Origin of the sequence: Pseudomonas sp. FP1742 (genome assembly GCF_030687145.1) — a bacterium.
Lineage (GTDB): Bacteria > Pseudomonadota > Gammaproteobacteria > Pseudomonadales > Pseudomonadaceae > Aquipseudomonas > Aquipseudomonas frederiksbergensis_D.
The window spans coordinates 806,559-1,037,244 of sequence record NZ_CP117460.1 but is presented as its reverse complement, the minus strand read 5'-3'; the positions used below and the strand labels follow the sequence as shown (position 1 = coordinate 1,037,244).

Annotated in this window: 176 protein-coding genes, 5 tRNA genes, 3 rRNA genes, 1 other RNA gene and 2 pseudogenes (1 of these 187 running past the window's edge); 88 read left to right on the top strand and 99 right to left on the bottom strand. The window is 57.5% G+C overall.

Annotated elements, in window-relative coordinates; genetic code table 11:
• The first annotated feature begins 220 nt into the window (after positions 1-220).
• From PSH64_RS04450 to PSH64_RS04430, 5 genes are all read left to right on the top strand, one after another.
• Positions 221-1,714 (top strand): RNA polymerase factor sigma-54, encoded by a 1,494-nt coding sequence (locus PSH64_RS04450; protein WP_305480079.1) that lies wholly within the window; start codon positions 221-223, stop codon positions 1,712-1,714.
• A gap of 79 nt (positions 1,715-1,793) precedes the next feature.
• Complete coding sequence (gene hpf, locus PSH64_RS04445; protein ID WP_039010540.1) at positions 1,794-2,102, top strand: ribosome hibernation-promoting factor, HPF/YfiA family; 309 nt, start codon at positions 1,794-1,796, stop codon at positions 2,100-2,102.
• Between the two features lie 12 nt (positions 2,103-2,114).
• Positions 2,115-2,579: a PTS IIA-like nitrogen regulatory protein PtsN gene (gene ptsN, locus PSH64_RS04440; protein ID WP_105340078.1), complete on the top strand. Its 465-nt coding sequence runs from the start codon at positions 2,115-2,117 to the stop codon at positions 2,577-2,579.
• A gap of 2 nt (positions 2,580-2,581) precedes the next feature.
• Positions 2,582-3,439 carry an RNase adapter RapZ gene (rapZ, locus tag PSH64_RS04435; RefSeq protein ID WP_018927209.1) on the top strand — a complete coding sequence of 286 codons (858 nt, stop codon included), beginning with the start codon at positions 2,582-2,584 and terminating at the stop codon, positions 3,437-3,439.
• 15 nt (positions 3,440-3,454) lie between these two features.
• Positions 3,455-3,730, top strand: a complete 276-nt coding sequence (locus tag PSH64_RS04430; protein ID WP_105340077.1) for an HPr family phosphocarrier protein — start codon at positions 3,455-3,457, stop codon at positions 3,728-3,730.
• A gap of 129 nt (positions 3,731-3,859) precedes the next feature.
• Here PSH64_RS04430 and pmbA read toward each other — a convergent pair whose 3' ends face one another.
• Positions 3,860-5,206, bottom strand: a complete 1,347-nt coding sequence (gene pmbA, locus PSH64_RS04425; protein ID WP_105340076.1) for a metalloprotease PmbA — start codon at positions 5,204-5,206, stop codon at positions 3,860-3,862.
• 108 nt (positions 5,207-5,314) lie between these two features.
• On the opposite strand from pmbA, the gene yjgA reads away from it, so the two are divergent.
• Entirely contained in the window at positions 5,315-5,839 is a 525-nt protein-coding gene (gene yjgA / locus PSH64_RS04420; RefSeq protein WP_105340075.1) for a ribosome biogenesis factor YjgA, read from the top strand.
• Positions 5,840-5,898: 59 nt separating this feature from the next.
• Here the strand turns inward: yjgA and tldD are convergent, their stop codons facing one another.
• The 8 genes from tldD to mreB form a co-directional block, all read right to left on the bottom strand.
• Positions 5,899-7,341 carry a metalloprotease TldD gene (gene tldD / locus PSH64_RS04415; protein WP_105340074.1) on the bottom strand — a complete coding sequence of 481 codons (1,443 nt, stop codon included), beginning with the start codon at positions 7,339-7,341 and terminating at the stop codon, positions 5,899-5,901.
• A gap of 12 nt (positions 7,342-7,353) precedes the next feature.
• The gene (locus PSH64_RS04410) at positions 7,354-8,208 is read right to left on the bottom strand and encodes a carbon-nitrogen hydrolase family protein (RefSeq protein WP_105340073.1); all 855 of its coding nucleotides are present in this window, start codon (positions 8,206-8,208) and stop codon (positions 7,354-7,356) included.
• 67 nt (positions 8,209-8,275) lie between these two features.
• Positions 8,276-12,079, bottom strand: coding sequence for a YhdP family protein (locus PSH64_RS04405; protein WP_305480078.1), 3,804 nt, complete (start codon positions 12,077-12,079; stop codon positions 8,276-8,278).
• A 72-nt stretch (positions 12,080-12,151) separates the two neighbouring features.
• Positions 12,152-13,609 (bottom strand): ribonuclease G, encoded by a 1,458-nt coding sequence (rng, locus tag PSH64_RS04400; protein WP_105340071.1) that lies wholly within the window; start codon positions 13,607-13,609, stop codon positions 12,152-12,154.
• 57 nt (positions 13,610-13,666) lie between these two features.
• A complete protein-coding gene (locus tag PSH64_RS04395) occupies positions 13,667-14,263 on the bottom strand; it encodes a nucleoside triphosphate pyrophosphatase (protein ID WP_305480077.1) in 597 nt (198 codons plus the stop codon).
• 90 nt (positions 14,264-14,353) lie between these two features.
• Positions 14,354-14,845 (bottom strand): rod shape-determining protein MreD, encoded by a 492-nt coding sequence (gene mreD, locus PSH64_RS04390; RefSeq protein ID WP_105340069.1) that lies wholly within the window; start codon positions 14,843-14,845, stop codon positions 14,354-14,356.
• Positions 14,845-15,957 carry a rod shape-determining protein MreC gene (gene mreC, locus PSH64_RS04385; protein ID WP_305480076.1) on the bottom strand — a complete coding sequence of 371 codons (1,113 nt, stop codon included), beginning with the start codon at positions 15,955-15,957 and terminating at the stop codon, positions 14,845-14,847. Before mreC ends, mreD begins: the two co-directional genes overlap by 1 nt.
• A 179-nt stretch (positions 15,958-16,136) precedes the next feature.
• Positions 16,137-17,174 (bottom strand): rod shape-determining protein MreB, encoded by a 1,038-nt coding sequence (mreB, locus tag PSH64_RS04380; RefSeq protein WP_002555108.1) that lies wholly within the window; start codon positions 17,172-17,174, stop codon positions 16,137-16,139.
• A gap of 210 nt (positions 17,175-17,384) precedes the next feature.
• Here mreB and gatC point away from each other — a divergent pair, with 210 nt between their 5' ends.
• The 6 genes from gatC (at position 17,385) to PSH64_RS04350 (ending at position 22,608) form a co-directional block, all read left to right on the top strand.
• On the top strand, positions 17,385-17,672 hold the full coding sequence (gene gatC, locus PSH64_RS04375) for an Asp-tRNA(Asn)/Glu-tRNA(Gln) amidotransferase subunit GatC (RefSeq protein ID WP_007901429.1): 288 nt from the start codon (positions 17,385-17,387) through the stop codon (positions 17,670-17,672).
• 16 nt (positions 17,673-17,688) lie between these two features.
• Complete coding sequence (gene gatA, locus PSH64_RS04370; protein WP_305480075.1) at positions 17,689-19,140, top strand: Asp-tRNA(Asn)/Glu-tRNA(Gln) amidotransferase subunit GatA; 1,452 nt, start codon at positions 17,689-17,691, stop codon at positions 19,138-19,140.
• Positions 19,141-19,150: 10 nt separating this feature from the next.
• Entirely contained in the window at positions 19,151-20,596 is a 1,446-nt protein-coding gene (gene gatB / locus PSH64_RS04365) for an Asp-tRNA(Asn)/Glu-tRNA(Gln) amidotransferase subunit GatB (RefSeq protein ID WP_019647645.1), read from the top strand.
• A 148-nt stretch (positions 20,597-20,744) separates the two neighbouring features.
• Positions 20,745-21,119: a septal ring lytic transglycosylase RlpA family protein gene (locus PSH64_RS04360; RefSeq protein ID WP_305480074.1), complete on the top strand. Its 375-nt coding sequence runs from the start codon at positions 20,745-20,747 to the stop codon at positions 21,117-21,119.
• Between the two features lie 101 nt (positions 21,120-21,220).
• The gene (locus PSH64_RS04355; RefSeq protein ID WP_305481111.1) at positions 21,221-22,231 is read left to right on the top strand and encodes a calcium/sodium antiporter; all 1,011 of its coding nucleotides are present in this window, start codon (positions 21,221-21,223) and stop codon (positions 22,229-22,231) included.
• Complete coding sequence (locus PSH64_RS04350; RefSeq protein ID WP_105340064.1) at positions 22,228-22,608, top strand: carboxymuconolactone decarboxylase family protein; 381 nt, start codon at positions 22,228-22,230, stop codon at positions 22,606-22,608. Before PSH64_RS04355 ends, PSH64_RS04350 begins: the two co-directional genes overlap by 4 nt.
• A gap of 129 nt (positions 22,609-22,737) precedes the next feature.
• Here the strand turns inward: PSH64_RS04350 and PSH64_RS04345 are convergent, their stop codons facing one another.
• From PSH64_RS04345 to kdgD, 5 genes are all read right to left on the bottom strand, one after another.
• A complete protein-coding gene (locus PSH64_RS04345) occupies positions 22,738-23,679 on the bottom strand; it encodes an AEC family transporter (protein ID WP_105340063.1) in 942 nt (313 codons plus the stop codon).
• Positions 23,680-23,864: 185 nt separating this feature from the next.
• Complete coding sequence (garD, locus tag PSH64_RS04340) at positions 23,865-25,418, bottom strand: galactarate dehydratase (RefSeq protein WP_105340062.1); 1,554 nt, start codon at positions 25,416-25,418, stop codon at positions 23,865-23,867.
• An 11-nt stretch (positions 25,419-25,429) separates the two neighbouring features.
• Positions 25,430-26,797, bottom strand: a complete 1,368-nt coding sequence (locus PSH64_RS04335) for an MFS transporter (protein WP_019582409.1) — start codon at positions 26,795-26,797, stop codon at positions 25,430-25,432.
• 168 nt (positions 26,798-26,965) lie between these two features.
• A complete protein-coding gene (locus PSH64_RS04330) occupies positions 26,966-28,411 on the bottom strand; it encodes an aldehyde dehydrogenase family protein (RefSeq protein ID WP_305480073.1) in 1,446 nt (481 codons plus the stop codon).
• Positions 28,412-28,484: 73 nt separating this feature from the next.
• A complete protein-coding gene (gene kdgD / locus PSH64_RS04325; RefSeq protein ID WP_305480072.1) occupies positions 28,485-29,396 on the bottom strand; it encodes a 5-dehydro-4-deoxyglucarate dehydratase in 912 nt (303 codons plus the stop codon).
• A gap of 368 nt (positions 29,397-29,764) precedes the next feature.
• Between kdgD and PSH64_RS04320 the strand changes: the two genes are divergently transcribed.
• Together PSH64_RS04320 and PSH64_RS04315 are read left to right on the top strand one after the other, a co-directional pair.
• Entirely contained in the window at positions 29,765-30,139 is a 375-nt protein-coding gene (locus PSH64_RS04320; protein WP_305480071.1) for a hypothetical protein, read from the top strand.
• Positions 30,140-30,356: 217 nt separating this feature from the next.
• Positions 30,357-30,713 (top strand): hypothetical protein, encoded by a 357-nt coding sequence (locus PSH64_RS04315; protein WP_305480070.1) that lies wholly within the window; start codon positions 30,357-30,359, stop codon positions 30,711-30,713.
• A 7-nt stretch (positions 30,714-30,720) separates the two neighbouring features.
• Here the strand turns inward: PSH64_RS04315 and PSH64_RS04310 are convergent, their stop codons facing one another.
• The 4 genes from PSH64_RS04310 to PSH64_RS04295 all read right to left on the bottom strand — a co-directional run bounded on the left by PSH64_RS04310 (position 30,721) and on the right by PSH64_RS04295 (position 35,299).
• Complete coding sequence (locus PSH64_RS04310; RefSeq protein ID WP_305480069.1) at positions 30,721-31,467, bottom strand: FadR/GntR family transcriptional regulator; 747 nt, start codon at positions 31,465-31,467, stop codon at positions 30,721-30,723.
• A gap of 192 nt (positions 31,468-31,659) precedes the next feature.
• Positions 31,660-33,387, bottom strand: coding sequence for an ABC transporter ATP-binding protein/permease (locus tag PSH64_RS04305; RefSeq protein ID WP_305480068.1), 1,728 nt, complete (start codon positions 33,385-33,387; stop codon positions 31,660-31,662).
• A 96-nt stretch (positions 33,388-33,483) separates the two neighbouring features.
• Entirely contained in the window at positions 33,484-34,044 is a 561-nt protein-coding gene (locus PSH64_RS04300) for a response regulator transcription factor (protein WP_007939714.1), read from the bottom strand.
• Positions 34,037-35,299: an ATP-binding protein gene (locus tag PSH64_RS04295; RefSeq protein WP_105340054.1), complete on the bottom strand. Its 1,263-nt coding sequence runs from the start codon at positions 35,297-35,299 to the stop codon at positions 34,037-34,039. Before PSH64_RS04295 ends, PSH64_RS04300 begins: the two co-directional genes overlap by 8 nt.
• A gap of 385 nt (positions 35,300-35,684) precedes the next feature.
• Between PSH64_RS04295 and PSH64_RS04290 the strand changes: the two genes are divergently transcribed.
• The 7 genes from PSH64_RS04290 to PSH64_RS04260 all read left to right on the top strand — a co-directional run bounded on the left by PSH64_RS04290 (position 35,685) and on the right by PSH64_RS04260 (position 45,395).
• Positions 35,685-36,401: an SIMPL domain-containing protein gene (locus tag PSH64_RS04290; protein WP_105340053.1), complete on the top strand. Its 717-nt coding sequence runs from the start codon at positions 35,685-35,687 to the stop codon at positions 36,399-36,401.
• 549 nt (positions 36,402-36,950) lie between these two features.
• Positions 36,951-38,117: an acetyl-CoA carboxylase biotin carboxylase subunit family protein gene (locus tag PSH64_RS04285; protein ID WP_305480067.1), complete on the top strand. Its 1,167-nt coding sequence runs from the start codon at positions 36,951-36,953 to the stop codon at positions 38,115-38,117.
• A gap of 24 nt (positions 38,118-38,141) precedes the next feature.
• Entirely contained in the window at positions 38,142-39,227 is a 1,086-nt protein-coding gene (locus tag PSH64_RS04280) for an AraC family ligand binding domain-containing protein (RefSeq protein ID WP_105340051.1), read from the top strand.
• A 4-nt stretch (positions 39,228-39,231) separates the two neighbouring features.
• Positions 39,232-42,612, top strand: coding sequence for an ATP-binding cassette domain-containing protein (locus PSH64_RS04275; RefSeq protein ID WP_305480066.1), 3,381 nt, complete (start codon positions 39,232-39,234; stop codon positions 42,610-42,612).
• Between the two features lie 47 nt (positions 42,613-42,659).
• Positions 42,660-43,595, top strand: coding sequence for a hypothetical protein (locus PSH64_RS04270; protein WP_305480065.1), 936 nt, complete (start codon positions 42,660-42,662; stop codon positions 43,593-43,595).
• Between the two features lie 13 nt (positions 43,596-43,608).
• Complete coding sequence (locus PSH64_RS04265; protein WP_305480064.1) at positions 43,609-44,496, top strand: phytanoyl-CoA dioxygenase family protein; 888 nt, start codon at positions 43,609-43,611, stop codon at positions 44,494-44,496.
• Between the two features lie 50 nt (positions 44,497-44,546).
• On the top strand, positions 44,547-45,395 hold the full coding sequence (locus PSH64_RS04260; protein WP_305480063.1) for an aminotransferase class IV: 849 nt from the start codon (positions 44,547-44,549) through the stop codon (positions 45,393-45,395).
• 72 nt (positions 45,396-45,467) lie between these two features.
• On the opposite strand, the gene PSH64_RS04255 is transcribed toward PSH64_RS04260, so the two are convergent.
• Entirely contained in the window at positions 45,468-45,839 is a 372-nt protein-coding gene (locus PSH64_RS04255; RefSeq protein WP_305480062.1) for a DUF6124 family protein, read from the bottom strand.
• 961 nt (positions 45,840-46,800) lie between these two features.
• Between PSH64_RS04255 and PSH64_RS04250 the strand changes: the two genes are divergently transcribed.
• The 9 genes from PSH64_RS04250 to PSH64_RS04210 all read left to right on the top strand — a co-directional run bounded on the left by PSH64_RS04250 (position 46,801) and on the right by PSH64_RS04210 (position 59,423).
• A complete protein-coding gene (locus PSH64_RS04250) occupies positions 46,801-48,411 on the top strand; it encodes an ABC transporter substrate-binding protein (RefSeq protein ID WP_305480060.1) in 1,611 nt (536 codons plus the stop codon).
• A gap of 258 nt (positions 48,412-48,669) precedes the next feature.
• Positions 48,670-50,295: an ABC transporter substrate-binding protein gene (locus PSH64_RS04245; protein ID WP_305480059.1), complete on the top strand. Its 1,626-nt coding sequence runs from the start codon at positions 48,670-48,672 to the stop codon at positions 50,293-50,295.
• 301 nt (positions 50,296-50,596) lie between these two features.
• Complete coding sequence (locus tag PSH64_RS04240) at positions 50,597-52,198, top strand: ABC transporter substrate-binding protein (protein ID WP_305480058.1); 1,602 nt, start codon at positions 50,597-50,599, stop codon at positions 52,196-52,198.
• 171 nt (positions 52,199-52,369) lie between these two features.
• Positions 52,370-53,785 (top strand): OprD family porin, encoded by a 1,416-nt coding sequence (locus PSH64_RS04235; RefSeq protein WP_105340044.1) that lies wholly within the window; start codon positions 52,370-52,372, stop codon positions 53,783-53,785.
• Between the two features lie 77 nt (positions 53,786-53,862).
• A complete protein-coding gene (locus PSH64_RS04230; RefSeq protein ID WP_105340043.1) occupies positions 53,863-55,458 on the top strand; it encodes an ABC transporter substrate-binding protein in 1,596 nt (531 codons plus the stop codon).
• 73 nt (positions 55,459-55,531) lie between these two features.
• The gene (locus PSH64_RS04225) at positions 55,532-56,542 is read left to right on the top strand and encodes an ABC transporter permease subunit (protein ID WP_018929516.1); all 1,011 of its coding nucleotides are present in this window, start codon (positions 55,532-55,534) and stop codon (positions 56,540-56,542) included.
• A 10-nt stretch (positions 56,543-56,552) separates the two neighbouring features.
• Complete coding sequence (locus tag PSH64_RS04220; protein WP_105340042.1) at positions 56,553-57,464, top strand: ABC transporter permease subunit; 912 nt, start codon at positions 56,553-56,555, stop codon at positions 57,462-57,464.
• Positions 57,465-57,474: 10 nt separating this feature from the next.
• Entirely contained in the window at positions 57,475-58,443 is a 969-nt protein-coding gene (locus tag PSH64_RS04215) for an ABC transporter ATP-binding protein (protein WP_305480056.1), read from the top strand.
• Positions 58,443-59,423, top strand: a complete 981-nt coding sequence (locus PSH64_RS04210) for a peptide ABC transporter ATP-binding protein (RefSeq protein WP_305480055.1) — start codon at positions 58,443-58,445, stop codon at positions 59,421-59,423. Before PSH64_RS04215 ends, PSH64_RS04210 begins: the two co-directional genes overlap by 1 nt.
• 175 nt (positions 59,424-59,598) lie before the next feature.
• Here the strand turns inward: PSH64_RS04210 and PSH64_RS04205 are convergent, their stop codons facing one another.
• The 5 genes from PSH64_RS04205 to PSH64_RS04185 all read right to left on the bottom strand — a co-directional run bounded on the left by PSH64_RS04205 (position 59,599) and on the right by PSH64_RS04185 (position 65,961).
• Positions 59,599-60,876: an MFS transporter gene (locus PSH64_RS04205; protein ID WP_305480054.1), complete on the bottom strand. Its 1,278-nt coding sequence runs from the start codon at positions 60,874-60,876 to the stop codon at positions 59,599-59,601.
• Entirely contained in the window at positions 60,869-61,846 is a 978-nt protein-coding gene (locus PSH64_RS04200) for a hypothetical protein (protein ID WP_305480053.1), read from the bottom strand. The genes PSH64_RS04205 and PSH64_RS04200 overlap by 8 nt, the downstream gene beginning before the upstream one ends.
• A gap of 71 nt (positions 61,847-61,917) precedes the next feature.
• Positions 61,918-63,303, bottom strand: coding sequence for a DUF6002 family protein (locus PSH64_RS04195; RefSeq protein ID WP_305480052.1), 1,386 nt, complete (start codon positions 63,301-63,303; stop codon positions 61,918-61,920).
• A gap of 533 nt (positions 63,304-63,836) precedes the next feature.
• On the bottom strand, positions 63,837-64,052 hold the full coding sequence (locus PSH64_RS04190) for a hypothetical protein (RefSeq protein WP_105340036.1): 216 nt from the start codon (positions 64,050-64,052) through the stop codon (positions 63,837-63,839).
• Positions 64,053-64,377: 325 nt separating this feature from the next.
• Positions 64,378-65,961 carry a peptide chain release factor 3 gene (locus tag PSH64_RS04185; RefSeq protein WP_305480050.1) on the bottom strand — a complete coding sequence of 528 codons (1,584 nt, stop codon included), beginning with the start codon at positions 65,959-65,961 and terminating at the stop codon, positions 64,378-64,380.
• Positions 65,962-66,291: 330 nt separating this feature from the next.
• On the opposite strand from PSH64_RS04185, the gene PSH64_RS04180 reads away from it, so the two are divergent.
• The 4 genes from PSH64_RS04180 to PSH64_RS04165 are packed head-to-tail and all read left to right on the top strand — an operon-like array spanning position 66,292 to position 69,757.
• Positions 66,292-67,008: an ABC transporter permease gene (locus tag PSH64_RS04180; RefSeq protein ID WP_007900385.1), complete on the top strand. Its 717-nt coding sequence runs from the start codon at positions 66,292-66,294 to the stop codon at positions 67,006-67,008.
• Between the two features lie 20 nt (positions 67,009-67,028).
• Positions 67,029-67,931 carry a glycine betaine ABC transporter substrate-binding protein gene (locus tag PSH64_RS04175; protein WP_105340034.1) on the top strand — a complete coding sequence of 301 codons (903 nt, stop codon included), beginning with the start codon at positions 67,029-67,031 and terminating at the stop codon, positions 67,929-67,931.
• 18 nt (positions 67,932-67,949) lie between these two features.
• Positions 67,950-68,603 carry an ABC transporter permease gene (locus PSH64_RS04170; protein WP_123435280.1) on the top strand — a complete coding sequence of 218 codons (654 nt, stop codon included), beginning with the start codon at positions 67,950-67,952 and terminating at the stop codon, positions 68,601-68,603.
• Positions 68,600-69,757 carry a betaine/proline/choline family ABC transporter ATP-binding protein gene (locus PSH64_RS04165; protein ID WP_095631248.1) on the top strand — a complete coding sequence of 386 codons (1,158 nt, stop codon included), beginning with the start codon at positions 68,600-68,602 and terminating at the stop codon, positions 69,755-69,757. The genes PSH64_RS04170 and PSH64_RS04165 overlap by 4 nt, the downstream gene beginning before the upstream one ends.
• 74 nt (positions 69,758-69,831) lie before the next feature.
• Here PSH64_RS04165 and PSH64_RS04160 read toward each other — a convergent pair whose 3' ends face one another.
• Positions 69,832-70,752, bottom strand: a complete 921-nt coding sequence (locus PSH64_RS04160) for a hypothetical protein (protein ID WP_305480049.1) — start codon at positions 70,750-70,752, stop codon at positions 69,832-69,834.
• Between the two features lie 579 nt (positions 70,753-71,331).
• Here PSH64_RS04160 and PSH64_RS04155 point away from each other — a divergent pair.
• From PSH64_RS04155 to PSH64_RS04145, 3 genes are all read left to right on the top strand, one after another.
• Positions 71,332-72,495, top strand: coding sequence for a type III PLP-dependent enzyme (locus PSH64_RS04155; RefSeq protein WP_105340031.1), 1,164 nt, complete (start codon positions 71,332-71,334; stop codon positions 72,493-72,495).
• A 169-nt stretch (positions 72,496-72,664) separates the two neighbouring features.
• On the top strand, positions 72,665-73,774 hold the full coding sequence (locus PSH64_RS04150; RefSeq protein WP_305480048.1) for an alpha-xenorhabdolysin family binary toxin subunit A: 1,110 nt from the start codon (positions 72,665-72,667) through the stop codon (positions 73,772-73,774).
• 39 nt (positions 73,775-73,813) lie between these two features.
• Positions 73,814-74,815 carry an alpha-xenorhabdolysin family binary toxin subunit B gene (locus PSH64_RS04145; protein ID WP_305480047.1) on the top strand — a complete coding sequence of 334 codons (1,002 nt, stop codon included), beginning with the start codon at positions 73,814-73,816 and terminating at the stop codon, positions 74,813-74,815.
• Here the strand turns inward: PSH64_RS04145 and PSH64_RS04140 are convergent.
• Positions 74,812-75,573: a tetratricopeptide repeat protein gene (locus PSH64_RS04140; protein WP_305480046.1), complete on the bottom strand. Its 762-nt coding sequence runs from the start codon at positions 75,571-75,573 to the stop codon at positions 74,812-74,814. The two genes, PSH64_RS04145 and PSH64_RS04140, sit on opposite strands and share 4 nt — an antisense overlap.
• Positions 75,570-76,250: a Fe2+-dependent dioxygenase gene (locus PSH64_RS04135; RefSeq protein WP_105340027.1), complete on the bottom strand. Its 681-nt coding sequence runs from the start codon at positions 76,248-76,250 to the stop codon at positions 75,570-75,572. The genes PSH64_RS04140 and PSH64_RS04135 overlap by 4 nt, the downstream gene beginning before the upstream one ends.
• Before the next feature lie 206 nt (positions 76,251-76,456).
• Here PSH64_RS04135 and PSH64_RS04130 point away from each other — a divergent pair, with 206 nt between their 5' ends.
• Both PSH64_RS04130 and PSH64_RS04125 read left to right on the top strand, forming a co-directional pair.
• Positions 76,457-78,715 carry a TonB-dependent siderophore receptor gene (locus PSH64_RS04130; protein ID WP_305480045.1) on the top strand — a complete coding sequence of 753 codons (2,259 nt, stop codon included), beginning with the start codon at positions 76,457-76,459 and terminating at the stop codon, positions 78,713-78,715.
• 132 nt (positions 78,716-78,847) lie between these two features.
• Entirely contained in the window at positions 78,848-81,376 is a 2,529-nt protein-coding gene (locus PSH64_RS04125; protein ID WP_305480044.1) for a sulfite reductase flavoprotein subunit alpha, read from the top strand.
• Positions 81,377-81,516: 140 nt separating this feature from the next.
• Here PSH64_RS04125 and PSH64_RS04120 read toward each other — a convergent pair whose 3' ends face one another.
• From PSH64_RS04120 to ptsP, 4 genes are all read right to left on the bottom strand, one after another.
• Complete coding sequence (locus tag PSH64_RS04120) at positions 81,517-83,058, bottom strand: alkaline phosphatase (protein WP_305480043.1); 1,542 nt, start codon at positions 83,056-83,058, stop codon at positions 81,517-81,519.
• Between the two features lie 194 nt (positions 83,059-83,252).
• Complete coding sequence (locus PSH64_RS04115; RefSeq protein ID WP_105340022.1) at positions 83,253-84,992, bottom strand: PTS fructose-like transporter subunit IIB; 1,740 nt, start codon at positions 84,990-84,992, stop codon at positions 83,253-83,255.
• 11 nt (positions 84,993-85,003) lie between these two features.
• Complete coding sequence (gene pfkB / locus PSH64_RS04110; RefSeq protein WP_305480042.1) at positions 85,004-85,945, bottom strand: 1-phosphofructokinase; 942 nt, start codon at positions 85,943-85,945, stop codon at positions 85,004-85,006.
• Entirely contained in the window at positions 85,945-88,806 is a 2,862-nt protein-coding gene (gene ptsP / locus PSH64_RS04105; RefSeq protein ID WP_105340020.1) for a phosphoenolpyruvate--protein phosphotransferase, read from the bottom strand. The genes pfkB and ptsP overlap by 1 nt, the downstream gene beginning before the upstream one ends.
• Positions 88,807-89,107: 301 nt before the next feature.
• Between ptsP and cra the strand changes: the two genes are divergently transcribed.
• Both cra and PSH64_RS04095 read left to right on the top strand, forming a co-directional pair.
• A complete protein-coding gene (gene cra, locus PSH64_RS04100; protein WP_105340019.1) occupies positions 89,108-90,103 on the top strand; it encodes a catabolite repressor/activator in 996 nt (331 codons plus the stop codon).
• 3 nt (positions 90,104-90,106) lie between these two features.
• Positions 90,107-90,883, top strand: a complete 777-nt coding sequence (locus PSH64_RS04095; RefSeq protein WP_305480041.1) for a TatD family hydrolase — start codon at positions 90,107-90,109, stop codon at positions 90,881-90,883.
• A 129-nt stretch (positions 90,884-91,012) separates the two neighbouring features.
• Here the strand turns inward: PSH64_RS04095 and PSH64_RS30380 are convergent, their stop codons facing one another.
• The 4 genes from PSH64_RS30380 to PSH64_RS04075 form a co-directional block, all read right to left on the bottom strand.
• Complete coding sequence (locus tag PSH64_RS30380; protein WP_370694473.1) at positions 91,013-91,717, bottom strand: methyl-accepting chemotaxis protein; 705 nt, start codon at positions 91,715-91,717, stop codon at positions 91,013-91,015.
• 1,645 nt (positions 91,718-93,362) lie between these two features.
• Entirely contained in the window at positions 93,363-94,199 is an 837-nt protein-coding gene (gene ampE, locus PSH64_RS04085; RefSeq protein ID WP_105340016.1) for a regulatory signaling modulator protein AmpE, read from the bottom strand.
• Positions 94,196-94,771, bottom strand: coding sequence for a 1,6-anhydro-N-acetylmuramyl-L-alanine amidase AmpD (gene ampD / locus PSH64_RS04080; protein WP_305480036.1), 576 nt, complete (start codon positions 94,769-94,771; stop codon positions 94,196-94,198). Before ampD ends, ampE begins: the two co-directional genes overlap by 4 nt.
• Positions 94,772-94,835: 64 nt before the next feature.
• Entirely contained in the window at positions 94,836-97,034 is a 2,199-nt protein-coding gene (locus PSH64_RS04075) for a DUF1631 domain-containing protein (protein WP_105340014.1), read from the bottom strand.
• Positions 97,035-97,300: 266 nt separating this feature from the next.
• On the opposite strand from PSH64_RS04075, the gene nadC reads away from it, so the two are divergent.
• Positions 97,301-98,149 carry a carboxylating nicotinate-nucleotide diphosphorylase gene (nadC, locus tag PSH64_RS04070; protein WP_305480034.1) on the top strand — a complete coding sequence of 283 codons (849 nt, stop codon included), beginning with the start codon at positions 97,301-97,303 and terminating at the stop codon, positions 98,147-98,149.
• Positions 98,150-98,263: 114 nt separating this feature from the next.
• Here nadC and PSH64_RS04060 read toward each other — a convergent pair whose 3' ends face one another.
• Positions 98,264-98,569 carry a DUF6388 family protein gene (locus PSH64_RS04060; protein WP_030128074.1) on the bottom strand — a complete coding sequence of 102 codons (306 nt, stop codon included), beginning with the start codon at positions 98,567-98,569 and terminating at the stop codon, positions 98,264-98,266.
• Between the two features lie 302 nt (positions 98,570-98,871).
• Here PSH64_RS04060 and PSH64_RS04055 point away from each other — a divergent pair, with 302 nt between their 5' ends.
• On the top strand, positions 98,872-99,417 hold the full coding sequence (locus PSH64_RS04055; protein WP_305480032.1) for a hypothetical protein: 546 nt from the start codon (positions 98,872-98,874) through the stop codon (positions 99,415-99,417).
• 10 nt (positions 99,418-99,427) lie between these two features.
• Here PSH64_RS04055 and PSH64_RS04050 read toward each other — a convergent pair.
• The 16 genes from PSH64_RS04050 to rlmE all read right to left on the bottom strand — a co-directional run bounded on the left by PSH64_RS04050 (position 99,428) and on the right by rlmE (position 114,969).
• Positions 99,428-99,503: transfer RNA gene (locus PSH64_RS04050), tRNA-Thr, on the bottom strand.
• A 144-nt stretch (positions 99,504-99,647) separates the two neighbouring features.
• Positions 99,648-101,753 carry a polyribonucleotide nucleotidyltransferase gene (gene pnp, locus PSH64_RS04045; protein WP_305480030.1) on the bottom strand — a complete coding sequence of 702 codons (2,106 nt, stop codon included), beginning with the start codon at positions 101,751-101,753 and terminating at the stop codon, positions 99,648-99,650.
• Positions 101,754-101,950: 197 nt separating this feature from the next.
• Positions 101,951-102,220: a 30S ribosomal protein S15 gene (gene rpsO, locus PSH64_RS04040; protein WP_011332409.1), complete on the bottom strand. Its 270-nt coding sequence runs from the start codon at positions 102,218-102,220 to the stop codon at positions 101,951-101,953.
• 140 nt (positions 102,221-102,360) lie between these two features.
• The gene (truB, locus tag PSH64_RS04035) at positions 102,361-103,278 is read right to left on the bottom strand and encodes a tRNA pseudouridine(55) synthase TruB (protein WP_007933551.1); all 918 of its coding nucleotides are present in this window, start codon (positions 103,276-103,278) and stop codon (positions 102,361-102,363) included.
• Positions 103,279-103,281: 3 nt separating this feature from the next.
• On the bottom strand, positions 103,282-103,683 hold the full coding sequence (rbfA, locus tag PSH64_RS04030; RefSeq protein WP_030128077.1) for a 30S ribosome-binding factor RbfA: 402 nt from the start codon (positions 103,681-103,683) through the stop codon (positions 103,282-103,284).
• Between the two features lie 159 nt (positions 103,684-103,842).
• Positions 103,843-106,368, bottom strand: coding sequence for a translation initiation factor IF-2 (gene infB, locus PSH64_RS04025; protein WP_105340010.1), 2,526 nt, complete (start codon positions 106,366-106,368; stop codon positions 103,843-103,845).
• Positions 106,369-106,395: 27 nt separating this feature from the next.
• Positions 106,396-107,877 carry a transcription termination factor NusA gene (gene nusA, locus PSH64_RS04020; protein ID WP_105340009.1) on the bottom strand — a complete coding sequence of 494 codons (1,482 nt, stop codon included), beginning with the start codon at positions 107,875-107,877 and terminating at the stop codon, positions 106,396-106,398.
• Between the two features lie 47 nt (positions 107,878-107,924).
• Positions 107,925-108,383, bottom strand: coding sequence for a ribosome maturation factor RimP (gene rimP / locus PSH64_RS04015; RefSeq protein ID WP_007973115.1), 459 nt, complete (start codon positions 108,381-108,383; stop codon positions 107,925-107,927).
• Between the two features lie 138 nt (positions 108,384-108,521).
• A tRNA-Met gene (locus PSH64_RS04010) sits at positions 108,522-108,598 on the bottom strand.
• Between the two features lie 96 nt (positions 108,599-108,694).
• Positions 108,695-108,780: transfer RNA gene (locus PSH64_RS04005), tRNA-Leu, on the bottom strand.
• 22 nt (positions 108,781-108,802) lie between these two features.
• Positions 108,803-109,186: a preprotein translocase subunit SecG gene (secG, locus tag PSH64_RS04000; protein WP_033063466.1), complete on the bottom strand. Its 384-nt coding sequence runs from the start codon at positions 109,184-109,186 to the stop codon at positions 108,803-108,805.
• A gap of 4 nt (positions 109,187-109,190) precedes the next feature.
• A complete protein-coding gene (tpiA, locus tag PSH64_RS03995; protein WP_105340008.1) occupies positions 109,191-109,946 on the bottom strand; it encodes a triose-phosphate isomerase in 756 nt (251 codons plus the stop codon).
• 66 nt (positions 109,947-110,012) lie between these two features.
• Positions 110,013-111,350 (bottom strand): phosphoglucosamine mutase, encoded by a 1,338-nt coding sequence (glmM, locus tag PSH64_RS03990; protein WP_105340007.1) that lies wholly within the window; start codon positions 111,348-111,350, stop codon positions 110,013-110,015.
• A 16-nt stretch (positions 111,351-111,366) separates the two neighbouring features.
• Complete coding sequence (folP, locus tag PSH64_RS03985) at positions 111,367-112,218, bottom strand: dihydropteroate synthase (RefSeq protein ID WP_105340006.1); 852 nt, start codon at positions 112,216-112,218, stop codon at positions 111,367-111,369.
• A gap of 8 nt (positions 112,219-112,226) precedes the next feature.
• A complete protein-coding gene (gene ftsH, locus PSH64_RS03980; RefSeq protein ID WP_105340005.1) occupies positions 112,227-114,137 on the bottom strand; it encodes an ATP-dependent zinc metalloprotease FtsH in 1,911 nt (636 codons plus the stop codon).
• A gap of 202 nt (positions 114,138-114,339) precedes the next feature.
• A complete protein-coding gene (rlmE, locus tag PSH64_RS03975; protein ID WP_007933535.1) occupies positions 114,340-114,969 on the bottom strand; it encodes a 23S rRNA (uridine(2552)-2'-O)-methyltransferase RlmE in 630 nt (209 codons plus the stop codon).
• 101 nt (positions 114,970-115,070) lie between these two features.
• Here rlmE and PSH64_RS03970 point away from each other — a divergent pair, with 101 nt between their 5' ends.
• On the top strand, positions 115,071-115,379 hold the full coding sequence (locus tag PSH64_RS03970; protein ID WP_007942889.1) for a YhbY family RNA-binding protein: 309 nt from the start codon (positions 115,071-115,073) through the stop codon (positions 115,377-115,379).
• A gap of 9 nt (positions 115,380-115,388) precedes the next feature.
• Here the strand turns inward: PSH64_RS03970 and PSH64_RS03965 are convergent, their stop codons facing one another.
• The 8 genes from PSH64_RS03965 to grpE all read right to left on the bottom strand — a co-directional run bounded on the left by PSH64_RS03965 (position 115,389) and on the right by grpE (position 125,853).
• Complete coding sequence (locus PSH64_RS03965) at positions 115,389-115,793, bottom strand: MFS transporter (protein WP_305480023.1); 405 nt, start codon at positions 115,791-115,793, stop codon at positions 115,389-115,391.
• A gap of 28 nt (positions 115,794-115,821) precedes the next feature.
• The gene (gene greA, locus PSH64_RS03960) at positions 115,822-116,298 is read right to left on the bottom strand and encodes a transcription elongation factor GreA (protein WP_018929481.1); all 477 of its coding nucleotides are present in this window, start codon (positions 116,296-116,298) and stop codon (positions 115,822-115,824) included.
• Complete coding sequence (gene carB / locus PSH64_RS03955) at positions 116,295-119,516, bottom strand: carbamoyl-phosphate synthase large subunit (RefSeq protein WP_018929480.1); 3,222 nt, start codon at positions 119,514-119,516, stop codon at positions 116,295-116,297. Before carB ends, greA begins: the two co-directional genes overlap by 4 nt.
• A gap of 117 nt (positions 119,517-119,633) precedes the next feature.
• Positions 119,634-120,770, bottom strand: a complete 1,137-nt coding sequence (carA, locus tag PSH64_RS03950; RefSeq protein WP_105340003.1) for a glutamine-hydrolyzing carbamoyl-phosphate synthase small subunit — start codon at positions 120,768-120,770, stop codon at positions 119,634-119,636.
• Between the two features lie 259 nt (positions 120,771-121,029).
• Positions 121,030-121,836: a 4-hydroxy-tetrahydrodipicolinate reductase gene (gene dapB, locus PSH64_RS03945; protein ID WP_105340002.1), complete on the bottom strand. Its 807-nt coding sequence runs from the start codon at positions 121,834-121,836 to the stop codon at positions 121,030-121,032.
• A 9-nt stretch (positions 121,837-121,845) separates the two neighbouring features.
• Complete coding sequence (gene dnaJ / locus PSH64_RS03940) at positions 121,846-122,970, bottom strand: molecular chaperone DnaJ (RefSeq protein ID WP_105340001.1); 1,125 nt, start codon at positions 122,968-122,970, stop codon at positions 121,846-121,848.
• 297 nt (positions 122,971-123,267) lie between these two features.
• The gene (dnaK, locus tag PSH64_RS03935) at positions 123,268-125,184 is read right to left on the bottom strand and encodes a molecular chaperone DnaK (RefSeq protein WP_105340000.1); all 1,917 of its coding nucleotides are present in this window, start codon (positions 125,182-125,184) and stop codon (positions 123,268-123,270) included.
• A gap of 102 nt (positions 125,185-125,286) precedes the next feature.
• Positions 125,287-125,853, bottom strand: a complete 567-nt coding sequence (grpE, locus tag PSH64_RS03930; protein ID WP_105339999.1) for a nucleotide exchange factor GrpE — start codon at positions 125,851-125,853, stop codon at positions 125,287-125,289.
• A gap of 241 nt (positions 125,854-126,094) precedes the next feature.
• On the opposite strand from grpE, the gene recN reads away from it, so the two are divergent.
• On the top strand, positions 126,095-127,768 hold the full coding sequence (gene recN / locus PSH64_RS03925; RefSeq protein ID WP_305480015.1) for a DNA repair protein RecN: 1,674 nt from the start codon (positions 126,095-126,097) through the stop codon (positions 127,766-127,768).
• Between the two features lie 75 nt (positions 127,769-127,843).
• Here recN and fur read toward each other — a convergent pair whose 3' ends face one another.
• Positions 127,844-128,248 (bottom strand): ferric iron uptake transcriptional regulator, encoded by a 405-nt coding sequence (gene fur, locus PSH64_RS03920; protein ID WP_003197684.1) that lies wholly within the window; start codon positions 128,246-128,248, stop codon positions 127,844-127,846.
• 97 nt (positions 128,249-128,345) lie between these two features.
• Here fur and PSH64_RS03915 point away from each other — a divergent pair, with 97 nt between their 5' ends.
• Positions 128,346-128,873 carry an outer membrane protein assembly factor BamE gene (locus tag PSH64_RS03915; protein ID WP_105339997.1) on the top strand — a complete coding sequence of 176 codons (528 nt, stop codon included), beginning with the start codon at positions 128,346-128,348 and terminating at the stop codon, positions 128,871-128,873.
• Between the two features lie 61 nt (positions 128,874-128,934).
• On the opposite strand, the gene PSH64_RS03910 is transcribed toward PSH64_RS03915, so the two are convergent.
• The 3 genes from PSH64_RS03910 to PSH64_RS03900 are packed head-to-tail and all read right to left on the bottom strand — an operon-like array spanning position 128,935 to position 131,087.
• Positions 128,935-129,249 (bottom strand): RnfH family protein, encoded by a 315-nt coding sequence (locus tag PSH64_RS03910; protein ID WP_105339996.1) that lies wholly within the window; start codon positions 129,247-129,249, stop codon positions 128,935-128,937.
• Positions 129,242-129,676: a type II toxin-antitoxin system RatA family toxin gene (locus PSH64_RS03905; RefSeq protein ID WP_105339995.1), complete on the bottom strand. Its 435-nt coding sequence runs from the start codon at positions 129,674-129,676 to the stop codon at positions 129,242-129,244. Before PSH64_RS03905 ends, PSH64_RS03910 begins: the two co-directional genes overlap by 8 nt.
• 7 nt (positions 129,677-129,683) lie before the next feature.
• A complete protein-coding gene (locus PSH64_RS03900) occupies positions 129,684-131,087 on the bottom strand; it encodes a sodium-dependent transporter (RefSeq protein ID WP_305480012.1) in 1,404 nt (467 codons plus the stop codon).
• Positions 131,088-131,205: 118 nt separating this feature from the next.
• Between PSH64_RS03900 and smpB the strand changes: the two genes are divergently transcribed.
• The gene (gene smpB, locus PSH64_RS03895; protein WP_007933497.1) at positions 131,206-131,688 is read left to right on the top strand and encodes an SsrA-binding protein SmpB; all 483 of its coding nucleotides are present in this window, start codon (positions 131,206-131,208) and stop codon (positions 131,686-131,688) included.
• Between the two features lie 157 nt (positions 131,689-131,845).
• Here the strand turns inward: smpB and PSH64_RS03890 are convergent, their stop codons facing one another.
• Entirely contained in the window at positions 131,846-132,613 is a 768-nt protein-coding gene (locus tag PSH64_RS03890; RefSeq protein WP_105339993.1) for an FCD domain-containing protein, read from the bottom strand.
• Positions 132,614-132,875: 262 nt separating this feature from the next.
• Between PSH64_RS03890 and PSH64_RS03885 the strand changes: the two genes are divergently transcribed.
• The 10 genes from PSH64_RS03885 (at position 132,876) to PSH64_RS03840 (ending at position 144,860) form a co-directional block, all read left to right on the top strand.
• Positions 132,876-134,567, top strand: a complete 1,692-nt coding sequence (locus tag PSH64_RS03885; protein WP_305480010.1) for a lactate permease LctP family transporter — start codon at positions 132,876-132,878, stop codon at positions 134,565-134,567.
• Positions 134,568-134,718: 151 nt separating this feature from the next.
• Positions 134,719-135,543 (top strand): (Fe-S)-binding protein, encoded by an 825-nt coding sequence (locus PSH64_RS03880; protein WP_105339991.1) that lies wholly within the window; start codon positions 134,719-134,721, stop codon positions 135,541-135,543.
• On the top strand, positions 135,540-136,994 hold the full coding sequence (locus tag PSH64_RS03875; RefSeq protein ID WP_305480009.1) for a LutB/LldF family L-lactate oxidation iron-sulfur protein: 1,455 nt from the start codon (positions 135,540-135,542) through the stop codon (positions 136,992-136,994). Before PSH64_RS03880 ends, PSH64_RS03875 begins: the two co-directional genes overlap by 4 nt.
• A complete protein-coding gene (locus PSH64_RS03870) occupies positions 136,994-137,665 on the top strand; it encodes a lactate utilization protein (protein ID WP_305480007.1) in 672 nt (223 codons plus the stop codon). Before PSH64_RS03875 ends, PSH64_RS03870 begins: the two co-directional genes overlap by 1 nt.
• Positions 137,662-140,487, top strand: coding sequence for an FAD-binding and (Fe-S)-binding domain-containing protein (locus PSH64_RS03865; protein WP_305480005.1), 2,826 nt, complete (start codon positions 137,662-137,664; stop codon positions 140,485-140,487). The genes PSH64_RS03870 and PSH64_RS03865 overlap by 4 nt, the downstream gene beginning before the upstream one ends.
• Before the next feature lie 284 nt (positions 140,488-140,771).
• The gene (locus tag PSH64_RS03860) at positions 140,772-141,047 is read left to right on the top strand and encodes a hypothetical protein (protein ID WP_019651059.1); all 276 of its coding nucleotides are present in this window, start codon (positions 140,772-140,774) and stop codon (positions 141,045-141,047) included.
• A gap of 97 nt (positions 141,048-141,144) precedes the next feature.
• Positions 141,145-141,538: a transfer-messenger RNA gene (ssrA, locus tag PSH64_RS03855) on the top strand.
• A gap of 183 nt (positions 141,539-141,721) precedes the next feature.
• Entirely contained in the window at positions 141,722-142,978 is a 1,257-nt protein-coding gene (locus PSH64_RS03850; RefSeq protein WP_305480003.1) for an integrase domain-containing protein, read from the top strand.
• A gap of 165 nt (positions 142,979-143,143) precedes the next feature.
• Positions 143,144-144,307: an STY4528 family pathogenicity island replication protein gene (locus PSH64_RS03845; RefSeq protein WP_305480002.1), complete on the top strand. Its 1,164-nt coding sequence runs from the start codon at positions 143,144-143,146 to the stop codon at positions 144,305-144,307.
• 307 nt (positions 144,308-144,614) lie between these two features.
• Entirely contained in the window at positions 144,615-144,860 is a 246-nt protein-coding gene (locus PSH64_RS03840) for a hypothetical protein (protein ID WP_305480000.1), read from the top strand.
• Positions 144,861-145,091: 231 nt separating this feature from the next.
• Here the strand turns inward: PSH64_RS03840 and PSH64_RS03835 are convergent, their stop codons facing one another.
• A complete protein-coding gene (locus PSH64_RS03835) occupies positions 145,092-146,282 on the bottom strand; it encodes a hypothetical protein (RefSeq protein ID WP_305479998.1) in 1,191 nt (396 codons plus the stop codon).
• A gap of 304 nt (positions 146,283-146,586) precedes the next feature.
• Positions 146,587-148,377: an ATP-dependent endonuclease gene (locus PSH64_RS03830; protein ID WP_305479996.1), complete on the bottom strand. Its 1,791-nt coding sequence runs from the start codon at positions 148,375-148,377 to the stop codon at positions 146,587-146,589.
• Positions 148,378-148,670: 293 nt separating this feature from the next.
• On the opposite strand from PSH64_RS03830, the gene PSH64_RS03825 reads away from it, so the two are divergent.
• Both PSH64_RS03825 and PSH64_RS03820 read left to right on the top strand, forming a co-directional pair.
• Positions 148,671-149,243 carry a Panacea domain-containing protein gene (locus tag PSH64_RS03825; protein ID WP_305479994.1) on the top strand — a complete coding sequence of 191 codons (573 nt, stop codon included), beginning with the start codon at positions 148,671-148,673 and terminating at the stop codon, positions 149,241-149,243.
• 1 nt (position 149,244) lies between these two features.
• On the top strand, positions 149,245-149,661 hold the full coding sequence (locus PSH64_RS03820; RefSeq protein ID WP_305479992.1) for a hypothetical protein: 417 nt from the start codon (positions 149,245-149,247) through the stop codon (positions 149,659-149,661).
• Between the two features lie 249 nt (positions 149,662-149,910).
• Here the strand turns inward: PSH64_RS03820 and PSH64_RS03815 are convergent, their stop codons facing one another.
• Positions 149,911-150,798, bottom strand: coding sequence for an HNH endonuclease (locus tag PSH64_RS03815; RefSeq protein WP_305479990.1), 888 nt, complete (start codon positions 150,796-150,798; stop codon positions 149,911-149,913).
• Positions 150,799-150,801: 3 nt separating this feature from the next.
• On the bottom strand, positions 150,802-151,866 hold the full coding sequence (locus tag PSH64_RS03810) for an AAA family ATPase (RefSeq protein WP_305479988.1): 1,065 nt from the start codon (positions 151,864-151,866) through the stop codon (positions 150,802-150,804).
• Between the two features lie 888 nt (positions 151,867-152,754).
• On the opposite strand from PSH64_RS03810, the gene PSH64_RS03805 reads away from it, so the two are divergent.
• The 11 genes and pseudogenes from PSH64_RS03805 (at position 152,755) to PSH64_RS03755 (ending at position 162,253) form a co-directional block, all read left to right on the top strand.
• The gene (locus PSH64_RS03805; RefSeq protein ID WP_305478053.1) at positions 152,755-154,185 is read left to right on the top strand and encodes an IS1182 family transposase; all 1,431 of its coding nucleotides are present in this window, start codon (positions 152,755-152,757) and stop codon (positions 154,183-154,185) included.
• A gap of 265 nt (positions 154,186-154,450) precedes the next feature.
• Entirely contained in the window at positions 154,451-155,929 is a 1,479-nt protein-coding gene (locus PSH64_RS03800; RefSeq protein ID WP_305479986.1) for an AAA family ATPase, read from the top strand.
• On the top strand, positions 155,922-156,623 hold the full coding sequence (locus PSH64_RS03795; protein ID WP_305479984.1) for an HNH endonuclease: 702 nt from the start codon (positions 155,922-155,924) through the stop codon (positions 156,621-156,623). The genes PSH64_RS03800 and PSH64_RS03795 overlap by 8 nt, the downstream gene beginning before the upstream one ends.
• Positions 156,624-156,922: 299 nt before the next feature.
• On the top strand, positions 156,923-157,393 hold the full coding sequence (locus PSH64_RS03790; RefSeq protein ID WP_305479982.1) for a GIY-YIG nuclease family protein: 471 nt from the start codon (positions 156,923-156,925) through the stop codon (positions 157,391-157,393).
• Between the two features lie 490 nt (positions 157,394-157,883).
• Positions 157,884-158,060 (top strand): annotated as a pseudogene (locus tag PSH64_RS03785) (hydrolase); the annotation flags it as partial.
• 192 nt (positions 158,061-158,252) lie between these two features.
• Positions 158,253-158,627 (top strand): DUF6124 family protein, encoded by a 375-nt coding sequence (locus PSH64_RS03780; RefSeq protein ID WP_305479980.1) that lies wholly within the window; start codon positions 158,253-158,255, stop codon positions 158,625-158,627.
• Between the two features lie 35 nt (positions 158,628-158,662).
• A complete protein-coding gene (locus PSH64_RS03775) occupies positions 158,663-158,920 on the top strand; it encodes a hypothetical protein (protein WP_028939924.1) in 258 nt (85 codons plus the stop codon).
• Between the two features lie 156 nt (positions 158,921-159,076).
• Entirely contained in the window at positions 159,077-160,117 is a 1,041-nt protein-coding gene (locus tag PSH64_RS03770; protein ID WP_305479977.1) for a DMT family transporter, read from the top strand.
• Positions 160,118-160,358: 241 nt separating this feature from the next.
• Positions 160,359-160,727, top strand: a complete 369-nt coding sequence (locus tag PSH64_RS03765; RefSeq protein WP_305479975.1) for a DUF6124 family protein — start codon at positions 160,359-160,361, stop codon at positions 160,725-160,727.
• Positions 160,728-161,156: 429 nt separating this feature from the next.
• The gene (locus PSH64_RS03760) at positions 161,157-161,849 is read left to right on the top strand and encodes a DUF433 domain-containing protein (protein ID WP_105339983.1); all 693 of its coding nucleotides are present in this window, start codon (positions 161,157-161,159) and stop codon (positions 161,847-161,849) included.
• Positions 161,846-162,253, top strand: a complete 408-nt coding sequence (locus PSH64_RS03755; RefSeq protein WP_105339982.1) for a hypothetical protein — start codon at positions 161,846-161,848, stop codon at positions 162,251-162,253. Before PSH64_RS03760 ends, PSH64_RS03755 begins: the two co-directional genes overlap by 4 nt.
• A 220-nt stretch (positions 162,254-162,473) precedes the next feature.
• On the opposite strand, the gene PSH64_RS03750 is transcribed toward PSH64_RS03755, so the two are convergent.
• Positions 162,474-162,998 (bottom strand): GNAT family N-acetyltransferase, encoded by a 525-nt coding sequence (locus tag PSH64_RS03750; protein ID WP_305479973.1) that lies wholly within the window; start codon positions 162,996-162,998, stop codon positions 162,474-162,476.
• Positions 162,999-163,190: 192 nt separating this feature from the next.
• Here PSH64_RS03750 and PSH64_RS03745 point away from each other — a divergent pair, with 192 nt between their 5' ends.
• Entirely contained in the window at positions 163,191-164,630 is a 1,440-nt protein-coding gene (locus PSH64_RS03745) for a glycosyltransferase family 39 protein (RefSeq protein WP_305479972.1), read from the top strand.
• Here the strand turns inward: PSH64_RS03745 and PSH64_RS03740 are convergent.
• Together PSH64_RS03740 and PSH64_RS03735 are read right to left on the bottom strand one after the other, a co-directional pair.
• Complete coding sequence (locus PSH64_RS03740) at positions 164,581-165,441, bottom strand: phosphatase PAP2 family protein (RefSeq protein ID WP_305479970.1); 861 nt, start codon at positions 165,439-165,441, stop codon at positions 164,581-164,583. The genes PSH64_RS03745 and PSH64_RS03740 overlap by 50 nt on opposite strands.
• Before the next feature lie 34 nt (positions 165,442-165,475).
• Positions 165,476-166,147 carry a histidine phosphatase family protein gene (locus PSH64_RS03735; protein ID WP_305479968.1) on the bottom strand — a complete coding sequence of 224 codons (672 nt, stop codon included), beginning with the start codon at positions 166,145-166,147 and terminating at the stop codon, positions 165,476-165,478.
• Positions 166,148-166,406: 259 nt separating this feature from the next.
• On the opposite strand from PSH64_RS03735, the gene PSH64_RS03730 reads away from it, so the two are divergent.
• The 5 genes from PSH64_RS03730 (at position 166,407) to PSH64_RS03710 (ending at position 182,672) form a co-directional block, all read left to right on the top strand.
• On the top strand, positions 166,407-168,326 hold the full coding sequence (locus tag PSH64_RS03730; RefSeq protein WP_105339977.1) for a methyl-accepting chemotaxis protein: 1,920 nt from the start codon (positions 166,407-166,409) through the stop codon (positions 168,324-168,326).
• Between the two features lie 213 nt (positions 168,327-168,539).
• Positions 168,540-171,509, top strand: a complete 2,970-nt coding sequence (locus PSH64_RS03725) for a Tc toxin subunit A (protein WP_305479965.1) — start codon at positions 168,540-168,542, stop codon at positions 171,507-171,509.
• Between the two features lie 26 nt (positions 171,510-171,535).
• Positions 171,536-175,360, top strand: coding sequence for a neuraminidase-like domain-containing protein (locus tag PSH64_RS03720; protein WP_305479964.1), 3,825 nt, complete (start codon positions 171,536-171,538; stop codon positions 175,358-175,360).
• A complete protein-coding gene (locus tag PSH64_RS03715; RefSeq protein WP_305479962.1) occupies positions 175,357-179,886 on the top strand; it encodes a SpvB/TcaC N-terminal domain-containing protein in 4,530 nt (1,509 codons plus the stop codon). The genes PSH64_RS03720 and PSH64_RS03715 overlap by 4 nt, the downstream gene beginning before the upstream one ends.
• Entirely contained in the window at positions 179,883-182,672 is a 2,790-nt protein-coding gene (locus tag PSH64_RS03710; RefSeq protein ID WP_305479961.1) for an RHS repeat-associated core domain-containing protein, read from the top strand. Before PSH64_RS03715 ends, PSH64_RS03710 begins: the two co-directional genes overlap by 4 nt.
• A gap of 12 nt (positions 182,673-182,684) precedes the next feature.
• On the opposite strand, the gene PSH64_RS03705 is transcribed toward PSH64_RS03710, so the two are convergent.
• From PSH64_RS03705 to PSH64_RS03670, 8 genes are all read right to left on the bottom strand, one after another.
• Positions 182,685-183,053: a glyoxalase superfamily protein gene (locus tag PSH64_RS03705; protein ID WP_305479960.1), complete on the bottom strand. Its 369-nt coding sequence runs from the start codon at positions 183,051-183,053 to the stop codon at positions 182,685-182,687.
• A gap of 120 nt (positions 183,054-183,173) precedes the next feature.
• The gene (locus PSH64_RS03700) at positions 183,174-184,631 is read right to left on the bottom strand and encodes a D-aminoacylase (RefSeq protein WP_305479958.1); all 1,458 of its coding nucleotides are present in this window, start codon (positions 184,629-184,631) and stop codon (positions 183,174-183,176) included.
• Position 184,632: 1 nt separating this feature from the next.
• Positions 184,633-185,493: a MurR/RpiR family transcriptional regulator gene (locus PSH64_RS03695; protein WP_305479957.1), complete on the bottom strand. Its 861-nt coding sequence runs from the start codon at positions 185,491-185,493 to the stop codon at positions 184,633-184,635.
• A gap of 15 nt (positions 185,494-185,508) precedes the next feature.
• Positions 185,509-186,858 (bottom strand): gluconate:H+ symporter, encoded by a 1,350-nt coding sequence (locus tag PSH64_RS03690; RefSeq protein ID WP_305479955.1) that lies wholly within the window; start codon positions 186,856-186,858, stop codon positions 185,509-185,511.
• A gap of 251 nt (positions 186,859-187,109) precedes the next feature.
• Entirely contained in the window at positions 187,110-187,844 is a 735-nt protein-coding gene (locus PSH64_RS03685; RefSeq protein ID WP_305479954.1) for a hypothetical protein, read from the bottom strand.
• A 139-nt stretch (positions 187,845-187,983) separates the two neighbouring features.
• A complete protein-coding gene (locus tag PSH64_RS03680) occupies positions 187,984-189,429 on the bottom strand; it encodes a SulP family inorganic anion transporter (protein WP_305479953.1) in 1,446 nt (481 codons plus the stop codon).
• 187 nt (positions 189,430-189,616) lie between these two features.
• Positions 189,617-190,528 carry a LysR family transcriptional regulator gene (locus PSH64_RS03675; RefSeq protein ID WP_305479951.1) on the bottom strand — a complete coding sequence of 304 codons (912 nt, stop codon included), beginning with the start codon at positions 190,526-190,528 and terminating at the stop codon, positions 189,617-189,619.
• A gap of 55 nt (positions 190,529-190,583) precedes the next feature.
• A complete protein-coding gene (locus tag PSH64_RS03670) occupies positions 190,584-191,174 on the bottom strand; it encodes an NAD(P)H-dependent oxidoreductase (RefSeq protein WP_305479950.1) in 591 nt (196 codons plus the stop codon).
• Between the two features lie 159 nt (positions 191,175-191,333).
• Here PSH64_RS03670 and PSH64_RS03665 point away from each other — a divergent pair, with 159 nt between their 5' ends.
• Entirely contained in the window at positions 191,334-191,648 is a 315-nt protein-coding gene (locus PSH64_RS03665; protein ID WP_305479949.1) for a putative quinol monooxygenase, read from the top strand.
• Here the strand turns inward: PSH64_RS03665 and PSH64_RS03660 are convergent.
• Positions 191,638-192,399: a sulfite exporter TauE/SafE family protein gene (locus PSH64_RS03660; protein WP_305479948.1), complete on the bottom strand. Its 762-nt coding sequence runs from the start codon at positions 192,397-192,399 to the stop codon at positions 191,638-191,640. The two genes, PSH64_RS03665 and PSH64_RS03660, sit on opposite strands and share 11 nt — an antisense overlap.
• 233 nt (positions 192,400-192,632) lie before the next feature.
• Here PSH64_RS03660 and PSH64_RS03655 point away from each other — a divergent pair, with 233 nt between their 5' ends.
• Together PSH64_RS03655 and PSH64_RS03650 are read left to right on the top strand one after the other, a co-directional pair.
• Positions 192,633-193,517: a LysR family transcriptional regulator gene (locus PSH64_RS03655; RefSeq protein ID WP_305479946.1), complete on the top strand. Its 885-nt coding sequence runs from the start codon at positions 192,633-192,635 to the stop codon at positions 193,515-193,517.
• Between the two features lie 155 nt (positions 193,518-193,672).
• Positions 193,673-194,017, top strand: coding sequence for a cupin domain-containing protein (locus tag PSH64_RS03650; protein ID WP_007900627.1), 345 nt, complete (start codon positions 193,673-193,675; stop codon positions 194,015-194,017).
• Positions 194,018-194,212: 195 nt separating this feature from the next.
• Here the strand turns inward: PSH64_RS03650 and mmsB are convergent, their stop codons facing one another.
• Positions 194,213-195,100: a 3-hydroxyisobutyrate dehydrogenase gene (gene mmsB / locus PSH64_RS03645; protein WP_019582621.1), complete on the bottom strand. Its 888-nt coding sequence runs from the start codon at positions 195,098-195,100 to the stop codon at positions 194,213-194,215.
• A 10-nt stretch (positions 195,101-195,110) separates the two neighbouring features.
• Positions 195,111-196,628, bottom strand: coding sequence for a CoA-acylating methylmalonate-semialdehyde dehydrogenase (locus PSH64_RS03640; protein WP_018929419.1), 1,518 nt, complete (start codon positions 196,626-196,628; stop codon positions 195,111-195,113).
• Positions 196,629-196,790: 162 nt separating this feature from the next.
• Here PSH64_RS03640 and PSH64_RS03635 point away from each other — a divergent pair, with 162 nt between their 5' ends.
• Together PSH64_RS03635 and PSH64_RS03630 are read left to right on the top strand one after the other, a co-directional pair.
• A complete protein-coding gene (locus tag PSH64_RS03635; RefSeq protein ID WP_305479944.1) occupies positions 196,791-197,738 on the top strand; it encodes a LysR family transcriptional regulator in 948 nt (315 codons plus the stop codon).
• A 472-nt stretch (positions 197,739-198,210) separates the two neighbouring features.
• Entirely contained in the window at positions 198,211-198,945 is a 735-nt protein-coding gene (locus tag PSH64_RS03630) for a toll/interleukin-1 receptor domain-containing protein (protein ID WP_305479943.1), read from the top strand.
• Positions 198,946-199,327: 382 nt separating this feature from the next.
• Here the strand turns inward: PSH64_RS03630 and PSH64_RS03625 are convergent, their stop codons facing one another.
• A complete protein-coding gene (locus tag PSH64_RS03625) occupies positions 199,328-199,879 on the bottom strand; it encodes a Rha family transcriptional regulator (RefSeq protein WP_305479941.1) in 552 nt (183 codons plus the stop codon).
• A gap of 357 nt (positions 199,880-200,236) precedes the next feature.
• Complete coding sequence (locus PSH64_RS03620) at positions 200,237-200,767, bottom strand: hypothetical protein (RefSeq protein ID WP_305479940.1); 531 nt, start codon at positions 200,765-200,767, stop codon at positions 200,237-200,239.
• A gap of 407 nt (positions 200,768-201,174) precedes the next feature.
• Between PSH64_RS03620 and PSH64_RS03615 the strand changes: the two genes are divergently transcribed.
• Positions 201,175-203,403 carry a hypothetical protein gene (locus PSH64_RS03615; protein ID WP_305479938.1) on the top strand — a complete coding sequence of 743 codons (2,229 nt, stop codon included), beginning with the start codon at positions 201,175-201,177 and terminating at the stop codon, positions 203,401-203,403.
• 300 nt (positions 203,404-203,703) lie between these two features.
• Here PSH64_RS03615 and PSH64_RS03610 read toward each other — a convergent pair whose 3' ends face one another.
• Positions 203,704-205,182 (bottom strand): tyrosine-type recombinase/integrase, encoded by a 1,479-nt coding sequence (locus tag PSH64_RS03610; RefSeq protein WP_305479936.1) that lies wholly within the window; start codon positions 205,180-205,182, stop codon positions 203,704-203,706.
• Positions 205,183-205,229: 47 nt separating this feature from the next.
• Here PSH64_RS03610 and PSH64_RS03605 point away from each other — a divergent pair.
• A pseudogene (locus PSH64_RS03605) lies at positions 205,230-205,364 on the top strand (LysR family transcriptional regulator); the annotation flags it as partial.
• Here PSH64_RS03605 and PSH64_RS03600 read toward each other — a convergent pair.
• The 13 genes from PSH64_RS03600 to PSH64_RS03540 all read right to left on the bottom strand — a co-directional run bounded on the left by PSH64_RS03600 (position 205,361) and on the right by PSH64_RS03540 (position 225,962).
• Positions 205,361-205,864, bottom strand: coding sequence for an OmpA family protein (locus PSH64_RS03600; RefSeq protein WP_105339963.1), 504 nt, complete (start codon positions 205,862-205,864; stop codon positions 205,361-205,363). The pseudogene PSH64_RS03605 and the gene PSH64_RS03600 overlap by 4 nt on opposite strands.
• A 5-nt stretch (positions 205,865-205,869) precedes the next feature.
• A complete protein-coding gene (locus tag PSH64_RS03595; RefSeq protein WP_105339962.1) occupies positions 205,870-207,138 on the bottom strand; it encodes a diguanylate cyclase domain-containing protein in 1,269 nt (422 codons plus the stop codon).
• Positions 207,135-207,710 (bottom strand): YfiR family protein, encoded by a 576-nt coding sequence (locus PSH64_RS03590; RefSeq protein ID WP_305479933.1) that lies wholly within the window; start codon positions 207,708-207,710, stop codon positions 207,135-207,137. Before PSH64_RS03590 ends, PSH64_RS03595 begins: the two co-directional genes overlap by 4 nt.
• A 119-nt stretch (positions 207,711-207,829) precedes the next feature.
• Positions 207,830-209,938 (bottom strand): exodeoxyribonuclease V subunit alpha, encoded by a 2,109-nt coding sequence (gene recD / locus PSH64_RS03585; RefSeq protein ID WP_305479931.1) that lies wholly within the window; start codon positions 209,936-209,938, stop codon positions 207,830-207,832.
• A complete protein-coding gene (gene recB, locus PSH64_RS03580; protein ID WP_305479929.1) occupies positions 209,935-213,624 on the bottom strand; it encodes an exodeoxyribonuclease V subunit beta in 3,690 nt (1,229 codons plus the stop codon). Before recB ends, recD begins: the two co-directional genes overlap by 4 nt.
• Entirely contained in the window at positions 213,621-217,073 is a 3,453-nt protein-coding gene (recC, locus tag PSH64_RS03575) for an exodeoxyribonuclease V subunit gamma (RefSeq protein WP_305479927.1), read from the bottom strand. The genes recB and recC overlap by 4 nt, the downstream gene beginning before the upstream one ends.
• A 156-nt stretch (positions 217,074-217,229) precedes the next feature.
• Positions 217,230-217,345 (bottom strand): 5S ribosomal RNA (gene rrf, locus PSH64_RS03570).
• Between the two features lie 142 nt (positions 217,346-217,487).
• Positions 217,488-220,378: ribosomal RNA gene (locus PSH64_RS03565) — 23S ribosomal RNA — on the bottom strand.
• 230 nt (positions 220,379-220,608) lie between these two features.
• Positions 220,609-220,684 (bottom strand) — tRNA-Ala (locus tag PSH64_RS03560).
• A 9-nt stretch (positions 220,685-220,693) separates the two neighbouring features.
• A tRNA-Ile gene (locus PSH64_RS03555) sits at positions 220,694-220,770 on the bottom strand.
• Positions 220,771-220,893: 123 nt separating this feature from the next.
• Positions 220,894-222,430, bottom strand: a 16S ribosomal RNA gene (locus PSH64_RS03550).
• The 16S, 23S and 5S rRNA genes sit together here with 2 tRNA genes alongside, the layout of an rRNA operon.
• Before the next feature lie 625 nt (positions 222,431-223,055).
• Entirely contained in the window at positions 223,056-224,549 is a 1,494-nt protein-coding gene (locus tag PSH64_RS03545; RefSeq protein WP_105340352.1) for a CoA-acylating methylmalonate-semialdehyde dehydrogenase, read from the bottom strand.
• Positions 224,550-224,612: 63 nt separating this feature from the next.
• Positions 224,613-225,962, bottom strand: a complete 1,350-nt coding sequence (locus tag PSH64_RS03540; protein ID WP_018928366.1) for an aspartate aminotransferase family protein — start codon at positions 225,960-225,962, stop codon at positions 224,613-224,615.
• Between the two features lie 125 nt (positions 225,963-226,087).
• Between PSH64_RS03540 and PSH64_RS03535 the strand changes: the two genes are divergently transcribed.
• From PSH64_RS03535 to PSH64_RS03515, 5 genes are all read left to right on the top strand, one after another.
• Complete coding sequence (locus PSH64_RS03535; RefSeq protein ID WP_105340354.1) at positions 226,088-227,008, top strand: LysR family transcriptional regulator; 921 nt, start codon at positions 226,088-226,090, stop codon at positions 227,006-227,008.
• A gap of 120 nt (positions 227,009-227,128) precedes the next feature.
• On the top strand, positions 227,129-227,779 hold the full coding sequence (locus tag PSH64_RS03530) for a TetR/AcrR family transcriptional regulator (RefSeq protein WP_105340355.1): 651 nt from the start codon (positions 227,129-227,131) through the stop codon (positions 227,777-227,779).
• A gap of 7 nt (positions 227,780-227,786) precedes the next feature.
• Complete coding sequence (locus PSH64_RS03525) at positions 227,787-228,368, top strand: YigZ family protein (RefSeq protein ID WP_305479925.1); 582 nt, start codon at positions 227,787-227,789, stop codon at positions 228,366-228,368.
• Between the two features lie 589 nt (positions 228,369-228,957).
• Positions 228,958-230,523, top strand: a complete 1,566-nt coding sequence (locus PSH64_RS03520) for an ABC transporter ATP-binding protein (RefSeq protein WP_305479924.1) — start codon at positions 228,958-228,960, stop codon at positions 230,521-230,523.
• Between the two features lie 11 nt (positions 230,524-230,534).
• On the top strand, positions 230,535-230,686 hold the beginning of the coding sequence (locus PSH64_RS03515; RefSeq protein ID WP_305479923.1) for an ABC transporter permease. The gene runs 955 nt beyond the window's last position; the window shows 152 of its 1,107 coding nt (coding positions 1-152); it begins with the start codon at positions 230,535-230,537; its stop codon lies beyond the right edge, outside the window.

Here is a 230,686-nt window from a genome sequence, read left to right as displayed (position 1 = left end):
AGGTTTTTATTGTTACGGCGCTCCAGGCAAACACGTCGCTCCAAAGGTGTTCAGCCATCAGCAAGGGCCACGTGTCAATAAAGCTTTATAGTTTTTTATTGTTACAGCGCTCTAGGCAAACACTTCAGTTTCAGGCATATAATTTGCTTATGTTTGGCGCTTCGGCGCCCTGTAGTGGATGGCGCATGTGCGCCGGCGAATAAGGTGTTAAGCCCCTGCCATGAAACCATCGCTAGTCTTGAGAATGGGCCAGCAGCTGACGATGACACCGCAGCTGCAACAGGCTATCCGCCTGCTCCAATTGTCGACCCTGGACCTGCAACAGGAAATCCAGGAGGCCCTGGAGTCCAATCCGATGCTCGAACGCCAGGAAGAAGGCGACGACCTCGATAACGCCGACCCCTTGGCCGATAACGCCGAACAAAAACCCAACCCCGACATTCAGGAACCCTCCTACCAGGAAACCGCTCCGACGGTGGATAACCTTGAGGACGGCGACTGGAACGAGCGCATTCCCAACGAATTGCCTGTCGACACCGCCTGGGAAGACGTCTACCAGACCAGCGCCAGCAGCCTGCCGAGCAACGATGACGACGAGTGGGACTTCACCACCCGCACATCGGTCGGTGAAAGCCTGCAAAGCCATTTGCTCTGGCAACTGAACCTGGCACCGATGTCCGACACCGATCGCCTGATCGCCGTGACCCTGATCGACTGCATCAACAATCAGGGCTATCTGGACGAGACCCTCGAGGAAATCCTCGAGGCCTTCGATCCGGAACTGGACATCGAGCTGGACGAAATCGAAGCCGTCCTGCACCGCATCCAGCAATTCGAACCCGCCGGCATCGGCGCCCGCAACCTGGGTGAATGCCTGCTGCTGCAACTGCGCCAACTGCCCGCCAAGACCCCTTGGCTGGCGGAGGCCAAGCGCCTGGTCACCGATTACATCGACCTGCTCGGCAGCCGCGACTACAGCCAGCTGATGCGCCGCATGAAGCTCAAGGAAGATGAACTGCGTCAGGTGATCGAACTGGTCCAGAGCCTCAACCCGCGCCCGGGCTCGCAAATCGAGTCCACCGAAGCCGAATACGTCGTTCCCGACGTGATCGTACGCAAGGACAACGAGCGCTGGCTGGTGGAGCTGAACCAGGAGTCGGTGCCACGCCTGCGGGTCAACGCCCAATACGCCGGCTTCGTGCGCCGCGCCGATACCAGCGCAGATAACACTTTCATGCGTAATCAGTTGCAGGAGGCTCGCTGGTTCATCAAGAGCCTGCAAAGCCGCAACGAAACCCTGATGAAAGTAGCCACTCAGATCGTCGAGCATCAACGCGGCTTTCTGGAGTACGGCGACGAAGCCATGAAACCGTTGGTGCTGCATGACATCGCCGAAGCGGTGGGCATGCATGAATCGACGATTTCACGGGTGACCACGCAAAAATTCATGCATACCCCACGGGGCATCTATGAACTGAAATACTTTTTTTCCAGCCACGTCAGCACCTCCGAAGGCGGGGAATGCTCGTCTACGGCGATCCGCGCGATCATCAAGAAACTGGTTGCCGCGGAAAATCAGAAAAAGCCGTTGAGTGACAGCAAGATCGCTGGTTTACTGGAGGCACAAGGCATTCAGGTAGCCCGTCGTACGGTCGCCAAGTACCGCGAATCCCTGGGGATCGCGCCTTCCAGCGAACGGAAGCGGTTGATGTAGCCGCCGGGCTCGCCACAGCGTTCCAGTGGCAGGCATTTCTGCCTGCCGCTTTATGCACTGGCAACGAAGGAGAAGCTGTATGCAAGTCAACATCAGTGGACACCAACTGGAAGTGACCGAACCTCTTCGCACCTACATCGGCGAAAAACTCGAACGATTAGAGAGGCATTTCGACAAGATCACCAACGTGCAAGTCACGATGAACGTCGAGAAGCTGCTGCAGAAAATCGAAGCCACGCTGCATATTCCCGGCGGAGAAGTAGTCGCCAATGCCGAGCATACGGACATGTATGCCGCCATTGACCTGCTGACCGACAAGCTGGATCGCCAACTCAAAAAGCATAAGGAAAAGACCCAGAGCCTCCTCCAGGGCGCGACCGGTCGTTAACACTCCCAACCCATGATCCGACTTGAAAGCATCCTGACCCCCGGCCGTTCCCTGGTGAACGCGCCGGGTGGCAGTAAAAAGAAAGCCCTCGAACAAATTGCCAACCTTATCCACCGCGAAGTACCGGATCTGGAAATGCAGGACGTCTTCGAGGCCTTGATTGCCCGTGAGAAACTCGGCTCTACCGGTTTCGGCAACGGCATCGCGATCCCCCACTGCCGGCTCAAAGGCTGCACCTCGCCAATCAGTGCGCTGCTGCACCTGGAAGCCCCTATCGATTTTGACGCCATTGACGGCGCCCCGGTTGACCTGCTGTTTGTTCTACTGGTCCCGGAAGCCGCCACCGATGCGCACCTGGAACTGCTACGCCAGATCGCCAGCATGCTTGACCGCAAGGAAGTGCGTGAAAAACTGCGCAGCGCCCCGAGCAACGAAGCCTTGTATCAGGTTGTCCTGGACGAGCAAAACGGTCACTAATCATGCGCCTGATTATCGTCAGCGGCCGCTCCGGCTCAGGTAAAAGTACTGCCCTCGATGTTCTCGAGGACAACGGCTACTACTGCATCGACAACCTGCCGGCCGGTCTGCTGCCGGAACTGGCCGAGCGTGCGCTGATTCATACCGAACTGGCACAACCGCTGGTGGCGGTGTCCATCGATGCGCGCAACTTGCCGAGCCATCTGTCACGCTTTCCCGAACTGCTGGAAGAAGTCCGCAGCCGGCATATCCAGTGCGATGTGCTGTACCTGGACGCCGACGAAGAAACCCTGCTCAAACGCTTTTCGGAAACACGCCGTCGTCACCCGCTCAGCAGCGCCAATCGCTCGCTGGCGGAGGCGATAGAGGACGAAACCAATTTACTGGGGCCGATCGCCGACCTGGCCGACCTCAAGGTCAACACCACCAATCTGAACCTGTATCAGCTGCGCGATACCATCAAGCTGCGCCTGCTGAATCAGCCGGAGCCCGGTACTGCGTTCCTGGTGGAGTCTTTCGGGTTCAAGCGTGGCATGCCGGTGGACGCCGATCTGGTGTTCGACGTGCGCTGCCTGCCTAACCCTTACTGGAAACCGGAGCTGCGGGCACAGTCCGGGCTCGATCAACCGGTGGCCGACTACCTGGCGGCGCAGCCGGATGTCGAAGAGATGTTCCAGGACATTTCCTCCTACCTGCTCAAGTGGCTGCCCCGCTTTGCCGCCAGCAACCGCGCCTATGTCACTATTGCCATTGGCTGCACCGGCGGGCATCACCGCTCTGTCTACCTGACCGAACGTCTGGGCCAGGTCCTGCAACAATCCCTGAAGAACGTCCAGGTTCGCCACCGCGACCTCAGCTAAAGGATTCACATCGCGATGCCTGCTCTGGAAATCGAAATCATTAACAAGCTGGGCCTGCATGCCCGCGCGTCTGCCAAATTTGTCGGAGTCGCCGGTCAGTTCAAGGATTGCACGATCAGGGTAGGACGCACGCCAGAAACCGTGGTCGACGGCAAAAGCATCATGGCCATGATGATGCTGGCTGCTGGCAAAGGCACAAAAATCTACCTGAGTACCGAAGGTGAACAGGAGCAGGAAGCGCTGGATGCACTGGTGGCGCTGATCAACAACTACTTCGACGAAGGCGAATAAACAGCAAAAGATTGCAGCCTTCGGCAGCTCCTACGCGTCTTTGGGCGATGCTAAGGGCTGCGATCCAATGATCCAAAAAAAACGCGCTACCCAATTGGGTGGCGCGTTTTTTTGTGCAGCAATCGCAGCTTAGCTGCCCGCCACCGTCATCCGCTCGATCAACACCGAACCGGTGCGAATGTTGCTGCGCAATTCCAGGTCATTACCTACCGCAATGATCTGCTTGAACATATCGCGCATGTTGCCGGCGATGGTCACTTCCTGCACCGCGAACTGGATCTCGCCGTTCTCGACCCAGAAACCCGCCGCGCCACGGGAGTAATCGCCAGTGACCATGTTCAGGCCCTGCCCCATCAGTTCGGTAACCAGCAGGCCACGACCCATGCGGCGCAGCAAGGCCGCCTGATCTTCGTCGCCATGGGTGACGAACAGGTTGTGCACGCCGCCGGCATTGGCGGTGCTCGGCATGCCCAGCTTGCGGCCGGAGTAAGTGCCGAGAATGTAGGACACCAGCTCACCGTTCTCCACGAACGGCTTGGCGTAGGTCGCCAGGCCATCGCCGTCGAAGGCAGAGCTGCCCAAAGCGCGCATCAAGTGCGGACGCTCATCGATGGTCAGCCACTCTGGGAACAGTTTCTGCCCCAGCGTGCCTTCGAGGAACGACGATTTGCGATACAGACTGCCGCCGGAGATTGCCGAGAGGAAACTGCCGAACAAGCCACCGGCCAGCTCCGCGGAAAACAGTACAGGCACTTCGCAGGTCGGCACCGGGCGCGCGCCCAGACGGCTTGCTGCCCGTTGCGCGGCACGCTGGCCGATGCTCTCCGGGCTGGCCAACAAATTGCCCTGCCGGTTCACGTCGTACCAGTAATCGCGCTGCATCTGGCCATCGGCTTCAGCGATCATCACGCAGCTGAGGCTGTGACGGGTCGAGGCGTAACCGCCGATAAAACCGTGGCTGTTACCGTAAACCCGGCAGCCCTGGTGAGTACTGAGGGTAGTGCCGTCGGCATTCTTGATCCGGCTGTCAGCAGCAAACGCCGCCGCTTCACAGGCCAGGGCCTGCTCGATCGCTCGCTCCGGGGTGATGCTCCATTGGTGGAACAGGTCGAAATCCAGCAGGTCCTTGGCCATCAGCGCTTCATCCGCCAGGCCCGCGGCTTCGTCTTCCGACGTGTGTTTGGCGATCGCCAGCGCAGCGGCAACGGTTTCGCGAATCGCCTCCGAACCACTGGCCGAGGTGCTGGCCGAGCCTTTGCGCTGCCCTACATACAAGGTGATGCCAAAGCCCTGATCGCGGTTGAACTCAACGGTTTCGACTTCCCGCTGACGCACCGTGGTCGACAGGCCCTGCTCCAGCGACACCGCCACTTCACAGGCACTGGCCCCCTGGCGCTTGGCTTCAGCAATGATCTGCTCGACTTGTTCTTGCAGTGCCGGCAACGCTTGTGGGCCGACGCTTTCAACTGCACTCATGCTGTTCTCCACTCAAATTCTGCTTTCGGCTGGGGCCTTCGAGCGACCGGGCCGGACAAGCGGCCCCCGACTGGTTATCATGGCGGCGTTTCTTTGCGGACTGCCACCATGGTTGATTCTTACGACGACTCCCTCGACGGGGGAGAAAAAAGCAAAACCCAAGTCAAACGCGAGCTGCATGCTCTGGTTGACCTTGGCGAGCGCCTTACAACGCTCAAGCCTGATCTGCTGGCCAAACTGCCGTTGACCGACGCTCTGCGCCGGGCCCTGGCCGATGCGCCCAAGCACACCGCGCATATCGCGCGTAAACGGCACCTTCAGTTCATCGGCAAGCTGATGCGCGATCAGGACACTGACGCCATTCTCACTCTGCTCGATCAACTCGATGCCTCCACCCGGCAGTACAACGAACGTTTCCACGGCCTGGAACGCTGGCGCGATCGCTTGATCGCAGGCGACGACGCCGTCCTGGAGAAATTCGTCGTCGATTACCCGGAGGCCGATCGTCAGCAATTGCGCTCCCTGATCCGTCAGGCCCAGCACGAACTGGCGACCAACAAGCCACCGGCCTCGAGCCGTAAAATCTTCAAGTACATCCGTGAGCTGGACGAGACTCAACGCGGTTTGCGTTAGTCCCGAATCGGGTGAGTTGTCTCGCAACTCACCCGAAGCTTCACTTTTTCAAGAACCCCTTACGATCCTGTGCCACCCACAGTGATCGCATCGATTTTCAGCGTTGGCTGGCCGACACCCACCGGCACCGACTGCCCATCCTTGCCACACGTTCCCACACCGCTGTCCAGCGCCAGATCGTTACCGACCATCGACACCCGGCTCATGGCTTCCGGCCCGTTGCCGATCAACGTCGCGCCTTTGACCGGGGCAGTAATCTTGCCGTCTTCGATCAGGTACGCCTCGCTGGTGGAGAACACGAACTTGCCGCTGGTGATGTCCACCTGACCACCACCGAGGTTGGCGCAGTAGATGCCTTTTTTCACCGAGGCGATGATTTCCGCCGGGTCGCTTTCGCCACCGAGCATGTAAGTGTTGGTCATGCGCGGCATCGGCAGGTGCGCATAGGACTCGCGACGGCCGTTGCCGGTGCGGGCCACGCCCATCAGGCGCGCGTTGAGCTTGTCCTGCATATAACCTTTGAGCACACCGTTCTCGATCAGCGTGGTGCACTCGGTCGGCGTGCCTTCGTCATCGACGCTCAGCGAACCACGGCGCCCGACGAGGGTGCCATCATCGACGATGGTGCAGAGCTTCGATGCAACCATCTCGCCCATGCGCCCGCTGTAAGCCGAACTGCCCTTGCGGTTGAAATCGCCTTCCAGGCCATGGCCAACGGCTTCGTGCAGCAACACGCCGGACCAACCCGACCCCAACACCACCGGCAGCGTACCGGCCGGCGCCGGGATGGCTTCCAGATTCACCAGTGCCTGACGCAACGCTTCACGGGCATAACCCATGGCGCGGTCTTCGCTGAGGAAATAGCGGTAGTCGGTACGACCGCCACCGCCATGGCCGCCGCGCTCACGACGACCGTTCTGCTCGACGATCACGCTGACGTTGAAACGCACCAGCGGCCGCACATCCGCTGCCAGGCCGCCATCGGTGGAGGCGATCAGAATCCGCTCCCAGACCCCGGCCATGCTCACCGTGACTTGCTGGATACGCGGGTCGAGGGCGCGAGTCGCCACGTCGATACGCTTGAGCAGCTCGACTTTCTCGGCACGGCTCATCACCTCCAGCGGGTTGTCCGGCCCGTACAATTGGGCGACATCCTGGGTGGTGAACGCCTGCACGGTGCCATTCTGCCCGGCTCGTGAGATCGAACGGGCTGCGCGGGCCGCCGCGCCCAGTGCTTCGAGGGTGATTGCATTGCTGTAGGCGAAACCGGTTTTTTCACCCGATTGCGCACGCACGCCGACACCCTGGTCGAGGTTGAAGCTGCCTTCTTTGACGATCCCGTCTTCCAGCGCCCAGGACTCGGAGATCTGCCCCTGAAAATACAGGTCGGCGGCATCGATGCCCGGGCCGGCCAGATCACCGAGCACACCTTGCAGGCTCTCGATCGTTACGCCGCCGGGCGCCAGGAGGTGTTCACTGACGGAGGACAACAACTCGCTCATATGCTTTACGCCTTAAATTCGTCGTTCTGATGCAGGTCGCTGGGCGCCCTGCGAGAAAAAGCGCCGATGAGTGGACACCGGCATCCGCGCCCTGATGGACGCCTGTTCGCTGCTGTCGCGTTCGGCCAGCAGCACGGCCTCGCCCTGATCCTGTTGTGCCAGCACCCGCCCCCATGGATCGACGATGGCAGCATGACCAAAGGTCTCTCGTGGCCCCGGATGTGTTCCACCCTGGGCGGCCGCGAGCACATAACACTGAGTCTCGATGGCCCGCGCGCGAATCAGTACGTCCCAATGGGCCGCGCCGGTCACCGCGGTGAAGGCCGACGGAGCGGTAATCAATTCCGCGCCGGCAGCACGCAATTCGCTGTAAAGCTCCGGAAATCGCAAGTCGTAACACACCGTCAGGCCGACTCGACCGACCGGCGTATCGGCAACCACCACGCCACTGCCATAAGCATAGTCATCGGATTCGCGATAACGTCCGCGATTGTCCGCCACGTCCACGTCGAACAGGTGCAGCTTGTCGTACCGCGCCACGGTCTCGCCCTGGTCGTCCACCAGCAACGAGCACGCATGCGCTTTGGCCGTCGGCTGATCCACCGGCGGCAACGGCAATGTGCCGGCCACTATCCATAACTTGAGGTCGCGGGCGGTCTGTTTCAACCACGGCAGGATCGGGCCTTCGCCCAGGGCTTCGGCGCGACCGATGTCAGCAATGTCGCGACGGCCCATGGCAGCGAAGTTTTCCGGCAGCACGGCAAGCCGCGCGCCACCGGTCGCCGCCTGCTCAAGCAGACGACGGGCCTGGGCCAGATTGGCCAGCACGTCGCTCTGGCTGACCATTTGAATTACCGCTACAGACATGGCGCGCTCCTCAATATATGCCGCCATGCTACTCCATAGGCCCAAAGAGTGCTTTTTCAAAAAGAATTCAAAAAGGCTTGTCGAAGGTGATTTTCGGCTCTTTCCACGGCCCCTTGACGGTGTATTTGACGCTGGCGAAACGCGCCACGCGGTCACCGATCAGCTTATCGATCAGGAACAGCGCCCCGCCGACCGCCGGCGCACCGACGATCAGCGCGGCAATCGGCAGGTTGTTGGTCACCGGCAAGGTCACCAGCAACTTGGCATCGACCTGATCTGCCACCAGGTCCAGGGTGCCGTTGAGTTCCAGGTTGCTCGACGGGCCGGTCAGCAGGATCGGCTCACGGGTCACGTAGACCCCGTTGGTCGCGACCAGCAGGCCTTTGACCCGGTCATAGCTCAAGCCTTTGCCGAACAGGTCGGAAAAGTCCAGCCGCAAGCGGCGGCCGATGGAGTTGAAGTTGAGCAGGCCAAATACCCGTAGAGCCTGGGCGCTGCCCTCGACTTCAACGAACTGACCTTTATTGAGCGATGGATCAAGAGTGCCGGAGAAGCGCTTGGTGGCCAGCCACGCCGGTGAGCCTGGCCAGCGACCGTCGACATCCATATGAAATTCTTCGCTGGTGACACTTGGCGCAAAGCCCCAGCCCTTGAGCACGTCGGCGAGGTTCTTGCCACTGACCCGGCCCTTGTACCAACTGCTGGTGTTACCCGGCGTGCCTTCCCAACCGCCGCTACCCTGCAGGAAGATGCCCTTGAGGCCCATGTCCAGGGAGTTGAGGGCAATGCCCTTGGCGGTCGGGCGAACCTTCATTAGCCAGGCGCCTACCAGGTCCTGGCCCTGGAACAGCTGATTGATGGTGATATCCAGCGCCGGGATTTTCGTCGGGTCCACGGTGGCCAGCGGATCCGGCGAATTCTCGTCGGCCAGCACCGTCGGGTCTGGGGCCGGCAAACGTACGTATTGCAGATTGACCGCAATCGGTGCGGCTTTCGCATCGGGAATACCGACGGTGCCCTTGGCCTGCTGACTGTCGAGTTGTAGCGCCCAGGCGGCCGGCTTGCGCGTCAACTGCACCGACGCCTGATCAAGGGTGGTGCCGAAACCGCTGAGCTTGCCAACCTTGAAATCCGCGCCGCTGAGCAATTGCTTGGCGCTGCCGCCTGGATCCTGGCCAGCATACTTGCTGACAAGATCCTGCCAGGGAGCGACATCGAGTTCGGAGAGTACACCGCGCACGCGCAGGCCTTTGTTGCCAGGCAACACAGCATCGCCACCGCCAAGATACAACTCGCCGCGACCGTCGATGAAATTGCCGGTCGGTGCCGCAAACGTGAAGTTTGCCAACTCCCCATAGTTGACCCAGTAACGCCGCTCCGGTCCTTGCAGGGTCATGCGGAACACGGTGTCGCGTCCGACATCGGCCGCCATGCCGAACGGTGCCGGCAAATCCACCGCCACGCCTTTGAGGCTGGAACTGACCATCAATTGGCTGTCGGCGCCATCAAGGTTCAGTTGCAATTGATAAGGGACCACACCGGACACCGGCAACGGCTGAGTGACGTTCAGCCATTCACTGAGCTTCTTGACCTCGACCTGACCCGATGCGGTGACCCGAGTGTTGAGCTTGCCCGCACTGCCATCGGCGAAAATCTGCGCGGTCACGGGCTTGTCGAATGCTCGCGCCGTGATTTTTTGCCCGCTCAAACCCTTGGTATTGTCGAAGCGGAAGTCGCCCTTGAGTTGTGTCAGTTCCAGGATGGGCTCGCGAAGTTTCAAGCGGGCCTTGTCGGTCTTGAAGTCGACGAGGATTTTCGGTTGCTCACCTTTGACCAGCGGGATATCCAGGTTGAGCTTGCCTTGCAGATCGCCCTCGCCCTCCCAGCCGGCGAAGGTATCGGCGGTGCCGATCGGTGCTTCCTGCAGAATCTTCAGGCCATCGCCCAACCCGCCGGCGAACGCGCCATCGAGGAACAGGTGGGGGCTCTGTCCGGCAGGCACATGGGGAATATTGACGTAGACATCGTTGACCTGGGTGTCGAGCAATTGCCCCTTGTTTGCGAGGATCCGCACACCGCTGTCTTCGATGAACACATCGCCGCTGACCTTGCTGACATGCGGCCAGCCCGGCTGGAATGCCAGTTCGGCATCGTGAACCTTGAAAAACAGGCTGATACTGCGAGCCGTTTCCGGGGCGCCGTGGTTCAGCGACCCCTGGTACTGGAAGAAACCTTCATCCACCGCGCCTTTGAGAATCGCCGTGCGCAGCCATTCGTCCAGCGCCGGGCTCAACACGGCCGGCAGGTATTTGGCGGTGTAACGACCGTCGCCGTCGACCAGGCCGACCCGCAGGTCCATGTAGTCTTCCTGGGTGTGATCGAAATGCAGGCGGATCAGGAAGTCGCCGGCAATCTTGCCCTCCTCGCCCAGCACCTTCAGGTACGGCGCAATCAGGGTGAAACCTTCTTTGTCGAGTTTCCAGGTCAACCGCGCGTTGGCCTGAATGTATTGCCATGGCTTGGCGAAAATCGGGTCCAGGTGCAGGGAAAAATCCTTGCTGTCCATGCGCAACTCGCCCTGTCCGAGGTCGCCGCTGATGCTGCCGCTGACATTTCGCGCTGCCGGTGCACCGTGATAAGCGTCGAAGCCGACCTTTTCCAGATTGGCGGCAAAGCTGAATTTGCTGTCATCGGTAGCTGCCGGGCGCAGGTCGATCAGCACGTTGCGTAACATCCCCGTGACCTTGAGCCGCTCGACGGCGGTGGCGACACCTTCCGGAAGCGGACCCAAGGCGTTCAGCAACGGGGTGAGCGGCGTGAGATCAATGCGGTCGACTTGCAGATGCAAGAGTTCAGGCACCTTGTCGGTCGCCACCGTTTGTTGAAATTGCAGCTTCGATTCCCAGCGGGTGTCGCCCAGGCTCATGGCCAGGGAGTCCAGGGTCACCAGGACGCCCGTGGAGTTGCGCTGGAAATACCCGTTAAGCGCCAGATTGTTGATCTCGATCGGCTTGCGTTCGGCGTAGGCGCCCTTGAGTTGCGGCGCGTTCAAACGGATCGCGGCGCTTTGCAGGGCACCTTCGCTCCAGTTCACCCAGAGCTCGCCACCGGCCTTGATTTCGGAGAAATTCCATTGCTGAGTCAGACGCTCGGGCAACCATTTCGACCAATCGCTTTGCGGCAGACTCAGATAAGCATCGACCTCGCCGTCCGCCCACTGACTGGCGCGGATACGGGTGTGCAGGCTCATCGCAACCGGCTGGCCGTCAGGCAGGGTCAAGCGAGCATCGAGGCGCTGACGCGACACGCCGGTTCTCAAATTAAGGCCAACATAGGTCAGGGTCAGCGGCGGCTGATCCAGCGGCTGCAAGGTCACCTGACTGTCGAGCACCGACAGTTGCTGGACCATCTGCATGCGATTGAGCAGTTGCTCCGGATCCAGCGGCTGATCCTGCTGCACCGGCAACCCCTCCAGCGCCCAATGACCGTCCTCGCCTTCCTTGAGGCTGATCTTCAGACCGTTGAGTTCCAGATGTGCGATGCGTATTTCGCGTGCCAGGAGGCTGGCCCACAGATCCGGTACCGCACGCACCTGATCCAGGCGCAGGGCATTGGCGCCCTCACCAACCATCACGTCATGGGCCAGCAGAACCGGAGCGAGGCCACTCCAGCGACCTTCCAGTACACCGATGTGCAAGGGCATGCCCAAGGCGGCGCTGGCTTTGGTTTCGACGTCGGCACGGTATTCGGCCACCAGCGGTGTCAGCTCCCGGCCGAGGCTGACGAACAGCGCCATCAGCACCAAAACCAACGCACACAGGCCCAGGCCCCAGCGGGTCAGTGCGGCCAAAATGCGTGTCAGACGGTCCATGTCAGTTGGCTCCCATGGCAAAAATGCAAAAAGCTGAGGCCAGCCGTTCTAATGGAATTGAAATACAACGCTTCAGAGCAGCACCACGTCGTATTGTTCCTGGGAATACATGGTTTCTACCTGAAATCGAATGGTGCGCCCGATAAACCCTTCGAGCTCGGCGACGTTGCCCGACTCTTCATCGAGCAAGCGGTCGACCACTTTCTGGTTCGCCAGCACGCGATAGCCTTCGGCCTGATAGGCACGGGCTTCACGCAGGATTTCGCGGAAGATCTCGTAGCACACGGTTTCCGGGGTCTTGAGCTTGCCGCGCCCCTGGCAGCTGCTGCACGGTTCGCACAGCACTTGCTCAAGACTTTCGCGGGTTCGCTTGCGGGTCATCTGCACCAGGCCCAACTCGGTGATGCCGATGATGTTGGTCTTGGCGTGATCGCGCTCCAGTTGCTTCTCGAGGGTGCGCAACACCTGACGCTGATGCTCTTCATCTTCCATGTCGATGAAGTCGATGATGATGATCCCGCCCAGGTTGCGCAGACGCAGCTGGCGGGCAATGGCGGTGGCGGCTTCGAGGTTGGTCTTGAAGATGGTTTCTTCAAGGTTGCGATGACCGACGAAGGCTCCGGTGTTGACGTCGATGGTGCTCATGGCTTCCGCCGGATCGACCACCAGATAGCCGCCGGACTTGAGCGGCACCTTGCGCTCCAGGGCTTTCTGGATTTCGTCTTCGACGCCATACAGGTCGAAAATCGGCCGTTCGCCAGGGTAATGCTCCAGACGATCGGCAATCTCCGGCATCAGCTCAGCGACAAACTGCGTGGTTTTCTGGAAGGTTTCCCGGGAGTCGATGCGGATCTTCTCGATCTTCGGGCTCACCAGGTCGCGCAAGGTGCGCAACGCCAGGCCGAGGTCTTCGTAGATCACACTCGGCGCACTGATGGTTTTGATCTGGGCGTTGATCTGGTCCCAAAGCCTGCGCAGGTAGCGGATATCCATGAGGATTTCATCGGCTCCGGCCCCTTCGGCAGCGGTACGCAGAATGAAACCGCCGGCTTCCTTGATACCTTCTTTCTCCACGCAGTCGGTGACCACTTGCTTGAGGCGTTCGCGCTCGGCTTCGTCTTCGATCTTCAGGGAAATACCGACGTGGGCGGTGCGCGGCATGTACACCAGATAGCGCGACGGAATCGACAGTTGCGTGGTCAGACGCGCGCCTTTGGAGCCGATCGGGTCCTTGGTGACTTGCACCACCAGGCTCTGCCCCTCGTGAACCAGGGCGCTGATGCTCTCTACCGCCGGGCCTTCGCGCAGGGAAATTTCCGAGGCGTGAATGAAGGCGGCGCGGTCCAGGCCGATATCGACGAAAGCCGCCTGCATGCCCGGTAATACCCGCACCACCTTGCCTTTATAGATGTTGCCGACGATGCCGCGCTTTTGCGTGCGCTCGACATGGACCTCTTGCAGGACACCGTTTTCGACCACCGCCACACGCGATTCCATCGGCGTGATGTTGATCAGAATCTCTTCACTCATGGCAGGGTCTCGTTCAGGCATGTTCACGATAATGGCCGCATCTTGTCAGTACGACGCTCAGCGCGCGTTAAGGGTTTGCCAACAGGGTATGCCGAAATGGCCGAGCAGCTCGAAGGTTTCGCACAGCGGCAAGCCGACCACCGCCGAGTAGCTGCCATTGAGCCCGGCGACGAACACCGCGCCCAGTCCTTGAATCCCGTAGCCGCCCGCCTTGTCCCGGGGTTCGCCACTGGCCCAGTAGGCCGCCGCTTCGTCGCGGCCGATGGTGCGAAAACGCACCAGGCTGCGCACCACCAAAGACTCACAACGCTCGCCGTCCTGTACCGCAATCGCCGTCAGCACTTCATGCTCGCAACCGGACAACAGCATAAGCATGGCGCATGCGTCGGCTTCGTCCACCGGCTTACCGAGAATTTTCCCGTCCAGCACCACGGCGGTGTCGGCGCCCAGCACGCAGAAATCCGCATCGGACACGACTGTCCTGCGCCCGGCCTCGGCCTTGCCGCGCGCCAGGCGCTCGACATAAGCCAATGGGGATTCTTCAGGCAAAGGGGTTTCATCGATGTCCGCGCTGATGACGGAGAACGGCACGCCGATCTGCGTGAGCAGTTCACGCCGACGCGGCGAGCCTGAGGCGAGGTACAGCTGTTTCATCAAGACATCTCCCTGTCTGGCGCCCTGTCTCACAGATACTGTTCCTTTTTGGCGAGACAGGGCACCAGTGCGGGCACATGCCTGACCGAATTAATTAATTTTGTAGCGTCGACGCAAACCGCGCAAACCGAAGCTGATCCAAGGCCAGAGCAACGCACTGACCAGTGCCGGCAACACCAGCGCCAGGGTCGGCTGACGATTGCCGGTCAGGGCGCTCAGCCACAACTGAACCAGTTGGGCGAGGCCGAAGATCACCAGGATCACCAGGCTCTGTTGCCACATCGGGAACATGCGCAGGCGCTGTTGCAGCGACAGCACCAGGAACGTAATGAGCGTGAGGATCAACGCATTCTGGCCCAGCAACGTGCCATACAGCACATCCTCGGCCAGCCCCAGGCACCAGGCGGTCACCATGCCGACCTTCTGCGGCAGGGCCAACGCCCAGAACGCCAACAACAAGGCCAGCCACAAAGGACGCAGGATTTCCATGAATTGCGGCAGCGGCGAAACGCTGAGCAACATGCCGATAGCGAAAGTCAGCCAGACCATCCAGCCGTTTCGGGAGGAAGTTGCACCGCCCATTATTCTCTTCCCCCAGTGGTGGCCGGCGCAGCGACAGGCGGTTTGGCAGCAGGCTTCACGGCTGCGGGTTTGGCTGCCGGTGGCTTGGCTGCCGTCGGTGTCGTCGCGGGCGGCTTGGCTGTAGCAGGATGGGTCGCGGCAGGTTTGACCGGGGTCGCGGCGGCAGGCGCAGTTGGTGCGGCAGGTGCAGCCGCCGGAGCCGCGACGGCTGCCGGTATCATCGGCCCGACAGGTTTCGGCACAGTCGCAGGAATGGTCGGCCCGCCACCCTGCCGGTCCAGAGCCTCCTGAGCCTGGGCGGCTTCGTTGGCGCGCTCCTCGGCTGTACGGCCGTCACTGAACACCAGCAGCAGATAACGACTGCGGTTCAACGCGGCGGTCGGCACCGCACGGACGATGGCAAATGGCTGACCGGAATCGTGGATCACTTCCTTGACCGTCGCCACCGGGTAACCCGCCGGGAAACGCTGGCCAAGACCAGAGCTAACCAGCAGATCGCCTTCCTTGATGTCGGCGGTATCGGCCACATGGCGCAGTTCGAGGCGTTCCGGGTTGCCGGTGCCGCTGGCAATCGCCCGCAGACCGTTACGGTTCACCTGCACCGGAATGCTGTGGGTGGTGTCGGTCAACAACAGTACGCGGGAGGTGTATGGCATCAACTCGACCACCTGCCCCATCAGGCCGCGCGCATCGAGCACCGGTTGACCGAGGATCACACCGTCGCGCTCACCTTTATTGATGATGATGCGATGGGTGAAGGGGTTGGGGTCCATGCCGATCAATTCGGCCACTTCGACCTTCTCGTTGACCAGCGCGGAAGAGTTGAGCAACTCGCGCAGCCGAACGTTCTGTTCGGTCAGGGCGGCAAGCTTTTGCATGCGCCCCTGCAACAGCAGGTTTTCGGTTTTGAGTTTTTCGTTTTCGGCGACCAGTTCGGTCCGGCTGCCGAATTGGCTGGCCACACCTTGCCATAGCCGCTGCGGCAGGTCGGTGATCCAGTAAGACTGCATCAGCACCAGCGACATTTGGCTACGCACTGGCTTGAGCAGTGTGAAGCGGGCATCGACCACCATCAGCGCGACCGATAGCACGACCAGCACCAACAAGCGCACGCCCAGTGAGGGGCCTTTGGTGAAAAGCGGTTTAATAAGCCGCTCCTCCCAGGCAAATGTTCTCTTTATTCATACGGCATCAAACCGGCCTGGATGCAGACTGACAGAAGATAAACGCCAACAGGCAGCACTGCAAAGTGCTGCCTGCGGGCTCACCAGCATAGATGCATCGGGCGAGATCACTCGCTCGACAGCAGGTCCATGGTGTGTTTATCCATCATTTCCAATGCACGGCCACCGCCGCGAGCAACGCAGGTCAGCGGGTCTTCGGCAACGATCACCGGCAGACCGGTTTCCTGGGCCAGCAACTTGTCGAGGTCGCGCAGCAAGGCGCCACCGCCGGTCAGTACCAGACCACGCTCGGCGATATCCGAAGCCAGCTCCGGAGGCGATTGCTCCAGCGCACTTTTCACGGCCTGAACGATGGTGGCCAGCGACTCTTGCAGAGCTTCCAGCACTTCGTTGGAGTTCAGGGTGAATGCGCGTGGAACGCCTTCGGCCAGGTTACGGCCACGAACGTCGACTTCACGAACTTCGCCGCCCGGGTAGGCCGTACCGATTTCCTGTTTGATGCGCTCGGCGGTGGATTCGCCGATCAGGCTGCCGTAGTTGCGACGCACGTAGGTGATGATCGCTTCGTCGAAGCGGTCGCCGCCAACCCGTACGGATTCGGCATAGACCACACCGTTGAGGGAGATCAGCGCGATTTCAGTGGTACCGCCACCGATATCGACCACCATCGAACCGCGAGCTTCTTCAACCGGCAGGCCGGCACCGATCGCAGCAGCCATTGGCTCTTCGATCAGGAATACTTCACGGGCGCCGGCACCGAGGGCCGACTCACGGATGGCACGACGCTCAACCTGAGTGGATTTGCATGGAACGCAGATCAACACACGAGGGCTAGGCTGCAAAAAGCTGTTTTCGTGAACCTTGTTGATAAAGTACTGCAGCATCTTTTCGCAAACGCTGAAGTCGGCGATCACGCCGTCCTTCATCGGACGAATGGCAGCAATGTTGCCCGGCGTACGGCCGAGCATGCGCTTGGCCTCGGTGCCGACAGCAACGACACTTTTCTGGTTACCGTGTGTCCGAATAGCCACAACCGATGGCTCATTCAGGACGATACCGCGCTCGCGCACGTAAATAAGGGTGTTGGCAGTGCCCAGGTCAATGGAAAGATCGCTGGAAAACATGCCACGCAGTTTCTTGAACATGGGAAAGGGACCCTAGGCAACGCGTGGGTAAAAAAGTGCGGCAAACTCTAACAACGACAGGGATTTTGGGCAAGGCGCCAATATGTTAAATTGGCCGCTTTTCTGTGCACCAAGCACCACAATCGCGGCCTTGAGACCGTAGATATGCGGTAGTGTTCCGACAATCTAACACACGGACGCCGTCCGTTTTGTTTTCCACTGGAGAATCCCATGGCGCTTGAACGCTCCGACGTGGAAAAAATCGCTCATCTGGCCTGCCTTGGCCTCAATGATGCCGATCTTCCACACATCACTTCGGCCCTGAACAGCATTCTCGGGCTGGTCGACGAAATGCAAGCGGTCAATACCGACGGTATCGAGCCGCTGGCCCACCCACTGGAAGCCAGCCAGCGCCTGCGCGCGGACGTTGTGACCGAAACCAATCATCGCGAGGCCTATCAGTCCATCGCACCAGCGGTCGAAAACGGCCTGTATCTGGTTCCGAAAGTCATCGACTAAAGGGAAAGAGCCTGCAATGCATCAATTGACTCTGGCCGAGATCGCCCGCGGACTCGCCGATAAAAAGTTTTCTTCCGAAGAGCTGACCAAAGTCCTGCTGGCGCGCATCGCCCAGCTCGACCCGCAGCTCAACAGTTTCATCAGCCTCACCGAAGACCTGGCGCTGCAGCAGGCGAAAGCCGCTGATGCTCGTCGGGCCAACGGTGAGAGCGGCGCCCTGCTCGGCGCGCCGATCGCCCACAAAGACCTGTTCTGCACCCAGGGCATCCGCACCAGCTGCGGCTCGAAGATGCTCGACAACTTCAAGGCGCCGTACGACGCCACCGTGGTCGCCAAACTGGCGGCTGCCGGGGCCGTGACCCTGGGCAAGACCAACATGGACGAATTCGCCATGGGGTCGGCCAACGAGTCGAGCTACTACGGCGCGGTGAAAAACCCGTGGAACCTGGAATGTGTTCCAGGTGGTTCGTCCGGTGGTTCCGCGGCGGCGGTGGCCGCTCGTCTGTTGCCAGCAGCGACAGCCACCGACACTGGCGGTTCGATCCGACAACCGGCAGCCTTTACCAACCTCACCGGCCTGAAACCGACGTACGGTCGTGTTTCGCGCTGGGGCATGATCGCTTACGCGTCCAGCCTCGATCAGGGAGGCCCGCTCGCTCGCACCGCCGAAGACTGCGCGATCCTGCTGCAAGGCATGGCCGGTTTCGACCCGCAGGACTCCACCAGCATCGACGAGCCCGTGCCTGATTACAGCGCCGGCCTCAACGGTTCGCTGCAAGGCCTGCGCATCGGCGTGCCGAAGGAATACTTCAGCGCCGGTCTCGACCCACGCATCGCCGACCTGGTCATGGCCAGCGTTGAAGAGCTGAAAAAGCTCGGCGCCGTGGTCAAGGAAATCAGCCTGCCGAACATGCAGCACGCGATTCCTGCGTACTACGTGATCGCTCCGGCAGAAGCATCCTCCAACCTGTCGCGTTTCGACGGTGTGCGTTTCGGCTATCGCTGCGAAGACCCGAAAAATCTGGAAGACCTGTACAAGCGTTCCCGTGGCGAAGGTTTCGGCCCGGAAGTGCAGCGCCGGATCATGGTCGGCGCCTATGCGCTGTCGGCCGGTTACTACGACGCCTACTACCTGAAGGCGCAGAAGATCCGTCGTCTGATCAAGAACGACTTCATGGCTGCCTTCAATGAGGTCGATATCATCCTCGGCCCAACCACGCCGAACCCGGCCTGGAAGCTCGGCGCCAAGAACAACGACCCGGTCTCTGAGTACCTGGAAGATGTCTACACCATCACCGCCAACCTCGCCGGTCTGCCGGGCTTGTCCATGCCAGCAGGTTTTGTCGATGGCCTGCCGGTCGGCGTGCAGTTGCTCGCCCCGTATTTCCAGGAAGGCCGTTTGCTCAACGTTGCGCACCAGTATCAGTTGAACACTGACTGGCACACCCGCACCCCAACCGGCTTCTGAGGAGAAACACATGCAATGGGAAGTCGTGATCGGGCTGGAGATTCATACCCAGCTCACCACCCGGTCGAAAATCTTTTCCGGTAGTTCCACCACGTTCGGTTCCGAGCCGAACACCCAGGCCAGCCTGGTTGACCTCGGCATGCCCGGCGTATTGCCGGTGCTGAACCAGGAAGCGGTGCGCATGGCGGTGATGTTCGGCCTGGCCATCGATGCCGAGATCGGTCAGCACAACGTGTTCGCCCGCAAAAACTACTTCTACCCGGACCTGCCCAAGGGTTACCAGATCAGCCAGATGGAATTGCCGATCGTCGGCAAGGGCCACCTGGACATCGCCCTGGAAGACGGCACGGTCAAACGCGTCGGCATCACCCGCGCGCACCTGGAAGAAGACGCCGGTAAAAGCCTGCACGAAGAATTCAGCGGCGCCACCGGCATCGACCTGAACCGTGCCGGCACACCGCTGCTGGAAATCGTTTCCGAACCGGACATGCGCAGCGCCAAGGAAGCCGTGGCTTACGTCAAGGCAATCCACGCGCTGGTACGCTACCTAGGCATCTGCGACGGCAACATGGCCGAAGGCTCGCTGCGTTGCGACTGCAACGTATCGATCCGTCCGAAAGGCCAGGCCGAGTTCGGCACGCGCTGCGAGATCAAGAACGTCAACTCGTTCCGCTTCATCGAGAAGGCGATCAACAGCGAAGTGCAGCGCCAGATCGAGTTGATCGAAGACGGCGGCAAGGTGATCCAGCAGACTCGCCTGTACGATCCGAACAAGGACGAAACCCGTCCGATGCGCAGCAAAGAGGAAGCCAACGACTACCGTTACTTCCCCGATCCGGACCTATTGCCGGTGGTCATCGAGGACTCGTTCCTCAACGACGTGCGCGCCACCCTGCCGGAACTGCCACCGCAGAAACGCGAGCGCTTCCAGGCGCAGTTCGGTTTGTCGGTGTATGACGCCAGCGTCCTGGCCACCAGCCGCGAGCAAGCCGATTACTTCGAGAAAGTCGTGAGCATCAGTGGCGACGCCAAACTGGCGGCCAACTGGGTGATGGTTGAACTGGGCAGCCTGTTGAACAAGCAAGGCCTGGACATCGACCAGTCGCCGGTTTCCGCCGAGCAACTGGGCGGCATGCTGTTGCGCATCAAGGACAACACCATCTCCGGCAAGATCGCCAAGGTGGTGTTTGAAGCCATGGCCAACGGCGAAGGCAGCGCGGACGAGATCATCGACAAGCGCGGCTTGAAGCAAGTGACCGACACCGGCGCGATCTCGGCGGTGCTGGACGAGATGCTCGCGGCCAACGCCGAACAGGTCGAACAATACCGCGCGGCAGACGAAGCCAAACGCGGCAAGATGTTCGGCTTCTTCGTCGGCCAGGCCATGAAAGCCTCCAAAGGCAAGGCCAACCCGCAACAGGTCAACGAACTGCTCAAAAGCAAGCTCGAAGGCTGACCGGAATGGAGCCAGATCTCAAGCCTGGCTCCATTCCCTGTGGGAGCGGGCTTGCTCGCGAAAGCGGTTCGGCACTCAACATAAGGTTGACTGTCAGAATGCATTCGCGAGCAAGCCCGCTCCCACATTTGTTTCAGGGATACCCTTTATGAAACGCCTGCTCAGCGCCTGCGCCCTGCTCTCCCTCCTGGCCGGTTGTGCCAGCACGGATATCGTCGACCCACACGGCTACGACAAGACCGGCCTGGCCTCGTATTACGGCGCCAAACACCATGGCAAACGCACCGCCAGCGGCGAGCGTTTCAACCAGCACGGCCTGACCGCCGCCCATCGCCAGTTACCGTTCGGCACCCGGGTGAAGGTGACCAACCTGAATAACGACAGATCCTGCGTGGTGCGTATCAACGACCGTGGACCGTATTCTCGCGGGCGCCTGATCGACGTATCCCGTGAAGCGGCCGAACAGTTGGGTATGCTGCGCAGTGGTACCGCGCAGGTTCGCGTGCAAGCCCTCGACGACTGATAAACGGAGCGCTGACTATTTTCGGACTGGCCGATTTACCCCTGATCAACGTCATTGAATTGTTCGGCGGTCTGTTTTTACTGATCGCCGGTGCCGAACTGATGGTGCGCGCCGCCGTGCGCCTGGCCGCGCGACTGCATGTGCGGCCGCTGATCATCGGCCTGACCATCGTGGCCCTCGGCAGCAGCGCGCCGCAGATGGCGGTCAGCTTGCAAGCCACCCTGGCGCAAAACGCCGACATCGCCGTCGGTAGCGTGATCGGCAGCAGTATCTTCAACATCCTCGTCACCCTCGGGCTCTCGGCGCTGATTACTCCACTGCGGGTGTCGCGGCAATTGGTGCGCCTGGATATTCCACTGATGATCGGCGCCAGCCTGCTGGTGTTCGTACTGGCGTGGAACAAAGAACTGAATCGGCTCGACGGCATGATTCTGCTGGCCGCGCTGGTGCTGTACCTGGGCTTGCTGCTGCGCCAGTCGCGGCACTCGGCCCGTCCGCCATCAGGGGCTCATGAAGCGCCGCAGGCACCGTGGTTCAGCAGCCTGCTGATGATTGTCGCCGGGCTGGCGATGCTGGTGTTCGCCGGGCACTTGTTGCTCGGCGCCGCAGTGGCGGTCGCGACCGACCTGGGTTTGTCGGAGCGGATCATCGGCCTGACCATCGTCGCCGTCAGCACTTCCCTGCCGGAACTGGCCACTTCGTTGATCGCCGCGTTGCGCGGCCAACGGGACATCGCGGTGGGCAACGTGATCGGCAGCAACCTGTTCAACCTCCTGGGTGTGCTCGGGCTGACCGCGTTGATCACGCCGTCACCGCTGTCGGTCTCGCCCAATGCACTGGATTTCGATTTGCCGGTGATGCTCGGTGTCGCGGTGCTATGCCTGCCGGTGTTCTATTCCGGCTACCGGGTAACCCGCGCCGAAGGTCTGCTGTTTTTGGGTTTGTACCTGGCCTATGGGCTGCACGTGGTGTCGTTCACCACGGGCATGCCGCTGGCCGGCAAGCTTGAACACCTGATGCTGCTTTTCGTCCTGCCGGCGCTGGTAGCGTTTTTGCTGTTCACTTCGCTACGGGCCTGGCGTCGCCAACACCACAAGAGGGAATTGCCATGAGCACTGATAGAAAGCCTGGGGTTGAAATCCGCCGCCAAGTGATGGGCGATACATTCGTCGACCGCGCCCTGGGCAACGCCACCGAGTTCACCCAGCCGTTGCAGGACTTCGTCAATGAACACGCTTGGGGCGGCGTGTGGAACCGCGAAGGTTTGCCGCTGAAAACCCGCAGCCTGATCACCCTCGCCGCGCTGACCGCGCTGAAGTGCCCGCAAGAATTGAAAGGCCACGTGCGCGGTGCGCTGAATAATGGCTGCACCGTGGAAGAGATTCGCGAAGCGCTGCTGCATTGCGCGGTGTACGCCGGTGTGCCAGCAGCGATCGATGCGTTTCGGGCTGCGCAGGAAGTGATCGATACCTACCAAAAACCGGAGTAAGCCGCTGACATTTCTGGTGGCTGTTCAGCCGTCTTCGCGAGCAAGCCCGCTCCCACATTTGGAATGCATTCCCCTGTGGGAGCGGGCTTGCTCGCGAAATGGATCTAAAAAACATCACAAATCCTGAAGTTAAATCCACCCACCCCACTGCAACAAAAAGATCCCGATGTTGGTGGTCACCGCCGCCATCAGCGTGGTCAGCACGATGATCGCGGCCGCCAGTTCATGGTTGCCATTGGCCTGCCGGGCCATGACGAAACTGGCCGCGGCGGTCGGGCTGCCGAAGTACAGAAACAGAATCCCCAACTCCGCCCCGCGAAAGCCCCAGAGCCAGGCACCCAGCGTCGCCAACACCGGCAGGCCGATCATCTTCACCAGGCTTGAACTCAGCGCCATCGTGCCGCTTTTACGCATCGCCGCCAGCGACAACGTGCCACCGATGCAGATCAATGCCAATGGCAAGGTGGTTTGCGCCAGGTATTGTCCGGACCTCTCCAGCCACCCCGGCAAGCCGATCTGGAACCAGGCAAATGGCGCCGCGGCGATTACGCTGATGACCAGCGGATTGACCATCACACTTTTGCAGATGCTCCACGGATCGGACTTGATCACCGGGCTGTAGACCGCCAGCACAATGGTCGAGAGCGTGTTGTAAAACAGGATCACCAGCGCCGCGAGAATCGCCCCGAGGGAAATGCCGTAATCGCCGTACATGCTGGCGGCCAGGGCCAGGCCGATCACTCCGTTATTGCCGCGAAACGCGCCTTGGGTGTAAATGCCCCGGTCTTCCCGCGGGCATTTCCAGATCGCCCAACACCAGGCAATTGCGAAGCACATCAGGGTCGCGACCGAGAAGTAAATCAGCAACGCCGGTTGCAGCGCGGCGTGCAGGTCGGCATGCAAGATGCCCAGAAACAGCAACGCCGGCATGGTGACGTTGAACACCAGGGCCGACGCGGTATGGATGAAGTTGTCGTTGATCCAGTTGATACGCTTGAGCAGCACCCCCAGAAACAGCATGGCAAACACCGGCGCGGTGATGTTCAGGGTTTCGAGGAAGATAGCCAGCATGCCGGGGGAACCTTGGGTGGGCGTCGTTAGGGGGCTAATGATAAGCCACCAGAGACGTCGGCGTCCGCTAGACCGTCTTCGCGAGCAAGCCCGCTCCCACATTCGATCAGCGTCGTACACAAAATTTGTGCACGGCGAAAATTGAATGTGGGAGCGGGCTTGCTCGCGAAGCAGGCGACTCGGTCTCAGGTGATAGGCGCAGGGTTGAACAAGGTAATGTCGTTATGCAGCTTGTGCTGCTCCGCCCACGTCTGTTTCTTGCCGCTGGCCACGTCCAGGTAGTAGTGGAACAACTCCCAGCCGAGGTCTTCGATCGACGCCCGTCCGGTGGCAATCCGTCCGGCATCGATATCGATCAGGTCCGGCCAGCGCTGCGCCAGTTCGGTCCGGGTCGATACCTTCACCACCGGCGCCATCGCCAATCCATAAGGTGTACCACGCCCGGTGGTGAACACATGCAGATTCATCCCCGCCGCCAACTGCAACGTTCCGCAGACAAAATCACTGGCCGGGGTCGCACAGAAAATCAGTCCTTTGCGCTTGAACCGCTCCCCAGGGCCAAGCACCCCGTTGATCGCGCTGCTGCCGGATTTGACGATCGAGCCCAAGGACTTCTCGACAATGTTCGACAACCCGCCCTTCTTGTTCCCCGGCGTGGTGTTGGCACTGCGATCCGCTTCGCCCTTGGCCAGGTAACGGTCGTACCAGTCCATTTCCCGCACCAGTTCCTGAGCGACTTCTTTGGTTTGCGCCCGGGACGTCAGCAGGTAAATCGCATCGCGCACTTCCGTGACTTCGGAAAACATCACCGTCGCACCGGCCCGCAGCAACAGGTCCGAGGCGTAGCCCAGCGCCGGGTTGGCGGTGATCCCGGAGAACGCATCGCTGCCGCCGCACTGCATGCCGAGGATCAGCTCGGACGCCGGCACAGTTTCCCGGCGGCGTTGATCGAGCTTCTTCAAACGGGTTTCGGCCAGCGCCATGATCTGCTCGATCATCTCGGTGAAACCGTGACTGGAATCCTGCAAGCGATACAACCACGGCTCGCTCAAATCCACCGAGCTGTCGTTCTCATGCATCACCTGCCCGGCCTGCAATTTCTCGCAGCCCAGGCTGATCACCAGTGCCTCGCCCCCCAGGTTCGGGTTGCGCGCCAGATTGCGCACGGTGCGGATCGGGATGTACGCGTCGGTGGCGGTGATTGCCACGCCACAGCCGTAACTGTGGGTCAGCGCCACCACGTCGTCGACGTTCGGGTACTTGGGCAGCAACTCGTCCTTGATGCGTTTTACCGCGTGATCCAGCACGCCGGTGACGCACTGCACGGTGGTGGTGATGCCAAGAATGTTGCGCGTGCCGACGGTGCCGTCGGCGTTGCGATAGCCCTCGAAGGTGAAGCCTTCCAGCGGTGCCTGCGCGGCCGGCACTTCGGTGGACAGCGGCAAGCTGTCCAGCGGTGGCGCGGTGGGCATGCGCAGTTGATCTTCCTTGACCCAGCTGCCGCGAGGAATCGGCTGCAACGCGTAGCCGATCGTCTGGCCGTACCGAATCACCTGACCGCCCTCGGGAATGTCCTCGAGAGTGACCTTGTGGCTCTGCGGCACGAAATCCACGGTGACCAGGCCATCGGGGAATTCCGTGCCGGCCGGCACGCCCTGATCGTTGACCACGATCACCACATTGTCCCGCTCGTGCAGGCGGATGTAGCGCGGCGAGTCGGAATGTTCAATCAACTGCATGACGCCGCTCCTCAGGAATGCGCTTCAGATAACTTGCTGTTCGTTTCAGGACCGCTGGCCGGCGGCTCTTTGAGCACAACGCGTTTGATCGGGCCAACGATCACCAGGTAGCTGAATACCGCGACCAACGCGTTGCAACCGACGAACACCAGCGCCCATTTGAACGAGCCGGTGGAGCTGATGATGTAACCGATGACAATCGGCGTGGTGATCGAGGCGATGTTGCCGAAGGTGTTGAACAGGCCACCACTGAGACCGGCAATCTGTTTTGGCGAGGTGTCGGACACCACCGCCCAACCCAGTGCGCCAACGCCTTTGCCGAAGAAGGCCAGGGCCATGAAGCCGACCACCATCCATTCCACGTCCACATAGTTGCAGGCCACGATGCTGCTGGAAACCAGCAGGCCAGCGATGATCGGCGCCTTGCGGGCGAAGGTCAGCGAGTGGCCCTTGCGCAGCAGGTAATCGGAAATCACCCCGCCGAGTACACCCCCGATAAACCCGCAGATCGCCGGCAACGAAGCGATGAAACCGGCCTTGAGAATGGTCATGCCGCGTTCCTGCACCAGGTACACCGGGAACCAGGTCAGGAAGAAGTAAGTGATGCCGTTGATGCAGTACTGGCCCAGGTACACGCCGAGCATCATGCGGTTGGTCAGCAACTGGCGGATGTAGTCCCACTTCGGACCGTCGCCCTTTTTGCCTTTGCCCTTGTCCGAGTCCATGTCAACCATGCCGCCGTTGTCGGCGATGTGCTTGAACTCGGCGTCGTTGATCATCGGGTGCTGGCGCGGACTGTGGATAACTTTCAGCCAGATCCCCGAGAAGATGATGCCGATCACGCCCATGACGATGAACACGTGCTGCCAGCCGAAGCTGTAGACGATCCAGCCCATCAGCGGTGCAAACAGTACGGTGGCGAAGTATTGCGCCGAGTTGAAGATCGCCGAGGCGGTGCCGCGTTCTGCGGTCGGGAACCACGCCGCTACGATGCGTGCGTTGCCGGGGAAGGATGGCGCTTCGGCCAGGCCCACCAGAAAGCGCAGCATGAACAGCGCGACGACGGCGGTGGAAAGCCCGAACTCACCGACATAGCCTTGCAGTACGGTGAACAGCGACCAGGTGAAGATGCTCAGGGCATAGACTTTTTTCGAACCGAACCGGTCCAGCAGCCAGCCACCGGGAATTTGCCCGGCCACGTAGGCCCAACCGAATGCGGAGAAAATATAACCGAGGGTGACCGCGTCGATGCCGAGGTCTTTTTGCAGGCTGGAGCCGGCGATTGCGATGGTGGCCCGGTCGGCGTAGTTGATCGTGGTCACCAGAAACAGCATGAGCAGGATCAAATAGCGGACGTGAGTCGGCTTGGTCGATTGCATTGTAGATGTACTCCCACTGATTATTTTTATGCGGGTAATAACGATTTCTTTGTCGTGTCTGGCTTTTGTGGGAGCCGGGCTTGCCCGCGATGCAGGCACCGCGCAGAGTCAGTCTCAACGCGGTGATGCTATCGCAGGCAAGCCAGCTCCCACAGGTATTGCGGTGTATCAGGAACCGACGTAGGCAGTTTTTACGACCGTGTAGAACTCTTGCGCATAGCGACCTTGCTCACGTGAGCCATAGGATGAACCTTTACGCCCACCGAACGGAACGTGGTAATCCACGCCGGCGGTCGGCAGATTGACCATCACCATCCCGGCCTGGGAATGGCGCTTGAAGTGGTTGGCGTACTTCAGCGACGTGGTGGCGATGCCTGCCGACAGGCCGAACTCGGTGTCGTTGGCCATCGCCAGCGCTGCTTCGTAATCGGCGACGCGAACGATGTTGGCCACCGGGCCGAAGATCTCTTCGCGGCTGATGCGCATCGCAGCTTCGCTGTCGGCAAACAGCGTCGGGGCGAGATAATAGCCCTCGGTGTCGCAGGTCACCAGACCACCGCCGCTGACCAGACGAGCCCCTTCGGACTGGCCGATGTCGATGTACTTCAGGTCCTGTTCAAGCTGCGCTTGCGAGACTACCGGGCCGATGTCGGTGCCGGACCTTAAGGCGTGACCGACCTTGATCGACTTCATGCGCTCGGCCATGGCTTCGACGAATTTGTCGTGGATACCGGCGGTGACAATCAAGCGACTCGATGCGGTGCAACGCTGACCGGTGGAGTAGAACGCGCTCTGCACCGACAGCTCGACCGCTTGCTTGAGGTCGGCGTCGTCGAGAATGATCTGCGGGTTCTTGCCGCCCATCTCCAGCTGCACCTTGGCCTGACGCGACACGCAATTGACCGCGATTTGCCGGCCAACGCCGACCGAACCGGTGAAGCTGATGCCATCGACTTTCGGGCTGTTGACCAGCGCTTCGCCGACCACTCGCCCGCTGCCCATCACCAGGTTGAACACGCCGGCCGGGAAACCGGCGCGGGAGATGATGTCCGCCAATGCCCAGGCACAGCCCGGTACCAGATCCGCCGGTTTCAGCACCACGCAGTTGCCGTAAGCCAAGGCTGGAGCGATTTTCCACGCTGGGATCGCGATCGGGAAGTTCCATGGAGTGATCAGGCCGACCACGCCCAATGCTTCGCGAGTCACCTCAACGTTCACACCCGGGCGCACCGACGGCACGTAGTCACCGGACAGGCGCAGGCACTCACCGGCGAAGAACTTGAAGATGTTGCCGGCGCGGGTCACTTCGCCAATGGCTTCGGGCAGGGTCTTGCCCTCTTCCCGGGCCAGCAACGTGCCGAGCTCTTCGCGACGGGCGAGGATTTCGCTGCCGACTTTATCCAGCGCGTCATGGCGAGCCTGAATACCGGAAGTCGACCAGGCCGGGAACGCGGCGCGGGCGGCATCGATGGCGGCGTGGACCTGAACCAGATCGGCCTTGGCGTAGTCACCGATGGTGTCGGTCAACTCCGACGGGTTGATGTTGCTGCAATAGTCGGCGCCGGTGACCCATTGGCCACCGATGTAGTTGTCGTAACGCTTCAAATCAGCCACGGCTTGCACCTTTTAAAAGAAGTCCTTACACAAAAAGCCGCTGATTGCTCAGCGGCCTTGGGTTTGTCGGGTATTACTGCGCGCCCTGCTTGTCGATCAGCGCGGCGAGCATTTCGTATTCTTCGCCCGTCAGATCGGTCAGCGGTGCACGCACCGGGCCTGCGTCATAGCCGGCAATTTTTGCCCCGGCCTTGACGATGCTCACCGCGTAACCGGCTTTGCGGTTACGGATGTCCAGGTACGGCAGGAAGAAGTCGTCGATGATCTTGCCAACAGTGGCGTGATCGTCGCGGGCGATGGCGTGGTAGAAATCCATCGCGGTTTTCGGGATGAAGTTGAACACCGCCGAGGAGTAGACCGGCACACCCAGCGCCTTGTAGGCCGCGGCATAAACTTCGGCGGTCGGCAAACCGCCCAGGTAGCTGAAGCGATCACCGAGGCGGCGACGGATCGACACCATCAACTCGATATCGCCCAGGCCATCCTTGTAGCCGATCAGGTTCGGGCAACGTTCAGCCAGACGCTCCAGCAAGGGAGCAGTCAGGCGGCAAACGTTGCGGTTGTAGACCACCACACCGATTTTTACCGACTTGCACACGGCTTCAACGTGGGCGGCAACGCCGTCCTGGCTGGCTTCGGTCAGGTAGTGCGGCAGCAGCAACAGGCCTTTGGCCCCCAGGCGCTCGGCTTCCTGAGCGTATTCGATGGCCTGACGGGTAGAACCGCCGACACCGGCGAGGATTGGCACGCTGCTGGCGCAGGTGTCGACCGCAGTCTTGATGATTTCCGAATATTCGCTGGCCGCCAGAGAGAAGAACTCACCGGTGCCGCCTGCGGCGAACAATGCCGAGGCGCCGTATGGGGCCAGCCATTCGAGACGTTTGATATAGCCCGCGCGATGGAAGTCGCCCTGAGCATTGAAGTCGGTGACCGGGAACGACAGCAAGCCGGAAGAGAGGATGGACTTCAGTTCTTGTGGATTCATTATTCGAACACCCTGGGTAGCAACGTTGTGTGAGAAAACCATTCAGCCTTCGCCGAAGTTGTAGGTCATCGTACAACTTAAAATACAACCGTCAACTGCATTTCATCGCTGGGTGGGTATTTTTGTCAGACAACATTGTTGTTTAAAGGGGTGAAAGGGGCGCCTTTCAAGCTCAGGAGAGAGATACGTTGTCGGAAGAGCACCCTCGGAGATTTTTCACTCAACGCCCCGGGATCATTGCCTGCGCGCAGTGTTGAACCTTGAAATGCCTGGTCATGATCGGGTTCGGCAGATCACCGATCCGCCCGGTAAAGTGCGACGACTGCCGCGAAGGATCGCGGCAGATCTTTCAAGGAGAGCGATTCAACATGAGTTTTGCTATTGCACACCTTCCACAGTTCCCGGAGCACTCAGCCGATCAGGCAACCATCCAGCTATCGACCCTAAGTGAAGACTTGATCATCCGCGTGCCGGATCCGAACGATATTCCGCCGAACTGGGATGTCTACCCGATCCTCGGCACAAATTCGGAAGAGCCTGACTGGGAAGGCCTCGCAGAGCCTACCGGCGTCTGGGATGACGCCAGCGACGACATGGTGAAACTGACGAAAATCGAATTGCGAATCCCGAAAGCGGAACTGGAAAAGTACCTGAACGCAGAAGTGGAATTGCGCTACAAATTCGCGGATGAGTCGAGTCTGGAGCCATCTTCGGAGCCTCTGAGGCTGTATATCGAAGCTTGATCCTTCTTCACGCCTGATCGTTTACCGGTCAGGCGTTTTTTGGGCTAAACGTCTTCGTGCCGCTAATACCGCTCGTCGAAACTGTTATTTCTAACAGTAGCCTGTTCATTGCTGCCTCAGCCTAAATGGCTCAGGAGTTAACGAACCGGCTCCGTCAGCGAAGCGTTTCAGTTCGGCCTATCAAATCAAACGGTTCATTGTTAAAAGGATTTTGATCATGACCGCACAACAGCAGGTTTTGGCTCCACCGGTACTTAAAGAGGCCATCAATGGCGTTCTTTACGTTGGTCAATTAACAGGGCCAGTCGCCCATGGGAGCGTTGCGCCGTACCTAAATGCAACTGAAGGGGACAAAGTCGAATTTACGGTACAAACCTCTACCGGCAACTCCTGGGACCGCACCATCACGCTGACAACTATCGGAAGCCCTATCGATTTCGCCATCCCGAAAGCTACGTTTGCTGAAAAACTGAAGCCAGGTGCCACGGCCACGGCCACACTGAATTACACCATTACCAGAGCATCAGGTGATTCGGTTCCCTCCCTGGATCTGACTGTCCAAATCAAACCATAAGCAGTATTCAACCCTGCGCCTGCGCCTCTTCATGGGCCTGGCGCAGCCGCTCACGGCTATTCGTCAAATGCAAACGCATCGCCGCCCGCGCCGCATCGGAATCCTGCCGGGCAATCGCGTCATAAATTTCTTCGTGTTCACGGCTCAGGCGACTCATGTAGTGCTGCTGGTCGTCATGGGCCAGGCGCGCGGAATTGAGGCGTGTGCGCGGAATGATGCTGGTGCCCAGGTGGGTCATGATGTCGGTGAAGTAGCGGTTGCCGGTGGCCAGGGCGATTTGCAGGTGGAACTGGAAGTCCGAAGCCACGGCATCGCTGGCGTGGGAGACACTTTCATTCAACGCGTCCAGCGCCGCTCGCATCGCCGCCAACTGCTCGGGGCTTCGACGTTGTGCGGCAAGGCCGGCGGATTCCACTTCCAGGCTGATGCGCAGTTCCAGAATCGCCAATACGTCGCGCAGGGTCACCACGGTCGCCGGGTCGATGCGAAAACCGCTCGGGCTCGGGGTGTCGAGAACGAAGGTGCCGATGCCGTGACGGGTTTCCACTTGCCCTGCGGCCTGCAAACGGGAGATCGCTTCACGCACCACGGTGCGGCTGACGCCATGGGCATCCATGATCGCCGACTCGGTGGGCAACTTGTCGCCACGCTTGAGCTGACCGTCGCGGATCTGCTCGGACAGCACCGTCACCAGCTCCTGTGCGAGGCTGCGGCGCTTGCGAGGGAGGCGAGGTGCGTCGATCGGGTTTTCCATGGTGAACGTCTGTCTCGATAAAAACGGCTGAAACCGCATCATAGCGCATGCGGGTTGTACGATCACCGTCAGCGTACACCGCCCCCCCTGTGGGAGCGGGCTTGCTCGCGAAAACGGCCTGACCTCCAGCATTGAAGGTGGCTGACACTCCGCTTTCGCGAGCAAGCCCGCTCCCACAGGGTTTAGTGGTGTTCAGGCGGTCACGGTTTGATCCACCAAATGGCCGTTCTCGATGCGCACATGCCGTGGATGGAAACGCTTCAGGCTACTGCGATGGCCGACGCTGACAATGCTCAAGCCCGGCAACTCATCGATCAACGCCTGATACAGCGACGCTTCATCCTCTTCGTCCATCGCCGAAGTGGCCTCGTCCATGTACAGCCATTGCGGCGCATACAACAGCGCACGGGCGAAGGCCAGACGTTGCTGCTCACCCGGCGAGAGCATGCGCTGCCAGTGGTTGGCTTCATCCAGACGCGAAACCAGGTGCGGCAAGCGGCAGGTTTCCAGCACGTGAACATAACGCTCGTGCGGGTAAGTGTCGCCCGGTTGCGGATAACTCAACGCCTCACGCAGGCTGCCAATCGGCAGATAGGGCTTTTGCGGCAGGAACAGGTAACGCGCCGTCGGCAGACGAATGCTGCCGTGGCCGGTCGGCCAAAGGTGCCCCATCGCTCGCAGCAAGGTCGACTTGCCGCTGCCGGAACGACCGCTGAGCATGACGCGCTCGCCCTCCTCCACGGTCATGTCGGCGTTGGTCAGCAGGTGACGACCATCCGCCAGGTCGAGACCAAGGTTATGCACCCGTAGCGCCGAGCCCTGATTCTGCACGTCGATAGCCGGCGCGCGTTCTTCGTTGTCGGTCATGGCCTGACGGAAACTCAGCAGACGATCACAGGTGGCGCGCCACTCGGCGAGGTCCTGGTACGCACTGATAAACCAGCTGAAGTTCTCCTGCACATTGCCGAACGCGGAGTTGATTTGCATCAGCTCACCAAGTTCGATCTTGCCGGCGAAGTAACGCGGCGCAGCGACCATGAACGGAAAGATGATTGCAATCTGGGCATAGCCGGAGGTGAAGAAAGTCAGGCGCTTGGACACTTTCATGATGTCCCAGAAGTTGTGCCAGACCAGGCCGAAGCGACTGCTCAGACGACGGTTCTCATTCGGCTCGCCGTTGTACAGCGCAATACTCTCGGCATTCTCGCGGACCCGCACCATGGAGAAACGCAAGTCGGCTTCGAAACGTTGCTGGTTGTTGTTGAGGCCGATCAAGCGACGACCGATCACATGCGTCAGCCAGCTGCCGACGGCGGCGTAAACCAGCGCGCACCAGAACATGTAACCGGGGATCGTGAAGCCAAACACTTCGATGCTGCCCGACACGCCCCACAATATGATCGAAAACGACACCAGGCTGACGATGTTCCGTACCAGCCCAAGGCCAAGGCCCAAGGTGTTGGTGGTGAATTTATTGAGGTCTTCGGATATCCGCTGGTCCGGGTTATCGGTGTAACCGCCCTGCTCCAGCTGATAGTAATTCTTGCTGCCTAGCCAACGGGCGAAGTGCTTTTCGGTGAGCCAGGCTCGCCAGCGAATGGTCAACATCTGAGTCAGATAAAGCCGATACACCGCGCCGAGAATCGCCACGGCGGCGATGCCGCAGAAATACAGAATCAGCTGCCAGAAGGCTGCTTCGTCCTTCTTCTGCAGGGCGTTATAGAAATCCTTGTACCAACTGTTGATCCACACCGAAATCGCCACGCTGAACAACGACAGCGCGATCACCGCGATCAACAGCGTCCAGGCCTTGCCCTTCTCTTCGCTGCGCCAGTAAGGCGTGGTCATCGCCCACACTTTGCGAAAAAACTGCCCGCGCACAGCATCGTTGACCGCGGAATATTCAGCGTTCTGATTCATGGATAAGGCTCGATAAAGAAAAGAACACACAAGAACCGATCATAAATGATCGGCTCGTGTGATCGCGAGGGCTGGCGATAACCGTTCAGCGCTCGTTCAGCGACGGACCGGGCGCTTCTGCAGTTTGCGCTGCAGCGTGCGGCGGTGCATGCCCAGAGCACGGGCGGTGGCGGAGATGTTGCCTTCGTGCTCGGTCAGGACGCGCTGGATGTGTTCCCACTGGAGACGGTCCACGGACATCGGGTTTTCCGGCACCAGGCTGTCGAGGTCGGCATGCTCGGAGAGCAACGCGGCCAGCACGTCATCGGCGTCCGCCGGTTTGCACAGGTAATTGCAGGCGCCACGCTTGATCGCCTCGACGGCGGTGGCAATGCTCGAATAACCGGTGAGGATCACCACGCGCATGTCCGGGTCGAGTTCGAGCAGCTTGGGCAGTAACACCAGGCCCGAATCACCGTCCATTTTCAGGTCCAGCGCGGCGTAATCCGGGATATCGGCCTGGGCGATGGTCAGGCCTTCTTCGGCGGAACCGGCGGTGCTGACGCGAAAACCACGGCGGGCCATGGCGCGGGCCATCACGCGGGTGAAGGTTGCATCGTCGTCTACCAGCAGCAAATGCGGCAGTTCTTCGCCTTCAACTTGGATCTCGTCACTCATGTTCGTCTCCTCGGGCGACACGGGGCAGGCGCAGCTCGGTGAGCGTGCCGCCTTCCTCATGACTGTAGAGTTTCACTGAGCCGCCGGCGCGTGTCACGCTGGCCTTGCTCAAAAACAGGCCCAGGCCGAAACCTTTGCCCTTGGTGGTAAAAAATGGTTTGCCGATCTGCTCGGCAATGGCCAGTGGCACACCGGCGCCATGGTCGCGGATGCTGATGGTCAAGTCTTCGGCGGTCCAGTCCAGGGTCACCTGAAGGTTTTCCGGGCAGGCATCGGCGGCATTGTTCAGCAGGTTCAACAGCGCCTGAGTCAAATCCGGCGGCGGCGCCATGCGCGGCACCGTGCCCTGGCCCAGACGCTGGAAACGGTAACTGGCTTCAGGACGCATCAGGTGCCAGCGATTGAGCGCTTCGTCGAGCCAGTCGGTGACGTCCTGCATCTCCACCGCCATGCGACGGTTGGCCTCGGCGGCGCGCACCAGTTGCTGCAAGGTTTGCTTGCACAACTTGACCTGATCCTGCAAAACCTTCAAATCATCCTGCAACATCGGGTCGGGGTGATCCTGCTGCATCTCTTTGAGCAACACGCTCATGGTCGCCAGCGGCGTGCCCAGTTCATGGGCGGCACCGGCAGCCTGAGTCGCGACGGCCAGCAATTGCTGATCGCGCAGGCCTTCCTCGCGACGGATCGCACGCAGCTCTTCCTGCCGACGCAGCTCTTCAGCCATGCGTGCAGCAAAGAAGGTGATGACGGCGGCGGCCAAGGCAAAACTCAACCACATGCCGTAGATCTGCAGGTTTTCCCGGGCGATGGGGAAGGTCTCCAGCGGATAGAACCGCGCCAGCAACAAGGTGTACAGCGCCAGGGCGATGCCGGACAGAATCACCGAATAGCGCCACGGCAGCGTCACGGCGGCGATGGTCAGCGGCACCAGGTAATAAGAGACGAACGGGTTGGTCGAGCCACCGGAAAAATACAGCAAGGCACTGTGGATAAACAGGTCGCAGGCCAGTTGCAGGGCGTATTCAAGCTCGGTGACCGGCCACGAAGTGCGCAGGCGCACGGCGGTGAACACACACAACAGCGTCGAACAGCCCAGTGTCATCGCCAGCGGCACCCACGGCAACGGCAGCAGCTGGAGCCAGTAGGCCAGGCCCACGGAGCCGGCCTGGGCGGCGAGCACCAGAATCCGGATGAAAGTCAGCCGCCAGAGGTTCTGGCGAGTGGCGGAAGTCAGTTGTACGGGGGCGAGCATGAGCTCTCCTGATGAGCGCTCCAGGCGGATCGCACGGAGTATAACCAAGCCGCGGGCCTGAGAGGCGAAAGTGCGGCAAACGACCACAGTCTCTTTTGTGACGAATTACCCTGTGGCGAGGGGGCTTGCCCCCGTTGGACTGCGAAGCAGTCCCAAAACCTGCCACCGTGTTTTATCAGACAAACCGCGTCAGCCGATCTGCGACTGCTGCGCAGCCGAACGGGGGCAAGCCCCCTCGCCACAGCAAGCCCCCCTCACCACTGGGTCACTAGCACTCCATCTGTATAGAAGTTGTAACTGTGCGAACCGGACCATTGAAGCTAGAGTCTGATGGTTTCACGCAGGTTCGGACCCTAACCCCTGCGCATCGTCCAAGGAGCTTTTCATGCACACATTGCGCCGCAGCGCCGCCCTTCTTGCCTTAAGCGTTGGCACCGCCGCCAGCCTCCCGGCCCTGGCCGTCGACGAGTTGCATTACAACCAGATCTCCCTGCGCGCCGAAGTCAGCCAGGAAGTGGCCCGCGACCTGATGATCGTGACCCTCTACACCGAAGAACAAAACACCGATCCGGCCAAACTCGCCGCCGACGTCAGCACCACCATGAACAAGGCGCTGGCCCAGGCCAAGCAGGTCAAGGACATCACCTTGCGTCAGGGCAGCCGCAACAGCTACCCGATCTACGACACCAAGGGCCAGAAAATCACTGGCTGGCGTGAACGCGCCGAACTGCGCCTGGAAAGCTCGGACTTCGCCGCCCTGTCCAAACTCACCGGCGAATTGCTCACCGACCTGAAAATGGGCGGCATGGACTTCGCCATCGCGACGCCAACCCGCAAAGCCAGCGAAGACGCCCTACTCAAAGAAGCCGTGACCGCCTTCAAGTCCCGCGCCCAACTGGCCACCGACGCCCTGGGTGGCAAGAGCTACAAAATCGTCAACCTGAACCTCAACAGCAACGGTTATCCACAACCGTACATGCGCGGGCCGATGATGATGAAAGCCGCCAGCATGGATTCGGCACCGGTGACGCCAGAAGTTGAAGCCGGCACCAGCCAGGTCAGCATGACGGCGGATGGGGCGATTGAAGTGTTGATGCAATGATTCAATAACCCGGACATGAAAAAACGGCGATCACCGAAGTGATCGCCGTTTTTTATTGCCCACCCAAAACTGCGCCCAAGGAGCGGCCGAAGACTGCGACCCTGGCTTTCTAACTGGCACCGTGGTCATCGCGCGAAGGAAGCTCAAAAGATCGCAGCCTTCGGCAGCTCCTACAGCTACCTCGGCGGATCAACATTATCCAATGCATGGAATCTCAGGTCCGATCACTGAGTTATAGGAGAATAACTCTATATGTACATCAACATTTCTGAAGGAAACAACTTACACGCTTTTAGGAAGCATCTCTCACCAAATTAAAGCATGTCGCTCAGGCACTGTAAGATGGATCTGTTTTTGCCACACACCATTTCCCAGTCACTTTAACCGAGCTAACATTCAGTTATAGATAGCTCTTGTCACACACCAACAGCTTAATCGACCCACTATATGCAACTGAATTCCACCCCATTAAAATCGAGCTCATGCCTCACCTAAAAGCACGAGATAACAGCCTTGACAATTGGCCCCACTCGCCAACAATGGAACTTTATGAAAAACATTGTACTGATCGGCGGACATGACGAAACCTTCATGCACTTCGAAGGTTTAGGCTTTAACTTCATCGTGCTGCAACTTCCTGAGTCACAGGGTAAAAACCTCGCAGCACTTACCAACAAAATCCATCTCATCAATGATTTCTCCGAAATCACCATCATCGAAGAAATAGATAAAATACTAAAAGCACAATCTATCGATTACATTTTTTCATTCACGGAGGATGGGCTGCTTTCCGCCGCACGTGCCAGTCAACATTACGCCATCCCGGGCATCGATTACGAAACCTGCGAAATATGCATCTGCAAACCTTTGATGCGATCCAGGCTGGAACATACTGAATTCGCCGTTGCCAGCAAGATCTGTAAAACAAGAAAGGACGTCGAAGCGTTTTTCAACTGCTATCCAAATGGGATGGTCTTAAAAGACCCAACGGGCTCCGGTAGCGAAAACGTCTTCATCATCAAAGACTCCGCATCCCTGCTCGATACGCTGGAGAGACTCAATCATGAAAATTTCGTCATGCTGGCGGAAGAGTTTTTAAACGGACGGGAAGTCAGTGTCGAAACACTGACCATTGATTCACAACACCGAGTCCTCGCCATAACCAATAAACAACTATACAAAACATCGCTCGCAGAAGAGCAGCACATCATCTCGCCGGACAATCTCGACAGCGACACATTCAGCGAATTGAGTCGTTATTGCGAGCGCCTGCTGACCGCAATCAATCACACACATGGGCCTTGCCATATTGAAGTAACAATAGCAGATGGAAAATTTCATCTGATAGAAGTCAACAACCGCGTCGGCGGTGATTACATCGGCTTATTGGTTGAGCTCACAACAGGCGTTGATCTTTTTAGAGAAACACTGCGCTTTCATAGTCACGAAGCCGAATCGGACACTACCAACACTCTACTGACACACTACAAATTTGCTGGCTCTCATCTTTTTTATGAACCACTGAACCCGGACCTGATCAGGGATTACATGCAGGAAGTGGACATCATCAGACTAGTAATGGGCGAAGCCAATCCCCCGCTGGGAAGACCGCACATAAACGATGACAAAATCGGCCTAGTGGTCATTGCCAGCAATGATCGCAAGAAGTTTTATACCGCCATTAACCACCTGAACAGACTAAGTTCCGCAAGTTAATTGCCAACAATAGGAATAGACGATATGGAAGTTATCTCTAGAAGTGACATCGCCCCCCTCAACAGCGTGGTGGTGAATGGCGCCTTACACGACTTGGGTGTTGTAAAAATATTTTCCCAACATCCCGCGCTGGCCCAGTTCATTCCGTCCAAAAGCGAGGTGGCCCTTAGCTGGGTCAGACTCGAAAAGGACCAGGAATTGTCGGTTCATCAACACCCCGAGGCGAGCCTGATCCTGATTTGTGACGGCTCGGGGAAAACCCTTGGCGATACAGAACGAAATATCGAGGCGGGTGATATGGTGCTGGTCCCGCCCCACTCGCGGCATGGTTTCAAAGGCACCAACGATGGTTTCTGGGCACTATCTATTCAGTTCAACGGTAAGGCCCTGTACGAGGACACCCTTCAACCGAATGTCGTCTTCAAGGCTCAAGAAACAGTCAATGCCAAGCCCGCCGACGGGCTGTTAAAAGATAACGAGGGTTATCTGGAGAGCTTCAGGAACAGTCGGCTGCTTTCGCTGATCAATTCACCGTCGATCGATCAGCCCGAAGTACGTGAAAGGCTTCTCGATTGCCTGCAGACCTGGTCAGACATGTTTCAGAACCTGCTGCATATACGTGTGGCGATGACGCTTGATCCTGCACACAAGAAAATCGCGCTTGAACACCTAGTGGAAGAACTGGGACACAACAACAATCTGCGCAATCAGCGCCATGCCACTCACTCGCCCATAGGGGACGCGGCATTCCTGTCAACCATGGAATGGTTCAGGCATCAAATGCTCTACAAGAACGACATGGTCAAGACATTGCTGATGCACATCGTGCTGGAAGGCAGCGGCGAGATTTTCCATAGCGAGGCGGCCCGCGTGTTTACCAGCATGCCGCACTTCCAAGAGCACGGTGAAGATGATGGCAGCCACGTCAGTATGGGCATAGAACTGCTGAATCAGGCATCACCCAAGGAAATCGAAGAGCTGCGTGAAACCCTGAGCGAAGGCTGGAACATGATCACTCTGCTTTGCGACCGGTTTGCCGACATTGCCTGCGCTGACTACTCGCATCGTGCAATGGATACAACACCTCCAACCAAGCCGGCATACAACTGACTCCATGAAGATTGCAGAAATCCTGAACACAATTTTATGGTTTCAGATCCCTGAACCTGGACGCCATCGAGGCGCACGTTCCGTTCACGCGTCCCGCTGGCAGCGCTGGCGTGGCGCTGCGATACAGGATGCAGGGAAAGAAAACGGGAAGGACAGGCTTCACCTCAGGATTTTTGCAGCCCTCAGACAAGATATCGTGTTGGCGTTTGTGGCCATCGGTGTACATACCGCGGCGGCATTTGGCGCCGCCATTACCCTCAAATCGTTACTGGCGCAGCTCATACAAGACGACTCGGTGGTCATGTCGAACATCGCACTCGGGGCCACCTGCATGGCGCTGACCTACTGCGCCTGGCTGGCGCTCAACCACTCGTTTTTTTTGGCCGAACTGGCGGGTGTCGGCGGTCGCTCTTATGTGGAACAACGCCTTCTTCTCAAAAAGAACAGTTCGCTGGGTGGCTCGTCTCCACTCAGCCTCACCACGCTGTTTGACCGCGAAGCGGCACGTGTCGAATCTTCATGGTCGGGACTTATAACAATCTCGCTGGCACTCGCCACGGTCATCTTTACCTCAACATTCTTCTTCTTTGCCCTAGGCGTCAGTGCCTTGGCCGCGTTGGCGGTCATTGTCGTCAGTTCACTGGTCGTGTTCTGGGTGGCTCAACGACTGAGCATGACCTATGCACAACTATCACTGAACGCCACGCAACGCATTGAGATAGGTGTGTTCGCTACAAAAAACCGACGCCAGGCCTGGCTTAAGAACTGGAATGCCAAACTGATAAGCGACTACGCCGACAAACGAAACCCCGAAGCAGCGTCGCTGAAAAAAGCGGCCCGCCTGGTGGCGGCGATCAGTTTGATCTCGACGATGACGCCCATTGCGGCGCTGCTCAGTGCGGCACTGTTGCAGCTAGTCTATCTGGGTCACGTCGATGCACCTGGAGTGTTGGCGGCCATGGCATTGATTGGCGGTTTGAGATCCGTCGCCAATAACATTCCGGATATTGTGCAAAGCATCTCTCAAGGATTTGTCGGGCACAAAAACATCGAGTATTTCCTTCGTGCCAATCACGCTGATTCGTCCCACCTTGAACCGGTACAGCTACCGACCACCCAAGCTAAACATATTGCGATTATCGGGACCGCGAGCAGCGGCAAGACCTCGGTGCTACGAAACCGAGCGCAATGTCTTGACGACACTGACGGCCGAGCAATCTTCATTCCAGACGAGCCGTGGATGTTTGCAGGCGGGCTTCGCGAGAACCTGAGTCTTTACCGCAGAGACTTTTCAGACGACGAGGCCTGCCGCGCCTTTGCTCTGTCTCGCTTACCCGAGCACTTTTACGTTGATTACCTGAATGAGCTCACCCATGGCGCAGAGGGCAACTGGGACGTTTCCAGAGGCCAGGGAAAGCGTCTTGAGTTGGCCAGAGCCTTGGTCGCACAGCCGCAGTGGATCTTCATTGACCAACCCACTTCGGGTCTGGACGAAAGCCTCGCGGCGGGCCTGCTTGTTTCACTTCTGCAAGGCCCATGGCGCGATACCAACGTCATTTTTGTCACGGACAAACAGGAAGAGAAAGCGGCCGCGCAAGAAGTCTGGACAGTGGCGGGCGGCAACATTGCGCACGTGCAAACCAATCAACTTGCAGCGCATTCACACCCTGTTGGCACCCGCTCCGAGAACCTCGCCCCGGTTGATCCGGCAGACGAAGCAGAGCCTCTCTCTGTACCCGAGCGGTCAAAAACTGCAACGATACGCTCAAGGTCAATCACAAGAAGCCTGCTGGATTTCGGCCTGTGGAAAATCTCGTTGATAGCCTTCGCGCTATTCGCTCTTAAAGAAGTGTTTACCATTGCGGGCGATTACATTATTGCCAGCGGTTATCTCACGACACACTTGCAGCTGTCCTTGATCGGGCTGGTCAGTGTTTTAGTGGTGAGTGCGGTCCTGTCGATTTTCGGGGCGCTGATTACCGTCAGGAAAAGTATTGATGCAGCCTCAACCCAATGCATTCATTACTTCGCTAATTTGATGAATCCAGGCCTGGACCACACCCTGGCTCAAGAGGTTAATCGTGACAGTCAGAACAAGCTGACCTGGGATCAGCGTCGCGTCGATGAGGTTCTGCCGGTGTTGTTGCTGGAAACGGTTGGCGCCGTAACCTTGCTGTTGATAACAATCGGCTACGTCATGCTGAACAACCTCTATGTATTGCTGCCGTTCGTTGTTATCGGGCTTTGCTACTGGTATGGCGCAAGAAACTCCGGCGAGTTACTCCGGCGATTCAATACCGGGGAAATCGACGCCACGTCCACCTTGTTTGCACGTGTTCAGGCACTGAATTGGTCAGGTGGTCGATTTGATAATGCACACGACAATTCGATGATTCTGGATTGGCTGTCACCCAGCGTGACTACTCGGGCATTCGCCTCGCTGGACAATGCAGCAACGCGTCGCTGGTATAGCTACAAGCTGGATTTGATGGGCGTTTTTTTCCTGTCATGCATCGTTGCGTCAACGATTTACTTCAATGCAACGGGCACGGTCAGCATGGCGAACGTTTTGGCGATCAGTCTCTCCTACAGCCTGATTGCGATTTTTGCACGACTCGGCAGATGTCTTGTTGAACTCCGGCAAGTCCTGGACAGTGCTGATCGCCTGGTGGTTGCCAGCTTTCAGCCTCGACCTTCGCCGGTGCAGACAAAGGTCGGTTCGAATGCCCCGTTGGTGTCCTTTTCCGACGTCACGTTCATTAACCCGAACAGCGGCTCAACGGTGCTCGAACACTTCGACCAATCGTTCCATGAGAATGAAGTCGTTGTGATCATGGGTGCCAGTGGCGTCGGCAAATCCACGTTTGCCAACCTGGTAGTGGGCAGTTTGTTCCCAAGCCAAGGGCAGATATCCACGCTAGGCGGCACCGATGGGTACCTGGCACGCCAGCATGCGGAAGAAGTCCAGCTACTGACCTCCAACCCCGTGTTTAAACCGGGTTCGCTGGCGCAGCACTTTAACAACCCATCACTGGAAGAACTCAATCAACGCGCGGCCTATCTCGGGCTCTCGGATATTGTCGAGCAATTGCAGGATGGCTTTAACCAACACGTCCCCTGGAATGGTGAAATAAACCTGAGCAAGTCAGAACTACAACGACTGGCATTGCTTGATCTGACCCTCAATACCCCGGCGATTGTCATCCTCGATGAAGCGACTTCAGAGTTGAACAGAGCGGATGAAGTTCAGTTGATTCAAAAGCTCATTTCTGCGCTTCCCAATACGTTGTTTTTCATCATTACTCACAATCCCGAACTTTCCGCACTCGGCAACAGAAACTTCAATTTCAATCACGAAAAACGGCTGGTTGAAAAAACGGCATAAAAAGCCCCGAATAAATCCTTACGAGTGGCTATACAAGGATCGTAAACATGGAATTGCAGGCGCAACGAGATGCGTTTTGTATCAGCTATGGTGTCTCCCGCCCACAACTACCCCTGTGTGGAATAGCCCATTGGGAAGCAACACTCAAAGGAACGGTGGTTCAGCATAGCGCCCTGCATGAGGAACAGGCTTATGTAGCCCCGGGCTTTTTTTATTTACCCGTTTCCGAACGCCCCGATCCGCACTACCTGAACACGCTTGCACAAGAGGCACACACAGCCGACTGGCTGTTAGTGCCCTCCATGGAGAAGTCGACAGATTCGATACGGCAGCAATACGAACAAGAAATCATCCCTGTGCCCTTCATGCAAGTCGCCTACCTCCAGGTTGAGGGAACCCTGGATGAGTGCTTGCTCACTTCGATGGGTAGGAAACACTACAAAGAAATGATGCGCCTGACGCGCCGGGCCGAGGACCTCTGTCATACGCAGGTATACCGTCTTGGTGAATTGCCCGAGAACAGCGAGGTGTTGGTGGCGTTCTCACTTCTTCAATCCTTCAATGTGGATAAATACCAGCACGTCAAAAACCTCTATTCGCTCGAGGCAATGCAGGCACTGGCACGGTCGACGGAAGGTTCAAAGTACTACATCAAAATGAACTACGACAAAACGACCCATGCACCGGTCTATGGCTCGCTCAGTTACGCCGATGAACAACGCGGGGTTTTCTCGCAACTGGTTCAGGGTCAAGACCGAAGCCAGGTTCCGGCGGGGCTGAACCTGTACGTCAGCGATTATTACCAACTGTACAAAGTGGCAGAATCACTGGGCTTCAAGAACAACTGCCTAGGGCGGGGAGCAATCGATATAAAGATACGGATGGGCGCCAACCGGGTGGTGGACCTGGAGAGCTGGCTGATTCCGATCCGAACGAAAAACCCGCATCAAATGCATGAGTTTTCAAGTACGAGAGACAGCTAACAAGGAGTTTAAAATGTCTTTTTTCGATATCAACAAACAGCTTTACAGTGTTCATAGGATAGAGAACGGCATCTCTATCATGGATTACCCAACGTCGAACTTTGACTTGGCAGGGACACTTCAAAAGACCTTGGCCAGTCGCTACAACCTCAAAACCGACTTTGCACTGAACAAAATACATGAATGCCTGAGCCAGGAAGAAATCAGCAATCATCTGGAAGACTCCGGCCATTGGCATGACCCTCTGCAAACACTCGGGGCGCCGATGATCGAGGCGTATTACAAGTTTGTTCATTGGCTCAGCGACCATCTGGATTTTGATTTCGTATTCGAACACAACCCATTGGTCCGCTATCACATCCCCGCCAAACTGGATGATCGATACAGGTTGCCGGATGGCGAACTTTTCACCCATCACTCGGACACACTGCTGGGCGATTATTTTCAACAGATCAACATGTGGCTGCCATTTTGTGACGTGAAAAATACCGGCACGCTCAGCGTTTGCTCCAGAACTGCAAGCATCAATACTCTTAAAGCCTTTGCGCAAGAGCAGGGTTATACCTATGACGAATACAAAGAAAGTCGGGTCGCCTTTTTTGACTATGCAAAGCAACGTCCCCAACTGATGGCCGATCTGCGCACCGACGCCATGCCGACCAACCTTCGTTACGGTCAATGCTTGATGTTTGACCCCCGGATTCTGCACGGGACCGCAGAGAACATGGAAAACATGACGCGAGTCAGTATGGACTTCAGGATCGTCCCCGTGGACGACTACGAATCCATCATCAAGGAACTCGAACGTCAAGGTGGACGCCCCAATAGCTATGAAGGTGAAGGGTTGATCAAAGGCGAGTTCTACAACGCACTGACCGCGCGAGAAATCATAAAGAATTAACGTCTCACTTCGCTGTAAACATCATAAGAACATCAATCAGGAAATAGATTATGACCACGGCTCTCGCCTGGCTGGACGGCGTATACCTCCAGCTTGATCAGATTAACTTGTCGCCCGTCACACACTCGCTGTCCTATGCCTCCTCAGTCTACGAAGGCATGCGCAGTTATGGCGGCAAGGTTTTCAAGTGCGAGGAGCACTTACAACGGTTACAACAGTCAGCCCGCTTGTTCAAACATGCCCTGCATTACACCAACGCAACGCTGACTGAGGCGTGCAATGAACTACTCAAGCGCAACGAGCTGCAAGACGCGTACATTAAAATCATCGTGTTTTATGACGAAGCCGACGTCAGTTTCATGGGTCGAGGTTGCCGCAGCAAAGTGGCGATATTCGTCCTGCCATTTGCTCCGAAGGCAGCGACCACACCTTACAGGCTCACGACCGCCAGTTGGAGACGCGCGCCCGCCGATTGCCATCCGTATCAAGCCAAAACCTCGTCCACCTATGCGATCAGTTTTTTGAGCTTCCATGATAAAGATGAGGCATTTGACGACGTGCTGTTTCTCTCGACCAACGATACGGTCTGCGAGTCCAGTGGTTCCAATATCTTTTTTGTGAAGGGCAGCCAACTCATTACACCGACGACCGAAATGGCACTGGCGGGCATCACTCGCCGCGTCATCATCGATGAACTGTGCCCGGTGCTGGATCTGCAAGTGATGCAGAGGGACATTTCGAGTTCGGAATTGGGCCATTTTGATGGTGCCTTCTTATGTGGCACAGCAATGGAAATCACTGAAGTCAGCTGCATTGACGGTGTGCATTATGAAAGGAACCAGTGGGTCGAGTTGTTGGCAAACCAATACAGAAAGAGCGTGATACACACACTGCCCTAATCTTCGGGGGAGGCTCCCCCGAAGATTTAGCGGGTTTTAGCGCCGCAGAACAGAGGAACGAACGGTACCCGCCTACGCTTGCGGATCGACGTTATCCAACGCCCGATTCACCGCCAATTCCGCCAGCATGATGATCTGTTGAATCGCCAACACGGTGTTGCGCTGCGGGCCGATCAGGTTCGTGGCGAAATCACTGGCCAGGACACTGGCCGAGGCCAATGACTCGCAGGCTTGTGCCAGGAGACTTTCGGTGTCCATGTCAGGGGCAACCAAGTACATCGTGCTGGGGCGACGAGGTTTTGCGGCGTAAGGTTTGGGCGGATCGAGGTAGTAGTCGAGCGCACGTTTTATCGCTTCGCGGTCTTTGAGTAGCGCTTCGCTACGCAAAGCTTCGGCGTTGGGTGTGGTGGTGTTGAAGGGTGGGTCGGGGATCAACTTATCCATAAAAACTCCTACTTATTGAGTGGGAGCCATCCACTTGTCGTTTCCACACGACAAAGAGGTGGCAGCTGTACGCGGGGTGGAAAACCGGTAAGTAGGCACCCGGCCAGACCGAAGTCTGCCCACGCACAGCCGCCATAACGCAGTTTGCAGACGAAAGAAGACATCGGCAACGATTACGGTGGTGATGCAATGCAACTACTTAAGGTTCAGGTTTCCACACCTGCTCGCTGGTTTTGCAGCGACAGCCAAAGACTAGAGAGCCCGCTTCCGACGGACAACCTGAAAGATGCGTGGGAAAGGTCTGCGTTCTGACACATCGATTAAACATTCAAAAGCGGAACGCGGAGCGTCCCTGGCGGCGTTCCCACGCGGGAGCGTAGGAAAGATCATTCAGGTACAGACGAAAGAGATGGGTCGGCTATCAGGCCGCCTTCGCGGGCAAGCCCTCTCCCACAGTGGAGCGGCGTACACCCGCCAAACTACAGGCCGAGCGTTAGCTCGCCTGCCGCTTTTGATCTTGATTCACCCGCCCCTTCGGGAGGCTGAGTGGAGGTGTTCATCTGGGGATTGGCGCGCAGCGCCGTTCGACGCAGTCGAACCCATCGCATGTAGGTTGAAGCGAAGCCAACCGTAGGGCGATGCCCCCAGATGGATACCGGAACGAAGGAACGCCGAGCCTCAGCGAGGGGCCGGACGCTTGGGGCGAGCGTTTTTTGCTTCCTTTTTTAGGCGCTTGTAAAAAAGGGAGTCGCCGTAAGGGCGAAACCATAAGTAGCCGTTACCGCAGAAACGGATATGTACCCGACCAACAAGAGCATGGTCGGCCCGAAGGCCGCCAAGATCCCGAACAATCCGGGGTATGCCACAACAGAGGGGTCCCCCTCAAAAAACGATATTTCCACCCTCGCCGCCAACAACGCTACCCTCAGGAAAATATCGCCGCAAAGCCCTCGGGGACTCCATGGAAAGAACCACCGTCAAACCACTCCTGCTCGCATTCGCCCTCGCCACAACCGCATCACTCGCACAAACCGCCCAAGCCGCCACCACCCTGGTCTACTGCTCCGAAGCCAGCCCCGCCGGATTCGACCCCAGCCAATACACCAGCGGCACCGACTTCGATGCCTCGGCCGAAACCGTCTTCAACCGCCTCACCCAATTCAAACGCGGCGGCACCGAAGTCGAGCCCGGCCTGGCAACAAAATGGGACGTGTCCGAGGACGGCCTCGCCTACACCTTCCACCTGCGCGACGGCGTGAAGTTCCACACCACCGACTACTTCACCCCCACCCGCGACTTCAACGCCGACGACGTGCTGTTCACCTTCCAGCGCCTGCTCGACCCGGACAACGCCTTCCGCAAGGCCTACCCCGCCGAGTCGCCGTACTTCACCGACATGGGCCTGAACACCACGATCAAAAGCATCGACAAGATCGACGACCACACCGTGCGCTTCAGCCTGAACAACGTCGACGCCGCGTTCGTGCAAAACCTCGCCATGAGCTTCGCCTCGGTGCAGTCCGCCGAATACGCCGCCCAACTGCTGAAAGAAGGCAAAGCCGCCGACCTCAACCAGAAACCGGTCGGCACCGGCCCGTTCGTGTTCAAGCGCTACCAAAAGGACTCGCAAATCCGCTACGCCGCCAACAAGGCCTACTGGAAACCCGAGGACGTGAAACTCGACAACCTGATTTTCTCGATCACCCCGGACGCCGCCGTGCGTTTGCAGAAGCTCAAGGCCGGCGAGTGCCAGGTCAGCGGCTACCCGCGCCCGGCGGACATTGAAGTGATGGAAAAAGACCCGAACCTGACTGTGCTCAAGCAGGCTGGCTTCAACCTCGGCTTTCTCGCCTACAACGTGACCCACCCACCACTGGACCAGCTCAAGGTGCGTCAGGCGCTGGACATGGCCATCGACAAGCCGGCGATCATCAAGGCTGTCTACCAGAGTGCCGGGCAACTGGCGCAGAACGCCCTGCCACCGGCGCAATGGTCGTATGACCCGACCATCAAGGACGCGCCCCACGACCCGACCAAAGCGAAAGCGCTACTGAAAGAAGCGGGGGTTGCACCCGGCACCACAATCAATCTGTGGGCCATGACCGTACAGCGCGCCTCCAACCCCAATGCGCGGATGTCGGCACAGATGATCCAGCAGGATTGGGAGAAAGTCGGGATCAAGGCCAACATCGTCAGCTATGAATGGGGCGAATACATCAAGCGCGCCAAGAATGGCGAACATGACGCGATGATCTACGGCTGGACCGGCGACAACGGTGACCCGGACAACTGGCTCGGCGTGCTCTACAGCTGCGCTGCGGTGAAAGGTAGCAACTACGCCAAATGGTGCGACCCGGCCTACGACAAACTGGTGCAGCAAGCCAAGGTGTCCACGGACAAACAGCAGCGGGTCAAACTGTACCAACAGGCGCAGCAAATCCTTAAGCAACAAGTACCTATCACACCGATTGCCAACTCGACGGTGTTTCAGCCACTGCGCAAGGAAGTCACCGACTTCAAGATCAGCCCGTTCGGCCTCACACCGTTCTATGGCGTGGGTATAAATAAGTAACACCAGGCTCCAACCGGGTGCGTCACACGCCCCGGTTGCTCCTTCTCGGTGCACGTTTTGCACCGTAAAAAACCTGCGCAAACGGTCAAATGCGTCAGCTTTTACACATATGCGACATTAAGGTACGTTCGTGCCACTCTTTAGGACTTGTGGCCATTCAGGATCTTGCATTGGGTACGGCCCCTGCATAAGTATCCGCAGGTCGACTCACGAGGTCGTCCTCTAATTCCAAAAATGACAACAAATCATGAGGCCACCATGCTTAAACACGCGGTCATTCCGTTTTTAGTCGGCGCAAGCCTGTTAGCCAGCGCACCTTTCGCCCAAGCGGCGTCTAACCTGGTGTTCTGCTCCGAAGGAAGCCCGGCCGGTTTCGACCCAGGTCAGTACACCACCGGAACCGACTTCGACGCCTCTGCAGAAACCATGTTCAACCGCCTGACCCAGTTCGAGCGCGGCGGCACCGCCGTGATTCCTGGCCTGGCGACCAAGTGGGACATCTCCGATGACGGCCTGACTTACACCTTCCACCTGCGTGAAGGCGTCAAGTTCCACACCACCCCGTATTTCAAGCCGACTCGTGAGTTCAACGCCGACGACGTGCTGTTCACCTTCAATCGCATGATTAACAAGGACGACCCGTTCCGTAAGGCGTACCCGACCGAATTCCCGTACTTCACCGACATGGGGATGGATACCAACATCACCAAGATCGATAAAGTCGACGACCACACCGTCAAGTTCACCCTCAAAGATGTAGACGCCGCGTTCATCCAGAACATGGCCATGAGCTTCGCCTCGATCCAGTCCGCCGAGTACGCCGCCCAGCTGCTCAAGGAAGGCAAGACCGCCGACATCAACCAGAAGCCGATCGGCACCGGCCCGTTCGTGTTCAAGAGCTACCAGAAAGACTCCAACATCCGCTACACCGGGAACAAGGATTACTGGAAGCCTGATGACGTGAAGATCGACAACCTGATCTTCGCCATCACCACCGACCCGTCGGTACGTATCCAGAAGCTGAAGAAGAACGAGTGCCAGATCACCCTGTTCCCGCGTCCAGCCGACCTGAAGGCGCTCAAAGAAGATAAAGCTTTGAAGATGCCTGAGCAGGCCGGTTTCAACCTGGGCTATATCGCCTACAACGTGATGGACAAGGTCAAGGGCAGCAACGAGCCGAACCCGCTGGCCGATCTGCGCGTTCGTCAGGCGCTGGACATGGCCGTCAACAAGCCGCAGATCATCGACTCGGTTTATCAGGGCGCAGGCCAACTGGCCGTCAACGCCATGCCGCCGACTCAATGGTCCTACGACACCACCATCAAGGATGCCAAGTACGATCCTGAGAAAGCCAAGCAGTTGCTCAAGGAAGCCGGCGTCAAGGAAGGCACCGAAATCGTTCTGTGGGCGATGCCGGTACAGCGTCCGTACAACCCGAACGCCAAGCTGATGGCTGAAATGCTGCAGTCCGACTGGAAGAAGATCGGCCTGAACGTCAAGATCACCAGCTATGAATGGGGCGAGTACATCAAACGCTCCAAAGGCGGCGAGAACCAGGCGATGATCATCGGTTGGAGCGGCGACAATGGTGACCCGGACAACTGGCTCAACGTGCTGTTCGGCTGCGACTCGCTGAGTGGCAACAACTTCTCCAAATGGTGCGACAAGAAATTCGACGGCCTCGTCAAGGAAGCCAAACGCACCACCGATCAGGCCAAGCGCACCGAACTGTACAAACAGGCGCAACACGTCCTCAAAGATGCTGTTCCAATGACACCTATCGCTCACTCGACGGTGTTCCAACCCATGCGCGCCAACGTGCAGGACTTCAAGATCAGCCCATTTGGCTTGAACTCCTTCTACGGCGTCAGCGTCAGCAAATAAGAAAAAGCAGCGGCGACGTTTTCAGCGTTACCGCTGCTTTTTTCTGCCGAGAAGATAGGAATTTGCCTACGTCCAAATCCACTGCCTGACGCAGCCAGGGGTTAGGACGCGTTGCCTTTTCCTACGAGTCTTTAGGACTCAGCGCATTTACTGCCAGACCCACGGCACCTACCGTCGGGTTCTGACCAGTGACTGCGTGGGCTATCGGTTTGCTGCCCGTATTGGTTTGAGCTCAATGCAGCCACAACGTCCCCGGACGGGATCGCGGCGCATTGAATAACACTAAAAAAGAGGGAGCGTCATGCGCCATACCTTGGTTTTATCCGCATTGCTGGGCACCGGCCTGTTGGCCGCCACTTCCATCAGCCAGGCCGCCAATGGCAGCCTGGTGTTCTGCTCCGAAGGCAGCCCCGCCGGCTTCGATACCGCGCAGTACACCACTGCGACCGATAACGACGCCGCCGAGCCGCTGTACAACCGATTGGCAGAGTTTGAAAAAGGCGCCACCAACGTCGTGCCAGGCCTGGCAACCCGCTGGGATATTTCCGAGGACGGACTCAAATACACGTTTCATCTGCGCGAAGGGGTGAAGTTTCATACGACCAAATACTTCACGCCGACCCGCGATTTCAACGCCGATGACGTGCTGTTCACATTCAATCGCATGCTCGATCCACAGCACCCCTTCCGTAAGGCTTACCCGACCGAGTTCCCGTATTTCAACGGGATGAGCCTGAACAAGAACATCGCCAAGGTCGAAAAGACCGGGCCACTGACCGTGGTGATGACGCTCAATAGCGTCGACGCCGCGTTCATCCAGAACATCGCCATGAGCTTCGCCGCCATTCTGTCCGCCGAGTACGCCGACAAATTGCTGGCCGAAGGCAAACCGAGCGAGATCAACCAGAAGCCGATCGGCACCGGACCGTTCGTGTTCAAGAGCTACCAGAAAGATTCCAACATCCGTTACAGCGGCAACAAGCAGTATTGGGACCCAAGCCGGGTCAAACTCGACAACCTGATTTTCGCCATCAACACCGACGCTTCGGTGCGCGTGCAGAAGCTCAAGGCCAACGAATGCCAGATCACCCTGCACCCGCGCCCCGCCGACGTGACCGCACTGAAAAATGACCCGAAACTGAAGCTGATCGAGAACCCCGGCTTCAACCTCGGTTACATCGCCTATAACGTTCGGCACAAGCCTTTCGACCAGCTCGAAGTGCGCCAGGCGCTGGATATGGCGGTGAACAAGCAAGGCATTCTCAACGCCGTCTACCAAGGCGCCGGTCAACTGGCGGTCAACGCCATGCCCCCGACCCAGTGGTCCTACGACGACACCGTCAAAGACGCCGCCTACAACCCGGAAAAAGCCAAGGAACTGCTCAAGGCTGCCGGTGTGAAGGAAGGCACCGAAATCACCCTCTGGGCCATGCCGGTCCAGCGTCCGTACAACCCCAACGCCAAACTGATGGCCGAAATGCTCCAGGCGGACTGGGCGAAGATCGGCCTCAAGGTCAAGATCGTCAGCTACGAATGGGGCGAGTACATCAAGCGCACCAAGAACGGCGAGCACGACATCAGCCTGATCGGCTGGACCGGTGACAACGGCGACCCGGACAACTGGCTCGGCACGCTGTACAGCTGCGACGCCATTGGCGGCAACAACTACTCCATGTGGTGCGATCCGGCTTACGACAAGCTGATCAAGCAGGCCAAGGTCGTCACCGACCGCGACCAGCGCACCGTGCTCTACAAACAGGCGCAGCAGTACCTCAAGCAGCAGGTACCGATCACGCCGGTCGCCCACTCGACGGTCAACCAGCCGTTGAGCGCCAAAGTCGAAGGGTTCAAGGTCAGCCCCTTCGGTCGCAACGTGTTCTCGGGCGTCAGTATCGACCAATAACCAATTAGCCAAAAACGCTGGGGGGCGGATTCCGCCCTCATGCAAGCGTATTGCCGTAATTCGTCAAATCGGCCTGCAGCAAACGTTTGCGATGCCTGAATGAGTTCTAAACCAAATAGCCGGATCACCAAAAAAGACCGGCATTAAAAAAGAAAGAAAGGAGCCTCACCCATGAAACTGAGCAGCACCGCGTTATTGGCCTTGGCCATCAGCAGCGTGACCGCCACGGCTTACGCTGAATCCCAGAGCCAGGCTTTCACCCCGGTTACCGTGAAAGAGAAAAGTGCCCAAAGCGAAGCCACTGGCTTTGTCGAAGGCCAATCGATCACCGGTTCCACGCGTAACTGGTACGCCAACGAGCAGTTGAAACGCGGCGGCAAGTTCGCCTACAAGAAGGACGGTGTGTCGACCCCGACTGATCGTCGCATCAACTGGGTTCAGGGCACTATCGTCAAGTACAACTCCGGTTTCACTGAGGGTACTGTCGGCTTCAGCACCGAAGTTGCGGCTTACAACGCCATTGCCCTGGATCGTGATCGCAAAGACCTGGCCTCCAACAACGGCGGCGCACCGACCACGCGTCCTGGCGCGGGCAACAACCGTACGCTGACCAAGGAAGGCGGCGACGCCGTCGGCCAGTGGAGCAAACTGGGCCTGGCCAACGTCAAGGCCCGCATCTCCAACACCACGCTGACCGCCGGTCGTCAGAACTTCAGCAGCCCGATGGTCGATGTCATCGGTAACCGTGCCCTGCCTTCGAGCTTCGAAGGTGTGAGCCTGCACAGTGAAGAGCTGGAAAACCTGACCTTCGACCTCGGCACTTTCGACCGCAACTCTCCGCGTACCGAACAGAGCCAGCGCAAGTTCCGTTCCGAATACGGCGACACCCATGCCGAAGCCGATCACGTCCACACTGCCGGTATCACCTACCAGCCATTCGCCAGCCTGACCACCAGCCTCTGGGGCACCCAGGCCGAAGACCTGTGGAATCAATACTACTTCGGCGCTACCCACGTATTGGGTGACAGCCAGGTCCTGAGCCTGACCACCGGCCTGAACTACTACAAAACCGTGGACGAAGGTAAAGCCAAGCTCGGCGAAATCGACAACGACACCTACTCCTTGTCGTTCGGCCTGACCCACCAGGCCCACAGCCTGACCTTCTCGTACCAGGAAGTGAACGGTAACGAATACTTCGACTACCTGCACGAAACCAACGGCATCTACCTGGCCAACTCCCTGCTGTCGGACTTCAACGGCCCGAACGAGAAGTCCTTCCAGATCGCCTACGGCCTGAACATGGCCGAATACGGCGTGCCCGGCCTGAAGTTCAACATCTACCAGGCTCGCGGCTGGGGTATCGACGGTACTCACTACAACAGCACCGGCTATACCGACGTGAAGGCGATGGACGGCGAGCACCACTACGAATACGGCATCGGCGCTTCGTACGCGGTACAGAGCGGCCCACTCAAGGCCACCGCCATCCGCGCGACCTACACCGCGCACCGTGCCAGCGAAAACCAGGCCGATGGCAGCCTCAACGAGTTCCGTCTCGTGACCACCATCCCGTTCAACATTCTGTAAAACGCACGCCGGCGGCTGACTCATGACGAGTCGGCCGTCCGGTTTTTTCCTGTTCAACCGATTGCAGAGGGTTCTTGATGAAAATGCTTCCCCTACGAGCGGCCATCGCTGCCGCATTGCTGAGTGTCGCTGTTGGCGTCTCGGCCAAACCCTTGGTGGTCTGTACCGAAGCCAGCCCGGAAGGCTTCGATATGGTCCAGTACACGACTGCAGTCACAGCCGACGCAGTGGCCGAAACCATCTTCAATCGCCTGGCGGACTTCAAGCCCGGCACCACTGAAGTGATTCCGGCGCTGGCCGAATCCTGGGACATCAGCGAAGACGGCCTGACCTACACGTTCCACCTGCGCAAAGGCGTCAAGTTTCACACCACCGAATACTTCAAGCCGACCCGCGACATGAACGCCGACGACGTGGTCTGGAGCTTCCAGCGTCAGCTGGACCCGAATCACCCATGGCACAAGCTGTCGAGCGTGGGCTTCCCGTACTTTGAGAGCATGGGCTTCAAGGAACTGCTCAAAAGCGTAGAGAAAGTCGACGACAACACGGTCAAGTTCACCCTGACTCGCCGCGAAGCGCCGTTCCTGGCCGACATCGCCATGGCCTTCTCCTCGATCTACTCCGCCGAGTACGCCGATCAACTGCTCAAGGCCAACAAGACCGGCGACCTGAACAACAAACCGGTCGGCACCGGCCCATTCATCTTCCAGCGTTACGCCAAGGACGCTCAGGTCCGCTTCAAGGCCAACCCGGACTACTTCCGTGGCAAGCCACCGGCTGACGCGCTGGTCCTGGCGATCGCCACCGACAACAACGTGCGCCTGCAAAAACTCAAGGCCAACGAGTGCCAGATCGCGCTGTATCCGAAACCGGATGACATCCCGAGCATCAAGAAAGACACCAACCTGAAGGTTGATGAGCTGAACGCGATGACCGTCTCCTATGTCGCCATGAACACCTCTCGCAAGTACATGAGCGACGTGCGGGTGCGCAAAGCCATCGACATCGCGTTCGACAAAGAGGCTTATGTCAACGCGCTGTTCGGCAAAGGCAATGCGACGGTGGCGGTCAACCCGTACCCGGACACCCTGCTGGGCTACAACCACAAACTGACCAACCCGCCTCACGACCTCGACAAGGCTCGCGCCCTGCTCAAGGAAGCCGGTGTACCGGATGGCACCGTGTTCACCCTGTTCACCCGTAACGGCGGCGGCCCGACCAACCCTAATCCGATGCTCGGCGCGCAGATGATGCAGGCCGATCTGGCCAAAGTCGGGATCAAGGTCGATATTCGTGTCATGGAATGGGGCGAAATGCTCAAGCGCGCGAAAAACGGCGAGCACGATATGGTGTCCGCCGGTTGGGCGGGCGATAACGGCGACCCGGATAACTTCCTGACGCCTATGCTCAGTTGCGAGGCCGCCAAGAACGGCGAAAACTACGCTCGCTGGTGCAATGAAAAGTTCCAGACGCTGATCGACGAAGCACGGGCTAAAGTGAACCCGGCCGAACGCACGGCACTCTACGAACAGGCCCAGGCCATTTTCAATCAGGACCAGCCGTGGATCAGCATGGCGCACACCCGTATGTTCACTGCGATGCGCAACAACGTAGAGGGTTATCACATTAGCCCCCTCACCACTAATAACTTCGCCACCACCCAGGTGAAGTAGATAAGAAACTCCCGGCATCGCTGACCCCAGCGATGCCGGGCACGCCTAACCGGCTGATGAGGTACCACACAAGATGTTTAGTTTTATTGCCCGCCGATTGGGATTATTGATCCCCACGTTCTTCGGCATCACCTTGCTGACTTTCGCGTTGATTCGCATGATCCCTGGCGACCCCGTGGAAGTGATGATGGGCGAACGTCGGGTCGACCCCGAAATGCATGCTCAGGCAATGGAACGCCTAGGTCTGAACAAACCGCTGTATGCCCAATACCTGGATTACATTGGCAAACTGGCCCACGGCGATCTCGGCGAATCCCTGCGTACCCGTGAAAGCGTCTGGACCGAGTTCAGCTCTCTATTCCCCGCGACCCTGGAACTGGCCTCGGCCGCCATGTTGTTCGCCGGCATCCTGGGCCTTCTGGCCGGGGTGATCGCGGCACTCAAGCGAGGGTCCCTGTTCGACCATGGGGTAATGGGTGTCTCCCTGGCGGGATACTCGATGCCGATCTTCTGGTGGGGCCTGATCCTGATCATGTTCTTCTCGGTGAGCCTGGGCTGGACCCCGGTATCCGGGCGGATCGACCTGCTCTATGACATCGAGCCACGCACCGGCTTCATGCTCATCGATACGTTGCTGGCCGATGACGTCGGAGCGTTCTTCGATGCCCTGCATCACCTGATCCTGCCAGCCATCGTGCTCGGCACCATCCCGCTGGCGGTGATTGCGCGGATGACCCGTTCGTCGATGCTCGAGGTGCTGCGTGAAGACTACATCCGCACCGCCCGCGCCAAAGGCCTGTCGCCATCGCGCGTGGTGTTCGTGCACGGTCTGCGTAACGCACTGATTCCGGTACTGACGGTGGTCGGCCTGCAGGTCGGCACGCTGCTGGCCGGCGCGGTCCTGACCGAAACCATTTTCTCCTGGCCCGGCATCGGCAAATGGCTGATCGAAGCCATTGGCGCACGGGACTATCCCGTGGTGCAGAACGGCATCCTGTTAATCGCCTGCCTGGTGATTCTGGTCAACTTCGTAGTGGACATCCTCTACGGCTTTGCCAACCCACGCATCCGTCATCAGCGCTGAGATCAAGACCATGACCACTCTCACTACACCGGTAGCAGTCGATCAAAGCCTGCTGTATCCGTCGCCCTACAAAGAATTCTGGCAGGCCTTTTCCAGGAACAAAGGGGCCGTCGCCGGCCTGATGTTCATGCTGCTGGTGATTTTCTGCGCGATCTTCGCCCCATGGGTCGCACCGCATAACCCGAGCGAACAGTACCGCGACTTCCTGCTGACCCCGCCCTCCTGGCTGGAAAACGGGCATATCCAGTTCCTGCTGGGTACCGATGAACTCGGTCGTGACCTGCTGTCGCGTTTGATTCACGGCTCGCGCCTGTCCCTGCTGATCGGTTTGTCATCGGTGGTGATGTCGCTGATTCCAGGCATCCTGATGGGACTGTTCGCAGGGTTCTTCCCGCGCGTGCTCGGCCCGACCATCATGCGTCTGATGGACATCATGCTGGCCCTGCCGTCCCTGCTGCTGGCGGTGGCGATTGTCGCCATCCTCGGCCCTGGCCTGATCAACACCATTATTGCCATCGCCGTGGTTTCGTTGCCGTCCTATGTTCGTCTGACCCGCGCCGCGGTGATGGGCGAATTGAACCGCGACTACGTGACCGCCGCGCGCCTGGCCGGTGCCGGTCTGCCTCGCCTGATGTTCGTCACCGTGCTGCCCAACTGCATGGCGCCGCTGATTGTTCAGGCCACCTTGAGTTTCTCCTCGGCGATTCTCGATGCCGCGGCACTGGGCTTCCTCGGCCTTGGCGTACAACCGCCAACCCCTGAGTGGGGCACCATGCTGGCTTCGGCTCGCGACTACATCGAACGCGCCTGGTGGGTGGTGAGCTTGCCTGGTTTGACCATTTTGCTCAGCGTGCTGGCAATCAACTTGATGGGCGACGGCCTGCGCGATGCGCTGGACCCGAAACTCAAGAACGCCGCCTGAGGAGATTCAAATGTCACTGTTAGAAATCAAGAATCTCAATGTTCGCTTCGGCGACGCCAACGCCGTTCCGGTGGTCGATGGTCTCGACATTTCCGTGGAAAAGGGCGAAGTGCTGGCCATCGTTGGCGAATCGGGTTCCGGCAAGTCCGTGACCATGATGGCGCTGATGGGCCTGATCGAGCATCCGGGGATCGTCACCGCCGACGCCCTGAATTTCGACGGCAAGAACATGCTCGCGCTCAGCAACCGTCAGCGTCGGCAAATCGTCGGCAAAGACTTGGCCATGGTCTTCCAGGACCCGATGACCGCGCTGAACCCGAGCTACACCGTGGGCTTCCAGATCGAAGAAGTGCTGCGCCTGCATCTGAAAATGTCCAGGAGGGACGCTCGCAAGCGCGCCATCGAACTGCTGGAAAAAGTGGAAATCCCCGGTGCCGCCAGCCGCATGGATGCCTACCCGCACCAACTCTCCGGCGGCATGAGCCAGCGCGTGGCAATTGCCATGGCGATTGCCGGCGAACCGAAACTGCTGATCGCCGACGAACCGACCACCGCGCTCGACGTAACGATTCAGGCGCAGATCATGGACCTGCTGCTGGCCCTGCAAAAAGAACAGAACATGGGCCTGGTGCTGATCACTCACGACCTCGCGGTCGTGGCCGAAACCGCCCAGCGCGTGTGCGTGATGTACGCCGGCCAAGCGGTTGAAGTCGGTCAGGTGCCACAACTGTTCGACATTCCGGCGCACCCGTACAGCGAAGCGCTGCTCAAGGCCATTCCAGAACACAGCCTGGGTGCTGCGCGCCTGTCGACGCTGCCGGGCATCGTTCCCGGTCGCTACGACCGCCCGCAAGGTTGCCTGCTGTCGCCACGCTGCCCGTACGTGCAGGACAACTGCCGCACGCAACGTCCGGCCCTTGATCAGAAAAGCAACAGCCTCGCCCGCTGCTTCTACCCGTTGAACCAGGAGGTGGCGTAATGGCCGTCGTACTTACCGCCCGCAACCTGACCCGTCACTACGAAGTGTCCCGCGGCCTGTTCAAGGGTCATGCGACCGTGCGTGCCCTCAACGGTGTGTCGTTCGAACTGGAAGCCGGCAAGACCCTAGCCGTCGTGGGTGAGTCCGGTTGCGGCAAATCCACCCTGGCCCGCGCCCTGACATTGATCGAAGAGCCATCCTCCGGCTCGTTGAAAATCGCCGGGCAGGAAGTCGCCGGCGCCGACAAGGCTCAGCGCAAGCAACTGCGCAAAGATGTGCAGATGGTGTTCCAGAGCCCGTACGCGTCGTTGAATCCACGGCAGAAAGTCGGTGATCAACTGGCCGAGCCGCTGCTGATCAACACCAACCTCAGCGCCTCGGAACGTCGCGAGAAAGTCCAGGCAATGATGAAGCAGGTGGGCTTGCGTCCCGAGCACTACCAGCGCTACCCGCACATGTTCTCCGGCGGTCAGCGCCAGCGGATCGCCCTGGCCCGCGCGATGATGTTGCAACCGAAAGTGCTGGTGGCGGACGAACCGACCTCGGCGCTGGACGTATCGATCCAGGCGCAAGTGCTCAACCTGTTCATGGATTTGCAGCAGGAATTCAACACCGCCTACGTGTTCATCTCCCATAACCTGGCGGTGGTGCGTCACGTCGCCGACCACGTGATGGTGATGTACCTCGGCCGCCCGGTAGAAATGGGCCCGAAAGAGGACATCTACACCCGTCCCCTGCACCCGTATACCCAGGCGCTGTTGTCGGCGACGCCGACCATTCACCCGGATCCGGACAAGCCGAAAATCAAGATCGTTGGCGAACTGCCAAACCCGCTGAACCCGCCGTCCGGCTGCGCCTTCCACAAGCGCTGCCCGTACGCGACCGAGCGCTGTGCCATTGAAGAGCCGCTCCTGCGCCTGCTCGACACCCGCCAGGTGGCTTGCCACTACGCCGAGCAGTTCCTCGACGGCGTGGCCTAAAAATGTGGGAGCGGGCCTGCTCGCGATAGCGCTGTGTCAGTCGACATGAATGCAGACTGTCATGACGCCTTCCCGAGCAGGCTCGCTCCCACGGAGATACTTGACCTGTTCACCAACCCCTTCCGCCGGATTGCGCATCAGTCCGGCAGGAGGGGTTTTCTTTTGTCTGCACTTTTCATTTGGCTATCGCCGTCGAAGTCCGTCTTGTTGTCGAATCGTCATCATCGTCGATGCCGCCACCCGGTAGTAGCGCGATTGCCCCCACTCCCGACAAGCGAGTCGCTTGATAAACAAGTGGTATGGAAAATATCGCCAGAGCCGCGCTTGCGAACCAGACGCTATGCCCACCGAAATGACCATAGAGCAGGCCTCCAAGTGCAGGCGAAAGCAGCACACTCGCACTCCAGAACATGGAAAAGAGGCCGAAGTAGTGACCACTTTTTCCTGTTTGCGCATGCTGCATAACCAGTACGCTCAAGGTCGGCATGAAAAGAATTTCGCCAAGCGTCCAGATCGTAGTCGACAGGCAGACATAAAATATCCCGGAACCCAAAGGCAACATTCCGAGTCCGCAAGCGAGCAATACGCTGCCTGCCATCAGTTGTCGGCGCGCCCCCCACTGCTCACTCCAATGAGATAACGGAATTTGCAGTAGCACTACCAGCACCGCATTGAGTGCAAATTGCCATCCGATGGCTTCAGTACCCAATTGATAGTAATCGAGTAAAAAGTTGCCCAGCATGCTGTAGACCGGTTCAAAGGCAAGCCCAAGTACCACAGAAGCGGCCAACAACCAGAAAAAAGGCCTGTCCCGATAAGCGATATATGAGTCCGAACTTATATCAGAGGCTTCATCCTGCATTAGAACATCACGATGAAATGTAGCCCGGACAAACCAGACCAGGGCCAACAGCATCATGGTTGCACTGACAAAAAACACCCAACGAAAATCTGTTTGCGCCAAGACTCCGCCCGCCACCCCCGCTACCGCCATACCCAGGTTGCTGGCGACACGACTCAACGACTGCGCACGAACGCGCTGCGCAACTTGGCAATACTCCATAATCAAACGCTGATGCAGCGTACGAATCGCACCATCGAATGCACCGCTGACCAACAGCAATCCAGCCAGCACAGACACATCGGTGACTAGACCTAACAGAACCAATATCCATACCGAGACAAAAAACAACAACGCGGTGAGCCGCGCCGTGGGAAAATGATCGCTCAGTAATCCACCCCCCATCGACCCAATCAGCAATCCGGCCCCATAACCGGACAACAACCAGCCCACGGTCTCAATCGTAAGCCCAAGTTCCTGACGCAGATACAACGCCATGAACAGTTTGGCCATGGCGCTCAGCCGGCTGATGAAGATCAACGCAGCAAGCATCCAGGCCATTGGACAGAAATAGCCATCTAGCCTAATCAAGTGAATGAGTCGACTAGTCATGCCATTGGTCCAAGTTATGGCTCACCTGGCTGTGAATGCCTTTTGAAGCGAAAGGAATGTCCGAACGGATCTCATGATCTGCATCGAAAAAATACTGTGCTTGTAGCCGTCCTTCAGCATCCAGTCCAATCAGGGGGTTATTGATCAGGAATTGTCTGGTTGAAGCACAAAGCGCAGGCACTCGAATCAATATCCGCCATTGGCCGAAGGCGTTATCTGGAACAACAGCCCGAGCCCCGAAGCGCTTCTTGTATTGGAAAGTTCCTTTACTCAAAAACGGCTCACAGCCTTGGAAGTCGACACAATCAATAAATGATTGTTTGGACGCCCACTCCAGAATCGCGTGATAAACAAAATTCTGCGCTCCATTTTCCCGATAAATTGCGGCGCCACCGTCCACCCCAATCAATCGTGCATTCAGGGTACGCGTTGACTTATCCATCTGCGAAACACTCCCTGCCACCCATTCATCATTCAGATGGACGCGGAACAACATTCCTCGCTTGAACAATTCCAGATAGGCCGCTTTCTCTTGCACACTCCGTGCAAATGGCCCATAGCGAGCGCTCATTGTCGGGACATGCATGGAGCGGTAAAAGGAGAAGAAATGTTCATCCTCAAGTGACACATCGAAATAGAAACCTTGTTCTACCAATTGAGCATGGCGCTTGTTTTCTCGATTAGAGAATTGCTCCAACACAGCCTTCCAACCGGCAGAAACATCGACTTTTTGGTGAATTCTGCTGAGTCCGACAATATCGCTCGACCGCTGGCATTGTTGGACAACATCCGTTGACGCCATTAATAAAATCATGTCGGCTTGATTCTGGTTGATAAAACCCTCAAGTTGCGCCCATTCAAAAGTACCTTCTTTATCTACGGATGAATGTTCGAAAAAACATTGACCCACAAAAGGCGCGACATAGAGGAGCCCTTCTGCCATCCCGACATAAACAAGACGTGCCGGCATCCCAGCTCTGGAATGCCCTTTGTAAATGCGAAAATGGCAAAAGGCTTCTCGACTCATTCGAAGATCAGCGTTCATGACTCACAATGACTGCAAAGGATCTGCATCATTTCTTCAGCACCGCTAATTAATGACAGTCCATCAGAGGGCATGACTTCATAGTCCCCCCGGCAATAGGAGCCCGATGCATGAATGGTGCAACCGTCCATTCCCACCAGTAGCTGTCGGTCAATCGCATTCAAGCAACCTGTCATCGCCATCACCAATGACCACTCTTTCAGATCCCTTGGGTCTGCAGGCAATCTGACAGGTGTATCAGCTAGCAGCTGAGAACATTCACTATAGCGTTGCATGCACTCATAGAGAGAAACGACAATTCCCGACCCTCCATTGGCTTTGACCAAACCGGTCATTTCTACGGCAGTAGGCGGAAGGTGCGTATAAAAAGTAGGTTCAAGAATTTCGTTGGGGCTCCAAGTCGCGGCAGGAAAATGTGGGGACTCCAACTGGACCCATAAACCGCTGGATGCCTTTGTGTAGCTTGGCGTAGAAGCACCCTCGAAATTACCGTCGAGTAAATGCTGAACCATGTCACTGGTTGCCAGATGCTGAACCAACAGAAATGAAGGTGTGGCCACCTGTTTCTTGTACCGCTTCAGTACTTCAATACCTGAGCAATATCCTAGAAGACCATATGCACTCGACACTGCATGCACATGGACGGTCTTGCGATCAGTGTCCCAGGCATCACCATACTCGAAGTCAAAAAACGCCCGAGCTTGATCAGAGAATCGGTAATTTTCAAGCCGAAGGGAATGCCACAACTTCAACTGACCCGCTGTATTGCGGTTGAAGAGCTCCTTGAACTGCTGTCCAACAACCTTCACTGCCTCCGGCGATGCAGTATCTAGAACGAATACCGGATTCAATGCACGCAACCGAACATCATCGTAAAGTTCGGTTCTACGAATTTTTCCGATCGTCTGCGCAGGTGTCAGCGTAACAATGCGCAATTGCTCCGGATGAACCAGCTTGGCTTTCAATGCACGTAGAACCGCATCACGTAGCGCAATGGCTTTGTTACCGGACGAAGGAGAAAACAACAGAATGCTGTCGCCGGTTTCCTGAATATGGCGAACGGCACGTGCAACGATCAGCGTCGAGGCCAATGTCTTTGTCGTTTGAGTATTTGTATTTTGCCTCAAATCGAATAATCGCAGCGGTATCCCACGGTAACAGCCCATCTCAAAAAACTGCGCAGTAGCGACAGAGAGAAAGGCTTGCATGCGAGTATCCAGCGCAGGCAGCTTCATAGCTGGTTCAAATGCATCGCCGCAGTGGCCGACTTCAAAATCGGCGGCACTGCTGATGATCAGATCGTAGTAGCGCTCAATAACAGAAATGGGAGTTTGAGCCCCCAGTGTTACCTGCGTGGCTGTACCGGCTTTCATCGTATCCATTTGTCCTTCGCTCCCGTAGTGAGGTCGCTAAGTGCGATGTCCTCTGAAAACTAGACCTCCACGATTTCATTGTCGCGGGTAAAAGTCCGGGTAACGAAAAAGCAGAGGTAAGCTACGAGATCAGGAAAAAAGAACTACAGAAAAACCTTACCCAGCCTCGACTCGGGACGTTCTCAAAAAGCAAGAAAACCCCAGTGTGCGCAGCGAGCTTGGCTTTGGCAGCTTCGCGTAAAGCGCGAATTTCTCACGGTTGGTGAATTACCCCAAGTCACCGAAGAGCCGGCCCTGCGCCTGCTCGACACCCGCCAGGTGGCTTGCCACTACGCCGAGCAGTTCCTCGACGGCGTGGCCTAAAAATGTGGGAGCGGGCCTGCTCGCGATAGCGCTGTGTCAGTCGACATGAATGCAGACTGTCATGACGCCTTCCCGAGCAGGCTCGCTCCCACGGAGATACTTGACCTGTTCACCAACCCCTTCCGCCGGATTGCGCATCAGTCCGGCAGGAGGGGTTTTCTTTTGCCTGTCATTCAGGCTCAAGTGTCGTCTTCGTTGCTGTCTGGGTCGTCGGTCGAGTCGTCATCGTCCGAGCTGCCCGATTCCGATGCGGCGAGCATCATCTCACTATGCACGCCTTGTCCGTTCCAGGCCTGCTCACCATGGTTCGTGCACTCCGCCCACGCCGCCGATGTGCCAAGAGACAGCATCACCAAAACCTTCAGCAGCAACACAATGCGTTGAAATATGCTCATAGCCGATTCCATCCTTTTCTGGGTGAAGCATGGGTGCCGGAATGGCGCTCAATGAATCTAGTTCCGATCAGCGCGATTCTCCAGATAGGACGCTACCGGGTAGCAGAAAATGCCATTGCCGGGGAGATTGGTTTGAAATAAGCGTTATGCCGAACCGCTATTACTGGGGGAGCGGGCTTGCTCGCGAAAGCACCATTCCATTCAATATTGATGTCGACTGACCCGACGCATTCGCGAGCAAGCCCGCTCCCACAATTGAACCGAGGCAGGCAAAAAAAAACCCCGCAGCTTTCGCGACGGGGCTTTTGATTTTGCAACTCAGCGCTTAGTGATGCTCACGGGTCGCACGGAATTGCACGTCCGGCCAGCGCTCTTCCATCAGAGCCAGGTTGACCCGTGTCGGAGCCAGGTAGGTCAGGTGACCGCCGCCGTCGACCGCGAGGTTTTCCACAGCCTTGACCCGGAACTCCTCGAACTTCTTCTTATCGTCGCAATCGATCCAGCGTGCGGAATAAACAGTGATCGGCTCGTAAGAGCACTCGACCTTGTATTCCTCTTTCAAACGGCTGGCGACCACATCGAACTGCAGCACGCCGACGGCGCCGAGAATGATGTCGTTGCTGCGCTCGGGGAAGAACACTTGGGTGGCGCCTTCTTCGGCCAGTTGCTGCAAGCCCTGACGCAGTTGCTTGGATTTCAGCGGGTCACGCAGGCGCACGCGGCGGAACAGTTCCGGGGCGAAGTGCGGGATGCCGGTGAAACCCAGGGTTTCGCCTTCGGTGAAGGTGTCGCCGATCTGGATGGTGCCGTGGTTGTGCAGGCCGATGATGTCACCGGCGAACGCTTCTTCCAGTTGCTCACGCTCGGAGGAGAAGAAGGTCAGCGCGTCGCCGATCCGCACGTCCTTGCCGGTGCGCACATGGCGCATCTTCATGCCTTTTTCGTATTTGCCGGAGCAAATGCGCATGAAGGCGATGCGGTCGCGGTGCTTGGGGTCCATGTTCGCCTGAATCTTGAACACGAAACCTGAGAACTTCTCTTCCACCGGTTCCACGGTACGCTCGTTGGCGACACGGGCCAGCGGTTGCGGTGCCCAATCGACCACGGCGTCGAGCACGTGATCGACACCGAAGTTGCCCAACGCAGTACCGAAGAATACCGGCGTCAGTTGGCCGTCGAGGAATTCCTGTTGATTGAACTCGTGGCAGGCGCCCTGCACCAGTTCCAGCTGTTCGACGAAGCGATCGTACTCGTCGCCCAAGTGCGCGCGGGCTTCGTCGGAGTCGAGCTTCTCGATGATTTTCACGTCGGTCCGCTCATGGCCGTGGCCGGCGGTGTAGACAATGATGTAGTCGTCGGCGAGGTGATAAACACCTTTGAAATCGCGGTAGCAACCGATCGGCCAGGTAATCGGCGCGGCTTTGATCTTCAGGACCGCTTCGATTTCATCGAGCAGTTCGATCGGGTCGCGGATGTCACGGTCGAGTTTGTTGATGAAGCTGACGATCGGCGTGTCACGCAGCCGGCAGACGTCCATCAGGGCGATGGTCCGTGGCTCTACACCCTTACCGCCATCGAGCACCATCAAGGCCGAGTCCACCGCAGTCAGGGTGCGGTAGGTGTCTTCGGAGAAGTCTTCGTGGCCCGGGGTGTCGAGCAGGTTGATCATGTGGTCGCGATACGGGAACTGCATGACCGACGTGGTAATGGAAATACCCCGTTGTTTTTCCATTTCCATCCAGTCGGAGGTGGCATGACGGTCGGACTTGCGAGATTTCACCGTGCCGGCAACCGCAATCGCCTTGCCCATCAACAAGAGCTTCTCGGTGATGGTGGTCTTACCGGCATCGGGGTGGGAAATAATGGCGAAAGTGCGGCGTTTCGCGACTTCGGCGGCCTGTTTGGTCATGGGAAATCGCCTGGCGGTGATTCAAAAAAGGGCCGCGATTATAGCCCAACTTCATCGAATAACCGAACCGTTGAGCACATTAGAGGTGGCCAAATGCTGCTTCAGATGGGAACCTTTCAGGGCGTGGAGGCGTCCACTCCCCTGTTACGACCATCGTCAGGGTTTGAAAAATCAGCAAGTTAGCCTGACGAGGCTGCGCTTATGGCTCGATCTCATGCGGTTTCATCGGCATGAAGAGCTGCTTCTCGCGAACGTTGATAATCCCGGCAGCCAGGAATGGCATTGCCACTCGGGACTGCGTTTGCCGACAAAGAAAAAAGGAGTCCGCCTGTGGCTATTCGCTATGGCAAAGGGCTGATAGGAGGTGCGGTTGTCGTCGCCCTCCTGGCCCTGCTGGTCCACTGGATTGGCATCAACACGATCGAACAGTACCGCGACGATTTGTTGTTTTACCTGCAAGCTCATCTGATTCTCGTCCTCGTTTCCATGCTGGCCGCCCTTGTAGTGGGCATACCCGCCGGTATCTTCCTCAGCCGCCCGACCATGGTTGGCCGCGCCGAACGCTTCATGCAGATCTTCAACATCGGCAACACCGTGCCGCCACTTGCCGTACTGGCCATCGCCCTGGGCATCCTCGGCATTGGTAGCGGCCCGGCAATCTTCGCTTTGTTCCTGGCCTCGCTGCTGCCGATCGTGCGCAATACCTATGAAGGGCTGAAAAACGTCCAGGGTTCGCTCAAGGAAGCCGCTGTCGGCATCGGCATGACTCCGACTCAGGTGCTGTGGCGGGTCGAACTGCCGAACGCCGTGCCGATCATCATCGGTGGCGTGCGTGTGGCGCTGGCGATCAACGTCGGGACTGCGCCGCTGGCGTTCCTGATTGGCGCCAACAGCCTGGGCAGCCTGATTTTCCCCGGCATCGCCCTGAACAATCAGCCGCAATTGCTGCTCGGCGCGGCTTGCACCGCCCTGCTGGCCTTGCTGCTCGACGGACTGGTGACACTCGCCAGCCGCCTCTGGCTCGAACGCGGCCTGCGCCCGTCTTAAGCCTCGGCAAAGGAATCAACATGAAAAAAGTAAGCTTAATACTAGGCTGCGTTCTGCTGTTCGCAGGATTTGCCCAAGCCGCTGAAAAACCCGTGATCCGCATCGGCGCCCGGGTGTTCACCGAACAAACCCTGCTGGCGGAAATCACTTCCCAATACCTGCGCGCCAAGGGTTACGACACCCAGGTGACCGGCGGCCTGGGCAGTAACCTGGCCCGCAGCGCCCACGAAAGTGGTCAGCTGGATTTGATGTGGGAATACACCGGCGTCTCGCTGGTGGCCTACAACCACATCACGGACAAGCTCGACAGCGCCCAGTCCTACGCCAAGGTGAAAGAACTCGACGCGAAAAAAGGCCTGGTCTGGCTCACGCCCTCGAAGTTCAGCAACACCTACGCCCTGGCCCTGCCGGAAAAAACCGCAAAGGCTTATCCGCAGATCAACACCATCAGCGAGCTGAACACGGTGCTGCAGGCTGAAGCGAAGACCAACCACCTGGTGGCGCTCGACACCGAGTTCGCCAACCGTTCCGACGGACTGGACGGCATGGTCGACCTCTACGACATGAACCTGACCCGCAACAACATCCGCCAAATGGATGCCGGGCTGGTTTACACGGCCCTGCGCAACGGCCAGGTATTTGCCGGTCTGGTCTACACCACCGACGGACGCTTGAACGCCTTCAAGCTGAAACTGCTGGAAGACGACAAGCATTACTTCCCGGACTACACCGCTGCACCGGTGGTACGTCAGGTTTACCTCGACGCCCATCCAAAACTCGCCGAAGAACTCAAGCCACTGGCCGAACTGTTCGACGACGCCACCATGCGCCAACTCAACGCGCGGGTCGATGTCGATCACGAAAGCCCTTCATCCGTTGCCGCCGATTTCCTGCGCCAACATCCACTGCTGTCTGTTCAATAAGGCAGAGGAGAAAAAGACATGGAATTTCTCAACGCCTTTTCCCATCTCGATTGGCCGCTAGTGCTGCACCTGACCTGGCAACACATCACCCTGGTGGGCATCGCCGTGACACTGGCGATTGTGGTCGGCGTGCCGCTGGGCATCCTGATGACCCGGTTCCCGACGCTGGCCGGCCCGTTGCAGGCCAGCGCCACGGTGCTGCTGACCGTGCCGTCGATTGCGCTGTTCGGCCTGCTGCTGCCGTTCTACTCGAAATTCGGCCAGGGCCTGGGTCCGATGCCGGCGATCACCGCGGTGTTTCTGTATTCGCTGCTGCCGATCATGCGTAACACCTACCTGGCGCTGACCGGCGTCGAACCGGGCATTCGCGAGGCCGCGCGTGGTATCGGCATGACCTTCGGCCAGCGCCTGCGCATGGTCGAACTGCCGATTGCCGTGCCGGTGATCCTCGCCGGTGTCCGCACCGCCGTGGTGATGAACATCGGCGTGATGACCATCGCCGCGACCATCGGCGCCGGTGGCCTCGGTGTACTCATTCTCGCTTCCATCAGCCGCAGCGACATGTCGATGCTGATCGTCGGCGCCGTACTGGTCAGCCTTCTGGCCATCTTCGCCGACCTGCTTCTGCAATGGCTGCAACGCACGCTGACCCCAAAAGGACTCTTGAAATGATCGAACTTCAAAACCTCAGCAAGACCTTCCAAAGCAACGGCAAAGATGTGAAAGCCGTGGACTCGGTAAGCCTGACCGTCAATGAAGGCGAAATCTGCGTGTTCCTGGGGCCATCGGGCTGCGGCAAAAGCACCACGCTGAAGATGATCAATCGCCTGATCAAGCCGACCTCCGGCAAGATCCTGATCAACGGCGAAGACACCACCGACCTCGACGCCGTGACCCTGCGCCGTAACATCGGTTATGTGATCCAGCAGATCGGCCTGTTCCCGAACATGACCATCGAGGAAAACATCACCATCGTTCCGCGCCTGCTCGGCTGGGACAAACAGAAATGCCACGACCGCGCCCGCGAATTGATGAGCATGATCAAGCTTGAGCCCAAGCAGTATCTGACTCGCTACCCCCGTGAGTTGTCCGGCGGCCAACAACAGCGGATCGGCGTGATTCGCGCACTGGCCGCGGATGCACCGCTGTTGTTGATGGACGAACCGTTCGGCGCGGTCGACCCGATCAACCGCGAAATGATCCAGAACGAGTTCTTCGAGATGCAACGGGCGCTGAACAAGACCGTGATCATGGTCAGCCACGACATCGACGAAGCCATCAAGCTCGGCGACAAGATCGCGATCTTCCGCGCCGGCAAGCTGTTGCAGATCGACCACCCCGATACCCTGCTGGCCCACCCGGCGGACGACTTTGTCAGCAACTTCGTCGGTCAGGACAGCACCCTCAAGCGGCTGTTGCTGGTGAAAGCCGAAGACGCGGCGGACAACGCGCCGTCGGTCAGCCCCGAAACCCCGGTGGCCGAGGCCCTGGAGCTGATGGACGAACTGGACCGGCGCTACGTGGTGGTGACCTGTGCCGAGAACAAGGCGCTGGGCTACGTGCGCCGTCGCGACCTGCACCGCCAGACAGGCACCTGCGCGCAATACCTGCGCGAATTCAATGCCACCGCGGCGTATGACGAGCATTTGCGCATCCTGTTGTCGCGCATGTACGAGTTCAACCGCTCGTGGCTGCCGGTGATGGATGCCGAGCGGGTGTTTCTGGGGGAAGTGACCCAGGAATCGATTGCCGAGTACCTGAGTTCCGGTAAGTCCCGTGGGGGCAAGACCAGCATTGTTTCGCCGGCCGAGACTGCTGTCGCCTGATCTGACGCCTTCGCGGGCAAGCCTCGCTCCTTGGCTCTCCGCCGTACCTGTGGGAGCGAGGCCAAGTTGTTCAATCAGGAGGAGATCGCCTGATCGGCGGCAATGAACTGGAAGATCACATCAGCAGTAGTCGTTTGCGGAAGCGTTATACGGATCATCGGGATCCAGATGCCGGTTTGCGTCTTGAAGTCTCGCTGGTCGTATTGCGCCCCCGCCTTGCCGGCATCGTTGATATAGAAAACCGCCTCGACCGGGAGGGTTTTACCAATATTCTGGCCCCATTTGGCCAAGCGGAATTCGTTCTGCGTATTGAAAGCAAAGGTTCCGCCCATCCCCTGCGCTTTAATCGCTTCATTGAAGGCAGTGGTTGCTCCCTGATTCAAACTATCGCGAACGTTAAACCCGCACAGATATCCATACTTGTTCGGGTGGCTATTGTAATGAGCAATGTATTGAGCCGCGCTGTTAATACCTTGAGACTGACACTCCCGCCCCGAGGGAACACCAGATACCTGTCCACAACCTTGTTGATCCCGACTGTTAGTTGCCCCATCCACCGGAAAGAAACAGAGTATTTCCGGATCAATCTTATCGGCAGGAGCAAAAAACACCGGATAAAAAATAAAGCCATTATTGTAGCCAAACACCAGTTTGTTGAACTTGGCGTCCGCCCGCAGATAGGAAAACGAAACCCCGGTAGCTGCGGGATTCGGGTTCCAGAAATGAAATTGGGTGGAATGTTGAGTGGCCCGTAACAGCACGCCCGAACACAGGAAGGCCGGTGCAGAAGGGTTATTGCGGCACATACTCGCCTTATTGTGGTAACGTTCCGTGAGGTATTGCGCGGTCACCGGGCCGGACGCCGCGCCCAATGTACCGACTGCGGAAGATTCGATAACTTGCTCATCGGAACCCTGCACCTTGACCGGCGCAACTTCTTGAGTCGCACAGCCAGCCAGCACCAATGCCATCAGCCAGACAACTATCCCGTTCATCTTCATGCACTCCCTGCGACGAATATTCAAGGTAGAAACAAACACACAGCACCACAGCGACAACTCAGTCCATTTTGATGACTTAGCCGAAAGAGCCCGCAGACAAAATAAAGTGTTGTTACCTTAATAAGGTCGCAGCCATCCCACACCTGCTAAAAATAACAGTAATGATGCCTTGGCCATACTTGTTCGAGATTAAAACCCACCACGTTATAACCACTCGTCGATCACTGTACCCGACGAAAAATGAAGGATCAGGGGGAACATCAACCTGTCATGTGGGTCGGTTACATCAGGGACAGAGCGGGACCGCACGACGGATGCGTGCAAAAATGCGACATTTTTTGTTGATCTCAAGCCCCTCACGCCCTAAAGTTCGCGCCGAACGTCCATGCTGGAAACGATCCATCCGGCTCAAGTACTGACGACGAGACAGCAAGGCCAAGGGAAAGCACCGCCTCCCATGGCCTTTTTGCTTTCGGCGACATGCCTTGGGAAGTAGGCGAACCAAAGTGGGGATACGGAGGACGTTCATTTGCGCCCATTTATTTTTTTGTTTGCCCTGTAGGAGCCCCAAGCATGTCGATCAATGTCGAAGACTATTTCGCGCGTGAAACCTTTCAGAAAATGAAGGCCTTCGCCGACAAACAAGAAACCCCGTTCGTGGTGATCGACACCGCGATGATCGCCCAGGCGTATGACGACCTGCGTGCCGGTTTCGAATTCGCCAAGGTCTACTACGCGGTCAAGGCCAACCCGGCCGTGGAAATCATCGACCTGCTCAAAGAGAAAGGCTCGAGCTTCGACATCGCCTCGATCTACGAGTTGGACAAAGTGCTGAGCCGTGGCGTCAGCGCCGACCAGATCAGCTACGGCAACACCATCAAGAAATCCAAAGACATTCGCTACTTCTACGACAAGGGCGTGCGTCTGTACGCCACTGACTCCGAAGCCGACCTGCGCAACATCGCCAAGGCAGCTCCGGGCTCGAAAGTCTACGTGCGTATCCTGACTGAAGGCTCGACCACTGCCGACTGGCCTTTGTCGCGCAAATTCGGCTGCCAGACCGACATGGCCATGGATCTGCTGATCCTCGCTCGCGACCTGGGCCTGGTGCCATACGGCATCTCGTTCCACGTCGGTTCGCAGCAGCGCGACATCAGCGTCTGGGACGCGGCAATCGCCAAGGTCAAAGTGATCTTCGAACGCCTGAAAGAAGAAGACGGCATCAACCTGAAACTGATCAACATGGGTGGCGGCTTCCCGGCCAACTACATCACCCGCACCAACAGCCTGGAAACCTACGCTGAAGAAATCATCCGCTTCCTCAAGGAAGACTTCGGCGACGACCTGCCGGAAATCATCCTGGAGCCGGGCCGTTCGCTGATCGCCAACGCCGGTATTCTGGTCAGCGAAGTGGTACTGGTGGCGCGTAAATCCCGTACCGCTGTAGAGCGATGGGTGTACACGGATGTGGGCAAGTTCTCTGGCCTGATCGAAACCATGGACGAAGCCATCAAGTTCCCGATCTGGACCGAGAAGAAAGGCGAGATGGAAGAAGTGGTCATCGCCGGTCCAACGTGCGACAGCGCCGACATCATGTATGAAAACTACAAGTATGGTTTGCCGCTGAACCTGGCCATTGGTGATCGTTTGTACTGGTTGTCGACCGGTGCGTATACCACCAGTTACAGCGCTGTTGAATTCAATGGCTTTCCGCCGCTGAAATCGTTTTACGTTTAACAAGCAATAGCCCACCGAGAAAACCCGTGAACTTCACGGGTTTTTTTATTTTCGCTTACAGTTAAAACAACTCAACTACCAACTCCATATATCGTTACACACCCATCGACCACTCAAGCCCAAAGTAAAGTTATGCTGTGCACTCACCAACTTGAAATGGATTTCAAAAATGCAACTTAATCAAGTACCACTCTATACCACCGACCCCATTAGCAAAGGCTTCTCCTTTAGCGCACCACCCCCCATTGTTACCAAAGGAGACATCCAACGAATCAAAGAATACATTACTGCCGCCAAGTCACTTCCAGTGAGTATCGACGATGTTAAGATCCTGTTAAAAAGCGAACACACTGGCATCGCGGGACTGGAGCCTTATGACATTGCAAACACCTGTGCCAAAATCGTCACTAATGCCAATAGCTGGAACGACATCGAGCTGTCGATGAAAAGAGTCGCCGGCAGCCTCCAGACATTTTCTGAAGACCTGCGGTATTTCGGAGACGACATTATCGCCGCCATTGAAACAATGCCCGGCTACCAAAATTACATTGGCACAATTGAAGGCCTGACTGACGAAGAGATCGCCAAACTTCCCGAGTTGAAAATTGGGCAAGATGAGAAAAACAGGTTTCCGTCCATCAAGGACTCTATCCAGTTCATTGCCAGTTCCATCGAACAAAAGAAAACCAGCAGCACTGACATCCAGCTTCGCCTGAAACACTTCAAAACCGAGCTGACGAATGTGGTCGCGGTGTTGATTGGAGAAAAGCTCAAGCTGGCCGGCGACCACGAATTGAATGCCGAGATCACCCGACTCAATGCTGCAATTGATGAAGCCCAACGCTTGGTCGATGAAAAAACCAGGGAGTACGAACCCAATTTCTTTGAATCCTTCATGTCGTTCATCGACCCGCTGGGCTACAAACTTCTGCAGATCAAAGCCATGCTGCAGGACGCCCATGTAGCGCCATTGATCCGACGTCGTGATGAACTCACCGAGCAAGTTCGCAAGAAAAGCATTCTGACAGGTACCTTGTTGACCCTCCACACCCGTTTGTACAGCGTCGACTCCTACATCATCGGAGCGGCGGAAAGTACTGCACATCTGGAAACCTTGTGGATCACGATTTCCGAATACATCGACTCGTCAAAAAACAAAATTGACGGCATTCACGTATTCCTCACACTCAGGTCCTTTGTTTCGAGCCTGAAAGTAGTGCTCAGCAACTGGAAGAACATTGAATCCAACGCCAAAGCATTAATCAAAGCATTCGACTGATACCAAAGCCAATCTAACCCACTATAAATAAGGATATTTATGAGCACGCCATCGTATACCGCACCTGACATGTCGATTATTCGCGACAGCCGAGAAACCATTCGCTATCAGGCCATTATCGGCTCCGCTGACCTGTATATCGAAGCCCTGCGCAATGAGCTGATCAAGCTTAATGCTCAAATCACAGAGACAGATCTGGTCGCGTCCAAGACATTGACTTCAGCCATCATCAGCCTGGAAACCACGGCACTCAACGAGACGCTGGAAGCGCTGATCGCTCTGTCAGCCGGCGAAGAGAATGCACAAACCAAAAACGCCATTGAGTCCTATACCAAAATAGCCACACAATTGATCTCGATGTGCACTAACAAACTGGATGAAGCTCAGACAGAACTCAGCGACGCTATCTACAGTGTCCGGTATTCCTCCATCAGCAATAATCGATTCAAGATTGCCGAACTGGAGCAAGCTCGCAAGACATTGGCCATTGAACTGGACAAAGAAAAGCCACCCGTGGATAAGCTGCTCGAAGATGAAAAGGTCTTGAACGAAGCGATCAGCCTGTTTGAAAGCCTCAGCTTCATTGATCGCCTGAAACCTCTGCTGGAGCAACTGACAGGGATGATTGGCAATCAACCTGAAACGCCTCAATCCGCCGTGTTGAAGGCAGGCATTGTGGTCGCGAACAAGTTTCTTGATGAGGCAAACGAACTGATCAAATATCAGGACCTGATCAAAGCTCGAACCACGCTGCGGGTTCGCCTTAATGATCGACAAGCTCGCCTGGACTCTCTCGTCACCCAAATGAGCGACATCGACAAGAAAGTCAAACAGCTGAACGACACGAAAAAGGTGATCGAACCGCGCGATTCGTATGCGGATGAAACGAGCAACATTGTCGAAGCCGTGTCGCTGTTTCTCGAAACCATCACCGAGGGTGCTGGAAACGACACCGTCAAAAAGGGTCAAAAACTGATCGCCCAGGCCAAGCCTTTCAAGCTCTACCTGGAAAACCTTAAGGGCCAGTGGCTGCGCGGCTAACCCAATGGTTGAGCGAGTTCGGACGCACGCTGGCGATACTTCCCAGACATCGCTCGAATCCTGGGGTGGGGAGCGTTATTCAGCGCCTCCCCACTCACCCGCAAAAAGTTCTGGTTACCTGCGGCCAAAGCCCGGCGTAGCCAGGACATCGCTTCGTCAACGTGCCCCTCATCTGCCAGCAGCGTCGCATAACTGAACTGCCCCCGAAAATCCCCACCTTCGGCAGATCGCCTATACCAAAGCCGTGCCGCCAATGGATCAGCAGGGCAATCCCGTCCTTCTTCCAGATATCGCCCAAACAGGTTCATCGACTTCGCGTGGCCCAATTCGGCTGCCTGTCGATACAGACTCAGTGCTTGCACCTGGTCCTCAACCACCCCGCGCCCGGTGGCCAGCAGATTGGCGTAGTTGTACATCGCCCAATCCAGCCCGGCTTCAGCGGCGACTCGATAATGCCCCGCGGCGATCGTCGTATCGGCGGCGCAACCCCAGCCATGTTCATGGCAACGGCCGAGCATGTTGCGCGCCATCAAGTGTCCCCGCTGCGCGGCGATACCGAACCAGCGCAGCGCCAGCGGTTGGTCCTGCGCAATGCCTTGCCCGTCCAGCAGGATTTGCCCGAGCAAGGCCTGAGCATCGAGCACACCTTCACGGGCAGCGATCAGGATCGCCTGCGCCGCACGAGCGGGGCTTTCCACCAGCATGGCCTTGAGCGAATCACCGTCGAGGACTTCCTCGCGGCGCAGTTGATAACTCATACCTCGACCCAACGACGCAACAAGTTGTGATAGGTGCCCGTCAGGCGGATCAGCGAAGGGTGATCAGGCATGTCCTGGGTCAACTGCTGAATAGCCCCGTCCATCTCGAACAGCAAGGCGCGCTGGCTATCTTCACGCACCAGGCTTTGGGTCCAGAAAAACGACGCGTAGCGGGTTCCCCGCGTGACGGCGTTGACCTTGTGCAGGCTGGTGCCGGGATACAGAACCATGTCACCGGCGGGCAACTTCACGCGCTGAGTGCCGAAGGTGTCCTGGATTTCCAGTTCGCCACCGTCGTAGTCCTGCGGCTCACTGAAGAACAGCGTCGCCGACAGGTCGGTGCGCACCCGCTCAATGCTGCCCTTGGGCTGGCGCACGGCGTTGTCGATGTGAAAGTCGAAACTGCCACCGGCCGTGTAACAGTTCAGTAACGGAGGGAATACCTTGTGCGGTAATGCCGCGGACATGAACTGCGGGGTCTTCCACAACCGTTCGAGCATCGCCGCACCGATTTCCTTGGCCAACGGATGCCCTTCCGGCAGTTGCAGATTGTGCTTGGCCTTCGCCGACTGGTAACCGGCGGTGATTTTGCCATCGGCCCAATCCGCCTGGACCAGGGCCTCGCGGATGCGCTGCACTTCTTCTTTCGCGAACACGCCGGGAATGTGCAGCAACATGGGAAGACACCTGAAAGCAAAGGAATGCTAATGGTATTGATTCTTATTGCCAATGTAAAACCCAAGAGACGAATGAAATCGCACAAACCGTAAAGGCAAATTGAAAAGAATGTAAATTCATCTCAAATAGTAATTACTCGCAATTGATACAAATACGTATTTACCCTATATTCCGCGGCCTCAAATCCTTGGGGAGGGGAATTCACATGTCACACCAACAACCACAATCAACGATCAGTTCACCGCGTTTGCTCGCTTCTGCAATTGGCGTGGCAATCACTGCCGGCTCTGCGGGTCACATGGTTTTCGCGGCCGAGAAGACCGACGAAAAAGCACCCGGCAATGCGATATCCCTGGACGCGACCAGCGTTGTAGGCGAGCAGGATGACACCTCCTACAAAACCGATACCTCGGCCTCCAGGAAGTACACCGCGCCACTGCGCGAGACGCCGAAAAGCGTCACCGTGATCCCGCAACAAGTGATTCGCGACACCGGCGCCACCAGCCTGGTCGACGCCCTGCGCACCACCCCGGGCATCACCTTCGGTGCTGGCGAGGGCGGCAACCCGGCCGGTGATCGTCCGATCATTCGTGGTTTCAACGCCGAAAGCGACGTGTTCATCGACGGCATGCGTGACGTGGCGTCCCAGAGCCGCGAGATCTTCAACGTTGAATCGATCGAGGTCAGTAAAGGCCCGGGGTCAGCCTTCACCGGCGCCGGTTCCACCGGTGGCAGCCTGAACCTGGTGAGCAAGACCGCCAAACTGGGCAACGCCTACAACGGCGGCTTTACCTGGGGTTCGGACCAGACCAAGCGCACCACCCTCGATCTGAACCAGCAGATGACCGACACCTCGGCGTTCCGGCTGAACCTGATGAAGCACGAAGCCAACGTCGCCGGGCGTGATGCCGTGGACGTCAGTCGCTGGGGCGTGGCACCGTCCTTCGCCTTCGGCCTGGGCACCGACACCCGCTTGACCGTCGGCTACTACCACGTCGAAACCGATGACATGCCCGACTACGGCATCCCGCTGACCTTGAGCCCCAACCGCAGCAAGTACAACGTCGACAAGCCGGCCAACGTCAACCGCGACAACTTCTACGGTCTCACCGGCCGCGACTATCGTCAGACCAGCAACGACAGCGGCACGATCAAGCTCGAGCACGATCTGAACGATAACCTGACCGTGTCGAACAGCTTCCGCATGTCCCGCTCGACCCTGGACTACATCGTCACCAACCCGGACGACAGCAAGGGCAACGTGGCCAACGGCAGTGCCTACCGTGGCGCGAAGAGCCGTAACTCGACGTCCAGCGGCTGGATCAACCAGACCGACCTGAGCGCCAAATTCACCACCGGCGCCATCGAGCACAGCCTGGTGAGCGGTCTGGAGTTTTCCTATCAGGATACCCACAACCGCCCGTACCTCCTGACCTCCAGCGCCAGCGGCACCCGGTGCAACCGCGCCCTGTTCAACTCCGGCGACTGCACCAGCCTGTACAACCCGACGCCTGGGGATAACTGGAACGGCACGATCACCGACAGCAAAGCCTTCACCGACACCGACACCAAGACCGCCGCGGCCTACGTGTTCGACACCCTGAAGTTCAACGAACAATGGTCCCTGAACCTGGGCCTGCGTTATGACAACTACCAGGTCGAATCCAGCGGTTTCGCCAACGCCAGCAGCACGGTTCCAGCGGGCAGCTTCTCCCGTCAGAACACCAGCGATCTGCTGAACTACCAGATCGGCGTGGTCTACAACCCGCTGCCCAACGGCAGCCTCTATGCCGCCTACTCGACGTCCAGCAACCCGGCCGGCGAAACCAGCGGCAACGGTGGCCTGGAACTGGCGGCGAACAACAGCAGTCTGGACCCGGAAAAGAACCGCAACTACGAGATCGGCACCAAGTGGGACTTCTTCGGTGATGACCTGTCGCTGACCGCCGCGCTGTTTCGCACCGAGAAAACCAACGCGCGTATCAACGATCCGGACGGCGGCACCACCCAAGTGCTGGACGGCGAACAGCAGGTCAATGGCCTGGAACTGACCTACACCGGCAAGCTGACCCGCAACTGGCGAGTCTTCGGCGGCTACACCTACATGGACAGCGAAGTGGTCAAAACCACCCTCGCCGCCGATGAAGGCAACCACATGCCAAGCACCCCACGGAACAACTTCACGTTCTGGTCGACCTACGACCTGGTGCCGGACAAGTTGACCGTCGGTGCCGGTGCGACCTTCGTCGATTCCCAGTTCGGCAACGTCGCCAACTCGGTGGAGATCCCGTCCTACTGGCGTTACGACGCGATGGCCAGCTACCGCCTGACCAAGAACGTCGACCTGCAACTCAACGTGCAGAACCTGGCCGACAAGCGTTACTTCGACCAGGTATTCCAGACGCACTACGCCCACGTGGCGGCGGGCCGCACTGCCCTGCTGAGTACCAACTTCCACTTCTGATAACAGAAGTGCGGAGGTCAAAGCCCCGTTCATCGAAGTGAACGGGGCTTTTGTGTGTAAAAAAGAATGCTTCTCGACAACTCACGGCATAATGCGCGCCGTGATGACTTTTGAACGAACAAGGCGAGCGACGTGTTGAAGAAATCCCTGTTCCAGTTGCACTGGTTTTTCGGCATCAGCGCCGGACTGGTCCTGGCCCTGATGGGCATTACCGGGGCGGCCGTATCGTTTCAGGATGAAATCCTGCGGGCGTTGAACCCCTCTGTACTGCATGTCGAGAAGCAGATCTCCGGCGTATTGCCACCGGCCGAACTGGTGGAAAAAATCGAAGGGGCTTCGGGCAAGAAAGTCTCGATGCTCTGGGTCGAAACCGACAGCGGCAACGCCGCGCGGGTGGTCTTCACGGCGCCGCCCGGCGAACGTCGCGGGCAGATGCGCTACTTCGACCCGTACACCGCCGAGTTCATGGGCGAGGTAACCGGTCAGGACTTCTTCGCCCTGATGCTGCAACTTCACCGCTTCCTCGCCATGGGCGATACCGGCCGGCAGATCACCGGCGCCTGTACGCTGATTCTGCTGTTCTTCTGCCTGTCCGGCCTGTACCTGCGCTGGCCGCGCCAGTGGAAAAACTGGCGCGCCTGGCTGACGCTGGACTGGAAGAAAAAGGGTCGCAGCTTCAACTGGGACCTGCACTCGGTGGCCGGTACCTGGTGCCTGGTGTTCTATCTTTTGGCGGCGCTGACCGGGTTGTCCTGGTCCTACGAGTGGTACAACAAGGGTCTGACCAGGCTGCTTTCCGACTCGCCGCAAAACGAGCGGGTCCGCAGTGGTCGCGGCCCCGCGCCAAGCGGCCCGGCCCCCACCGCTGACTACGCGGCGATGTGGAGCAGCATCTACAGCGCCGCCGGCCCTGGCCTTTCGTCCTACAACGTTCGGATGCCGCCAGTGGCCGGGCACCCGACCACCGTGTTCTACCTGCTGAAAGACTCGCCCCACGACCAGGCGCGGAACCAGATCATCCTCGATCCGGCGACGGGCATCGTCAGCCATCATGACCGTTACAGCGACAAGAGCCTCAAGGCGCAGTTGCTGACCAGTATCTATGCGCTGCACGTCGGCAGTTATTTCGGGATAGTCGGGCGGATTATCCTGACCATCGCCGCGCTGAGCATGCCGCTGTTTTTTGTCACGGGCTGGTTGCTGTACCTGGACCGTCGACGCAAGAAACGTCAGATCAAGGACGCCCGCAAAGACCTCGTACAACCGCAGAGTAATGCGCCCTCATGGTTGGTCGGCTTCGCCAGCCAGAGCGGGTTCGCGGAACAACTGGCCTGGCAGACTGCCGGGCAATTGCAGGCCGCCGGGTTACCGGTGAAGGTTCAACCGTTGGCGGATGTCAGCGAACAGGACCTGCGAGATTCCAGCAACGCACTGTTTGTGGTCAGCACCTTCGGTGACGGCGAAGCGCCAGACAGCGCCCGCGGTTTCGAACGCAAAGTGCTGGGGCGTACGCTGAGCCTCGAAAGCCTCAACTATGCCGTACTCGGCCTCGGCGACCGCCAGTATCAACACTTCTGCGGCTTCGCCCGCCGCCTGCACACCTGGCTCGGCGAACACGGCGGCAAGACCTTGTTCGCCCCGGTGGAAGTCGACAGCGGCGACCCTTATGCCTTGCGTCACTGGCAACAACAACTCGGCCTGTTGACGGGTCAGGCACCGCTCGACACCTGGAAAGCGCCCAGCTACGACAACTGGACCCTCACCCGTCGCGAGCTGATGAACCCCGACAGCAGTGGTGCTCCCGTGTACTTGCTCGGCCTCGCCGCTCCCAGCACCAGCAGTTGGCTGGCCGGGGATCTGGTGGAAGTGCTGCCGCGCAATGGTGCCTGGGCGATCGAACATTTCCTCGATGGCCTGGGGATTGACGGTCGCGCCACGGTTGAGCTCGATGGCCTGTCGCAATCACTGGAACAAGCCCTGGCCAGCCGCCAACTGCCCGAGAACCGCGCCCATCTGGTCGGCCTGCACGCACAAGCGCTGGCGGACGCCCTGGTGCCGCTGGCCATGCGCGAATACTCCATCGCCTCGATCGCCGCCGACGGTGTGCTGGAGTTGATCGTGCGTCAGGAATTGCACCCCGACGGCAGCCTGGGCATCGGCTCCGGCTGGTTGACCGAACACGTGCCTGTGGGCAGTCACGTCAGCCTGCGGGTACGGCGCAACAGTGGCTTCCATCTGCCGAACGAACCGGTGCCGATGATCTTGCTGGGCAACGGCACCGGGTTGGCCGGGCTGCGCAGCTTGCTCAAGGCACGGATTGCCGACGGACAGCAGCGTCATTGGTTGCTGTTCGGCGAACGTAATCGGGAACACGATTACCTGTGCCGTGCTGAGCTTGAAGAGTGGTTGATCAACGGCGATCTGACGCGTCTGGACCTGGCGTTTTCCCGCGATCAGGCCGAGAAAATCTATGTGCAGGATCGCCTGCGCGAAGCTGCCGGTGAGTTGAAGAAATGGCTCGCCGATGGCGCGGTGATTTACATCTGCGGCAGCTTGCAAGGGATGGCCTCAGGAGTGGACCAAGTGCTCAATGAAATCCTCGGCGCGGATGAAGTCGAGCGCCTGATCGAACAAGGCCGCTACCGCCGCGACGTCTACTGACACCACACATCCAATGTGGGAGCGGGCTTGCTCGCGAAGGCTGACTAACATTCAACATAAATGTCGACTGTTATGCCGCCTTCGCGAGCAAGCCCGCTCCCACATTCGTCCGGTGTTCGCTCAAACGATTGTTGCCAGCCTCAAACCGGCTGCAACTTACGCTCAAACACTCCCACCCCATCCAGATCCCGCAGCACAACGCCCAACTCCCCAGTCTGCCCATTGATATTCACCTCGCCAAAAAACTGAAACCCGGCAAACGGTGAGGTGTTCTGCGCCGGTGGTGCCTTCTGGAACACCACTTCGGGCCCGAAGGTTTTATCCAGCGTATTCGGCCCGAAGCTCCCCGCATTCAATGGCCCCGCGACAAACTCCCAGAACGGCTCGAAGTCCTGGAACGCCGCGCGGTCGGGGTGGTAATGGTGCGCCGCGCAGTAATGCACATCCGCCGTGAGCCAGACGAAATTGCGCACCTGCTGCGCCCGCAGAAAGCCGAGCAATTCAGCGATCTCCAGTTCACGGCCCTGAGCCGGGCCCGGATCACCGTTGGCCACCGCTTCCCAACGCGCCACACCGGGGCTGACTTCGCCGTCGGGTACGCCGAGGCCGATAGGCATGTCGGCGGCGATGACTTTCCATTGAGCCTGGGAGCCTTTCAATTCACGTTTGAGCCAGTCCAATTGTTCGCGACCGAGAAACGGCTTGGCGGCACCGAGGTTGTCGTCGTTGGCACCGCGATAGCTGCGCATGTCGAGCACGAACACATCAAGCATCGGCCCGTAACTCAGCTTGCGATAAATCCGCCCACCACCGTCGGCGCTCTGTAAACGCATCGGCGCATATTCCAGCCAGGCCTGCCGCGCGCGGCCCACCAGGCTGTGGATATCTTTGCTCTTGTAGCGATCATCCAGTTGCTTGCCCGGCGACCAGTTGTTTACCACTTCGTGGTCGTCCCACTGCCAGATCTGCGGCACTTCGGCATTGAAGCGGCGGATGTTTTCGTCCATCAGGTTGTAGCGGTAATTGCCGCGATAGTCGTCGAGGGTTTCGGCGACTTTGCTCTTGGCTTCGCTGGTGATGTTGCGCCATACCCGGCCGCTTTCGGTGGTCAGTTGCGCCGGCACCGGGCCGTCGGCGTAGATGGTGTCGCCGCTGTGGATAAAGAAGTCCGGCAGGCGCAGACGCATGGCTTCGTAAATGCGCATGCCGCCGATGTCCGGGTTGATGCCGAAGCCCTGGCCGACCGTGTCGCCACTCCAGACGAACCGAATATCCCGCCGAGCGCCGGGCACACTGCGCAGATGGCCGAACCAGGGTTCACTGGCGACACCGCTCTGGGCGTCTTCGAACGTCACACGGTAGAAAATCGCCTGATCAGCGGGCAGGCCGGTGAGTTCGACCCGGGCGGTGAAGTCAGTACGGGCATCGGCCAACGGCGAGACGAATCGACGCGGGTTGCTGAACAGGCTGCGGGTGTCCCATTCCACCACCATCCGCGCCGCGCGGTCGCTACGGCTCCAGATCATCGCCCGGTCGCCCAGCAAGTCGCCGGACTGCACGCCATCGGTGAGTTGCGGCCGATCCTTGACCGAAGCGATCACTGCCGGGGCCAGGCCGGGCAGCAACAACCCGGCACCCACGGCTTGCATGACACGACGGCGGCCGAGGTCGAATTCGCTCATGGTGCTCTCCCTGAAAAAGGGAAACTAAAGCATGGCTGTATGACTGCGGCATGACACAAAAGTCTGCCGATGCTGCAGATCCCTTGTGGGAGCGGGCTTGCTCGCGAAGACGGTTTAACATTCAACATTAATGCTGACTGTCAGACCACTTTCGCGAGCAAGCCCGCTCCCACAGGGTTTGGCGTCTTTTGTCTTTAGGCGTTGGCCGGTTCCAGCGCCAGTTCCACTGTTTCCGGCCGCTTGAGCAGCGCATACGCCACCGCCGTCAGCAAACTCCCGGCCACGATCGCCAGCAGATACAACAGCGCATGGTTGATCGCATTCGGAATCAGCATCACGAACAAGCCACCGTGGGGCGCCATCAGTTTGCAGCCGAAGTACATCGACAACGCGCCGGTCAACGCGCCGCCAGCGATGCTCGCCGGAATTACCCGCAGCGGATCTTTGGCCGCGAACGGAATCGCCCCTTCGGAGATAAAGCACAGCCCCAGCACCAGCGCCGCTTTACCGGCCTCGCGTTCCGTCTGGGCGAACTTGCGCCGGGCAATGAACGTGGCGATACCCAAGCCAATCGGTGGCACCATGCCGGCGGCCATGGTCGCGGCCATCGGTGCATAACTCTGCGACGCCAGCAGCCCCACCGAAAACGCGTAAGCCGCTTTGTTGATCGGCCCGCCGAGGTCGACGCACATCATCCCGCCCAGCAGCACACCGAGCAGAATCGCGTTGGTAGTGCCCATGCTGTCGAGGAAGTGGGTGAGCCCCGCGAGCATCCCGGCCACCGGTTTGCCGACCACATAGATCATCACCAGACCGGTGAACAAGCTCGCCAGCAACGGGATGATCAGGATCGGTTTCAGCGCCTCAAGGCTCTGCGGCAAACGCGCATAGCGATTGATCGCCTGGGCCGCATAACCGGCGATGAAACCGGCAATGATCCCGCCGATGAAACCGGCGCCCAAGGTGCTGGCCAGCAAACCACCGATCATCCCCGGCGCCAGGCCCGGGCGGTCGGCGATCGAGTAGGCGATGTAACCCGCCAGCAGCGGCACCATCAGTTTGAACGCGGTCTCGCCGCCGATCTGCATCAGCGCCGCCGCCAGCGTGCCTTGCTCCTTGAACGCGGTGATGCCGAACACGAAGGACAAGGCGATCATCAGACCGCCCGCCACCACCATCGGCAACATGTACGACACACCGGTCAACAGGTGCTTGTAGATGCCGGTCTTCTCTTGCTTGGCCGGGCCTTTGGCACCGGTCGCGGCGCTTTCCTGCTTGCCTTCGGCCAGGGCTTTGTTCAGCGTCGCTTCGGCCTGTTTCAGGGCGATGCCGGTGCCGCAGCGATAGATTTTCTTGCCGGCGAAACGCTCGGTGGCGACTTCGATGTCGGCCGCCAGCAGCACCACGTCGGCATCGGCAATCGCCTCTGCGCTAAGCGGATTGCGCGCACCGACCGAGCCCTGGGTTTCCACTTGCAGGTCGTAGCCCAGACGCTTGGCCGCTTGCTGCAAGGCTTCGGCGGCCATGAAGGTGTGGGCGACGCCAGTCGGGCACGCAGTGACGGCCACCAGCCGTGGCGCATTTTTAACCACGGCAGCCGGTTCGGCGGCGGCTTTGGGCGCGACGTAAACCTCGGCCTCTTCTACCCCACGACGCAGCACCGCCTCGACATCTTGCAGGGCCTGGGCCGGGGTGCTCTGGAACACACGTTTACCGACGAACCGCGACATATCCACAGGCGCGCTAGTGACCAGCAACACCCACTCGGCGGCTTCGATGGTCGCGGCCGACAGCTGGCGTTCCGGATGGGCTGCGTCAACGACTTCGACACTGGTGCTCCAGCCCTGACGCTGGGCCGCTGCGTCGAGCAGACGAGCGCACAGCACACTGGTGACCATGCCGTTCGGGCAGGCCGTAACAATGGCTAATTTCATTGCAAACCCTCTTATTGTTCTGTCAGGGGGCGCAGGCGCACGCCCTGTTCGAGGTGCGCCAGTTGCGCGGCGTCACCGATACCAAAACCGATCTGGGTGACGGCCATGGCGGCAATCGCGGTGGCGGTGCGCAAGGTTTGTTCAGGCGTATCGGCACTGAGCAAACCGTGCAGCATGCCCGCCAGCAGCGAATCCCCCGCACCGACGGTGCTGACCACGCTGACCTTGGGTGGCGCGGCGTGCATGGCCGAGCCGACACTGAACCAGTTCACCCCGTCGGCACCGTCGGAAATCACCACGTGTTCGATGCCATGGGCGTGTAAACGGCTCGCGGCCTCGGCCTGGGCGGTCACGGAAACCACCTCGCAATCCAGTGCTTCAGCCAGCTCTTCGGTGTTGGGCTTGATCAGCCACGGGCCGGCCGAGAGGCCAGCACGCAAGGCTTCACCGCTGGTGTCGAGCGCTACTTTCAAACCGCGCTTTTTCAAGCGCTGGATCAACTCGCGCAACCACTGAGGATTGACGCCACGGGGCAAACTGCCGGCCACCACGACCGCGTCATGCCCTGGGGCGATCTGGTCGAGCCGATCGAGCAAGGCTTGCTGCGCCGCTTCACTGATTCTCGGTCCCGGACCGTTGATGTCGGTGATGCGCCCATCGCTTTCCGCCAGTTTGATATTGCTGCGCGTCTCGCCGGGAACGCGGATAAACGCATCGGTAAAACCACGTTTGGCGAACAGGGTCTCGAATGCCTGAAGGTTCTCTTCCCCGAGAAATCCGCTGACGGTCAGTTGATGCCCAAGGTCTGCAAGAACCTGCGCCACGTTCACCCCTTTGCCGGCGGCGTGGGTGTGCATTTCATCGCTGCGATTGACTTGACCGGGTACAAGTAGCGGCAGCTGAACGGTGAGGTCCAGTGCAGGGTTGAGGGTCAGGGTTAAGATCTTGGCCATTACAGGGCCTCCACTAATGCGCGGACTTCGTTCGCGCTGCCCACGGCCAGGGCCTGTTGGGCAAGGGTTTGAGTCTGGGTCAGGCTGAGCTCACGAATGCGCGCCTTGACCTCGGCAATGCTGCGGCCCGACACGCTCAACTCATCCACACCCAGGCCCACCAGCACCGGTACCGCCAGCGGATCGGCCGCCAGCTCACCGCACACACCGACCCACTTGCCATGAGCATGAGCCGCACGCACGGTGATGTCGATCAGTTGCAGCACCGCCGGGTGCAAGCCATCAGCCTGGGCCGACAAAGTGGGGTGACCACGGTCGATGGCCAGGGTGTACTGGGTCAGGTCGTTGGTGCCGACGCTGAAGAAATCCACCTCTTTGGCCAGCACCGGCGCCAGCAACGCGGCTGATGGCACTTCGATCATGATCCCCAGTTGCAGGTCCGTGACCGGGATTTCCAGACGCAGACGCTCGGTCATGTCCCGGGCCTGGCGCCACTCATCGACGCTGCCGACCATCGGGAACATGATCCGCAAGGGACGGTTATCCGCCGCACGCAGCAAGGCGCGCAATTGCGCCTCCATGACCTGCGGGCGTTGCAGGGTCAGGCGAATGCCACGCACGCCGAGGAACGGGTTTTCTTCTTTGGCGATCGGCCAGTACGGCAGCGGTTTATCACCACCAACGTCGAGGGTGCGCACCACCAGCGGTCGGCCGGCCAGGCCATCGAGGACGCGACGGTATTCGACTTCCTGGGTGGCTTCGTCCGGCGCTTGCGAGTGGGCCATGAAAATCAGTTCGGTGCGCAGCAGGCCAATGCCTTCGGCGCCCTGCTCCACCGCGCTGGTGACGCCGGCGCTTTCGCCGATATTGGCGAATACTTCCACGGGGTGGCCGTCGGTGGTCAGCGCCGGTTGATGGCGTTGTTCAGCGGCGGCTTTCAGGCGCAGTTCGCGGGTGTCGCGTTCTTCGGTGGCGCGCCGCAGGGTCGCGGCATCGGCGTCCACGTGCAGGCGACCGCGTTGACCATCGATCAACAGTGGCGTGCCCGGTTTCAGCAGCAACACGGCGGCGCCGGCGCCCACCAGCGCTGGAATACCCAGGGCTCGGGCGACGATCGCACTGTGGGCGGTGGCACCACCGCGAGCGGTGAGAATGCCGGCGACGCGGGCCGGATCAAGGCGCGCCACGTCGGACGGACCGACTTCGTCCATCACCAGAATGTACGGTTGCTCAGGCTCGGCCTGGGTTTCGACGCCACTCAATTGCGCCAGTACCCGACGGCCAATGTCGCGCAAGTCGGCGGCACGTTCGGCGAGCAACGCGTCCTGCAGAGATTCCTGTTGTTTGGCGGCGGCTTCGATCACCGTCATCCATGCCGCTTCCGCGCTTTCGCCTTGTTTAAGACGGGTTTCGACTTCGTCGGTCAGTTCCGGGTCGTCGAGCATTTCCTGATGGGTAATGAAAATCTCGCGAATCGCCTTGGCCTTGCTGCGCTCGATCAGGCCTTCGATGTCGCGACGCACATCCGCCAGTGCTTGCTTGAGACGGTCACGCTCGATGGCGGCAGACTCGCCGCGCAACGGGTAATCGATGACTTGCAGCACTTGAACATGGGCCGGGCCAATTGCGATCCCCGGTGCTGCGGCAATTGCCTGAATCAGGCTGCCGGACGCCGGCGCGAGCAGCACTTCGGCAACCTCGGCGAGCACTTCGCGCTGTTGGCTCACGACAGGCAGCGGCTCGATTTCTTCACCGAGGCCTTCTTCGATGGCCGCCAGCAGGGCCGGCAAAGCGTCGGCGGCAATGGTCGGTTCGGCGATGAATTCCAGCACCTGACCACGACGGGCGCCGAGGCTGAGCAGCTTGCTCAAACTCTTCACCGACACCGCACTGTCGTGACCGTCGACGATGCGCACACGGATCTCGCCTTCAAAGCTTTTCGCCAGTTGCGCGAGGATCTTCGCCGGACGCGCATGCAAACCGTGGGCGTTGGCCAGGGCAATGCGTGCGCTCGGCCAATCCGCCGGCACTTCACCGCCGAGGACTTCCAGCACCGCGCGGCTGCTGGTGGCACGGCCCAACTCATGGCCGCGACCTTCAATCAGCAACGCGCAAAGACGTTCGAGCAGCGCCTGGTGGGCTTCACCGAGGCTGGCCAGGCAGAACAGACCGCTCAATGGCTGACCGAGGTAGCGTATGGGTTTGTCCGGCGTGACAAAGGCCAGGCCCGGACGCTTCACCGTTTGTTCGCTGTGCAGCCACCACAGGCCATCGCCCAGTGGCAGCGCTTCGACCTGCTGCAAGACGCCGGCAAAACCATTACTCACGCAATCGGCTTGCCGCAGCAGACGGGCACCGCGCCAGACCAGCTCTTCGAAGTCATCGGCGGACACGCCCAAGCCGATCATCTGTGCGTCCAGCGCCAGCTCTTGCGGCGCGCCTTGCAGCAGTTTCAGCAAGGCTTCGGCGGAACTGGCGCGGCGCAGGGCCTGGCCCAGATCGGTTTCGCCGAGGGCACGGGTCAGCAGTTGCAGCAGGCGCAAGTGTTCATCGGATTTGGCGGCGATACCGATGGCCAGATAAACGATCTGGCCATCGCCCCAGTCCACGCCGTCAGGAAACTGCATCAGCCGCACGCCGGTGGCGAATACCTGATCGCGGGTTTCCGGGGTGCCGTGGGGAATGGCAATACCTTGGCCGAGAAAGGTCGAGCCCTGGGCTTCCCGGGCCTGCAAGCCCGCGAGGTAACCGTCGGCCACCAGGCCATCGGTCACGAGTCTGTCAGCGAGCAATTGCAGGGCGGTGGCTTTATCCACAGCCGACTGGCCCATGGATATCTGCTCTATGGTGAGCTCGAGCATGCTTTCTCCTTTTTGGCGCCGTGTGACGCCAGGTATTGTTTTGATTGATTCAGCTTAGGCGCTTGAGACCGCCTTTTCAGGGGCAGTTTTGGCGGTTTCGCGGCAGAACCGGCTAAAGCGACCTATAACGTAGAAAATACGCCTGCTGAAACGTTTAATCTAGAATGTTAGGCACGTTACTCGATAATGTCTCATCCTTGAAGTCCAATTGTCGGACGGGCTGCGACAATGGTCTCCTGCCTGAATCGGGTAGGATTGGCGAAAATGTGGCGACACGCTCGAAAAAACAAGGAATACCGGGTTGAAACTCAGTGATATTGCACAGTTGGCCGGCGTCTCCGTGACCACCGCCAGTTATGTCATCAACGGCAAGGCCGAACAGCAGCGCATCAGCAGCGCCACCGTCGAGCGCGTGCGGGCGGTGGTCGAGCAACATGGCTTCACACCTAACCCCCAGGCCGCCGGGCTGCGCAGTCGCCACACCCGCACCCTGGGGTTCATTCTGCCGGACCTGGAAAACCCCAGTTACGCGCGAATCGCCAAACTGCTTGAGCAAGGCGCCCGGGCGCGCGGCTATCAGCTGCTGATCGCCAGCTCCGACGATGCGCCGGACAGCGAACGGCAATTGCTGCAACTGTTCCGCGCCCGCCGCTGCGATGCGCTGATCGTCGCCAGTTGTCTGCCGGCCGGCGATGACAGTTATCGCCAGTTGCAGGCCAAAGGCATTCCGATCATCGCCATCGACCGGGTGATGGAGCCCGAGCACTTCTGCTCGGTGATCAGCGACGATCGTGAAGCCAGCCTGCACCTGACCCGCAGTCTGCTGGACCCGCTGCCCAAGCAGATCGCACTGATCGGCGCACGCCCCGAATTGAGTATCAGCCAGGAACGGGCGGCAGGCTTCAAGGAAGCGCTGAACGGCTTCAAAGGCGAGGCGCTGATCGAGCACGGCGAGTCGTTCAGCCGTGAGTGCGGCAAACAATTGATGGAAGAATTGATTCAGCGTCTGGGCCATTTGCCGGATGCGCTGGTGACCACGTCCTACGTGCTGCTTCAGGGCGTGTTCGATGCCTTGCACGACTTCCCGCTGAAAACCCGTCCACTGCGCCTGGGCACCTTCGGTGATACACAGTTGCTGGATTTCCTGCCGCTGCCGGTCAACGCCATGTCCCAGCAGCATCAACTGATCGCCGACAAAGCGCTGGAACTGGCATTGGCGGCCATCGAACAGGCCGAGTACCAACCGGGCGTGCAGGCCATCGCGCGGACGTTCAAGCAGCGTATTCGTCAGGACTGAGCCGTGGAACTGATCGACACCCACACTCATCTGGATTTTCCGGATTTCGACGTAGATCGTCAGGCGCTGCTGGCCGAAAGCCGCGCCCTTGGCGTGCGGCGGATGGTGGTGCTGGGGGTTTATCAGGCCAATTGGCAGCGGGTCTGGGAGCTGGTGCAAAGCGACCCCGATCTGCACGCGGCGTTCGGTTTGCACCCGGTGTATCTGGATGACCATCGCCCTGAAGATCTGACCGGACTCGGTGACTGGCTGAGTCGATTGGCGGGCCATCGCCAGCTATGCGCGGTGGGCGAGATCGGCCTGGATTACTTCATCGAAACCCTGGATCGTGAACGCCAGCAAGCGCTGTTCGACGCCCAACTGCAACTGGCAGCGGACTTCAACCTTCCAGCATTGATTCACGTACGACGCAGCCACGCGGCGGTGATTGCCACGCTCAAACGGTTTCGCTTGAAACGGGCGGGGATCATTCATGCCTTTGCCGGTAGTACGGAAGAGGCTCGCGAATACATCAAGCTCGGTTTCAAACTCGGCCTCGGCGGCGCCGCGACCTGGCCGCAGGCCCTGCGCATGCACCGGGTGATCGCCGGTTTGCCCCTTGAATCGGTGGTACTGGAAACCGACTCACCGGACATGGCCCCCGCCATGTTCCCCGGCCAGCGCAACAGCCCGGCTCATCTGCCGGCGATCTGCGAGGCACTGGCTGCCCTCATGGCGATCAGCCCCGAACAACTGGCTGCCGCCAGCACGGCCAATGCGTGTGAGCTATTCAACTGGTAATCCGCCGATTCACACAACACCTGTGGGAGCGGGCTTGCTCGCGAAGAGGGCGTCACATTCAGCATTGATGTGACTGATACACCGCTTTCGCGAGCAAGCCCGCTGCCACAGTAGATCTGCTGCCAGGCATCAAACCCGGAACGCGCTGATCAATTGCTTGAGTTCCACCACCTGCACCGATAACGCCCGGCTGGCATTTTCGGTCTGGTGCGCGCCTTCGGCGGTTCGCTCGCCGGCACGGTTGATCTCGACGATGTTCTGGTCAATGTCGTGAGCCACGGCGGTCTGCTGCTCTACAGCGGCGGCGATCTGCTGGTTCTGGTCGACAATCATGCCGACGGCGCCGAGGATGTTTTCCAGCGCCTGCTGGACCTTTTCCGACTGCCCGACCGTGCCGCTAGCCATCTGATGGCTGGTGCCCATCGCCTTGACCGCCGCACCGACACCGCTGTGCAACTTGGCGATCATCTGCTCGATTTCTTCAGTTGATTGCTGGGTGCGTTTGGCCAGGGTCCGCACCTCGTCCGCCACCACCGCAAAGCCACGACCTTGCTCGCCCGCGCGCGCGGCTTCGATGGCGGCGTTGAGGGCCAGCAGGTTGGTCTGCTCGGCAATGCTCTTGATCACTTCCAGTACGCGGCTGATGGACTGACTGTCGCTGGCCAGTTGATTGATCACCCGCACCGATTGATCAATCTCACTGGCCAGTGCCGCGATACTGCCCTGCTGGGATTCCACCAGTGCGCGACCGCTGATGGTCTCGTCATTGACGCTGTGGGCGCTGCTGACGGCCGCGGAGGCACTGCGCGCCACCTCCAGGGAAGTGGCCGACATCTGGTTCATCGCGGTGGCGACCTGTTCGATCTGCGTACGCTGCCCCGCCACCGCCTGGTTGCTCTGGGCCGACACGCTTTCAACCTGCCCGGCCTGGCGTTCGACCTCGCTGACGGTCTGGCCCACGCGCTCGATCAGGTCATGGATTTTCTTCACGGTGCCGGTGAACACCTCGCCCAGCTCCCCCAGTTCATCGCGACTGTTGGCGCTGAAGGTCACCGTCATGTCACCGGCCGCCACCTTGTCCATCACCGCGCCAAGACGCTTGAGGGTGGTGCGGGTCGAGGCGTAGAACCCGCCATAGAGGTAAAAAATCAACACAAATACCAGGGCCAGCGCCACCGCCTGCAAAACCATATGGGTGCGGTGCTGCTCCAGCCGCTGCTGCAACTGGGTACCGAGAAACTTCAGGGTGGCTTCATTGAGTTGGTAGGTCTGGTCCATCAGGCCCGTGACCTGATCGTAAAAGGCCTGCCACGGCGCATCGAGGGTGTCGGCCATCACCACTTGTTCTTCGAACAGTTCACTGGCCTTTTTCAGGGAGGCCTTGCTGCTTTCTGCCTGAGCAGCCAGGGTTTCGTGCGCCGCCTTGCTGGAGCCCAAAGCGTCCTGCAATTTCAGACCGTACTCGGCTTGCAGTTTTTCGATCTGCGCCAGCAACTCATCGAAACGGGTGCTCGACGCCGAATTGAGAAAGCCCTGCCCCAGCGAGTAAGACCCCATCGCCCGGCCTTCGCCGAGCGTCTGGGTGACGGCCGGCGTGACGTTGGTAATGAGTTCGCTCAGCTGACGCATGTCGCTCTGGCTGTCGCGGCTCAGGCCGGCCTGACTGGCGATGATCTGGCTGAAAATCTGCGCATTGCCGAGCAACTTGCCGATCAGCGCACTTTTGCTTTGCAGGGAGTGTTCCGCTTGCTGGGCCTTGAACGCGGTGATCATTTCATCGCGTTTGCTATCGAAAAACGTGATTTGTTCCGGGTCAGTGGTCATCGCCGCCAGCCCTTGCAAACGGGCCAGAACGCTTTGCTCCAGGGCGCTGATCGTCGATTCGACATTACCGGCCTTGCCGGACTGCCCAAGGGTGACGTTGATCTGTACCAGATTGTTCAGGGTTTCCAGGTCACGGCGCAGGCTCAGGCCGCTGCCCAACAGATCGAGGCTCTGCAATTCGACCCGCGTGCCCTGGAATTCGCGATAGGAATCACGCACCAGATAGAAGTTGGTTACCAGCATCGGCACGAGGAACAGCACGCTGATCAGGCTGAACTTCATGCCGAAGCTCAGGCGGTTCATCAGCGCGACGGCGGGATAGAGCAAGCTCTTCACTGTGAAGTCTCCCTTTGATTTCTTATTTTTATTGGCAGGCGCGCAGAGACAGCAGATAGCCACTATTGGCGCCGTCTCTGTATAGCCTAAATCGGAGGGAGGTTTTGTAACTTAAGGTTAACGGCGGGGTGCCTTTTCTTCGGACAGAAGATGCCCTTTCAGGCAAGTGATATCCCTGTGGTGAGGGGGCTTGCCCCCGTTCGGCTGCGAAGCAGTCGTAAATCCAGACAACACGATTGTCTGGACTGACGCTGGGGACGCTTCGCGACCCAACGGGGGCAAGCCCCCTCGCCACAAAAGCGTTCGCCGTAGATTGGAGTCAGGACAAAACAGTCCACAACGCAAAACCGGCATACCAAAGCACCGCCGCGCGCAGCAGCAGTTCCCAGATCCGGTCCAGGCTATTGATGCCGTCCGGGCCGACCACCGGCGCCGGAATTTCACCGGCCACCAGCCCGACTTTCTCGATCAGTTGAGCGGCGCTGATGTTCCAGTTCAGCAGCTCATGCAGCATCACCCGGCTGACCGCGACAAAGTTGCCGACCAGCGCAAAGCTCGCCGCCAGCAGTCGCACCGGCACCCAATCGAACGCATGACGCAGCTGCGCGGCACGTTCGACCACGGCCGGGTTTTGCCCATGCTCTTCGGCCAGCGCCAGCAGTCGATAGCTCAGGGCCGCCACCGGGCCCAGCAGGAAGTACCAGAAGATCACCGCGAAAAAGCTCTGATAGGCCTCCCACAGCAAATGCCCTTGTACCCGCTCCAGCAACTGCTCGCCGCTGTCGGCGCAGATATCCAGGTCGCGCTTGGCCACATGGGCGGCGGCTTGCAGGTCTTCCCGGCGCCAGGCGTCGCGAAACGGCCCGAGGCCGGCCAGCAGATCACCGCGGCCCAGGCTGTAAATCACCACCAGCAGGTGCACCGGCAACGCCAGCAAGCCGTAGGCTACCGGCTCCAGCACCAGCAACAACAAACCCAGCAGCGCCACCGGCAACAACACCAGCACCACCAGAACCAGCCATGGGCGGTTGACCATGCGTGGGCTGGCTTCAAGCTTGTTCAGCTCGCGCACCCAACCGCCGTCACGTTGAACCCGATGGCGCAGGGCCGAGAATTTTTCGATCCACACTGCCAGCAGCAGCACCAGAAAACTCATTGTCGCTCCTCTTCTTCCTGAGCGGCTTTTGCCAGAGCCGCGCGATAACGTGCCCAGTCAAACGCCGGTCCCGGATCAGTCTTGCGCCCGGGTGCAATGTCGCTATGCCCACAGATGCGTTGCGCGGTGATACCCGTGAAGACGCTTTGCAACTGTCGGGTCAGGACCGTCAACACTTGATATTGCGCATCGGTAAACGGTAGATCATCCGTGCCTTCAAGCTCGATGCCCACGGAAAAATCGTTACAGGTTTCCCGTCCTTCGAAACACGAAACGCCGGCGTGCCAGGCGCGCTCAAGACAAGAGACAAACTGAGTGACGGTGCCGTCACGTTCAATCAGAAAGTGCGCAGACACCCGCAGGTCGGCGATTCCTGCAAAGTAGGGATGTTCCGTGACATCCAGACGATTCTGGAAAAACTCCTGCACCTTGCCGGTCAGAAACTGCGCAGGCGGCAGACTGATGTTGTGGATCACCAGCAGGGAAATTTCGCCCTCGGGGCGCGCATTGAAGTTGGGCGAGGGGCAAATGCGCACACCCTGACACCAACCGCTCGCGGGGTCCAACTGCATACAGGTTCCTTCAACGACGACTGTGTTGGCGCCCAGTATGCCGTGATAGACCCTCGACGCGCGATCACTTGCCGCGATTGAGGCGCCGCAGGTTGCCCAGCACCGACTCCAGCGCCCGGTCGAACAGCAAGGTGTCGTCCAGCGTTCGTACCGCGCCGCGCCGGAACTCCAGGGCCAGACTGGTACGGCTGTGCTCCAGCACTTTCATCCCGGTGCGATCGACGAAGATGTACTTGCCGATGGTTTCAATGATCGCCGCCAGCTTGCAGCGCAGGGTGTGTTCCTCGTCTTCCTGAAACTCGACCCAGCACCCCGTGCGCAGTTGATCGACCTGCCGCAGCGCGACATCGTCCTGCGGCAAACGCATCGAGCCCGTCTCGACCGGGCCTTCGTCAGCAGTGCGAAGTACAATTTCCTGCTGCACTTCGACCATCATCGGCCCTTCAACAGGCGTGCGGTCCTGGAGCGGAGGTTCGAACAGTTGAACGTGCAGAACTTCCAGCTCGCTGAAAAATTCGCTGGTGGCGAAGGGATCGAACGCGGAGCTGTTCAGCCCATTACGCAACGACTTGAGCAACCCTGGCACCAGCGCAAACAAGCGCAGGCTCGCGTCGGGTTCGTCATGGCGCTGCACGCTCCAGATCAACTGCTCCATGGTCTGTACATCGGCGTGCCATTCGACAGATTGATCACCGTGTTTGAGGCCGGTCAGCAACAGCACTTTGCTCCAGGCCTCCTGGACAAACACCACCACGCTGTGTGGCAGCACCTTGCCCACCAACGCCTGGTTCAACGCCTGCTCGACACGCTGGCGCGCCAGTTCGGTTCTGGCGCGGCCCTCTTCGGCGTCACGGGTGCGCTGCTCCAGTAATTCGCTGCGACGGCGCTCGTCACTGGTGAAGGCGAGAAAATCCGCCAACAGTTCGGAAAAGATCGCCGGGTCATCGACAAAGTCGTTCAACAAACGCTGCACCACCTGCTCGATGCGCAGGTACAGGCTGTCGCGCTGATGGTCATCGCACTCGCCCCACCCCATGGCCGCCGCGGCGATTTCGTTGAGCAAGCGCCGGGCGGGATGGCTGCTGCGGCTGAAAAAGCTCTTGTCGAGCACCGCGACTTTCAGCATCGGGATCTGCAAGCGACCGATCAGCGCCTTGAGGGAGTCCGGCAGGTTGCGGTCATCGAGGATGCATTCGAAGAGCATGGCGATCAGGTTGATCACGTCTTCGTCGGCCCCTCCTACCACACGCGACTTGCCGCTTTTGACACTGCCCCGGGTCAGCAGCAGTTCAAGCTGGTTACGCAGATCGAAGTCGTCCTGGGCCGCCAGCGCCGGCACGTATTGCTGCAAATGCGAGAGCAGGCGTAACAGGTCGCGAGTGGAGATGGGCTGAGCCTGGGCACTGGCCTCCAGAGTCGGCGAAACGCTGCCACGCACATGGAGCAGCAACTCCTGCAATGCGGCGAAGACTTCCTGCACGCCATCGTCAATCTGAGGACTACCGCCGCTCCCTTCTGCCTCGACAAGGTCGGCATGGACACTGGCTGCCGCACGATCGGTGGCTCGTCGCGCCGGAGCGGGCTTGAGGCCCGGCAGCACACCGGTGGCGATCAGCAGTTGATTGGCTTCTGCGTAAAGCTGATCAGCGTTGCTGAGCACATAGCGCTCGAACAGCTTGAGGATGATCAGCTTGACCTTGATCTCCATCCCCAGGTTGCGCCCGGCCTGCAGGAAATACTCGCAGAGCAGCGTCGGTCCCATGGGGTTGTGCTGTTCGACCAACGTCTTGCCCAACAGCGTGCTGAGTCGGGCAGTGAGCTGGTCGAGGGCGAAACCGTCGCGGTTCAACACTTTGCCGACCATGCCCTCCACCGCCACATTACGCTCCATGTCGTCGTGGGATAGGGGCGCCGAGGTATCGAAAACCAATGCCCGGGACAATCCAGCCTGAGAGGTGCCCAGGCTGAGAAAACCCTCGAGGAACTGCTCGAGAAAACCGCGCTCGATATTTTTACGCTTGAGGCGCAAATCGCGCATGGCTTCGAAGAAGATGTTCTGCTCGACATCGTTTCGGGCCCGGTCGGCCATTTCGAACAGGGTGTCGTCGGCGTTATCGAACAGGTCCTGCAAACCCTGCCTGAGCTGTTGAGCCGCCTTGTCGCGCACCTGAAGCAGAATCACGGGCAGGCGGGCGAGCAGCGACTGAGTCGCCTGGTCGGTAGTCGCCTTGTGCAAAGGCACTACATTCCCGTCGTTGTGCATCCAGCCTCCTGAAACGGTGATTCTTCGGTTAACGTCAAAGCCATGACGTCAAATGTAAGGCGGATTATCGACAAAAGCCCCCCCTTGTGCCAGCAGACTCTGCGCCTCAACAAGGAATAGACGTTTATGAGTGACCCTTGCTTAGCCCCCATTGCTCGCACGAATCGACCAAAGGCAGGTTTGCAAACGACGGGATGGTTGTTGATGCCTTGGGTTGCCTTGCGCCATGGCCCTATAATCGGGCCACTTTGTTTGTGGAGCCCGTTATGCCGAATCTACGTCTCGCCGATTTGACCGCCGAAATCGAAGCCAACGTGCGCCGTGCGTTGCTCGAGGATATCGGCAGCGGCGATATCACTGCGCAGCTGATCCCGGCAGAACGCCTGGCCAAAGCCACCATCATCACCCGCGACGCCGCCGTCATCAGCGGTACTGCGTGGGTTGATGCCGTGTTTCGGCAGCTGGATCCGCGGGTCGCCGTGCACTGGCAAGTGAGCGATGGCGAACGGGTAAAGCCCAATCAGGTGCTATTCCACCTGGAGGGTCCGGCACGCTCGCTGCTCACCGGCGAACGCAGCGCGCTGAACTTCCTGCAACTGCTTTCGGGCGTGGCCACGCGTGCGCAGTACCTGGCGGATTTCGTCGCCGAAACCCAGGTGAAGTTGCTCGATACCCGTAAAACCCTGCCGGGGCTGCGTCTGGCTCAGAAATACGCCGTGACCTGCGGCGGTTGCCATAACCATCGCATCGGCCTGTATGACGCCTTCCTGATCAAGGAAAACCATATCGCCGCCTGCGGGGGCATTCCTGAGGCTATCGCTGCCGCGCACAAGATCGCTCCGGGCAAACCGGTGGAAATCGAAGTGGAGAACCTGGCCGAACTCAAGGAAGCCCTGGCGGCGGGTGCCGACATCATCATGCTCGATGAACTGAGCCTGGATGACATGCGCGAAGCCGTGCGGCTGAATGCCGGCAAGGCAAAACTGGAGGCCAGCGGCGGTATCAACGAAAGTACGTTGCTGCCGATTGCACAAACCGGGGTGGATTACATTTCGATTGGTGCAATGACCAAGGATGTGAAGGCTGTGGATCTGTCGATGCGTTTAAGCCTCTGATCGAGAAAACGCCCGTTTCATATGTGGGAGCGGGCTTGCTCGCGAAAGCGGTGAGTCAGGCGACAATTACGTCGACTGACACACCCTCTTCGCGAGCAAGCCCGCTCCCACAGGTCAGACCACCAGATTGTTCATCTCGCAGTACTCTTCCCACTCGACACCCAATACCTCGGCCGCCTCCTTGTGCAGTGCCAGGCGCGCAGCCTCGAACTCTTCCGGGGTTGTGGTGTACTTGAGGGTCAGCTCCCATGGCTGCAAGCCCTGGGCTTCTGCCTCATCCTCGAACGCCCACTGGATCTGGTCTTTCTGATCGTCGGCAGGCAAGTCCTTGATCTCTTCCAGCAACTGGGGCGCGTCCAGCACGTACTTCTTCAGGGCCTCTTCGTGCCTGGCTTCCTGGGTCAATTCTTTAACAGTCATGGCGTTCTCGCTGATCTGGGGAATGGAAGATGGATCTGGATCATCAAGGATCTCTCTGACGCAAAAAACCGTCTAAAGCCCGGTTTGTCTGGCCTTCAGAACCATTCGGGATCATCTGAAAACTGCTGGGCGATGCTCATGCAGGCATCGAATATAGGACGTTTTGCCGATGATTTACACGGCTCTTTACATCTATCCCACAAAAAGCTGCGTGCAAGAGGAGCTGGCGACCTCGGGAACATAAATCCAAACCCCAAGTCATAGCGATGTGCCACATCGGCACTTCACAAGGAACCCCAGTGATGCGCAGTTTTTCGAAGCTTTCATCTACCCGGCTTGCAACCGCTGCCCTGCTGCTCGGCAGCCTGACATTGGCCAGCGCTGCTCAAGCGGCTGTCGAAGTGACCTCCGACCCTTCGCTGTATTCCGACAAAATCTCCGCCCTGCACAATTCTCTCGGCAAGGACACGCTCGTCAGAACCAGCGTCAGCATCGATGATCTGGAAAATCTGCAAAAAACCGTGAAGGCCAATGCCTCCGAACTGGAAAGCCAGAAGCGCACCATCAATGAGCAAGCCCGCCAGATCGAAGAACTCAAACGCAATAGCGGTTCCAGCTCAAGCTCCAGCAGCAAGGAGATTGACGATCTCAAGCGCACGGTGAATGAACAGGAACGCGACCTGAATAATCTCAGCAAGCAAGTGGAAGAGCTCAAGCGTAACAGCGGCTCCAGCTCAAGCTCGAACAACAGCGAAATCTCCAGCCTTAAACGGGAGATCAGTGATCAGGATCGCGCGATGGATCAGCTCAAGCGCACCGTCGAGGATCTGAGCAGAAAGGTGAAATAAGCGGGGAAAGTGGTGCCCGAGACAGGAATCGAACCTGCGACCTTCGCGTTACGAGTGCGCTGCTCTACCGGCTGAGCTACACGGGCTGTGGCCTAAAGCTAGCACTGGCTTCAGGGTCCGGCAACTTCGCGCACCGCAAAATCGAAAGATCTTTGTGCACAAAAAAAAGCCCCGCCGTTTTCACGGCGGGGCATTTTTCATAACGTTGAAGCGGTCAGGCGCGGAGGGAATTAAACGCCCGAAGCCTTGGCTGCTGCTACGTCTTTGATGGACAGCTTGATACGGCCGCGGTTGTCCACGTCCAGTACCAGTACTTCCACTTCCTGGCCTTCTTTCAGGATGTCGGTCACTTTCTCAACGCGAGCGTCGCTCAGCATCGAGATGTGAACCAGACCGTCCTTGCCCGGCAGGATGTTGACGAATGCGCCGAAGTCGACGATGCGCTCAACTTTACCTACGTAGATCTTGCCGATTTCAGCTTCAGCGGTGATACCCAGAACGCGCTGACGTGCCGCTTCAGCCGCTTCCTTGGTTTCGCCGAAGATCTTGATCGAGCCGTCGTCTTCGATGTCGATCGAAGCCTTGGTCTCTTCACAGATCGCACGAATGGTCGCGCCGCCTTTACCGATGACATCACGGATTTTGTCGGTGTCGATTTTCATCGCGATCATGGTCGGAGCGTTTTCCGACAGTTCGGTACGCGACTGGCCAATGATCTGGTTCATCTGGCCGAGGATGTTCAGGCGCGCTTCCAGGGCTTGGCCCAGAGCGATTTCCATGATTTCTTCGGTGATGCCTTTGATCTTGATGTCCATCTGCAGCGCGGTCACACCCTTGGCGGTACCGGCTACTTTGAAGTCCATGTCGCCCAGGTGGTCTTCGTCGCCCAGGATGTCGGTCAGGACGGCGAATTTCTCGCCTTCTTTAACCAGACCCATGGCGATACCGGCAACCGGTGCCTTCATCGGCACACCGGCGTCCATCAGGGCCAGGGAAGCGCCGCAGACCGAAGCCATGGAGCTCGAACCGTTGGACTCGGTGATTTCCGACACGACACGGATGGTGTACGGGAACACGTCGGCAGCCGGCAGCATGGCCTGAACCGAACGACGGGCCAGACGGCCGTGACCGATTTCGCGACGACCAGCGCCACCCATGCGACCACACTCACCTACCGAGAACGGAGGGAAGTTGTAGTGCAGCATGAACGGGTCTTTTTTCTCGCCTTCCAGGGTGTCCAGCAGCTGTGCGTCACGGGCAGTACCCAGAGTCGCGACTACCAGGGCCTGAGTTTCGCCACGGGTGAACAGTGCCGAACCGTGGGTCTTTGGCAGAACGCCGACTTCGATGCTCAGCGGACGTACGGTCTTGGTGTCGCGACCGTCGATACGTGGCTTGCCGTTGACGATATTTTCGCGAACGGTGCGGTATTCGATTTCACCGAAAGCCGCTTTGACGTCAGCGGCGGACGGCTGGCCTTCTTCACCGGACAGCTTGGCAACCACCTGGTCTTTCAGCTCGCCCAGACGTGCATAACGGTCGGCCTTGACGGTGATGGTGTAAGCCTGGGAGATCGCTTCGCCGAACTCGGCGCGGATAGCCCCCAACAGAGCGGTGGCTTCTGGCTGTGGAGCCCAGGTCCAGGTCGGTTTGGCAGCTTCGGCGGCCAGTTCTTTAACCGCGTTGATCACCACCTGGAACTCGTCGTGAGCAAACAGTACGGCGCCCAGCATCTGGTCTTCGGTCAGCTCTTTGGCTTCCGATTCAACCATCAATACGGCTTCCGAAGTACCGGCAACGACCATGTCCAGGCTCGAAGCTTTCAGTTGTTCGTAAGTCGGGTTCAGCAGGTAACCGGTGCTTTCGTGGAACGCAACGCGGGCAGCGCCGATCGGGCCATCGAAAGGAATGCCGGAGATAGCCAGCGCAGCCGAGGTACCGATCATCGCAGCGATGTCCGGATCGGTCTTCTTGCTGGTGGAAACGACGGTGCAGACAACCTGCACTTCGTTCATGAAGCCTTCAGGGAACAGCGGACGGATCGGACGGTCGATCAGTCGGGAAGTCAGGGTTTCTTTCTCGGAAGGACGGCCTTCGCGCTTGAAGAAACCGCCAGGGATCTTGCCGGCAGCGTAAGTCTTTTCCTGGTAGTGAACAGACAGTGGGAAGAAGCCCTTGCCTGGATCGGCTTGTTTGGCACCGACTACGGTCACCAATACGCTGACGTCGTCGTCAACGGTGACCAATACTGCGCCGGAGGCCTGACGGGCGATACGGCCAGTCTCGAGGGTAACGGTCGACTGACCGAACTGGAATTTTTTGATTACCGGGTTCACGGTGTCCTACCTTCTTTGTGGCTCTTGGGGGAACTTGTCTTCTTGCGAAATTCTTGGGCAACGCCGGGAATCGGCCCGACTCCATTGTCCAGGGTAAAGCTGATATCCAGATAAAACTTGAGGCTGGGAGCCTGCCATGCGCTGGCGGGAAACCCGCTGACGCACGACAGACAACCAACCTCTAGCGCAATCGCTTATTAGCGACGCAGACCCAGGCGAGCGATCAGAGCGCTGTAACGGCTCACGTCCTTGCCTTTCAGGTAGTCCAGCAGCTTACGACGCTGGTTAACCATGCGGATCAGACCACGACGGGAGTGGTGATCTTTACCGTTGGCCTTGAAGTGACCTTGCAGTTTGTTGATGTTGGCGGTCAGCAGTGCAACTTGCACTTCTGGCGAACCAGTATCACCAACGGCTTGCTGGTAGTCAGCTACGATCTGAGCTTTTTCTTGAACGTCGAGAGCCATGAGGCAATCCTTTTATCAGGAAACCATCCAGGGGACGGTTTCAACAGGCCAGGGACAAATCCCTGTATCTATAAATGAGTAGTGACCGTGCCTGTTGACAGCCACCCTCGCCAACCTGCTGTTACACAGGCTGGTTTCGGTCATTCTGACCGAATCAGTCGACGTGGCGCGATGCGCCCGTCTTCGCTCACTTCACCGATACCGATGAAGCGACCGTTGTGATCCTGTACCCGCACCATGCCGAACTTCGGTGCATCCGGGGCACGTACCGGCTGGCCGTTGAGCCAGTAGAACGCGCTCGCTTCCGAGAACTGCAACAGTGGCCAATCCAGCAGGCCGCTGTCCGATGGCATCAGGAAGCGGTCGACCGCTTCATTGCCGCCTTCGGCATGTACCGCTTCCAGCTCTTCCAGAGTGACGGTCTGCGCAAGCGTGAAAGGCCCGGCCTGGGTACGTCGCAATTCAGCCACGTAAGCGCCACAACCGAGTTGCTCACCGATATCCTCCACCAGGGTACGGATATAGGTGCCTTTGCTGCAATCCACCGCAAGCCGCGCAGTATCACCCTCAAAGGCCAGTAATTCCAAGCGCGCAATAGTAACAGAACGCGGTTCACGCTCCACTACTTCACCTGCACGGGCCAGTTTGTACAGCGGCTGCCCGTCACGCTTGAGCGCCGAGTACATCGGTGGTATCTGACTGATTTGCCCACGAAATTTCGGCAGCACAGCTTCGATATCGGCGCGACCAACGGTCACCGGACGCTCCAGCAAAACTTCACCTTCGGCATCCGCCGTGGTGGTGGTCTTGCCCAGTTGCGCCAGGGTTTCATAACCCTTGTCGGAATCGAGCAGGTATTGCGAGAACTTGGTAGCCTCGCCGAAGCACAACGGCAGCACACCGGTGGCCAGCGGATCGAGGCTGCCGGTATGCCCGGCCTTCTCGGCATTGAGCAACCAGCGGACCTTCTGCAACGCCGCGTTGGAAGTGAACCCCAGCGGCTTGTCGAGCAGGATGATGCCGCTGACGTTACGACGGATACGTTTGACCTGAGCCACCGATTACTCCTTGGCGTCTTCGGGTTCAGCCGCTACCGGGTGCTGATTGTCTTCAGCCACCGCACGCTCGATCAGCGCCGACAGATGCGCGCCACGCACAACGCTTTCATCGTAGTGGAAGTGCAGCTGAGGAACACTGCGCAACTTCATTTCGCGAGCCAACTGCATCCGCAGGAAACCGGCGGCGGAGTTGAGCACCTTGATGCTTTGCGCGATATCTTCGGCGCTGTCCTGCCCCATCACGGTGATGAAAATCTTGGCGTGACCGACGTCACGGCTGACTTCAACAGCGGTAATGGTGACCAGGCCGACGCGCGGGTCTTTGACTTCACGACGGATCAGCTGTGCCAGCTCACGCTGCATCTGATCGCCGATACGTTGGGTACGGCTATATTCTTTTGCCATGTCTTGTTACCTGTTACTGCCCCACGGTGAAACCCGAAGGGTCTGAAAGCGGCAAACGCCCGGCCTGACAAAAGCCAGACCGGGCGTTGCGTTTAGAGTCCGACTGATGCGCCGCGCAATTGCATGCGGCTGGCCATCACGGCTCTTGAAGTGCGCGAGTTAGAGGCTGCGAGCAACCTGAACCTTCTCGAAGACTTCGATCTTGTCACCGACCTTGACGTCGTTGTAGCTCTTCACGCCGATACCGCATTCCATGCCGGCACGTACTTCGGAAGCGTCATCCTTGAAGCGGCGCAAGGATTCCAGCTCGCCTTCGAAGATAACGATGTCTTCACGCAGTACACGGATTGGACGGTTACGGTGAACAACACCTTCGATAACCATGCAACCGGCGATCGCGCCAAACTTCGGCGAACGGAACACGTCACGCACTTCAGCGGTACCCAGGATGTTCTCGCGAACATCGCTGCCCAACATACCGGTGAGGGCTTTCTTGACGTCTTCGATGATGTCGTAGATCACGTTGTAGTAACGCATATCCAGACCTTCCTGCTCGACGATCTTGCGAGCGCCTGCATCGGCACGCACGTTGAAGCCGAACAGTACAGCGTTGGAGGCCAGTGCCAGGTTGGCGTCGGACTCGGTGATACCACCGACACCGCCACCGACCACACGCACTTGCACTTCGTCGTTACCCAGGCCGTTCAAGGCACCGTTCAACGCTTCCAGCGAACCACGGACGTCGGATTTGAGGACGATGTTGAGCGTCTTCTTCTCTTCCTGACCCATGTTCTCGAAGATGTTTTCAAGCTTGCCAGCGTGAGCACGGGCCAGTTTGACTTCGCGGAACTTACCTTGACGGAACAGAGCCACTTCACGGGCTTTCTTCTCGTCGGCCACCACGCTCATCTCGTCGCCAGCGTCCGGGGTACCGTCCAGGCCGAGGATCTCGACAGGGATGGAAGGACCGGCTTCCTTGATTGGCTTGCCGTTCTCGTCGAGCATGGCGCGAACGCGGCCATAGTTCGAACCGACCAGCACCATGTCGCCCTGGCGCAGGGTACCGTCTTGAACCAGAACGGTAGCAACCGGGCCACGACCTTTGTCGAGACGCGATTCAACCACAACACCACGACCAGGGGCCGATGGGGTCGCTTTCAGTTCGAGAACTTCGGCTTGCAGCAGAACAGCTTCGAGCAACTCGTCCACGCCGGTACCGACTTTCGCCGAAACCGATACGAACGGGGTGTCGCCGCCCCACTCTTCCGAAGTCACGCCGTGAACCGACAATTCGCTACGGATGCGATCGAGATCGGCGCCCGGCTTGTCGATTTTGTTCACTGCAACAACCAGAGGTACGCCAGCCGCCTGAGCGTGCTGAACAGCTTCAACGGTCTGCGGCATTACGCCGTCGTCCGCTGCAACCACCAGGATCACGATGTCGGTCGCCTTGGCACCACGGGCACGCATGGCGGTAAACGCAGCGTGACCAGGGGTGTCGAGGAAGGTGACCATGCCGCGTTCGGTTTCAACGTGGTACGCACCGATGTGCTGGGTAATACCACCGGCTTCGCCAGCAGCTACCTTGGCACGACGGATGTAGTCAAGCAGCGAGGTCTTACCGTGGTCAACGTGACCCATTACGGTCACAACCGGTGCACGGGAGAACGCTTCACCTTCAAACTTCAGGGACTCGGCCAGGGAATCTTCCAGGGCGGTGTCGCTGACCAGGGTCACTTTGTGGCCCAGCTCTTCGGCAACCAGTTGGGCAGTTTCCTGATCCAGTACCTGGTTGATGGTCGCCGGGGTACCCAGTTTGAACATGAACTTGATGATTTCAGCAGCCTTGACCGACATCTGCTGGGCGAGATCGCCAACAGTGATGGTCTCGCCGATCTTCACTTCGCGCACAACAGGGCCGGTTGGGCTCTGGAAACCGTGGGCGTTGCGTTTCTTCAGCTTGGCTTTGCCACGACCACCACGACGGAAGCCATCGCTTTCTTCGTCGGTAGTGCGTGGCGCAACGCGTGGAGCAGGCGCTTTTTCCTTGACCGAAGCACGATGCGGAGCGTTTTTGCGCTCGCCATCGCCACTGCCACGACGATTGCTATCGTCGGCACGTGGTTTGTCCGGACGACGCTGCTCATCGCGTTTGCGAGTGTCGGCGGCAGGTGCTGGAGCAGCGGCCACTACCGGCGCGCTTTCACGCACTGGCTCGGCAACTGCAGCAGGTGCTGCGACAGCGTCGTTAGTAGCGGTTTGCGCAGCAGCAGGCTGGCGACGCGCTTCTTCTTCGGCGCGACGCTTGGCTTCTTCTTCAGCCTTCTGACGTGCAGCATTTTCTACTGCGCGACGTTCTTCCAGTTCGCGTTTGCGCTCGGCTTCGATTTCTTCCGGGCTGCGTTGCACGAAGACTTTCTTCTTGCGTACTTCAACGCTGATACTTTTGCTGCCAGCAACACGCAGGGTGCTGGTGGTTTTACGCTGCAGCGTGATCTTGCGTGGTTCTTCCACTTTCGCCTTGTGGCTGCTTTTCAAGTGAGTCAGCAAAGATTGCTTCTCACTGTCAGTCACATGTTCTTCGGCGGCGGTGTGCGGCAGACCTGCCTCACGCATCTGCTGCAACAGGCGCTCTACCGGTGTTTTGACCTCATCGGCCAGTTGTTTCACCGTGACTTGCGTCATGCACTTCTCTCCTCAGGCCGCGCCTAATTACTCGAACCAGTGGGCTCGGGCGGCCATGATCAACTTGCCGGCACGATCATCGTCAATGCCGTCGATGTCGAGCAGGTCGTCAATAGACTGCTCGGCCAGGTCTTCGCGGGTAATTACGCCGCGCACCGCCAGTTCCATCGCCAAATCCTTGTCCATGCCCTCAAGCGAGAGCAGGTCTTCGGCCGGATGGGCGTCTGCCAGCTTTTCCTCAGTAGCGATGGCTTTGGTCAACAAACGATCCTTGGCGCGAGCGCGAAGCTCGTTGACGGTTTCTTCGTCAAAGCCGTCGATGTTGAGCATTTCTTCCAACGGTACGTAGGCAATCTCTTCCAGGCTGGTGAAACCTTCATCTACCAGCACCTGTGCCAGGTCTTCGTCGACTTCCAGCTCGTCGATGAAGTTGCGCAGGATATCGCCGGTTTCTGCTTGCTGCTTAGCCTGGATGTCCGATTCGGTCATCACGTTCAGGGTCCAGCCAGTCAACTGGCTAGCCAGACGCACGTTCTGACCACCGCGACCGATGGCCTGAGCCAGATTGTCTGCGCCAACGGCGATGTCCATTGCATGGGCATCTTCGTCAACGATAATTGCCGCCACTTCAGCCGGCGACATTGCATTGATCACAAACTGAGCCGGGTTATCGTCCCACAGGACGATATCCACACGCTCACCACCCAACTCGCCGGACACTGCCTGGACACGCGAACCGCGCATACCGATGCAAGCGCCTTGCGGGTCGATGCGTTTGTCCTTGGAGCGGACCGCGATCTTGGCGCGCGAACCCGGATCACGGGACGCTGCCATTACTTCGATCAGGCCTTCAGCGATTTCCGGCACTTCGATGCGGAACAACTCGATCAGCATTTCCGGCGCGGTACGCGACAGGATCAGCTGCGGGCCGCGGTTCTCGGTGCGGATTTCCTTGAGCAGCGCACGCAGGCGCACGCCAACCCGGAAGGTTTCGCGGGAGATGATGTCTTCACGAGCCAGCAACGCTTCAGCGTTGTTGCCCAAATCGACGATCACGTTGTCGCGGGTAACTTTCTTCACGGTGCCGGAGATGATTTCTCCCAGGCGCTCGCGATAGGCGTCAACGACTTGAGCACGCTCGGCTTCGCGAACTTTCTGCACGATGACTTGCTTGGCAGTCTGTGCAGCAATGCGGCCGAACTCGATGGATTCGATTTTTTCTTCGACAATGTCACCGACCTTGGCGCCAGGATGCGTTTGCGCAACCTTGCTCGGCCAGGTTTCGATAGCCGGATCGTCCAGATCTGCTTCTTCGACGACCGTCCAGCGACGGAACGTCTCGTAAGCACCGGTGTGGCGATTGATTTCCACACGCAGATCGACTTCGTCCTCGAAACGCTTTTTGGTAGCAGTGGCCAGAGCCAGCTCCAGCGCTTCAAAAATTACGTTTGCCGGTACGCCCTTTTCATTGGATACCGACTCAACAACCAGCAGTACTTCTTTGCTCATCGTACGCCTCGCCTTTCGCAAGCCATTGGATCCGCGGGATCCGCGTCTCAGTCAAAACTGGGAATAATGTTGGCCTTGTCGATCATATCGATCGGCAACAGGAACTCATGGTCTTCAACCTGCACCACGACGTCCTGCTCTTCTACACCGCGCAGAAGGCCCTGAAAGTTGCGTCGACCTTCAAAAGGCGAGCGCAGCTTGATCTTCACTTGTTCACCGGCAAATTTTGCAAACTGCTCAAGAGTGAACAGTGGGCGTTCCATGCCAGGCGAGGAAACTTCAAGGGTGTATTCAACGGAGATAGGATCTTCAACATCCAGTACACCGCTGATCTGGCGACTGACGATGGCACAATCATCCACCAGCACGCCGCCTTCTTTATCAATATAAACGCGCAACATTGAGTGGCGACCTTGAGCCGAAAACTCAATACCCCAGCATTCATAGCCCAGGGCCACGACCACCGGGGCCAGCAAGGCCTGCAACTCTTCTAGCTTGCTCGACACCTGAACCCCCTCGTGCATGTATGTGCATGCTATGCAAAATAAAAAAATGGGCGAAACGCCCATCCTTGAAACGCCGCCGAATAGCGGCGTTGAAAGTGTCCAGCTAACAAAAAGCCCCTTAAAAGGGGCTCCTTAAACTGGTTGCGGGGGCCGGATTTGAACCGACGACCTTCGGGTTATGAGCCCGACGAGCTACCAGACTGCTCCACCCCGCGACAAAGCTGGGGCGGAAGTATACGACCGATCCCTGACAGGGTCAATGTAACCTTCCACCTACAAGAAAGCCCGCAACTGCGGGCTCTCCTGATAATTGGTACCGAGAAGGGGACTCGAACCCCTACACCCTATGGGCACAACCACCTCAAGGTTGCGTGTCTACCAATTCCACCACCTCGGCAATACTACGTTTGAAACTCTTCTTACTTCTGCTCTTGAGCTGGAGGCACGTCAGTCGCTGGAGTAGCCGACTTTTGCTCTTGAAGCACCGGGACATCATCAGAAGCCGGTTGTTGCTTTGGAACTTCCAACACTGCCGGGTTTGGCAAACCTACTTGAGTCAGCTGGTGAGCCTTCTCTTTAGCAAAGTAACCTAACCCCAAGCTGGTCATGAAGAAACCGGCGGCAAGTATAGCAGTAAACTTACTAAGAAAGGTAGAGGAACCTTGGCTTCCGAACACAGTATTTGAAGCACCTGCTCCGAAAGATGCGCCAGCGTCCGCACCCTTACCCTGCTGCAGCAATACCAGAGCAACTACGCCCAATGCACCCAGCAGATGAAAAACGACTACGACTGTTTCCAGCATTTTTTCAGTTTCCCGCGGCGCGACAAATCGCACCGAACTCATCTGCATTCAGGGAAGCTCCACCAATGAGCCCCCCATCGATATCCGGCATGCCGAACAGTTCGACCGCATTGGCCGCCTTCACGCTGCCGCCGTATAGAAGCCGCACACCTTGTGCGACTTCAGAATTCTCTGCCGCCAACTGAGCGCGAATGGCTGCGTGCACATCCTGCGCCTGTTGCGGCGAAGCAGTCAGCCCGGTGCCAATGGCCCAGACCGGCTCGTAAGCGATTACTGCCTTTGCAAAAGCACCGACACCCAGCTCCTCGATGATGCTGCCCAGCTGACGCCCGACAACCTCAAGAGTTTTCCCGGCTTCGCGCTGCTCGAGGGTTTCCCCTACACACAACACCGGAATCAAGCCACATGCCTGTGCCGCTGCGAATTTGCGATTCAGCGTCCCGTCCAGCTCGCCCATTATCTGGCGACGCTCAGAGTGCCCGACAAGCACAAGGGAACAACCCGCATCCACCAACTGACTCGGCGAAACCTCACCTGTCAATGCACCCTGCCCGGATTCAATCGCAGAGTTCTGCGCGCCGACCGAAATCGACTTGCCTTCCAGGCCATCAATCACTTGATTGATATACAAGCAAGGCGGGAACACCGCGACATCAACACCGCTCGGCAAGGCCAGATGACGAAGGCCGTTGATCAGCTCAGCGACGCTGGCGCGGGTACCGTGCATCTTCCAGTTACCAGCTACCATAGGGCGACGCATGCTGTACCTCGTCGGTCAAAGTGGGCGCAGATGTTACCCAACACAATCATGGCTGGCAAGCCGAAATCAGGCAGAAACTTCAGTTACCAGTTTTGCCAGCTCTTCAGCGTAACCGCGAACCTGTATTTCGTCCTCGCCCTCGACCATGACCCGCACCAACGGCTCTGTCCCGGACTTGCGCAACAGCACACGGCCACGCCCCGCCATCTCTTGGGTAACACGGTCACTGGCTTGCTTGACGGCCGGATGTTCGAGCGGGCTCGCGCCACCGCCGAATCGCACGTTAATCAGGACCTGAGGGCACTTGCGCAACGCCTGACGCGACTGAGCCAGGCCTTCCGCGCGCCGCTTCAGCGCCATCAGTACCTGCAACGCCGCAATGATCGCATCACCGGTAGTGGTATGACTGAAGCAGACAATGTGCCCTGAGTTTTCACCACCCACCATCCAATCGCGCTCCAGCAACTCGGAGATCACGTAACGGTCGCCAACATTGGCTCGCACAAAAGGAATTGCCAGATCCGCCAGGGCCAATTCCAACCCCAGGTTACTCATCAGCGTACCGACCACCCCCCCCTGCAACTTGCCGCGCTCCTGCAGATCGCGAGCAATGATGAACAGCAACTCATCGCCATCGACAACCGCACCGGTATGATCAACCATCTGAACCCGGTCACCATCACCGTCAAAGGCAATACCCAAATCGGCGTGCTCGGCCAGTACGGCCGCTTGCAGCGGCGCCATATGGGTAGAACCGCAATTGTCATTGATGTTCAGGCCGTTCGGGTGAGCGGAAAGCACAACGACATCAGCCCCCAACTCACGGAACACACTAGGCGCCACTTTATAGGTCGCGCCATGGGCACAATCGAGCACGATCTTCAGACCGGCAAAACTGGTGCCGGTCGGAACGCTGCTCTTGCAGAATTCGATATAGCGGCCCGAGGCATCGTTGATTCGCGATACCTTGCCGATCTTGCTCGACTCAACCACCGTCATCGGGGTATCGAGCAACTCTTCGATCATCAGCTCGACTTCATCCGGAAGCTTGGTGCCCTTTCCAGAGAAAAACTTGATGCCGTTGTCATCATGGGGGTTATGCGAAGCGCTGATCACGATGCCGGCTTCGGCATGAAAGGTACGTGTCAGATAGGCGATGGCCGGTGTCGGCATCGGCCCCAGCAGCATTACATCAGCACCTGCCGATGTCAGCCCGGCCTCAAGCGCCGATTCGAACATGTAACCGGAGATCCGGGTGTCCTTGCCCACGAGCACCTTGCAGGCACCCATGCTGCGAAATGCCATGCCTGCCGCCCAGCCAAGCTTGAGCATGAAATCAGGAGTGATGGGATATTCACCGACCCGACCACGAATGCCGTCGGTGCCAAAGTATTTTTTACTCATAATTACTCCATCATTCTTATTCGGCTGACTCTACGGCGGCAATCATCCGCACCACATCAACTGTTTCCGCAACATCATGGACGCGCAATATACGCGCACCTTTGACCAAAGCCAGCGCTGCAAGTGCCAGACCGCCATGCAGACGCTCTCCCACCGGCCGATTCAAGGCCTGCCCGATCATGCTCTTTCGCGAAACCCCGACCAACAAGGGCCGCCCCAAGGCATGCAAGGCCTCCATATGCTTGAACAAGCTCAGGTTGTGCTGCAAGGTTTTCGCGAAGCCGAAGCCCGGATCGAGAATGATCCGCTCGGCAGGGATACCCACCGCTGCACACTGAACCATACGCTCGGCAAGAAACTCGCCGACCTCTTTCGTAACATCCTGATACTGCGGATTGTCCTGCATGTCGCCCGGCTCACCGAGCATATGCATCAGGCACACCGGCAAACCGGTGGCCGCCGCGGCATCCAGAGCACCGTCGCGACGCAACGAGCGCACATCATTGATCAACCCCGCGCCCAGCCTTGCGGTTTCACGCATGACGGCAGGCGTGGAGGTATCGACCGAGATAATCACATCCAGTTCGCGACTGATGCGCTCAACGATAGGCGCTACGCGCTCGAGCTCTTCAAGTGGCGAAACAGCCCTGGCGCCGGGCCGGGTCGATTCGCCACCGACGTCGATCAGCGTCGCGCCGGCCGCCACCATCGCCTCGGCGTGGCGCAGGGCCGCGTCCAGCTGGCTGTATCGGCCACCATCGGAAAAAGAATCGGGAGTGACATTGAGAATGCCCATGACATGCGTCTGGGCCAAATCAAGAACCCGGTTGCCGCAAGGCAACCGGGTCGAGGACTGAACAGAAGTCATTTCAAACCTTAAACGTCAGCAGCCGGACCGCCGATAGGTGTTTCCGGACGCCCGTCCTGCACCACCGGAGGCGTGCCGGAAGTATCGCTGCCACCAGACCAGTCGCGAGGTTCGCGAGGCGTACGACCCGCCATGATGTCATCGATCTGATCGGCATCGATCGTCTCGTACTTCATCAGGGCATCAGCCATGGCATCGAGCTTGTCACGGTTATCCGTGAGGATCTGCTTGGCCGTGCCGTAGCACTGGTCAATGATGCTGCGCACTTCAGAGTCGATCAGCTTGGCCGTCTCACCGGAGAAGCTTGCATGCTGACCACCGCCGCCACGACCGAGGAACACTTCGCCCTCTTCTTCGGCGTACATCAATGGACCGAGTTTTTCCGACAAGCCCCATTTGGTCACCATGTTTCGTGCTATCTGGCTGGCACGCATGATGTCGTTGGATGCACCGGTAGTGACGCCGTCGAAGCCCAAGGTCATCTCTTCAGCAATACGGCCGCCGTACAGCGAGCAGATCTGGCTGATCAGTGCACGCTTGGACAGGCTATAGCGATCTTCTTCCGGCAGGAACATGGTCACACCAAGCGCACGACCGCGCGGAATGATCGACACCTTGTAGACCGGATCATGCTCAGGCACGACGCGACCGACGATTGCGTGGCCGGCTTCGTGATAAGCAGTGTTCTGCTTCTCTTTCTCGGACATGACCATGGATTTGCGCTCGGCACCCATCATGATCTTGTCTTTGGCCAACTCAAACTCTTTCATCTCGACGATGCGCTTGCCGGCACGGGCCGCGAACAACGAAGCCTCGTTCACCAGGTTGGCCAGGTCGGCACCGGAGAAACCAGGTGTACCACGAGCGATCACGGCCGGAGCGACGTCGTCACCCATTGGCACTTTGCGCATGTGGACCTTGAGAATCTGCTCGCGACCACGGATATCCGGCAGGCCGACCACGACCTGACGGTCGAAACGGCCCGGACGCAGCAATGCCGGGTCAAGCACGTCGGGACGGTTGGTCGCGGCAATGACGATGATGCCGTCATTCATCTCGAAACCATCCATCTCCACGAGCAACTGGTTAAGTGTTTGCTCACGCTCATCGTGACCGCCACCCATCCCGGCACCACGGTGGCGACCGACGGCGTCGATTTCATCGATGAAGATGATGCATGGCGCGTGCTTCTTCGCCTGCTCGAACATGTCGCGAACACGACTGGCACCGACACCGACGAACATTTCGACGAAATCGGAACCGGAAATAGTGAAGAACGGCACCTTGGCTTCGCCGGCAATCGCCTTGGCCAGCAAGGTTTTACCGGTACCCGGAGGCCCCACCATCAGCACGCCGCGAGGAATACGACCGCCCAGGCGCTGGAACTTGCCCGGATCACGCAGGAATTCGACCAGTTCACCGACTTCTTCCTTGGCCTCATCACACCCGGCAACGTCAGCCAGGGTGGTTTTCACCTGATCTTCAGAGAGTAGGCGCGCCTTGCTCTTGCCGAAACTCATCGGCCCGCCCTTGCCACCGGCACCGCCCTGCATCTGCCGCATGAAGAACATGAAGACGGCGATGATCACCAGGATCGGGAAGCTTGCGACCAGAAGCTGGGTCCAGATGCTTTGCTGCTCAGGCTGCTTGCCTTCGACTACAACGTGGTTATCCACGAGGTCGCCGATCAGACCGTTGTCCTGGATTGCCGGACGAATGGTCTTGAAACTGTCGCCATCGTTGCGCTTGCCGGTAATCACGTAGCCATCAACCGCTACGCGCTCGACCTTGCCATCCTTGACCTGCTGGATGAAGTCGGAATAGTTGAGGGTCTGCGGCTCGTTAGGGCTGGAGAAGTTGTTCATCACCGTCACCAGGACAGCCGCGATGATCAACCACAGGATCAGATTCTTTGCCATATCGTTCAATTAACTACCCTCTGAAGCAAGCTCCGCTAATGGCGCGCGCTTCGCATGATATTCACCGGCCTAACTTACTACATTACCTACGGCTCTGGCAGGCGCCGTCTGTAACCCTTTGTGAAACACTTTCTACACAATATTCGCTAATGCTCACGGGGCGAAATGCGAAAAACCTATCGCCCCGCCAAAAAACCTCGCTTTACTCACTACGCCCGCGGTAACCCCAAGCCAGCATGTATTGCTCGCGGGAACTGTCACGGGAAGAGTCTGGCTTGATCATCTGGATCTTGTCGAATTTCCGACGAGCATCCTTCAGGTAAACATCAAACCCTTCGCCCTGAAAAATCTTGATCACAAAATTACCACCCGGCTTGAGTATCCGTTCCGCCAAATCAAGCGCCAGCTCGCAAAGAAACATGGCTTTTGGCATGTCCACTTCAGGCGTACCACTCATATTGGGGGCCATATCGGAAATCACAAGGTCCACCTGCGAATTACCCACAGCTTCAAGGATCCGCGTGAGCACTTCGTCCTCGGTGAAGTCCCCCTGAATGAAAGTCACGTCCGGAATGCTGTCCATTTCCAGAATGTCCGAGGCGATCAGACGCCCCTGACCACCAATCAGACGGCTAGTCACCTGCGACCACCCCCCGGGCGCCGCACCCAGGTCGACAACGCTCATGCCGGGACGGATCAGCTTGTATTTCTCCTGGACCTCCAGAAGTTTGTAACTCGCACGCGAGCGGTAGCCATCCTTCTGCGCCTGCTTCACATAGGGATCGTTGACATGTCTTTTCAGCCAACCAAGGCTTGTCTTGGAACGCGCCATTGGGCACCTCGATGATAAGGGTCGTGATTAATTGGGCGGATCCACGAGCCCTCGGGTAAAATGGCCGCCATTTTACAGAATCCAGACGAAAGGGTCAGATTATGCCGCTCACTCAAGAGCAGAAGAAACAGTACAAGTCCATTGGCCACCATCTGAAACCAGTTTTGATTGTGGCCGACAACGGCTTGACTGAAGGTGTGTTAGCCGAACTTGAACGCGCTTTGGCGGATCACGAGCTGATCAAAATCAAGCTCAACATCCTCGATCGCGAATCACGCCTGGCGAGCATTGCAGAACTGTGCAAGGTCGGCAAAGCGGATCTGGTTCAGGTCATCGGCAAGATGGCACTGATTTACCGCAAGAACTTCAGTGTCAACAAGCAGCTGTCGAACGTCCATCGTTTCAAGTGATGGCAAGTGTCAAGGGTGTGCCTGGCGCACCCTGATACTCCATCCCGGCACCGGCTGCATCACCAGCACCAGCCCGGAAAAGCCCAGAACAAGATAGCTGAACAACTGCCAGTGCAACGCCTGCGGCCAACCGAAGCGTACGGCGAAATACATCGCACACCCATACAGCGCCATCAGCAGCAGTTGCCCGCGAATATCGCGCCATAGACTGGCAAGGCCCTCGGCCTGAACCAGCACCAAAGCCTGAAAAACCACACACACTGCGGCAAACCCCACCATCAGTGCATTCAGCATGCCTGCAATTTCGTCGATCAGCAGCGGCGCCAGACCTATTCGCCCCAGCACCGGCAGCAGACCGATGTGCAACAACCACAAGCCGCCAACCCAAAGCATCTGGGTCAGCTGCCAAAGCATGGCGCCCGCACGTAGCGGGCGCCTTCTTTCAGATGTGGCGAACTTCGACAATCTCATACTCGATAACGCCACCCGGCGTTTTGACCGCCACCACATCACCCTCTTCCTTGGCGATCAAGGCACGGGCGATCGGCGAACCGACGGAGATCTTGCCGAGCTTGATGTCTGCTTCATCCTCACCAACGATCTGGTAAGTCACGCTTTCATCGGTCTCGACATTGGCGATTTCGACGGTGGTGCCGAAAATCACCTTGCCGGTGTGCTCGATGGTCGTTACGTCGATGACCACAGCGTTTTGCATACGGCCTTCAATGTCACGAATCCGCGCCTCGACCATCCCCTGCTGCTCGCGAGCAGCGTGGTATTCGGCGTTTTCCTTCAAGTCACCCAACTCACGGGCCGTACCGATGTCCTGGCTGAGCTTCGGACGAACGACCTTGGTCAGATGAGCGTGTTCTTCTTCCAGGGCCTTGGCGCCCTTGACGGTCATTGGGTATTTGATCATGCCTTCAATCCTGCGTGTAGATCCTGCAAGCGGCGCACAGTCTTCTCGGGACCGAACTTCAGCGCTTCGCAGATAGCTTCGCCAGCAGCAATGGTAGTGGTGCAGTAGATCTTGTGCTGCAAGGCATTACGACGAATGGAATAGGAATCGGCGATCGACTGACGACCTTCGGTGGTGTTGATGATCAGAGTGACTTCGTCATTCTTGATCATGTCGACCACGTGCGGACGACCCTCGGTCACCTTGTTCACACGACGCACTTTCAGACCTGCGGCTTCGATCAGCTTGGCAGTACCGGCAGTGGCGACCACTTCGAAGCCCAAGTTGATCAGATCACGGGCCACGCCTGCAACCAGTGGCTTGTCATCGTCACGCACGCTGATGAATGCGGTGCCGCCGGTCGGCAGCACTTCGCTGGCGCCCATCTGGGCTTTGGCAAAGGCTTCGCCGAAGGTGTCGCCCACGCCCATCACTTCACCGGTGGACTTCATCTCAGGGCCCAGGATCGGGTCCACGCCAGGGAATTTGGCGAATGGGAACACCGCCTCTTTCACGCTGTAGAAGTTCGGAATGATTTCTTTGGTGAAACCGATTTCCTTCAGGGTTTTACCGGCCATCACGCGAGCCGCGACCATCGCCAGGGACACACCGATGCACTTGGAGACGAACGGTACGGTACGGGATGCGCGCGGGTTGACTTCGATGACGTAGATGTCTTCGCCTTGCAGCGCCAACTGCACGTTCATCAGGCCGACAACGCCCAGTTCCAGGGCCATTTTCTTGACCTGTTCGCGCATCTCGTCCTGGATATGTGCAGGCAGCGAGTACGGCGGCAGGGAGCATGCGGAGTCACCGGAGTGAACGCCGGCCTGCTCAATGTGCTGCATGATCGCGCCGATCACCACGTCGGTACCGTCGCAGACCGCATCCACGTCCATTTCGATCGCGCAGTTGAGGAAGTGGTCCAGCAGCACCGGGCTGTCGTTGGACACTTGAACCGCTTCACGCAGGTAGCGCTTGAGTTCTTCTTCTTCGTAAACGATTTCCATCGCGCGGCCGCCCAGTACGTAGGACGGGCGAACCACCAGCGGGTAACCGATCTTGGCGGCGGCACGAATCGCTTCGTCTTCGCTGCGCACGGTGGCGTTAGGCGGCTGACGCAGGTTCAGACGCTCAACCATCTGCTGGAAGCGCTCACGGTCTTCGGCGCGGTCGATGGCGTCAGGGCTGGTGCCGATGATTGGCACGCCGGCGGCTTCCAGGGCACGGGCCAGTTTCAGCGGGGTCTGACCGCCGTACTGAACGATCACGCCTTTTGGCTTCTCGACGCGGACGATTTCCAGAACGTCTTCCAGGGTCACTGGTTCGAAGTACAGACGATCGGAGGTGTCGTAGTCGGTGGAAACGGTTTCCGGGTTGCAGTTGACCATGATGGTCTCGTACCCGTCATCGCGCAGGGCCAGTGCTGCGTGTACACAGCAATAGTCGAACTCGATGCCCTGGCCGATGCGGTTTGGACCGCCACCCAGGATCATGATCTTGTCGCGACCCGACGGCGCGGCTTCGCACTCTTCCTCGTAAGTCGAGTACAGGTACGCGGTGTCGGTGGCGAACTCGGCGGCGCAGGTGTCGACGCGCTTGTAGACCGGGAACACTTCCAGCTTGTGACGATGGGTACGCAGGTTTTTCTCGGTGACGCCCAGCAGCTTGGCCAGACGTTGATCGGAGAAGCCTTTACGCTTGAGGCGGAACATCAGGTCGCGGTCGATAGCGGACAGACCCAGGGTCTTGACCTTCTCTTCTTCCTTGATCAGATCTTCGATCTGCACCAGGAACCACGGGTCGATCATGTTCATGCCGAAAATATCTTCGACCGACAGACCGGCGCGGAACGCGTCAGCCACGTACCAGATACGCTCGGCGCCCGGCACGGTCAGTTCGCGCTTGAGGATGCTCATGCTTTCCGGGTTGCTCAGGTCGAGCTTCTCGTCCAGACCGCAAACACCCACTTCCAGACCGCGCAGGGCTTTCTGCAGGGATTCCTGGAAGGTCCGGCCGATGGCCATGACTTCACCGACCGACTTCATTTGAGTGGTCAGGCGTGCGTCGGCTTTCGGGAATTTCTCGAAGGCGAAGCGTGGCAGCTTGGTGACGACGTAGTCGATGGACGGCTCGAAGGATGCCGGGGTCTTGCCGCCGGTGATGTCGTTCGACAGCTCGTCGAGGGTGTAACCGACGGCCAGTTTCGCCGCGACCTTGGCGATCGGGAAACCGGTGGCTTTCGATGCCAGGGCCGAGGAACGGGATACCCGCGGGTTCATCTCGATGACCACCATCCGGCCAGTGTTCGGGCAAATGCCGAACTGGACGTTGGAGCCGCCGGTTTCCACGCCGATCTCGCGCAGTACCGCCAGGGAGGCGTTACGCAGGATCTGGTATTCCTTGTCGGTCAGGGTCTGTGCCGGTGCAACCGTGATCGAGTCACCGGTGTGCACGCCCATCGGGTCGAAGTTTTCGATGGAGCAGACGATGATGCAGTTGTCCTTTTTATCGCGGACAACTTCCATCTCGTATTCTTTCCAGCCGATCAGCGATTCGTCGATCAGCAGTTCTTTGGTCGGCGACAGGTCCAGACCGCGGGCGCAGATTTCTTCGAACTCTTCACGGTTGTAAGCGATACCGCCACCGGTGCCGCCCATGGTGAAAGACGGACGGATGATGCACGGGAAGCCCAGGCGATCGAGAACCGCGTTGGCCTCTTCCATGCTGTGGGCGATACCCGAACGCGGGCAGTCCAGACCGATGGATTTCATCGCCTTGTCGAAGCGCGAACGGTCTTCGGCCTTGTCGATGGTGTCAGCGTTGGCACCGATCATTTCTACGCCGAACTTCTCCAGAACGCCTTCGCGCTCCAGGTCCAGGGCGCAGTTCAGGGCAGTCTGGCCACCCATGGTCGGCAGCAGTGCGTCCGGACGCTCTTTCTCGATGATCTTGGCAACGGTCTGCCACTTGATCGGTTCGATGTAGGTGGCGTCGGCCATGGCCGGGTCGGTCATGATGGTCGCCGGGTTGGAGTTCACCAGGATGACGCGGTAACCCTCCTCGCGCAGGGCTTTACAGGCCTGGGCGCCGGAGTAGTCGAATTCGCAGGCCTGGCCGATCACGATCGGGCCAGCGCCGAGAATCAGGATGCTTTTAATGTCTGTACGTTTTGGCATGGGTTGTCACTCAAATCCGCAGGTCAGTCGGCAAGCCGTCTTGTTCAATCTCTGAAGCCTTGAGGGGGCCGCCGGTTTCGGGACCGCCCCCAGGCTTCGCTACATCAGGGCGAGCGATTAGCGTCGCTTGGCCATTTCGTTGATGAAGCGATCGAACAATGGCGCTACGTCGTTCGGGCCAGGGCTGGCTTCAGGGTGACCCTGGAAGCTGAAGGCGCTCTTGTCGGTACGCTCGATGCCTTGCAGGGTGCCGTCGAACAGCGATTTGTGGATCGCCCGAACGTTGCCTGGCAGGGTCGCTTCGTCTACCGCAAAACCGTGGTTCTGGCTGGTGATCATCACCACACCGCTGTCCAGATCCTGGACCGGGTGGTTGGCACCGTGGTGACCGTGGCCCATTTTCAGGGTCTTGGCGCCGGAGGCCAGAGCCAGCAGTTGGTGCCCGAGGCAGATGCCGAATACCGGAATCTCGGTTTCCAGCACGTCTTTAATCGCCTGGATCGCGTAGTCGCATGGCTCAGGGTCACCCGGGCCGTTGGACAGGAACACGCCGTCCGGCTTGAGAGCCAGAACTTCTGCAGCCGGGGTTTGCGCAGGCACAACGGTCACACGGCAACCGCGCTCGACCAGCATGCGCAGGATGTTCAGCTTGACGCCGTAGTCGTAGGCCACCACGTGGTATGGCAGATCGGAAGCGTCGATGGTCGCGTGGCTGTCGGTCTTCAAGTCCCAGACAGTCGAGCGCCACTCGTACTTCTCTTTGGTGCTGACGACTTTCGCCAGGTCCATGCCTTTGAGGCCAGGGAAGCCCTGGGCGGCGGCGATGGCGGCGGCTTCGGAGATGTTGTCACCGGCCATGATGCAGCCGTTCTGCGCGCCTTTCTCACGCAGGATGCGTGTCAGACGGCGAGTGTCGATACCGGCGATTGCCACGACATTGTTGGCTTTCAGGTAGTCGGACAGAGACATCGTGTTGCGCCAGTTGCTCGCAACCAGTGGCAGGTCACGGATGACCAGGCCAGCGGACCAGACGCGATCGGACTCGGCGTCTTCCGGCGTGGTGCCGGTGTTGCCGATGTGCGGGTAAGTCAGGGTAACGATCTGTTGGGCGTAGGAAGGATCGGTAAGGATTTCCTGATAGCCGGTCATTGCGGTGTTGAACACCACCTCACCAACGGTTTGACCGTCGGCTCCAATGGCTTCGCCGCGAAAAATGCTGCCATCAGCAAGGGCGAGTATGGCTGGCTTAGTCAAGAAGACCTCCCGTAAATAAAGCCTGAAAGGGCGATCGCAGGTTGTAAAAAAGCGGAGTGACGTATGGACACGTCACCCCGCTTCTTCATCGAATTATTCTGCGCGCTTTTAGTGGACACACTAAAGCTGTAGCTTACAGAAAAAGGCTTTTTTGGTCTACCGCCAATGAGCCCTAAAGGCCGGAGAATGCGACAGGACGTCGCTTGGCGGTTTAAAACCGGGCTCAAAGGCTATGTTTGAACCCGGTTTCGGCTGCATCTTAACGCAGGTCGAGCACGTCTTGCATGTCGTAGAGACCCGGCTCACGACCGTCCAGCCACAAAGCTGCACGCACCGCACCCTTGGCAAAGGTCATGCGGCTCGACGCTTTATGCGTGATTTCCAGTCGCTCGCCCTCACAGGCAAACAGCACCGTATGGTCACCGACCACATCACCACCGCGAACAGTGGCAAAGCCGATCGTTTCACGCTCACGCGCACCGGTATGGCCTTCACGCCCGTAGACCGCGACCTTCTGCAGATCACGATCCAGCGCATTGGCGATCACTTCACCCATGCGCAGCGCCGTACCTGAAGGTGCATCGATCTTGTGCCGGTGGTGAGCCTCGATGATTTCGATATCAGCCTCATCACCCAGCACGCGCGCCGCCATATCGAGCAGTTTCAGCGACAGGTTTACACCGACACTGAAATTGGCCGCGAACACAATCGCGATGTCTTCGCTCGCCTCGACCAGCAACTGCTTCTGCGCGGCATCCAGCCCGGTCGTGCCAATCACCATGGCCTTGCCCGCCCTGCGGCAGAATGCCAGGTTTTTCAACATGACTTCCGGCAACGTGAAATCGATCAACACATCGAACTCATCGGCTACCGCATCCAGCTTGCCGGACAACGGCACGCCAATACGCCCCAACGAGGCCAGTTCACCGGCATCCACACCAATCAGCGTGCTGCCAGGACGCACAATGGCTGCCGTCAGACCGGTCAGCGGCGCGCGCTGCTGCACCGCTTCGACCAGGATCTTGCCCATGCGGCCGGCGGCACCCATCACAGCAATACGTCGCATACCCTCTCCTTACAAGTCGCCGAAGAAGCGCTTCACGCCTTCGAACCAACCGGTGGTTTTCGGCGAATGACTATTGTCATCGGCCAGGGAGCTACGGAACTCTTCCAGCAGTTCGCGCTGACGACGCCCCAGGTTGACCGGGGTTTCGACCGCCACGCGGCACATCAGGTCACCAGCACCGCCACCGCGCACCGGCGCAACGCCCTTGCCGCGAACACGGAACTGCTTGCCGGTCTGAGTCCCTTCAGGAATCCTCAGCTTGACCCGACCATCCAGCGTCGGAATCTCCAGCTCGCCACCCAACGCCGCGTCGACGAAGCTGATCGGCACCTCACAGAACAGATGCTTGCCGTCACGCTGGAAGATCGCGTGCTCGCGCACATTGATCACCACATACAGGTCGCCGGTCGGGCCACCCTGTGCGCCGGCTTCGCCTTCGCCGGACAGACGAATACGGTCACCGGTGTCGACACCGGCCGGCACTTTCACCGACAGGGTCTTGTACTCTTCGACGCGACCTTCGCCGTGGCAGGAGTCACACGGATCGGAAATGATCTTGCCCTGGCCATGGCAGCGCGGGCAGGTCTGCTGCACCGAGAAGAAACCTTGCTGCATGCGCACCTGACCGATACCACCACAGGTCGGGCAAGTGATCGGCGACGAGCCTTTCTTGGCACCCGAGCCGTCGCACGGCTTGCAATTGACCAGTGTCGGAACGCGGATATTCACGGTTGTGCCGCGCACCGCTTCTTCCAGGTTCAACTCCAGGGTGTAACGCAGGTCGCTGCCGCGCTGCGCGCCGCCACGGGAACCGCCGCGACCGCCACCGAAGAAGTCACTGAAGACATCGCCAAAGATATCGGAGAAGTTCTGACCGCCAAATCCGGCACCGCCGCCGCCCATGCTCGGATCGACACCGGCATGACCGTATTGGTCATAGGCCGCGCGCTTGCTGGAATCGGACAGCACTTCGTAGGCCTCGTTGGCCTCCTTGAACATATCTTCCGACGCTTTGTCATCGGGATTACGGTCCGGGTGGTGCTTCATCGCCAGGCGGCGGTAGGCCTTTTTCAGGTCTGCTTCGCTTGAGCCACGCTCAACACCCAATACTTCGTAATAGTCACGCTTTGCCATAAGTCTTTGCACTCTTAAGGACGTTCGACAAACCTCTCCTGAGCCTCGTCAAACTCGTTGAGCCCCAATACAGGCCCGGACCCAACTCACGTCAATTCAACGATCCTGGTCTTTGATTCGATGCGGTACCTTCGGCTCGAAAAGCAGGAGCATTCCCGGCCATACCGCCAGCACCCGAGCGTTGTCGCATGCTGTAAAAATTCACTAACTCCAGACACGCCAACGCGGGAGCAAGCTCCCGCGCGGCGACATCCTACCAGTCACCGCCTGAAGGCAGTCAACCGGGCGACCAACAACTTACTTGTGGTCTTTGACTTCTTCGAACTCGGCATCGACAACGTCGTCAGCCTTTTCAGCCGATTCACCCTTCGGTGCCGCGCCTTCAGCTGGCTGAGCCTGCTCGGCGTACATTTTCTGAGCCACTGGCGCGGAGACCTTGGACAGCTCTTCAACCTTGGCTTCGATAGCAGCCTTGTCGTCGCCTTTAACAGCGGCTTCCAGGGCAACTACTGCCGCTTCGATTGCAGTCTTCTCTTCAGCGCTCACTTTGTCGCCAGCATCAGCGACCATTTTGCGCGTCGAGTGAACCAGGGCGTCGCCTTGGTTACGGGCGCTGGCCAGCTCTTCGAACTTGCGGTCTTCTTCGGCGTTCAGTTCAGCATCGCGAACCATCTGCTGGATTTCTTCCTCGGACAGACCGGAGTTGGCCTTGATCACGATCGACTGAGTCTTGCCGGTAGCCTTGTCTTTGGCGCCTACGTGCAGAATGCCGTTGGCGTCGATGTCGAAGGTCACTTCGATTTGTGGCACGCCACGTGGAGCCGGTGGAATCTCGGCCAGGTCGAACTTGCCCAGGGACTTGTTCTGTGCAGCCTGCTTACGCTCACCTTGCAACACGTGGATAGTCACGGCGCCCTGGTTGTCGTCGGCAGTCGAGAACACTTGCGATTTCTTGGTAGGAATCGTGGTGTTTTTCTCGATCAGCGCGGTCATCACGCCGCCCATGGTTTCGATACCCAGGGTCAGCGGGCTGACGTCGAGCAGCAGAACGTCTTTTACGTCGCCGGCCAATACAGCGCCCTGGATAGCAGCACCCATGGCAACGGCTTCGTCCGGGTTAACGTCTTTACGGGCTTCTTTACCGAAGAAGTCGGAAACAGCTTTCTGCACCATCGGCATGCGGGTCTGACCGCCTACCAGGATCACGTCGTCGATCTTGCTGACGTCGATGCCGGCATCTTTCATCGCGATACGGCAAGGTTCGATGGTGCGCTGAACCAGGTCTTCCACCAGCGCTTCGAGCTTGGCGCGGGAGATTTTCACGTTCAAGTGCTTAGGACCGGTAGCGTCTGCGGTGATGTACGGCAGGTTCACGTCGGTCGACTGGCTCGAGGACAGTTCGATCTTGGCTTTTTCAGCGGCTTCTTTCAGGCGCTGCATGGCCAGCGGGTCACCCTTGAGGTTCATGCCGCTTTCTTTCTTGAATTCGTCGACGAGGTAGTCGATCAGACGAATGTCAAAGTCTTCACCACCCAGGAAAGTGTCGCCGTTGGTGGCCAACACTTCGAACTGGTGCTCGCCATCGACTTCAGCGATCTCGATCACGGAAACGTCGAAAGTACCGCCACCCAGGTCGTAAACGATCACGGTGTGATCGCCCTTGGCCTTGTCCATACCGTAGGCCAGTGCGGCCGCGGTCGGTTCGTTGATGATACGTTTTACGTCCAGGCCCGCGATGCGGCCGGCGTCTTTGGTGGCTTGACGCTGGCTGTCGTTGAAGTAGGCCGGAACAGTGATCACCGCTTCGGTCACAGGCTCGCCGAGGTAGTCTTCGGCGGTCTTCTTCATTTTCTTCAGAATTTCGGCCGAGATCTGTGGCGGTGCCATTTTCTGGCCGTTCACTTCAACCCAGGCGTCGTTGTTGTCAGCCTTGACGATCTTGTAAGGGACCATCTGGATGTCTTTCTGTACGACTTCTTCGTCGAAACGACGACCGATCAGACGCTTCACCGCGTACAGGGTGTTATGCGGATTGGTCACTGCCTGACGCTTGGCCGACTGGCCAACCAGGATTTCGCCATCGTTGGCATAAGCGATGATCGACGGCGTGGTACGCGCGCCTTCAGCGTTTTCAATAACCTTGGCCTTGCCGTTTTCCAGCACGGAAACGCAGGAGTTGGTAGTCCCCAGGTCGATACCGATAATTTTGCCCATGTTCACTCTCCCGAAACTTTGGATTTGGATGCCGCAGCAGTGGTGGCTGACTGCGGTAGCACTTAAACGCTTGACTTCTAAATGGGGGCCTTGCGGCTAATTTCAAGCCTGCTCGTCAATCGAAGGCGAAACCGGCGCAGGCGCCTTGCTGACCACGACCATGGCCGGGCGCAACAGACGACCGTGGAGCTGGTAGCCCTTCTGAAACACTTTGAGCACGCTGTTTGGCTCGACGTCGGCGCTTTCCTGCATGGCCATTGCCTGATGATGCAAGGCATTGAAGGGTTCGCCTTCAGGATCGATCGCTTCCAGGTGATAGCGTTTCAGGGTGTCCTGGAACATTTTCAGGGTCAGCTCGATCCCTTCGCGCATCGAACGAATGTTTTCGTCATCAGGGCTGGACAGCTCCAGGCCACGCTCCAGGCTGTCGATGATCGGCAGCAGGTCGCCTGCGAATTTTTCCAGGGCGAACTTGTGCGCCTTTTCAACGTCCTGATCGGCACGACGGCGGACGTTCTGCAGATCGGCGGCTACACGCAAAGCCTGATCCTGCGCACCAGCCAATTGCTCTTCGAGCACTTGCACACGAGCCGCCAGGTCTTCACCCGAAGCCTCGGGGCCCTGGTTGGCGTCTAGATTTTGCGTATCCACTGTCTGTTCGTCAGCCATAGTTTTCTCCTTCCAATATCGTCCGCGAGCTCAACTCACGCTTCTGCCCCGGTATATGGGGCCGCAAAATCCAGCTTCAAGGGCTATCCGATGATTAACCCTACAAAAAACAGCTGCATTGTCATTCCCAGGTGCACTAAGGATTTCTTTAAAGCAAGCAAATCGACCTAAGAGGGGGCATTGTCAGCCGGAAACAAAACACTGTATAAATAACCAGACCTAAAGCCTGGGAGCGGCCTTTATGCTGGTGCACCTGTCCGTACACAACTACGCCATCGTTGAACATCTCGATCTCGAACTCGATCGCGGGATGAGCGTGATCACAGGGGAAACCGGCGCCGGCAAGTCGATCATGCTCGACGCCCTGGGCCTCACCCTGGGCGATCGCGCCGACAGCGGCGTGGTCCGCCCCGGCGCCGACAAGGCCGATATCCTGGCTACCTTCGACCTGATCGACATCCCGGAAGCCAGCGCCTGGCTGGCCGAACGCGATCTTGAAAGCGACGGCCCGTGCATCCTGCGCCGTGTAATTACCGCTGAAGGGCGTTCGCGCGGCTATATCAACGGCACCCCCTGCCCCCTCGGCGACCTGAAGGCCTTGGGCGAGTTGCTGATCGATATCCACAGCCAGCACGAACACCAATCCCTGCTCAAAACCGATACCCACCGACGCCTGCTCGACGAGTACGCCGGCGCCACCGACCTTGCCCGCCAGGTGCATCTGGCTGCCCAACGCTGGCGCCAGACCCGCCAGGAGCTGGAGCGCCTCTCCAACTCCGGCGACGAACAGCGCGCTCGTCATCAGTTGCTCAGCTATCAACTCGAAGAACTGGAGAACCTCGGTCTCGGCGAAAACGAGCTGGAGCAACTGGAACAGGAACACAAAAACCTGACCAACGCCGAAACCCTGCTGGGCATTTGCCGACAAGTGGTCGAACAATGCAGCGAAAGTGATTCCGGAAATGTATTGAACGCCCTGACCGCCAGCCTCAACCGTTTGTCGAGCGTAAACAATTCGATCGGTGCCCTGGGCGAAGCCAGCAGCCTGCTGACCAGTGCGCAGATTCAGGTTGAAGAAGCCGTGGGCGAGCTGAACCGTTTTCTCGACAATTTCGACGCTGACCCGGCCCGCCTTCAATATCTGGAAGAGCGCCTCGATGCCATTTACACCCTGGCGCGCAAACACCGCATCCAGCCGACCGAGGTCGCCGAGATGCAGCAGAAACTGCTCGATGAAATCGAAACCCTGAATGCCAACGACGAATCCATCGAACGACTGAGCGATGAGCTGGCCTCCTACGCCCGTCATTATCAGGAAAAGGCCCGGGAGTTGAGCGACCTGCGCCATCAAGCTTCAACCAGCCTGGCCAGCGCCGTGGAACAGGAAATCCAGCGCCTGGGCATGCCCGGCGGCCGCTTCACCATCGAACTGCGCCCCAACAGCAGCGATGAATTGCTGCCCAATGGGCTCGAACAGGTGGAACTGCTGGTGAGCGCCAACCCCGGGCAACCATTGAAAGCCCTGGCAAAAGTGGCATCGGGTGGTGAGCTGTCGCGTATCAGCCTGGCGATTCAGGTGATCACCGCACAGACTTCCCGCGTACCGACCCTGGTGTTCGACGAAGTGGACGTGGGCATCGGCGGCCCGACCGCCGAGATTGTCGGCCAGTTGCTGCGACGCCTCGGGGAACGTGGACAAGTTCTGACCGTGACTCACTTGCCGCAAGTGGCGGCGCAGGGTCATCAGCATCTATTTGTGCATAAGGTCCGCGGTGAAGATGCCACGCACACGGCCGTCTCCAAGTTGAGCAAGAATGATCGCGTCGAAGAAGTGGCGCGAATGCTGGGCGGCATCGACCTCACCAAGGAGTCCCTGGCTCACGCGAAGAAGATGGTCGTTACCGCGAAAATTTAAGAACGGCAGAAAGCACGAAGGCGACCCTGAGGTCGCCTTCGTTCGTTTCGCGAACCTGAAGTTCGCGCGACATGCTTACTTTTTCTTGCGCACGTACAGTACAAGATTGTGATCAACCATCTCGAAGCCATACTTGTCGACAATTGCTTTCTGGAGCCGCTCGATTTCTTCGTCGAAGAATTCGATCACTTCACTGGTCTCGACGTTGACCATATGGTCGTGGTGCTTGCCGTCGTCCAGCTCGAAGACCGCATGGCCTCCGTCGAAGTTGTGCCGCACCACAAGGCCAGCTGCCTCGAACTGGGTCAGAACACGGTAAACCGTGGCCAGACCGACGTCCTCACCAGCCTCCATCAGCGCCTTGTAGACGTCCTCGGCACTCATGTGGCGTTGCTCGGCGGAATCGAGCATTTGCAGAATCTTGACCCGTGGAAGGGTCACTTTGAGGCCGGCTTTGCGTAGTTCGCTATTTTCAACCATGGTCAGCTTTCTCGCGATGCTGCTTCGCAGCTTCTCTTAATGCGGGTATGATCGGCGTTTACGTTGTCCCAGCCAAGATAGTGGAAGTCGCCCACCGATGCAAAACACCAAGCTCTTGCTAACCAGTTTCACCTTTGTGGGACTGCTCGCACTCGCCGGTTGTTCATTCCCCGGGGTTTACAAAATCGACATCCAGCAGGGCAATGTCGTCACGCAGGACATGATAGACCAGTTACGCCCGGGAATGACCCGCCGGCAAGTACGGTTTATCATGGGCAACCCTCTGCTGACCGACACGTTCCACGCCGATCGCTGGGATTACCTGTATAGCCTGCAACCGGGTGGTGGTGAACGCCAACAGGAACGCATCAGCGTTATTTTCAACCCGAATGACCAGCTTGTCAGCCTCTCTGGTGACTTCATGCCGGGCGTAAGCCGCGACGAGGCCATTCTCGGCAAGGACAGCGGCACCTCCGTGACCAAGCCGGCAGAAAACGCCGAGAAGCCGAAACCAGAAAAACCGGTCAAGCCAGGCTCGTTGCTGGACCAGATCCAGAAGGACGTGGACAACGTAGAAACTGTCCCTGTCCCGACTCCAGAACCACTGGAAACCTCGCCGCAATAATTTGCGACGCAATAAAAACCCCGGCATGTCCGGGGTTTTTATTGTCTGGCGTTTAACCGAATCACTGATTCCGGGCTTTGGCCTCGGCCGCTTTGGCCGCACGTAACCGGCGCACCTCTTTCGGGTCGGCGAGCAACGGCCGGTAAACCTCGATGCGCTCCCCTTCCTGAACCTGGCGAATGGCCGGTTCCGCGATCACTTTGCCAAAGATCCCGACCGGACAACTGGCCAGATCCAGCTCAGGAAATTGACTGTTCAGGCCGGACTTGAGCAACGCATCCCGTACCGTGGCGCCCACCGGAACCGTCACGCTCAACAGCACCTGACGATCAACGGCGGCATACACCACCTCGACCTTGATCATCGCCTCAACCATGCATCTGTTTCGCGCGCTGGCAGAATGCGTCCATCAACGTATTCGCCGCCTGATTAAACAAAGGCCCCAACGTTGCACGGACCAGCGGCCCCGAATAGTCGAAGGACAAGTCCAGACTGATCTTGCAGGCCTTCTCGCCCAACGGCTTGAACACCCAAATGCCATGTAACTGGCTGAAAGGACCTTCTTCGAGGTTCATCTCGATCGAACGACCGGGCACCAGGGTATTACGCGTTACAAAATGCTGACTAAGGCCACCCTTGGCCACGCCAACACTGGCGCGCATAAGCTCAGGGGAGCTTTCCAGAACTTCAGCCGACGAGCACCACGGCAGGAATTCCGGATAGCGGGCCACGTCGTTGACCAGGTCATAAAGCGCTTGCGCCGGATACGGCAGCAGGGCCGAACGTTGAATGTGCGTCGTCATGTCAGCGTTACTTCCACAGCTGAGCGGCAAACACTACAAGAATGCCGATGGGCGCCACATAGCGCATCAAGAACAGGGACAGGGCGAACAGCACAGGGCTACGGATCGACAACTCGTCGCGCACCGCTTCCCGCCCCATCACCCAGCCCGCAAACACCACGAAACACAAACCACCGAGTGGCAACATGATCCGCGAGGTGAAGAAATCGATCACCCCAAAGAAGTCCAGGCCACCGGCTGCTCCCCATTGGTAGAGATGGAACAGCCCGCCTTCGTTCACGAAAAATTTCGCCTCCTTCCATATATTGAAGGAAAACACGGTGCCCAGGCCGACGAACCAGCAGGTGAATGCCAGCCAGAAGGTGACCCAGGCGCGACTGATTTTCGTGCGTTCAACCAGGTAAGCCACCATCGGCTCGAGCAGGGAAATCGCCGAACTCCAGGCCGCAATCGCCACCAGTACGAAGAACACTACGCCCATCAACTGGCCAAACGCTACGTTACCGAAGGCAAATGGCAGGCTGACAAACATCAGGCCGGGGCCTTCGCTCGGGTTCAGGCCCGCAGCGAACACAATCGGAAACAATGCCAGACCGGCCAACAGCGAAACGAAGGTGTCGAGCAGCGCCACACCGACGACGGTTCCGGAAATCGATGAATGCTTGGGCATGTAGGCGCCGTAGATCATGATCGAGCCCACACCCACGCTTAGGGAGAAGAACGCGTGGCCCATGGCCGGAAGCAAGCCATCAAGCACCTTGTCCGGGTGGAAGTCGAACATGAAATGCACGCCTTCCATGAAGTGCCCCGTGGTCATGCTGTAACCCAGCAGGACAACCACCATCACGAACAGCAACGGCATCATGATCCGCAGGCTGCGCTCCAGCCCGGCGACCACGCCTTTGGCAATCACCAGGGCCGAGAGGAGCATGAAAATCGTGTGCCAAAGTGTCAGGCGCCATGGATCGGCGATCACATTGCCGAAATACGCGCCGACCTCGCCCGCCGTCACCCCCTGGAAGTCACCACGACCCATATCGATGATGTAATCCAGCGACCAACCGCCGACCACACTATAAAAAGAAAGAATCAGCAACGCGGTGATCATCCCGGCAAATGCGCCCCAGGACCACTTCGCCGAATGCCCCGCCTCCAGCGCCAGAACCTTCAAAGCGTTGGCCGGGCTCTGCCGCGCGCGCCGGCCGATCAGGGTTTCGGCCAGCATGACGGGCATACCGATCAGCGCGATACAGGCCAGGAACATCAGCACGAAGGCTCCGCCACCGTAGACGCCAACCATGTAAGGGAATTTCCAGATACTACCCAGCCCCACGGCCGAACCGGTCGCGGCGAGTATGAAGACCCAGCGGCTAGCCCAACTGCCGTGGACAGAAACCTTGTCTGTCGACATCGTTATCACGCCCAAGCGTTCAAAAAAGAGGCCGCATTGTCCGGGATTCAATCAACCTGCTCAAGCACGTAGCGTCACCGTAGCCTACTCGCGCGCAACTCCCTATAATGCCGCCCCTATGGCTAAACAGAAGAAACACCCAACAGGGACCATCGCGCAAAATAAAAAAGCGCGACACGATTACTTCATCGAGCATAAGTTCGAGGCTGGTCTGGTCCTGGCCGGCTGGGAAGTAAAGAGTCTGCGGGCAAGCAAGCTACAACTGGTTGACAGTTATGTACTGCTCAAGGATGGCGAAGCCTGGCTGCTCGGCAGCCATATCACGCCCCTGACGACCGCCAGCACCCACGTCATTGCCGATCCGGTACGCACCCGAAAGTTGCTGCTCAACCGGCGCGAGCTGGAAAAGCTGGCCGCTGCCGTGCAGCAAAAAGGTTACGCCTGCGTATGCCTGTCCTGGTACTGGAGCAAGCACATGGTCAAGTGCGAGATCGCTCTGGGCAAGGGCAAGAAGGAATACGACAAGCGTGATACCGAACGCGAACGCGACGCCGGTCGTGAATTGCAGCGTGCAGTGCGCAACAAGGGCAAGGAAGACTAGATCTTTCGCCTTTAGACCGCTTTCGCGAGCAAGTCGGATCACCCCACCGCCACTCCCACATAGCCTGTGGATGCCGACATTTATGTGGCAGACCCGGCACCTGTGGGAGCGGGCTTGCTCGCGAATGCAATCGCACAATCACCACAAAACCAACTGACTACATCCCCTTGCGCCGCTCCGCCCGAGCCATGCGCTGCACTTCCTGACGCACCTCTTCCAACACTTCCTGCACATACAAAATGTGCCGACTGGAAACTTCCCGCGCCTGTTCCGCCCGCCCCTCGATAATCGCCTGGTACAACTCCCGGTGCTGCGCGATCAGCATGTCACGGGTTTCAGTACGCTGTTTGTACATGCCGCCGATGTTGGTCACCACGTTGCGCTTGAGCAGATCGAACAGCCCGCGAATGGTGTGCAGCAACACCGCGTTATGACTGGCTTCGGCAATCGCCAAATGAAAATTTGCGTCCGCGGCGCCCTCTTCCGCCCGGCTCACTTCGTCATGGCGCGAATAGCAGTCCTGCAACGTGTCGAATGCAGCCGTCAGCCGCTCGCGATCCACATCGGTGGCGCGCAGTGCCGCGTAGTAAGCGCAGGATGCTTCCAGGGTATGGCGAAATTCCAGCAAATCGCGCTGGGCCTCGGGGTTACTTTCCAGTAGATGCAGCAGTGGATCGCTGAACGTCGAACCCAGGGATTCCACCACATAGTTGCCGCCGCCCTGACGGCTGACCAGCAGCCCTTTGGCCGTCAGTTTTTGTATCGCTTCGCGCAACGAAGGGCGTGACACGCCGAACTGCTCGGCCAATGCACGCTCTGCCGGCAGGCGTTCGCCAGCCTTCAAGGTGCCCTCGAGAATCATCCCCTCGAGTTGCTCGACAATATCGTCAGACAAACGGCGCTGCCGAATCTGATCAAACCCCATCACTCAATTCTCCACGATCCCGGCGGTTCGCCGGGCTCTCTATTCTGGCCTATTGGCGCTGCGCCAGCACCTACCAGACGACGCTTGATCGAACGGATCAGATGCGTTCTGCACCGCTCATTCGACAAAAGTTTTAGGGCGGCAAATTGACACACCGCCTCCAAGGCTTTTACCCTAGCCAACAGCGATTGTAAATTGGTATTACCAATTAACCAAGAACGCTGACCAGTGCCTGACCAACAACAATTAGGGGCCACCCCATATGCAAACCTGGCAACAGCTCTACAGCCCGCTCGGCAGTCTCGGCGTGTCCGCACTCGCGGCCGTCATTCCCATCGTATTTTTCTTCCTGGCTTTGGCCGTGTTCCGGCTCAAAGGCCACGTGGCCGGCAGCATCACCCTGGCGTTGTCCATTGCCGTGGCAATCTTCGCCTTCCAGATGCCGGTCGATATGGCTTTCGCCGCCGCCGGATATGGCTTCGCCTACGGGCTGTGGCCGATTGCGTGGATCATCGTGGCAGCGGTGTTCCTCTACAAACTGACGGTCAAGAGTGGCCAGTTCGAAGTGATCCGCAGCTCGGTGCTGTCGATTACCGATGACCAGCGCCTGCAAGTGCTGCTGATCGGCTTCTGCTTCGGCGCGTTCCTGGAAGGTGCCGCCGGTTTCGGCGCACCGGTAGCGATTACCGCCGCACTGCTGGTTGGACTGGGCTTCAACCCGCTGTACGCCGCCGGCCTGTGCCTGATCGCCAATACCGCGCCGGTGGCTTTTGGCGCACTGGGGATTCCGATCATCGTCGCCGGGCAAGTGACCGGTATCGACGCGTTCAAGATCGGCGCCATGACCGGTCGCCAGCTGCCATTGCTGTCGCTGTTCGTGCCGTTCTGGCTGGTGTTCATGATGGATGGCCTGCGCGGCGTTCGCGAAACCTGGCCAGCTGCGCTGGTGGCCGGCTTGAGCTTTGCCATCACCCAATACTTCACCTCGAACTTCATTGGCCCGGAACTGCCGGACATCACCTCGGCGCTGGTCAGCCTGATTTCCCTGACACTGTTCCTGAAAATCTGGCAGCCAAAACGCGCTGCGGGCGCGCACATCGTCGGTGCCGTCTCGGCGTCCGTGGTCGCCAGCGCCGGCGGTTTCGGCCAACCGCGCACCACCGTGGCGTCACCCTACAGCCTGGGGGAAATTTTCAAAGCCTGGTCGCCGTTCCTGATCCTCACCGTACTGGTCACCATCTGGACGCTGAAACCGTTCAAGGCAATGTTCGCCGCCGGCGGCTCGATGTATGGCTGGGTGTTCAACTTCGCGATCCCGCACCTGGATCAAATGGTGATCAAGGTCGCGCCGATCGTAACCAACCCGACAGCGATTCCGGCGGTGTTCAAACTCGATCCGGTTTCCGCGACCGGCACGGCGATTTTCTTCTCGGCGCTGATCTCGATGCTGGTGCTGAAGATCAACCTCAAAACTAGTCTTACCACTTTTAAAGAGACCGTCTACGAACTGCGCTGGCCGATTTTGTCCATCGGCATGGTGCTGGCCTTCGCCTTCGTCACCAACTACTCGGGCATGTCGTCGACCATGGCCTTGGTACTGGCTGCCACCGGCGCGGCGTTCCCGTTCTTCTCGCCATTCCTCGGTTGGCTCGGCGTCTTCCTGACCGGCTCCGACACCTCGTCCAACGCGCTGTTCAGTTCGCTGCAAGCGACCACCGCGCACCAGATCGGCGTCAACGACACCCTGTTGGTGGCGGCGAACACCAGCGGCGGAGTGACCGGCAAGATGATTTCACCGCAATCGATCGCCGTGGCCTGCGCCGCGACCGGGCTGGTGGGCAAAGAATCGGATCTGTTCCGCTTCACCCTCAAGCACAGCCTATTCTTTGCAACGATTGTCGGCCTGATCACTTTGGCTCAGGCCTACTGGTTCACCGGCATGCTGGTGCACTAAGCACTACACGCCACACGGAAAAAACCGACGCCGGGCTACAGCCCCGGCGTCAGCTATTCACAACCGGGTCTGCAAGGCTGCTGAAAGCTTCTCTCTCTATATTCAGCAGCCTCAGCGGACGGATAACCGGGACCACCCGGAGACACGCCTGATGAGCGAGCTTTTTTACAACGCTGTGCCGAACGCGACCCGCGTCGCCCCGCCACTGCCCGAACCTCGGCAATACCCCAGCGAAAAACCGTCACGGGTGTACCTGTTCGGAACCTGCGTGGTGGATCTGTTCTACCCCGAAGCCGGGATGGACGCGATCCACCTGCTGGAACGCGAGGGCATTCGTGTCGAATACCCGCAAGGGCAGAGCTGCTGCGGGCAACCGGCCTACACCTCGGGTTACACCGAACAGGCCCGGACCGTGGCGCGCTCGCAACTGGCGTTGTTTGCCGGGGATTATCCGGTGGTGGTGCCGTCGGGCTCTTGCGCGGGCATGTTGCGCGAACACTATGCCGACCTGTTCAAGGACGAGCCGCAAACGCTGCAACAGGTCCAGGCCCTCGCGGCACGGACTTACGAACTCGCCGAGTTCCTGCTGTTTGTCTGCAAGGTGCAGCTCAAGGACAGCGGCGAACCGGTGAAAGTGGCGCTGCACACGTCGTGCTCGGCACGCCGTGAAATGAACACCCACCTGCATGGCCGTGAGTTGTTGGCGCAGCTGAGCAACGTGGAGCGAGTCGACCACAGCCACGAAAGTGAATGCTGTGGCTTTGGTGGGACTTTCAGCGTCCGTATGCCGGATATTTCCGGTGCGATGGTGGCTGACAAGACCCGTGCGTTGAAGGAATCCGGTGCGCACAAGGTACTCAGTGCCGATTGCGGTTGCCTGATGAACATCAACGGCTCGCTGGAGAAACAACAGGAAGCGTTGCGCGGTCAGCATCTGGCCAGCTTCCTTTGGCAGCGTACCGGAGGTGCCCGATGAGCAGCTCCACGATTATTCCTACGGTTGCCGTAGAAGAAGATTTCCGCAGCCGGGCTCACAAGGCTTTGGCTGACACGCAACTGCGAAACAACTTTCGCAGCGCGATGGATTCACTGATGAGCAAACGGGCAGCGTCCTTCAGCGATGCCCATGAAAGAGAACATTTGCGAGCGCTGGGTAATGCGGTCCGCGCCCGTGCATTATCCAAGCTGCCCGACCTGCTCGAGCAGCTTGAACAGAACCTGACCCGCAACGGTGTGACAGTGCACTGGGCGGAAACGGTGGACGAAGCCAACGGCATCGTCTTGTCGATCATCCGCGCTCACGAGGGGCGGCAAGTGATCAAGGGCAAATCGATGGTCAGCGAAGAGATGGAGATGAACCATGTCCTCGAGGCTCAAGGCATTGAATGCCTGGAGTCGGACATGGGGGAATACATCGTCCAGCTCGACCACGAGAAGCCTTCACACATCATTATGCCGGCGATCCACAAGAATGCCGGTCAGGTCGCGTCCTTGTTCCACGACAAACTCGGCGTGGAGTACACCAAGGACGTTGACCAACTCATTCAGATCGGTCGCAAGGTCTTGCGGCAGAAATTCTTCGAAGCCGACATTGGCGTCTCCGGCGTCAACTTCGCCGTGGCCGAAACCGGCACCTTGCTGCTGGTGGAAAACGAAGGCAACGGCCGCATGACCACCACGGTGCCGCCAGTGCACATCGCCGTCACCGGCATCGAAAAGGTCGTGGAAAACCTGCGCGACGTGGTCCCACTCCTGTCGCTGCTGACCCGCTCGGCCCTGGGCATCCCGATCACCACCTACGTCAACATGATCTCCGGCCCGCGCAAGGAACATGAACTCGACGGCCCACAGGAAGTGCACCTGGTACTGCTAGACAACGGTCGCAGCCAGGCGTTTGCCGACAGCGAATTGCGCCAGACCCTGAACTGCATCCGCTGCGGCGCCTGTATGAATCATTGCCCGGTCTACACCCGAATCGGCGGCCATGCCTACGGCGAGGTTTACCCTGGGCCTATCGGAAAAATCATCACCCCGCACATGGTCGGCCTGGCGAAAGTCCCCGACCACCCGAGTGCATCTTCGTTGTGCGGCGCCTGCGGTGAAGTCTGCCCGGTAAAAATTCCGATCCCCGCATTACTGCGTCGCCTGCGGGAAGAGAACGTCAAAGCCCCGGACAGCCCCCATCAAGTGATGCGCGGTCAGGGCAGCAAGTACTCGCGCAAAGAACGGTTTATCTGGAACGCCTGGGCCAGGCTCAACAGTTCGCCAACGCTTTATCGCCTGTTCGGCTTCTTCGCCACTCGCCTGCGAGCGCTGACACCGAACAACGTCGGCCCATGGACCCAGAACCACAGCGCACCGAAACCCGCGGCCCGCTCACTGCATGACATGACCCGCGAGCATCTGGCCAAACAGGGGGACCGTTGATGAGCGCCAAACAAAATATCCTCGCCAAGTTGCGCAACAGTCTGACGGGCACCACACCGGTGGCTGACAACTTCGATGTCGAACTGCTGACCGAGCCCTACACCTACACGCCGGAACAACGCATCCCGCAACTGCGCAAACTGATGGAAGCGGTGCATACCGAAATCCATCTGACGTCCAAGGAAGGCTGGCCCGAATTGCTCGCGCAACTGCTGCGGGATCGCCAGTTGCCGAGCCTGCTGATTGCGCCGACGACGCCCCACGGGCAACGCATCACCGAGCATTGGGCGAAAAATCCTGGCCTGCCAGCGCTCAAAGCCTACAACCGCCCGGTCGAGGAATGGAAAGCCGAGCTGTTCAACGACACCCCGGCCAGCCTGACCACCACCCTCGGTGCGATCGCCGCGACCGGCAGCCTGATTCTCTGGCCGACGCGAGAAGAACCGCGCTTGATGAGCCTGGTGCCGCCAGTGCATTTTGCCCTGCTCAAGGCCAGTGAAATCCGCGACAACTTCTATCAGGTGCAGCAGGAATTCGAATGGGCCCAAGGCATGCCGACCAACGCCTTGCTGGTGTCCGGCCCGTCAAAGACTGCCGACATCGAGCAAGTGCTGGCTTATGGAGCCCACGGCCCGAAAGACTTGGTGGTTCTGATCCTGGAGGACCAATGAGTCTACCGGCGACTTTTCTGCGCGATGCGCAGCAACTGATTCCTGAAGCACGACGTTTCGACGATCCGCTGTCGACCCTGGCCTTCGGCACCGACGCCAGTTTCTATCGGCTGATTCCAAAACTGGTGATCCGCGTCGAGTCCGAAGACGAAGTAGTGGCGCTGCTCAAACTGGCGCAACGGGACCACGTCCCCGTGACCTTCCGTGCCGCCGGCACCAGCCTGTCCGGCCAGGCCATCAGTGACTCGGTGCTGATCGTGCTGGGGGATAATTGGAACGGTCGCGAGATCCGTGGCCAGGGTACGCAAATCCGCCTGCAACCGGGTGTGATCGGCGCCCAGGCCAACGCCTGGCTGGCACCGTTCGGACGCAAGATCGGTCCGGATCCGGCGTCGATCAACGCCTGCAAAATCGGCGGCATCGTCGCCAACAATGCCAGTGGCATGTGCTGCGGCACGGCGCAAAATACTTATCACACCCTGGCCGGGATTCGTCTGGTGCTGGCCGATGGCAGCCGTCTCGATACCGAAGACGCCGCCAGTGTGGCCACGTTCCGGGAGAGCCACGCCGAACTGCTTGAACGTCTGGCGACACTGGGCCGCGAGACCCGCGCCAATGCTGAACTGGCTGCGAAAATTCGCCACAAATACCGTCTGAAAAATACCACCGGGCTGTCACTTAATGCCCTGGTGGACTTCGACGAGCCTGTGGATATCTTGAGCCACTTGCTGGTGGGTTCCGAAGGCACGCTCGGGTTTATCAGCGCGGTGACCTACGACACAGTGATCGATCACCCGAACAAGGCATCGGCGCTGATTGTGTTCCCGGACGTGGAAACCTGCTGCAACGCGGTTTCCGTCCTGAAAAGCCAACCAGTGTCGGCCGTGGAACTGCTGGACCGTCGCAGCCTGCGCTCAGTGCAGGACAAGCCCGGCATGCCGGCTTTCGTACAACAACTGTCGGCTAACGCCTGCGCCCTGCTGATCGAATCCCGCGCGGCCTCTTCCACTTTGCTGCAGGAACAACTGGCGCAGATCATGGCGTCGTTGACCGGCTTTCCGGTAGAGAAACAAGTCGACTTCACCGAAGACCCGGTGGAAAACGCCCGGCTCTGGGCGATCCGCAAAGACACCTTCCCCGCCGTCGGCGCGGTGCGCAAAACCGGCACCACGGTGATCATCGAAGACGTGACCTTCCCGGTGGAACAACTGGCCATCGGCGTGAACCGCTTGATCGAGCTGTTCGACAAACATCACTACGACGAAGCGATCCTTTTCGGACACGCCCTGGAAGGCAATCTGCACTTCGTCTTCACCCAAGGCTTCAACAGCGCGGAAGAAGTCGCACGCTACCAGGCGTTCATGGACGACGTGGCGCAGTTGGTGGCCGTGGAATTCGGCGGTTCGCTGAAGGCCGAACACGGCACCGGTCGCAACATGGCGCCCTTCGTCGAACTGGAATGGGGCAGCGACGCCTACCAGTTGATGTGGCAGCTCAAGCGCCTGCTCGACCCCAACGGCATCCTCAACCCAGACGTGGTGCTCAGCGACGATCCGCAGATCCACCTCAAACATCTGAAACCGTTGCCGGCCGCCGACGAGATTGTGGATAAGTGCATCGAATGCGGTTTCTGCGAACCAGTGTGCCCGTCGAAAGGCCTGACCTTGAGCCCACGTCAGCGCATCGTGATCTGGCGCGACATCCAGGCGAAGAAGCGCGCCGGCATAGACACCGCCGAACTGGAGCAAGCCTACGAATACCAGGGCATCGATACATGCGCCGCCACGGGCCTGTGTGCACAACGTTGCCCTGTAGGCATCAACACCGGCGAGCTGGTGAAAAAGCTCCGTGGCCGTAACGCGACCCATACGAAAACCGCCAACTGGATTGAAGGCAATTTCGCCACTGCGTTGCAAGGCGCGCGCTTCACCCTGCATGTCGCCAACGGTGCGCGGATGCTGTTGGGGGCACCACGCCTGGCAAAACTGTCGGCAACGTTGACGCGCTTATCCAAAGGCCAGGTCCCGCAATGGACCGACGCCATGCCTCAACCGGAAAAGGCCATTCGCTTCAGCCCGAGCGTGTCGGACGAACGCCCTCGGGTGGTGTACCTCGCGGCCTGCGTGTCGCGGGTCATGGGCCCGGCGGCGGGTGATAAAGAGCAAATGTCGCTGTACGACAAAACCCGTGGCCTGCTGGAAAAGGCCGGTTATCAGGTCGTCTTTCCAGACAATCAGGACAGCCTTTGCTGTGGCCAGCCATTCGCCTCCAAGGGCTATGCCGAACAGGCCGAACACAAACGCCAGGAGCTGATCGGCGCACTGCTGCACGCCAGCCGTGGCGGGCTCGACCCGATCTACTGCGACACCAGCCCCTGCACCTTGCGACTGGTTCAGGACCTGGGCGACGTGCGGCTGGACCTGTATGACCCGGTGCGTTTCATTCGTACGCATTTGATGGATCGACTGGACTTCACCCCGCAGGAAGCGCCGATCGCGGTGCATGTCACATGCAGCACTCAGCACCTCGGCGAGAGCCAGGCGTTGATCGATCTGGCGCGCAAGTGCAGTCACAACGTGGTCATTCCGGAAGGCATTCACTGCTGCGGTTTTGCCGGGGACAAGGGCTTTACCACGCCGGAACTGAACGCGCATTCGTTACGCACGCTGAAAGACGCAGTTCAGCAATGCAGCGAAGGGATTTCCACCAGCCGCACTTGTGAGATCGGTCTGACGCAACACGGTGGAATTGACTATCACGGGCTGGTCTACCTGGTGGATCGGGTGACCCGGGCCAGAGCGTTTTTACCCAATGCCAGTTAGTTAAACGCAATCCCTGTGGGAGCGGGCTTGCCCGCGAAGACGGCAGCACAATCAACATTGATATTGCCCGACACACCGCTTTCGCGGGCAAGCCCGCCCCCACAGGTTCCGAGGTGTTCTTAACTGACTGGCTTCAGGCATTTTTGCCCCTTTTTCGCACCCGCCTCCCGAAAAAATCTTTCACCCCATCGCCAGCATAAACAGAACCCTTGCACGCCATCACAGTCCATTTGTTAAGCCCCGATCAGCGTGGCCCATCCCCACCCCCGTTCCAGGAGATACCCATGAAGCGTTCCGCCCTGGCTGGACTGCTCATCGCTGCAACAATGCTGGCCTCCTCCGCATACGCCTCAAACGATAGCGATCAATGCGTAATGAAGCTGCAGGAAGTCAACAGCAAGCTGTCCAGCGCTACCACGCTGGACGCCGCCACCAAAGGCGCTGTCGTCACCAAAGCCGAACAAGCCAAGGCCGCCCACGCCTCCAACAACGACAGGGAGTGTGTTTCTCTGACGCAGCAAGCGCTGCAGGACATTCAAAGCCACATGAATAGCCATTAGGGCCGGGCCAGATAACACGCAGGTAAGGACAGAAGGTCGACTCGCCGCGCGCATTGGCGTACACTGTGCTTGCCTGCTGGTTACACACAGCAGGTTCGGGGCCGTTTAGGATTCGACGCCGGTTGCGAAACTTTAGGTGCATGCCGACTTGGTAACAGAAGTCGTAAATCCACTGTTGCAACTTCCTATAGTTGCCAATGACGAAACCTACGGGGAATACGCTCTCGCTGCGTAAGCAGCCTTAGCCCTTCCCTCCTGGTACCTTCGGGTCCAGCAATCATCAGGGGATGTCTGTAAACCCAAAGTGATTGTCATATAGAACAGAATCGCCGTGCAGTACGTTGTGGACGAAGCGGCTAAAACTTACACAACTCGCCCAAAGCACCCTGCCCGTCGGGTCGCTGAGGGTTAACTTAATAGACACGGCTACGCATGTAGTACCGACAGCGGAGTACTGGCGGACGGGGGTTCAAATCCCCCCGGCTCCACCACTTCAACATCTAAAGACGTCCACGGACGTCTTTTTTTGTGCCTGAAATCCAGTAAATAGGGGGGTTTCAGGGCCATTGAGCTCCACAGCGCTTCAGGCAGATCCATTTTGAAATGTATTCCAAGGCGTATTCCAAGCCCGTGACTGGTAAATTTTGGAATACACAAACAGCGTTGGAGTACCCATGGGAGCCCGAGCCACACGCCTTTCAGACCTGAAAATCAAAGCCGCCAAGCCCAAGGACAAGGACTACACATTGACCGACGGTGACGGCCTTCAGTTACGAGTCCGAACCAACGGTTCGAGGCTTTGGAATTTCAACTACATCCATCCCGTGACCAAGAAACGGATCAACATGGGACTGGGGACGTTCCCGGAACTCAGCCTGGCTAATGCGCGAAAACGCACGGTTGAAGCCAGGGAGCTGGTTGCCCAAGGACTGGACCCGAAAGAGCAACGCGATGCAGATCGCCAAGCGAAAAAAGCTGCGACAGAGCACACCTTTCAAAACGTGGCGACGGCATGGTTTGAACTGAAGAAAGATTCAGTGACAACCGCCTACGCTGAAGATATTTGGCGATCGCTCACGCTTCACGTCTTCCCGGATCTACACGCGACCCCAATTTCTGAAATCAGCGCTCCTCAGGTCATCAAATTGCTTAAACCACTTGAGACCAAAGGCAGCTTGGAAACGGTCAAGCGCCTGACCCAACGCCTCAACGAAATCATGACTTACGGGGTGAACTACGGACTCATTCATGCCAACCCCCTGAGCGGCATACGATCGGTCTTCAAAAAACCAAAGAAGAAAAACATGGCGGCATTGCCGCCCGATGAGCTCAATGAACTCATGGTGGCGATTGCCAACGCCAGCATCAAAAGAACCACCCGATGCCTCATCGAGTGGCAGCTCCACACGATGACTCGGCCAGCAGAAGCTGCAACCACCCGATGGGCTGACATCGACCTCAAGAAGAAGATCTGGACGATTCCACCTGAGCGAATGAAGAAACGTCGCACACACATCATCCCGCTCACGGAACACGCTTTGGCGCTCCTGGAGACCATCAAGCCCTATAGCGGACACAGGGAGTACGTGTTTCCCGCCGACCGCAATCCGCGCACCCATTGCAACAGCCAGACCGCCAACATGGCGCTGAAACGGATGGGCTTCGAAGGGCGCCTGGTCAGTCATGGAATGCGCTCAATGGCGAGCACTATCCTCAATGAAAAGGGATGGGACCCTGAGCTAATCGAAGTTGCGCTTGCCCACGTTGATAAGGACGAGGTTCGTAGCGCCTATAACCGAGCGGACTACATTGAGCGCAGACGGCCGATGATGAAGTGGTGGAGTGAACACATCCAGGGAGCAGCTACCGGCAATCTCTCGGTATCAGCAACCATCGAAAGCAGCGATCGGAAAGTGGTTGCCATACGCTGATGAAGGAGTGCCATCGGCTGATACGGAACAGCTTTTCACAATCGAACTGTCAGCCCCCGAACAATACGGTGGTGATGCAAATCGCATTGTCGACTTACACGCAGGGTGATCCGCGATGAGATGTAGGGGAACGGGCCGTCGTGGTCCATACCTCGGAGTCATCTCATGGCAGACCAACGCACTCACCAGAACTCGCAAGACCAAGATGCTCTGTGCACCACCTTGACTGCGCTAATGCTCGACGTGCGCCTCACCCCCTTGGAACGCAATGGTTGGCAGGTCTTGCGCATGCTTCGCACCGCAGATGGCCTCAGTCCGCTAGTGAACATGGGACAACTGCGCCGTTACCTCACCTGTACTCCCTGTGGACAGCGCGCCGGCGCTGCAACGGCTTGGCGCGCTTTAGCGGTGCTGCGACTTACAGGATGGATCAGCTTTGTGGGGCAGCATTGCGATCTCCTGACTGGCAATGTTCAAAGCGTGTTGTATCGGGTCAATGAGCGCGCTCTAAGCTTCCACGAAGCTTGTGCTCTCGACGACAGCATGGAGGAGCTTATGGCTACCTGCATCGGCCACGAGAACAAACAGATCAAGCATCTTGCCGAGTACATTCTGGCGACCTCTGAGAACACGCCTGAACATCTCCCCATTGCCATCCGGGAGCAACGGAACAAAGACGATGAACCACCGCCCTCAGCGCCATCGCGAAAGCGTCCAAGGGTCAATCGAACATCCACATCTAGTACTTCCACAAACAGATCGACCGTTACGCAGCAGACCAAACAGACCCGCCAGATACCTCAAGAGCAAGACCGTACGTATAAGCCGTATTTGTATAAAAAAGAACGTACGTACCGCGCGCATACGCGTGAGGAAAGCGATTCACCATCAGCGCCCCAGGCATTGCCGCCATGCCTGGCCAGTGCCAAAGCAGATCAGCAGAGAGACGTGCTGGCGGCCTTGAAACGGTTGCCGTCACACCATCGCCAGGACGTGCTGGACGAACTACTACAGGCACGTAGCCAAAGCGGCACGGTACGCAATGTCGTCGCCTATTTCTTCGCCCTGGTGAAGCGTGTGTTGATCGGCGAGTTTCGCTTGTGGGCTGGCCGCAAAAAACAGCACCCGGCTGGCGAGCCAGTCGCGATTCAGCCCGCACTTCGCATTTACACAGAAGTCCGCAAGAAGCCACCAGCGCGCTCGGCATGGCGCGAAATTGGCCGACCACACATTGCCAACATGCGCAAAATCCTGGCCGGTCCGAGAGTCGCTGGAGACTTGGCTGCACAGGTGATGGAAGGCAAAGGGTGGCAGCCGTGTCCCGCCTAGGGACGCGTACACAACGCCTGTAACTCATGAATGTCCAGTGCTCTTACCTAACATCAGGTAACACTCGATAGCCGGTTTGTGGATTGACAGCAAAACGTCCGTGGATGCAATTTTACAAGTGCATACCAGCCGTCAGGATCATCAAGACGGCACTGCGGTTTTCCGCAGGATCCTGCCAATGACCGTATCGCTTCCGGCAGCGCGGACAGTCGACTTGAGTGTCGATGGAAGCACGCTATTCCCACCCCACCCACGACGGGCCTTTCCCCGTCCTGGGGTAGGCCTTTCTTTGTTTTTGGAGGCCTTAATGAAAATTCGACTGGCAATGTATGAAGCACTGAAATCGATTAACGTGCCTGAGCCAAAAATCGAATCAGTAATCCAAGCCATGGAGACTGCTCTGCATCCATCTCCTGCAATTAAATCCGATTCCGACATGGCACAATTTCGGGCAGCGTTATCTCAGCTTGAGGTGAGTCTTACTGTAAATGTTGGCGTGATGCTTTTCCTCACGGTGGCGATTCTCTTCGCCGCGGTCGCGTTTATTCGTTAACGAGATCACCTTTTCCGTTGGTACCAGGAGCCACCTGTTCTAGGACGGGTGGTTTTTTCTTGGGTACCAGTCACTGGATTGCGAAGGCCATATTTCTAGGTGCTGGCGTTAGACCAGGTACAGACCTTCGGCCAAGGGCGGCTATCCGCCATAAGCGGATGCTCGTCAAGAAGTTATTCAGCTTATCGAAGCTGCTGCCTTGGGCACGGTTTGCTGAGGGCGAATCTATTTCTAGCAGTTATTTTTGGGAACTCGACTGTAAGTTCTACCATCTAGTACCCTCTTGATTTGATCTAGGTTTGTAACTCCAACCCTTGGTCCAATCGCCTCCGCAGTAGCCCCCGCCTGGCCCATAGCGCGAATCGCTAAGACCTGATCGACACTGAGTCGATTCGAACCCCCACAAATGACTGCAAGGGCGTATTTAGGATCTTTCCAAAGTTCTGCGATCCACGGCGCAGGCATACCGTTGCGTGGGCTACTACGTAACCAATTCTCTTGAGCTGTTTCAATGTCGTCTGGTTGGAGATCGACATTCCGGGAAAGCATACGGTGTTTGTGAAGATAGGCGAGTCCTGCCTTCCCACCGGGTATCATGTTGAGCAGGCGTTCATCACTCCAATGGCCCGCAACAAATGCTTCCTCCAGCTGCTGTACTTGTTCGAGGCTGTCTGTAACGGCCATCACTTTGTGGTGAACAAAGGTCAGTCTATTCTTAGCCTCCTCTTCCCGGAAAACACGATGGAACTTGAGTCTAGAACCGCGTTTGATTGCGGCACTGTGTTCTGCCCAGCGCCTTTGCCAGTCTCTAGCTGTGATTCCGATATAGAAGTAGCCATCATCTGGATAGGCTCCACCGTGACCGAAGATATGCTGATACAAAATATACCGACGACAAAGATTATGTTTAGCCGTCGACCTAAGCGCTAACCCTAGAGGCATGGTTAAAATCATGGTTGGTGATGTTCGTTCGCTTCCAATCCGCGCTTCGACGCTGCGACGATGGGCATCCATAGCCTCTAAAACTGCAGTTGGGCCTTGAAGATGATAAATCGACGCGAGTTCGCGGCGGAGAGATGGATTACAGGCGAAGGCGAGCTTTCTGTCGGTAATAATCTCCAATCTAAGCATCGGCTGGAACGCCATTTCCTCTGTTGGCCCTTCTGAATTGACCATACGATGGCCTTCTCTAATAAGAGGAGCGGGTAGACGCATAAATGTCCACTTCTGATCCCAGCACATTCCGGCAAGATGAATGATTGGAAAGATCTTGCCTCCGCGGAAGGTAGCAAATGGATTAGCTAGAAATGCGCGGAAGTCCGATTGATGCGCAGCTAGCTCCTGATCAAATGCATCCAAATGGTGAAAGATCTCTTTAGGAGCAAACCGTAATAGCGAATCATGATCCAATAGCTTGGCCATGCATCAGGTTTCTCAAGTGAATTGGCAACCTTTACTTTGCGCTGCCAAGCTCCGCATTTACAACCCCAAAATCGGAACATCCTGCCACGCGATTTTTAAGACCGTTGCTGGGTATATACCGACTGCACACGGATCTCACCATGGCGTCGAGTACCACACGGCTAAACCGAGCCAGCACCAAACTGGAGCAGAGAGTACTCAGAAAATGGTGCTGGATCGCATACAAAATTTACCCACCGCTTCCTGTATCGGATTTCCTAATCAGATGGGGAATCTCTAATTATTGCAACTGATAACAAATAAGCTAAATATAAGGGCTGAATGCTTTCACCATTACGTCTCGTAACGATTGCGGAACGCCCTCCCAACTTTCATTCCAAGTTAAAGTCTCCCGATAAGCTTTAAACGGTTTTTCCGAGCTGGGGGCGGGGTAGCCTATCAAGTCCTCTACGCACTCATGTAGCATAGTGATTTTTTTATTGTCTCCAACGGCGTCCGCAATTGGCTGGTTGAATACTTCAGCGCCAGCGGTACCTTGGTCTCTATCATGAATCACATAATAATTAACGTTCAGGGCATTAAGATACTTTACTAATCCTATGATCGCAGCCTTGCCTCTGGCTTTAACTATTTCGCTTCCAGATAAAACTTTCGCTCGAAGCTCCGGACTCATTCGACGGATAGCTTCTTTTATCAAAACCTCTTCAGTATCACCTTCTACAACGACAACCTTGCGAGTAAAGAAAATTCGAGACACGTGATCGTCAAGCTTTATCAGCATTTTCACTTGATCCTTGTCGTCTGCCTGAAGTTCTCGAAATTTCTCAGAAACGGAGAATGCGTGTATTGTTGAGTGCCCCAGTTCATAATGGAAGCGATTTAAAACCTGTTTGGGTTTTCTAGATAGATCTATTAAATATGGGGAGTGAGTAGTAGCTACTATTTGAGACGTACCGCCTGAAAGCTCGTAAATCAAATCACGCATTTGATTTGCTGCGCTGGGATGAAGAAATATTTCAGGCTCTTCAAACCCTATTATGAGTCCGCGATCATCGTTGCCACCCCTTTTTTTTAGCCATTGCTGACGGAACCGCAGAAGTCCAAAAACCGCAGCGCGCACCATTCCAGTTCCTTGATTAGCGATACTAGTACGGATGTTGCTCGACATCTCAATTGCGAACACCGGATTCAAGGATTCTGGCCCTGAAAGATCTGCAGAAGCGAAGATTCTGGATTCAGGAAAGACACCGCTCAAAACTTTATTTAGTTCTAGCATCATCTTCCCAAACTCCGACGCCGCGTCGGAAGGATCTAGCTCTTTCGCTAGCAGATTCAGACTATGTTGAGCAGTTTTGAAGTGTTCGGATGTTTCTCTGACATCCTTGAAAAGCTCATTAAGAGTTTTATGGAGGACGCCAGCCTTGTCGAATTCGTGGGCTGAAGATTCCGCAGGTATCAATAAAAAATTTGGCAGTTTTGATAGTACCACGCTACTAATTCCGCCTGGGTTTTTGTCCCAAACTTCATCCTCTGAAACATCCCAGATCTCGTCAATTAGCTCCAGCTTAGCGCGGTCAGCAGCACTTATTTTTTTATCCATGTCTTTGAATAGCTCTTGCACAACGCCGGGATCAATACCCCTTTCCAATAAGTCCAACGGTTTGTTAATTGCGGAAAAATCGGGGTGAAGAGTGCGAGCAAAAGATTTCAATTCAGTAATTGCACTTTCCCCAAGGCTGTAGGTTTTTCTGTAAAAAATGCTCTTTCCTGTCTCTCCCGACTCTCCAGGGTCATAATTAAAGACTCTTCCTTTAAACCCTCTCCACTCGCTCGATTGGTCAGGAACATCACGAAACTCAGCTTCCAATGTGACGGTCTTGCAAGAAATCTTGTTTTCCCCCGTTTCAGGATCAGCTTCTGAGCAATAAAAACACTGATCCATTACGGTTCTAGCCGAAAGCAGCCACTCTACTGCCTGCAATACGGAACTCTTGCCGGCATTATTCGCACCGATTAAGAACGTCGCTTCGCCGAATTCAACAGTCGCGGAGTGGATGCGTTTAAAACCACTAATTTCTAATCTATGAAGCCTCATCTTGATCTTTCCCTGAAATGATATCGGATTGATATCTAAATGGCATCATGGGACAGATCGTCGACGTTTTTCAATTGCTTCAAGTCAAGAAAATGTGGAATGTCATTTGTTGTGAGTAGTTTCTGAATTGACTGCTAATCTTAGGTGTTTGCCATTTAAAATTGCTGCTACACCCCCTTTGCCGACCTGTGAACCTTTACGGCTTGTACCACCTCCGTCGTTGCTGCCTGCGCAGCCCAGATGAAGGCCTGTTGAACACCGACGATCCAATGCTATAGAGTCCAGATCGCGCATTGAGCTATCCTCTACCTATGTTAATCAACCATGAACGCGAAAAGCTGATCGAAGCGGTCAAGTTTTTTGCGCAAAATACGCGAAAGCTGGGTAAGACAAAGCTTTTTAAGCTCTTGTATTTCTTGGACTTTACGCATTTTAAAGATACCGGCCGACCAGTCACTGGGCTGGAGTATTTCGCATGGCCAATGGGGCCTGTTCCCACCGACCTCTTCGAGGAACTGAAGCGTCCTGAGCAAGATTGGGATGGAAATTGCTCGTTCGAATTCTTCTCTACAGCCAAAGGGCAAATGCTTAGAGTCGAGGCGTTAAGCGAATTCGACTCATCGCATTTTTCAAAGCGCGAGCTTCGTATCATGCACAGTTTGGCAGATCAGTTTAAAAACTCTGATGCAGAGCAAATGGTGGAGGAAACTCACCTCGAAAATCTGCCATGGCATCAGATCTACGAAGTCGAGGGGCGAAAGCAAGAGAGCATCCCGTACCGTATGGCTGTGCGTAGGCAGGAGGAGGGTGCCGTTATGAGCCTTGCCGCCGATCGAGCAGAATTGGTCGCCACGCTAAGGAAATAACGTGACCCCAGGAACAATCTATCTCCATAAAGAATTTCTATTTGCTGATGGCACAACCAAAGACAAGTATTTGGTTGTTTTGGGCAACTTGAAAAATGGGATAGTCCTGGTGGCCAAAACTACATCTCAAGGGCACCACTATCGGAATGATTTCGGCTGCCAGAGTGCCAATAGATTCGCTGCTTTCTTTTTTCCTGCTAAGTCCACCTGCTTTCCGAAGAATACCTGGATTTGCTTGAGTGAGTTTTATGAACTCAGTGAGAATCAGCTGACTCAGGGGTTAGCTATCGGCGACGTTTTTAGGATTGGCCATCTTGGAAGCGCATTCACTCGGGACGTTCAGTTTTGCGCTAAGGGATCAGATGACATCAGCGTGGTTCAAGAATCCATGATCGACGGCAGTTTGGCTCCTTCATAATCCCGCCTTCGTACCAAAACACCTTTGGCAGGTTTTTATTAATCGTCCGCTTTTGGCCGATAGCAGCCTGTCAGGAAAGGTAACCAGAGTGTGTAAACGCTTTCGTAACTGCGAAAGCGCCATTAGCTCTGGCTGGGAAACGGTTTATAGAGAATTATAGAGCGGTTATAGGATGCAGAGCGGATGACCGTTTTCCGTCTATGGCGATTTTATTGAAAAAAAATCAATTTGACTCTCTTCCGCAGTTGATCAATTTTTGGGAGCAGGAAGCCTCAATAGCGGCGCATCAAGGGGAGCTAGGGGATCTTTCGGGGTATGTTTTTTTTGACCGCGGGATATCAGGTAGCCGGTGGTCAGCCGATGCGTTTCTCGCACATTTCTCTTCCCTCCCACTAGATTATACTCAACCATGTCTGAACCCCTTCCTCCCTCCTCAGGCCCCTCACCAAGCATCTGCACTATATGTTGTGCCAACGCAGATTGGTTGTTTACTTCCGCCTCCAATGCATGAGCGACCAGACTTTGCTCTGCTGTGGGTACAGGGATCCCTTGGGCAGCGTCGAATGTATTTCGCTCGAGGTCTCTAAGCTTGAAAAAATTCAGTGTGAAGCTCGTTTTATCACAATCGAGTTTGGTTATGAACTTCACTAATACAGCTTTCCCTTCCTGCTCTTGCTTCCTGACTATAAACTGCTCAAAATCTTCAAAATTCGGATGAATGATGCGATAAGCGCTCTCGTTCAAGTGATTAGCTTCGATAGATACAGGATCCTCCAGTATCGCAAGCTTATTTTTTTTGATCTCCATATTGCACCTTTTGCATGCAACCGAGAGATTGGTTATCACATAAGTCAAACTTTTTAAGTGGCTCTTGGGAATAATATGCTCCCTATCTACCAAAATACCACTATCGTTGGGCAGTGGGTCTCTGCAATAGCAGCAGAGCCCGGCTTGCCTTAGGAGATGAAAGGCTCTTATACGATCCTTTAGAGACTTTAAAATACCACGAACCGGCTCCATCGCCTTTTGTTCAAGCTTCCATGAATCGTCGAGGGTCAGCGCGAAATCAACTGCTGCCTGTTCTTCAGCACTGATGATGAATCCAGATAAAGCCGGAAGTAGAGGATCCTTGTACACGTACTATCCTCTCGCAATGCTGGCAGCTAGTTTCTTGGCCGCAAGAAACAGGTCGTTTTGCGTATCATCGAAAGAAGCGCTCATTGCACTGTCGATAAAATCCTGGGCACTCTTTTCAGTGATTTCCTTTCTCGAAAGCCTATCCAACTCTATAGACAGCCTGTCACTGAGAAATCGACTAGAGGGGGAAATTGTATCGAATTGCTCCCACAGCAAGCTTTCGATATTCTTGGAGTATGATTTGTCTAAAAGACCATTTGAAGGATGATAGATGCTTGCATTCACATCCATTTCCATTCGCGCACCTGCCACAATGAGCGGCGAGTGTGTCGCAACTACTATTTCAATCTCGTGATAGGAAAGCAGGCTGTAGAGGGTTCTGATGTACTCACGTTGCCACTTGGGGTGCAAACTATTTTCTGGCTCGTCAATCAGCAATAGATTTGAACCTTCCATTTCTGAAAGAATAAACAACATGGAAGTAATCAGGCTGAGTTCGCCAGAGCTTGCGTGCGCGAGCGGAACTCTCGAACCATCTTTCCGATACAGATCGATATCGATCGCCCTGATCAATCCGAGATGCTTATAGGTTTTGCTATTTGTGAACAGCGACTCTAAGAAAACGACAGTATTGGTGTCGTAATCACCATTAAAATTTACATGAAACTCCTTTCGGTTATTTCCTTCAAAAGATCGTTCCATCAAACCGAGCATGTGCTGAATAAATGCGATGTCGGCGTGCCCCTCCGCACGGCGGTCCAACTCGCCAGTTTTCACTGTGATTGTAATATACGATTGATAACCGCAATAACTGAGGACGCGGTCGATTTGATTGAGCCTATGACTGCCTTCTTTCAGCACTTTCTTTACAACAGACTTTATGACATTGGCAGGGCGGGAGGCCGAATTTCTGATCGAAAACCGCTTGGTATTTTTCAGCACATACGAGCGATCATGGACGGTATTACATATAAAAATCGCATGCCTTTCCTGACTCGCGCGCGCTAGCTCGATAAGGTGCTGGCTCTTTCCGACTCCGTTGGGTCCCACTACGAACGACAGTTTCATTTATAGCTTCCAAGCTGATGTCTGCTTAGCCGGTGCGGCGTCTGTGCTATGAATTTCGCTGAGCGCTCATGCACATTTCGGCTGCTTCACTTTCAAATAAGAATCGCCGACATCACTATGCCATTGCAAGCGTATCTTTGAACCCGGTTGCCGCCTCCAGATCAGTAACTAACTGAGCTCTCTCTCTGCTCGGCATGCACAATCGTCATGTCAATCACTCATCCTTGTGGGGGTTCCACAGGTACTTTTAGGGCATATTTTTGCTTCATCAACGCTCATCTGGCTATGACAACATATCTAGATTGCACTTAAGACCACCAAAGTCCGGCAGTCCGCTCCTACCCGATAGAAGGGCAGCTTTAGGTCGATAGCGGTCGGTCATGACTGACCGCTTATGGCCCAGAGTGTGTCAAAACCCTTGTTAGCCGTTTCCACTCCGGAATGTTTTGCCCTACTCAGCCTAGGTCAGGTCAGACATCAGTTGCTCAGTATAAAACTCCAGAGATCAGCAGGCACGCCGACAAACTGGGCTAGAGGCTAGAAATCTGGGGGCTGGATGATTGCAGGCAACGTTTCATATCTTTGTCCGGTTTGTGGATACGCGGGGCTTGAAGAGCCTCCATACGACGACGTTGGTTGCTCTTCGTTTGGCATGTGCCCGTCCTGCGGCACGCAGTTTGGCTATGATGACGCGACGTCTGCTCATGCTGATTTGCGCAGGTTATGGATCTCTAAAGGAATGCTTTGGTGGAGCAAAGCTCAAGCGTCGCCGAGTGGTTGGGACCCGGTAAGGCAACTACAGGCGGTCGAAAAACGCATCAATGTCTGAACATAACGCCGCCGTTAGTCCTGCTATGATTTCTGAGGATTTCATCGCAGGGATCGCCCATGAAGCGCTTCATCCAAGGTGAACATCGAGGGCAAAGCACCTTACTTCCCGAAAGCCTCGACGACTATGTCAACGATTCCAATCCGGTGCGCATAGTCGACGTCTTCGTCGATGAACTCGACCTGGTCAATCTGGGTTTTGACGGTGCTATTCCTGCTGGCACAGGCCGGCCTGCTTACCACCCTTCGATCCTGCTGAAGATCTACATCTACGGCTATCTCAACCGCATTCAGTCGAGCCGACGGCTGGAGCGAGAAGCTCAACGCAACGTTGAACTGATGTGGTTGATCGGGCGTTTGATGCCGGACTTCAAGACCATCGCCAACTTCCGAAAAGACAACAGCAAGGCCATCCGAGGCGTCTGTCGCCAGTTCGTTGTGCTGTGTCAGCGGTTGGGATTGTTCGGAGAAAATCTGGTGGCCATCGACGGCAGCAAATTCAAGGCAGTCAACAACCGTGACCGCAATTTCACCAGCGCCAAACTAAAGCGGCGGATGGAAGAAATTGAATCGAGCATCAACCGTTACCTGACGGTACTCGATGCTGCCGATCAGCAAGAACCCACAGCTTCCGAGCCCAGTGTCGTGCGGCTGGAAGAGAAAATCGCCAAGCTGAAGGCGCAAATGAAGGAGCTTCAAGCGATTGAAATTCAGCTCAACGAGTCGCCGGATAAACAGGTCTCACTGACCGATCCAGACGCTCGCTCCATGATGACGCGCGGCACCGGAATCGTCGGCTACAACGTGCAGACAGCGGTCGATACGCAGCACCATCTGATCGTTGCGCACGAGGTGACCAACGTCGGTTCCGACCGCGATCAACTCAGCTCGATGGCCAAGCAAGCCCGCGAGGCGATGGCGTCAGAAACGCTGTCGGTAGTGGCTGATCGAGGTTACTTCAAAAGTGAACAAATCCTGGCTTGTCACGATGCAAATATCACCGCCTATGTGCCCAAGCCGATGACCTCAGCAGCCAAAGCCGATGGGCGTTTCAACAATGATGTCTTCATCTACGACGCTTCAAAAAATGAATACATTTGTCCGGCTGGAGAGGTATTGATTTGGCGTTTTTCCAGCGTTGAAAAAGGCCTGAAGTTTCACCGTTACTGGAGTTCGAATTGCCAAGGCTGCGCCATGAAGCCGCAGTGCACACCGAGCACGCAACGACGAATTCGCCGCTGGGAACATGAAGCCGTATTGGAGGCAATGCAGCTTCGGCTGAGCAAAGCCCCGGAGATGATGCGAGTCCGAAAACGGACGGTTGAGCATCCCTTCGGGACGCTCAAACAGTGGATGGGTGCAACGCACTTCCTGACGCGGAAGCTGGCCGGGGTGAGTGCGGAGATGAGCTTGAATGTGCTCGCCTACAACCTGAAACGGGTCATGAAAATCATCGGTGCCAACGGTTTAATGAAGGCGTTGCTGGCCTAAAAAAGGCTGATTTTGGCCCATCCCAGAGACTGTAAAAGCGACGTTGATGTGTTCCAGGTCACGACTGATACGACACGCAGCATTTGCCTTGTGATCGTTCCGCCAATAACGTCGATGATCCAAGACGATGAGGCCATGAGCGTTTTTACACACTCTGGGCCAAAAGCGGTCACTTACTGTCGCCAAACTGGGGGCGACTCCCATCATTTTTTTTACTTATCACCTGCGTGCGTGAGGGGCTTGATATAGTTTTAAAGTTAATCAAATGTTCGATACTGATAACCTTCGGCGAGAAAGACTGGCATTAGGACAGCCGTCAGATAGACTAAACGAAGATAAAATTCAAAAACCTATAAGTGGGAGCCTTGTGATAGATTCAATTAATTTCAATGGGAAAAAATTAAAATTTTACTCTTCGCAAAACAAACTAGATCAAAACATATTTACTACTATTGTAGGTAAGAATGGTTCAGGTAAAAGCCGACTGTTGAATCACATCGTCACAAAATGTATTTCGAGTCGGAATGGCGCCATCGATCCTGAACAGAAGGATGCGTTTGATCTACCAACTGCCGTTATTGCGTTATCTACAAGTCCATTTGATAGATTTCCAGTTAGCAATCCTTTAATTAAAAATGCCGATTATCGACTTGTTGAGTCTAGCCTAGGTTACTATCATTACTTGGGATTAAGAGGGCTGTATAGTGGAAATCTAAGCATGTCTTTTATGGTTCGAATTATTGCAGGGTTGATTCGGGCGTTAGCTGGCGATGCTGGAAGAATAAAAACTGTTCTAGGCGTTTTAAGCTACTTGGGGTTCAATCCTGCAATCAAGGCGAGCTTTACTTGCGATATTACTGTCCCGGTTTTATCTCAAATTTCAGAGAGCGAAAATCCGGTTGAAGTTATAAATGAGTTCTTGATTGGTGAGCGCCGAGCAGGGTCTGAGTTTCGTCGGCTAATGATGCGAATGGATGAACAGGCAGACGAGGAAAAATATAGGCTTGTCGATTCTGTTAAGTATTATCTGCATGAGCATAGAACAAATTTTAAAGATAAAAAGCTAGAGGTAATGATCACAAATAGAGGTGTCTTTAATGATGTAACTGGTTCTCCCGTAAATGATAGATTTATCCCCATGATGGAGGCCGGCTTACTTAAGCTTCGCAGCTTAGAGCTTCACAAAAAAGGCCACGCCAAACCTTTTAAGATTAGCGATGCAAGTTCGGGCGAGCAGTGTATAGTTTTAGCTATGCTGGGAATAGCTTCTCAGATAAAAGACGGTGCATTGATTTGCATAGATGAGCCAGAGATTTGTCTCCATCCAGAATGGCAAGAGCGGTACATTGATCTCCTTATGAATACTTTTAGGGGATTTAAGTCCTGTCATTTTATTATAGCCACTCATTCACCTCAGATTGTTTCAAGGCTAGAGAGTGAAAATTGTTACATTCTAGATATGCAGAAGTCAGTACTTCTAGATGCGGCGAACTCTAATCGACGATCTGCGGATTATCAGCTAGCTAATATTTTTTCTGCTCCAGGATTCAAAAACGAATATTTAATGCGAGAGCTTCTGAAGTTGCTCAGCAAGCTATCTGAGGGGGTCGAGCTTTCTAACGATGATTACGAAATTATATCCAGAATTCGTGATCTAGAAAATTCACTTGAAAAATCCGATCCAGTTCGCCAGCTATACTCTTTGGTTGTAGCTGCGACCTCGGAGGTACGCTCCGATGGCTGACGAAGCATATTATGCGTTCCCCGAGGTCAGGTACACTGAACCTTCGGCTAAATTTGTTGACGCATTCTTATATTCGCCCGAAAAAAGAGGAAATTATTGGGATGGTGATGAAAAGGCGTTAGTTTTAGTAAAGAAAGAAATTAAAGACCACTATTTGCGTGTGCAAGACTATAGGTGTGCGTATTGTAGACAGCGGATGGAGGTTAAGCATAATGGCATGTGGGATACTGAACACATCATAAATAAAGATGAGTACCCGGCTTTTATGTTTGAGCCTAGAAATTTGTGTGTCTGCTGTAAAGACTGTAATACGATCAAGGGCAGAAAAGGCGTACTTAAAAATAAGGAACGTAAGACATACCCCAGCTCAGCTAGCGACTATACGTTCTGTCACCCGCACTATCATAACTATTCTCATCATGTAAGGGTCGTTAAGGAAGCCATGCTCTATCTTCCCATTACTGACGAAGGCAGAGAAATGATTGAAATCTGCGGATTGTTGCGGTTTGTCTATAAATTTGCAGGCTATGGATGCGTTGAAAGTAATGTACCTGCTGTTCTCATCCGCTTGGGACACGAGCTTCAGGAGGCAAAAACCTCTCATGAGCAACTTGCACTTATGACGATCGTTCAGGATTTGATGAGCGATAATATCAAGAAGGTTGCAGGCGAGCTTGTTAAGCAATATGCATGAACGAATGGATTATTCATGGATAAATGATTCAATAGCTTTGCTGTAGCTTGAATCGCCCCGCTTTCTTCGAATGACTGCTTCTGGCCGTTTTCTGCCTGTCACGAAGGGCTGAAAACGGCCAAGAGCGGACGTTTTGGGGCTCCCCTCGCTCCGATAGACACCTGCATGAGACGCTTCGACCTCTACAGACCTATTCCTGCCGTGCGGCGTAACCAACTTGCAATAGACACGCTCAGTGCGAATCGAGTAGTGTCTCAGACGAATTAGCTTAATCGTTATGCACAATTTGATTCCGGAAAATGAGTGAAGAAATTAGAAATTGGTATATCTATATTTTGAAGCTTGAACTGAACTCATGGTACGTGGGCACAGCTAAGGGGTTGAGATCAAGGCTGCGAAGCCATGGTAAGAAAAGCCCTTACTCTACATTAAAGAAAAAGGGCGCTGTCAAATATACGGAGAGCGGCCTGACGGGAAAGAGAAAAGCAACTCATTTACATGCGGCTTTTAGATCAATTGGCGATTGTTTCTGGGTTACAGAGATTGAAAATACTATCACCGTAGCCCTGGGGCAAAAGTATGGTTTCGATAAAGTTAGGGGTGGCTCTATAATTCAGCCTTGGAATTACGAGCTAAGTGACATTGAAGTGAAAAATCTAATTCGACGATTTAGTTGTAGTGATATTAGGTTTAAATACAAGCTAAACGAAATAAATTTAACTCAAGAAAAGCCATTTGTCTTCCCGCTTACTCGGCGCAGGAATACATAGCAAGGCATTCAAGCACGCTCGCCGGGACATGCTTTCAGCTCGCCAGCCCAGTCCCAGTGAGACTGTCCGCTTTTGGCCGTTTTCTACCTTTGGCAAACGTCAGATACGGATCGGTTGCTGCCTACAATGGATCCTTCTGGGCGACGTACCTTGGACAAGGTGCCCCCTCTTGCGAGCATGTCATCGCAGTCATTGTTAGTTACACAACCGCTGTGCATTCAGCGGTATTCCATAAGGTATTCCATCAAAAAAAATCTTACCCAATTTATTATTCGAATCAGATAGATACACGATCAGTTCAGATTACCCCGGCCCACCAATCGAAGCTAACAAAGCCCGCCAAGTGCGGGCTTTGTTGCATCTGGGGTTTGGTAAATTTTCGGCCACCAAGCCACGACAAATCATCCGCGACCAAAAATGCAACCATTGCCACGACTACCCTCGGAGATGCCATGCGCCAAGCCCCCCCTGATCATCGCTGATTATCGACATGCAGCCCAGCTTTGCCCGGCCCCTATGGCTCATCGACGGCATCCAGACACTCATCGGCACCCTGCCCAGGGTCGCCACCGTCGAACACCACGACGAAACCAAAATTCCTTTCCAGGAACAACTCGGTTGGCACCCAGCACCGGACGATGACAGCCTGATCCTGGCTGACCGGTTATGCGAAGCGCTGAGGACTTCTGCCTGACAGACTCCCACTCACCGTCCTAGGAAATTTCCCGCAATCCGTAGCGACTTCCATGAACTGGTGCACAACGCTTCGGGAGGATAGTCTTTCCCCACCGCAGCAACCCAGCGGACGGTTTTGACAGGCCGAAATAGCGTAGGGCCCCTAAATCAATGGAACGCCCTTATGAAAAAGACCACCCGAAATCCACTTGAGAACCCAGCCATTTCAGAATCGGAAGACCTCGACCTGACCCAACTCTCCAAAGCCACCCAACGCGCCGTCAGCGCCCGCTTGCGCAACCCGAAACAGCCCGATCCCGTGAGCCATGTGTTCACCATCCTCCCCGACGTCGACACACCCACCCTGCTCGGTCACGCCAGCGAAACCCTGGCCTCCCTGAACGTCATGACCACCGACCTGGCCGACCAGCTCGAAGGCTCGCATCGCAACGTGGCCTTGGCGATGCAGCAATTGGCGGTGCTGGCCGAGATGTTGATCAATCGAGCGCTGGATAACCTCGATTCGCCCATGCCGGCGGTCGAGCCCGCCTGCCACTGAGTGATCGCGCTCGTTGATCGAATGGAGGTTTTGTCATGGATCGATACATGCCGATCACCGGCATCGACTGCACTATCGCGTCGCTGCTGATCGACACCGAAGCGCCGCTGGATGTGCTGCATGAAACGGCGGCTTACCGCATCCGCACGGCGACTCAATTGCTGGAGAGTTTCGCTGTGAACGAAGGCGTTCACAGCGAGCTGGCGCGGGTGTTGGTGACTTCGTTGCGCGATGGTTGCGATTTGCTGGATGTGGTTGGGCGGCGGTTGCAGAGGCAGGTCTCTGCGTCTTAACGAATCCGGCACAGGACATCGTTGCCGCGCGCCCAACGCAGAAAGGCATCTGACGAGAATATCGCAGGTGCCTTTTTTGTGGATTCGATTCAATGCGCTATCGATGCATGACGAGTATCGTGTTTCTCAACATTGCCTTTTGCTACGGAACAGATGATGAACAAAAGCGTTTTATACGCCTTGGGGGCTGCAGCGCTGTTTGGTGCCAGCACACCGCTTGCCAAGGTCCTCGGGCTGAACGTTTCCCCCGTCTTGCTCGCCGGTTTGCTTTACCTGGGAAGTGGCTTGGGTCTTACAGTCACCCGGCTGATCCGTGATCGCGGCTGGCAGCCTGTCGGCTTATCGATATCCGAATGGCCATGGCTCATTGGCGCTATCGCGTTCGGCGGGGTGCTGGGGCCGGTGGCTCTAATGTTCGGCCTTACCCTCACGTCAGCTACCACTGCATCGCTGTTGCTGAACCTTGAGGCGGTGTTGACCGCCCTGCTTGCCTGGATGGTGTTCAAGGAGAACGCCGACCGGCGGATCGTCATTGGAATGATCGCAATAGTGGCCGGTGGCGTGCTCTTGGGTTGGCCTCAAACTTCCACAGGGATCCATGGTTGGGTTGGCCCGGTCGCCGTGGTGATTGCCTGTTTTTGTTGGGCCATCGATAACAACCTTACCCGGAAGGTTTCCGCATCGGATGCATTGTTTATCGCTGGCATCAAAGGATTGGTCGCCGGGGTCGTCAACTGCGCGTTAGGGTTTGCGCTTGGCATGCATCTCCCTGAATGGTCTCTGCTGGGGCCAACGCTACTCGTCGGCTTTTTGGGCTACGGCGTTAGCCTGGTGCTGTTCGTTTTGGCTTTGCGGGGGCTTGGCACAGCGCGCACAGGTGCGTACTTCTCGACTGCACCGTTCCTGGGGGCCGCTATTTCCATCCTGTTGTTGGGCGAAGCAGTGACGTGGGTGTTTTGGGTGGCTGCAGGCCTGATGGGGATTGGCGTCTGGATACACCTGACCGAGAGCCACTCTCACGAACACCAACACGATCCGCAAACGCATGAGCATCCGCATATTCACGATGCGCACCATCAACATGAACATGCCTTTGAGTGGGACGGCACTGAACCTCATAGCCATTTGCACGACCACGCGCCCATCCAACACAGTCATCCGCACTTTCCCGATATCCATCACAGGCACAAACACTGAGCGAGACTGCGACGGAGGAGTCTCCGGCCCGGCGGTTGCTCAGGACCATACGCAGTGAACGCGGATTTTTCTGACAGATCAGAGCCACGTCATCCCGGGAATTTTCCTGCAACCCGTAGCGACTCCCATGAACTGGCGAACAACATTTCTGGAAGATAGTCTTCACCCTTCGCTGCGACCCTGCGGACGGTTTTGACAAGCCGAACTCACGTAAGGATCCCTAAACCAATGGAACGCCCTTATGAAAAAGATCATCCGACTCCCACTGAAAAATCCGGCCACTTCACAGCCTGAAACCCTCAACTCAACCCAACGCCCCAAAGCCACCGAACACACCGTCAGCGCCCGCCAGCGCACCCCGAACAGGAACATCTTCAGCGTCCGCCCCGACGTCGACACGCTCACCCTGCTCGCTCATGCCAGCGAAACCCTGGCGTCCCTCAACGTCATGACCCTGGACTTTGCCAATCGACTCGAAGGCCCACAGCGCAGTGTGGCACTGGCGCTTCAGCAGTTGACGATGCTGACCGAGCTTTTGGTCAACCGAGCGAAGGATAACCTTGATCCAAACGCGTCGGTGGCCGTGGGCGAGCCTCCCGTTCTTCACTGAGTGATCGCGCTCGTTGATCGAATGGAGTCTTTACCGCTCCCCCAACACAAAAAGGCACCTGACGAGAATATCGCAGGTGCCTTTTTGGGCTTTGAATGGGTAGAGATGTTCTGTATGCGTGACAATTGAAGCTGAATGTTAGTTATACGAGACAATGCAGTGTCAGATGACTCAACAGTAGGTTTCATAATCTGTAACTTACTGTCGACTCAATAGACGACAGATTAGCCACGTTTTGCCCAAGCGACTTACAGGGCAGGGTTTTCAGAAATTTCCTGCAAGCCGTGACGACTCCAAGCTGATTGTGTAGCTCACGCTTCAAACCTACTCTGCCCAAACAAAACAGCGGTTCGTCCCCGACCAGTTGCTTGAGTTCACCCTTACGACCAGAATCCATCCATCGGATCACCTGCTGACAAGGAGGCCAACATGCAAAACATTAAGCTGCCTAGCCGCCTTGTCGGCATTGGCTTGTACACCCCGGCAGAAGCTTCGCTTTACACCGGGATTCCAGCTACCGATATACGCCGCTGGTTATTCGGGTACACCGCCCACGGTGTTCAGCATCCGGGGCTTTGGGACTCAGAGCTGTCTGATGTGAACGAGTGCGTTCTAGGTTTTCATGACTTACTGGAAATTCGTTTCGTTCATGCGTTTCGCCAACACGGCGTAAGCCTGCAAGCCATCCGTAGTGCCTCGCAGCAAGCAAAAGAGTTGTTTAACCAAGCGTACCCATTCACCTGCAAACGCTTTCAAACCGACGGACGAAGCATCTTCGCCACGGTTATGGGTGAAACAGGGGATGAGGCACTTCTGGACTTGATCAAGCGACAGTATGCATTCGAACAAGTCATCAAACCTTCGCTCTATGAAGGTATCGACTACACAGGATCAGGCTCAGCGCAGCGCTGGTATCCGGTCAAACGCAGCAAAGCCATCGTTCTCGACCCCTCTCGAAACTTTGGAAAACCTGTCCTGTCAGGTACGGGAATTGACACAGCAGCCATTTTTAGCGCCTACCGAGCTGAAGGCAGAGACGTCAAACGTGTAGCCCGCCTCTATGAAATACCTATTGCTGCAGTTGAGGCAGCGGTCAGTTTTGAGCAAAGGAATGCGGCTTGAAGTTCCTATTGGATAACAATCTTCCCCCTGCGTTGGCCCGAGCCTTGAACGAACTGACTAAAGCTGAGGGCCATTCGGTGCTGTCTTTAAGGGATAAATTTCCGCAAAGCACCGCTGATGTGGCATGGATATCAGTACTGAGAGAAGAAGGTGGATGGGCTGTCATCTCTCAAGACAAATTCACAAAAGGTGATATTGAAAAGAGAGCGTTCCGCGAGTGCGGACTGCCGGTCTTCTGTTTGGCCAAACATTGGGGAAACGAGTCCTATTGGAACAAAGCGCATAACCTGGTGCGATGGTGGCCGTCGATCATGAGTCAGGCCCATCTGAATGGAGATGGCGCTGCGTTCCGCGTACCGTGGAAATGTCCGGCGCACGGAAAGTTTGATCAAATAAAAATATAAACCCCGGACCGTGACAGGGCTTCTTTTTCATTCAAACCTTTGGTGAAACTACGAACGACTGAAGCCTTCCATCCACATGAATTTTTCTTCACCCCACCGCCTCCCTCCAACCTGTACATTTCCCTCGCTCATTCAAGAAACTACGGTTTGCCCGCCCTCCCGCGGGCTTTTTTTTGCCTGCGATTTGGTTAGCGGTCAGTTCCAGTGACTGCTCCCACCATCATTTCAACCGATACAAATACGTATCCTGCGCCTCATGCGGCTGCAAACAAGGCCTCTGATAACACCGCCTGATCAAGCCAAACCCGGCCGCTTCGGCCAGCCGCTGGCTCGCCACATTGGCCGAGGCAATGGTCAGGTAAAACGTGAAACCGGGCATGCTTTTGATCAACGCTTCAAGTGCCGTGCGCATATAGCCTTTGCCCGAATACTCGGTATTGCCCCAGTAGCCGACCACATACCGGTTACGGCGCCGGGGCTTCAAGCCAATGCAGCCGATGATCGCGTACGCGGCATCGTCGACGATAAACAGCCGCCGCTCACCGGTTTCGCTTTTGAATTCCTCGACTGCCCGTGCGAGGAACGATCGGGCCTCGTCCTCGGTGGTGTAGGGTTTGGCCCAGGGCAGAAATTCGGAGTGGACTGTAAAACTGGCGTTCAGCGCATGCTGCAACGCTTTACACCATTCGGGGTCGGGGGCGCTCAATCTCAATGTGTGAGCGCCAACCGTCAGCGCAAGCTCCATTGCATCATCCTTAACTACAAACTCCGCGACGTCAGACAATAACAGCGCGTGGAAGGACGCTGCTACTCAGATCGCCCCCGTCAGTGCTGCCCCAAAGTCACCCATCACCTCTCGATGGCCGTTCATGTTTCGTTAAGCATTCAACTCGTATGCTTGGGGTTCCCGGTCCCCTGCTCGGTTAGCCAGAAACTCATGTCACGTCCCGCCTCTTCATTGTTCCTGCTCGCCGCCCTGCTGTTTTTCTTCGCCCTAAGCAATCACCAATTACAAGGTTCCACGGAGGCCCGGGTGGCCGGAATTGCCATGGAGATGCACCTGGATAACGACTGGGTGACCCCGCATTTGTTCGGCGAGCCATTTCTTGAAAAACCGCCCTTGAGCTTGTGGCTCGACGCCGGGGCGATTCGCGCATTCGGCGGTACGCCGTGGGCGGTGCGGCTGGCGTCGGCGTTTGCCGGGTTGTTCAGCGTGATGTTGCTGTACGCGATGTTGCGGCGATTCGACCGGCCCAAGGTTATTGCCTGGACGGCGGGGATTTTGCTGGCGACCATGGCCAGTTACTGGAGCAATACGCGCAGCGTCGGCGAAGACGCATTGCTGGCCTTCGGCGTGAGCATGGCGCTACTGGCGTTTTTTCAGGGGACACGGCACTCGACTGTCGGCAATGCCCTGCTGTTTACATCAGGGATCGCCATCGCGACCTTGAGCAAAGGCGTGCTGGGGCTGGCGATGCCGGGGGTGGTGATCTTCGTGTATCTGCTGGCCGGAACCCTGATGGACAAGCGCCTGAAGCCCTCGGACTGGCTGCGCCCCGGCTTATTGACACTGTTGGGATTGGTGCCGCTGATGATCTGGCTCGCGGTGCTGTACCAGCGCGGTGGCACGCATGCCGTGGGGGAAGTGTTGCTGACCAATAGTGTCGGGCGCTTCAGCGGCTCCTTCGTCGAGGCCGGCCATTACGAGCCGTTCTACTACTACCTGGCCAAGCTGCCGGAGGCCTTCGCGCCCTGGAACATTCTGGTGTACCTGGGGCTGTGGCACTTTCGCAAAAGCCTGATGGCCAATCGTTACCTGTTGTTCTTCACGGTGTGGCTGCTGGCGCAGTTCGTCATGCTGACCCTGGCATCGAGCAAACGCACGGTGTACCTGATGTCGATGACGCCGGCGGCGGCGGTGATTGCCGCGGAATATGCGAGTGTGCTGTTCAAGCGAGTTCAAGCCTGCACCGGTGCGTCGACCTTGCCGGGGCTGATTGTCCGGCATCGTCGCGGTATAGGGGTTGGCGTACTGGCCGTGGTGATTGGCAGCTACCTCGCTGCCGCACAATGGGTATTGCCTCACGCTGATCGCAAACTGTCCTTCCTGCCGCTGACCGAGCAGATTCAGGCATTCCAGGCCAGCGGAAAACAGGTCGCGTTGTTTCAAGCCAACGAGCGGGTGGGCGGCGCCAGCGTGTTCTACACCCGACGCGTACTCAAAGGCCTGGATACCGAGGCGCAACTGCATGAGTTTCTGAGCGCCTCACCGGCCAACGTGGCGCTCATGTCTGGCCCAAATGAACCCGCCGTCCCCTTGAAGGTGATCAAGACAATGAAGGTGGGACGTCAGGCGTATTACTTTGTAAACCAGTAAACGGCTCGGCGACGGGTAGCGCAGCCTTTTGCAACACCGGCAACTCCAGTCGCGCCCGCCCATAAAACGCCAATGCCGTCAGCAAACACGCCAGCCACACGAAGATCCCGGACCAGAAGGTGTGGGACATGTAGTGCCAGCCTTGCAGAACCCGCGTGGTGCCGTAGACGAAACCGAGCAACAACGAACCGTACATCACCGCTTTGGCGTACCGCCAGCGGTAGCGCCGAGCCACGAAGTACAGCGCGAGCATGGTGAAGCCGCCGGAGGCATGCCCACCCGGCCAGCAGCGACCGTCACCGGCTTCTTTCAGCAGGTCAAAATTCTGGTACCACTCCTTGTGCTCGATTTTTCCGGCGTACTGAGTGGTTTCAACCGGGCAATACACACTGGTGTGGCTCTTGAGGTAGTGGATAACGCCAGTGCTGATGGAAAACGCGAACACCACGTACAGGAAGTCCCGGCGGTGTTTACTGGCGAACCGAAGCACCGGCGCGACTTTGATTTTTTCCAGGAACGCGATGATCTTCGAATGCTTTTCAGCCTTCAATCGCGGCCAGAGAAACGACAGCAAGGCGCCGATGATCGCGACCTCACCGGTCCAGTTCGGGATGATGCGCGCCCATTTATGGGTGATCAGCTCGAACAGGCGGACATGCTCCAACGGAAACACCTGGGTAGCCGGATCATAAAAAAGATCGCTGAACGCGATGTCGATTTTAGTCATGTCAAACATCAGGAACACCGCGACCGCGCAGGCCAGCGGAATACCAAAGTTCACCCAGTAAAAGCGGTAACGGGAAGAAGTCATCGTACGTCCAGATCCAGAGGGAAGATGAAGAAGCTTATTCGGTGCTCACCGAATGCCAGTCAGAGGCTTCGATGGAACCAAGCATGCGAGGTTCCTGAGGTTTTTCAGCGGAGATAAACAGAGAGGCACCGTAACCTAAAGTAGCCGTCGGCAGCTTGAGATCTTTTTCAAGTTGCGCCATGCACTCACTGTGGGTCACCAGAATCAGGTTGCGCCCGGCCACTTTATGCGCCAGTGCATCGCGCAACATGCTGCCCCGGCAGTTGATCAACCAGTCCTCACCGACACCGACCTTGTTGAACATGTAACTGGAGGTCTGCACCGCACGGATGATCGGACTGTTGTAGATATCGGCCTTGTCCAGGCCCAGATGTTCAAACTGTGCACCGACACCCACTGCCACACTGCGCGAGCGATCCGTAATACCGTCATTGCCAATCAGACAGGCGGCGCTGGAGTGATCGCAACGCTCGACATGGCGCACCAACACGATCATGTCGCCCTTGGCCCAACCGGAAAGCAATGCCCGGGCACCCGCCACATTACCATGGGCCAGGTCCGGCACGGCAGCGGGCCGCAACAGCCATATGGTCAGTGGAATCACCAGCAGCAGCGAGGCCACGATGACCGCGGTGTTTCGATAACGGGCCAAACGGCTCAGATCGATCGAGCGTTTTATCCCGAACAGACTCAGTCTCAATTCCACATCAAACCGCCTCGCCGGCAAGCGTCAGCATCATTCAAAGCGGCAAGAGTAGAGATCCTCGCGTCGGCTGCTGGTGAAACCCATGTGAAAAAAAGCTTAAGACCTGACTAAAACCTTGTTACAGAATCCATCCGACAAAATCCTTTCAGCTCCCGGGATTGCTGCCGATACATACCTGCTACACACCTTGCTGGCTCCCAAAAACAAAAATCTTCCAGCCAACCGACGATCGAAAGCGCAACGTTCCTGGAGGAATTTGATGAATAGCTGGTTCGGCAACATCAGCGTGAACCTGAAACTGGGCCTGGGATTCGGCCTGGTCCTGGCCCTGACCTGCGTCCTTGCCCTGACTGGCTGGACGAGCCTGGGCGGGTTGATTGACCGCAGCAACTGGATGAGCGACATCACCCAGCTCAATGCCGGCCTGACCAAGCTGCGCGTGGTTCGCCTGCAATACATGCTGACCAACGGCGACGAAACCGCCGCACAGAATGTGCAAACCACCCTGGACAGTTTTGTGGCTCAGCAAACTGCGCTGCTGGGCAGCTTCAAAAATCCTGAAAACGTCAAAATGCTTAAAGAGCAGGCCGCGACCATCGCCGCTTATCAGACGTCGCTGAACAAAATGCGCAGCGCCTACCGCACCGGCAACAGTGCTCGCGACGCCATGGGCGCCAATGCCGAAACCGCCAGCAAGCTGATTGACGCAATCAACACCCGCGTACAGCAGATGCCCCTGAGCGACCAGCGCTTCGAACAGTTCCTGGCCATCACCGCCGCCAAGGAAGCGTTCATTCTTGCCCGCTATGAAGTGCGCGGCTACACCGCCAGCACCAATGCCGAGACCGAGCAGAAAGCCGTCTCCCAACTGGATGTGGCCATCGCCAGCCTGAAATCACTGAACGTGCATTTCGCCGAGACCCAGCAAGACGCCCTGCGTCAGTTGGAAACCGCGCTGAGCAACTACCGCAGTGCCTTGCAAGCCTATAAAGCCGCCAACACCGATGCGGTGCAGGCGCGCAAGGAAATGACCGATCAGGGCGCCGCCATCGTGACCCTGAGCGATCAGCTGTATCAATTCCAGCTCGACCGCCGTGACGCCGAAAGCGCCCAGGCCCGCACGTTGCAGCTGATCAGCACCTTGCTGGCGTTGCTGGTGGGGATCATCGCCGCCGTGATCATCACCCGCCAGATCACCGGTCCGTTGCGCGATACCCTGGCCGTGGTCGAGCGCATCGCCGGTGGCGATCTGTCCCAGGACATCAAAGTGACCCGTCGCGACGAGCTCGGCGTGTTGCAGCAAGGCATTGCGCGCATGGGCGTGACCCTGCGCGATTTGATCAGCGGCATCCGCGATGGCGTCACCCAGATCGCCAGCGCCGCCGAAGAACTGTCGGCCGTGACCGAACAAACCAGCGCCGGGGTCAATAGCCAGAAGATCGAGACCGATCAGGTGGCCACCGCCATGCACGAAATGACAGCCACCGTGCAGGAAGTCGCGCGCAACGCCGAAGAAGCCTCCCAGGCCGCAGCCGCCGCTGACGGTGAAGCTCGCGAAGGCGACAAAGTGGTCAACGAAGCCATCGCCCAGATCGAGCGTCTGGCCAGCGAAGTGGTGCGCTCCACTGAAGCCATGAGCCTGCTGCAACAGGAAAGTGACAAGATCGGCAGCGTCATGGACGTGATCAAGGCCGTGGCCGAACAGACCAACCTGCTGGCCCTCAACGCTGCGATTGAAGCCGCCCGTGCCGGTGAAGCCGGTCGTGGTTTCGCGGTGGTTGCCGACGAAGTCCGTGGCCTTGCCCAGCGCACGCAGAAATCCACCGAGGAAATCGAAGGCCTGGTGGCCGGCCTGCAGAACGGCACTCAACAAGTGTCCGCGGTGATGAACAACAGTCGCGTTCTGACCGACAGCAGTGTGGCGCTGACCCGCAAGGCCGGCGTGTCACTGGAAAACATCACTCGCACGGTGTCCAACATCCAGTCGATGAACCAGCAGATCGCGGCCGCCGCCGAGCAACAAAGCGCCGTGGCCGAAGAGATCAGCCGCAGCATCATCAACGTGCGCGACGTGTCCGAACAGACCGCCGCCGCCAGCGACGAAACCGCTGCGTCCAGTGTCGAGCTGGCGCGGTTGGGCAATCAGTTGCAGATGATGGTCAGTCACTTCAGGGTGTAACGCTGCAATCCTGACCCTCCAGTACCTTGCTGGCGGGTCAGGGGTTTACCGGCGGATTCCATTGCCATCACCTCCAAGATCCTACAGCCTTCCGGCTCCTCTTCCTTTGCCCAGTGACGAAGCTTCCAGCCTTCCCTGAACGGAAGTGCTGACAGCGTTCCGCCCCTGCCAAGCCGTAATGTCGATATCTCCACTCATTGGAGTCTGATCGACATGGACGACATTCCTGTAGTCAACACACCTGCCGATAACAAAAAAAGTTCCCTGATCGATACGTTGACCGAGACCTACGCTCCCGACGGCAAATCAAAAGAATTTGCAGAACTTTTTAAGGCTGCGCCGGAAATAACCTCGGTGTTCGACATCACCGGGATGACCGAAGCCGCGTTCAAGGACCGTTTAGCGAACGCGATCAATAACGACGAGACGCTCAAGGCACACGCCGAAAGCATCGACACCGGAGCGCTCTATAGCGACGCCAGATGTTACGCCGCCCAGATCAGCCACCTTTACCGGGAGCAGCGGACGTCGGATGGAACGGCGCAGGATCAGTGGCATCCCCTGGGCATTCGCGCCGTCGAGAAACAAGGTCCCACCTACACCCATCTGTTCAAAGAGAACTGGAACGACGCTTGCCGGAACGATTCGATCGCCGCCATCGATTCACCGGTCGCCTACCTGAGAGCGCTGTACCGATTTGCCTTGCAACTGGAATCGAGCGCCTCGTCATCAGCAGACGAAAAAGCCAACCGGATCACGCTGGCAAAACGCCGTCCGGATCTCGCTGATTTGTCGATTGACCAGCAAAGTACCTTCACCGCGCAACCGATGCTCGGCATCGTCAATGGGATCCTGGACCAGAATATCCAAGAGGCGCTGAAGACCACCGATGACAAAGGCAAATCGACCTATGACGTTTTAGCGCAACGGTATTACCCCTTTGCCCTTCCGTATGAGTTTTTCCATCGTCAGTGCCTGCTGGGTCTGAACGCGGACAAACCGACGCTCGGGGAACTGAATTACCTGGCCAGCGAATACCTTCCTGTCACGCAACACTACGGCTCCCTGTTTGGCATGGTGCAGAACGCCTCCTCCGATCAAGCTCAGAGGCTGATGTCCGGGCTGGGCCCGAAACAGCAAGCGCTGCTGACAGAACTGCCATGGGCCCAAAAGCTCGTGTCAGACCCGACGCTCGCCAAACTCCCCCGCGCAGAACTGAGCACGCAAAAAGACGATTACTGGAAAAAGATCTACGGAACGGCATCCATTTCCGACCTGAAAAAAATACCAACCTTCCTTGAGCGAACCGAACTTGAAGCCGAGCAATTGGAGGCATTGCTGGCGCAAGGCAAACACGCGCCCAACACCTCCGTGCATTACTTGTTGTCGCCCCCTTATACCCAGCCCTATGGCGCCCGTTACGTAAACGGTCCGCTCGCGACCACTGAAACAAGCATGTCGCTGGACAGAGAGAAAAGCCCCGGGGTCATCGCGAATGTGACCGAGGACCAACTCGAACGCCTGCATCGAATGATTCGCCTCCAGCGCTGGCTCAACATCCCTTTCTCCGAACTGGACAGCCTTCTGTGCAGCGCATTTGAATGGAAGCGGCCACGTAATGCCCGGATGCAACTCGACAGCGATACCCTCCGTGCCCTCGGCGTTTATCGTTACCTGAATCGCAAATATTCGCTCACGGCTGAAGAGTTCGCCGCGCTGCTGCATCAGGTATCACCCTGTGCGACCGGCAATAACATCGCCCTGTTCGACAAGGTGTTCAATCAGGCCCGAGTATTCGACACTCCCCTGAAACTCGATGGGCGTGTCTTCCGGGCGGATAATTCCGACCCCGTCTCACACACCATCCTCCAACACTTGAGCATCAGCTTGGGATTGCCGTTGACAGAGGACTCGCTACTGCGGGTCGTCAAAAATACGCAGAAATACCTGGGCTCGCTCAAATGCGATTTGCGCACGCTGTCGTCTATTTATCGCCAGGCACGCATTGCGCGAATGTTCGGTCTCTCGATCAGCGAAAGTTCGACGCTGGCCAACTTGCTGGGTGGGGAGCGCATCTCCCGGAGTATGGCAACCGGCGACGAGCTCCTCGACATCCTGATGCAATTGGACTGGATAACCCACTGGGTCAAAGAGTCCGCCTACGACATACCGATGCTGCAACGTGTTCTTGAATTACAAACCGGCGGCGATTATCCGTTGGGGGATTTGCAGCAATACCTCACCCAATTCATGGCCGACGCGCGAATGAGCGTGGTCACCGCACAAGAGCTGGCAACGTTGGTACTGCCGGAAAAGGTTGATTGGCGGGCGGCGCTGGATAAACCCCTGCTTGATGTCAAAGGCCTGGTACAAGATTTCGCCCCCACGATCAAAGACGATGTACCGAAGAAGCTGGCCGATGAACTGAGCAAGGTTATCGATGACGAAGCATTCGAACTGGACAAGGATTCCGGCAAAAACCGGAAGCTCAAAGATGAGAGCAAGCAGAAATTAAAGAAACTTCTCCTTCAGGCCCATGATCGCCAGCAGCATCTGATCGAAGCGTTTCTACAGGAAACATTCCTGCTGCCCATGAACTGTGCAAAAGACGTCGTGATATGGGCAAACACCTCAGTCCATCAAATTCTCACCGCGGCCCTGGGCTCAAAAAATCCACACGAACTTGCGCGCACGTTGCATCCACTTCTGCGCCATACCGAAGCCGCTGTCCGGTTGCAGTTGAGTAACAAGGCACTGCGCGCACTTCTGAACACTGCCCGCTGGCTGGACACGCCGGACGGACAACTGAGGCTGTCGCTCAAAACCTTGTACCTGTTCGATCGTTTCAACCACTTCATGAGCGCTTATCAGCAGCCGGAAGAAAACCTGCTGAGCTACCTGGAGTTCGCCAATTTCTCCAATCACGAGACAAGCGCAGTCAACGAACGTCTGGCCCAGTTACTGAACTGGACAGCGGCTGAAGTCATCGTGCTCACCTCGCAGCTGCCGTTCAGGAGAGCCCAAACGATAAAGGACATCGATTGGGTCATGCGCTGTCACAGCGCCTGTAAAGCCACCGGGCTTGGCACGACCGCCCTGCTGGGTGCCGCGGCGCTCGACAACAACAGTTCGACCGCTCAATGGAAAACGGTCGGTGAAGCCATCATCGCGGCCAGTCACTAATCCCGATACATGCTCAAGGAATGAACATGTCTGTTGCTATTGAAAAACAACTTAACGAAAGCCTGCGTGATGCGCAGCTCGGGCTCTATCTGTCGGCGATCGCTCCACAAGACGTGACGCTGAAAGCCTTGAAGATCGCAGAGCACCTCAAAACGGCCGATGACCTTTACCACTATTGGCTGCTTGATGTACTGGTCAGCCAGGACGTGCCGACCAGCCCGGTAGCCTGCGCGATTGCCAGTCTTCAGCAGTACATCAACAGTATTCTGGCCAACATGGAACCGGGTTATCACACCGCGCAGATTCCAGCCGACCAAGTCGACACCTGGCGCACCGTCATGCATCACTATCAGGCATGGGCGACCAATCAGCGTCTTTACTATTTTCCGGCTGCCTACCTTGATCCAACGCTGCGCAAGACCCGAACCGCAAGCTTCGAGCAACTGGAAAACGACCTCAACCGCAATCAGCTCACGGCCCAATCCGTGCAAACGGCGGTGCTGGCCTATCTGAACAGACTCGAGGAAGTGGCCAACCTGAAAATCGTCAATGGCTATATCGACGGCAGCGATTTCGCCAACAGCACTTACTACTTCATTGCCAGATCCCGTGCCGCCAACACATGGTATTGGCGCTCGCTGGACATGGCCTGTCGCCCCTTCGTACCCGGCTCCCGGACTGCCAAATATGATGCCCCGGAACCGCAAGCGTGGTCCGACTGGCACCGCATCAATCTGCCTGTTTCCGACAGCACCATCGAACACACCATTCGCCCGGTCATGTTCAACAATCGCTTATATGTGATCTGGGCTGAATGTATCTATCAGGATCAGGTGAGCAATGAAGATAACAAGAACAAAACCTTTCCCTTGTTTCGTCTGAACATGTGTTTCAAAAAATATGACGGGAGCTGGAGTACACCGCAGACATGCGTGCAAGGTTACGGTTCGGACGAAGCCATTAAAGGCCGGAACTTGGCGAAGCTGAAAGAGATCACAAGAACCATCGCGACCTGTGATCAATCGTCCGCCTCACTCTGCGTTGTTTTGCATATCGGTGAATTTGAGCGCGAAGATTTTAATATTCCATATGTCGACTTCTGCATGTCGCTGGTGATCGACAAAGATTCTTTGATCACTTCAAAGGTATTGCCTCGCAAAAACTTGGATGCCATGCAAGACAAGACGCTTATTGCGCTGCTGGAGCGCTGGCCATCCTCCAAACCGCAATTGCTCCAATGCAGTTTCATCACCGCCAAAACGTCAGCGCCAGATATCAAGTCACGTCTGGACCGCACGTTAGGTACGACAGAATTCATCGACTTCAAGGAGTCTGAAATAACACACAGCGAGGTCCCGAAAGCCCCGCCTCGCCAACCCATTCGAATGAACATCACCTTCGCCAGACACCTGATCGAACGCGCCGAAGACAGTATGGACACCTTGCTGAGCTGGTCCTCTCAGCACCTGCAAGAGCCCCCCCTAGAAGACGGAAAACCACCTGAGCAACTGGACTTCTACGGCGCCTACGGTCGCTACTTCGTCGAGTTGTTCCTCTACCTGCCCTGGTTGGTGGCACACCGTTTTAACCAGGAGCGCCAATACGGTGAAGCCGAACGCTGGTTGCATTACCTGTTCAATCCCGCCCGAAAAGCAGCCAGTGGCAGCAACCCTGATTACTGGAACGCGGTGCCAGTGATCACCGGCACATCCTCCAAACCCGGCCAACCCAGCTACGCCCTCCAGGGGCCACAGGATCCGCACCAGATTGCACTGAGTCATCCCGTGCACTTTCGCAAAGCCCTGTACATGCTCTACCTCGATATTCTGCTCAATCGCGGCGACACCGCTTACCGGCAACTGTCTCCCGACAGCCTGACCGACGCGAAGCTCTGGTATCTGCGCGCACAAGATCTGTTGGGGCCGCGACCGGATATCAGGCAAACCGATCTATGGGCAACACTCACGTTGAAAGCATTCAGCGAGGAGCCCAATACAAAACTGCGCGAGTTTGAAAACACCTTGGGGGAACAGGGCATGCACCTCCCGACAACTAGCGCTTCAGAGCAGGTCCCTCCAGTGTGTATCCGCCCTTACGTCCATTCACATTCTGGCCACGCGATTGACGCGCCACATTCACGTTTGCCCTTCAACCCCGTGTTGCTTCCACGCTGGGAAAAGCTCGAAAGCCGCCTGCACAACCTGCGGCATAACCTCGACATTGTGGGGCGCCCCCTGAGGCTTGCGCTTTTCGCGGCCCCAGCCGCTTCAAACAAACAGCTCGGCGCCAATCCTGCACGCGCTGCGGAGCCCGGACTGGCCCAGCGCCTGGGCACCGAGATCCCGCCTTACCGTTTCAGTACCCTGCATGCCCATGCCCAGAGTGCGGTAGACACGGTGATCCAGTTCGGCGAAACGCTCATGTCATTCATCGAACGCAGCGAGCAAGCCAGCTATCAGGAACTTCAGCAACAGCACATCTGGGATATCGCCACCCTTGCGGTAGACCTGCAGACCCAGGCCCTGAAGATCGATCAGAAAAACCGGGAAGCACTATTGGCCAGTAAAGCCATCGTCGAGAACCGCCGTGATTACTACGGTCAGCTGGTCAACGAGGTCGTCAACCAGGAAGAAGTGACGGCCGCCGCTTTCCATCTGGAGGGGCGTATCGCTGAAGCAGGCGCCCATGCCGCTCATGCCGGTGGTCAGGGCCTGAAAGTGGTTCCCAACATTTTTGGCCTGGCGGACGGCGGGGCGCGCCTTGAGGGCGGCGCGCTCGCCATGATGGCCATGGCGCAAGGGGTGGCGACTGCAGCCTACGGCACGGGCGAAGCCCTGGAGCGTGCCGCACAGTATCGGCGCCGCCACCAGGATTGGACCCTCGCCCGCGACCAGGCAAAGCTCGAAATTGCCCAGATTGATGCACAGCTTGCGGTAGAGGTTGAACGAGAGACGGCTTCTCGACTGTTGCTGCAACAGACTCAAACGTCGCTGGCTCAAGCCCGGACCGCCTACACTTTACTGAGCCAGCGCTTCACCAACTCACAGCTTTACCAATGGTTCACCCACCAACTCTCCAGCTTCTACTACCAGGTGTATGACTCGACGTTCTCTTTATGCCAGTTCACCGAACGCAGCTGGCGTTACGAAACGGCCGACAGCACCACTCAAGCGTTCTTTCAGAACCAGAGCTGGAACAGCACCTATCGTGGGCTTGGCCCGGGCGAGCGAATGAAGCTGGGCTTGATGAAGATGAAGAATGCCTGGCTGCTGGGTAACGAGCGCGAGCTTGAAATCCGCAAGACCGTTTCGTTACGCGTGCTCCATGCGAAAGAAGAGGTCAGGGAAAGCGTCACGGATACATCTGCATCTGCGTCTAAGCAATCAATCAATAAACCTTGGGAGGACATTAAATCCACCCTGATCAAAAACGGCTCATGCGAATTCGAGTTGACGGAGACCCTTTTTGAAGACGACTACCCCGGGCATCGTCTGCGCCGAATCAAGAGCATCAGCATTTCCCTGCCGGCCGTCCTCGGCCCTTATGAAGATATCCGGGCCACGCTGACCCAGACCAGCAGCGAAGTTTTCTTGCCCGGCCCTGACAAGAAGAGCATGAAAAATCTGCGGGCCAACCAGCAAATTGCCCTGTCGACAGGTGTCGACGACAGCGGTCTGTTCACCCTCAGCTTTCAGGATGAACGCTACCTGCCTTTTGAATACACCGGTGCGATATCCAAGTGGCAGTTGTCATTTACCAATCATACCGCTCAGAAAAGCATGCTCGAATCCCTGACCGATATCATCGTGCATGTGCAGTACACGGCCAGGGCAACTGGAGGTGCGCAATGAACGAACACGCCGCCCTCCCTGTCACCCCTCCTGCCTTGCCAAAGGGCGGGGGGGCGATCCAAAGCAGCGGTAACGGGCTGGGGGCAATCGGCTCCCACGGGACCGCGTCCTGCGAGATTCCGCTACCTGTTTCACCTGGTCGTGGATACGCCCCGGCCCTGGCCTTGCGCTACAGCAGTGCTCAAGGCAACGGGGTTTTCGGCCTGGGTTGGAAACTGTCACTGCCGCTCATCTCTCGACGCACCCAACTGGGCGTGCCGGCCTACACCCGTGATGACTTGTTCCTCGGCCCCGACGGCGAGGTCTTGATGCCTGAGCGGAACCGGGCAACCGGCGTCATTGAATCCCTCCAAAAGTATTGCAGCGACGGCACACAACAGATGAAACACACGGTCGTGCGCTATCGCCCCCGTATCGAAACCACCTTCAACCTGATCGAGCATTGGTCCAGCACTACGGACGAACCGGGTTTCTGGCTGATACATAACGCCGACGGCAACCAGCATCTGTTTGGAAAGACGCGATCGGCACGCCATGCGGATCCCGACGCGCCCTCGCGGGTGGGCGAGTGGTTGCTTGAAGAGAGCATGAACCCTCATGGCGAGCACATTGTGTATGAGTACAACGCAGACCCGGCCTCGTCGCAGGGCCCTGCCGACGCCCGTGCCCAGCGTTACCTTGGGCGGATACGCTACGGCAATGTCGAAGCTGACGCTCAGCTGTACTTATGCAAAGACGCCGGGCTCAGGGATGTACGTTGGCACTTCGACCTGTGCTTCGACTACGGTGAGCGCAGCACCGCACTGGATGAAAAACCTGCGTATCGGGCAACAAAAACGTCGCCGGTCCGCAGCGATCCCTTTTCGGATTTTTCCTATGGGTTTGAGCTGAGAACCCGACGGCTATGCCGGCAGATCCTGATGTTTCATCACTTCCCCGATGAACCATCAATGGGCCCCGAGCCGGTGCTGGTCCGCCGCACCGTGATCCAGTATCGGACCAGCCCTCATTCCTATAGCTGCCTGAGCGCAGCGCTGGACCAGGCTTACAGCGAAAACACCGATGGACTCCGTCCTCCCCTCGAATTCACCTACACCGACTTCTCTCTTGAACCCGACGCTCAGCGCTTCAGACCATTCGAGGCGCTGTCCGGGCTCAATCATCAACAGCGCTTTCAGTTCGTCGATCTACTGGGGGAAGGACTGCCCGGCGTGCTGCACCGGACCGACAAAAGCTGGCGCTATAGCCAACCGGTGCGTGATGACAAAGGAGGAGATCGGGTCACGTACAAGGTGTTGAGCGAGCTGCCGCAATTGCCGACAGCCGATAGCCGCAAACCCACCCGACAGTTTCTCGGCAACCTCAATGCAAACGGTCGCCCGGACTGGATCCTGGCACAACCGGGGCTCAGTGGTTTCTTCACACTGAAACCCAACGGCACCTGGTCGAACTTCACCTCGCTTGACGCCGTGCCGACGGAGTTCTTCCATCCTCAAGGGCAACTGGCCAATCTGATGGGCGCCGGGCTCAACGACCTGGTGATGCTTGGCCCGCGCAGTGTTCGGCTGTATGCCAACCAGCAAGGCGCGGGCTTCGCCGCTGCAACCGAAGTCGATCGCGGGGCTGATGAGGATGACCTGCCCCTGCCCGGTAACTCATCCAGCGAACTGGTGGCCTTCAGTGATCTTCTGGGCAGCGGACAACAGCATCTGGTCCGTATCCGCCGTAACGAAGTGAAATGCTGGCCCAACCTCGGTCGCGGGCGCTTCGGCAAGGGCCGGGTGATCGCCACGCCGGAGCTTTCATTGGAAGAGTTCGATGCCTCACGTCTCTTGCTCGCAGACCTGGACGGCTCGGGAAGCGCCGACCTCATTTATCTGGAACCCCACTGCGCGCGCATTTTCATGAACCTGTGCGGCAATGGCCTGAGCCCGGCGATCGACGTGCCATGGCCCACAGGTTTGAGCTATGACCGGTTCTGCCAGGTCAACGCCACCGACCTGCAAGGACTGGGCTGTTCCAGCCTGGTTTTAAGCGTACCGGGGGCAACGCCTCGGCATTGGCGATGCGATTTCGTCAGCACCAAACCCTATTTGCTGCAATCGACCAACAACAACATGGGCGCCGGCGGCAGCATCAACTATCGCAGTTCGGCACAAGAGTGGCTGGACGAAAAAAAGCAGATACTCAAAAACCAAAAACCGGCGGTTTCACGCTTGCCGTTTCCGCTGTTTCTGGTCAAGAAGCAGATTCGATTCGACGAAATCACCGGCAATCAGCTGACCCAGACATTCAAGTATCGACGCGGTTTCTACGACGGCGCCGAACGCGAATTCCGGGGCTTCGGCCTGATCGTTCAAACAGACAGTCCTGCACGCCGTGGTGGTGATCAAGAGCGCAATCCGCAGACCGCACCGACACTGACCAAAACCTGGTTCCACACCGGCAACGAAGTCGATCCCGTTATCCATGATCGAGATTACAGCGACGAAAAAGCCGTACTGCTCAAAGGCACCATCCAGAACCTGGGAGAAAGCTGGACACCACGCGGCGACCAGCATGTCCCGGCCAACACCTGGTCTGGAGCCCGCCGGCGCGAAATGGCTCGGGCGCTGAATGGACGTATCTTGCGGGTAGAAGTTTACGGCCAGGATCAGGGCGACAAGTCAAAGCTCCCATACTCGGTGCAACAACATCGCTACAAGGTCAACGAACGCAAGGGCGTGGGCAGGCACAGCCCTTATTCGATCCTGCACCCGGTACTCGTTGAGTCGATTCACTATCAGTACGAGCGCTTCGCGCAGGATCCGCGCTGTACCCACACGATCAATCTGAACTGGGACGCCTACGGTTACCTGATCCACCATCTGGAGATCAGCTATGCCCGGCGCACGACAGCGCTCGATGCCGGCCCGTTCACCGATGCCTGGGAGAAAAAATGGTGGGTCGACGCCCATGACGAGGCCCAGCAGTTCTATTACCTGACCGAACATAAAGCCCAATTCATTCACATCAACACCGCGCAGAACAGGCGGCTCGGCCTGCCTTATCTGCGACGTACGAATACTCTGAAACTGCCGAAAGCACCGCTGGCCGAAGGCCTGGAACCTTCTGCCATCAACCATGAGGCACTGCTGATCCGCAGTGCTACGGCTGCATGGAAAGCCCGACAGGTCCTGACCGGCCTGTCTTTGCATCGGTATAGAAATCCTGATGCCAGTGGCCCCTTGGCCGATGGGCAGGCCAGTGTCGAGGCGTTGCTCGATCACACGGAAACAGCCGAACTCAATGAGGTGGCGTTGAAGGTTTACGACGAACTCAAACCGCTGGCCCCCTCCTTTGATTTGACCCGACGCCTGGAAGACGCTGGCTACAAGAAAATGCCCATCGCCTTACCGGGCGACAGCGAGTGGGATAAGCAGGGCAAACTGTGGTCGGTCCGACGCCACTTCGTCACGTACAAAAAACTGGATGGTTTTTTCAAACCACTGAGTGTTAAGCACAGCCCGCAACACGGGCCAACCACCTTCACCCATGACCGTTACGGCTGCCTGACCACCAGCATCAAACTACCGGACGACTGCACGACCACCGCTTCCAATATTGATTACCGAATACTTCAATCCACTCGGATCACCAACGCCAACAACGTTGTTCAGGAAGCCTCGTACGATGCATTCGGACAGGTTCAAGCCATCAGCCATTTCAAAAGCAGTGACGATGGCACTATCGGGTTCTCCCCGCTCTGCACCTATATCCGGCGCTTTCACGACCGGCCTGACCTCGCTATCGAAAACCCGGACCAGGCATTACAACAAGTCGCCAGCGCTTACTTTTACGACGCGTTCAGCTGGATGGGACGCCTTGCGTTCACAACACCGCAAGAACAGGCCTGGAGCAACGAGGCAATTGCCATGGGCGATCTGCTGCCCGGGGGGCACATCCGCGCCAGCACCCGTGCGCGTCTGGCCCGTAGCGGCATCAAGAAAACACCTTATGAACAAGCACTGCAGACAAAGATTGAAAGCGTGCGGCGCGAGCCGGTCCACTGCGCCACATTGCAGGCAGATCGATACCTCAACGATCGCGAAAACAAAAAAATCCGCATCGGCGTCGAGTGTTGGGATGGCTTTGGCCGGTCGTTGCAAAGCAAACAGAAAGCCGGGCCAGGAACAGCTCTAGCGGTCAACCAGGACGGCACATTGAAGTGGGTAGACGACAAACCGCAGGAACACGAAGTCGACCTTCGCTGGCGTGTCAGCGAGCGCACTGAATACAACAACCAGGGCCTGGTGACGCGTACCTATCGGCCGTACTTCAGTGGCCGGCACCGCTACATCAACGATGAATCCCTGCGCCAATCAGGCCTTTGCGATCAATATTTCCATGACCCAGTGGGGCGACTCATTCGAGTCATCAATGCCAAGGGTGACGAACGCCATCACACCTGGCACCCCTGGTACTCCATCACCGCAGACGAGAACGACACCCAGCCCGACCCGCCAGCTCAAGGAGGTGCGCAATGAGCGTCAATGTTCATCGCCACACCCCAACCCTGAACGTCATCGACGGCCGTGGACTGGCGCTGCGCGAAGTCCGCTATTTGTGCAATGAAGCGATCACGACGCCGGAAGCCCGTATCACGCGTTACCAGCACGACATCAGCGGTCAGACCGTTGAGCACTACTCGCCCGCAGCCCCGGTTGGCTTGACCACCGCAGACTCGAGGCAAGTCAGCAGCCTGTCGGGGGCCACGCTCCTGATCGACAGCATCGACGCCGGCAAGCGCCTGACGTTTTTTGGTGAAGCCGGCCAGGCGCTGGACACGTGGGACTCGCGCGGTAGCCATTGGCAAACCGACTATGACAACCAATTACGCCCAATAGCGATCCACGAAGCGGCCGCGCAACAAGCCCGTCAGGTCATCGAGCGTTTCACCTATGCCGCCAGCGCAACCAACGATGGGAAAACCAACCAGTGTGGACGGATGATTCGCCACGATGATCCGGCGGGCAGCGTGCTTTTTTCCGAATATGACCTGACGGGAAAGCTGCTAAGCCAAACGCGCCATCTGCTCAAGGACCAGCACGCCGCCCACTGGCCGGAAGATCTCGAGGGGCGCAAGGGACTGCTCGAAAGCGGCACCGGCCACACCACCACTTGGCGCTACGCTCCGACCGGCGAAGTGCTCGAGCAAATGGACGCCAGAAGGCATACGCAACGCTTCTGGTTCGATGTCGCCGGTCAATTGGAGAAAGTCACCCTGCAACTGCATGGCACGACTCAACAAAGGCTGATTCTCGATCAGGTCCGCTATAACGCGCAGGGTCAGATGGAATCGCAGGTGCTGGGGGGCAAGATCACCAGCGCGGCGGATTACACACCTGAAAACGGCCGCATGATTCAGCGGAGCATTTCACGCTCAACCGCCCACATTCTGCAGAAACTGCATTACGCCTACGACGCGGTCGGCAACGTGTTGAGCGTCGAAGACCACAGCAAACCCGAGCAGCACAATGCCAATCAGCTTGTAAAACCAGGCAGCGCCTATGTCTATGACAGTCTGTACCAGCTGGTTAAGGCAACGGGACGAGAAGAGCAGGGAGCGAGCATCCACGCGGCGCTTCCCGCCTGGGCCACCAGCCCGAGTGACCGGACCCGGTTGCTCAATTTCACACAGTTCTACACCTACGATGAACGCGCCAACCTGATCCAGCTTCAACATCAGCGTGAGGGCAACAATTACACACGCCAGATGCGCATCGCCCCCGACAGCAATCGTGGACTGTCTTGGAAAACAGATGATCCGCCACCCGACTTTGCGACCGGCTTCGATGCCAACGGTAATCTGCAAGCCCTGCAAACCGGGCAACCCCTGACGTGGAATGCGCGTAACCGATTACAAAGCGTGACCCTGGTGGAGCGTGCAGAGCAGGAAGCCGATACGGAAAGCTACCTCTACGATGGCAACGGCCAGCGTGTTCGCAAACGACAAATCCAAAGGGCCCGCGCACTCACCCACTGCCGCGACGTGGTTTATTTGCCTGGCCTGGAAATCCGCGAAAGCACGACGGAAAAACTCGAGGTCATCACTGTTCAGGCGGGAAACTTCAGTGTTCGATGCCTGCACTGGGGCCTGGGAACACCGTCCGCCATCAACAATGATGCATTGCGCTTCAGTTTCGATGATCACTTGGGGTCCAACACCCTGGAGCTGGATGCCGAAGGCAATCTCATCAGCGAGGAAGGTTATTACCCTTTTGGCGGCACGGCGTGGAGAGCGGCGCGCAACGTGCTGGAGGCGAAATCCAGAACGATCCGTTACTCGGGCAAGGAGCGTGATGCCAGCGGGTTGTATTACTACGGCCAGCGCTATTACGCGCCGTGGCTGCAACGATGGATCAGCCCGGACCCGACGGGCACTGCGGACGGGTTGAACCTGTATTGCATGGTGGGGAACAACCCTGTGAGATTTGCCGACTATCAAGGGATGGGGCGCGATGACTTGGCAAACGTTCCCATAGTGCTCGACTACTACGATCGGTTTTCAGCGAGAACCGTTTCGATGACCGATGCTTCGCGACAGTTTACAGAGGCAAAAGAAACGGCATTGGCAGAACTGAAAGCTAAATTCCCCAACCGCAAGCATGCTCTGTCGAACAAAGAGATCGCCAGCATCGAAGCTGCCAATCCAACGTTCAAGGCCTATTCGAAAAAGAAACTGAATGAATACACCGCACATGCAGCGGTCACTACGGCAACCGGCAGTTTTTCGTCCTGGGAGCATTTCAACTTCCCTGAACATCTGGGGGACGCGCCCTATCCGGGAGTTGTCATCTATCGCAACCCTTTCCCCTCCTCTACCGAGTCATCGGATTTGGGTATCTTCGAAGTCACCCGGCCAGAAGCTTATATGGAGCAGATTGAAAAAGATTACGCCAATCATGACGCAACCCTGCACCCGACATTGGCCAGGGATATTCGCGACCATTTAGGACACTCCGGTCATCTATTCCCCATCAAATCCGGTACTCCCGGACGCCATGCCGAAGTCCGGAGCAGGAACGCGTTGCTCCACAATCCCGTGGGCGCAAGCGCTCTGCCTGAAAACATATTTGTGATGACTCAACGACTCAAGGGGGTACCCGATTCCCGGCAAGCCACCGATTTCCCCACCTGCATGAACTGCAATGCCTTGATCCCAAGGGACATCAACATCCCCACCGGCCGACTGGAACCCATTGACTACGCCGCGCATGTGCAATCGATGCGGTCATCCAGAACCCATTACCTGCGCGCCGCCAACCCATAAGTCGGTGTTGCTTTATATGCAGATCGCATTGGTAAACACCAACCGATTCCCGAACGGATCACTGATGGTCATGTCCTGGCTTCCCCAGGGCATGGCCTGAATCTGTGGGTGCGCGAACGTGTATTGCTTGGCCAACAACTGCTGCTGGAACGCCTCAAGCTCATCGGTCTCGATCCGCAAGGCCGAACCCGGCGTGCTGTCGCCATGGTGCTCGGACAGGTGCAGCACGCATTCGCCACGGGAAACTTGCAGGTACAACGGGAAACCTGGCTCGAAACGATGCTGCCAGTCGACGGTGAAGCCCAGGAAGTCGACGTAGAACTCCAAGGCCTTGGCTTCGTCGAAAATCCGCAGGATCGGGGTGGTTTTGCCGAAGCTCATAGGGTTGCTCCCTGACTGAAAAGACACCCAGTGTAGTTGGGCAGGATGTCAGCGCTTCGGCTTGGCGATGGCTTTCTTTAATTGCAATGTGCCACCAGCGTGACTGACTCCTCGGAATGGTTACTGAAACCCGTCCCGCAGATCCCCTTCCCGCGCCAGAAACCGTCCTTCCCGTTTCCCGTTCGCCTGGCCTTCGCTGTAACTCAACACACCGTTGACCCAAACACCTTCAATCCCCTCCGCCGCCCGTTGCGGGTCAGTGAAGTCCGCCACGTCGCGAATGGTCACCGGATCGAACAACACCAGGTCCGCCCAATGCCCTTCACGGATTTCACCCCGTTCCTTCAAGCCAAAACGCGCCGCCGACAGCCCGGTCATTTTGTGTACGGCGGTGTGCAACGGAAACAGCCCGACGTCGCGACTGAAATGCCCGAGCACCCGTGGAAAGGCGCCCCACAAGCGCGGATGCGGGAATGGATCTTCCGGCAATCCGTCAGACCCTACCATCGACAACGGATGGGCGAGGATTCTTCGTACATCGGCCTCGTCCATGCCGTAGTACACCGCGCCGGCCGGTTGCAGGCGGCGGGCCGCTTCGAGCAAGGGCACGTTCCATTGCGCGGCGATGTCCATCAGGTCGCGGCCACCCAGGTCCGGGTGCGGCGTGGACCAAGTGATGGTGATGCGATGGGCGTCGGTGACTTGCTTGAGGTCCAGGGTCGAAGAACTCGCCGCGTAGGGATAACAATCGCAACCCACCGGATGAGATTTCGCAGCCTCCTCAAGCGAGGCCAGCAGTTGCGGACTACGCCCCCAGTTGCCGGCCCCGGCGCATTTGAGGTGGGAAATGATCACCGGGGATTGCGCATGCCGACCGATCCGGAATGCTTCGTCCATGGCCTCTAATACCGGTTCGAATTCGCTGCGCAAATGGGTGGTGTACACCGCGCCGAACATCGTCAGTTCTTCGCTCAGTTGCATCACTTCGTCGGTGGATGCCGAGAATGCGTTGGCGTAGGCCAGACCGGTGGATAAACCCAAGGCGCCGGCCTCAAGACTTTCACGCAGTTGCGCGCGCATCGCGCTGATTTCATCCGGCGTGGCAGTGCGAAACAGGTCGTCGAGGTGGTTGCTGCGCAACGCGGTGTGCCCCACCAGTGCGGCCACGTTCAGTGCGGTGTTCGCCGCTTCGACGGCTGCGCGATAGTTGCTGAAGCGCGGATAAACGAACGCCGCGGCGGTGCCGAGGAGGTTCATCGGGTCCGGCGGATCGCCGCGCAGGCTGACCGGTGAAGCGCTGATCCCGCAGTTGCCGACAATCACCGTGGTCACGCCCTGGCTGAGCTTGGGCAGCATCTGCGGCTGACGAATCACCACCGTGTCGTCGTGGGTGTGCACGTCGATAAAACCGGGTGCCAGCACGCGGCCGGCGGCGTCGATTTCTTCGCTGGCGGTGGCCTCGTGCAAGTCGCCGATGCGCGCGATTCGGCCATTCAGAATCGCCACATCGGCGGGGTAGCCGGGAGTGTTGCTGCCATCGATGATCAGCGCATTGCGGATCAGCGTGTCGTACGTCATGTCAGTCTCCCAGCGGCAAGTGATCATCGCCGCCGCGGTAGTCGTCCAGGGCCAGTTTGATCCGCCGCAGACGTTCTTGATTGTCTTCAGGCCTGGCCAGCGCCAGCTCGGTGGCGAGCACGTCGATGGCCAGCAGCATGCCGTAGCGCGCCGCCGTGGGTTTGTAGATGAAGGACGTCTCGGCGCTTTGCAACGGCAACAGCACATCGGCCAACTGCGCCAGCGGCGAGTCGGCCCGGGTGATGGCGAGAATTCGTGCGCCGTAGCTGCGCGCCAGCTCCACCGCTTCGAGCAGCTCGGGCGTAATGCCGGTCAACGAGCAGGCGATGACCGCGTGTTCGGCGCCAAGGCTGGCGGCGGTGACACGCATCATCACCGGGTCGTGACACACCGCAATCGGGTAGCCGAGGCGCACCAGCCGTACTTGCAGTTCATCGCTGCACAGGGTCGAGCAGCCGCCCATGCCGAAGGCGTGAATCATCCGTGCCTTGCCCAACAATTTCACCGCATCGGCGAAGCGCGACTCATCGAACGCCGCCAGGTGCTGGCGCAAGGTCGACTCGATATCGCCGACGATTTGCCCGTAGAACGCCGACTGTTCGGGCGTGCCCGCCGGGTCCAGAAAGCGGCTACCGACGCCGCTGGCCTGGGCCAGTTGCAGGCGCAAATCCCGCAGGTCGCGGCAACCGACTGTGCGGGCGAATCGCGACAGCGTGGCAGTGCTGACTTCCGCCCGCTGCGCCAGCTCATCGAGGCTGGCGGATGCGGCAAATCCTACGTCGTCGAGCATCAGCCGAGCGATACGTCCTTCGCCGGCGCTGAAAGATTCCTGACGGGCGCGGATCTGATAGAGGATGTCCATGGCGGATGGCTCCGACTAAAGCAGGTGAGAAAGGCCAACAGTCAGACCGAAGGCGACCACCGAGATCAGCGTCTCGAGCACTGTCCAGGTCTTGAAGGTCTGGGTGACGGTCATGTTGAAGTATTCCTTGATCAACCAGAAGCCGCCGTCGTTGACGTGGGAAAAGATAACCGACCCCGCCCCCGTCGCCAGCACCAACAGCTCCGGGTGGGGATAACCCAGACCAACGGCCACCGGCGCGACAATCCCTGACGCTGTGGTCATGGCCACGGTGGCGGAACCAGTGGCGATGCGCATCAACGCGGCGAACAGCCAACCCATCAACAGCGGCGACAACTGGAATTCATTGGCCAGGCTGACGATCTGATCGGTCACGCCAGCGTCCACCAGAATCCGGTTCAAGCCACCGCCGGCGCCGACCAGCAAGGTGATGCTGGCGGTCGGTGCCAGGCATTCATTGGTGAACTTGAGGATCGATTCGCGGTTGAAGCCCTGGGCCAGGCCGAGGGTCCAGAAACTCAGCAAGGTCGCCAGCAGCAAGGCGATGACCGAGTTGCCGATGAACAGCAGGAACTGATTGAAACCGCTGCCCGGCGTGGAGATCAGGTTGGCCCAGCCGCCGATCAACATCAGCACCACCGGCAGCAGAATGGTGGCCATGGTGACACCAAAGCCCGGCAGGCTATCGCGCGGCTCACGCTCCAGGAACTGGCGTTCCAGGGGGTTATCGGCCGGCAGTTGAATGCGTGGCACGATGAACTTGGCGTACAGGGGACCGGCGATGATTGCGGTGGGGATGCCGATCAGAATCGCATAGAGCAAAGTCTGCCCCACCGACGCCTGATAGACCTGCACCGCCAGCATCGCCGCCGGGTGCGGCGGTACCAGCGCGTGGACCACCGAGAGCCCGGCGACCATCGGCAGACCGACCATCAGAATCGACACGCCCACCCGCCGCGCCACGGTGAACGCGATGGGCACCAGCAAGACAAACCCGACCTCGAAGAACAGCGGCAGCCCTACCAGAAAGGCGATACACACCATCGCCCAGTGGGCATTTTTCTCGCCGAAACGGTCGATCAAGGTGCGCGCCACCTGCTCGGCTCCGCCGGACTCGGCCATCATCTTGCCGAGCATCGTGCCCAGCGCCACCACCAGCGCAATGTGCCCCAACGTCTTGCCAACCCCGGCCTCATACGCCCCCACCACACCCGACGGCGGCATCCCCGCCAACAGCGCCAGGCCGATGGACACCAGGGTGATCACAATGAAGGGATTGATCCGGTAACGGGCGATCAGAACGATCAGCGCAATGATGGCGATGGCGGCGTAAACCAGCAGCCAATAGCCGAAGGAAAGCGTCATGCGGTACTCCTCGAAAGGGTCACGTCGAATGGGTTATGAAACTCATAAATCATTTCGACGGATTACTTTCAAACCAGATGAAAGTAATTTTCGTGGAGGGATAAGGGATGTCGTGCAGAGGTATGGAAGGTCGCGGGTTATGAAAATCGGATAGCGGAACTTTCATCCCTCTGCGTGAGAACAATCAGCGTAGAGGGATGATAGTTCCACTATCGAGGCAGGCTTGACTCTGCTGTATCGAGATCAAGTCATCAGAGATTGCGCGATAGCGCCCTGCGTACGCTATCACTGTTCAGCGCAGGGCTTTCAGTCTCGGCAGGGGATTGCGTCGGCGCAGGACTTTCGGCCTGGAAAGAGATTTCAGCCTGGACCGAGCTTTCGGCTTGAACAGGGCTTGGCGCCTGTTCGCGACTGGCGACTCGATTGTCCAGGGTCTCGATGTAGGCGTTCAAATCGCTGATCAGCAGTTTCTTGCGCTGGGCGCCCCGATACCACGCGTAGAAAAAATAGCCCGCCGCCGCCAGGAAGCCTAGCCCGGCCGTAGCAAGACCGGCGATGCACAATCCAAGCACGATCAGCACTGTCTTCCAGTTAAAGGGCGACAGTTCCAGTTCGGTATTCAGTGCACTCGCGTCACGCAGCACCCAGCGCTTGGACGCTGTGTGGTTCTGCAAAATGGTGTGCAGAGCCGAACCATCCTTTTTCAAGGCACTGATCAAAGAGATTTCCTGACCTGTGCGCAAAGGAATGTCCATACCGCGCAGCTTTACATCGTGCTCGATACCGTCCGGGGTTTTGACCCAGATCTCATGATTGATAATTGAAACAGAACTGATGCGCACAGGCGTCACATCGCCGTCGTTACCGTTCACCTGAACGCCGCCCGTGGATGTCACACGGGTCTCGCTGATTTTTTCGCTGCTCACCACTTCACCGCTCAAGACAGTGAAAGAAACGGTTTTATCGCCATGGGTAAAGTTATGCATTTCGATTCCTTGATAGACCCACGTCGATCGATGCGCAGGAGAAAGATCCGTATGCGGCGGATGCTACTAAGTAGCCATCACGCTGTCCATAATTCGCCACCACTCGTGACACAGAGCACAGGAACACCCCCCATCGATGTCAGTCGTGATGCTCGTTGGCGCGTTTAAGCAGTTTCTTGCAGCGCTCGGACAAATGCAGCACGCGCAGCTGCTTGCCGGCCTTGGTGTAGCGCTCGCGCAATGTCTTCAGCGCGGCGATGGCCGAATAGTCGACGAAGCTCAGGTGGCGACAGTCAACGGTGACCATGGACGGGTCATTGGCGGGATCGAACTGGTTGAGAAAAGGCGTCGTCGAGGCGAAGAACAACGTGCCATGCAGGAGGTAGAGCTTGCTGCCGTCGGCTTCAACGTGACTGTCGGCATACAGCTCGCGAGCCTGTTGCCAGGCAAAGTTGAGCGCCGCAATGATGATCCCGCACAACACGGCGATGGCCAGATCGGTGAACACCGTAATCACCGTGACCGCGATGATCACCAAGACATCGTTCAACGGCACCTTATTCAGCACCCGCAGCGAAGCCCAGGCGAAGGTCTGCTGGGACACCACGAACATCACCCCGACCAGTGCAGCCAGCGGGATACGCTCGATCAGGGGCGAAAGGAACAGTACGAACAGCAGGATCATCCCCCCGGCCACCGCACCAGACAGCCGACCGCGACCGCCGGAGCTGAGGTTGATCACGGTTTGCCCGATCATCGCGCAGCCACCCATGCCGCCGAACACACCAGAAACCATGTTGGCAGCGCCCAAGGCCACGCATTCGCGATCCGGATAGCCACGGCTCTCGGTGATCTCATCGGTGAGGTTCAGGGTCAGCAGGGTTTCCAGCAGGCCGACCACCGCCATCAATATCGCGTAAGGGACGATGATGCGCAGGGTGTCCAGGCTCCAGGGGATGTCTGGCAACGCAAATCCTGGCAAGCCACCGGCAATGTGCGCCATGTCGCCCAGGGTGCGGGTCGGCAGGCCGAGCAGATAAACCGCCAGCCCGACACCCAGAATCGCCACCAGTGCCGGCGGCACGGCCCGCGTCAGGCGCGGCATCAGGTAGACGATGGCCATCGTCAGCACCACCAGCCCGATCATCATGTACAGCGGCGCGCCACTCAACCAGGCCTCACCGTTCTTGAAGTGCTCCAACTGGGCCAGCGCAATGACAATCGCCAGGCCGTTGACGAAGCCGAGCATCACCGGGTGCGGCACCATGCGCACCAACTTGCCGAGCCTCAACAGACCGAACGCCAGCATGATCAACCCACCCAGCAGCACCGTCGCCAGCAAGTACTGGACGCCGTGTTGCACCACCAGCGCAACGATCACCACGGCCATCGATCCGGCAGCACCGGATACCATCCCCGGCCGCCCACCGAAGAGCGCTGTCAGGGTGCAGATGATGAAAGCACCGTAAAGCCCCATCAATGGATTGAGGTGGGCCACCAGCGCGAAAGCGATGCATTCGGGCAGCAGGGCGAAAGAGGTGGTGAGTCCGGCCAGGACATCGGCGCGCAGACGTTTGGGCTTCATGGCTTACCTAAAAATACAGGCGGGAAAAGAGGGACGCGGATGTTACGGAATTGACGGCGGGCCGGCCAGTGAATGGATTGCGCGCCCGCTCCCACATTGGCCCTGTGTCATTCCCATCATCGTCAGTCGACACAAGTCCAGTGTGGGAGCGGGCTTGCTCGCGAAGAACGATGACGCGGTCGCCGAATCAGCCCCTGAAATCGGCAATCGCATAAGCCGCCAACTTGCCCTGGATGAAGTCCAGAAAGCACTGGATCCGCAGGGCCAGTTGCGAGTTGCGGTAGTACACCGCGTTGATGGGTTGGCGATAGCCGCTGTTGAACTCCGCCAGCAGCACCTGCAAGCGGCCGGCGCGGATGTCGTCGATGGTCATGAAGTGCGACAGGCAGGCAATGCCTTGGCCGGCCAGCGCCAGGTGCCTGACCGTCTCGCCACTCGACGCGCTGATCGACGCCTGAATCGGCCAGCGATCACCGTGGACATAACGCAGCGGCCATTGGTTGAGACCTTCGTTATGGGTAAAGCCCAGCAGCGTGTGCTCGCTCAAATCCTCGACAGCGCCAGGCACGCCGTGCTGTTCCAGATACGCCGGGCTGGCAACGATGTGCAGCGGGCTGCAACCCAGGGAGCGGGCGTGCAGGGTCGAGTCGGCCAGCGTGCCGATGCGGATGGCGATGTCGGTGCTTTGTTCGAGCAGGTCGATGATCAAATCGTTGCTATTGAGTTCGAGCTGGATGTCCGGGTAGAGACGGCGGAACTCATCGATGTACGGCACGATGGCGTGCAGCATGAACGGCGAGGCGGCGTTGATGCGCAGACGCCCGGACGGGGTTTGCTGGCGTGAAGACAGACGTTCTTCGAGCTCGTCCATCTGATCGAGAATCAGTTTGGCGTGTTCGAAGAAGTACTTGCCCTCCTCGGTCAGGTCCATGCGCCGGGTGGTGCGGTTGATCAGTGTGGTGTCGAGCTTGGCCTCCAGCCGCGACAGCGTGCGGCTGACCGCAGACGGCGTTTGCCCGACCTGTTCAGCCGCAGCCGAAATCGACCCGCACTCAATCACGCAGACGAAAATCTGTAACTCGTCGGATCTGGCTTTCACGTGTGTCCCTTATCGATAGTCCTGCGCCGCGTCAGATATCGATAGTAGCCGAGCGTCATGCCTTAAGGCCAAACACCTCGGTCAAGTGCTGCTCATAACACGCCACATCGGCTTGGATGTTCGGGCGCTTCATCACATCGACACACAAGAAGGTCGGCAAACCGGTCATGCCGAGGAAGGTGTTGGCCTTGTGGAACGGGAAGTACACCGCGTCCACGCCCTTGGCTTCGAAGAAGTCGGTCGAGTCGTCGAAGGCTTGCTGCGGGGCGTTCCAGGTCACCGACAGCATGTATTTTTTACCGTGCAACAAGCCGCCGCTGCCGTACTTCTGCGACGCATCGGAGCGCGTGCGGCCATCGCTGGCGTAGAGGCTGCCGTGGCCTGCAGTGAAGACTTCATCGACGTACTTCTTGACCGTCCAGGGCGCGCCCATCCACCAGCCGGGCATCTGATAGATGATCACATCGGCCCAGAGGAATTTGGCGACTTCTTCAGCGACGTCGTAGCCCTCGTCGATGAACGTGGTTTTCACATCCACACCACCGCGATCCAACACGCTCAACGCTGCTTCGTGCAACGTCGTGTTGTAGCGACCATCGGAGTGGGCAAATTTTTTGCCGCCATTGAGCAACAGGACTTTTTTCATGAGAAATCTCGCAAGGTTGGAATCGATGGCGGCAGCCTAACGATCAGCCTCGCGCGGAATAAGCGCTCGATCCGCAAAACTCATTTGATCTATACGCACGAATCAACAAGCGATTGTTGCCATAAACTTGCGCCGATTCTGACTGTTTAGGAGATTCTGATGAGCGAACTGCAAGGCTTCATCCTGCACGCCAAGACCCGCCCGGATAAAGCCGAGGCCTTCGAAGCGTTCTTCCGCGCCTATGTCGAACCGAGTCGCGCCGAGCCCGGTTGCATCGAGTACCACATGCTGCGAGACAAACAGGACCCGACGCTGTTTATCTTCTACGAGATCTGGCAATCCCAGGCCCATCTGGACGTGCACTCGAACCTGCCGCACATGAAGCAGTTCCTCGACATGCGCATGGAGTATCTGGAGCGGGATTTCGATATCCGCCCGATCGAGATGCTCAGCACATCCTCCGCTAGCCGCTGATCAGCAAGTGGCCGCCGAGTACGCCGAGGCCAATGAAGAACACGCGCTTGAACAACACGGCGCTGATCCGCTGGCGCAGCCATTGCCCCAGCAACATGCCGAGCACCGCCGGAATCAGCGCCAGCAGCGACGCGCTCAACTCGCCACCGCCGAGGGCTCCGCGCCATGACAGGCCGGCGGCCAACGCGAGGGTCGACACGGTGAACGACAGGCCCAGCGCCTGCACCAGTTCATCCTTGCTCAAGCCGAGCGCTTGCAGATATGGCACCGCCGGAATCACGAAAACGCCGGTGGCCGAAGTAATGATGCCCGTCAGCACACCGCAGAGCGGCCCGAGCCAACGCTCGGTGCGACCGCCGACGCGCAAGGTCGGCAGGAACAACCCGCTCAAGGCGTAGATCAACAACGCCGCCCCCAGCCCCCGCACCACCCAATGCCCACCGGCCATGCCTATCCACACTGTGCCGCCAGTGCCGATGAAAATCGCCAGCAGCATCGGCCACAAGCGGTGCAACAGCCCGCGCAAATGACCACCGAAGGCCAGTTGCCAGACGTTGGTCAGCGTCGCGGGAATGATCAACAGCGCCGCAGCCTGCGACGGCGCCATAGCCAGGCCGAGCAGGCCCATGGCAATGGTCGGCAGGCCGAGGCCGATCACGCCTTTGATCATCCCGGCCAGCAGGAAGGTGGCGACAACCAATAACGACAGGGCCAGGCCCAGATGTTGATAGAACGCGGCGAGTGTCTTCATGGGGCTATCGTGGGCCCCGAAGGTTGCCTTGAAAATCTGCCATATACTGAGGCTGCCTCTTGCTGCACAAGAGGCATAAGTCTACGCCGATGCTGCTGGCGCTTTCGCGGGCAAGCCCGCTCCCACAATGGATCTCGGATGTACCGACTTTTTGTGTCCACACCAGACCCTGTGGGAGCGGGCTTGCCCGCGAAGACCTCCGCCCAGCCAACAAACCTCCCGAGGCTGTAACAATGCACTTCGACCTCACCGACCTGCGCCTCTACCTGAACATCCTCGACACCGGCAACATCACCGCCGGCGCTGCCCGCAGCCATTTGTCGCTGGCGGCGGCAAGTGCGCGAATCCGTGCCATGGAAGCTTCACTGGGTATCGAGTTTCTGGAGCGAGGTCGCCGCGGTATCAGCCCGACTCCGGCCGGCAAGGCCCTGGCGCAGCACGCCAGAGTTCTTCTGCAACAGGCCGAGCGCATGCAGCAGGACCTGATCGAATACGCCAAAGGCGTCAAAGGCCAGGTGCGGTTGTTGTGCAATACCACAGCGATCACCGAATACCTGCCGGAGTTGCTGGCAGACTTTCTGCGCGACCATCCAAACCTCGATATCGACCTGCAAGAGCTGCCCAGCGCGCGCATCACCCACGCCTTGCGCCAAGGCGCGGCAGACCTTGGGATCGTGTCCGACGCCGTGGACACCGATGGTCTTCAGACCCGCCATTTCCGTGACGACCCATTGGTGCTGATCCTGCCGTGGGATCACCCCTTGGCCGATGCCGGTGCGTTAAATTTCAGCGCCACTTTGCACCACGACTATGTCGGCCTGAACGCCAACAGTGCCTTGGCCGTGTACCTGGAAGAACAAGCCCTGCACTGCGGCTTGCGGATGCAGATCCGCATCCGTGCCGATGGTTTCGACGGTGTGATGCGCATGGTCGCCCGGGGGGCCGGGCTGGGAATCGTGCCCCAGGCGGCGGTCGAGCGCTGGCCAGCTGAAACAGCCTTCAAAAGCATCGCACTGGAAGAGCCGTGGGCCCGACGCAAACTGTTGCTGTGCGCCCGGGACTTCGCCGTGCTGCCCGGTTATGCCCAGGCCTTGCTGAACGCCTTGACTCTGCCCTGAGGGGCAGGTTTTTGCCCGCCGGAAAATCTTTGAGCGTTTGCGCGTTTCTGGACAGCTCGATGTCGAATACAGACAACTGAGCGGAGCATGGGCGCTATAGGGTGCGACTTCAGTTCTTCAGTACCACTTTCTATATTCCAAGGCCCGGAGTCCACATGACCGCACCGATTACCGTTCTTCGCGACACTCACCCGTTGCCCGTACTCGACGCCTGCAAATGGGAAAAGCTCGAAGGCGATCCGCACACCGTCAACCTCAACGCGTATACCAGCGAAGATGGCAGCAAGATCATGGGCACCTGGATCTGCACACCGGGCAAGTGGTATGTGGAATACGTGAAGTGGGAGTACTGCCATTTCCAGGAAGGCTACTGCATCATCACCCCTGAAGGCATGGCGCCGATCCACCTGCGCGCCGGTGACATTTTCGTCATCGAGCCTGGGATGAAAGGCACGTGGGAAGTGGTTGAAACCGTGCGCAAGTATTTCGTGTTTGCCTGATACAAAAAACCGAGAGACCACCCGACGTGGTCTCTCGGAAAAATGCATGCATGAATCCTGTGGCGAGGGAGCTTGCTCCCGTTCTGCTGCGAAGCAGTCGTAGAATCAGCAAATACGTTCTATCCGAAACTCCGTCTTTGCTGGTTAGGGTCCGCTTCGCGAACCAACGGGAGCAAGCTCCCTCGCCACAACAGCTTATTGAGGTTTGCGATAGCTGTTGATAATCGCCGAGAAGTCCTTGCCACCTTCCCCACGCAGGCTCATCGCCTGATACAACTGCTGGGCCACCGCGCCGAGCACGACCGGTTGGTGCGCCTGACGCGCCGCCTCAGTGGCCAGCCCCAGATCCTTGAGCATCAGTTCTGCACCGAAACCGCCGGTATAACCGCGCGAGGCGGGCGCCGTTTCGACGATACCCGGCCACGGGTTGTACATCTCCGAACTCCAGCAGCGCCCGGTTGAACTGTTGATGACACCCGCCAGCACGGTTGTATCGATACCCAGGGCGCTGCCCAGCGCCATGGCTTCGCTGACACCGACCATGGAAATCCCCAGCAGCAGGTTGTTGCAGATCTTGGCGATTTGCCCGGTGCCGACTTCGCCGCAATGGACGATGTTGCGCCCCATCTGCGCCAGCACCGGTTGCAGAGTAGCGAACAGTTCAGGCGTGGCGCCGACCATGAAGGTCAGCGTCCCGGCCGCTGCGCCGCCAGTGCCACCGGAAACCGGGGCATCGGCCATGGCCACGTCTTGCTTTGCGGCCGCCGCGGCAACATCTCGCGCCGTCTGCGGATCGATGGTGCTGCAATCCACTGCCGGCACGCCTTTGGCGATTCCCGCCAGCACGCCATCTTCACCCAGCCAGACGCTACGCACATGAGCCGCGGCCGGCAGCATGGTGATCACCAGTTGCGCGTCTTTCGACGCTTCCTTCGGTGAAGTGCTGATGGTACCGCCGAGTTGAGCCAGTTCGGCCAGCACGGTTTGATTGAGGTCAAACAGGTTCAGCGAATGGCCAGCCTTGATCAGGTTGCGCGCCATCGGCGCGCCCATGTTGCCGAGACCGATAAAAGCGATTTTCATGTCCGGCTCCTTAACGCAAGTGGATGGTAGTGTTCACACCGTGGTTGATGCTGTCGTCATCGAACCAACGTGCAGTGACGGTCTTGGTTTGAGTGTAGAACTGCACCACTTGCTTGCCATACGGACCGAGGTCGCCGAGCTTCGAACCACGGGAACCGGTGAAGCTGAAGAACGGCACCGGCACCGGGATCGGGATGTTGATGCCGACCTGGCCAACGTCGATTTCCGACTGGAATTTACGTGCCGCCGCGCCACTCTGGGTGAACAGACCCGTGCCGTTGCCGAACGGGTTGGCGTTGACCAGGGCGATGGCCTCATCGAGGGTGTCGACTTCCAGCACTACCAGCACCGGGCCGAAAATTTCCTGAGTGTAGATCTGCATCTCAGGGGTTACGCCAGAGAACAAGGTCGGGCCGACAAAGTTGCCCTGCTCGTAGCCCGGAACAGTGATGTCGCGACCGTCCAGCTCCAGCTTGGCGCCTTCCTTGATCCCGCTTTCGATCAGCTCGAGAATCCGTGCCTTGGCCCGCTTGGAAATCACCGGACCAACATCAGTGCCTGGCTCGCTGCCGGCATTGACCTTGAGTTTCTGCGCCAGCGCCTTGAGATCCGGCAGCCATTGTTTGGCCGCGCCCACCAGCACCACCACCGAGGTGGCCATGCAGCGTTGCCCGGCCGCACCGAAACCGGCGCCGACCAGTGCATTGAGCGCTTGCTCGCGGTTGGCATCGGGCAGCACAACAGCGTGGTTCTTGGCCCCCATCATCGATTGCACGCGCTTGCCGTGTTTGCCGGCCAGCTCGTAGACATGCGTGCCGACCGCGGTCGAACCGACGAACGAAACAGCCTTGATGTCCTTGTGGGTGCAAAGCGCATCGACCACATCCTTGCCACCATGAACGACGTTGAGCACACCCGGCGGAATGCCGGCTTCAATCGCCAGTTCCACCAACAGCATGGTCGACATCGGATCCTGCTCGGAAGGCTTGAGCACGAAGGTGTTGCCGCAGGCGATGGCCATCGGGAACATCCACAGCGGAATCATCGCCGGAAAGTTGAACGGGGTAATGCCGGCACAAACGCCGATCGGCTGACGCAGGGTGTAGGTATCAACACCGCCAGCGACGTTCTCGGCGAACTCGCCCATTTGCAGGCTGCCAATGGAGCAGGCGTGCTCGACCACTTCCAGGCCACGGAAGATATCGCCCTCAGCGTCGGCGATGGTTTTACCCTGCTCATTGCTGAGCACCACGGCAATACGCTTGGAGTGCTCGCGAATCAGCGCCTGAAGCTTGAGCATGATGCGCATCCGCGCGCCGACTGGCGTCAGCTTCCAGGTCTGAAAGGCGCGATGAGCGGCGCTGATGGCGGCATCGACTTCAGCGGCGGTCGCGAAGGGGACTTTGGCCAACACTTGTTGGGTCGCCGGGTTGACGATGTCGTGCCATTCGGTGGTCTGGGATTCGACCCACTCGCCATCGATCAACAACTTGACCTTTTGCACGGTGGTTTCTAGCGATGCGTTCATGTTGGTCTCCGGGACGTTGTTCTTATTAAGAGAGCTATCTTTGGAGCCAAGGCGAGAAAGTCGCCTTGAGATGAGGCGTGTGTCGCGAATTGGTTGTCGGACTGTTTTTGGAGTATAGATGTGCAAACTTCTAATAAGAACGCACATAAAAGCCGGTCCATCATGCAAAAAAACATCACGTCTTTAGGCTCGTTGAACTGGGATGACCTCAAGTTTTTCCTCGAGGTAGCCCGCACCCGCAAGGCCAGCACCGCAGCCAAGCGCCTGGCGGTGGACTACACCACCGTGTCGCGGCGCATCAGTTCGCTGGAGGCCTCGTTGGGTACGCTGTTGTTCGAGAAATCCCGCACCAGCGGTTTCGTCCTGACCGCTGAAGGCCAGCGGCTGCTGGGTTACGCCGAGTCGATCGAAAGCACCCTGCACATGGCCTGCGAGCAGGTTTCGGGCTCAGGGGTGGCGTTATCCGGGCATGTGCGCATGGGTTGTACAGAAGGGTTCGGCAGCTTTTTCATCACCCCGCAGCTGAGCCATTTCGTCGACGCCTACCCGGCGATCTCGGTGGACATCCTGCCGCTGCCGCACTTCATCAGCCTGTCCAAGCGCGAGGCAGACATTGTCATCGCCCTGGAGCGGCCGGAACACGGCCCTTATGTGTGCTGCAAACTCTGCGACTACCGATTGCAGTTGTACGCGACCCAGGATTACCTGGACAAACACCCACCGATCCGCCGCCCGGCAGACTTGGGCAAGCATCAATTCATCAGTTATGTGGACGACCTGGCGTTCAGCTCGGAGCTGTTGTACCTGGCGAATGTGCTGCCCGGTGCCAGTGCCAATCTGCGCAGCACCAGTGTGATCGCACAGTTCGTGGCGGCGCAGCAGGGACGATCACTGGCAATCCTGCCGTGCTTCCTGGCCGCTCAGGATCCCCGGCTGCTGCCGGTGTTACCACAAGAGATCACCATCACCCGGCAATTCTGGATGTACTGCCGGGAGGACCTGCGCAAGCTCAAGCGGATTACCTTGTTGTGGGACTACATCCGCAGCGTCACTGAGCTTAACCGCCCGTTATTGTTGGGCGAAACGCATGTCCTTCGGTTTGCAGACTGAGAATCTACAAGGAGTAAGGGAGCCTCATCGTAACGAGGTCAGCAGCCCCTTGGCAACGGTTTGTGACAGGGGTTGATACAGCACTTGTGACAGTCGAAAAGGTTCTTACAGTGGCGTACATGGGCGCGTTAAGGACCCCATGCGGGCATCGGTGTGGGCACCTGCGCAAGGGCATACGGGGGAACCTACGCTGTAATGAATCAATGAGGTGATGTCTCGGAAATTTCTATCAAATTCCCGCTAAGGCGGCCTACACGACCACCACCAGAGAGCCAACAGAAGTAAGCAGTGGACAGATCTTTGGTAAGTACGTAATTTCGCCGTTGGCCCTTGCCTGCCTCGGAGTACACACGCACCAACCTCGCTTTAGGCAACAAGTGAACTCCAGCGAATCGATGACAAGGAATTTTACTCACTGGTAGTTTGACTGCATTGACAGCCCGTGACCAAAGAGCTTTGAGCGTAGAGAACCATGAGCATTCCGAAAGTATTCATCTCCTATTCGCACGATTCGCAAGAACATAAGCAGTGGGTCTTAGAATTTGCGACAAGGCTACGTAACTCTGGTGTAGACGCAATACTGGACCAATGGGAGTTACAGCCAGGAGACGACCTTCCGCATTTCATGGAGCAAAACCTTGCGTCTTCCGACCGAGTGCTCATGATCTGCACTGAACGCTATGTAGGGAAAGCCAACTCGGGGTCAGGTGGGGTCGGTTATGAAAAGATGATTGTTACGGCGGATTTGATGAGGACCATTGATTCTAACAAGGTGATACCTTTAATTCGTCAAGCTGGGACTCATGAAACCCCTACGTTCTTGAAGTCAAAGTTATTTATTGACTTTTCGAGCGACGATCAGACCGAATTCTCCTTCGATGAGCTAATTCGGACTCTTCATGGCACACCGCTCTTTGTTAAACCTCCGGTAGGAAATAGTCCCTTCATACCTGTACTAAACAACCCACCTGAGCGGCAAGGTGATGCCATTCTCGAACTCATGAAAAGTTTGGTACGTATCTTTGAAAGGCAAAACGAAGACTATCTGAGTTACAGCGAATTGCGTGCTGACATCAATATATCCAGATTGATGCTTGATGTGCTGATCGAGCAAGCCAAAGAAGACGGCCTTATAACTCAAGGCGCGGGCAAGCTTCTGTACCTTACGACAAAAGGGAAGCAGTACGCCATATTCCATAAACTTTGAATTAGAACAAGTTCGGCGCAATCCGTTATTTTTGCTATTTGGGGTCGAGGCACTATGGATGACAGCAACTGATCGATTATGTTGAAAAAGTCGACCCGGCCAAATGGGCAATACATGGAGCGATGAAAACGTGATTTTTGTGGTTGCTACGTAACATCTGAGACCTTGATCCTTATGCGCGTATTGCGGATTCAATCTCAGAGGCGCTCTTTTCTGAGCAGGAAGCCGCAGCCGACTGTTTCAACAGAATCAGTTGAGTGCGGCCACTCGCTCTTTTGCAGGCATTTGTTCATGAGAAGTTCAATTAGGCGGTCAAGTTAATGCAATTACACTCCTAACCCTATACAACCCCAGAACATATTGAATGTTTGCTTGAACGACCTCACAGACCCCTTTGGGAGTTCCTGTAGGCCAGTCGCCTCAAACGCTGGACCTCTTTTTCGGCAGGGCTCAGAGGACACCGTGGAGCCTTCCTGATGGCCTTCTTGATGGCATGAAGGGCTGCTTGCCGATTGTCCTTCTCACGTTCGATCAGATGGACCACAGTGGCCTGAACGGACACATGCTCAAAGCCTACCCCTTCAAGTTCAAGCCAGCGTTTGACGATCAGGTGACGTAGTTTGACGCTGTAGCCGGTGATGAGCGTAAAGGTCAGTTCCTTGTCGAGGATAACCATCGGCTGAGCTTTGTTCTGACTATTCTGGTAGCTGGTCTCGACAAAGGAGGACGCGTCGGTTTTGACGACTCCTATTAATCCCAACTCTTCGAGCATCTTCCTGGCGTCCTTCAGAACACGGTCATGCCGCTTGCCAGTGATCTCAGCGATCTCCAAGGACGACATACCGGGCAAACCGTTGATGGTCGTTGGGGTCATCACTCCAGCCTTGTTGATCTTCTCGAAGGTGGCTGCGGTAGTGTTGATCATTTCTTTCATTAGTCGTTACTCCTTTTCATTGCTCCCTGAGTTCACTCCCACCGACCAGCACAGAGACCCACGACAAGGGTTCTGGCGAGTAGCACAAGGAACAATCAGAAAGACTCTGCTCGATTAATTGCCCAGCGACGGACGAGAGGGGTCAGTCTGCCCAGACTTAGGCTCGTTGAGTTGAAGCGGATGGGTTCCTTCAAGATGCCCTTTTCGATGGAGGGTGATAATCATCACTCCCCTCCTTCTTACCGGGCATCCTCATGGGTCCTCCAAGTTGGTCTTTTATATATATAGGCGGATACGAGAGCCCATGGTGGATATGGTCTCCAGCCATGTGTTGGTAGCAGTTTCGGAACCTTGACCTCAATCCACGATGCCGCCGATCCAGTCACCAATGTAGGACTGACGACTGGCCAGATCGCCACGCCAGCCGTACCACGGATGAACGGTTACTTTGGTCGGAAGTGTCTTCCCTTGTCGGATCACACGGATTAAGCCAGCTTGGCTCAAGTCTCCAATCTCCCGCTTGGTCCCGATGTCGGCCAGCTTGCCAAACCAGATATTCCGACCAGCCAATCCAAGTAGGATCTGCCGGAACAACCTGACGGCGCCCGCAGTGATTTTTCCTGTCTCCAGTAGGTCCAGCAGCTTGTCAGCCTCGACGGTCAGATTGTCAGCCCAATGGTCGTGAACGGAAAGGATCTCAGCGAGTTCCTCGAAGTTGCGAGCATCAACTGGGTGTCTGCATTGCTTGCCCACGTCGGTGGTGACTCTATGTCTTTTTATGATCTCCTTTCGGCTCACAAGGACTTCACCTGTATGGGTATCAAATGTCAGTTCTTGCTCAGTTGTAATGTCGATGGTGGTTTTGAGACGGTTCGAAATTATGGTCAATGATGAGGACTCCTATTCAGATGAACAAGCAGAGGGCCTGTCCCGTAATAGTGAGGGGATTTAATATCTTTACAGGCATACTCGTGAAAGGCTGCATTTCGCTTGCGCAACCATCAACTGAACTTTATTAGAGGCTCGTGTTACTGGTAACCATAGTGAGGGTTTTTAATTCCACGGTGTACCCGATGGAAATTTCACCGACAGGAGCTAATCTTTACGTAAATCAACGTGGTGTCGAGCCGATTCTAAGCTGCTGCCCGCAACAAATGGTTTTAACCGAACAGGCTTCAATCACGTTTAGATGCTTTCGGCATTATCCGCGTTGACAAAACCATGGAATCGGTGTTGGATTACCTTAGCGAAGAAGAACCGTGACGCCGCCACCCAATCAAGGAAGTCCCCACCCCATGTCCATAAAAATTGTACCGGATGATTTGTTTTCTTATTTGATGGGAAAAATTTCTGGCGTTCGCTTTGAAGTATTTGCGAAACAGCTATTTGCCCTCGTCTTTAAGGAAAGCTTTATTCCTATGGGCGGAATACATGACGGTGGGGCGGATGGGGCACTTTCCAGCTACATACAGGAAATTACCGGCAAACCAAATACCTTCGTACAGTTTACAATTACTGCTGAAGCGGGTGTCAAAGCAAAGGTTAATGAGACGATAAAAGCGTTACAAACCAGTGGACGCACCCCTCTTCAAATAATTTACGTCACCAGCATTGCCTTACCAAAGTCAGACATCATTGTACAAGAAATTATTGAAAAGCATGGCATCATGGTTCAATTCAGAGACTATGAAAAAATCAAGGGCTACGTTAATACTGACGAAAAGTACAACAGTATGTTTTATGAGTTCTTCACTTCTGAAATATCTGCATTGTCACGAGCAGCAAGCAGCAACCTAACCGCCGTAAATGAGTATGCAACGGACCCTACGGTTTATGTATATCTAAATTACGAACTAAAAAGCAAGCATGTAAAGAACCATTTAAACGAACAGGTTTTGGACGCATTGATTTATTGGTCTCTCAGAGATACCGATCCAGATACCAAAATCTTGGTAAATCGCTCGTCAATACACACTTCAATATCAGAATTATTCCCGCAAGCAAAAACCGTATTACTTCCAAATCTCAATAAGCGCCTGACGGTCCTCATGACCAAAGAAGCAGGCGGAGTGGAGCGTCTCAGATACTATAAAGCTACTGACAGTTTTTCATTGCCCTACGAGATGCGAACAATATTGGCCACTGAGGCAAGCGCAGCTCTGGCGCGGCAGACCACATTTCGACACTCGATCACCGCAAGATTGGTCGGGGAAATCGGTGATATAGAGAAGGCAATACAAAAAGTTGCTTGCAACACACTTGTGTTTCAAACCGTGCATCGCTACTTCATCGATCAGGGCCTACTACTCGCGGCTTTTCTGGAAGGAAAACTTGAGACAATACATATCTCTGACCAAGTGGTAGAAGATATTATGGTGAGAGTGCTTTCCGAAATTGACCACGGAAAATCCCTCACCCCAGAAATGTTTGGAGCCTGTCTTAATTCTCTTCGAGGGATATTCTACCATCCTTCAACGGAGGAAAGAGAATACATGGCTTACCTCTCTAAGACTTCCTGCCTATTGGTTACCATGCAGTCTGCACCGAGGCTTCTGGAGTACTTTAACAAGATGGGAGGAAACTTCCGACTGCTCATCGGAACTGATTTGATTGTTAAAGCAATCTCTGAGAGGTACGTAGAGGACGCAAACAAGCAGGTCACCAGAATACTTGAGGTATGCAAACAACTGGGGTCAGAGCTGACTTTAACCGAACCAGTACTGGATGAAGTTTTCACTCACTTACACGCCACTGACTTAGAATTCAGAAATCACTATGCGGAACAAGAAAAGTACCTACAAAAAGATATGACGGTTGATAGTGACCGAATTATGATCCGAGCATACTTTCATTCTCGCAAAGCTGCTAAAGGCCCTAAAACCTGGACTCAATTTATAGAACAAGTCGTCACACACTCAGCACTTCGAAATCGCTCTGAAAGTGCTCGACAGGATCTCAAGGGCTTTCTGCTTCAAAAATTCAGCATGAAATTTCTCTCAACAGAGGAACTCAAGGCATCCGTGAACGATGAGAAAGTAAAGGAGCTTGCGGCCAAGCTCGAAGAAGCAAGACCGTCTAAGCATGAAGACCTTTCATATAACGATGCTTTGATGGCATATGCCACATATGCGCAAAGGAGAAAAAACGAAGAAGCCGGTATCTATGACGGATTTGGCTACAGGACGTGGTGGCTTACAAAGGAAACTCATGTACTGAATTTCTCGAAGGCTCTTGTCGAGTCTCAAGGAGGGGCCCCCTACATCATGCGACCTGAGTTCATACTAAACTTTGTTTCCTTGGCTGCTAACGCTGAAAATGTCAGAAGATTATTTTCTGATCTATTGCCAACTACCGCAGGCTTACAACTTGGCAGACATCTACCCTCAGCGACCATGCATCAGTTAATGGGCGACACTGAAGAGTGGGGTGATCGACCTCCTGAGAGGATCAGCATGATTATTAGTGAGCGAGCCAACAAACTTAAACATGACCAGTATAAAAAGTACTCTGACAACATCGGCTGACAATGCAATAAAGCCTGCTGCTGAGGTACGAGTCCCGTCCTAAGGGCCTTGAAGACAGGAATTCCGGATGCTCGCAGAGGGCGTCCGACTCTATTACTGATACACCTCAGAAGATTTGGTAGTGCTTCATGTGTTAGACGGAGCTGCGGAGTCAAGGGGATCTAAAATCAGGTTCCCCTTGAATTTCTGAGGCCACCCCCCTCTGAGAGATACTCAGATTTCACGTAGGAGCGCGAAAACTGAGCTGATCTTTGCATAAGGACGGTAGCCTTGGTGTCCAGCGCACGAGTCCTGAAAGCGTCAGCTAACTTCCCGAAAGACTCCGGAAAGCATCTCAGCAATGGTCTCAACGGGAACGCCCGAGCCGTAAGTATCAAACGTAATCGTTCCTGATGCATGCCCCATCACAGCCTGAGCATGAGTCGTAGGGACGCCTTTAGCCTGCATCAACGACGCCAACGAGTGACGCAACGAATGGAACACCAAGCCAGGCCCGAAGGACTCCCCAAGGGCCGCTGGGATTGCCTGCTGGTTAGCCCACTCGCCAGCGGTCTTGTAACCGATCTGAGCCAACGATTCGGATCCGTTGAGTCTGCACAACTCGACGTACCGCAAGAACGCTGCGAGGTCGAACCCATAGGCACCATCAGTCAACGGCACCAGTCGCTCACTGCGCTTGTTCTTGATGGACTTACCTTCACCAACCTCGTTGATGTGGATTACGGTGATACCTGATTCAAGGGTCTGAACATCGCTTGTGGTTAGCTGAGAGATTTCGTTAAGGCGCCCGCCAGTGATGACCCCAAGACTGAGCAGCCAGCGCTTCCATGAGGTCTCTGGGAGGTTGCTCGCATACTCCATCACCTTGACCACTTGAGCCTGAGAGAACGCCTTACGGGTCGATTCGAGGCCCTTCGTGAGCTTCAGCTTCTTGTCATAAGTCTTTAGCAGATGACCGTTCTCTACAGACCAAGCGAGTACCGCAGAGAGCTTCACGAGCAGCTTGTTGACCGTTGAGGGCATCCGGCCTTCGGAGAGGCGATCTCGAAGAGCCACAAGGTCAGCCCTTGAGTGATTCCGTAGATCAAGGTCTCCCAACTGAGCAGAGAGTGTCCCGTGGCACACCTTAGTTTCCTTAAGGGTCGATGCCTTCTGGTCCTGAGCGCGGTCCGCCAAGTAGAGCCCCGAGAGAATCTCAAAGGTCATTGGAGCTAATACAGATAGAGACACAGGGAAGCTCTCTCCGGGTTTCGATTGATCGCCCTCAAGGTCCCGGATGATGGTCACCAATGGCACAGAGTCGCCCTGTAGGCGCACCTGAGCAGCAGACATCACCTCCCTCGCTCTCGCTACGTGTTCATGCTGATCGACGCTGAGTGGCATCGTTGCAGCAATCTCAGAAAGGTTTGTCCAAACGTCTTCGTAGAGGTCGCCCCAGTCACGTAACGAGTGAACATCATGGGCAGTCGACAACAGACTCTCAGCGACCCACAACAGATGCTCCCGCAACTCAAGCCAAGTCGCCTGAGGGTGGTCCAAGTGGAAAGCCTTGATGGTCTCGGCAAGTCGTCGTGAAGCGTCCATAGCGGCCTTTCTGTCAGTGGTCTTGAGTGAAACTGAGGTAGCTTGCGTGGTGCTGCCTGTCTCTCTGAGGCGCAGATAGTAGATGCCGTTGCGCCTGTAGTGATAGGGCTTAGCGAGCCTTGTGGATGGCTTGAGGGAGACAGCAGGGTTTGTGACAGCACTTGTAACAGGACAGAGCGTGGAAATGGTCATCATGGCGTTAGGGTCCCGTAATCATTGGGTGGAACCCTTACGTCCTGTAGTTCTGGATGTACTGCCGGGAGGATTTGCGCAAGCTCAAGCGGATCACGTTGTTGTGGGACTACATCCGTGCCGTCACCGAGCAGAACCAAGGGCTGTTGATGGGGGACAGTCGGGAGATGTTGTTCGCCGATTAATCCGCGCTCACCACGATCGACACTCGGCGATTCTCGGTGCGCCCGTCCACGGTGTCGTTAGAGGCGACGGGCTTGCTGCTGCCCAGGCCGCGCAACTGGATGTTTTCTTCTTTTATACCGACAGCGGCCAATACCGTTTCAACGCTTTTCGCGCGACGCAGGGAAAGTTGTTCGTTATAGGATTCCTTGCCCGAGGCATCGGTATGGCCGTCAATCCTCACCCGCTCGATTCCCACCCCCAACAACGCCTTGCCAATGCGTTCGACGATCTGGGTACTGGCGGGGTTGAGGTGTTCGACATCACTGCCGAACAGCACTTTGCCGGACAGGCCGAAGGCCCAGCCCTCATCCGTCATCTCGAAACCTTGCTGCTTGAGCACAGCGATCTGCGCCGGGGTCAGTCCTTTCTGCGGTGTCGTCTGGCAACCGGTCAATGCCAGCAAGGTCATGAATAAGGTAATCGTAAAAAATCGCAGAGAACGCTGAGTGAATGTGAACACAAAAATTAGCTCCTGGTTTGAAGATGGACGACAGAGTGCTCCGACCCTGCCGTGTGGTGAGCGCCTCGGGAAAGGCGTTTGGCCTGATACATCGCGGCATCTGCAGCATCGAGCAGCGCACCCGGCGTAAGCCCATGATCAGGGTACACGGCGATGCCGATGCTGAGTGAAGTCAACACCTGGGTACCGCCCGGCAACGGGATTGGCGCGTCCATACTGGCAATGATCTTGTCGGCAATCCGTTCGGCGTCTTCTATTTTGTGCAGCGGCGTCAACAGCACGGCAAACTCGTCGCCCCCCAGACGCGCAACCAGATCCTCTTCACGCAATTGCGCACGAACCCGGGTCGCCACGGCGATCAGCACCGCATCACCGGCAGCATGACCAAAATTGTCGTTGATCTCCTTGAACCGGTCGCTGTCGAGAAACAGTACGGCCACTCCCTCATCCAATTTGCCGGCATTGCGCAACGCACGCATCAGGCGGCCTTCGAAAAATGCCCGGTTCGGCAACCCGGTAAGGCTGTCATGGCTGGCCTGGTGCGCCAGGGTTTCGTTTTCACTTTGCAGATGGGTCTGCCAGGACTCGAGTTCATCAAGCAAGGCATTGAAGTCGTTGCCCAGGTTGTCGAGTTCGGCGATATCAGCGGGCGGTACGCGCTGGTCGAAGGCACGCTCGCTGCGGGCAGCGTGAGCCACGGCAGCCAGGCTGCGCAACGGGCCGATGATTCCTCGCAACTGCCGACGCGCCAGATGAAGCGCAACCCAGGCACTGACAGCGGTACACAAAACGATCCCCATCAGTCCGCTGAGCAAGAAGCGCATCAGGCTGCCGCCGTGACCGATAAGCAGAATGCTGCCGACTTCCTGACCTTGATGGACGATCGGCATGCTGATGGGCTTTTCCAGAATGGTCCGGGCGATCTGCATTTCAAGATCGGAGAGCAACCCTGTTTCCGGTCGTTGCCAACGTGCAAGCAACTCGCCTTGTTCATCCATCACCTGTGCATCAGCCACTTCTTCGGTGGACGCGATCAAGGCCAGCGCTTCAGTGGCTGCGGCCTTGTCGTTGAACACCACCGCAGCTTCCACGGTGTAGTTGATCGATCGGGCGATCAGATGCAGGTTGTGATCGGCATAAACCCGCAAGGCCAGAACACCCAGCAAGGTCAACGAAACACTGGCCATGGCCACACCCACCAGGGCGACGATCAAATGTCCACGGCCAATAATCGACCCCAGGGTCGGACGTATGCGAGATTTGAATAGACTCATGGTGCCGCCGGCTTGCGGCGCGACAGCTGCAGCACACTGGGATGAATGCGCACACCGCTGCGGGCGACCGAATCGAGGTTGACCTCGAAGGCCACTTGTTCATCGCCGACCCGCAGGCAGAACAGACTGCCTACAGTGCACTGATCGCCGCCTTCGCTGATGCTCAACACCGGACGACCGGTCAACGAGGCAAATAGCCGATCACGCTCATCGCTGGTCAGCTTGCCGATGTACACCGCATCGCACTCACCGGCAATCGCCGGGTTGTCGGCCAAGAGCCGTTGCACGACGACAGGCCGGCCAGTGGCTTGGGTGGTGCCTTTGACCAGGTCGTCGGTGTACTCGGTGGGACCGACCACGCATAGACGCAGTTGTTGGGGCTCAACAGGCCACCGGGCATAACTGAGTATCCCGAGCACCACCTGAGTGACCGATCTGGCACGCTGGTCGGCCTTGCTCACGACAGTTTCCGGCTCGGCACAGGCAACGCCCGTCAACAAACAGAGGAGGCCGGCAAGCAGCACTTGTTTGCAGCCAACGACGCGCTCTGTCGCCCAGACAGCCAACTTCATGCAGGGACTCTCTACGATCGCAACAAAATGATGCCGCAACGATAGCACAGCACTGAAACACCAGCGAGGCGGCGCACCACGGCACTTCGGACAGATTCCAGCGTCTGGCACCGACCCACTCAGTGACTCGGCGCGACACCCTCTTCCAGTTCCAGCATCAACCCGCTCAAGCGCTTGACCTTGCGCTGCACGGCCTCTTCGAACACACCGGCGCGAGGCTCAATCAGGGTGAACCAGTCTTTGGCCCGGGTAATCCCGGTATAGATCAGTTCCTTGGTGAGCACAGGGTTCAGGGCATCCGGCAGAATCAGCGCCGTATGGGCAAACTCCGAACCCTGGGATTTGTGTACGGTCATGGCGTATACGGTTTCGACATCGTTGAGTCGGCTCGGCAGGACAAAACGCACACCGCCCTGCCCATCGTTGCGCGGAAAGGCCACACGCAGCACTTGTCGTCCGGCCTCGAGACCGTCACGCTCCGGCAGCTTGAGGGCAATGCCAATGTCACCGTTCATCAAACCCAGGCCATAGTCATTGCGGGTCATCAACACGGGCCGACCTTCGTACCACTGATGGTCGCTGTCGATCAGCCGAGCCTTGAGCAGCGCATCGGTCACGCGCTGATTCAAGCCTTCCACGCCCCAAGGCCCTTTGCGTACGGCACACAATAGCTGGAAGGCGTCAAAGGCCTGCAACACCACGCGAGCCCAATCGGCCCAGCACGGATGGTCCAGCGGGCGGTCGAGCGGTGGCCGCTGACTGCGCAAAAGACTCAGGTAATGCCGATACCCTTGCGGCCCCCCGCCATGGCCTTCAAGCAGCAAGCGCTCCAGCGCCCGGTCCTGTTCACCCTTGAGGGGCAGGGAAAATATGTCGCCATGGCTTCCAGCCGCCAATAATTTGCGTGCGTCTTCAGGATGCTGCCGGTTGACCCAACGGGCCAACTGACCAATGCCACTGCCCTCGCCGAAACGCCGCGAGTGGCGCAGCATCACGACTTGCTGGGCCAAGGGATGCTCGCCGTGGGTGTCTTCCCGCAAACCGCTGGCACTGAGATTTTCATCGCTGACCGCCTCCAGCCACTGGCGGGTCTGCGGGCTGTACCAACCCGCTTCGGCATCACGACACAGATCGCCCAGGACAGCACCGGCTTCTACCGACGCCAGTTGATCCTTGTCACCAAGCAGCACCAGACGGGCATGGGCCGGCAACGCGTCGAGCAGATTGGCCATCATCTCCAGGTCGATCATCGAGGCTTCATCCACCACCAATACATCCAGCGGCAAGCGATTACCGGCGTGGTGACGGAAATGCCGGGTGCCGGGGCGACTGCCGAGCAAACGGTGCACGGTGGTCACATCCGACGGGATCTTTTCGCGCACTGTTTCAGCCACTTTCAGGGTTTGAACCTGCTGGCTGATGGACTCGGTCAACCGTGCGGCAGCTTTGCCGGTGGGGGCCGCGAGACGAATGCGCAGTGGTTTTCCGGCCTCCACCGCGGGTGCCTGGAGTAATGCGAGCAAGCGCACGACCGTAGTGGTCTTGCCGGTTCCCGGGCCGCCGGTGACGATGCTGAATGCACTTCGGGTAGCCAGGGCACACGCAAGCTTCTGCCAGTCGATCACGTCATCAAGCCTGGCTGGACCGAACAGCCCGGTCAGGCGTTGAGGCAAATCACTAGGCGTTGCTTCGCGCGCCGCCAAGCGCTGACGCAGGGCATGGTCGATGCGCCGTTCGTAAGCCCAATAGCGACGCAGGTACAGGCGCTTGCCCGACAGTACCAACGGCCGGTGTTGCGCGGCCTCACGCCCATCGACGGCCAGAGCCACCAGACGGCTGGACGCCAGGACCTTGCACCAATGGGCACCGTCCAACGCCTCGAGCAACTGCGATGGCAGTAACATTGCGCCACTTTGCAGATCACCTTCCGGCGGCAGCGACAGGGCGAAGTCCGGCTCTTTCAGCGTTTCGAACAGATCCAGGCAGACATGGCCATGGCCCAACTGGTGACTGGTCAACGCGGCGGCCAGCAGTACCAGTGGATCATCGTCGGGTGCGAGTTCGTGGAGAAAGGCGACGAAGGCCTTGTCCAGCGCCCGCAGCCAGCCGCGCTCAACCCAGCGCGTGAGCAACAGCAACAAGTCATCTGCGCGACTCAACGGGGCCAGTTGAGCCAGGCTTTCGGCCGCCAACGGCGTGGGCAGCAGATCGGCAAACGTGCGACTCATAGCAACACTCCCTGTTCCCAGGCGGGCTCGGCCTTGGGCTCTGGCTTGCCCTGGAACAACCGGTCCAGGCGTTCGATCAGCTCCCGAGGCGGACGGGCAAAATACACACCCTGGCTGGCCGCGCGAGTACCGCGAAGGAACAGGTACAACGCCCCTCCGACATGTCGGTCGTAATCGTAATCGGCAAGCCGGGCCTTTAGCTGGCGATGCAGGGCGAGCAGATACAGCACATATTGCAGGTCGTAGCGGTTATCGAGAATCGACTGCTCCATGGCTTGCTCGGTATAGGCGGCATCATCGACGCCCAGCCAGTTGGATTTGTAGTCGGCGACGTAGTATCGGCCGTCATGCTCGAACGTCAGGTCGATGAAGCCTTTGAACATGCCATTGAGCAGCACCGGTTCAGCGGCCACCCGGGCCACGCCGTTGTGGGTGTATTGACGTACCAGATCATCGAGTTTGAGCACATCGACTTTGTGACTGGCGAACCAGAACTCCATTTCGACCCGATACTGAGTCAGTCGCTCGAATACTACCGGCGCCTGCCCACCACCGATGTGCAGCGGGGATTTGAGCAAGTGCTGCAGCCAGCCCCTCAGCGTGGTGATCCAGCCTTCCCAGCCACGGCGGTTGCAGCGACGGGCGATGGCGTCTTCCACGGTTTGTGGTGCAGCGGCAAAACCTTCGTCACCGGCCCATTCGAGCAATCCATGGAGAAAAGTGCCGGGGTTCGGACCACGAGGAAAACGATGGATATCTGCGCCGCCAGCGACCATTTCTCGTGGTGCTTCGGGATCAAGGCGCTCGTCGTCAAAAAGCTTTTGTGCTTGCGGGCTCTCCGGGGCTTCGTCGCTGCCCACGCTCAAAATGTCACCGATACGCAAGGCGCTGTAAGAGGCGATCCACCAGTTTTCGCTGGCCTTGCGCCTGGGTATCAGTGGGGCAAGCAAGGTCGCTTCATTGCGTGGCGGGTGGTAATGCTCGGCGGTCGCGTCAGGCAATTCACTGTAGCTCAGCGCCGCACAGTCTTGCTGCAGGTCTTGCAGCCAACGACGCAACCCAGCCGACTCGGCCAATGGCGCACCACCACCCAGCAGATAACCCAACGCAGAAAGGTGCAAGACCGATCCATTGTTATTGCCGCGCTTGAGGTCAGTCACACCGAGCCAGCAAGCATGTTGTGCCCGGGTCAGGGCGACATAAAGCAAGCGAAGGTCTTCGGCCAAACGTTCATCGTCGGCTTGGGCAATCAACTCGGCCGTCGGCCTCAAGCTCACTTGTGCCTTGCCCGCGGCGTCGTGGTAATGCAGCGGCAGACGACTGCCATCCACCGGTTTTGCCGAGCAGATGAACGGCAGAAACACCAAGGGATACTCAAGCCCTTTGGATTTGTGGATGGTCACGACCTTGACCAGCTGCTCGTCGCTTTCCAGGCGCAGGATCTGTTCTTCGCCAGCCTGACCGGACAACGCCAGATGCTCGGACAAATGACGGATCAGCGCTTGTTCGCCATCGAGTTCAGCGGCAGCCTGCTGCAGCAACTCGGACAGGTGCAACAGATTGGTCAGCACCCGTTCACCATCGCTACGCGCAATCAACGCCTGGGGTAGCTGGAAGTCGTGCAGCAACCGCCGCAGCATTGGCAACACACCCTGCTTACGCCATAACTCGCGATAACCACGGAACTGCATGACCCGTGCTTCCCAGGCCAGTTCGTCCTGATTCAGTCGCTCCAGTTCCGCCAGTGAAAGATTCAGGGTGATACAGGCCAGCGCGGCACGCAGGGGACGCTCGACATCCGGCTCGGCACAGGCCTTGAGCCAGGTCAGCAGGTCATGGGCTTCCTGTGCGGCGAATACCGAGTCCTTGTCTGACAGGTAAACACTGCGCACGCCACGGGCGGAAAGTTCGCCACGCACGGCCTGGGCCTCTTTGCCGTCGCGCACCAGAATCGCGATATCCGCCGGCAGCAGACCTCTGAAATCCTTACCGTCCTGGATGAAACCCGCACGACCTTGCTGGCCGCCGTTGAGCAGCGCGGTGATTTCACTGGCGCAGGCGGCAGCCAATTGTTGTCGATACGCCACGCCGGACAGCGGCTGATCAGAGGACAAATGCCAGATGTTCAGGGCAGGTACAACCTGACCATCAACATGCAGGACTTCTTTGCGCCCCTGGGATTCGACGGGCAGAAACGGTACCGGATTCTCGCCATTCTTCTCACGAAACAGGAATGCTCCGCGCCCCAGCTCACGGGATTCGGCGCGCTCGAACACATGGTTCACCGCGTTGACCATGCCATGACTGGAGCGGAAATTTGTCCCCAGTGTATGCAGGCGGCCAGTGGTGGCTTGCCGCGCGCGCAAATAGGTATAGATATCGGCGCCGCGGAAGGCATAGATCGCCTGCTTCGGGTCGCCGATCAGGAACAGGCCGGATTCGGGATTGTTGTCTTCGATGCGATAAATGCTCTCGAAGATGCGGTACTGCACCGGGTCGGTGTCCTGGAATTCATCGATCAACGCGACCGGGAACTGCTCGCGGATCAGGGTTGCCAGGCGTTCACCGCCATCGGACTGCAAAGCCGCATCAAGGCGCAGCAGCATGTCGTCGAAACCCATTTCCGCGCGGCGACGCTTCTCTTCCTCGAACCGAGCACCGACCCAGTGGGCGGCATGTTGCAGCACGGCGGCATCGGGGGTTGGCAAGCCATCAAGGCTGGCCTTGAGAGCGGGCATCGCATCGAGACCAGGGTGCCGAGGGGCTTCCCCCTTCCATGCTTCAGCCATGCCATCGGGCGTCAGGCGAGTGAAGCCGGTACCAATGTCCAGCTGTTCGAGAGATTCGTCTTCGGCCCAGGCCCGGAGCTTTTCGAACCACGGTTCGAAGTAGCGCGCCTGCATCTTGCGACCATCGACGCTCTTGCTCGCGACGCCCTGGTGACAGATGGCAAGCAACTCATCGGCCCATTGGCGCCAGGGCATCTTGAGCTCGAGCAAAGCGGCCCGTCGTTCCTGCAAGCACTCGGCGATCAATTGGGCAGGTTCTTTACCTTCGACGTTGTCACGTTCGCTGGCGAACAATCCACGCACTCGCGGCAACAACGCCGCCGGGCCACCCCAGTTGCCGCGAACCCAGTTCAGCGCATCGCCTTGCATCGGGTAGCAGAACAGTCGCCAGTAATCGCGCAGGACTTCGCCGAGCAAATCACTGTGATCGGTTTCCAGGGTCTGGGTGAACAGGCTGCCACTGTCGAACGCATGTTCGCGCAACATGCGCTGGCACCAACTGTGAATGGTCGATACCGCCGCTTCGTCCATCCATTGGGCGGCGATGTCCAGGCGGTTTGCACAGCCGGACCACTGTTCGGGGAGGTACTGCTCGCGCAATTCGGCAATGAGGCCATCCGGTGCCGGTGTTTCATCGCGGAAAAACCGCGCAGCTTCAGCCAGCCGTGTGCGAATACGTTCGCGCAGTTCTTTGGTCGCGGCGTCGGTGAAGGTCACCACGAGGATTTGCGGCGGCAGCAACTCGCGGCCAAAGCCACTCGACTCGTCACCGTGTCCAAGGACCAGACGCAAATACAGTGCAGAAATGGTGAAGGTCTTGCCGGTCCCGGCGCTGGCTTCGATCAGTTGGCTGCCACGCAGGGGGAACGCCAGGGCCAGCGGTGTTTTCGTGGTCACGGGCGCGCCTCCTCGCTGCTCAATGAACGCCACGAGGCTTCAAGCAGCGGCCGGTACAAAGCATCGCACCAATCGGGAAAGGTCTCGTCGGCAATCAGGGCATCGTAGTCGGCGAATTGCCGAGCGAGTGCCGGGCTTTCGCGACGCTCGCCATCCGTGGTCTGACCATCGCCTTCATAGGCCTTGCGGGCAGCGGCATCGGCTTTGGCAGGGTCGGTTTGAGCGAGCCAGGCGAAGGCCGTTTTCACTGCGATCGGCAGCGGCTGGCGCATGCCTGCTTGCCAGGCCAACAACAGGTCACCCAGAACCCGGGAGGCTGCCGCCCCCTCCATCGGGCCGAGCAGCAAACTGTCGTCGCTGGCTACCAATGCAGTGGTCATCGTCATGCCACTGGCGCACGCAATCAGATGGTTGACCCATGGCCGTGTCAGGCGATGCCATTTGCGGGTTTTGACCGAACCGATGCTATTGGGGATTGTGGTGACCGACAGCAAACCACCGTCCGCCCGTTGATGCAGGCCACCGAGCCAGCCCTCCAGGCGTAGCCCGTGCAGTTCCAGGTTCACCGGCAACGCGCTGGTGAGCGGGGTCGGCCATAACGCCAGGAGTTGCTGATAGCGCTGCAGCAGATCCGGCAGCGGCTCGATCAACTCTCGCTGAAGGCATTCACCAAAACCGGCCATGGGCAGGAGCCCGCTGTTCTGCAGGCGTTTGGCCTGCTCCTCCAGTGCCTGATCGGTTTGACCCAGTTGCCCCAGCGCGGCTTCGAGCAAGCTGTCGCTGAGGCTGTAGCGTTGCAGCGCGTCGAGCACAAATGGCTCTTCATCCGCCAAAGGCACTTCGGCAGCCTCGAAGAACACTTTGAGCCGCTGACTGAAAAAGTGACGCACCGGGTTGCGCAGAAAGTCCTGCAGCTGACCCAGGCTCAACGGTTCATCCTGAACGTAGGGTTCGAGAACCTCGGTATCGGTCGTCAGATCCCTGGCTTGATGAAGTAACTGCCACTCGCTGGCGTAGCTGAACAAATCATCGCCTTCATGAAAGTAGCGTGCACTGAAGGGTTGCAGAGGATGTTCCTGAGTCATGGACTCAAGTAGATCATCATCGTCATTGTGCAATCGCCAACCGCTGGCGAGATGATCACGTAGCTGTCCTATCAATACCGAAGCCGGGCGCTCACTATTGTCCCGGATACTGCGGCCGACCCAGCTGATATAGAGTTGGTCCCGTGCCGACAACAATGCTTCCAGCAACAGATAGCGGTCATCTTCGCGCCGGGAACGATCACCGGGCCGGTAGTCGCTGCCCATCAGGTCGAAGTCCAGCGGCGGCTGCGCGCGAGGGTAATCACCGTCATTCATGCCCAGCAGGCAAACCAGCTTGAACGGGATCGCTCGCATGGGCATCAAGGTACAGAAGTTGACTGCACCGGCGAGAAAGCGCTGGGACAAGCGACCTTGGTCGAGGCCAGCCAGCCAGGCTTCACGGACTACAGTCAGCGGTAATTCGTCCTGCAACCCTACCGACTCGCAGGTCTCAAGCCAGGTCTCACGCAGCTCTTCGAGTTGGGCCAACAAATAGTCGTCATGCTCATTACTGGCCTGGAAGAATAACTGCACCAGTGCTTGCAAACGGATACCCCAGAGTTTGGGCGGCGCAGGCTGGGTGAGCTCCTGATGAGCAATCTCCAGCGCATCCAGCAGTGCGACCAAAGGACCTATGAGCGCGGCATCCAGCCCACCAATCTCGTCATAGGGTTCGATACCCTCGCAGGCACTGGCGCTGCCCACGGCATAACCCAGCAACATCCGTCGCAGGCCGAAACGCCAACTGTTTTGCTCCAGTTCTTCCGGCAGGCCCAGACCCGCACGCTGCTCGGCATTCATCCCCCAACGGATCCCTGCGCCTTCGATCCAGCGGTGCAGGGTCGGCAGGTCACGTTCCTCTACGCCAAACCGAGCGCGTAATGCCGGAACGTCCAGCAGATCGAGAATTTCGCTGACGGGGAAGCGACTGTCGGGCAGCTTGAGCAGATGCTCGACTGCGATCAGTAGCGGATCCCTCCCGCGCTGGCCTTGATCCGCGAGTGTGAAGGGAATGAAACGAGAGTCATGGCGATCAAGCTGACCAAATACAGCACGGATATGAGGCGCATAACTGTCGATGTCCGGAACCATCACAATCACGTCGCGCGGCCTTAGCTCCGGATCAGCACTGAATCGTGCCAACAACTGATCGTGAAGGATCTCCACTTCCCGCTGGGCACTATGGGCGATGTGAAAACGGATCGATTCGTCGTTATCCAGATCGACAGCTGGCCAACGCTCGCGAGTTTCGTTCAGGGGGCGCAATTCCAGGATGTCGTCCTGCAACTGATTGAGCATGTTCAGTGGCTGGCTATCGCTGAAAAGGTCGATGCGCCCATCGCGAAACGCCGAGCGATAGCTGTTGGGGTCGTCGTAACTGTCGAGCAGATTGATGTAGTCCCGCCCCTGCTTGCCCCACGCCGCCAATAGCGGGTGGGCATGCTGATGGAGCGTTTGCGGATCAAGCACAACCGGCATTCCGCGCTTGCGCGCCTGACGCTTGTACTGATGTCGCAACAAGTCCTTATCGGCGACGATGTCCGCCCAATGGTGACGACATGGGTTGTGTACGCACAGCAAGACCTGACTGAATCGAGCCAACCCGGCAAGTGCTTCCAGGGCTTGAGCCGGGAGTGAAGAAATCCCGAAAACGATCACCCGTGAAGGCAATCCATTGGGTGCTATATCGAGACCATTGATACGCTCGATAAAGCGTTGGTGGACACCCGCGCGGCTTTGCGCCATGCCTTGCTCGCCGACATCCAGCAACAACGCACGCCACAGTTCCGCTTGCCAGCAGTTAGCCGGGGTCAGGGCTTTGGCTTCGCCTCTGCCATTTCGTAATTGGTGACGGCCTTCGGCCCAGTCTTCGAGCCAGTCTGCCCTGTACACCTGATATTGGTCGAACAGATCCGCCAGTCGCTCCGCCAATTGATAGCGTTTACGTAAGTCGGTGTCATTCGTAAGGAAGCGCTGCAGGGGTTCAAAGTGCGGTTGGTTGATCAACTGTGGCAGTAGACGCATCAGGCGCCAGGTCAGCGGGGCTTTATCGAGCAGGGACTTGGCCGGGATTTCGTCACGTCCCAGCACCATGCGATAGAGCTGCCACATGAAGCTGCCTGGCAACTGCACATCGATGGCTGCGGCGATTCCGCAGCCGCCCATGTCATCATCTTCAGGGTCTTCGGCCAGTGCCAGCTTCAGCCATTGGGCGATGCCGTTGCTCTGTACCAAGGCGATTTCATTTTCCAAAGGGGCCAGCGGGTAGCGCCGCATCCAACTGACCACCAGGCTGCGTAGCTCGTCCAGGCGGTTGCCGTGAACCACCATAAAACCAGCACTGAGGGACGTAGCGTCCGGCATAAAGGCTTCCTTGGAAAAATACAAAAGCTAGGGCCGAACCTTAGCACTGTCAGCAGACCGTGACAGCCTGGAACGGTCCGATGATGCCGTACGAACTTTCCTGCGGACAAAACAAAACCCCTACCTGCATACGCAGATAGGGGTTTCGGAATTTAATCTTGACGATGACCTACTCTCACATGGGGAAACCCCACACTACCATCGGCGATGCATCGTTTCACTGCTGAGTTCGGGATGGGATCAGGTGGTTCCAATGCTCTATGGTCGTCAAGAAATTCGGGTACCGAACCGTCTTTCGACGCTTCAGCAAATTGGGTATGCGATAGTTTGTGTGTTTGCTTCTCGAACTTTCGGTTCATTGCGTCTTCACACACCGCAATCTGGCTCTTTAAGCGCAAATTGCTTGGGTGTTATATGGTCAAGCCTCACGGGCAATTAGTATTGGTTAGCTCAACGCCTCACAGCGCTTACACACCCAACCTATCAACGTCGTAGTCTTCGACGGCCCTTCAGGGGACTCAAGGTCCCAGTGAGATCTCATCTTGAGGCTAGTTTCCCGCTTAGATGCTTTCAGCGGTTATCTATTCCGAACATAGCTACCCGGCAATGCCACTGGCGTGACAACCGGAACACCAGAGGTTCGTCCACTCCGGTCCTCTCGTACTAGGAGCAGCCCCTCTCAAATCTCAAACGTCCACGGCAGATAGGGACCGAACTGTCTCACGACGTTCTAAACCCAGCTCGCGTACCACTTTAAATGGCGAACAGCCATACCCTTGGGACCGGCTTCAGCCCCAGGATGTGATGAGCCGACATCGAGGTGCCAAACACCGCCGTCGATATGAACTCTTGGGCGGTATCAGCCTGTTATCCCCGGAGTACCTTTTATCCGTTGAGCGATGGCCCTTCCATACAGAACCACCGGATCACTAAGACCTACTTTCGTACCTGCTCGACGTGTCTGTCTCGCAGTCAAGCGCGCTTTTGCCTTTATACTCTACGACCGATTTCCGACCGGTCTGAGCGCACCTTCGTACTCCTCCGTTACTCTTTAGGAGGAGACCGCCCCAGTCAAACTACCCACCATACACTGTCCTCGATCCGGATAACGGACCTGAGTTAGAACCTCAAAGTTGCCAGGGTGGTATTTCAAGGATGGCTCCACGCGAACTGGCGTCCACGCTTCAAAGCCTCCCACCTATCCTACACAAGCAAATTCAAAGTCCAGTGCAAAGCTATAGTAAAGGTTCACGGGGTCTTTCCGTCTAGCCGCGGATACACTGCATCTTCACAGCGATTTCAATTTCACTGAGTCTCGGGTGGAGACAGCGCCGCCATCGTTACGCCATTCGTGCAGGTCGGAACTTACCCGACAAGGAATTTCGCTACCTTAGGACCGTTATAGTTACGGCCGCCGTTTACCGGGGCTTCGATCAAGAGCTTCGCGTTAGCTAACCCCATCAATTAACCTTCCGGCACCGGGCAGGCGTCACACCCTATACGTCCACTTTCGTGTTTGCAGAGTGCTGTGTTTTTAATAAACAGTCGCAGCGGCCTGGTATCTTCGACCGGCGTGGGCTTACGCAGTAAATGCTTCACCCTCACCGGCGCACCTTCTCCCGAAGTTACGGTGCCATTTTGCCTAGTTCCTTCACCCGAGTTCTCTCAAGCGCCTTGGTATTCTCTACCCAACCACCTGTGTCGGTTTGGGGTACGGTTCCTGGTTACCTGAAGCTTAGAAGCTTTTCTTGGAAGCATGGCATCAACCACTTCGTGTTCTAAAAGAACACTCGTCATCAGCTCTCGGCCTTAGAATCCCGGATTTACCTAAGATTCCAGCCTACCACCTTAAACTTGGACAACCAACGCCAAGCTGGCCTAGCCTTCTCCGTCCCTCCATCGCAATAACCAGAAGTACAGGAATATTAACCTGTTTTCCATCGACTACGCTTTTCAGCCTCGCCTTAGGGACCGACTAACCCTGCGTCGATTAACGTTGCGCAGGAAACCTTGGTCTTTCGGCGTGGGTGTTTTTCACACCCATTGTCGTTACTCATGTCAGCATTCGCACTTCTGATACCTCCAGCAAGCTTCTCAACTCACCTTCACAGGCTTACAGAACGCTCCTCTACCGCATCACCTAAGTGATACCCGTAGCTTCGGTGTATGGTTTGAGCCCCGTTACATCTTCCGCGCAGGCCGACTCGACTAGTGAGCTATTACGCTTTCTTTAAAGGGTGGCTGCTTCTAAGCCAACCTCCTAGCTGTCTAAGCCTTCCCACATCGTTTCCCACTTAACCATAACTTTGGGACCTTAGCTGACGGTCTGGGTTGTTTCCCTTTTCACGACGGACGTTAGCACCCGCCGTGTGTCTCCCATGCTCGGCACTTGTAGGTATTCGGAGTTTGCATCGGTTTGGTAAGTCGGGATGACCCCCTAGCCGAAACAGTGCTCTACCCCCTACAGTGATACATGAGGCGCTACCTAAATAGCTTTCGAGGAGAACCAGCTATCTCCGAGCTTGATTAGCCTTTCACTCCGATCCACAGGTCATCCGCTAACTTTTCAACGGTAGTCGGTTCGGTCCTCCAGTCAGTGTTACCTAACCTTCAACCTGCCCATGGATAGATCGCCCGGTTTCGGGTCTATTCCCAGCGACTAGACGCCCTATTAAGACTCGCTTTCGCTACGCCTCCCCTATTCGGTTAAGCTCGCCACTGAAAATAAGTCGCTGACCCATTATACAAAAGGTACGCAGTCACCCAACAAAGTGGGCTCCCACTGCTTGTACGCATACGGTTTCAGGATCTATTTCACTCCCCTCTCCGGGGTTCTTTTCGCCTTTCCCTCACGGTACTAGTTCACTATCGGTCAGTCAGTAGTATTTAGCCTTGGAGGATGGTCCCCCCATATTCAGACAAAGTTTCTCGTGCTCCGTCCTACTCGATTTCATGATAAGAGATTTTCGCGTACAGGGCTATCACCCACTATGGCCGCACTTTCCAGAGCGTTCCGCTAATCTCAAATCAACTTAAGGGCTAGTCCCCGTTCGCTCGCCACTACTAAGGGAATCTCGGTTGATTTCTTTTCCTCAGGGTACTTAGATGTTTCAGTTCCCCTGGTTCGCCTCTTAAGCCTATGTATTCAGCTTAAGATAACCATCTTATGATGGCTGGGTTCCCCCATTCAGACATCTCCGGATCAAAGTCTGTTTGCCGACTCCCCGAAGCTTTTCGCAGGCTACCACGTCTTTCATCGCCTCTGACTGCCAAGGCATCCACCGTATGCGCTTCTTCACTTGACCATATAACCCCAAGCAATCTGGTTATACTGTGAAGACGACATTCGCCGAAAATTCGCGATTAAACTCACAAATTTTACCTTAGCCTGATCCGTTACCAGTGAAAGTAACGTTCAGTCTATCTTTCTATCACATACCCAAATTTTTAAAGAACGATCTAATCAAAAGACTAGAAATCAATATTCACAACGGAATATTCATTTCTAAACTCTCAAACGTTTCGAAGCAGTTAATGGTGGAGCCAAACGGGATCGAACCGTTGACCTCCTGCGTGCAAGGCAGGCGCTCTCCCAGCTGAGCTATGGCCCCATACAAAATTGGTGGGTCTGGGCAGATTCGAACTGCCGACCTCACCCTTATCAGGGGTGCGCTCTAACCAACTGAGCTACAGACCCAATTTCGAGCGCGTAACTGTTAGCATTGAGCTATCAGCTTGGAGCTTAAAGCTGCTTCTATCGTCTTCTTCAATGAATCAAGCAATTCGTGTGGGAACTTATGGAGCAGCTGATGTCGTCGATTAAGGAGGTGATCCAGCCGCAGTTCCCCTACGGCTACCTTGTTACGACTTCACCCCAGTCATGAATCACACCGTGGTAACCGTCCCCCGAAGGTTAGACTAGCTACTTCTGGTGCAACCCACTCCCATGGTGTGACGGGCGGTGTGTACAAGGCCCGGGAACGTATTCACCGCGACATTCTGATTCGCGATTACTAGCGATTCCGACTTCACGCAGTCGAGTTGCAGACTGCGATCCGGACTACGATCGGTTTTGTGGGATTAGCTCCACCTCGCGGCTTGGCAACCCTCTGTACCGACCATTGTAGCACGTGTGTAGCCCAGGCCGTAAGGGCCATGATGACTTGACGTCATCCCCACCTTCCTCCGGTTTGTCACCGGCAGTCTCCTTAGAGTGCCCACCATTACGTGCTGGTAACTAAGGACAAGGGTTGCGCTCGTTACGGGACTTAACCCAACATCTCACGACACGAGCTGACGACAGCCATGCAGCACCTGTCTCAATGTTCCCGAAGGCACCAATCCATCTCTGGAAAGTTCATTGGATGTCAAGGCCTGGTAAGGTTCTTCGCGTTGCTTCGAATTAAACCACATGCTCCACCGCTTGTGCGGGCCCCCGTCAATTCATTTGAGTTTTAACCTTGCGGCCGTACTCCCCAGGCGGTCAACTTAATGCGTTAGCTGCGCCACTAAGAGCTCAAGGCTCCCAACGGCTAGTTGACATCGTTTACGGCGTGGACTACCAGGGTATCTAATCCTGTTTGCTCCCCACGCTTTCGCACCTCAGTGTCAGTATCAGTCCAGGTGGTCGCCTTCGCCACTGGTGTTCCTTCCTATATCTACGCATTTCACCGCTACACAGGAAATTCCACCACCCTCTACCATACTCTAGCTCGACAGTTTTGAATGCAGTTCCCAGGTTGAGCCCGGGGATTTCACATCCAACTTAACGAACCACCTACGCGCGCTTTACGCCCAGTAATTCCGATTAACGCTTGCACCCTCTGTATTACCGCGGCTGCTGGCACAGAGTTAGCCGGTGCTTATTCTGTCGGTAACGTCAAAACAATTACGTATTAGGTAACTGCCCTTCCTCCCAACTTAAAGTGCTTTACAATCCGAAGACCTTCTTCACACACGCGGCATGGCTGGATCAGGCTTTCGCCCATTGTCCAATATTCCCCACTGCTGCCTCCCGTAGGAGTCTGGACCGTGTCTCAGTTCCAGTGTGACTGATCATCCTCTCAGACCAGTTACGGATCGTCGCCTTGGTGAGCCATTACCTCACCAACTAGCTAATCCGACCTAGGCTCATCTGATAGCGCAAGGCCCGAAGGTCCCCTGCTTTCTCCCGTAGGACGTATGCGGTATTAGCGTCCGTTTCCGAGCGTTATCCCCCACTACCAGGCAGATTCCTAGGCATTACTCACCCGTCCGCCGCTCGCCACCAGGTACAAGTACCCGTGCTGCCGCTCGACTTGCATGTGTTAGGCCTGCCGCCAGCGTTCAATCTGAGCCATGATCAAACTCTTCAGTTCAAACATCTTTGGGTTTTTAAGAAACCCTAAACTTGGCTCAGCAATCGTTGGTTACATCTTTGATTTCTCGCGGAGTAACTTGTGATGCTGATAATCTTGTTGACTATCAGCCTGACTCCACAAGCACCCACACGAATTGCTTGATTCAGTTGTTAAAGAGCGGTTGGTTAAGAGCTTTCGTCTCAACCGAGGCGCGCATTCTACAGCAGCCTCTGTTACTGTCAAGCGGTTATTTTTCGAAGTTTTCAAAGTTTCCTTTGCAACTTCAACCACTTGCGCTTCCGATCTCTCGTTAGCGGGAGGCGAATTCTACAGCGTTAGTCGCTGCTGTCAACACCTCTTTTACTCCGCTTTCGACCGAGAAGATCGAACCGTCAATAAGGCGACAACACACTGCCTTACCAACTCCTTCCGGCCTCGATGAACTGAAGCGCAACCGCTGCCGAAAACTGCGTAACTCATTGTTTACCAAGGAGTTTTCCGTTTCGACTGCGCCGGAAGTGGGGCGAATTATAGACGTCCAGAATCTGCCGTCAACCACTAATTTCACATTTCTGTCATATCGGTCAAAACAGCCCGAAAACACAAAGGCCGACCTCTAGAGGCCGGCCTTCTGCCCTTCTACTTACAAGCTAGGGAAGGCGAATTGCGAAGCTTCATGGCTCGCCCGTTGCGGCCAGCGCTGGGTGATTGCCTTGCGACGGGTATAAAACCGCACGCCATCCGGACCATACGCATGCAGATCGCCGAACAGCGAACGCTTCCAGCCACCAAAGCTGTGATACGCCACCGGCACCGGCAATGGCACATTGACGCCGACCATACCCACTTCGATCTCATCGCAGAACAACCGCGCCGCTTCCCCATCACGGGTAAAGATGCAGGTGCCATTGCCATACTCGTGATCATTGATCAATTGCATCGCCTCTTCCAGGCTGTTGACCCGGACGACGCACAGCACCGGCCCGAAGATCTCTTCTTTATAGATGCGCATTTCTGGCGTGACGTTATCGAACAGGCAGCCACCCAGGAAGAAGCCGTCCTCATGACCGGCCACACTCAGACCACGACCGTCTACCACCAGCGTCGCACCAGCCGCTACGCCGTCTTCAACATAACCGCTGACCTTGTCCCGCGCCTGACCGGTGACCAGAGGTCCCATGTCCAGGCCACAAGTTGTACCGGCGCCAATTTTCAATGCCTTGATCTGCGGCGTCAGTTTGGCTACCAACGCATCCGCTACCTGATCGCCCACACACACGGCCACCGAAATCGCCATGCAGCGCTCACCGCAGGAACCATAAGCTGCGCCCATCAATGCGCTGACCGCATTATCCAGGTCCGCATCCGGCATCAGTACCGCATGGTTCTTCGCCCCGCCCAGCGCCTGGACGCGTTTGCCGCGCTTGGTGCCTTCGGCGTAGATGTATTCGGCAATCGGCGTCGAACCGACGAAGCTCAACGCTTTGACTTCCGGCGCTTCAATCAGCGCGTCCACTGCGGCCTTGTCGCCATGCACCACACTCAGTACGCCTTTCGGCAGGCCAGCTTCCAGTAACAATTGAGCGATCAGCAGCGTCGAGCTTGGATCGCGCTCGGACGGCTTGAGGATAAAGCAGTTGCCACAGACGATCGCCAACGGATACATCCACAGCGGCACCATGGCCGGGAAGTTGAACGGGGTAATGCCGGCAACTACACCCAATGGCTGGAAATCCGACCAGGCATCGATGTTCGGCCCGACATTACGGCTGTACTCACCCTTGAGGATTTCTGGTGCCGCGCACGCGAACTCGACGTTCTCGATCCCGCGCTTCAATTCACCGGCTGCATCTTCCAGGGTCTTGCCGTGTTCTTCGCTGATCAGTTGTGCGATGCGGGATTCGTTCTGTTCCAGCAGTTGCTTGAAACGGAACATCACCTGAGCGCGCTTGGCCGCTGGTGTATTGCGCCAGGCCGGGAACGCAGCCTTGGCCGAGTCGATGGCTTTCTGAATGGTTTCGCGGCTGGCCAACGGCAGCTTGTGGATAACCTGGCCGGTGGACGGGTTGAACACATCGGCCGTGCGACCGTCTTCGGTCACCAGTTCGCCATTGATCAAATGCGGGATGAGGCTCATGCGGGGCTCCTGAAATTGTCCACAGGCGTCCTTTGAAAGGACGCCTTTATATAGAAGGGGGAATCAGTCGATCTTGTTCAGCACTTCGCCGACTGCATCGAACAGACGATCGAGGTCTTGCGGCTTGCTGTTGAAGGTTGGGCCGAACTGCAGGGTGTCGCCGCCGAAGCGCACGTAGAACCCGGCTTTCCACAGCGCCATGCCAGCTTCGAACGGACGCACGATCGCATCGCCGTCGCGAGGTGCAATCTGGATCGCACCGGCCAACCCGTAGTTGCGAATATCGATGACGTTCTTGCTGCCCTTCACACCGTGCAGCGCGTTTTCGAAATGCGGCGCGACTTCGGCCACGCTCTGCACCAGGTTTTCCTTTTGCAGCAGGTCGAGTGCCGCCAGGCCCGCGGCGCAAGCCACCGGATGCGCGGAATAGGTGTAGCCGTGCGGGAATTCCACGGCGTACTCAGGTGTCGCCTGGTTCATGAAGGTCTGGTAGATCTCGGAGCTGGCAATCACCGCGCCCATCGGGATCGCGCCGTTGGTGACTTGCTTGGCAATACACATCAGGTCCGGAGTGACACCAAAGCTGTCGGCACCGAACATCGAACCGGTACGACCGAAACCGGTGATCACTTCGTCGAACACCAGCAGGATGTTGTGCTGATCGCAGATCTCGCGCAGACGTTTGAGGTAACCCTGCGGCGGAACCAGCACGCCAGCGGAGCCGGCCAATGGCTCGACGAATACCGCTGCGATGTTCGAGGCATCGTGCAGTTCGATCAACTTGAGCAATTCATCCGCCAGCGCGATACCACCCTGCTCCGGCATGCCACGAGTGAAAGCATTGCTCGCCAACAAGGTGTGCGGCAGATGATCGACATCCATCATTGCCTGACCGAACAGTTTGCGGTTGCCGTTAACGCCGCCGAGGCTGGTGCCGGCGATGTTCACGCCGTGATAGCCACGAGCGCGGCCGATCATCTTGGTCTTGGTCGCCTGGCCTTTCAGGCGCCAGTAGGCACGCACCATTTTCACCGCGGTATCTGCACACTCGGAACCCGAATCGGTGAAGAACACGTGATTCAGATTGCCCGGGGTCAGGTCGGTGATTTTCTCGGCCAACTGGAACGACAGCGGGTGACCGTACTGGAAGCCCGGCGAGTAATCGAGAGTGCCCAATTGCTTGGCCACCGCCTCCTGGATTTCCTTGCGGGTGTGCCCGGCGCCGCAGGTCCACAGACCCGAGAGCGAATCGTAGACCTTGCGACCCTTGTCGTCTGTCAGCCAACTGCCCTCGGCCGCCACGATCAGGCGCGGGTCACGCTGGAAATTGCGGTTCGCGGTGTAGGGCATCCAGTGAGCGTCAAGCTTGAGCTGGCTGGCCAGGGAAGTCGGGGCATTTTCAGGCACGTTCATGGGCAAAACCTCGCAGAGCAAATAAGCGGCGTGGAGATCAAAAGCGTTCTTGCAGCTAAATTGCCACGGGGATAAAGTCGGTGAAATCCAACTTTTCTAACCTTCAGTCAGGCCCGGACTAAACTATGAGTACCCGTCGCCCCGATCCGCTGGCGCAAGTCAGTGACTTTGATATCCGCCTGCTGCGGATTTTTCGCAGCGTGGTGGAGTGTGGCGGCTTCTCCGCGGCGGAAACCGTGCTGGGGATCGGTCGCTCGGCCATCAGCCAGCAGATGAGCGATCTGGAGCAGCGCCTGGGTCTGCGCCTGTGCCAGCGAGGTCGCGCCGGGTTTTCCCTGACCGAAGAAGGTCGCGAGGTCTACCAATCTGCGTTGCAGCTATTAAGTGCGCTGGAAAGTTTCCGCACCGAGGTCAACGGCCTGCACCAACACTTGCGCGGCGAGTTGACCATCGGCCTGACCGACAACCTGGTCACCCTGCCCCACATGCGCATCACCCACGCTTTGGCGCAACTGAAGGAACGTGGCCCCGACGTACAGATCCAGATCCGCATGATCGCGCCCAACGAAGTCGAGCAAGGCGTGCTCGACGGTCGTTTGCATGTTGGCGTGGTGCCACAAGCCAGCGCGCTGTCGGGGCTGGAATATCAACCGCTCTACAGCGAACGTTCGTTGCTGTACTGCGCGGTCGGCCATCCGTTGTTCTATGTCGACGACAAACAACTGGACGATGAGCGCCTCAACAGCCAGGACGCCATCGCCCCGACCTTCCGTTTGCCCGCCGAGATCCAGGCTCATTATCAGGCGCTCAACTGCACCGCCAGTGCGTCGGATCGTGAGGGCATGGCCTTCCTGATCCTGACCGGGCGCTACATCGGTTACCTGCCGGATCATTACGCCAGCCTCTGGGTCCAGCAAGGCCGTTTGCGTGCACTGAAACCCAAGGCGCGTTTTTATGACCTGAGCCTGGCATCGGTCACCCGCAAGGGCCGTCGTCCGCATCTGGTTCTGGAGAGCTTTTTGGAAAGCCTGGCGGCGACGCGCTGAAAACTTGTGCTCCCACAGGGATTGCGATGGTCAGGTTTTATCGCAACAGGACTTGTCTGAGGCGTGCGGGTGCGCTATCAACGCATCTGGTTGCACCCATCTACCTGTTCGGAAGTGCCTATGACCTTTGAAGTCCCAGCCCACGGCGGCAAACCCGCCGGCCGCATTCGTCAGAAAAACGAAGAGACCATCATCAAAGCCGCCGAAGACGAGTTCGCCCGTCACGGGTTCAAAGGCACCAGCATGAACACCATCGCGCAGAATGCCGGGTTGCCCAAAGCGAATCTGCATTACTACTTCACCAACAAACTCGGTCTGTACGTAGCGGTGCTGAGTAACATCCTCGAGTTGTGGGACAGCACCTTCAATACCCTGACCGTCGACGATGATCCGGCCGAAGCATTGACGCGATACATTCGCGCGAAGATGGAGTTTTCGCGCCGCCAGCCACAGGCTTCGCGGGTCTTCGCCATGGAGGTCATCAGCGGCGGCGAATGTCTGACCGAGCATTTCAATCAGGACTACCGCAACTGGTTTCAGGGGCGGGCGGCGGTGTTTCAGGCGTGGATCGACGCCGGCAAAATGGACCCGATCGACCCGGTACACCTGATCTTCCTGCTGTGGGGCAGCACCCAGCATTACGCCGACTTTGCCACGCAGATCTGCCGTGTCACCGGGCGCAGCAAGTTGACCAAGCAAGACATGGAAGACGCCGGCAGCAACCTGATTCGCATCATTCTCAAAGGCTGCGGCCTGACGCCAGCCATATAAGACACCTATGCCTTTTACCCTCAGCGGTCTTTGCGAATACCGCGAAGAGATTCGCAAAAGCCGCTTCATCGCCCTCGCCGCGCCAATCACCAGCGCAGCCGAAGCCCAGTCGTTCATCGAGCAACACAGTGATTTGAACGCCTCGCACAATTGCTGGGCCTGGAAGCTCGGCGATCAATACCGCAGCAGTGACGATGGCGAGCCCGGTGGCACCGCTGGCCGGCCGATCCTTGCGGCGATTGAAGCGCAGGATTGCGATCAGGTCGCGGTCGTGGTGATCCGCTGGTATGGCGGCATCCAGCTGGGCACCGGCGGCCTCGCCCGGGCGTATGGCGGCAGTGCCAACAAGTGCCTGCAAGGGGCGCCGAAAGTCGAGCTGATCAGTCGAGTGCCGGTCAGTTGTGCCTGTGCATTTGGCGAGTTGGCGTTGGTAAAGCTTCGGGTGACGGAGCTGGGTGGTTTAGTGGTGGAGGAAACCTTCACGGCCAACGGTGTTGAACTGCTGTTGGCGATGGGCGAGGGGCAAATAGATACCTTGCAAACGCAATTGGCGGATTTGAGTCGCGGGCGCATTTTGTTGCAGCGATAAGCGATAAAAGAAAGATCAAAGATCGCAACCTTCGGTAGCTCTACGCGCCTGCGGACGCTGCGATCTTTTGGGGCACCCCGATTTTCCTTGCTCTCGACACTTGCCCACATCTGCTGTGCACCCGGCTGTGGATAACCTGAGCACATTCTGCTGTAACCCTTCTGTCATGCGGCTTTGCGGACTTTGCTCATTTTTCGTCCAACTCACCTTCAACAGCATTTATTCCACGTAAAAACAAACAGTTAGAGCGGTTTATCGCCATTAGAAGAAAGCCCCTCGGTGCTTATACCTGTGTGGTCGGCTTGCGCACAGATACTGTGGAACAACCTGTGGATAACCCGTTCATGGCTGGCGCAGCCCTATGCCTGACAATGCCTGCAGCCTATTGCTCGTTTTTTGACCAATTTATCCCGCGCAAAATCGGAGCCTGATCCAAGGGCTTGCCCTCAAGTGGTGCCTGATTCGGAATCGACATTGGGTGAGGCACCGTCGGCAATGCCCATGCCAACAAGGTTTTGTCGTTTTCCTGACTCAATGGCCAGGAAATTGCTTTATCCACAGGCATAACTTCTTGCGACCCGAGCCCGTCATGTCCAACCCCGCGCCGATCCCTGATCAAACACCCCGCCTGCAATTGCGCAGAATCAGTAAACGTTACCCCGGTTGCCTGGCCAACGATGCCATTGATTTGAGCATTGCGCCCGGTGAAATCCATGCCCTGCTCGGCGAAAACGGGGCGGGTAAAAGTACCCTGATGAAGATCATCTACGGCGTCACTCACGCCGACTCAGGGGAGATGATCTGGCAGGGCCAGCGCGTGAACATGCGCAATCCGGCCCAGGCTCGCAGCCTCGGGATCGGCATGGTGTTCCAGCATTTCTCGCTGTTCGAAACCCTGAGCGTGGCGCAGAACATCGCCCTGGCGATGGGCGCGGCGGCCGGTACGCCGAAGCAGCTTGAACCGGAAATTCGCGAGGTGTCCCAACGCTATGGCATGGCGCTGGAGCCGGAGCGCCTGGTCCACAGTCTGTCCATCGGCGAGCGTCAGCGGGTGGAAATCATTCGCTGCCTGATGCAGGACATCCGCCTGCTGATTCTCGATGAGCCGACGTCGGTGCTGACCCCGCCAGAGGCCGACGAATTGTTCGTCACTTTGCGCCGGCTGGCCGCCGAGGGCTGCAGCATCCTGTTCATCAGCCACAAGCTCGGCGAAGTGCGTGCGTTGTGCCACAGCGCCACGGTGTTGCGCGGCGGACGAGTGGCCGGGCATTGCGTGCCGGCCGAGTGTTCGGACCAGCAACTGGCGCAGTTGATGGTCGGTGAAGCCGCCGAGCTGATTACCGACTATCCGAAGGTCAGGGGTACTGATGCGTTTCTGAACGTGACTGGATTGTCCTGGTACAACCCGGACCCGTTCGGCTGCTCACTCAAGGACATTAATCTCGAGGTGCGCAGCGGCGAAATCGTCGGTGTCGCCGGGGTGGCCGGCAATGGCCAGGATGAGTTGCTGGCCTTGCTCAGTGGTGAAGAACGGCTGCCGGGAAATGACGGGGCGAAAATCAGTTTCGGCGGCCAGCCGGTGGCGCACCTGCGGCCGGATGCACGACGCAAACTCGGCCTGGCCTTCGTCCCCGCCGAGCGTCTGGGCCATGGCGCGGTGCCGGAACTGAGCCTGGCGGATAACGCCCTGCTCACCGCATTTCAACAAGGGCTGGTCAGCAATGGGCTGATCCAGCGCAACAAAGTCGAGGCACTGGCCGAAGACATCATCCGCCGCTTCGGGGTCAAGACACCCGACGCCCAGGCGCCGGCCCGCAGCCTGTCCGGCGGCAACTTGCAGAAATTCATCCTCGGCCGGGAAATCCTTCAGCAACCCAGATTGTTGGTGGCCGCACACCCGACCTGGGGCGTGGACGTCGGCGCCGCCGCAACCATTCACCGAGCACTGATTGCCTTGCGCGACGCTGGCGCGGCGATCCTGGTGATCTCCGAAGACCTCGACGAACTGTTCCAGATCAGCGATCGCCTCGGCGCCCTGTGTGGCGGTCGACTGTCGACACTGCAGCCCACCGTCGACACCCGCCTGATCGATGTCGGTGGCTGGATGGCCGGCCAGTTCGACACCCCTCAATCACCTGCACCCGTAACGCTTTAACGGAGTTTCACATGCTGCTTTCTCTCGAACCCCGTGGCCAGCAATCGCGCCTGATGTTGTGGTGCTCGCCGTTGCTGGCGGCGGTGTTGACCCTGGGCTGTGGCTCATTGCTGTTTATCGCGCTGGGCCACGATCCGTTGCTGACCTTGCACACCTTGCTGAT

Coding starts and splice junctions, on each gene's coding strand:
- PSH64_RS04170 (WP_123435280.1), top strand. CDS start 67,950: ATGGAATTTCTCAACGCCTTTTCCCATCTCGATTGGCCGCTAGTGCTG.
- PSH64_RS03650 (WP_007900627.1), top strand. CDS start 193,673: ATGACCGCACCGATTACCGTTCTTCGCGACACTCACCCGTTGCCCGTA.
- PSH64_RS04130 (WP_305480045.1), top strand. CDS start 76,457: ATGTCACACCAACAACCACAATCAACGATCAGTTCACCGCGTTTGCTC.
- PSH64_RS03660 (WP_305479948.1), bottom strand. CDS start 192,399: ATGAAGACACTCGCCGCGTTCTATCAACATCTGGGCCTGGCCCTGTCG.
- PSH64_RS03705 (WP_305479960.1), bottom strand. CDS start 183,053: ATGAGCTTCGGCAAAACCACCCCGATCCTGCGGATTTTCGACGAAGCC.
- PSH64_RS04360 (WP_305480074.1), top strand. CDS start 20,745: ATGAAACGCCTGCTCAGCGCCTGCGCCCTGCTCTCCCTCCTGGCCGGT.
- PSH64_RS04140 (WP_305480046.1), bottom strand. CDS start 75,573: ATGAGTTATCAACTGCGCCGCGAGGAAGTCCTCGACGGTGATTCGCTC.
- PSH64_RS04115 (WP_105340022.1), bottom strand. CDS start 84,992: ATGAAATTAGCCATTGTTACGGCCTGCCCGAACGGCATGGTCACCAGT.
- PSH64_RS04150 (WP_305480048.1), top strand. CDS start 72,665: ATGCAACTTAATCAAGTACCACTCTATACCACCGACCCCATTAGCAAA.
- PSH64_RS03915 (WP_105339997.1), top strand. CDS start 128,346: ATGCAAAACACCAAGCTCTTGCTAACCAGTTTCACCTTTGTGGGACTG.
- PSH64_RS03720 (WP_305479964.1), top strand. CDS start 171,536: ATGTCTGTTGCTATTGAAAAACAACTTAACGAAAGCCTGCGTGATGCG.
- PSH64_RS04160 (WP_305480049.1), bottom strand. CDS start 70,752: ATGAACGGGATAGTTGTCTGGCTGATGGCATTGGTGCTGGCTGGCTGT.
- PSH64_RS30380 (WP_370694473.1), bottom strand. CDS start 91,717: ATGTCGGCCACTTCCCTGGAGGTGGCGCGCAGTGCCTCCGCGGCCGTC.
- PSH64_RS04145 (WP_305480047.1), top strand. CDS start 73,814: ATGAGCACGCCATCGTATACCGCACCTGACATGTCGATTATTCGCGAC.
- PSH64_RS04210 (WP_305480055.1), top strand. CDS start 58,443: ATGGCCGTCGTACTTACCGCCCGCAACCTGACCCGTCACTACGAAGTG.
- PSH64_RS03850 (WP_305480003.1), top strand. CDS start 141,722: ATGGGAGCCCGAGCCACACGCCTTTCAGACCTGAAAATCAAAGCCGCC.
- PSH64_RS03865 (WP_305480005.1), top strand. CDS start 137,662: ATGAGTCTACCGGCGACTTTTCTGCGCGATGCGCAGCAACTGATTCCT.
- PSH64_RS03800 (WP_305479986.1), top strand. CDS start 154,451: ATGTTCGATACTGATAACCTTCGGCGAGAAAGACTGGCATTAGGACAG.
- PSH64_RS03695 (WP_305479957.1), bottom strand. CDS start 185,493: ATGGACATCCTCTATCAGATCCGCGCCCGTCAGGAATCTTTCAGCGCC.
- PSH64_RS04295 (WP_105340054.1), bottom strand. CDS start 35,299: ATGCTCGCCCCCGTACAACTGACTTCCGCCACTCGCCAGAACCTCTGG.
- mreD (WP_105340069.1), bottom strand. CDS start 14,845: ATGGGCGGTGCAACTTCCTCCCGAAACGGCTGGATGGTCTGGCTGACT.
- PSH64_RS04345 (WP_105340063.1), bottom strand. CDS start 23,679: ATGCTGGCTATCTTCCTCGAAACCCTGAACATCACCGCGCCGGTGTTT.
- PSH64_RS03635 (WP_305479944.1), top strand. CDS start 196,791: ATGCAAAAAAACATCACGTCTTTAGGCTCGTTGAACTGGGATGACCTC.
- kdgD (WP_305480072.1), bottom strand. CDS start 29,396: ATGAATCCACAAGAACTGAAGTCCATCCTCTCTTCCGGCTTGCTGTCG.
- PSH64_RS04335 (WP_019582409.1), bottom strand. CDS start 26,797: ATGCAATCGACCAAGCCGACTCACGTCCGCTATTTGATCCTGCTCATG.
- PSH64_RS04220 (WP_105340042.1), top strand. CDS start 56,553: ATGACCACTCTCACTACACCGGTAGCAGTCGATCAAAGCCTGCTGTAT.
- PSH64_RS04285 (WP_305480067.1), top strand. CDS start 36,951: ATGAAAAACATTGTACTGATCGGCGGACATGACGAAACCTTCATGCAC.
- recD (WP_305479931.1), bottom strand. CDS start 209,938: ATGAGTCGCACGTTTGCCGATCTGCTGCCCACGCCGTTGGCGGCCGAA.
- PSH64_RS03890 (WP_105339993.1), bottom strand. CDS start 132,613: ATGGGGTTTGATCAGATTCGGCAGCGCCGTTTGTCTGACGATATTGTC.
- PSH64_RS03790 (WP_305479982.1), top strand. CDS start 156,923: ATGAGTGAAGAAATTAGAAATTGGTATATCTATATTTTGAAGCTTGAA.
- PSH64_RS04055 (WP_305480032.1), top strand. CDS start 98,872: ATGCGCAGTTTTTCGAAGCTTTCATCTACCCGGCTTGCAACCGCTGCC.
- PSH64_RS04250 (WP_305480060.1), top strand. CDS start 46,801: ATGGAAAGAACCACCGTCAAACCACTCCTGCTCGCATTCGCCCTCGCC.
- PSH64_RS03870 (WP_305480007.1), top strand. CDS start 136,994: ATGAGCGCCAAACAAAATATCCTCGCCAAGTTGCGCAACAGTCTGACG.
- PSH64_RS04190 (WP_105340036.1), bottom strand. CDS start 64,052: ATGAGCATATTTCAACGCATTGTGTTGCTGCTGAAGGTTTTGGTGATG.
- PSH64_RS04120 (WP_305480043.1), bottom strand. CDS start 83,058: ATGAGCGAATTCGACCTCGGCCGCCGTCGTGTCATGCAAGCCGTGGGT.
- PSH64_RS03780 (WP_305479980.1), top strand. CDS start 158,253: ATGAAAAAGACCACCCGAAATCCACTTGAGAACCCAGCCATTTCAGAA.
- PSH64_RS04410 (WP_105340073.1), bottom strand. CDS start 8,208: ATGTCTGTAGCGGTAATTCAAATGGTCAGCCAGAGCGACGTGCTGGCC.
- PSH64_RS04200 (WP_305480053.1), bottom strand. CDS start 61,846: ATGCCGGCACGTCTTGTTTATGTCGGGATGGCAGAAGGGCTCCTCTAT.
- PSH64_RS04155 (WP_105340031.1), top strand. CDS start 71,332: ATGTCGATCAATGTCGAAGACTATTTCGCGCGTGAAACCTTTCAGAAA.
- PSH64_RS04310 (WP_305480069.1), bottom strand. CDS start 31,467: ATGGAAAACCCGATCGACGCACCTCGCCTCCCTCGCAAGCGCCGCAGC.
- PSH64_RS04235 (WP_105340044.1), top strand. CDS start 52,370: ATGAAACTGAGCAGCACCGCGTTATTGGCCTTGGCCATCAGCAGCGTG.
- PSH64_RS04195 (WP_305480052.1), bottom strand. CDS start 63,303: ATGGATACGATGAAAGCCGGTACAGCCACGCAGGTAACACTGGGGGCT.
- PSH64_RS04290 (WP_105340053.1), top strand. CDS start 35,685: ATGCACACATTGCGCCGCAGCGCCGCCCTTCTTGCCTTAAGCGTTGGC.
- PSH64_RS03715 (WP_305479962.1), top strand. CDS start 175,357: ATGAACGAACACGCCGCCCTCCCTGTCACCCCTCCTGCCTTGCCAAAG.
- PSH64_RS03765 (WP_305479975.1), top strand. CDS start 160,359: ATGAAAAAGATCATCCGACTCCCACTGAAAAATCCGGCCACTTCACAG.
- PSH64_RS03885 (WP_305480010.1), top strand. CDS start 132,876: ATGCAAACCTGGCAACAGCTCTACAGCCCGCTCGGCAGTCTCGGCGTG.
- PSH64_RS03680 (WP_305479953.1), bottom strand. CDS start 189,429: ATGAAGCCCAAACGTCTGCGCGCCGATGTCCTGGCCGGACTCACCACC.
- PSH64_RS03630 (WP_305479943.1), top strand. CDS start 198,211: ATGAGCATTCCGAAAGTATTCATCTCCTATTCGCACGATTCGCAAGAA.
- PSH64_RS04240 (WP_305480058.1), top strand. CDS start 50,597: ATGCGCCATACCTTGGTTTTATCCGCATTGCTGGGCACCGGCCTGTTG.
- greA (WP_018929481.1), bottom strand. CDS start 116,298: ATGATCAAATACCCAATGACCGTCAAGGGCGCCAAGGCCCTGGAAGAA.
- PSH64_RS04320 (WP_305480071.1), top strand. CDS start 29,765: ATGAGTTTTGCTATTGCACACCTTCCACAGTTCCCGGAGCACTCAGCC.
- PSH64_RS03685 (WP_305479954.1), bottom strand. CDS start 187,844: ATGCATAACTTTACCCATGGCGATAAAACCGTTTCTTTCACTGTCTTG.
- PSH64_RS04060 (WP_030128074.1), bottom strand. CDS start 98,569: ATGACTGTTAAAGAATTGACCCAGGAAGCCAGGCACGAAGAGGCCCTG.
- garD (WP_105340062.1), bottom strand. CDS start 25,418: ATGCAGTTGATTGAACATTCCGACTCGCCGCGCTACATCCGCCTGCAC.
- dnaJ (WP_105340001.1), bottom strand. CDS start 122,970: ATGGCAAAGCGTGACTATTACGAAGTATTGGGTGTTGAGCGTGGCTCA.
- PSH64_RS03905 (WP_105339995.1), bottom strand. CDS start 129,676: ATGACGACGCACATTCAACGTTCGGCCCTGCTGCCGTATCCGGCGCAA.
- pfkB (WP_305480042.1), bottom strand. CDS start 85,945: ATGGCCAAGATCTTAACCCTGACCCTCAACCCTGCACTGGACCTCACC.
- gatC (WP_007901429.1), top strand. CDS start 17,385: ATGGCGCTTGAACGCTCCGACGTGGAAAAAATCGCTCATCTGGCCTGC.
- gatB (WP_019647645.1), top strand. CDS start 19,151: ATGCAATGGGAAGTCGTGATCGGGCTGGAGATTCATACCCAGCTCACC.
- mmsB (WP_019582621.1), bottom strand. CDS start 195,100: ATGAAAATCGCTTTTATCGGTCTCGGCAACATGGGCGCGCCGATGGCG.
- ampD (WP_305480036.1), bottom strand. CDS start 94,771: ATGCAGTTGGACCCCGCGAGCGGTTGGTGTCAGGGTGTGCGCATTTGC.
- PSH64_RS03900 (WP_305480012.1), bottom strand. CDS start 131,087: ATGTCGACAGACAAGGTTTCTGTCCACGGCAGTTGGGCTAGCCGCTGG.
- PSH64_RS03545 (WP_105340352.1), bottom strand. CDS start 224,549: ATGAGCCTCATCCCGCATTTGATCAATGGCGAACTGGTGACCGAAGAC.
- tldD (WP_105340074.1), bottom strand. CDS start 7,341: ATGAGCGAGTTGTTGTCCTCCGTCAGTGAACACCTCCTGGCGCCCGGC.
- secG (WP_033063466.1), bottom strand. CDS start 109,186: ATGCTGGAAACAGTCGTAGTCGTTTTTCATCTGCTGGGTGCATTGGGC.
- PSH64_RS04350 (WP_105340064.1), top strand. CDS start 22,228: ATGAGCACTGATAGAAAGCCTGGGGTTGAAATCCGCCGCCAAGTGATG.
- PSH64_RS03835 (WP_305479998.1), bottom strand. CDS start 146,282: ATGGCCAAGCTATTGGATCATGATTCGCTATTACGGTTTGCTCCTAAA.
- PSH64_RS04355 (WP_305481111.1), top strand. CDS start 21,221: ATGGTGCGCGCCGCCGTGCGCCTGGCCGCGCGACTGCATGTGCGGCCG.
- PSH64_RS04205 (WP_305480054.1), bottom strand. CDS start 60,876: ATGACTAGTCGACTCATTCACTTGATTAGGCTAGATGGCTATTTCTGT.
- PSH64_RS04135 (WP_105340027.1), bottom strand. CDS start 76,250: ATGTTGCTGCACATTCCCGGCGTGTTCGCGAAAGAAGAAGTGCAGCGC.
- fur (WP_003197684.1), bottom strand. CDS start 128,248: ATGGTTGAAAATAGCGAACTACGCAAAGCCGGCCTCAAAGTGACCCTT.
- gatA (WP_305480075.1), top strand. CDS start 17,689: ATGCATCAATTGACTCTGGCCGAGATCGCCCGCGGACTCGCCGATAAA.
- recN (WP_305480015.1), top strand. CDS start 126,095: ATGCTGGTGCACCTGTCCGTACACAACTACGCCATCGTTGAACATCTC.
- rlmE (WP_007933535.1), bottom strand. CDS start 114,969: ATGGCGCGTTCCAAGACAAGCCTTGGTTGGCTGAAAAGACATGTCAAC.
- folP (WP_105340006.1), bottom strand. CDS start 112,218: ATGACTTCTGTTCAGTCCTCGACCCGGTTGCCTTGCGGCAACCGGGTT.
- nusA (WP_105340009.1), bottom strand. CDS start 107,877: ATGAGCAAAGAAGTACTGCTGGTTGTTGAGTCGGTATCCAATGAAAAG.
- nadC (WP_305480034.1), top strand. CDS start 97,301: ATGCCGAATCTACGTCTCGCCGATTTGACCGCCGAAATCGAAGCCAAC.
- rbfA (WP_030128077.1), bottom strand. CDS start 103,683: ATGGCAAAAGAATATAGCCGTACCCAACGTATCGGCGATCAGATGCAG.
- mreB (WP_002555108.1), bottom strand. CDS start 17,174: ATGTTCAAGAAACTGCGTGGCATGTTTTCCAGCGATCTTTCCATTGAC.
- hpf (WP_039010540.1), top strand. CDS start 1,794: ATGCAAGTCAACATCAGTGGACACCAACTGGAAGTGACCGAACCTCTT.
- PSH64_RS04245 (WP_305480059.1), top strand. CDS start 48,670: ATGCTTAAACACGCGGTCATTCCGTTTTTAGTCGGCGCAAGCCTGTTA.
- PSH64_RS03810 (WP_305479988.1), bottom strand. CDS start 151,866: ATGAAACTGTCGTTCGTAGTGGGACCCAACGGAGTCGGAAAGAGCCAG.
- PSH64_RS03610 (WP_305479936.1), bottom strand. CDS start 205,182: ATGATGACCATTTCCACGCTCTGTCCTGTTACAAGTGCTGTCACAAAC.
- PSH64_RS04395 (WP_305480077.1), bottom strand. CDS start 14,263: ATGAAACAGCTGTACCTCGCCTCAGGCTCGCCGCGTCGGCGTGAACTG.
- PSH64_RS03535 (WP_105340354.1), top strand. CDS start 226,088: ATGAGTACCCGTCGCCCCGATCCGCTGGCGCAAGTCAGTGACTTTGAT.
- ftsH (WP_105340005.1), bottom strand. CDS start 114,137: ATGGCAAAGAATCTGATCCTGTGGTTGATCATCGCGGCTGTCCTGGTG.
- dapB (WP_105340002.1), bottom strand. CDS start 121,836: ATGCGACGTATTGCTGTGATGGGTGCCGCCGGCCGCATGGGCAAGATC.
- PSH64_RS03710 (WP_305479961.1), top strand. CDS start 179,883: ATGAGCGTCAATGTTCATCGCCACACCCCAACCCTGAACGTCATCGAC.
- PSH64_RS03665 (WP_305479949.1), top strand. CDS start 191,334: ATGAGCGAACTGCAAGGCTTCATCCTGCACGCCAAGACCCGCCCGGAT.
- PSH64_RS03540 (WP_018928366.1), bottom strand. CDS start 225,962: ATGAACGTGCCTGAAAATGCCCCGACTTCCCTGGCCAGCCAGCTCAAG.
- PSH64_RS04270 (WP_305480065.1), top strand. CDS start 42,660: ATGGAATTGCAGGCGCAACGAGATGCGTTTTGTATCAGCTATGGTGTC.
- PSH64_RS03740 (WP_305479970.1), bottom strand. CDS start 165,441: ATGACTTCTTCCCGTTACCGCTTTTACTGGGTGAACTTTGGTATTCCG.
- recC (WP_305479927.1), bottom strand. CDS start 217,073: ATGCCGGACGCTACGTCCCTCAGTGCTGGTTTTATGGTGGTTCACGGC.
- PSH64_RS03615 (WP_305479938.1), top strand. CDS start 201,175: ATGTCCATAAAAATTGTACCGGATGATTTGTTTTCTTATTTGATGGGA.
- PSH64_RS03595 (WP_105339962.1), bottom strand. CDS start 207,138: ATGAGTCTATTCAAATCTCGCATACGTCCGACCCTGGGGTCGATTATT.
- PSH64_RS04255 (WP_305480062.1), bottom strand. CDS start 45,839: ATGGATAAGTTGATCCCCGACCCACCCTTCAACACCACCACACCCAAC.
- PSH64_RS04225 (WP_018929516.1), top strand. CDS start 55,532: ATGTTTAGTTTTATTGCCCGCCGATTGGGATTATTGATCCCCACGTTC.
- PSH64_RS03845 (WP_305480002.1), top strand. CDS start 143,144: ATGGCAGACCAACGCACTCACCAGAACTCGCAAGACCAAGATGCTCTG.
- PSH64_RS03530 (WP_105340355.1), top strand. CDS start 227,129: ATGACCTTTGAAGTCCCAGCCCACGGCGGCAAACCCGCCGGCCGCATT.
- rpsO (WP_011332409.1), bottom strand. CDS start 102,220: ATGGCTCTCGACGTTCAAGAAAAAGCTCAGATCGTAGCTGACTACCAG.
- grpE (WP_105339999.1), bottom strand. CDS start 125,853: ATGGCTGACGAACAGACAGTGGATACGCAAAATCTAGACGCCAACCAG.
- PSH64_RS03730 (WP_105339977.1), top strand. CDS start 166,407: ATGAATAGCTGGTTCGGCAACATCAGCGTGAACCTGAAACTGGGCCTG.
- smpB (WP_007933497.1), top strand. CDS start 131,206: ATGGCTAAACAGAAGAAACACCCAACAGGGACCATCGCGCAAAATAAA.
- PSH64_RS04165 (WP_095631248.1), top strand. CDS start 68,600: ATGATCGAACTTCAAAACCTCAGCAAGACCTTCCAAAGCAACGGCAAA.
- PSH64_RS04430 (WP_105340077.1), top strand. CDS start 3,455: ATGCCTGCTCTGGAAATCGAAATCATTAACAAGCTGGGCCTGCATGCC.
- PSH64_RS03625 (WP_305479941.1), bottom strand. CDS start 199,879: ATGAAAGAAATGATCAACACTACCGCAGCCACCTTCGAGAAGATCAAC.
- rapZ (WP_018927209.1), top strand. CDS start 2,582: ATGCGCCTGATTATCGTCAGCGGCCGCTCCGGCTCAGGTAAAAGTACT.
- PSH64_RS04305 (WP_305480068.1), bottom strand. CDS start 33,387: ATGAATCAGAACGCTGAATATTCCGCGGTCAACGATGCTGTGCGCGGG.
- PSH64_RS04075 (WP_105340014.1), bottom strand. CDS start 97,034: ATGCACAACGACGGGAATGTAGTGCCTTTGCACAAGGCGACTACCGAC.
- PSH64_RS04315 (WP_305480070.1), top strand. CDS start 30,357: ATGACCGCACAACAGCAGGTTTTGGCTCCACCGGTACTTAAAGAGGCC.
- PSH64_RS03520 (WP_305479924.1), top strand. CDS start 228,958: ATGTCCAACCCCGCGCCGATCCCTGATCAAACACCCCGCCTGCAATTG.
- PSH64_RS03760 (WP_105339983.1), top strand. CDS start 161,157: ATGCAAAACATTAAGCTGCCTAGCCGCCTTGTCGGCATTGGCTTGTAC.
- PSH64_RS03795 (WP_305479984.1), top strand. CDS start 155,922: ATGGCTGACGAAGCATATTATGCGTTCCCCGAGGTCAGGTACACTGAA.
- glmM (WP_105340007.1), bottom strand. CDS start 111,350: ATGAGTAAAAAATACTTTGGCACCGACGGCATTCGTGGTCGGGTCGGT.
- PSH64_RS03775 (WP_028939924.1), top strand. CDS start 158,663: ATGGATCGATACATGCCGATCACCGGCATCGACTGCACTATCGCGTCG.
- PSH64_RS03525 (WP_305479925.1), top strand. CDS start 227,787: ATGCCTTTTACCCTCAGCGGTCTTTGCGAATACCGCGAAGAGATTCGC.
- rng (WP_105340071.1), bottom strand. CDS start 13,609: ATGAGTGAAGAGATTCTGATCAACATCACGCCGATGGAATCGCGTGTG.
- dnaK (WP_105340000.1), bottom strand. CDS start 125,184: ATGGGCAAAATTATCGGTATCGACCTGGGGACTACCAACTCCTGCGTT.
- PSH64_RS04405 (WP_305480078.1), bottom strand. CDS start 12,079: ATGGACCGTCTGACACGCATTTTGGCCGCACTGACCCGCTGGGGCCTG.
- PSH64_RS03840 (WP_305480000.1), top strand. CDS start 144,615: ATGAAAATTCGACTGGCAATGTATGAAGCACTGAAATCGATTAACGTG.
- PSH64_RS03700 (WP_305479958.1), bottom strand. CDS start 184,631: ATGACGTACGACACGCTGATCCGCAATGCGCTGATCATCGATGGCAGC.
- carB (WP_018929480.1), bottom strand. CDS start 119,516: ATGCCAAAACGTACAGACATTAAAAGCATCCTGATTCTCGGCGCTGGC.
- PSH64_RS03690 (WP_305479955.1), bottom strand. CDS start 186,858: ATGACGCTTTCCTTCGGCTATTGGCTGCTGGTTTACGCCGCCATCGCC.
- PSH64_RS04215 (WP_305480056.1), top strand. CDS start 57,475: ATGTCACTGTTAGAAATCAAGAATCTCAATGTTCGCTTCGGCGACGCC.
- PSH64_RS04450 (WP_305480079.1), top strand. CDS start 221: ATGAAACCATCGCTAGTCTTGAGAATGGGCCAGCAGCTGACGATGACA.
- ptsP (WP_105340020.1), bottom strand. CDS start 88,806: ATGCTCGAGCTCACCATAGAGCAGATATCCATGGGCCAGTCGGCTGTG.
- PSH64_RS04280 (WP_105340051.1), top strand. CDS start 38,142: ATGGAAGTTATCTCTAGAAGTGACATCGCCCCCCTCAACAGCGTGGTG.
- PSH64_RS03830 (WP_305479996.1), bottom strand. CDS start 148,377: ATGAGGCTTCATAGATTAGAAATTAGTGGTTTTAAACGCATCCACTCC.
- PSH64_RS03770 (WP_305479977.1), top strand. CDS start 159,077: ATGAACAAAAGCGTTTTATACGCCTTGGGGGCTGCAGCGCTGTTTGGT.
- PSH64_RS03640 (WP_018929419.1), bottom strand. CDS start 196,628: ATGAACGCATCGCTAGAAACCACCGTGCAAAAGGTCAAGTTGTTGATC.
- PSH64_RS04265 (WP_305480064.1), top strand. CDS start 43,609: ATGTCTTTTTTCGATATCAACAAACAGCTTTACAGTGTTCATAGGATA.
- PSH64_RS03805 (WP_305478053.1), top strand. CDS start 152,755: ATGAAGCGCTTCATCCAAGGTGAACATCGAGGGCAAAGCACCTTACTT.
- PSH64_RS03590 (WP_305479933.1), bottom strand. CDS start 207,710: ATGAAGTTGGCTGTCTGGGCGACAGAGCGCGTCGTTGGCTGCAAACAA.
- PSH64_RS04275 (WP_305480066.1), top strand. CDS start 39,232: ATGAAGATTGCAGAAATCCTGAACACAATTTTATGGTTTCAGATCCCT.
- infB (WP_105340010.1), bottom strand. CDS start 106,368: ATGACGCAAGTCACGGTGAAACAACTGGCCGATGAGGTCAAAACACCG.
- PSH64_RS04300 (WP_007939714.1), bottom strand. CDS start 34,044: ATGAGTGACGAGATCCAAGTTGAAGGCGAAGAACTGCCGCATTTGCTG.
- PSH64_RS04175 (WP_105340034.1), top strand. CDS start 67,029: ATGAAAAAAGTAAGCTTAATACTAGGCTGCGTTCTGCTGTTCGCAGGA.
- PSH64_RS03745 (WP_305479972.1), top strand. CDS start 163,191: ATGTCACGTCCCGCCTCTTCATTGTTCCTGCTCGCCGCCCTGCTGTTT.
- PSH64_RS03860 (WP_019651059.1), top strand. CDS start 140,772: ATGAAGCGTTCCGCCCTGGCTGGACTGCTCATCGCTGCAACAATGCTG.
- PSH64_RS04260 (WP_305480063.1), top strand. CDS start 44,547: ATGACCACGGCTCTCGCCTGGCTGGACGGCGTATACCTCCAGCTTGAT.
- PSH64_RS04230 (WP_105340043.1), top strand. CDS start 53,863: ATGAAAATGCTTCCCCTACGAGCGGCCATCGCTGCCGCATTGCTGAGT.
- PSH64_RS03880 (WP_105339991.1), top strand. CDS start 134,719: ATGAGCGAGCTTTTTTACAACGCTGTGCCGAACGCGACCCGCGTCGCC.
- PSH64_RS03875 (WP_305480009.1), top strand. CDS start 135,540: ATGAGCAGCTCCACGATTATTCCTACGGTTGCCGTAGAAGAAGATTTC.
- tpiA (WP_105340008.1), bottom strand. CDS start 109,946: ATGCGTCGCCCTATGGTAGCTGGTAACTGGAAGATGCACGGTACCCGC.
- PSH64_RS03970 (WP_007942889.1), top strand. CDS start 115,071: ATGCCGCTCACTCAAGAGCAGAAGAAACAGTACAAGTCCATTGGCCAC.
- PSH64_RS03910 (WP_105339996.1), bottom strand. CDS start 129,249: ATGGTTGAGGCGATGATCAAGGTCGAGGTGGTGTATGCCGCCGTTGAT.
- PSH64_RS03750 (WP_305479973.1), bottom strand. CDS start 162,998: ATGGAGCTTGCGCTGACGGTTGGCGCTCACACATTGAGATTGAGCGCC.
- PSH64_RS03965 (WP_305480023.1), bottom strand. CDS start 115,793: ATGCTTTGGCAGCTGACCCAGATGCTTTGGGTTGGCGGCTTGTGGTTG.
- PSH64_RS03655 (WP_305479946.1), top strand. CDS start 192,633: ATGCACTTCGACCTCACCGACCTGCGCCTCTACCTGAACATCCTCGAC.
- ptsN (WP_105340078.1), top strand. CDS start 2,115: ATGATCCGACTTGAAAGCATCCTGACCCCCGGCCGTTCCCTGGTGAAC.
- yjgA (WP_105340075.1), top strand. CDS start 5,315: ATGGTTGATTCTTACGACGACTCCCTCGACGGGGGAGAAAAAAGCAAA.
- ampE (WP_105340016.1), bottom strand. CDS start 94,199: ATGAGTTTTCTGGTGCTGCTGCTGGCAGTGTGGATCGAAAAATTCTCG.
- PSH64_RS03725 (WP_305479965.1), top strand. CDS start 168,540: ATGGACGACATTCCTGTAGTCAACACACCTGCCGATAACAAAAAAAGT.
- PSH64_RS04185 (WP_305480050.1), bottom strand. CDS start 65,961: ATGACCAAACAGGCCGCCGAAGTCGCGAAACGCCGCACTTTCGCCATT.
- PSH64_RS03670 (WP_305479950.1), bottom strand. CDS start 191,174: ATGAAAAAAGTCCTGTTGCTCAATGGCGGCAAAAAATTTGCCCACTCC.
- pmbA (WP_105340076.1), bottom strand. CDS start 5,206: ATGAGTGCAGTTGAAAGCGTCGGCCCACAAGCGTTGCCGGCACTGCAA.